The organism is Paenibacillus kribbensis, assembly GCF_002240415.1.
GTDB classification, from domain to species: domain Bacteria; phylum Bacillota; class Bacilli; order Paenibacillales; family Paenibacillaceae; genus Paenibacillus; species Paenibacillus kribbensis.
The window spans coordinates 4,730,115-4,960,800 of sequence record NZ_CP020028.1 but is presented as its reverse complement, the minus strand read 5'-3'; the positions used below and the strand labels follow the sequence as shown (position 1 = coordinate 4,960,800).

Here is a 230,686-nt window from a genome sequence, read left to right as displayed (position 1 = left end):
CCGTATATGTTTCTTCGCTGACCTTCACCACCATTTCACCTTCAAATACCGTAATAAATTCTTCTGTACCTTCACGGTGAGGCGTTGAACTCAATTCCCCGCCTTTTTCGATCTCTACTGTGTATACCTCAAAATTCCTGTTGCCTTCATAGGGAAAAAACGGATACAACCGATAGCAGTTATTTTCTTCAAGTACCTGTATTTCCCTTTTAGGAACGACGACTGCTGCTGGAGTTGGCTCATGAATCAAAGGGTTATGCACTCGTTACCAGCTTTACGCCAGGTCCAAACAATATTATGTCTTTAGACAGCGCCAGGAGATTAGGGTTGAAAAAAGCATTTCCATTCTTGCTGGGAGTAACCGCCGGCTGTTTTGCCATCATGCTGTTAGCCTGCTATTTCAACCTTGCTCTGTATCATTTTTTACCACGATTTAAAATCTGGATGAACGTCCTGGGCAGTCTCTACATGCTCTATTTGGCTGTAAAAATAGCCAAGAGCAAGTCTTCTACGAAGGACAATGATCATAATGGAGGATATACTTTCAAATCAGGACTGCTACTGCAATTTATCAACTTAAAAGTCATTTTGTATGGTATCACGGTCATTTCAACTTTTGTGATGCCTTACGATGATTCATACATTGCGCTTTTTATCATCTCACTGCTCCTTACAGGTATTGGTTTTGCAGCTATCGTTTGCTGGGCGGTTTTTGGTGCTCTGTTTCAGCGTTTCCTAAACAAATATGAGCGAGCCTTCAATATCGTAATGGCCTTATTACTCCTGTATAGCGCACTGTCTATATGGATTTAAAAGATACCCTTTTTACCGACAGAGGTTCCTGACAATGAGCAGGGGCCTCTTTGGTATAGATGAGTTTCCAATGATAAATCCTGTTGACATTATGTATATACATGATTTAATCTTGTATATACAAGATGGCGAAAGCGTTATACTAAATATGTTTATGCTGCTTCTTTGGAAAGAAAGGAATGAGCAAGGATGAAAGGAATGAACAGGGCTTTGATCCCACAAGATACGGACTGGTGGCGTAAATCAGTGGTTTATCAGGTATACCCCAAAAGCTTTAACGACACGACGGGTAAAGGGATCGGTGATATACGCGGACTGACACAAAAGCTGGATTATTTAAAAGATCTGGGTGTTGATATTATCTGGTTACAGCCGGTATATGTCTCACCACAACGTGATAACGGCTATGATGTAGCGGATTATTACCGAATCAATCCGGATTATGGAACGATGCAGGATTTCGAAGAATTGAGTCAGGAAATTCAGGCGCGTGGAATGCACTTGATGTTAGATATTGTGGTAAACCATTCTTCCACGGAGCATGTCTGGTTTCAGGAGGCACGGCTTTCCAGGGATAGCGAGTACAGAGACTATTATATCTGGCGTAATCCCGCACCCGATGGAGGACCTCCAAATAACTGGATTTCCAAATTTGGTGGACCAGCGTGGCAGTATGACGAGACAACGAATCAATATTTTCTGACCCTGTTTGACAAAACCCAGGCAGATCTTAACTGGGAAAATCCGAAGGTCCGTCAGGAAGTTGTGGACATCCTGGAATTTTGGGCGGAAAAGGGAGTCGATGGCTTCCGAATGGATGTCATTAATCTAATTTCTAAAGATCAGCGCTTCTTGAATGATGATGGAAGTACTATTCCTGGCGACGGACGTAAGTATTATACCGACGGCCCGCATGTGCATGAATATCTTCGTGAATTACATGAGAAAGTATTCGCTAAGTATAATAGCGTCACGGTAGGGGAAATGTCTTCCACATCGCTGGATCAATGTATCCGGTACTCCAATCCAGAGAGAAAAGAATTGTCCATGACATTTAATTTTCATCATTTGAAGGTGGATTATCCCAATGGACAGAAGTGGGAATTGATGCCTTATGATTTTAAGATGCTGAAAAAGCTATTCTCGGATTGGCAGATTGGCATGCAACAAGGCGGTGGATGGAGTGCATTGTTTTTTAACAATCATGATCAGCCAAGGGCACTCTCCCGCTTTTTGGATGATGGCGAATACCATACGGAAAGCGCTAAGCTGCTCGCGACCACCCTGCATGGGCTGCAAGGAACGCCGTATATATTTCAAGGTGAAGAGATAGGCATGGCCAACCCGAAGTGGTCGGATATCGAAGAATTCCGGGATGTTGAATCGCTAAATACGTATCGTATTTTACAGGAGCAGGGCAAAAGCGAGGAAGAAGCATTAAATATCATTCGAGAGCGCTCACGTGACAATTCGAGGACTCCGATGCAATGGGATAGCACTCCCAACGCAGGCTTCACCACAGGTACTCCCTGGATCAAGGTGGATGAACGTTATCCACAGATTAACGTTCAGGCTCAGTTAGAAGACCCGAACTCTATCTATTACCATTATCATAAGTTGATTCGTTTGCGTAAGACGGTGCAAGTCATTACGGATGGAGAGTATCAATGTCTGGATGACGCTCATCCTCAGGTTTATGCCTATCAACGCAGCAATGCACAGGAGACTTTGGTCGTCATCTCTAATTTTAGCGGACAGAATGCACAATTCGTGCTGCCGGATTCATTGTATTCTCAATTCAAAAATCAAGCGTCAGGTTCGGTCGAATTATTAATCGGAAATACGAAGCACGCTCCAGAGCTGGATCAGGTTATCACTTTGACTCCGTATGCTTCCTATATGTGGATCTTTCGTTAGCCTTGATTGAATAGCATAGTAACATACAGTAACGCCCAAGGTACGTTGCTTTTTGCAACCGGGGTTGCTGCATAAAATGAGCAAACGTTAAGGGAGTGGGAGAGATGGCGATTGAAAGAGCAAAGGTAGAAGAGATTATAAAGGCGGTTGGCGGCAAAGACAATATAGAGGCTTCTACGCATTGCGTAACCCGCCTGCGATTTGCCCTTTATGATGATAAGCTGGTGGATAAGGAGGCCCTTGATCAAAACGATCTGGTCAAAGGGCAATTCTCTTCACAGGGGCAGTATCAGGTCGTGATTGGTCCGGGTCTGGTGGATAAGGTATATGATGAAATGATTTCGATAACAGGGGGCAGCCGGGCTTCTAAAGACGAGGTTAAAAATGCCGCCAGCAAGAAACAAAACCCGATTCAGCGTGCCATCAAGACGCTAGCAGATATTTTTATCCCCATACTGCCCGCCATCGTGACAGCAGGCTTGCTGCTTGGAATTAATAATATTTTAACAGGCAAGGGAATTTTCTTTGAAGGCATGTCCCTGGTTCAGGTCTATCCTCAGTGGACCGACTTTGCTGCCATTATTAATACCATTGCCAGCACTGCTTTTGCTTTCCTACCCGCCTTAATCGGCTGGTCAGCCGTTATACGGTTTGGTGGCAGCCCTTTACTCGGGATCGTGCTTGGTCTGATTCTGGTTCATCCGGATTTGCTGAGTGCCTACGGCTATGCGGATGCGGTCACCAAGGGGGCCGTTCCGGTCTGGAATCTGTTTGGCTGGGAAGTGAACAAGATCGGTTACCAGGGACAGGTTTTACCGGTTTTAGTATCCGCTTACGTTCTTGCACAAATTGAAAAATTCCTTAATAAGAAAATAGCCGATTCATTCAAGCTGTTACTCGTTGCGCCGATCACATTATTAATGACGGGATTTCTTGCATTTACGGTGATTGGGCCGCTTACTTTTATGATTGGTAATGCCATTACATCCGGTATTGTATACGTTTTCAATTTGGCTCCTGCGCTGGGCGGACTGATTTATGGAGGCTTTTACGCTTTGCTTGTTATAACGGGAATGCACCATACTTTCCTGGCGGTAGACGTGCAATTAATTGGTACACAGGGGGGAACGTTCCTGTGGCCCATGCTGGCGCTCTCCAATATCGCTCAAGGTGCCGGGGCACTGGCAATGATGCTGGTATTAAAGGAGCAAAAGGGAAAAGGATTGGCCTTTACCTCCTCAGTGTCTGCTTTTTTGGGGGTAACGGAGCCCGCAATGTTCGGGGTGAATATCCGATACAAGTATCCGTTTGTCTTCGGAATGGTTGGTTCGGGTATTGCTGGTATACTGCTCACAGTACATCATGTGATGGCTTCTTCCATTGGTGTGGGAGGGATTCCAGGCTTCTTGTCTATTTTCCCAAGCAACTGGGGTGTTTTCTTCATCGGGATGGCGATTGTACTGGTTCTGCCGTTTACGTTAACGGTGGTGTACGGCAAAATACTCAATAAACGCCGTCAGAATCCAGCTGCACCAGCCAACGGTTCCGTACAGAGCAAAACGGCGAGCCACGCGAATTCTGCCCTCGATGTGCTTGAAGTAAAGACTCCGGTACGTGGCAATGTTATGCCATTGGAACAGGTTCCCGATCCGGCCTTTGCCGAGCGGCAGATGGGGCAAGGGATTGCAGTGAAACCGGAGGCGGGTCAAATTGTTGCCCCTTTTAGCGGAAAAGTCATTCATATCATGATGAAAAGCAAGCATGCCTTGATTTTGGAGCATCCGACAGGTGTGCAGATTCTGGTGCATGTTGGGATTAATACGGTATCGTTGAAGGGTGAAGGATTCACCTTGCATGTGGAAAACGAGCAAACTGTGGAGCAAGGGCAGCTATTGATGGAATTTGACCGTGATCTTATTCAGGAATCCGGATATCCAATCATCACACCGGTCATTGTGCCGGATGGTCAGGATATGATCAAATCGGTTGAGGAACTGCCGGGTGAGGCGAACGATTTGCAATATGTCTTAATGAGAATTCATTTGAACTCATTGCCTGACAATACAGATTAAGACCGAACAATTCTCCGAGTCTGTTTTACTAACCAGGCTGGTGAAAGAATGCTACAATGTACGTGGTGATGAAAATTGACAAAGAATATATTTTCGCAAATTTACCAGGAGTATTCGGGACGGATTCAGACAGGTAAGTTAGCCCCGGGCACAAAAATGCCTTCTGAAAATGAACTGGCCCGAGAGTATGATACTTCCCGCGAGACCGTACGTAAGGCACTTCACTTGCTTGCACAAAATGGGTATATCCATAAAATCAAAGCCAAAGGCTCTTTTGTTTTGGATATTGGGCGGATGGACTTTCCCATTGGGGGACTGGTCAGCTTTAAAGAGATGTCCGAGCGGATTGGGCGTAAATCACGTACGATTGTGCATGAAAATCAGCTAATTCCAGTTCCGAAGGACATAGCTAGTCATCTCGAGACTGACGAACACAGGTCACTTGTCTGGAAAGTCATTCGCGCGCGTGAGATTGAGGGTGAACGTGTCATCCTGGATAAAGACTACTTTCGATCAGACATTGTACCTGTGTTAACCAAGGAAATTAGCAGTGGTTCCATCTACGAATATCTGGAGGGAGAGCTGAAGCTTCCAATCAGCTATGCCAAAAAAGTCGTTTCCGTAGAAGAAGCTGACGAAGAAGACCGTAGGCTGATGGACCTCCAGAATTATACTCATGTGGTCGTGGTACGTAATTATGTTTATCTGGAAGACACCACGTTGTTCCAGTATACCGAGTCGCGGCATCGGCTGGACAAATTCCAATTTGTTGACTTTGCCAGACGTTCCCACGGTGAAGAGAAAAAAGCGGATTTTTTAAAATAACCCATGAATACTGAACAGGGGCGATTCTTTTCAGGAATAGCCTCAATAGTCAAGAAACCCTGTCTTTTGGAGACGAGGGTTTCTTTTTCACTTTCTACACCGCATTTGAGGGATTGGAATTTACGTTTTATCCAAAAGCTATGTATAGAATATTAAAAAAATTGTATACTGTTCAGACTATAATTCCATGCTACATGCCATGGGAATGAGGTGTCTGTTATTTATGTATAGAGTGGCTATCTGCGATGATGAGCAGAAACAAAGAGAGCTTGTTAAAAATATGCTGATCGCTTTATCCATCAAAACAAATATAGACTTTAAAGTGGAGCTATTCGACTCGGGAGAACAGCTGGTATCTCATTATCTAAACCATGAATCGCCATTCCATATCTTAATATTGGATATTGAGATGAACGGCATGAATGGAATTCAAACAGCCCAAAAAATAAGGAGTTTGCGTCACCTTGATGAACAGATTGTTTTTTTAACGAGCTATCCCGAGTATATGCTGGAAAGCTTTGACGTGGTCACCTTTCAGTATTTAATAAAACCGATTGCTTCCCATATCTTTGAGGAAAAAATGATAAAACTGTGTCAGTACTTTCAATCTCTCGATAAAAAATTCGTTATCATCAAGTCAGCTTATGAAGAGGTGCTTTTAAAATATGATGATATCATTAGTATTGAAGTGGCCAAAAGCTTAACCATAAAAAACAAACTGCATTTTGTAACCTCTACACAAACTTATGATAGCAAAGGGATTCTTTCTGATTATGCATCAGCATTAAAGGAATATAATTTTCTGCAAATTCATCGTTCAATAATTATAAACTTAATTCATGTCAAAAAATTTGCTGGCGGTGATGTTTTGATGTCAAATGGTGTGAAGCTGCCTATTGGACGCTCTAAAATAAAAGAAGTTAAAGATCTGTATACCAAATTTATGATCATGAAGATGTATTAATATGATGGAACATAACTACCTGTTTCTTAACCTATGTCTCGTACTGGTGATGTGCTTTCAGGTGAATTTTTACTTTAACTCCGTTTTTGATAAATCCAATCGAAAGCCAAATAGATTCATGTATTTCATTATTTTTGGATTACTGAACATCTTTTATTTAAGTGTTTATCTGTCTCCTACGCTATCCTCGATTTTAGCATTACTTGTCATATTTAGTTTAGCGCAATCCTATACCGTGGAAATCAAGACAAAGATCATTTTTTCCATACTTTATGCTGTGCTGATAACCATCGTTAATTTTTTATCCCTGTATATTTTATATGCTGTAGACTCCGTTAAGATTAGCAACTTTAGTCATTTGAGCGGACAAGATCACTTGATATTTTCCAAGGTTATGCTGCTCAGCTGTATTATCATGTTTGCTGTCATTCAGATTATACGATTATTTGCCAAACGCAGAACCTTCCCTTTGCATGCTCGTTACTACATTTTATTTTTAATCGTTCCCATCATAAGTATATACCAGGTCAATGTTTTATCTGCTTATAGTGAAAAGAATATGTATTATTTTGGTTCTATTATTAGCTTTATTTTCTTAAATGTTTTTATCATATACATCTTCGATAATATCATCGAAAAATTTCAGTTAATGCATGAAAATGCTCAATTACAATATCAGATGGACTACCAGGATGCTAACTATGAAAAAACGGTTCACAGCTTTAAAAATATGAAAAGAATCATTCACGACACACACCAGCAGTTTTTGTATATTGACGAATGTATCCAGAGAAATGAATTGGCTGAGGCAAGTGAACATATTAAGGTCACATTAAATAAAATCGAAGGAGCCTATCAAAGGGTTAACACTGGTAATCTGGTTATAGATGCTCTTGTCACAAATAGTCTTAATATTGCTCAGGCCAATGGCATCAAGGTGGATACCCAGCTTAACTTATACTCACAGAAAGTAAATATTGAACGTTATGACTTGTGTGTCGCTCTGGGCAATATGCTGGATAATGCCATAGAAGCATCTAAAAAGGTCAAGATTGCGGACGATAGGTACATTCTTATTAAAATACATTCCAATGAATCTGCGCTTTTCATTCACATCCTGAATCATGTGGAGAATGAAGTTGCCCATTTGCATAGTCAAAAATCAAACCCGGATATTCATGGTATTGGCTTAACCAATATATCCAGAATATGTGACAAGTATGGTGGGAATATGACCATTGAAACGAAAAATAAAATATTTAATAATATGGTTTTGTTGCCATTTTATAAGGACAATCCTTAGACAGTATGTTGTTTAGGGATTGTTTTTTTCGCTTCAGGGTGACTTTTCTATATAGAATCCTCGTTTATTGTATGATCAGTCCAGTAATAGAATCTGGGAAGCCATAAGAGGAGGAAATATGAATGAAGAAAATAATAACTTTGTTCATTTCGGCTATGCTTTTTGTACTGCCGATGACGAATGCTTTTGCTCAAGGTAGTCCTGAACCCATCAAGGAAAAGGCTCGCAATCTGGCCTCGGAGCTGGTATCCAAATACGGTGCTAGCGGTGTGCAGTATGCCATTATGGACCATGGAAACATCGTATTAACGGATAGCGTGGGTGTAAAGAATAAAGCAACCAACGAGCCGATCACCAAAGATACCATGTTCGGTATAGGCTCTATCAGCAAAATGTACGTGTCTGCTGCAACGATGATGCTGGTGGATGCCCATAAAGTCGATATTGATCAGCCGCTAACAACATACATTAAGGACTTTACAATGGCCGATGAAAGGTACAAAAAAATTACACCGCGTATGTTGTTAAATCATTCGTCAGGCCTTTACGGTGCCCACTTAAAAAATAGTATGTTATTTAATGATAATGATACAGAAAATCATGATGAGCTATTGCTGAGATTACAATCAGAAACTTTAAAATCCAACCCCGGCGAATATTCTGTATATAGTAATGATGGTTTTCAATTGCTTGAAATATTGGTTGAACGGGTGAGCGGTCTAAGCTACACCGAATTCCTGAGAAAGAATATTAGTGCCCCTTTGGATTTAAAATATACAAAAACACCTCTCGATCCGTTTGATAGACAAATGCTGTCCAAAACTTATTTTCCTGCGGTTGAGGGAGCCTTACCCGTTGAAAATGCCAATGTCATTGGGACAGGAGGCTTATACTCCACCGCAGAAGAGTTGGCTATGTTTGCAGAAGTATTAATGGGGAACAGAACCGATATTTTATCTGCACAATCAGCAAAGTCCATGCAAAGTCATGAATATCGAAAAGGAATATGGGTACCTGAAGAGACAAACAGCTTTAATTATGGGCTTGGTTGGGATGCGGTTCAGTTGGCACCGTTTAGTGATTATGGAATAACTGCGTTATCCAAGGGTGGGGATACTGTTTTGTATCACTCTGCTTTGATCATCATACCTGAGCATCAAATTTCTATGGCTGTGCTTTCATCTGGAGGGTCTTCCATCCTGGATAGTATTTTTGCTTCTAACGTTTTATTGGAGCTTTTAAAAGATAAGGGCATCATAAAAGACATCATACCTGATAAAACATTTGAGCCTCCTGTAAAAGTGGAAATGCCATCTGATTTACTTTCTTATTCGGGAATATACGGTTCTGTGGGTACAACCATCAATGTAGAAATTAAAAACGGTGAGTTTGATTTACCTGCTCTGGAGGGATTCGTCCCGGCGCAAAAATATGTGTATACAGGCGATGGACAATTCAAAAGCAGTGATGGCAGTGTAGCCGTAAGCTTTGACAAACAAAAAAACGGGAAAACGTATATTAAGGCTAACATATTTTTAAACTTTACGGGATTAGGCCAAATGGTTATGGTAACTTATGAATATCAGAAGCATGATGCCAACCCTCTAAATACTACAGTTCAAAAGGCATGGGAACATAGAAACGGGAAAAATTATTATGCTTTGGATGAAAAGATATCTTCCATTTTTTATTTGGCCCCATCCTTTATAACGAAAAAAATCTCCGTTGATCATGATGGATATGCAAGTGGTACTAAAATTGTGAATGAGAATAAAGCAGTTAATGCCGTTGAGATTCCTGTCATGAATGGAAGAGATGCATTTGATCTGAATTTTAATACCAAGGATGGTTCAGAGTATTTAACCATAGATGGACAGTCCTATATCAGTGAAGATGCTGTTAAACCTATCCTGGGAGGAAAATCAGTGTACACCATACTATCGAATGGCCAAGCCACATGGTTTAAAATAGATAAAAACTCAGCCAATAAAACGATGACCGTTGATTTTCCAACAAGCGGAGGGTTGGCTGTCTATGATGAAAACGGAGCGGTTGTAGATTTTTCTACTGCCAGCCATAACAATTCGGTTGTACTGCCCCAAGGCGGCTTGATCGTTTTGGGTGGCAATGCAGGGGATGTATTTAAAATCAATTTGAATTAAGCGTGTAGCCGCTTCTGAAAAAAATTCAGGAGCGGCTATTATGATGAATTCAGAAGCCATCTTGCAGCATTTTATAATCGTTATGATTCGCCAGCCATCTTCAAGGCTTGATCAAGTACGGCCGGGCCATTGCCTCTTCCGTAAGCCATCGTGTCAATGACATCTACAGGAATACCGTAGGGAGCTGCGATTTCAGTAACTGCATTTTTCCGCGTCCGCACTTGAGGACCTAGTAAAATAGCAATCACAGCATCATTGATGCTCGCTAATTCTTCCCTAATGGTACTTTCGGGGATGGCTTCGATGTTAATCTCCAAGGATCTCGCTTCTGCTTCTTTTTTCATCTTGGATACCAGAATGGATGTGGACATGCCGGCAGAACAAGCAAGAATAATTTTTTTCATCATTCAACGCCTCCATAAATCTATTTTTTAGTCCAGGATTTTGCAAAATCCTCAGTCATTGAAATTGGCTCGCAATCGATCACTTATACTCTTCGTCCAGATTCACAACAAATGAACGTTCCTTGATCGTCGTCTGGTACCAGTAACCGGATTTTTTCAGATGCCTGCTTCTGTCATTCTCCAGGTTAATTTCTACTAATCCATAGCGGTTTTTAAATGCATTCATGGGAGAAACATTATCGGTAAAGGCCCACAGCATATAACCCAAGCAGTTGGAACCTGCCTCCACAGTTTTTAACGCATGGTATAGATGTTCAGAAATAAAATCAATGCGGTAATCATCCTGGATGATTTGCTCCTCATTCTTGAAGGCAGCTTCATTCTCGATACCCATTCCATTTTCGGCAACAAACCACTCGATATTGTCGTATTCGTTCTTGATACGCATTCCCATATCATAAATAATTTTGGGATTAATTTCCCAGCCTCGTGACTTGTTCATCTTCTTACCCGGAAGATCAAAATGTTCATAGTAGTAGGATGGGTGAAAGGGGGTGTTCTCATTCCACGCTCTACTCGGTGCTTTTACTCGGTGCGGATAATAGAGATTAATCCCAACATAGTCAACGGTGTTTTCTTTTATTACATTCAGTTCTTCCGTAGTCGATTCGAATGTAATATCATGCTTAGTCATGAGGTCAAACAGCTCTTGCGGATATTCTCCTTTGAGGAGAGGGTCCATAAATACTCGATTGTAAAATAAATCATACACATGCGCGGCATACTGATCGTGAGGTGCACTCGACCGGGCATAGGTGACCTCAGGGTTAAGAATAACGCCTATTTTGGCCCCGTTTTGATGATAGCCTTTTGCTTTGAAGAGCTGCACACACTTGGCTGTAGCCAATGTTTTGTTATAATTCCACTGCATCCATTTCTGGGTATTCTGTTCATAGGGATAGCGTATGGCATCCAGATATACACGAGTTTGGACAACAATCGGCTCGTTGAACGTAAACCAGTGCTTTACCCGGTCACCGTATCGCTCAAATACTTTTTCTGCGTATTGAATAAACAGTTCCACGACGTGTTTAGACGACCAGCCATCGTATTTATCCAGTAGATAAGCAGGCAACTCGTAGTGCTCCAAGCAGATCATCGGCTCGACGCCGCTGGCAATCAATTCGTCAATGACGCGGCCGATATAATCGGCATAGGTTTCATCCACTACAACATTCTCGTAATCTGTCAAAAATCGGGACCAATTAATGGAGGTGCGATAGTGTGTCAGGCCAATCTCCTTCATGAGCGCCACATCCTCGGCATAACGATTATAGAAATCGGTGGCCCCGGCAGGCCCGTATCCATTATGCCAGACGTAGCGATCATTTTTGTACCATACGTCCAGATAGGAGTCCTGACCTTCCTTTTTACCGCTCCAGCCCTCTGTTTGCCAGGCGGAAGCAGCAGCTCCCATAATGAAATTGTTTGGAATGTGAACCTTATGACTAGCCATGAATCGTTCCTCCTTTTTGTTGATATATTTATTATCCAGCAGTTCGTTTGTTGGCAATTTTGACGAATGGAAGATAAATAATAATCGCTACCACAATACATATGATCTGGGTAACGACAGCTCCAATGCTTCCACCTGTAGACAGATAGGCATTAATAATAGGTGGAGTCGTCCATGGCACCATGATAACCGCTTTACCTGCAAATCCCAGCAGTGTCGAAAAGTAACCGATGGTTCCTGTGATCAGCGGGGTAACAATGAACGGAATAGCCATTAAAGGATTTAACATAATCGGAAGTCCGAAAATGACAGGTTCATTAATATTAAACAGTCCTGGGCCAAACGAAAGCTTGGTAATTTCCTTCATATCCTCGCGCTTCGAGGCGATCAAAATGGCGATCAGCAGGGCTAGTGTAATTCCTGAACCGCCTATGCTCATGTATACATCCCAGAAAGGCATGGTAATAATGTTGGGAATCGGAAGCCCTTGCTCATAAGCAGTCATGTTGACTGTGATGGCTCCAAGCAGCAGCGGTTCGCGAATAGGTTTGACCATCTGGTTGCCGTGAATACCGATGACCCAGAACACCTGCGCAACCAGCATCAACACCAATATACCAGGCAATCCTTGTACTACGGTCTCTAGTGGTTTTTGCACAACATTGTAGACAGCATCGTACAAATAGAGGCCTGTGAATTTGTGAAACAAGATTCCAAACGTTGAAAAGACTGTTACGGTAATAATGGTTGGAATAAGTGCCGAGAAGGAGACAGCCACATTACTAGGAACGCTTTCAGGCATTTTGATTTTAAGTCGGTCGGACTTGCCTAGCTTGCTATACAGCTCAATGGATAGAATGGATACAAAAATACCCAAAAACAAACTTTTGGTGTCTGTGAACTGACGGGCGAGAACGTCGGTTACTTTTTGCATCTCCCCGTTGACCATCATTTCAATCGTTGTTGGTGTCACAGATACAAAACAAATGACAGCGAGCAACCCTGGAAAGAGATTTTTCTCTCCATTGATTTTTCCTAGCTCCAAGCCAATCATGAAAATGGCTAGTATCGTAAGGATATTTAAGCTGGCATAGTTGATACCTGAAAAAATAGGCTTATACTCTGCGAGGAACGAGAAAGGCTTAAAATGCGCGAGTCCGTTAACCGGGTCCATGACCATATTAGAAATCAATACAGCAAAGGCACCCACAATAATGACAGGCATTAATGTAATAAAGGCGGTTTTGATGGCAACGATATATTTAAAATTGTTGATCGCATTGGCTACAGCTGTGAGGCCGTTGACCAACTTTTCTTTGAAAGCCATGGGATAGCCCCCCTTTATGATTTTGAGCCCAGATGTGCAATACGTTCATACAGGTCTACAAATTCTGAAGCCATATCTCGAATGGAAATAGCATTCATTAAATGATCCTGTGCATGTACGATCATGACTGACATTTCTGTTTTTTCGCCCGATGCTTCTTTACGGATGAATTGGGTTTGAATTTTATGTGCGGCCACCAACTCGTTGCTGGATACCGTTAATTCCTCTCTTGCTTCCTCAAACTTTCCTGCCTTTGCCAGTTCAATCGCTTCCATTGCTGAACTACGTGCATTACCTGCATATAAAATGATTTGAAATACAAACTCTGTGTCGTCTATGCTTTCCGTGCTTACATCCGAATTTTTAGTCTCATCGCTATTCACGTTTATTCAATCCCCTTTTATTTAGTTGTGTTGATGTAGGTTTATTATAAACTGCAACCGTTTTCAACAAAGCGTATGTTTTTTCCTCTTCTTAACGGAAATTATCCATGCTCCATGGACTTCACCTTTGGCAGCAAAAAGAGAAAGGACCTTCGCTATTAGGCCCAGGTCCTTGTTTGCTTCTATATTCAGGATTTTTGTAAATTCTCTATTCATTATGATGATGGTATAGCGTCTGCACAAATTCCGTGTATGTTTTGCAGCGGATCAACTGCTGAACGAGATTTTCATTATTGAGAAAACCTAGCATAATATTGTACATGCTCTGTAGGTCTTCTGTTTTACGACGTTGTATACAGAGCATGCAAACAAACTGAACGGGCTTGCCGTCCCAATCCATTGCCTTTTGTAATGTACAGATAGCCCAAAAGGTTGAATGGGCCAATGGTTCCATTGGATGCGGGATCGCGACCAGATTTCCAAATGCAGTAGGAGATACCGCTTCCCGCTCTATAACAGACTGTAGCAGCGGTCCATTCACAAGATCGGCAGCTTGTATTTTTTCGGATAAAAATTCAAGCACTTGGAGTTTGTTATCAAACTTTTGCTGAAGAAAAACCATCTTTTTGCGAACATATTGCACAGCCGGAGGTTTTGCCTCGGAAAGGGCGTTTTCAAGCTTATGGATATCGGAACCATCCAAAAATGTATTTACATGAATCAGAGGGACAGAAAGCGGTTCCGAAAGCGGGATGGTGCTAATGACAAAATCAAGTGTATCCAGCGACATCTGTTTGAGTTTATACAGTTCAGTTATTCCTACAATCTCCAGCTTGGAACCGAATGTCGATTGAAGCTTATAATACAGCAGTTTTGCGCTGCCGAGCCCAGAAGCACATACGATCATCGTTCTTTTGGGTTTGCCTTTTATTTTTTTTCTTTCCATGGCGCCCCCGATATGGATAGCCAAATGACCAATTTCGTTCTCCTCCATTTGTATCCCGAGCCGCAGCTTGACTATTTCGGCTGCAATGATGCCCGCTTCAAAGGCAAGCGGGTAATTGCTTTTGATTTTATCCAGCATAGGATTCCGTGAATTCATTCCGTATTTATGACGGTTAATGAGCGGCTTGAGATGAAGGCACAAACCAATCAGCAATTCTTTATCGCTACGAATATCCAGTTTTAGCTGCTCTTCGATTTGGTTGAGTATTTCAATCGTTAATTCGTATATATCATTATCAATGATGGCTTTGATTTCTTCTTCATCCATATGGGCGGTGACAATGGTTCTTACACCTAGCAGATGTATGGCAATATAGGCAATTTCAGCAGACGGAAAAGAGTGTCCCATTTTTTGTTCCAGATCGAGTACGATTTCAGAAGCGACATTAAATTCTTTCTGTGCTTCAATTTTTTTGATCTCTGAAGGGTAATACGAAACGTATCTTTCATCCCGTATACGCTTACATGCAATTGCAATATGAATCATGAGATTGTTCAGCGCAATGTCCGATAGCTGAATTTGATTGAGCTCAATGCGTTCCAGAATGACCTCTCTAATTAATTCCATGTCTTCATCAGAGATGATAGGGAGCGTAGAATGCTTGCGATCTCTTATTTCATCTCGTCTGCCGAATAAACAATCGGATATGCAGTAGCGAAGCTTTGCTTCACTGCCTTTGATTTTAATGCCGTTATGCGGACGATTCTCTAGTGATAATCCATAAGTCGCAAGAATTTTACGCATATCCTTGAGGTCGCTCTGCAACGTGTAACGACTGACATATAATGTTTCAGCTAAATCATCAAGCTTGATATATGCTTTAGTAAGCAGCAGCTTTCGAATGATATATTGAATTCTTGCTTCAGAAGAACTTGCCGCCTGCTCGGGCACGATCTCTTGTTCTTTTAATTTCTTCAGCAGACTATAAAATCTCTGCTCATCCCAAATTTCCAGCTTGTAGCCAGTTCCTTTGAGCGACTTGATGGTTGCTCCATGCTCGGACAACAATGTATCCAATTCCTTTAGATCTGTTCGGATGGTTCGTGTCGATACGTTCAACTTATTTGCCAGATGTTCTCCCTTGATAATCTGCTGAGCAGCCAATATATGAAGAATATCGAAAATACGCAAGCTGCGACTCCTTTCGTATCAGTGATGATTAGAAGTATACATTATTCTAAAGTACTATGCTAAGCACCCAATCAATGACTGGAAATCTCTATTTATTCAGAAGATGAACCTAAATCCGTTATAGATAACTTAATATCGAAGGTTACTGGGATTTGACTGAATTTGTAATCCCAATCATCCTTTACTTTTTTCCACACTTGAGGCTTTTCAATATATAGACGTTCGCCAAAACCAGCAACATCGACTTTATATTCCGATTGTAGCTTGTACATAAGAGACTTAATCCTTTTAGTCACTTCTTTTTTAAATACTTTCTCAGCCTCTTTCATGTTCTGTGTTTTAGTTGGGTCCAACTTATCATCCCAGTTTTCGATGAAACGTCCTTTGGATTCAATCTTGACATGGAACGAGATATCGTTTCCATTGGTCACCTTAGGCGTTATTTTGCTTTTTACCGATTTGATCTCATAAGTTATAGGTTGATTCCGCTCATCATACGTTTTGATGGCTCCCCCCTCAACATCACTTTTAATCCATGCAATACTATCCACATCTTCTTGCCCCAAATTACCGATCCAGTGACCGGTATCTCCCTTAATAATGCCTGCGCCTGAAAATTCGAATTCTCCATCAGCGTCTATAATGTTTTGCAAAATATAGCTCTTCTTGGAATGCATCAACCCATCCAGTTCAGACAAATTGACCCCTCTCATCACCTTGCTGGTTCTAAAATGGTTGCGAAGCATGTACAGAATATGAATGGACGGGATCTCGCCCTTGTATTTTGTAACTAATGTGTCGGCTGCTCGACCTTTACTTAAGAAAACCATACAGCTCGGGCGAATATCATTATCGCGTAGCACAAAATCCATCAACTGCTGCATCGTCTGCTGTTTCGCCAGTTCGGTGGAAACCACCATAACCTTTAGGTGGTGACCAATGATCGGACGGTCCAAACGAAGGGAAAATTGCCGGAATATTTCAAGCAATGAATCGCCGGTGGCGGCCATATTTATATAGTTTGGTCCTTGTCCACCACCGCCTTGTTTAGCTACGCTGCCGAAAGATTTTTTGGGAACAATTTGCACACTGGCAGTCATTTTATTTTTCTTGAAATATCGGCTGCCTTCCTTCTCCAGGGCTTGTTCCAATGGAGTGAGCTCACCCTTATCCAGAGCCACTCCTGTATATATGCTTAATTCCTCCACTTCTTTGCTGCTCCAGCACCCGGTTTGAGTCACCAAAAGAACGAAGGCAAGCAGCAAAGATAGAATATGTCGTCTACACATTTTGCTTCAATCCCTTCTTCCTGATCATAAAAACGATGGAAAGAAGTACCGGGACCAGAAAAAATAAAATGATTCCCATGTATCCGATCGCATCGCCCAGACTAAACACTTCAGTCATACGTATAGGAGTCATCGTGGAGATAAAGATAACCGGGATTAAGCCGAATACAGCATAACGATATTTAAGACCAAACACCTGTGAGATACCTAAGGAGGCATTGAAGAAAAAACTGCAGAAGTTGCAAAACATTTGCATCATCCAGATCACCAGCAGCGGAAACTCCAGACGTTCAAAAAGAAAGCCAGGAAGTTCAAAAGTGCGTATTAAATTAATGGTGGGCCAAGTGCTTGTCACAGTTGAGTCCACAGATAACCCGCCAACCACCATAAATACGGTCAAAAAGTACAGTATCCAAGGAATACTGATCCCTGCGACCATGGCCTTTGCGGCTTTTTCAGGGTGCTGCAAGAAAGCGACCAGTGTCATGATTACTTCACATCCAGTGAAAACAAGGACAGTAGATTTTAGTCCCTTGATTACAGGAAGGATCCCGTTACTCAATACGGGACGAAGATGGTCAATTTCAAATATTCTCAGGCTAAGGACAAAACAGAGAAGCAGAAAGAAAAGACTGATCGGAAGTACAATCTGGTATAGCCGCGCGATAGGATTAATGCCTCCAAAAACCAGATAACATCCCGTCCAGATGAATGGAATGACAATCGCCCAGATCGGTGTCCCTTCGAGCAGATAAAACAACGTCACTTCCGCTAATACACGTATCTCAAAGCCAGCGATGATGAGAAAGTATATAATTAATAACATACTTAAACATCCTCCTGGAATAGTTCCTACGATTCTCCTGGAGTATTGATACACGGTGTTTTCGGGAAACTGTTGGCTTAATTTCACCATCACCAAGACCACTAATATGACAATACATCCGCCGATCAGTACAGAAAGCCACCCATCAGGCGTTTGTACTGTTTTAGTTACACCTCTTGGCAGTGTCAAAATCCCTGCCCCAAGCACCGTATTGGTCAGGAAAACGGCGGCCTGCTTGGTTGTGATCTTATCATCAGAGCGTGTAAACACCATAATTCCTCCATCCTCAGGGTACTATGATTTGCGCTTGCTTTGCTGAGTTTTCATCATAATAGGTCTTCGTTTCATCTTAGATAAAGGAGCCCGGATGTACACATCCTTCCAATCGCTTGTACGCATGGGGGAGAAGGGAGTCACATACGGTACGCCAAAGCTTTTCAATTTCGTCATATGGATACAAATTAACAGGAAGAACAAAATGGTGCCGAACATGCCCAGAACTGCTGCAAAGAGCATTCCGACGAAACGTAAAAGGCGCAGGCTGATGCCCGCACTGTATGACGGTATCGAAAACGAAGAAATAGCAGTAACTGAAACCACAATGACCAGGAATGGGCTGACAATGCCCGCATTTACAGCAGCGTCGCCAATGACCAAACCTCCGACAATGCCCATCGCAGGACCAACAGGTTTAGGCAATCGTATGCCGGCTTCCCTCAGGATTTCGATCGAAATTTCCAGAATCATGACTTCTATGACGGATGGAAAAGGGACGCCTTGACGAGTTTGAATAATGCTAATAACCAGCTTGGTCGGAATCAAACCGGGATGGAACGATATAAAAGAGATATACAAAGCAGGACCCATCAGTGCTATGAAAGCTCCGAAAAATCGCAGCAAACGTAAAAGTGACCCCGGAATCCAGCGCTCATAATAGTCTTCGGGAGATTGAAGCAGCATACTGAAGGTCACCGGGACAATAAGTGCAAAAGGAGTCCCGTCCAGCAGAATGGCTATTCTTCCTTCCAGCAACGCATTAATGACACGGTCGGGTCGCTCTGTGTTGTGAACCTGCTGGAAAGGACTTAAGTAATTGTCTTCAATAAGTTGTTCTACATAACCGGATTCAGCTACAAAATCCATGTCTATTTTTGAAATTCTGTGGTTCACTTCTTCTAGAAGATCCGGATTCACAATATCCTTGATGTACGCGATAACCAGATCTTTTTTGATTCTGCTACCGACTTGGAATTTCTTCAATTCCAAACTTTTATTTAAGCCTTGACGTCGAAGCATCGAAGTGTTTTCACTTAATACTTCCGTAAAGCCAATTCTGGGACCACGGAGTAATGCTTCAGAGGTTGGTTCATTCACGGATCGAACAGAGCCGTTAGGGGACCCGACCAGCAGTGCTTCCTTCATTCCTTCAATCAATAGTGCGGTATTGCCTAAAAGGATAGACTCGTGCAGTTCCTCCATATCGGTAACTTCACTAATTTGCGTAAGTGGCATCAAGCTTTCTTTTATAAAAGATTTGCTTATACGTTCCGGCTGTTCCTGTTGGCCCTCAAACATCAAGACCTGCAATACTTGCTTGTTCATAAGCTCTTCATCCTGCATGCCTTCGATGAAGATTAACACGGACCGTGCATGAAATTTTTTCACCATAAACTCACGAAAATGCACATCACTATTCTCGCCTATAGCTGCTTGGATCGATTTCAAGTCAGCATCATAATCCCCTGTAATTTTGGAGTCTGGTTCCTGCTGCTGATCAGCGTGAGTTTTGTGATCTTTATTGGCAGATGAACGGTCAGGAGAATGCTTGGAAATTGCACCCTTACTGCCCACAAATGAATAAATTGAATTGTTTATATAATAAATCCCTAATGGGAAAATTAACGCGAGGCCGGCTTGAAATAATGTAACCCAGCTTGGAATAAAAGGTACTATTTTGGACCACATGATGATGCCCCCCAAACCATTCAATTCAATTCATTTCCCCGTAGAATAAACAGGTTGTCCATAAAGTATTCCTTGTAAAGGAATTATTTACTCATAAAACGGAATGATGATTTGCCGTCTCCACATATTTTTGCGAAAACCTCGTTCTATGCTATTGTGTAAGTTGACATCAATATTAAGACTATGCTAATCTCCAAATAGGAAAACGATTACTCAATATGATTATTCGAGGGAAATTATGAAAAAAAATCAAATATCAATAAAAGATATTGCCAGATTGAGTGGGGTTTCTGTAGCAACGGTTTCCCGTGTGATTAACGAGAATGGCCGCTTCTCTGAGGAAACGCGACAGAAGGTTAATGAAGTTATCCAGAAGTACCAATATGAGACCAATAGTATCGCCAAAAGCCTGAGAATGAGTAAATCGCAGACGATTGGCGTTTTGGTGCCGGATATTAATAATGAATTTTTTTCAGTCATTGTACAAAAGGTGGAAAGCTTCTTTTTTAAACAAGGATACTCTACCATTATATGTAATACTGCTAAAGATGCAGAGAAGGAACGAGAGTATCTGAAAACTCTGGATGGAAAAATGGTAGATGGTCTGGTCTGTATTTCGGGACAGGAGGAGCTTTCCGCGGAATTGCTTAAACGGCCCATTCCGATTGTATGTATTGACCGTCGGCCGAAGATTAATACGAATGTAGCTTTTATCGAGTCTAATCATTATGAGGGTGGATTTTTGGCGACAGAGGAGCTGATTAACAAAGGCTGCAAGGAAATTTTACTGCTGACCAAGCAAAACAATCTCTCCTCTGTTAATGAGCGTCTGTACGGGTATAAAGATGCTCTGCAAAAGCACGGACTGTACCCATCAGAGGACCGCTTGGTTGCAGTTCGAAATGATGGGCCTACTCTGGAAACCGCACAGGCGGCTATTGAGCGCGTCTTGGAGAAAAAACTTCGGTTTGACGGCATTTTTGCTACCAATGACTGGTTGGCTTTGGGCGCATTGCTCGCATTACAGAAATACGGAGTGCAGGTTCCGGGTGAAGTCAAAATAGTAGGTTTTGATAATGATACAATTTCCCAATACTGCAATCCACCGTTGACTACAATTGAACAAGATAAAGAAACACTTGCAGATCATGCATGCAATATGCTGCTCCGTATGCTGAATGGAGAAAAGATCGAACGGGAGCAGCATTATTCTGTCCCCGTACGGTTGATCCAACGTAGTACCACCTAGTTGTATGTTGGTTTATGAGACCTTCTTGGATTAGCTACGGGAGAGGTAAGCACAGGTTTTGTACTACCTCTCATAGAGTGAGATGGTGTACTTTATCAGGCTGTATACTTTCCCGTAGAATTTCCAACAAAAATGGTTTGACAACAGTATCAGAAAATGATAATTTTAATTATGTTAAATGTAATCGTTTACCCAAACGGACACCAAAATCAATATGATGTTGTAAGCAAGCAACAAGTGATGGAATCCAAGCTATGAACTGTTTTCTTGTCTTTGTTGGGTAAACGTTATCCCACCTGATTTTATTCATAACCGAAGGGCATAAGAAACAATCTGATAAATTGGGGGAAGGAAAAATTCTATTATGCCGTTTGAGTAATCGTTTACTCCATTTCTTAAGAAGGGTGATTATTAATGAGTATGCTATTATGTCCTTCCATGATGTGCGCTAATTTCAGATCATTGGAACACGAAGTAAACGCACTGGAAGAAGCCAATGTGGATATTTATCATATCGATATTATGGACGGTAAATTTGTCCCCAACTTTGGAATGGGACTTCAGGATTTGGAGTACATCCGCCAACAAACTCAAAAAACAGTGGATGTGCATCTGATGATCGATAATCCTTCTGCCTATATTGATTTGTTTGCCGATAAGGGTGCAGACATCATTTACTTTCATCCAGAGACCGATATGCACCCGACGCGCACAATCGACCGAATTGTTGGCAGGGGGATCAAGGCAGGGATTGCTCTTAATCCGGGAACAGCTATTGCTTCGGCTGAACCTTTGCTTGGGATGGTTGATTATGTGTTGGTCATGACCGTAAATCCCGGTTTTGCAGGTCAAACCTATTTAACCTTCGTGAACGACAAGATTAAAGCATTACAAGCATACAAGCATGAAAAAGGACTGAATTTCACAATCGTGGTAGACGGTGCGATTTCCGAAGAGAAGATCAACGAATTGGCACACTACGGCGTTGAAGGATTCGTTTTGGGGACTTCCACTTTGTTTGGCAAAGATGAACCTTACAAAGCCATCATTAACAGATTGAAAAATATTTAAATTGGGGAGGAATAGAGCCATGAGAATTGCTATTGGAAGCGACCATGTGGCTATAGAGCTTAAAGCGATTATTTCCGCTTATGTTAATGAACTGGGTCATGAGGTCATGGACTACGGACCGAAAACTTCAGAAAGAACCGACTATCCGAAGTATGGGAAACTTGTTGCAGAGGCTGTAGTCGGAAAGCAGGCTGATGCAGGTATTCTGATTTGTGGCACAGGCGTGGGGATATCCATCTCGGCCAACAAAGTCAAGGGAATTCGGGCTGTGGTATGCAGCGAGCCTTATTCCGCACAATTGTCCAAGCAGCACAACAATACGAATGTTCTTGCATTTGGTGCGCGTGTCGTTGGAAGCGAATTGGCGAAAATGATTGTGAAAGCATGGCTGGAGGCTGAGTTTGAGGGAGGACGTCATGGCGACCGCATCAAGATGATATCCGACATCGAGGAACAGCATTTATGCTGATAAACAACCACTTATACAAACATACATGATATGGAGGAGATTACATTGGTAAAAAGATTAATCGCCAGCACCAAAAGCGATATTTTGAAATTTAGCGCAGCAGATTTGAAAGAGTCTATCCTGGCTTCTGAAGGACGCGTCATTATGGGACAACATCTTGTAATGATAAATACCGGTTTGGTGGATGGTGTTACCAATGCGGAAATCCAGGCTGCCTACGGCGCAGATATGGTTATGCTGAACGGCTTTGATATGATCAAGGAAGAATCCAATATTGGATTGCGCGAAATGAAGCACGGCAAGCTGGCCGAGAAGCCGTATAGTCTCAAGCAAGTCAAAGAATGGGCTGGAGTTCCGCTCGGCATTTATTTTGAATGCCCAAGCCCTGATGCATAGGTTGCGGGAGAACAATATGTGGAGGCCAAAGAAGGAAGAGTAGCTTCCAGGGAGAACTTCCTGCGTGCCTTGGAGATTGGAGCTGACTTTATCGTACTTGGAGGAAATCCCTCCGCAGGTACAACCTTTGAACGGATCATTGCAGCAACCAAGCTGGCAAAAGAAACACTGGGAGACAAGATCCTGATCTGTGCCGGAAAATGGGAAGACGGAACCATTGAGAAGGTGCTGGGTGATCCGCTGAGCGAGAGACCTTCCAATGAAATTATTAAGGACTTGATCGATTCTGGTGCTGACGTTATTACGTTGCCTGCACCTGGCTCCAGACATGGTATTACCGTAGAGCATGTCAGACAATGTGTAGAATTTGTCCATTCGTATAAACCCGGAACGCTTGCTCTTTCTTTCCTGAACAGCTCGGTTGAAGGGGCAGATGTCCAAACCATTGCCTGGATCGCACTCATGATGAAGCAGACGGGGGCGGATATTCATGCTATTGGAGATGGTGGCTATGCCGGAACACCTCTTCCTGAGAACGTTTACCAGCTTGCACTATCCATTAAGGGACGCAGACATACGATTAAAAGAATGGTAGGCAGAAGCCGCTAACGATTGACCCGTGTAATTTAAAGACTCTATATTCTTTTCGTACTCCTTGGAGTGCGTGTAGAGTCTTTGGATTACTACCATTCATGTAAACGTTTACTTTCGTAGAAATATGCCAAAAGGGATTAAAGGAGCGAGCAGCATGTCAAATGAACAGCTGGCAAAAGATATATTGGCGTCCATCGGAGGAGAAGAGAATGTCTCCAGCTTGGTGCATTGCGCCACTCGGCTGCGGTTTAAACTAAAAAACAGAGAGCTGGCTGATAAAAGCAAAACGCAAAACATTGCCGGCGTCATTACGGTGGTCGAAAGCGGCGGACAATATCAAGTGGTCATCGGCAATACGGTAGGCGATGTGTATAAAGACATTACAAAGATCAGCAGCATTGGAGATGACGACAAATCAAATGCATCCGCTGCTACTGAAGGCAACTGGTTCAACAAAACGGTGGACATTATTTCCGGTATTTTCACACCATTTTTGGGGGCACTAGCGGCTTCCGGGATTTTGAAAGGGCTTTTATTAATGCTCGTCTCGCTGGGATGGCTCACCAAAACAGGTGGTGTCTATTCGATCTGGTTCGCTGCCGCAGACAGTATCTTTTATTTCCTGCCGCTGGCGATTGCAGTCACTTCTTCGAGAAAGTTTGGAGCGAATACGTTTGTAGCGCTTGCAGTAGCGGGAGCTCTGGTATACCCGAATATTATTACTTTATATAACGATAAAGCGGATATTACGTTCTTCAATATTCCTGTTGTTCTTATGAGTTATACTTCCTCGGTTATTCCGGTGATTATTGCGGTTTGGTTGCTATCAATTTTGGAGAAATTCCTGAATAGAGTTATTCATGATAGCGTGAAAAATTTTATAACGCCACTTATTTGTCTTATGGTCATTGTTCCCTTGACTCTGATTGCGGTTGGACCGATTGGAATATATGCGAGCTTGGGAATGGCTAAGGGCTACACTTTCTTATATAATTTGAGTCCGATTGTAGCAGGGGTTATTATGGGTGCTGGATGGCAGCTGCTGGTAGTTATGGGACTGCACTGGGCGTTTATTCCTATTATGTACAATAACATTGCGGTATACGGTTATGATACCATGAAACCATTAATGGCACCTTCTAACTTTGCACAAGCAGGTGCAGCACTGGGTGTATTCCTTAAAACTAAAAATCCAAAAGTGAGAGCGATTGCAGGGCCTGCGGCGATAACTGGTTTGTTTGGCATCACGGAACCGATCATCTACGGGATTAGTATCCGCTATAAAAAACCGTTCGTATGGGCTATTATCGGGGGTGCTATCGCCGGGGCGATCACGGGTGCTTCAGGCTCCGTGGCCATTGCTCCAGGTATACCGGGCTTGGCATCCCTGCCGATTTTCTTCGGCACGGGTTTCGCGGGATTCGTCATTGCCATTATAGTAGCTTATGTATTCACAGCCATTACCACATATTTCTTTGGATTTAATGATTCTATGGAAAAAGAAATGATTGCAGTCCATGAAGAGAAGAAAGAAGCTGGAACCCCAGCTCCTGCGCTGACGAACGAGAATATTTCCAGCCCGCTGACGGGTGCTGTCAAACCGTTATCCGAGATATCTGATGAAGTGTTCTCTACGGGAGCCATGGGTAAAGGCGTTGCTATTGTACCTGAGGATGGCAAATTGCTCTCGCCGTTCAATGGAACGATAGCTAATGCCTTCCGCACAGGCCATGCGATTGGACTTGTATCGGATGGGGGAACGGAGGTCCTTGTTCACATCGGCATGGACACTGTTAAATTAAAGGGACAGCATTTTAAAATGCATATCGCAGAAGGTGATCGGGTTACCAAAGGTCAACTGCTGGTCGAGTTCAATATTGAGGAAATTAAAGCTCTGGGGTATGACCTGACGACACCGGTTATTGTGACCAACACGGCTCAATATGCGGAAATTAAAGTGCTGGGCAGCAGCCGGGTGCAAACGGGAGATTCATTGTTGGAGGTCAAGCGATAAGATATTGAAAGGTTAAATCAAGTGCAATAATTTATAAAAATAAAGAGAAACCGCTTCTGGAGCACGTTAAAGGGTATTCCCTTTTTCCAGAGGTGGTTTCTTTTTGGCCGAATCATCTTACACCCTCCTCAAGACTGAAGTAGGGTAATATCCTTTGCGTGCTCTCCGTTTTCCCTATGCGATTACTTCCTTCGGTAAATCGTTTTGGCCTTGATGTTGCTCTGTCTCTCAGATAAGGTAAATGCATTCGCGAAAATCATAATAAATTACCATTAATGGTAGTTTATTATAGATATTTACCTTAATCCCTTGAATGAGAATAGGGAAAACCCTTAATTTTTATTATTTAAACCACATTGTGATTTGAGTCACATATAACGTGCTCCACTATATTAGAATAAAAGCATAGACAGATATTCATAAGCACGCAGGAGATGTCGTCGAATGAATGGAGGAAACCGGTATATGATAAACAGTAAAAAGAAGCTTGTTGTGATAGGGAACGGGATGGCTGGTATCAATACGGTCGAACAGATTTTAAAATTAACGGATAAATATGAAATTACGGTCCTTGGAAGTGAGCCACATCCGAACTATAACAGGATTATGCTCTCTTATGTTTTGGAGGGTAGTAAGACCATTGAGGATATCATACTGAACGATTTGCAATGGTACGAGGATCAAGGTATTACTTTATATACTGGGAAAATGGTACGGAACATCGACGGAGAAAGAAAGAGGATTCATACTGAGGACGGACTGGAAATTGATTACGATCTAGCTTTGATAGCCACGGGCTCCCAATCGTTTATTTTGCCTATTCCGGGAAAAGAATTACCAGGCGTCATCGGTTTTCGGGATATCGCCGATTGTACGGCAATGCTTGAGGCGGCAAAAACCTATAAAAAGGCAGCGGTCATTGGTGGAGGGCTGTTGGGACTGGAAGCAGCCAAAGGTCTGGTCAATCTCGGCATGGACGTAACGGTCGTTCATTTGATGGAGGATTTGATGGAGCGTCAGCTGGACCGGGAAGCCTCTGCGATGCTGAAAGCAGAACTGGAACGCCAGGGAATCAAATTTGCCATGCAAATGCAAACTGCAGAGGTGTACGGTCAAGATCGGGTACAGGGACTGCGCTTCTCGGATGGAAGCGAGCTGGAAGCAGATTTGCTAGTTATGGCCGTCGGGATCAAGCCTAACATTCAGGTGGCTGTGCAAAGTGGTATAGAAACGAATCGTGGAATTGTAGTCGATGATTTGATGAAGACTTCCATGCCAGATGTATATGCTGTAGGGGAGTGTGCTGAGCACCGCGGGATATGTTACGGTCTGGTTGCCCCGCTATTTGAACAGGGAAGTGTAATTGCCAAACATTTGGCAGGTGCAGATACCGAAGGCTATGCGGGATCAGTGGTTTCCACCAAGCTCAAAATTTCAGGGGTGGATGTTTTCTCGGCTGGCGAATTCATAACTGCTCCTGAGCATACGGTGATCGTAGCAAAGGATGAGTGGAAGCGCACTTACAAAAAAGTACTGCTTCGTGAAAACAAGATTGTTGGAACTGTGCTGTTCGGAGATGTGAGCGAATCTGCTAGTCTTCAGAAATATGTACGGCAGCAAACGTTGATGACAGATGAGATATATGGACAGCTCATGGGTACCGGATGCAGTAAAGACGGGGCTAAAACCTTATCTGCTGAAACGATGGCTGATGATGAAATTGTTTGCGGCTGCAATGGTGTGACTAAAAAGGCGATTGTTGATGCGATCAATGAAAACGGACTGACCACAGTCGACGAAATTAAAGCATGCACCGGAGCAACGCGGTCCTGCGGAGGGTGTAAGCCGGTCGTTGAACAAATTCTCCAGTATGTTCTAGGCGACAGCTTCAAGTCGGCGGCCAAGCAAGGAATATGTGGCTGCACAACCTTGAGCAGGGATGAAATTGTTGCAGCAATCAAAACCAAGGGACTTACAACGACACGTGAAGTGATGAATGTACTCGGCTGGCAGAATGATGAAGGCTGCTCCAAATGCCGCCCGGCACTGAATTATTATTTGGGAATGATTAACCCGGATACGCATGAAAATGAGGAAGATTCCCGGTTTGTGAACGAGCGGTTGCACGCGAATATTCAAAAGGATGGAACGTTTACAGTTGTGCCAAGAATGTACGGCGGTGTTACCACTCCAGAGGATTTGAAAAAAATAGCGGATGTTTCTCTTAAATACAACGTTAAGGTTGTTAAAGTGACAGGCGGCCAGCGGCTGGATTTGATTGGTGTCCGTAAAGAGGATTTGCCTAAGGTGTGGGAAGAACTCGACATGCCGTCGGGATATGCCTACGCAAAATCGCTTCGTACAGTTAAAACCTGTGTCGGGTCACAATTCTGCCGCTTTGGCACACAGGACTCGATGGGAATGGGCGAAGTGCTGGAACGGAAATTCGAGAGACTGGATTTTCCGGCAAAATTCAAATTAGCGGTTAATGGATGCCCACGCAACTGTGCGGAATCATGTACGAAGGATATCGGAATCGTAGGTAATGATGGAGGCTGGGAGATTTTTATCGGCGGCAACGGCGGTATCAAAGCGCGGTTGGCTGATTCGCTCTGCAAAGTGAAGACCGACGATGAACTGATTGATATTGTGGCGGGCGTGATGCAGTTCTACCGTGAAACGGGCCAATATCTGGAACGTACCTCGGAATGGGTTGAACGGACTGGCCTTGAAGAGATTCAGAAGGCTGTCGTTCACGATATAGATAATCGTAAAGCTTTAATAGAACGGATTGAATTTACACTGAAACAGCTTGAAGACCCATGGAAAAAGATTATCCATAATGCGGATTCGCGTAAGAACTTATTTGAAGTCGTTACACCGTCTATGGTGTGAAGTATTTAGATAATGCCTGGAGAAGGGAGCAATCAAGCGAATGATCAAACATGCTGAGTGGCTTATCGTCGGTCACAGTAAGGATTTTCCTAATAGAATTGGACGGACTATCCGGTTGAATGATAAGGAAATCGCAGTATTCCGCACTTCGGAGAACAAGCTTTACGCTGTTGAAAATTCCAACCCGCATCCGAAGGGGGGGCCGCTTACCGAATCCATCGTATCAGGTCATTACATTTATGACCCGCTGCGTGATTGGAAGATTGATTTGGAGACGGGTCTCGTTCAAGACCCTGATACCGGACAAGTCAAAACTTTCGACATTCGGGAAGACGGAGAAGAAGTGAAAATATCCCTTTAATACAGATAACAAGAGCCCCACAGGACCCAATCCTGTGGGGCTCTTGTTATCCTGGATCAGGTTATCGTAATACCTGCACTTGCATAACCGATAACGGTGTTAAGAACAGAGGCCCCTGTAGCTGTCGCGGAGAAGACAAGGAGCAGCCGGGTTCCCGCTGTTACCGGTATAGCCAATCCGGTAGTGATGCCGCTGGAGAAATTACCCAAGGAGATCGTGTCTGTTAGTGGTGGAGCTAATGTGACGGCTGCTCCGGGAACAGGTGTAAAGGTGTTATTAGGTGTCGGGGAACTAAATAGCTGAGCAGTAATGCTTACGGATGATGCTTCGAGGATCAAGGCAGCAGTTGTACTGAAATATCCGGCAATGGATGTAATTATGCCATCCCGTGGTACGGAAAAAGCGAAGTTAGTCAGTGGTCCTAGCAATGTACCTGTTAGGTCTATGGCTCCGCCTACAATGCTGATCCCTGTTGCTGAGCTTCCGAAACCGATTAAACTTGTGCTTCCTGCTAATCCGTCAGCGATGGTTGTCATAGTCGCTGGTCCGCCTGAAGCGAATGGAATGATCGCTCCTGAGCCCGTGGCTCCGGTAGGTCCAGCGGGTCTGGCAATACCATCGGAGCCTGTGACTCCTGTAGCGCTTGCCAGCCCGGACAATCCATCCGCACCGGTAGCACCCGTGGCGCCAGTGGACCTGGCCAGCCCGGACAATCCATCCGTACCGGTAGCACCCGTGGCGCCAGTGGACCTGGCCAGCCCGGACAATCCATCCGTACCGGTAGCACCCGTGGCGCCAGTGGACCCGGCCAGCCCGGGCAACCCGTCCGCGCCTGTAGCATTTGTGGCGCTGGTGACCCCACTGGCAGGCCCGGCAACCCCTGTGGCGCCGACCGGTCCGGGAGGTCCTTCAGGCCCGGCAGCCCCGATTGGCCCAGCAGCTCCAACCGGACCCGCAGGCCCGGCAGGTCCAACAGGCCCGGCAGGTCCAACAGGACCAGCAGGTCCGACATGCCCCTGTGGTCCAGGAACCCCTGCTGGTCCCGGAGCACCCATGGGACCTGGAGGTCCAGCAAGCCCTTGCGGACCAGGGACCCCTGAATAGTATGTTTCACCCAATGCGTTGCTAATAGTCGTTCCTGTCGTTCTGATCGCACTAATCAGGCTGCCTTTAAAAACAGGACCAAGGGGTTCCTGTAGAACGATAGACAATAGGGCATCCAGTAGCTGTTGCAGTGTAGTTCCTACACTAATCGGTGAGAATGGTGTGGCTTCCAGCGCCACGATAGCCAGCTCCAACGCAGCCAATAAGTCCGCCTTAACGCCATTTCTAAGTCTTAAGCTTTTCGTCAGAATCAACAATCGCCTTAAAATTTGCTGCAATGAAGATACATTAGCCGCTGAGGGATTTTTGAATACAAGCGGGATGATTGCGGTCAATTCATTTATAAGCTTGAGAAGAGCTTCAATCCCCCGATTAACCTTTGCTGGTTTATTGTCTTCATCCTTTTTTGAAGCGCCACTGAACCTGAATGATCTTTTATGTTTCATGCTCAAATAACTCCTCCTCACCATTCTTCCTGCTGTAGAGATGACAGGTGGTTAATCGCCCCGCTTCACAGATATAATTAATATATTTACTGAGGGAAAAAGGGTGAATAAACAAGCAAAAATGAATGTTGGAGTTTTCACAAAAAAGCGCGGTCCCCGAAAATGCCAGGGGCCGCGCTGTATTTGTTTGTATTTCATCTAATTTAAGGGTCTTCAGCAGGCTTATTTGAAAATACGTATTAGCATTTCCGCCAGCTCACCTCTGCTGATGGCTGCCTTCGGTCTAAGCGTCCCATCAGGATATCCGCTGATCCAACCGGAGCCTATAGCATTTTCGAATGCAGTGGAAGCCCAGGAGGCAATCTGCTGCTCATCCTTATAGGACTGCGGTGCAGCCTTGCTTGGAGCAGATACTTTATCCGCTACTGCATGTGACAGGATCACCATCGCCTGTTCACGTGTAAGGCTTTCATCAGGGCCGAATGTCTGAACGGTTAGCCCTTGAATCCACCCTTGACGATGAGCGGTATCCACGGCTGCTGCAGCCCAGTGCCCTTTCAAATCTGTAAAATCTGTAGATGCACCCTTGTCTTCGGTAGTCCCCAAAGCTCTGATGAGTATGGACACAAATTCTGCACGGCTTACCGCGCGCTCAGGGCGCATATTGCCGTCTTTATATCCTTGTATCCAGCCTTTGGCTGCAAGAGATTGCAGGGAATTCGCTGCCCAATGTCCTTGTACATCGGGCCATACCTGAGCGAGCTCTTGCGAATCCGATGAATTTATAGGGTTATTTTGCACATTTGTATGGTCGGTTTGAGGCCTTGCGTCGGTGGAGGCGGCAACGGCAAAGGTACTTAACCGGGTCGTATTCAGACTCACACCTGACAACATGCCTTTTGAATCCATCACAGCAGTGCCTTTTAGAACCTCACGCTCGCCATTTTCATGAATAACAAGAATGGAGAATTGAGGCTCCGCATTCTGTACTTTACTTAAGGATTCGTTATCCAGCGGTAGAACGATGGACGAGGTTCCTGTCACGTTGGCTTTGATGTCTACAACCGGACCTATCAGCTTTAGGCTGGATTGTTGCTCCGCCCAATCGCGCATCTGCTGTACATGTTGTGCATCTGCATGCTGGAAGGACAAAGTAACGTCCTCCTGGCCTGAAGCCATACGGGTTAAGGCGTCGCTGGATATCATCAGTGTTCCATATCGGGATATCACGGCAGCTCCAACCTTATCCCATTTATTCAGTAAAGCATGAGAAAGGATAACACGGTTAATCTGTTTTTCCTGCTCCAAATGAATGTCTGCGTACGCCTTGCCTTCTCGAAGTGCTTGTTGTATCTGCTCATTCACATATGCCGCTGTTGGAACAAAGAGGGAGACCTCTTTCCCCTGTCCGGACAATCCTGCCTGTAGAGCCTGATCTTCCTCTTTATCTTTGTTAGACTTCCCCGTGTTCACACTAATCTTGGCGGGGATCATGACTTCTATTGCTTGTGTCAAAGCATGAGAACCATCACTTACCTTTGTGACATCCAATATTACAGCTACAACGGATGGAGTTGCTGCCTGAATAATCGTTCCATCGGTCCGCACGATGTCTGGCTGGCTGCTGCTGCTAATGGTCAGACGGAAACCATCGGGTACAACAGGCAACCTGAGCAGTGTATCACTTGCTGTAGGAGCAGGTATGCTTGTGATGGAATCCGCGACACGCTGGGCGGTTAAACCTTGGGCATATACTAACTCTGAAGGAACGCTTTGCATGCCATTTACGTTCTGCAGCACATAGTAGCTGGCACCCTCGGGAACGGGGGTAAACATATATTTCCCTTCTCCCGAAGCGATCCCTTCCGCTATAAGCTGCTGCTGGACATTGTACAGCTCCAGCCGAGCCCCTGGCAAGGCACCTGTAACGATCACTGAGGCGACACTCCCTGTGCCTGCTATGGCTTGAACAGCACGTGGCAGTACGTTTACACGGCGTTCGGCTGGCTCTGCCGTCCAGCCTCCATTGTCGTTATAAGCATAGTTCAATACGTATATGCCAGGTACATCTGTATCGACATCACCGCTGCCTGACAGCTCAGGGATCAGGACATTGCCGTATACGCTGTCCAGTACACTGGCTCCCGGATCGGTGAAGCTGTCCCCAGTTTCCAGGACAATCGGATTATTGCCGTTCAATCGTACATAAGGTGTATTCGGCAATGCCTTTAACACTGTGATCGAGAATGTTCTTTGTGCAGAAGCTGTACCTTTAGAAATGATTGCTATTAAGCGTACATTCACATCACCGTCTGTATATTTGGGCCGATTCACCTGACCGCTGCTGCTGAGGATATCCGGTTGATCCGAAGACCAGTCGATCTGGGTGTCGAATGCCCCTGTCTGTGGCAGAGCAATAGAATCCTTAATCCCTTGCGGGTAATCCAGTTTCAGTGTATTTGCCGCCAAATTCACTGCTTCATCAGCGCTTACAGGCAATGCGGGCACGAGCAGGCTGAATGTTTTTCGAAGCTCAACCCCGCCTCTTGCCAGAACCACTTCCAGTGTGATGGTCTGATCACCCTGTACATAGCTCGGGAATGTTACATGTCCAGTATGATCCAGGAATTCAGGCTGATTTGAAGTCCACGACACCTGAACGCCATTCAGAGCGTCTTTTGGCAAATATACGTCTCCAGTTACTGTAGTCATCGGCAATTCAAGCACTCTGTATGCTGCGTCAACGGCCTCGGTGTCATTCATTGGCAGACGGAGTACGTGTGCAGTAAAATTCTTTATTTTCGTTAAGCCAGCGAGCTGTAGGGTAGCTGTCAGGGTAACATCGGTATCTCCATGACTATAGGAGGGTCTGGTCAGTGTTCCATCTGCTGAAATAACAAGCGCATTAGCTGATGACCATTGAATTAGCACACCACCATCTCCAGAAAAAGGGAGAGATATATTTTCTTTTATGGCAGACAAATCGCCTAGTGTGAGATGATTCGCAGCCTGGTCCAGTGTATCTTGAGCAGAAGCTTTCAGTACCGTAACCTCGAAGGTTCGGGTATCTAAAGCGGTTCCCTTTGTAATCGTCGCTGTCAGCTTTACCGTCTTGTCTCCCGCATCGTAGCTCGGACGCGTTACAGTCCCTGTATTAGTAATGACATCCGGGGCATCTGAGTTCCAACTCACCGTCGTACCGTTCAATCCAGACAGTGGCAATGCCAGCGGCTGTGATACTGCTGTGGCTGAGTCACCCGAAGCAAAGCCCAGAGCAAGTGCGTCTTTGGCCTGTGCAACATCATCGGCATCCGTAGGGATGTTCACTGTGACCTCCGAGGGAGTACTTTCTCCCCGAGCATTCACAGCCTGCAGACTGTAAACAGCCGCACCTGGCGGTAATGCCGTGGAATCTGTGAATCGGGTTAATGGTCCTGCATACAATGTGATGCCATTTCTGATGACCTTGTATGACGTGGCGTAAGGAACAGCGTCCCAGCTTAACTCCACCGTATTTCCATTTTTGGTTCCTGTAAAATGACTTGGAGCCTGCGGAACGGGTAATCGCTCCCCATAAGCTGCGAATTCCATGATAGAAGTCCACAGATTGTTTCTCGCATTTCCTTGATCAATATATAATCGCAAGAATCGTGCGGTTACAGGAGTGATGCTCGTTTCAAAATTAGGATTCGTATTATTCTGAACGGTATCGACAGTAACCCAATTGCTTCCGTCACTGCTTGTTTGCAATCGAAAGCCATAAGGGTCGCGTTGATCCTGCCATCCACTGATGATCCCCATGCCTGCTACACCATAACGGTCTACGATATACCAGTCTCTTAAATCTACCTGAATCCATTTTTGGCCGTTGCCGGCTTGATACCAGCGGCTTGTTGGTTCATAGGAACCGTCGACTGCCTTGGCCGGGTCATAGGGTTGACTATAGCCGCTGGATGTGACTGGCTTGTTAAGCACCACATTTTCCGAGCCTGCCGCATTGGCTTCATTCGTCCCTATGAGCAAAGCCGCTCCGCCGAGGAAGGGTAGCAATGGAATCAGCAAGCGATAGGGTTTCAATTTGTTGCGTGTGAAGTTATTGCCTTCGAGCACGCGATCACCTCTTCTTCGTTAAATAGCACACTGATGAACACATTCATTATGGGCGGGACGGGAACGCCGCTCCTTCAATTGCGATATAGTAGTCTACATTCGGCATCGGAGAGGCCCCGCGCAAATCAGGCAATGCAAATGTGGTTCTCCCATCCCCACCAAAATTAGTCCCCAGCAGCGAAAATAACGGTGTATTTTGCGAAATATTCAATATCTGACCTTCACACTTTAGCCAGCCTCTAGGAGCGAACGTGTAAGGGTACAACGTAATTTCTCCAAGATAAGGCTCGGGGGATGCTTGTGCCTGTTTGGGACTAATCGCCGTTCCTCCTAACAAAATCACTGCTAACAAGCTCAACACAGCGGCTTTTTTCCAAAAATGCTTCTTCATACCTACAGCTCCTTTTAAATTCGAATAATGGACAAATAAACACAAGTAATTTGCGACATTAGTCATAGAATGAATAGATATTATCATGGTTTTTCGCTTTTGACACTGCAATTGCCCCATCAAATTCACCTTTTTATTCCTTTTATTTATCAAAAAATATCCCCCATGAAATAGGCATGTTTAGGTGCGAATGTCACTTGTTAATCCTTTATGTACGCGTGAGACGGATTAAGCCGTCTGTCAGTGATGCATCTTTTTTCTAATCCAGGTAAATATATATATAAATCGGATGGAAGTGAAGGAGGAATGGACATGTGGCGGACAATCATGACTCACATCCCCAAATGGACTGTGTGGATAGAAGCCTTATTTTTGTTCATTGTACCTTTGGTTATTTTTTTGGTGGTACGACAAATTAGAAAACTGGATGGCCGAGAGAGTAGACGTATGGAGCGTTTGAAGCTTATGGAAGAACAAGACCGCTCGAAGCATGCAGATCGTAATACGCTTGCAAGTGAGAAGGAAGGGGAAACCTTTACAGAAGATTATCAGGCCAATGTGGAAAAAATCAGACAAGCAGCCGCAGATATGGCAGACGTGAACGAGCGCTCCATTTTTCTGGAAAACCTGAACGCTGCAGGTACTCTTTTTTTTGTGGATGGATTAACGGACAAGGTGGGTATGGACCAGAACGTTTTAAAGCCGCTGATGGATTGGGGCAGATCCGGACAAGAGGGCGACGAGCCTCCGAGAGGAGAATCGCTTCGGGATATGATTATTCGTCAGGTCATGCTTGTGTCGGAGACAGAATGTACGTTGGAAGTCCAATATGCTTTGCAAAAGATATTGTTCGGTTCAGTGGTCCTCATGATTCAAGGCATACCGGGTGCTTTTGTGCTGGGTACACCCAAGGGGAATACACGAGGGGTAGAAGACCCAATATCAGAGTCGGTGCTGCGAGGACCGCGAGTCGGTTTTACGGAGACACTCAGCGACAATACGGCGATGCTGCGCAGACATGGGGAAAGTACGGAACTGGCTATGTCGTCCTTCAAAGTCGGCAAAAGAGTGGAGAAGCAGTTGATGGTGGTGTATTTCAGAGATATCGCTGACCCTGAGCTTGTAGATGAGGTAAAGCGCCGGATAAAAACCATTGATATGGATGAGGTGCTGGAGTCGGGCTATGTAGAGCAGCTTATAGAGGATAACTTTCTTAGCCCTTTTCTGCAAATTCAAAATACGGAGAGACCGGATCGGGTCATGGCCGCATTGCTGGAGGGACGGGTAGCGATTCTCCTGGACGGTACCCCTTTTGCGCTCCTGGTGCCTGTAACGTACGGGATGATGCTCCAGTCTCCTGAAGATTACTATGAACGATGGATACCGGGGTCGCTTATTCGATTTCTTCGTTTCATGGCGATTTCGATATCTTTGTTTGCCCCAGCGCTCTATATTTCCTTTATCTCGTTTCATCCCGGATTGATTCCGACCAAACTGGTCATTTCCATTATCAGTTCAAGACAGGGCGTCCCCTTTTCCACACTCATTGAAGCCCTGATTATGGAGATTTCCATCGAGATTTTGCGTGAAGCAGGATTACGGCTGCCTAAGCCCATTGGTCCGGCCATGGGCATTGTCGGTGGTCTTATTATTGGACAGGCAGCTGTCAATGCCGGGATTGTAAGTCCGATTCTCGTCATTGTGGTGGCCGTTACAGCCATCTCTTCTTTTACCACGCCTGTATACAGCGCCGGAATTTCCATGCGTGTTCTCCGTTTTGCGGCCATGTTCACGGCGGCCACCTTCGGTTTGTATGGAGTGATCATGTTTTTTCTGATGCTGAGTATTCATATGGCTAAATTACATAGCTTCGGTGTACCGTTCCTTAGTCTAACAGCCCCGCGTTCGTTGAAAGACTGGAAAGATTATCTTATACGGGCACCGTTTCAGTTTATGAAAAACAGACCTATTCTATTGAAGCATAAAGACCCCAAGCGACAAGGATGAGCTCAACATAGGAGGGAGCCAAATGGCCGTAGGAAAAGAAAAAGCAGATAAAATTACAACGTTACAGACGACGGCAATTGTGGTCAGCTTTATGCTGGCTGCCGGGTTGCTTACGCTTCCCCGGGTAATGGTAGAGGATTCAAGGACGCCAGATGTGTGGATAACCATTATTTTAGCAGGTGGGGTAGTTTTCCTGTCCGGATGGATTATTATAAAATTAAGTCAACAATTTCCAGGATCGACCATTTACCAGTATGTACAGAGGATTATAGGTAGAACCGTTGGCAAGGTTATTGGCGTGCTGTTAGTCATCTATTTTGTTTGTATAGCTGGATTCGAAATTCGATCTGTGGAGGAAGTAACAGCGTTCTTCCTGCTTGAAGGGACGCCGGCATGGGCTATTTCAGCGCCTTTTATGTGGATCTCTCTGTACCTGTGCATGGGTGGTATTAGTACTATAGGTAGAATATGCCAAATTATTTTCCCGATTACAGCATCTATCTTTTTGTTGATATGCTTGCTGGGATTAAACGTTTTTGAATTAAATAATTTGCGTCCCATCTTATCGGAGGGTGTGATGCCAGTGTTTAAAGCTTTGAAAACTACCACGCTTACTTTTACGGGGACTGAGTGTATGCTTATCATTCTTTGTCGCATGGAAAAACCTGGGAAAGCAACCAAGGCAATCGGATGGGCGATTGGGATCGCGGTTGTTTTTTATATAGCTGCATTGATCCTGTGTATTGGCGCTTTTTCGGTGGAAGGGGTTATGACCAGAACCTGGCCTTTTTTAGATTTAGCCCGCAGCTTTGAAGTGGAGTATCTGGTATTTGAACGGTTCGAATCCCTATTATTGTCGATCTGGATCATGCAAATTTTTTGCACATTCACTATCGCTTTTTATTGCGCTTCGCTCGGAGTTTCTCAAATTTTGAATGGCTCTTATGCCAAGATTTTGTTTATTTTGCTCCCATTCATTTACATCTTGTCCCAAATACCTAAAAACCTGAATGAGTTGTTTTCTTTTGGAACGATCATCGGGAATGGAGCTTTAATTTTGTTCACTTTGCTTCCACTTCCGCTGTTGCTTATTTCTCGCTGGAGGGGGATGCGGTCATGAAGAGAGTCCGGTTAGGATTTCTCGGAATGGCGGCTCTCCTGATATGCAGTACACTTTCAGGCTGCTGGAGCAGCTCACCGGTGGAGGATCTAAACCTGGAGACAGGCATTGCTATGGATGTAGCGGAACAATCTTCGCAAGAAGAGCAAATCAATCGGAAAGGAGGAGCTTATCCAAAAAAAGAGTTAATTACCGGAACCTTTCAATTTATCGTGCCAGAGGAAAACAAAAGTTCCGGAAGCTCTCCTTCGCAAACTAAAAAATTTTACAACGTTAAGGGAAACGGTGATTCCGTCTTTGAGATATTGAGGGAAATTTCATTACGGATCAATCGTCCTCCGATTGGATTTCATTTGAAGACAGTCATTATCAGTTCCAGTCTGCTTCGTAAGGTTCCGTTGTATGAGCTGCTGGACTTCTTTTTGGGGGATAATGACATCCGACCCAGCGTCCAATTGCTGATCAGTACGGGCACGGCAAGTGAAGCACTTCAGGAGAAAATCCCTGGTCAGACCCCGGCCTTTGCATTAAAGGATATTTTTGAAAACCGTAAAAGAAATTCACGGATGTTGAAGCCCGTGTCATTGGCTAAAGTGATTGGACCCATGAAAGCGAAAAGAAGCTTTTTATTGCCTAATGTCATTACGACGGAGAGTGAAGTCAAGCTGGCGGGTGCGGGAATCATCAAGGGAAAGGCGCAAACATACGGTGGTTTTCTGAATGAGTCCGAGGTGGAAGGGCTTATGTGGATCAAAGGCGAATTGAAAGGAGGTCTTGTGAAAAGTATCGATCCCGAAACCAAAAAAAATATTGTTTATGAGATCAAATCGGTAAAAAGCAGCATCAAGGCCATCGTTCAGGGGGATGACATATCTTTTCGCGTGAGAATGAATTCAGAGGGGCGTATTTCGGAAAACTTTAATCCGAATGAAGATTTGGGCAACAACCGGCTGCTCGGACGAGAAGAGAGTATCTTTCAGGAGAAAGTCAACTCATTAGCAAAACAAACCGTAGCCAAAATGCATACGCTGCGGGCAGATGTCGGAGGTTTTGGAGACGCCCTGCGGATTCAGCATCCTAAAGTATGGAAAAAGGTCAAAGATGACTGGGACAAGACCTTTAGCACGATTCCGGTACAATTCAGTACGGATATTCACATTGAGGATTACGGCGCTTCCAAAACGACGGCAGATTAACATACTAGGTTGACATATATTGGAATCAGCCATTTCACAGACAGGGTACAAACCTGTTTTGCTGAAATGGCTTTTTTTGCGTTCCAAAGGCTATTCTTCAAACAGTGACAGCGTTTCTTCCAGCCATGCAATATAGCTTTCTTCCCGATTGATGGCACGGCTCAGCACCAGATAGTGTCCGAATTGCTGAGAGCCAGGAGCTTGGAGGTTCTCGTCCAGCAGTTGGAGGGATTTTTTGCTTTCATATAAATGCTCCAGCTTGCCTTTACGTTTGGCGATCTGATCCTTGAACAGCCGCTTGTTCTCTTCCTTGGGGATGGCGGCTGAGAAATACAGCATGAGCATAAACTCATCCTTTTCCGTTTCCGGCAGCTCTTTGGGACTTGCCAGCCACTCGATTAGCTCACGGGTTCCCTTGGGTGTGATGCAGTACAGCTTCTTTTCCAGCTTGGCTCCTGTAATGGAGGTGCGGTATTCAATTAACTCTTCTTCGGTTAGTCTTTTGAGCTCAGGATAAATCTGGCTGTGCTTGGCACTCCAAAATTGTCCAATTTCCTGCTTGAATTGGCTCGTAATATCGTAGCCGCTCATTTCCTGTTTATGAACCAGGCCCAAAATGGCATATTTCAATATTCGTTTCAACGTAGCTCTCCTCGTCATGGGGTATTTGACACTAGTATATCACAGTGCTACAATTTAAATGTAATAAAAAACATGTTTATATTTACATGTTTGAAATTACTATTTTCATTGTCTCATTCAATTCATAAAATCATAATAAGGAAAGAAGGATGTACGATGGACAAGTTTATTGGTAGCCACATGATCTACACCTATGAGAACGGCTGGGAATACGAAATATATATTAAAAATGAGGATACGATTGATTACCGCATTCATAGTGGTATGGTAGGCGGGCGCTGGGTACGTGATCAGAAGGTAAATTTGGTGAAATTAGTGGAGAATGTGTACAAAGTATCATGGACCGAACCGACCGGCACGGACGTTGCTCTAAACTTTATGCCTGAGGAGAAACGCATGCACGGCATTATTTTCTTCCCTAAATGGGTGCATGAGCATCCAGAGATTACGGTCCGCTATCAAAACGATTTTATTCCACTGATGGAAGAATCGCGTGAAAAGTACGAAACCTATCCGAAGTATGTAGTCCCTGAATTTGCAGACATTACCTTCATTGAAAATGCGGGTGTGAACAACGAGCAATTGATTTCCCAGGCACCTTACGCGGGAATGACGGACGATATTCGTGCAGGTAAGCTGCAAGTCTGATCAAGCCATGGAGTGATTGAAGTGTAAAGCCTGAGCCTGTCATGAACAGTCTCAGGCTTTTTTGTGCTAACGGTTGAAGTTCATATGAATCGAGTGAGCAACCACCGATTTTTCCAATGCTTCTGGTTTTATATGTTGATTATGTGAATATTGAGAAAAAGTATATTGACGCATGACAATATTTAGGGGAAAATCGAGGTGGAATTATAAAATTTGGATTTTTTGTGCGAAGGGTGGTTATGCTTTGGAACATACACCTACGATTTTAGCGGAGCTGGAGGATTATTTGCAGCAAAATGGCTTAACGCTGGCACAATTTGCAGAACATTCCGGTGTTCATCAAAGAACGCTCAATAATTGGATTCTTAAGCATCGTCCAGTTGCTATACACCAGTTGGATCGAATTACACTTGCAATGGGATTACCAGAGGGCTATTTTTACGACCGATACATAGAACATTACATCATCGAACGTTCCCCGGATTGGCGGCGTATTGAACCGGTATTGTTTCGCTGTGTGGAATTGGACAAGCTGGAAGCGATTAAGCGCATAGTTGGACATATTATGGACAACCTGCTCTATTCCCCGAAGCTGTTTGATGCGGCAGAAACATTATTCGCACAAGGTCGGCATGCTGCTGCGGTGATCCTCTATGAGGGGGTTGCGGAAGCAGAGAAGTACCAGCACTCTGAACGCTTGGCCATCTGTCAATATCGCATATTCACGACTCAGGTTGGGGACAATCAAAGCCGGAATCTCAAGGTAGCCAACCGATTTGAACCTTTTGTCGAACGTCTGGATGAGATAGAACAGCTAGATGCATTAAAAGATTTGGCAAACATATATCGTTCTTTGCAAGAATGGGACATGCTTTATGAAACGGCTCGAAAAATGAGAGCTAAGGCGGAAATTCAATATTCTATAAAACATCAGCAGAAGAAGAGGAATCGTGAGGAGCCTGCTAAGAAGCTGAGTCGTCCCATGTTTGTGTATATCACCTATGCCGATCTACTGTGTGCTAGGGTCTGTGATGTTCAAGGCAATTATGACCAAGCACTACTGTTTACATTTAATTATGCTAATTTAGATTGGGTCGTAGAGACAGATGAGGACACTCAGCACTGGGTCAGCCTGTTCAAGCACTGGGCGCAAGCTAATACTATGGTGAATAAGCTTTTATCTGGAGATATAAGTGTGCTACATGATTATGTTGAATATATTAGTGCATCGGCAGATACAACAGAAGAAGACCGGATTGTGCAACTTTTGAATATTATGCTAGCGGCTAACCGATTCCATGTAGATGTGGATGATGTTCTTTCACGTTTTGAACTGGACATTAATTCCTTTGCTCAACTACCAGCATCTGCTGATATGTATACGCAACAAGTCTTACCGCATTATCTTGTGCATTTTGGTTATGAGTTGGCCTATTACTATTTATATAAAGGGATGTATAGTGATGGCTTTAAACATTTGAAGTCTGCCACGCTAAAAGCGATTATACTAAATAACGAAACTTATTTTATAAACTGTTTGGGATTATTCGAGCATTTTAAAGCCTACGCAATGGATAAAACAAAGCTAGAGTTTTCAAAATTTATCGAAAAGGTGTGGTTAAATAATGTTAAAAAAAATGGTGCTGCTGATCGTCGCGGCTAGTTTTTTGTTTATTATAACTGTGCCTATGCAGCCGCATGAGCGTGGTCAGAGCATTCAACCTTTTGAACAACATGGAGGCGCTTAAACAGAAAAGAACAAGGAAAATCCTCGTCGACCAGTTAAGATTAGTGGGGGATTGTTCAACTGTTAATAATCATACGAGTACGGAGCGTGCTGGCGTTATTGGAACTCCTAAGTTCGTATAAATATTAAGTAGAACTGGAAAATGAAACACAAAAACGGAGTAGGCGGAATGGTGCTGTACAAGCGAAGCGGTCGCTTTTGTCCCCGGATTTCTCCCCTGTTCATAGGCTTAATTCAAGAAATCCGGGGGCGGTGGCGATGGGAAGCACTATCCGTCTGCGGAGTGGCACCTGAAGTAACTTTTAAGTGGAAATTATAATGGATACAAAAAGAGCCTCTGCGCCACTTTATTCGTGGAAACGGAGGTTCTTTAGCATGAAGAAGATCATGCTGATTACACGGGTGTAACGTCCTGAATAGCTCCTTCTTCTTTCCAAATCACGTTTTCACGATAATTCTGACCCCAGTCGTACATGGCTTTCAGTACTGGAATCAGGCTTTCGCCATGCTCGGTCAATGAGTATTCCACATGCGGAGGGACCACAGGATAAACTTTGCGCAGGATCAGCTTATCTTCCTCCAGCTCGCGCAGCTGATTGGTCAGCATTTTTTGCGTAATATGAGGGATCAGCTTCTTCAATTCACCGAACCGCTTGGTGCCTTCCATACCGAGGTGCCACAAAATAATCAGCTTCCATTTTCCGCCGATGACCGCGAGGGTCAATTCCTTATCACAATTAATCAGCTTCAAATCAATCCGGTCTTTTACAGTAGTGATGTTCATCGCCCTCCTATCCGTAGTGACTCCAAGTATACTATTTATAGCTACTCTACGCAAAAGGAGATACATCCATTTTGGAAACTAAGCATACGTTTGGATACGGATCGACCGGACAGTGAAGCGTGATGATTATACCTCCAGGAGCAGTGACGGTTAAGAAGGAATAACGATGGTGTTAAATGACTCCGGCTCCAGTTCCAAATGGTGCGTTGTTTGTCCCACAGACAGATTCAGCGCGCGCGATTCGTGGAACGGATTGGCGATGACCAGCACCCTTTGTCCGTCCGCATTTTGGAAGGCAACGGCATTTCCAGTCCATGAACCGCGAAGTCCAATGCGTCTGGCTCCCGGTAATACAAAATGAGAAAAATGCTTCATAACGTAATATTCCGGGTTCAGGACAGGCTTTCGATCTGCTGGATCGACAGTAATCATCGAATTTTGCTCCCAGCCCCATGTGCTCTTGCCTTTCGGCTCCAAAACCATATTCCAGTAAATATAAGCATTCACACCGTTCGTGAAATAATGCTGGTACAAGTTGTATACATATTTAGCGTAGTCCCATGAGTTTTCCCCGTTCCCGCATTCATTTTCGGTCTGCATGTAACGAAGCTCGGGATAACTGGCCACGGTGCGTTGAATCGCATTTTTGCCTGCCCATTGATAGCCCACGCCTTTAATATATTTGTAGGCTTCCGGGTCACTCAGCACGGTATGGGCATACTCGTCGAATCCGGTGGAAATCTTTTTTGTTAACTCCTCCCACGGATCGGGAGCATTAATGGTACCGAGCCATATTTCCGTATCCAGTCCGTGTTCCTCAAAAGCAGGGCCCAAATAGTCGCGAATAAATTCACGCAGCTGTTCTCCCGTCCACACACAGGAAGGGAACTTTTGATCGGCAATGACTTCATTTTGGACATGAATCTGATGGATTGTAATTCCTTCTTCACGGTATGCTTGCACAAATTTGACAAAATATAATGCATACGCTTTCAAAATATCCTTTTCCCAGCGCAGCGTGCCGTAATTGTAGGCCTTGGGTGATTTCATCCATGTCGGCGGGCTCCAGGGGGAAGCGAACAGCTTCAAGCCCGGATTGAGTTTCAGTGCTTCTCTAATGTAAGGAATAAGATATTGCTGATCGCGTTCAATGGAAAAGTGCTTCATTTCCACGTCGCCGTCTGTTTCATTGTGACTGTACCACTCCAGCGCGTAGTCACTGGCGCCAATGGGCAGCCTACAAATCGTGAATTTGTGCTCGCCCTCCGGGTGAAAGAGGGAATGCAGCACCTGCTCACGTTCGGCGCTTTCCAGGTGGTTCAGGGCCACATACCCCAGTTCATTAAAACAGCCGCCAAAGCCTTCGACAAGCTGATACACTTCTTCCGTGATGGTCAGGTTTGCCTGCTCTTGCGTTTGGGTGAGATTATGAGCTTGGGATTGCCAAGCCTGGGTCTTGGAAGTGGAAAACCACTGAATGGTTTGATTGCTCATGTATTACCCTCCTGTTCAAGCTTTTTGTATCTCTTTTTATTATAGGGTAGGATCAAAGGAGATGAGATGGTCTGAGCCAAGACAAATTTGCCCTAATCCAAGGTGGAATCTGAGAAGATTTTTGTTGATAAGAAGTGCTAAGGACACATAAAGAACACATGTCTTTGGTATGTTGTTGCCATAGAATGACCGAAAGAGGGAAGTCGATTGAATAAAAGAGTTCTTCTCGTCGAGGATGAAATTCGTATTCGTGAAGTGATTGCGGATTATTTTAAACAGAATAAATGGGAAGTCTATGAAGCAGGCAATGGAAAAGATGCGCTAATCTGGTTTGATTCGGTGCAGCCGGACCTGATCGTACTCGATATTATGATGCCGGAAATGGATGGCTGGGAGGTATGCCGTCAGGTACGCAGCCGTTCAGGAGTGCCGATTATTTTGCTGACAGCCAAATCCGGCGATGATGATAAAATATTAGGCTTTGATCTGGGGGCGGATGACTATGTTACCAAGCCTTTCAGCCCTAAAGTACTAATCGCCCGCGCGAATGCGCTGATGAAGCGGGTGGAGGGACATGTGCAGCCAGAGTCGCATATATTGCGATTCGGCAGTGCCATTCTTAACACGATGGCTCATCGGCTTGAGGTGGATCAGGCAGAAGTCGAGCTGACACCCAAGGAGTATGAGTTGCTGCGGCTGCTTATACATAATAAAGGCATGGTCATTTCACGGGATGCGATACTGAACCGGGTGTGGGGCATTGATTTTGAAGGAGACACACGGGTTGTCGATACGCATATCAAAAAGCTGAGAAGCAAGCTGGGCCGTGAATCACGCCATATCCGCACGGTTTTTGGTACAGGCTACAGGTTTGAGGAGGAAGAATGAACAAACGGGGAGTAACCTTCAAGCTGTTCATTATGACCGTTGCATTTTTCCTGTGTTTTTACGGAATGGTGATTTTGTGCCAATTGCTGTTTTTTGAAAATTTTTATCAGCAGCAGAAGATTGGCCGGGTGGAAAGCCGTTTGCAGAGCTTCGGTCAGAGCTATGTCAGGGAGGCCTGGGGGTCCGGCAGGGTTTCGCGCGAGGCGGCCCGCTTTATGCTTCAAAACAAGAACCAGCTGGCGATTGTAACGCTGGACGGCAAAGTCAAGCTGGACGATCCGTTTCATATCAGTTTCAGAAAAGCAGATGGTAAGATCGTTAAGGTATCGCTGTCTCTGTTTATAGGCCAGTACGGAGATGAACTGAGAGCTGCCCGAATTCAGCCAGGAGATACAATAACGGTTGAAGGTGAAATTCTGGAAAGTGGCGGAATTTCCTCTGCCAATGTGATATTTCCTGTGGCTATTCAGAAGTCTGGCTACAAAAATATAGGTGCCCTGGACGAGACAGGCATAGAAAGCGGCATGAAATGGACTGGTACAGTGACGGAAATTGTAATGCCGGATCTGAAAACATTAAGCGGTCGACAAGGATTGCTGTTTAGTGCGTTGGAGGAATGGTTTCCATTATCGCAGGTACATCTGGAGAAGCTCAAGAAATTCGAAGTACTGGAAGAAGAATGGACAGAACCCTGGACAGGTGTACGTAATGCAATCATCGTTCACCCTGTACGTCAGAATACGGGAGAAATCGATCTGTTGTTCACAGTGACATCGTTACAGGAAATCAGTGAGACGAATGAAGCGCTGCGTTGGTTTTATTTATACCTGGGTATCGGGGGATTTGCGCTGATTTTGATTTTGTCCCTATTTTATTCCCGAATGGTGACCCGTCCGCTGATTGCCTTGAACAATACCGCCAAGCGGATGGCTAAACTCGATTTTACAGCCCATACACCGATCCGGCAAAATGACGAGTTGGGCAGTCTTTCCTACAGCATGTATACCTTGTCCCAGAGCCTGGATTCCGCTTTGCGCGAGCTTCAGGAGGCCAATCAGCAATTGGTCGAGGACATGGAGCAGAAGCAGAAGATGGAGGCAGTACAGCAGGACTTTTTTGCCAACGCTTCCCATGAGCTGAAGACCCCGCTGAGCATTATTAAAGGCTTTGCCGAGGGACTGCAGGATGGGGTTAGCGCCGGAAAGCAGGACCATTACATCAAGGTCATTGTAGAGGAAGCGGACAAAATGGAGCGGCTGGTCAAGGATATGCTGGATCTAGCCAAATTGGAATCCGGCACCCTCAAGCTTCGCAAGACGACCTTTATATTAAGTGAGCTGGTAGAGGAAGTCGTGGACAAGCTATTTCATCTGTTGAAGGAAAAGAGACTGGAAGCAGTCATTATTCCTGCCAATGAGTTGCCGATTCATGCCGATGCAGGATGGATGGAACAAGTGATGATCAACTTCGTCGTCAATGCCATCCGGCATGCTGAAGAGGGAAGCTCGATTACAATCCGTATCGAAGGCACTGGAGAAATCAATACTTTTTCCATTGAAAATAAAGGGGAGACGATTCCTGAAGATCAACTGGATCAGATATGGGATCGGTTTTACCGGGCCGAGCTGTCACGCAGCCGCCAAACGGGTGGGACAGGACTCGGGTTGTCCATTGTCAAACGAATTCTGGATTTGCACGAATTCCGCTATCAGGCGGAGAATACCAGGAATGGCGTTCGTTTTGTCGTTATATTCGGAGGCTAGGCTATAGCAAAGGAGTTAAGTAATATGAAATGGAATTGGTTGCCCTCGCTTTGCACGCTTGCAAACCTGGGGGCAGGGGTCTTATCCCTGTACTTCACGATTCATGAGCAATATATGACCGCCTTTACCCTCGTGGTGGTGGCTGCTTTATGGGATGTACTGGACGGTTTGCTGGCAAGGCTGCTGCATTGCTCCAGTGATTTTGGCAAGCAGCTCGACTCGCTGGCGGATGTGGTCTCATTTGGTGTTGCACCTGCTTTCTTGATCTTACTTTACAAGCTGGGAGATACCCATTGGATAGGGCCAGCCGTGGCTGTTTTGTTTGTGATATGTGGTGCGGTAAGGCTGGCCAGATTCAACCTGATGGCTTTTAGCACAGGTTTTGTAGGTATGCCAATTACAGCTGCGGGTGTGATTGTGTCCTTTATGTTTCTGTGGAGTGAGCATTTGAAGCCGGGGCTGCTGCTCACGCTAATGGTAGTGCTATCGCTCCTGATGATCAGTCGTATTCCGTTCCCGTCCTTCAAGAAATTACCGAGCAGGAGGTAACGTCCCTATGGAATGGGCCATGAGTATCATTAATCAATACGGATATATCGCTATTTTTGCGCTTCTTGCTCTTGGGATTATCGGCCTGCCGGTTCCGGATGAAATTATTATGGTATTTGTCGGCTATTTATCCTCCATCATGGTACTGAACTATTCAATGTCAGTACTGGTCAGCTTTATCGGTGCGATGACAGGGATGATGATCAGCTACACGCTTGGCAAAAAGCTGGGGCAGCCGTTGGTCGATAAGCACGGCAAGTGGGTCGGGCTGACACCAAAGCGGTTTGCAAAGGTGAAGGGGTGGTTTGCACGCTTTGGGCTATGGACGATTCTGTTCGGTTATTTTATTCCGGGAGTCAGGCATGTGACAAGCTACTTGTCGGGGATTAGTGCCATGCCTGCTCGAAAATATATACTGGTGGCAAGCGCAGGCTCTCTGGTATGGACGCTTATCTTTATCTCGATTGGTTATATTGCCGGGGCGAATATAAACTTTCAGTAAGGTTATACCTAAAGTAATGTAGCATTTTTCACGTATTCCACCGATAATATAAATAAAGAACTTGTACAGCCAGTGAGGGGATCTATATTGAATGTTGTCATGAAGTATATTGAGAAGTTGCCTGGTTTTCTGCAAATGATCTTGAATATCTCGTTGTTTCTGGTCGGGCTGATTTTAAGCTTCTTGCTCCTGAAAGAAACCTGGTCCATTTTCTCTTATGTATTTTTGTACTCAGAGGCAGATAAAAATTACTATGAATTCACGGAGGAACTGCTTGTATTCTTCTTGTATTTTGAGTTCATTGCATTAATCGTTAAGTACTTTAAAACCAATTTTCATTTTCCCCTTCGGTATTTTATCTATATTGGAATCACGGCCGTCATCAGGCTCATTATAATAGATCATGAAGATGCTAAAAATACATTTTGGTGGTCCATTGCAATTCTGGTCATGGTAGGTTCTCTATTGATCGCTAACAGTAAATTGTTAAAAAGAGAAAGCTGATGCTGGAGCAAATGACAAGGTCGACAGTCAAGTAGGAGAGAGGGAATAAAGACGAATGGTAAGAAACTGGATGAATCATACGGGCGTCAGGCGGGCAGCTGTGCTTGCGATAATCATTTTGCTATTGTTCATGTTGAGAAGCATGATGAACATTATTTTGTTAACGTTGCTGCTTACGATCCTGATTGGCAGCGTATATAACGGAGTGAACAAGCTGATCAAGCGGTTCGCCAATGTACCGCCAATGATTGTGCTGCTATTGGTTTACGGGCTGCTGATCCTGATTATCGTGTGGGGAGTATACCGCATGGTGCCGCTAATCAGCATTCAGGTCAAGCAGGTGTATTTCATGATTCATCAGGCGTATATGTATCCTGACCGTAATCAATGGAACGAAACGATCATTCAATTTATGGATACCCTGAATGTTCAGCGGCTATTTGAGCCTGGCTGGAATGCGGTCATGAAAATCAGCCAACTGGGCACACAACTGCTGGTGTCGATTATTTTGAGCTTGTTTTTCCTAATGGAAAAATCCTATATTACACGCTTTACAGCTACGTTTGTCGATAGCAAGCTGGGCTGGTTCTTCAAGGAAGTAGCGCATTTTGGGCGCATGTTTCTGGACACGTTCGGAAAGGTGCTGGAAGCCCAGCTATTGATTTCACTCATTAACTGTATATTGACGACGACCGCTCTTTGGATTATGGGTTTTCCTAATCTGCTCGGCCTCGCGCTCATCATATTCTTGTTGGGATTAGTCCCGGTGGCGGGTGTGTTCATCTCGCTGATACCGCTCGGTCTGATTGCTTTTAGCGTCGGAGGAATCAAGTATGTGATTTATCTGGTTATTCTGATCGTGGTTATTCATGCGATTGAAGCCTATTTCCTGAATCCGAAGCTGATGTCATCCAAAACCAATTTGCCGATCTTTTTTACCTTTGTCGTATTGATTTTCTCTGAACATTTGATCGGGATTTGGGGCCTGATTGTAGGGATTCCACTGTTTGTTTTCTTCCTCGATCTGATTGGCGTACAGCGCAAACAAGAGAAGGATACCTGATCTAGCTATACCAATATAACGAATGCCTGCGAAGCCGCAGGCATTTTTGTGTATGGTTAACCTTCTTTTGGGTAGAACATGCAGTACACAGGCATATTGTCCATTTGTGCTTCTTGGCTTAACGTAAATCCAAATCTTCGGTATAAATCCACATTCTCTTTATTTTCTGTATCCAGCGCGATTCCTTGCGATTTTTTATCCGCCTTGACCGTATTGATCAAGTGTTGCAAAAGGGATTTGCCGATCCCCTTTCCTTGTTCTTCTGGACTTACCCCGATCATAATCAGATAGTGATGCGTAAATGAAGGAGCAGAGGATCTGGTGACTCGCATATAGGAGTTAAGAAGATGCAACGTTTGCCCGGACAATTGAAAAAATAAAGGAATCAGCCTCACGATTAACAATACACCTTTCAAATTCTGAAGCATGCTTGGATGTGGCTTCTCCACGATGTAAGTACCGATCAAGCTTTCATTTTCGAAATAACCCCACACCTCTTCATGAAGCAAAAAGCTTTTATCAAACATAAAGGAAACAAAGGCTTTTACTCGATGTTTTGCCTTTCTGTCAAGCTTGGAGTCGCCAAATAAATGCAGGAATAAGGGGTCCTGGGCAAACGTCCTGCTCATAAGTGATACGAATAAGGGCTTGTCTGCTTTGGTTAGTTTGGATAGGTTGCGTGAATTACTCATGCTTCCTCACCGATGCTATTCGCGGCTCTGCCATAATGATCTACGGCGAAGCTAAATAACACTTTAAGCATAAATAATAAGCAGGTGGTCAGCATATAAGGCTGTAACCCGGGCAATAATGGCATAGCACCGAGACCAACAGACAGGAGCAAGCCTGCAACGAATCGTTGTGCCTGTTTTCCGATAAGAGCATTCACGATAAATGCTCCTGCGATTGTGTAAGCCCATACCCCTATGGAGTACCCAATATTTGTATTGATTAAAAGTGCAACAAGCACGATATGAAAGTGTATCGCAATGAATAGGATACGGTTCATTTTACGTGAAGCATAAAAGTTACTGGTGGAAGCCGTAAAATTGGCAATACAACCGGAGAATATATCGAAAATCAATAACAACGCCAGAGCGCTGCGCCATATCGGCAAGTTGCCTGTAAGCTGAGGGAATACCAAATACAGTACAGTAGTCAGCAGTCCACCAAAAAGCAGGATGGAAACAATCGAGCCAATACTTTGCTTTTCACCAAATACATCATGTAAAAACGAAGGAATCCGAATTTGTTTCATTTCATTTTGCCTCCTCGGTCAAGTAGATGCTACAAGCATCATTTATTTTTGGAGTTATGTACTGAAATAGTACATTTACTATAAAATTATTATAGTTTTTTAAATGTATTATTTCAATAGATTTGTAGTTGGATTGTTGATGTACTCTAAAATCTAAGCTACACTATGTGATGTGAGGTGGAGAGGATGAACGGTTTTGAACGACGGAAAGAGAAAAAAATAGAGCAGATATACAGTGCTTCATTTCAACTATTTTCTAAATACGGATTTCAGAAGGTTACTGTGAATGAGATCGCTCAGCAGGCAAGGGTTTCCCCGGCGACCATCTATAATTACTTTGGAACGAAAGAACAGCTTTATGCCGACATGCTTATGAATTGGATGGACAAGCAGCTGGAGCAGTATGAGGAAATACTTGATTCAGGCCTTTCCTTTCCTGAGAAAAGTAAGGAAATTATGATGCTGGAGGCCCAAAATTTAAAAATCCTGTCGGATGAATTTCTAAAATTCCCGTCCTCTGAGTTTAGCGGACTGGCTCAAGCACTGGAAAGCTACAGCGAGCAGAAGGTAACGGGCTTTTTTATGAAGTTTGTTGCGCTCGGGAAGCATGAGGGATATATCCATAGAGACCAAACCGAAGAGACAGCGATGATGTATTTTACGATGTTCAAAAATGAGCTGAGTCGGCATTGGGAGGCGTCGAATCAAGAACGGTTAACCTGTAATGTCGATCAATTCATGGAATTGTTCTTCTTTGGATTAGCCGGACAGGCGCAGAAATAGGAGATTCGGATTTGGGGTTTAATAAGCTCATAGGTAATGGCTAAAGTAGAGGAGAGAAGGCTGATGTATGAGGAAATTGTGGCGTATGGCTTAAGTAAAAAGGAGGCTGTAAAGGATTACCCTTTTGGTCCCGAGACGCTGGTGCTCAAGGTAGGAGGCAAGATGTTTGCTCTCTTGACTGAAAAGGATGGCATTAGCCATGTATCTCTAAAATGTGATCCGGCCATTGCAGAAAACCTGCGTGAGCAAAACAAGGCGATTAAACCGGGATATCATTTGAATAAAAAGCATTGGAACACGATAACGGTCGATCCTGCTTTCCCATTAGATGATCTGTATAGCATGATCGACCATTCGTATGAGCTGGTGTTCAAGAGCTTGACCAAAGCGCAGCGTGAAGCCATTACGATGAGAATACGGGCAGCCGAATCGTGACAGGTGCGCTATTCACATTTTTATAGTTTTGCTTGACATAAAGTGACTAAAGATATATTCTTGATTTAAAGATAATTCATTTGAAAATAATATCAAGGAGTGGAACTGAACATGAGCGAACTGGTGAAAACTATCCAAGAGAGAAGATCAGCTTCTAAATTTATTCCTGATGTTACAATAGATCAAAAAGAACTGGAAGAGATATTTCAGCTGGTGAAGTTTGCTCCATCGGCTTTTAATTTACAGCATGCACACTATATCGTGGTACAGGATGCGGATATGAAGCAAAGGCTGCATGACGAGGCAAGCAAGCAGTATAAAATATTAACGTCTTCGGCCACCATTGTGGTGCTGGGGGATACAGAGGCTTATACAAAAGTAGCTGAATATAATGAAGGTTTTCTGAATCTGGGCGTGTTGAGCAAGCAGGAATATGACAGCACGGTGGAATCGGTAACCCAGTTTTATCGAGAACGGGGACCTGTTTTCCAAAGAGAAGAAGCGATACGCAATGCCAGCCTGTCAGCCATGCAGTTCATGCTGATTGCCAAGGATAAAGGGTGGGATACTTGCCCGATGATCGGCTTTGATCCTGCGAAGGTACAGGAAATATTGAATATTCCAGAACATTTTGTACCCGTAATGATGATTACCTTGGGTAAAGAGGATGAATCCGGTCAGCGGCCACGTGGATACCGCAAGCCAATTGGACAATTTGTGAGCTACAACGGATTTTGAAATAGATGAATTATAGCCTATTGAGGAGGGATGAAGATGTCATTAAAGACTGCCGGAATTCACCATATCACGTCCTTTGCAGGAGACCCGCAGGGCAATGTTGATTTTTACGCAGGTGTGCTGGGTTTGCGATTGATTAAAAAGACGATCAACTTTGATGCTCCAGAAGTGTATCACCTGTATTTTGGGAATGAACAAGGCAGCCCGGGAACGATTGTTACCTTTTTTCCAGCTCCGGGTACACGCAGGGGCAAGATCGGGGGCGGGCAAGTCGGGATTACGACGTATGTCGTGCCGCCCGGCGCTTTGGAATACTGGGAGAACCGTCTGCACAGCTTGAAGGTGTCTTTCACGAAGGCCACTCGTTTTGGCGAGTCATACATCCAGTTCCGAGACAATGAGGGCTTGCATCTGGAGCTGGTGGAGCGGGAAGAAGGCCCGGCGAACACGTGGACGGCAGGTGGTGTACCTGCGGATAAAGCGATCAAAGGTTTTGGCGGTGCCGTGCTGTTCAGTACGGATTCCAAGCATACACAAGATGTGCTGAAGAACGTTCTGGGCATGGTTCCTGTCGGAGAAGACGCAGACGCAGGCTACATCCGCTATCAGACGACTGGAGATTTGGGCAACCTGATCGACCTTCCGATCAAAAATGTACCGCCCGGAAGTGGCGGTGCAGGTACGGTTCACCATATTGCCTGGCGTGCGCAGGACGATACGGAGCATCAGGCGTGGAACGAGTGGGTTCGCCAGCATGGCCTCGGGACGACCGGCATTATTGATCGCCAATATTTTAACGCAGTATATTTTCGTGAACAAGGCGGTATTCTGTTCGAGATCGCAACCGATCCGCCCGGCTTTACCGTCGATGAGGAATTGAATGAATTGGGGCACAAGCTGATGCTGCCTGAGTGGTATGAGCCTCAGCGTTCCCTGATTGAGTCAAATCTGGTTCCCATTGAACCCAGAGTGATCAAACAGGATTAAATCTTTGGGACAGGATCATCACGATATGAGCAAACAGGTCCAATGGCGGGTAACTTCTACCGTTCATTGGACCTGTTTGCATGTGAAATGGTACTCCTATATGACACTTCTTATATCATAAGCAGCTCTCGAATCTCCAGTTCGGTCAATGCCGAAAGGCTTTCTTGTCCCGGCTGGATGATCTGGTCGATCAGGTGTTTCTTTTTCTGCTGCAGCTCATACATTTTGTCCTCCACCGTGCCTTGGGCAACGAGGCGAATCACCTGTACGACTTTTTTCTGGCCCATTCGATGTGCGCGGTTGGTAGCCTGCTCCTCCACGGCGGGATTCCACCACAGGTCATACAAAATGACCGTATCTGCTCCGGTGAGATTCAGGCCAGTTCCCCCTGCCTTTAGGGAAATCAGGAACAGGTCGCGTTCTCCTTCATTAAAGCGGCTGCACAGCTCCACACGTTCCGAAGCTGGTGTCTGCCCATCCAGATAGAAGTAAGGGACCCCTTCCCGGGCAAGCTCGCGTCTGATCATTTGCAGCATCGTTGTGAACTGTGAAAAAATGAGCATCCGTTTCCCGGAGCTGAGGCATTCTGCGATGATTTCCAGCAGCTGTTCGTATTTGGCTGAGCTTCCGGTGTACCCGTCGACGAACAGGCCCGGATGACAGCAGAGCTGGCGAAGCCGGGTCAGACCGGCAAGGATTTTAATCCGGCTTTTCTGAAAGCCCTCCTCGTTCAGATGCTTCAACGTTTCATGCTGGAGCTCGGCCAGATAAGCCATGTACAGCTTTTTCTGCTCCGGCAGGAGCCGTGATACCTGAACGGATTCAATTTTTTCAGGCAGCTCCTGGAGGACATCGCTCTTGAGACGACGCAGCAGAAACGGGCGAATCCGCTTGGCAATCGCATTGCGAGTCAGGTTGTGAAACGCTCTCTTTCCGCCGGGAAATAGCTCGGGAAATACAATGTCAAAGATGGACCACAGCTCTTCCAGTGTATTTTCTATAGGCGTTCCTGTCAGGGCAAAACGGTAACGGGCTTTTATATCCTTAACGGCCTGCGCTGTCTGGGTGGCATGGTTCTTGAACGCTTGCGCTTCATCCAGAATGAGCGTGTGAAACGATGACTTGCCGTACATCTCTGCATCCCGGCGCAGCAGAGGATAGGAGGTAATGATAACGTCATAGCTGGCAGCATCCCGTATCATCCGGCTGCGCTCTTCCGGGGTACCATCTGCGATCGTGACGCGGATATGCGGAGCAAATTTCTCCAGCTCATTTCGCCAATTGTACACCAGTGATGCAGGGGATACGATTATGGCTGGCAGCTGCTGGCTGCGGATTTCCGGCAGGACAGAGACAAGGAAGGCGATGCTTTGCAACGTTTTGCCCAGCCCCATATCATCTGCCAATATGCCCCCAAAACGGTAATGCGCCAATGTCTTGAGCCATTGAAAGCCATATACCTGGTAATCTCTCAAGATGGGAGCGAGCGATTCCGGCACTGGAAAGTCGAGATGGTCGGGATTCCGTATGTTTTCCAGCAGCTGGCGAAAGGCTTTGCCCAAAGTCAGATTCTTCCCCTGATCGTGGGGATCAATTAAGTACAGCCCTTGCGTGACGGGAATACGAATTTGCGCCGCATCCAAATCGCTTTTGCGGATACCCGTTTCGTTCATGAATCGGATGAGCTCCTTGTATTCCTCTGTTTCCAGCGGCAGCAGGGCACCATTCGGCAAACGGTGATACCTTTTCTTCTCATTTAACGATTTGAGCAGCTGACGAATTTCAGATTCGGGTATACCGTCAATATCAAATGTAAATTCCAGCAAATCCGTGTGTTCATCCCACTCCACCCGTGTCCTCGGGACGGGCAGCGTATTGTTGATCTTCGCTTTGACCGCACCTGTGGCATAGATGGCAAGCAGCTTCTCCAGTTGTGGTACGGTATGGTACAGAAAATCAAATTCCGCATCTTCATCTTCCATAACATATCCGCTGTCTGTTTTGGCGAAGGAGCTATGGTCCATCAGTTCCAAAATCCGCTGCTCCTGTTCCCCGTCCCGGATCAGAATCCGGTTGTTGCCAGGCACCTGCTTATCTGTTTCCAACGGATTGATCACGATATCCCCATATTGGAACTCCAGTGCAGCCAGCAGCTTGTCCCTTACCCGATCCAGATATAGCTTCGCCTTTAGTGGCTGTTGTGTGACCCGTTCAGAGACAGACCGGCTCATATGGACCCGTCCGAGCTTCATCAGTCCAGGCACAACCTTGTCCATAAAAGACTCCATCTGTGTCGGCGCAATCTGGATCTTCCGCCTGTGGTGGACTTCCACCATCCGTTTCAGCTCGGATAAATGCCGCAGTGGACCAGTCTTCTGGGGTACAAGCTTGCCATCGGCAATGACGACACCATAGTCCTCCATGATGGTCAAATCATCGAGTCCCTGAATACATAGCTGGTAGCCCTCGGTTTCGCCCTCGGCTTCATCGAATTCAAATTGCAGCGGAAGCATGAGGTCCGACTGGGGGATACCCTCGCTCATATTTCCGTGAATTTCAAAATGGACACCCTGTGCTGCTGTCAGCAAGGGGAATAGCTTCTCCCAAGCCGCAGGGGGGATCAGCAGCATTCGTTCGCCACTCATATGACTGCTTGGGGACACATACGCACCTGAGGTTTCCCGAATCATGCGCTCATTGCGGCAAACCTGCACCAACTGCTGGAGAATGGCGTCATGCTCAAGCCGGAAGCGATGCAGCTGAGGCTCGTAAGAAAAGTTTTTCGTGAACCTGTAGCTATCTCCATGGTCAATACTATCGAGAAACGAGCGGATTTTCTGAACGATATATAATCGTTTGGGCCCTGATTTTATCTCCACGCCAAACATATATTTCTGGTAGCCATAGGCGAAAGGCCGGATCATAAACTGAAAATCCAAGACCTCGCGAGTATCCAGCAGGGTCGACGTACTGCGAATCGGCCTTTTGCTGCTGAACAGCTTTAACATACTGTCGGTCAGCTGGAGATCCCCTGATGTGATGCCAGAGGAGCGTGCGGTTCTGGCAGTGTGATCATACGAAGCATCTGCAGCCCCAGCTGTATCCAGGGAAGTGCCGGGATGAAGTCTGGAAGCAAAGGAGCGTACAGACAGACTTTTGCCTCGCAGCATATCGTGCACGTTAATGAGCACAGCAGCGATGTGTTTACAATACCTTCCGGTCGTCTGAAATGTTCTACAGGTGCATTCCGCACGGATACTGCCATTGGGACGGATCATTGCGGCAACAGCATAAAATCCGCTTCCTTTGACTGTAGCTTCGTACACACCTTCATCATGGTCTATTTGTGTAAAGGCCACTCTTTTGGCCCGGTAATAGTCGTCCCCGTCGTCATAAGCGGCTTGGCTGCATAGCTGTCTGATGGTTCGCCGGGTAAGTTCAAAGCTCATGGTCCGTAATCCTTTCCTGGTTGTTCCGTTTTCTTACATGATAACAGAACAGACGGGAGGTTGGACACCTGGCAGACCGCTTGAGGCTTTTACAAGCTGCACATAGCAGGATACAATGGAAGTATTAGAGAAAGGAGACGGATACTTTTGCCAAAAGAAGACCAAAAGGCGGATTCCAAGTCCGGCTCATCCAAATGGTATCTTGGCAGTGCGGCAGCGTTGCTTCTTTTGAAGGGCAAGTCGTTGCTTGCTCTTTTGAAATTCAGTAAATTTGGCGGTGCGCTGTTCTCTATGGCAGCGACGATTGGCGCATATGCGATCATTTATCCGTGGGGATTTGCGGTCGGGTTCGTGCTGCTATTATTTGTGCATGAGTTGGGGCATGTATGGGCTGCCAAGCGCAAGGGGCTTCCAGTGTCGACACCGTTATTTATCCCTTTTCTGGGTGCGCTGATCACGATGAAACGCCAGCCTTTGGATGCCCAGACAGAGGCTTATGTGGCCATGGGCGGCCCGTTACTGGGCACGGTTGGGGCTATGGTGGTATACGCAGGAGCCTATGCAACGGACAGTCCGCTGCTATATGCACTCTCATATGTCGGATTTTTCCTGAATCTGATTAATCTGTTGCCGATTCATCCGCTCGACGGAGGAAGGATTTCCACGGCAGTGACACGCTGGTTATGGCTAGTAGGCTTATTGGGTGGCATCGTCGTAATTATCTATTTGAAATCCTTTTTATTTTTCTTTATTTGGGCCCTCTTCGCCTATGATTTATACAAAAAATATGTCAAACAAAATAAAGGAGAGGCCAAGGTTTTATCCTTTACGCAAAATCCGGTGGTTGATGTACAGCATCTGTACGAGCAAGGATACCCCTTGCCCGGACCGGAGCATACGCGCAGATTATCCTTTAATACCTACTCGGATCTGGAAGGGCAGCAATATGTGACGGTGTATATGGAAAGTCTGGATGTAGCGCAGACATTCATGCTGCCACAGCAGTGCCTTGTCCAAGATGCATGGCTGAACGGTGTGGAGCATATATCGACGCCAGATGCGTATCAGCTCAGATTGCTGTGCGGGATCGATTATATACCCTATGAAAATGATAAATATTACGAAGTACCCGCATCATCACGCTGGAAATTCGGGATCGGTTACTTGGGCTTGGCCTTATTCCTGATGGGGATGATGTATGTGGTGCACCAGCATATAGGAGATATTAGGCTGAGATAATGTGGTTATAAAAAGGCGCGGTATCTGATATTTCAGACCGCGCCTTTTTTTGTTTGCTTGCAGAAGGAAACCTAATGCTCAGCAGTAATGGGCTTTAACGATTGGCGGTATTTGAGCGGGCTGGTGCCCGTCCAGCGCTTGAACTGCCTGCTGAAATGAGCCAGACTGGAGTATCCGAGCAGGGAAGCTACCTTGTTCAGCGGCAGATTGGGCTGCTGGATCAGCACTTTGGCCTCATGAAGCTTGGTCTCCGACAGGTAGTGGCGTGGTGAATAGCCGTATACCTTGCGGAACACTTCTTGTGCATAGCCGGGACTGATTCCGAGGGAGGCTGCCACGTCTTCAATCCGGAATGTCGGCTCGCCGGATTTATCCTCCCGGTAGGGTTTAAATCTGGATTGGATGGCTTCCATAATGGCTTTGGCATACTGAACGGATGAAGGTGCAATTCTGGGCTCCAATCCCGTAGAAATCATTTGCGAGAATATCCCAAACAGCTCGAACAAAGCAATTTGCATGCGAAAACGGTCTGCTGTCGTATATTCTCCACTCTCCCGTACCATGCCGATCCAGCTATGGACAACCTTTTGCAGCTTGGTATTGGTTTCAGTACCCGCCGGGAAAAAGAGCTGATTGCTCTTGATCATCTCCTGACGGAACAATGGGTCATCCACATTAAAATGAGTGCTAAAATAATACATTCCACCAGGGGAAACACACTGACTCACATGCTTGAATCCCGGCGGAATAATTAAAATATCACCCTCCCCAACCGAATACACGTTATTCTCCATAATCGTTTCCTGACGACCTTCTAAAATGAGTGCAATTTCAAAACCGATATGAGACTCCTCCGGCATGCGCCAGTCCGCTTTGACCCGGTGAATATGAGCGCCGAAAAATTTCACATTCCAGTCAATTCTAGGCAACCATTGGCAATCATGGAATAAAGATGGATCAACTTCAGCATTTAATATCATAAGATCACCTTCGATTAGGGCAAATTTTACACTGCTTAGACAATCTCATTGTACCTAACATTTGACTATAATAAAAGAGCGTTTACAAACGCTCTGCTATAGGCTTTTACACAAAAAGAAAGCGCTTATATGCAGACAAATTGAAAGCGATGCCATACTGTATTTAGGAGGAACTATGGAAACAACAACGAAAGAACGTGTGTCCTATTACGTTTATTTTTTGGGGAGCAACGCAATTCTCTGTCTGGTCGCCTCTTTTGCGATGCTATTTTATACGGATTATGTTGGCATTTCTGTGTCGATTATCGGTACTTTGTTCGTACTGGCCCGCATATGGGATGCGCTTAGTGCTCCAATCTTCGGCGTGATCATTGACCGGGCCCAGCTCAAAGGCGGTTTGTTCAAGCCGTGGACGAATCTCGCCTCTATCATTTTGCCCATACTTACGGTATTGGTGTTTCTCGTTCCCAGCGATGCTTCGCTGACCGTCAAGGTCATTTATATTGCCGCCACATACCTGGTATGGGAAATGTGCTACACCATCAGTGATGCGCCCGGCTTTGGTCTGGCTACACTGATGACGAAAAACACGCACGAACGCGATCTGCTGATGTCCAGAGGCCGGACGATGGTGTTCTTGGCTTTTATGGTCATTTCCTCGTCTGCGGTAGCTGTGGCCAATCAGATATCCTGGCCGATTTTAGCGGTTATCGTTGCCACGGCGGGTTTGGTACTCATGAATTTTACCCGTTTTAATGTCAAAGAGCGTTATTCCAACAAGGGGGAGAAGGTTACGCTCAAGCAAATTATGACGTATCCCATGCAGAACAAGCAGCTTTTATTCTATCTGATGTCGTTTATGACATTGTCCATGACCAATTTGCAAGGGATTGTCGTCAGCTACTTTGCCTTATACAACTTGAAAAATCCTATTTATATTTCAATACTGATGTTCATTTCCCTGGGTATACAGCTGCTAACAGCTTTAATTTTGCCACCGATTATTAAAAGATTTGGTAAATGGAAGGTGAACGTATTCAGCTTGGTAGGATTGTTTGCCACGGGCTTGTCCTTGTTTGCCATCGGGTACAGCAATCCCATCGTCGTATGTGTATTCGCGGTTCTGTTCGGTCTGTTCAGTTCCGCACCGCAGCTCATGGTACCGATGTTTACCGCCGATTGCGTCGAATATGGCGCGTTCCAAAAGGGGGTACGTGCCAGCGGAACCGCTTTTGCCACCCAGACGTTTGCAGGAAAGCTGGGAGGAGCGGCAGCCAGTGGGATCGTCGCTTATGCGCTTGCCTTTGCAGGCTATATCCCGAATGTACCGCAGACCGGCCAGGTTCTCACATGGATATTCGCGCTCTATGCGGTGGTGCCTGGTGTAGGAGCCTTGATTACGGCAGGACTGTTCGCGTGGCTGTACAAGATTAGAGAAAAAGACGTAGAGGGCTGGCTGGCGATTGCGAAAAAAAATCAGCAGCAAGTGGATTCTGCGGAGCAGGGCGTTACCGATAAGAAACTGGCGGTCCCGTCCCTAAAGAAACCACATAACAGCCACGGCATTTGAAACGAATGAGATAGGATGACATCCCTTACTATTACTTATTGGAGGACGACTACATGAAAAAGCTGCTGTACGGTGTTGCTTATTATGATGAGTACATGCCTTATGACCGGTTGGACCAGGATATCCAAATGATGAAGGATGCAGGCATCAACGTGGTGCGGATTGCCGAATCCACCTGGAGTACGCATGAACCGCAAAACGGAGTGTTTGATTTCACCTCCGTGGACCGGGTGCTGGACGCCATGCATAAGGCTGGCATTGAGGTCATTGTAGGCACGCCTACCTATGCCGTTCCGACATGGCTGGTCAAGGAGCATCCCGATGTCCTGGCAACAACACCTCAAGGTCCGGGCAAATACGGGGCTCGTCAGATTATGGACATTACGAACCCTGTCTACCTGTTCCACGCTGAGCGCATCATTCGCAAGCTGATTGGACGGGTGAGTCAGCATCCGGCGGTCATCGGCTTTCAGACGGATAACGAGACGAAGCATTACAACACATGTGGGCCGAATGTGCAATTGCAATTTGTAAAGTATTTGCGGGAGCGATTTGAATCACTGGAGGAGCTGAACCACAAATTTGGGCTCGATTACTGGAGCAATCGCATCAACAGCTGGGAGGATTTCCCTTCCGTCGTTGGAACGATTAATGGAAGCTTGGGGGCAGCCTTTTCCCAATTCCAGCGCAAGCTGGTGACGGACTTTCTGGCGTGGCAGGTCGCAATTGTGAATGAATATAAGCGAGAAGACCAATTTATTACGCAAAACTTTGATTTTGAGTGGAGAGGCCATTCCTTTGGTGTTCAGCCGGATGTGGATCATTTTGCGGCATCCCGGGCATTTGATGTGACTGGCGTAGATATTTATCATCCATCACAGGATGATCTGACCGGCATTGAAATTTCCTTCGGTGGCGATGTGGCGCGTTCGACGAAACAGAGCAACTATCTGGTGCTGGAAACGGAAGCGCAGGCTTTTACCCACTGGGTTCCCTATCCGGGGCAATTGAGGCTGCAAGCGTTCAGCCATCTGGCTTCCGGGGCCAATATGGTGGCTTACTGGCACTGGCATTCCATCCATAATTCCTTTGAAACGTACTGGAAGGGGCTGCTGAGCCATGATTTTGAGCCAAATCCTGTGTATGAGGAAGCACAGACCATCGGGAAGGATTTTGCGAGATTGTCTCCGCATCTGGTCAATCTGAAAAAGACAAACAAAACAGCCATCCTGGTCAGCAACGAAGCGTTGACATCGATTAACTGGTTTAAGTTTAATATGAACAGTCCACTGAATTACAATGACATTGTACGCCGCTTGTATGATGAGCTGTACAAGCTGAATATCGGGACGGATATCGTTCATCCGGGGACGGAATCGTTTGACGATTATGATCTCTTGATCGCCCCGGCACTCTACTCCGCGCCGAATGCGCTGTTGGAGAAGCTGAATCGGTATGTGGAAAATGGCGGTCATGTAGTCTATACGTCCCGCAGCGGATTTACCGATGAGCATGTGCAGGTGAGAACTTCCCGGCAGCCGGGCGTGATCAGTGAAGCCTGCGGCATTCACTACAGCTTGTTCGTGGAGCCGAAGAACGTGACGCTCAAGGATAATCCTTTTAAAGTAGCAGCAGAGGACAATCAGGTAGATACGTGGATGGAGCTGATTACCCCGACGACTGCCGAGGTGTTGGCGTATTACGATCACCCGCATTGGGGAAAATATGCGGCGATTACGCAAAACCGCTATGGTCAGGGGACGGCGACTTACATTGGCTGTATCGTCAGCCCGGCGGTTATCCGCGAATTATTCCGTTCTGTTGCAGGGCAGGCAGGAGTGTGGGGAGTAGATCAGGAAGCGTCATTTCCGATCATTGTTAAATCAGGCACGAATGAACAGGGACGGACGATTCGGTATTATTTTAACTATTCCGAACAAGCGGGCTCGGTGGTGTACCCGCATGGAGACGGCAAGGAGCTGATCGGGGAGCAGGCGATTACTCAAGGACAAACGCTTAAATTGGAGCCGTGGAGTGTTATAATTATCGAAGAAGCGTAAATGCTGTATAATGAGCTGAATTTGACATATGAATGAAATCATATATGTGTCCTGCCGGGAAATCCCCGGTAAATGAGCGCCCCTGCGAATAGCGGGGCGTTTTCGCATATGGCAGAACAAGAGGAGTGCATCGCTATGCCAACCCGAGTAGTCCGCTGGTTTCGGGCGCTGATGGCCCCGTATCGACGCAGCATTCAGCTCAAGCTCATTTTAACGATGATTGTTTTATCGGTGCTGCCGGTCATTGCCGTCACGGTGCTGGCTGCGGAAAAAAGCAGAGCGTCGATGGAAACGGAAGTGGTAGAGACGAACATGTCCAATATGAAATGGACGGGAATCTATATCAGTGACCAGTTAGATCGCCTGAATCAGCTGATTTACAGCATTCAGATCAGCCCTGATCTGAGTGATTATTTGAATGAGCGCGAGCCGGGCAATCTTTCAAGCCAATTTAATGCCCAGCGTAAAATGCTGAATACGCTCGCGAATGTGTATTATTCGGCCGGAAGCCATGTGATCGGTATTCAGCTTTATTTGAAGCAATCGCAAAGCCTCTTTACCTTCAACGGGATGCAAAATGATATTACGACGGTGAACGGTATTCCTCCGCAGTATGCCGAGATGTGGCAGGCGAACAAGGATTATTGGATTCGCATGAGTCCGACCGATGCGGAACGCTTTACACTAATCCGCAGTATTCGGCGGTTTGAGGATCAGAAGCAGACAGGTGCTATTTCACTGGATGTCCTGTGGTCGCAATTCGATCAGACGCTAGGCTTGCTGGGACGAGGAGATCAGCATCAGGTGCTTATTACAGATACGGATGGCAGGATTATGTATCCGGTGCAGGCTCGCCAGTCGCCTCCTCCTGCAGGTGTATTGACGGCTCTTCGCGACGTTAGGTCAGGCCCCGGTATGATTCAAACTGCCGGGCATTATGTGTTCTATAATGATCTGGGTGTGGTTGGGCTGAGGCTGGTCAAAATCGTACCGACCTCATCCATTAATCATAGCGCCTTTTTAACGATGCTATATGGCATTGTCGTGGGCGTGATTTCGATCCTCCTTTCCATCTGCATTGCCGTTTTCATCGCATGGCGGACCGCACGTCCGATTGTTCATTTGGCACGTTCCGTACAGGAACTAGAAATGATTAAGGGGCCGGTTGGACAGCCGAGCACACGCCCGGATGAGATCGGGCTGCTGGAAAGAAGCCTGCATGATATGGCAGGACGAATCCGTGAGCATATCCAGACGGAATACAGTATCAATTTGCAAAAAAAGACGGCTGAATTGAAAGCGCTCCAGGCGCAGATTCACCCCCATTTTCTGCAAAACACACTGCAAATGATCGGAAGCATGGTATTTTCCCAAAAGCCGGAGGACACCTATGAGGTGATCCGTTCGCTGAGTGAGATGTTTCGCTACGTGGTACGGGAGCCTCAGGATATGGCCTCTTTACGCGCGGAGCTCGACCATGCGGGACACTATATGCGCATCCAGCAGCGGCGGTTTCCGCAGAGATTGGTGTTTCGGGTGGAGACGGATGAACGGGCGATGGATATTCGTCTGCCCAAGCTGTCGCTGCAGCCATTGCTGGAAAACGCGTTTCAGCACGGTCTGGATCGCAAAGCGGGGGCATGGCGAATGGAAATCCGCGTGGAGATTATGAAAGAAGATGTATGGATAACGGTTTGCGATAATGGTAACGGCATGGCCCCGGATAAGCTGGAAAAAGTACGGGCCAAGCTGGAAAATGCTTCAGAGGAACCGATCTGGGCGCAGGGCAGTCACATCGGCTTAAGCAATGTAGCTTCACGCTTACGAATGAATTTTGGAGTGAATTACGGGGTGACCATAGACAGTGAGCAGGGCGTCGGTACACGTGTCACGATCCGTATTCCATTCACCTCAGCAGAGGAGGGGGACATATGATCAGGGTATTAATTGTCGATGATGAGCCATGGAACCGCGATATTGTGAAGACATTTGGCACATGGGAAAAGCTCGGCATGTCGGTGGTAGGTGAGGCTGAGGACGGAGACGAAGCGTTCAGGCTGACCGGGGAATTAGCCCCGCATATTGTGATCACCGACATGCGGATGCCGGGTGCGGATGGAGTTGAGCTGCTGCAGGCGTTAAATCAACATTTTCCTGATGTAAAAATCATTGTCGTGAGCGGCTATGATGACTTTGCGTATGCCAAACATGCCATCCGCTATAAGGCTGTCGATTATTTGCTCAAGCCTATTAACCCCACCGAGCTGAATGCGGTGCTGCTCAAATGCAAAAACGATCTGGAGACCAGGGCGGCAGAGCAGCAGCAAGAAAAAGCGGAGCTGGATTATGAGTTCTTCCACAAACTGACCCGGTATAAGCAACTGCTGCGTCTTTATTTTAATGAGCTGAATCAGGACGGCGTGAACATGACATGCAGGCAGGTCATGCAGGAGCTGGAGCGCCTCGGAGCGCCAAGTCAGCCTATGTTGGGCCGGCTGGTGCAGGAACTGCTTTCCCTGCTAAAAGAGCTGGCATTAGACAACGGACTGGATACCCCAACAGCGAAAGCTGGATTTCCTGTGTCGCAGGATGCGTTATCCTCTGTAGAACATGCGCTGGGATTCGTATCGGCGTGCTATAGTCAGGAGCTGGATCAGCTCATTCGACAGCGGAAGTACAAAAACAAGCTGAATCTGGAGGAGGTACGGCGTTATATGGATCGTCACTTTGCCGAATCGATTACACTGGAGCAGCTGGCAAAAAACTTTTTTGTGAGCAAAGAGTATATGAGCAAGGTATTCAAGCAGGAGTATGGTCAAAATGTAACGGACTATATTGTAGAGCGGAGAATGGAAAAGGCGCGGGAATGGCTGGCAGATAAACAGATCTCAATTAAAGCGGTGGCGGAGATGGCGGGGTATGAGGATGTGTCTTATTTTTATCGGGTGTTTAAAAAGCATTTTGGTATGGCGCCCGGAGAGATGAGGAAGGAAGTTTAAAAAAATCCAACTCAACAGGCTAATGGTGTCCAATGGCAGAAGTGACCTCCCACTCTATAATGAAAGCGTATACAAAACGAGCAGCACAAAGGATTCGACCTCTATGAAGCTCAACTTGGAGCATGAATGGAGGTTGAAGACTGGCAGCATAGCTGCTTGGAATAACCAAGTGATTAGCCAGCCGAATACCGTTATTTTCAACTTAGGGGAGGTCATTTTGCATGAAATTATGGAAAGGTGTATTGAGCACAATGCTGGTTGGTACGTTGTTGGCCGGGTGTGGAGCGAATTCTTCAGGCAGTGACAGCGGCAGTTCCAGTGGAGACGGCAAAACCGTGAATCTCAAAATGTTTATCGCCCAGCCCCGCTTGAAGGAGCATTACGATAAATACATTAACGCGTTCGTAGCGAAGGAAAAGAAAGATAAAAATATCGACGTTACGGTACAGCTGGAGATGCCGCCTGCCGACAATGCCGCACAAATTTTGAAGACAAGACTTGCATCCAACGATGCGCCGGATGTGTTCGCGCTGCATGCGGTGAATGAAATTCCTCCGTTTTATAAAGCGGGTTATTTGGAGGACTTGTCCGGTCAGCCGTTTGTCAGCAAATTAATGGATAGTGTGAAGCCTTCGGTGACGACCAAAGACGGCAAAGTTGTAGCGGTTCCTTTGGAAACGATTTCATGGGGCTATCTGTACAATAAAAAGATATTTAAGGACCTGGGGCTGAAGCCACCGGGAACGTTGACCGAAATGAAGGCTGTGGTCGAGAAGCTGAAAGCGAACAATGTGAAGCCGTTCCTGCTGTCCTACAAGGAATCCTGGATTCCACAGCTATTCGTGCCGCTGACAGCAGGTGCGATGATCAACACACAGAACAAGGATTTTATCGACCGGATGAATCAGGATAAAGGCTCTTTTGCTGAAATGAAAAGCATGTTCGACATTATCGATCTGGTGAACAGCAACGGCACAGACAAGGCGCTGGAAATTGGCGGGGATGACGGATCAGCGGCCTTCGCTTCGGGCAAAGCAGCCATGTGGATTCAAGGCCCGTGGTTTGCCGAAACGATTTTGAAATCGGATCCGAAAATGGATTTTGGGGTTGCACCGCTGCCGATCAACGATGATCCGAATGCAACCTTAATCAATCTGTCGACTTCGACTTCGCTGGCTGTATCCTCCACAAGCAAAAATAAGGAGGTTGCGCTCGATTTTGTCAATTATGTGCTGGACGACAAGGATTCCAGTGCGTTCTATGAGGCATTGAAATTTAACCCGATCTCCAAGGTGCATACGTTCAAAAGCTATCCTTGGGTCAATGACGCTACCGCATACGTGAAAGCAGGCAAATCATATCAAGACCCATCCATCCCGCAAGCGGTCAAGGATGAGGCAGGCAAAGCGCTTCAATCCTACTACGCAGGCCAGCTCTCGCAGGATGACGTGATCAAGGCACTGGATAAGGCATGGAAATCGTATAACAAAGTGAACAAGTAACGGTAGCCTACAGAAATACATCAGGAGGGGGAGACTCCATGCCTTTTAAAATCTATAAAAAATATGTGATGCTGCTGGCATTTACCGCTCCGGCGCTGATCTTTTACGCCATTTTCCTGCTCATTCCGACGATCAGCGGCATGTACTACAGTTTTACAGACTGGAACGGCTTGAATCCGAATTACAGCTTTCTCGGCTTGGGGAACTTTGTAGAAGCGCTGAAAGAAGACCCGGATTTTCTCAATTCCCTGTGGTTTACGCTCAAATATGTATTGGTCATGATCGTGCTGCAAAATGTGCTGGCGTTGGTGTTGGCCGTGCTCATCGAGTCGCGTATGCGTTCCAAAGGATTTTTCCGAACGATATTTTTTATGCCCAATATGATTAGTACCATTATTAGTGCATTTATGTGGACGTTCGTATTTTCCTCCGTCCTGCCGCAGATTGCCGAAAAGACAGCTATCGCCTTTTTGGGCCAATCGTGGCTGGGCGATCCGAAGGTATCCTTCTTCTCCATCATTATTGTCTCGCTATGGAATGGTGTCGGGTATATGATGATTATTTATCTGGCTGCACTCCAGGGGGTGCCGCAAAGCTTGAAGGAGGCCGCTATTATTGACGGGGCCAACGCATTTCAGACATTGCGAAGCGTGACACTGCCGATGATTACCCATGCCATTACCATCTGCTTCTTCCTGACGCTGAACGGTGCCTTCAAGGTGTATGAGGTTGTCTATGGACTGACCGGCGGAGGGCCGGGACGCAGTACGCAGGTAATTACGATGAACATTTATGAGGAGGCGTTCTCCAACAACTTCCGTTACGGCTATGCGAGCGCCAAATCTGTTATTTTATTCGCCATCGTCCTGATCTTCACACTGATCCAGCTGCGTGTCATGAAGAAGAAGGAGGTGGAGGCATGAGGCTGAAAAAAGCCAATTCCCTGCTGATTACGTTGCTGCTGTGCGCGGGGGCCATAGTATCCTTCTTCCCCATTTATATGGCGGTGATTAATTCATTTAAAACGCAGGGTGAGATGTTCGCATCCTTTACGGCGCTGCCGACGAAGCTTCACTTTGAAAATTACAGTCAGGCTTTTATCCAGACCCACTTGCTGAACAGTGCTTTGAATTCCACGATCATTTCGTTTGTCGGCATTGGCGGCATCGTGATCTGCTCTGCACTGGCAGGCTATAAGCTGTCTCGTACACGGGGAAAAATGAGCAGTGCGATTTTCTTCCTGTTTGTCGCCTCGATGCTGGTTCCGTTTCACTCCATTATGATACCGCTTACGAGAATGGCGAAGGACTTGTCCGTTCAAGGCAGTACGTATGGTCTGGCACTGATCTATATCGGTTTGGGTGTCAATATGGCCATCTTTTTGTATCACGGGTTCGTCAAATCCATTCCGCGCGAGCTGGAAGAATCGGCACAAATGGACGGCTGCAATGAGTTCCAAACGTTTTTTCGCATTATATTTCCTTTGTTACTTCCAATTACTGTAACTATTGCCATTTTGGATTTCCTGTGGATTTGGAACGACTTTTTACTTCCGCTGTTGATGCTGACGGATGTGAATCACTACACCCTGATTCTATCGACGAATATGCTGTTTGGCGAGTACAACAAGGATTGGTCGCTCATTCTGGCTGCACTTGTATTGACCTCTATTCCAGTCATTCTGATCTATGCGTTCTTTCAGAAATTCATCATGGAGGGCATCGCGGAGGGAGCGGTGAAGGGATAAGACAAATGAGCCATATAAGTTGAACTGGAAATGTACATGAGGCGCCACTGCGCAGACGGATGGTGCTTCCCATCGCCACCGCCCCCGGATTTCTTGAATTAAGCCCCTAATAAGGGTAGAAATCCGGGGACAAAAGCGACCGCTCCGCTTGTACAGCACCATTCCGACTACTCCGTTCATGTGAATCTTTTGGAGTTCAACTTATATAGATAGTCAATTTAAAGGTTAGAGTCCCGCTGCAAAGGCGAACGCTGCGCTTCTCCAGATTCAAATGGACCGCTACTCTACCAAACTCCGTGAGTTAGCTGATTTTCAGAGAGTTATATTGGTGAACATCAACTTGAAGGTAAACAACTATAGATTCATCTACCAGGACTCTAATTACTAATTACTAATTAATATTTAAAACATTAGACATAAAAAGAGCCGTGTCATTTGTACACGGCTCTTTCAGTATACTACGATAAGCACAAAGCAGGCCAAATGCTGCTGTACCAAGGTCTTACGTTCGCCTGTAAAAATTTTTGTAGGAAAAGCCATGGCACCATCCGACTGCGCAGTGGCACGATAGGAAGCTTTTAAAATCATATGAATCCCGCCGCAACAGCGATCGTAAGATCAAATGGAACGCGAAGCGATCTTAGCCATACAATATTTCATCTGAATGTAAAAGGGGATGATGATGATGGCTACCTTCTCGGCCGCCCTTCGAGTGAAAAAGCGGATGGCGAAGCGCGTATTAAAATTATCCGGTGTCCATGGTATTGGTGTAGGGTACAAAGACCCTGGTCATCCCAAAAAGGGAGCCGCTGTTATTGTGTATGCAGACCGGCTGGCTTCGGCCTCCACCGGACTTCTGTCTGCCACAGCATTGGGCAAAAAAACGAATGTCCCTGTCCGGATTGTAAAAACAGGAAAGATCAGAGCCAATGCCACGGATTACAGGGTGCGCATACGCCCGGTCATCGCCGGCTACAGTGTCGGAACGATTGAAGGCTCCGGGACAACCGGATTGATCGTTGCGCCAACTGGAGCGCCGGCTACACGGTATCTTTTCAGCAACAACCATGTCCTTAATCCCTCCAATACAGACAATCGGGAGGCTACGATTCAGCCGGGCGGAGCCGACGGGGGAACGGTTCCCCGGGATCGTATTGGACGGCTGTATCGTTACGTACGCTTGAATCCAAGCGGAACGAACTTGATTGATACAGCGCTTTCCCTGCCGACCCGCAACAGCTTGCTTAGCCCGCGTTACGCCACAGTAGGAACGATTCCGGGCCATGTGACCGCTTATCGCATAGGAGAAAGGTTAAAAAAGGTAGGGCGTACAACCGGGCGGGTCAATGGTACGGTAGAGTCTGTCTATACGGACCTGCAAATCAATTATGGCGGAAGCCTGGGGCTGCTGACCTTCGAGGATCAGACCGTCATAAGAGGCACGAATCCTGTATCACTGCCGGGGGATTCCGGCTCTGTCTGGCTCAGACAGTCGGATAATTATGCAGCTGCGGTCAACTATGCAGGTACAGCAGATGGTCGTCTCTCCATTGCCTTCCCGGTGCAGTGGTTCATGCAGGTGTTCAACACACGCGTAGCCCGCCCCAACGGGGCAGGCAGGGTACTCACGGTAGATACAGGCTCTTCCCCAAGTTCCTATACAAGGCAGCTTACCAGTGAGGAACTGGTTCGCTTAAGACCAAGAACGACACGCATTAGAAAGGGCTAAATGTCCCTTAGATAGAAAAAGCTGCTTCCTATAAACGAATCGTAAAGCTGCGTGTGAACGGCTTCGCCAGCTCATCATAATCCCGAAGCTCAATCGTAAATGTGTAGCTGTTTTGCGATTGGCTGGCGGATACGGTGCCGCTGATCGTCCCGGTGAAGCGGTCGAGCGTCAGTCCAGCAGGCAGACTGCCGCTTTTCAGTGTCCAGTCGTAGAAGGGAACACCGCCCTTGGCTATTAGTTTTTGGCTGTAGCTTTGCCCTTTTACGGCATTAGGCAAGGAAGTTGTAACGATTTCCGGTTCAAGGAAAGGGGTTAGTTTGCGGTTCAGCTTCCAGCCGGCTTTCTCGGCAATGAGCAGGGTCAGCTTGTTCAGCATCCAGCGGCGTACCGGAAATTCTGCCGCCCAGCCTGCACTTTGACCGCTGAGACGGTCCCAGTATTGCCGGTCTCCCGGGATATGGTAGCTGCTATCCAGCGGAACACGTACACCTTGGTACGCTTCGACGACCGCGTCAGCACCGCCGCTGCTGTGATAGGCGCGCATGCCTGCCCACGAATCACTAAAAGCAACGGCGTGGCCGAACTCATGCATAATGAGACCATATACGTCCGTCACCTGAGTGAGATCGGTTTTGTACCAGTCGTCATCATTCAGCGAGGTGAACACCTGAGCATCGGGATAAAAATCCAGCGCAGTTCCTAGTGAACGGTGGATGGGACCTGGCACCCGGACGCCGTTCCTTGTGTGGTAAAAACCGCTGTTGCCGGGCCATCCCGTCGAATACGGGCCGTCGATACCCCGCAGGAAAATCCATTCCCCATTATAGGGCGCGTTATTTGTTCCAATTGTATGCCCGTTCCAGTCATTGTTCGGAATATAGTTGCGTTCGGTTCCGGCAGGAACGGTATCGAATGGCTCCATATCGAAAAAGTAGAACCAGTCCTTAATCGCCTGCTCGGCGGCTTTGCGAATACCCGGATCATCGAAATAGTGATTGACTGTATCATAGCGGTAATCGAATACCAGCGGGAATTGGGTTTCTTGATTATCGTCCTGGTCCCATACCCGGATCGGAATGGTATGAATTCGTGAAGCTCCCGCACTGTCAGCAATGGTGAGGGAGAGCGTATAGTGCTCAATCTCGTCCGGGCCGCCGTTACGATCTGGTGCAACCTCCAGTTTGAAATCCTTCCTCTCGGATGCATTATTAAAATTTAACACCTTCGTAGCGCCAGTGGCAGATAACGTGCTGGGCAGATTCATCATGAGCCGGGACGTGCCCTGTGCCCTGAGTGTGATGCTGATCGGATACGCCGCACTGGCAGGAGGCTTCACGGTCAGATTAATGAAAGGGTTGGCGATATAGCCCTGCCAATCCACCAGATCAACGCCATACCCGTTAATGATGCGTCCGAAGCGGTCAATTACCTCGGCATCGCTGCCAATCGCTTGCGGGGACATGCCGGAGGTCGAGACTTGTGAGGCTACGTTTTTGAGAAGAGACTCCTTCATAGAAGCAGAGCCGCACGAATCAGATTCAATGCTTGCCGACAGGGGTGGTCCTGCATGTTCTTTACACATAACAACATCCTCCTATAAGACGGACAGCTTCTAAACCGGGCAGCAACAAGCCTTCTACGCAAGCTGCCCGCCTTTTTATTTAAAGATTGGGGCCATAAATGACACCAATCATTCACAGTACAAATCATTCACAAGTTAAAAAGTTAAGGTCATGAAATGTTCGTTCTAATCGGCTCCTTCGGCATATGAATTGGCTCCCAAAGAATGAACATTAACGATGCTGCTTGCCGAGGCCAAGCCCCGGATTTCTTGAGCCGTCAACGTTCTGTTATAAATGACCAGATCGTCTACTGCACCGTTCAGATAGGGATCATCGAACTGGGATTTGCCAATATAGTTCCGATCTGTCAGTCCAAGGCTGGACGGCTTCAACGTCATATTGGCGTTGCGCGTCGCTTCCACACCGTCTACATACAATATCCCCGTATTGCCTGACAGGGTCACGGCCACATGCTTCCAGACGCCTGTCGCCAATTCTGGTGCGTTCAACTGCTCCTCCTGCCCGTTCCCTGAAACGGTGATGGCAAAACGCATACCTGTCCCTTCGGCCTTCGGAGTCAAAAACATATACCGATCCGTTCCTGCTCCAAAATCAAACAGGCGGGCCCAGCCGTTATGCGTGTTCACTCGTACCCACGCTGCAATCGTAAAGTCATTTAGGCTGCTAACTATACCGAAGGGGAGACTGGCATAGGTGTCTGTGCCGTTGAAGTAGAGGGCGTTGCCTTTCCGTCCCGCTGCCCATGTCCCACTATTTACACTGGCCTGCTGCCCATAACCCGATGAATCGGCTGCGGTAGATCCGGCCGTTTCGTTAAATTCATAACGGGCTACAATGTCTCCGGTGGGAGTCGGATTGCCAGTGCCCAACTGAATACGAATATCGTAGGCGGCTGCCGTTCCGATATTCAGTCTGACGGTGGCTGCTAAGCCGTTAACAGCCGTGACAGAGCCGGTTTTCGTGCCGTCTACGAGCACGTCATACGTACCTGCCGCGAGTCCGGTCATCGTCACAACCGTAGTATGCGCTGTGCCTGGTGTCGTATTTTTCAACGTCAAGCGGACGTTGTTTTTGGACTTGGACACGATAGCCAGGCTATATTGGTCCCGGTTCAGCTCCAGACTCAGCTTTTGGGTGATCAGATGCAGACGTTGAAATACGCCGTCCTTTGGAGTAACCGTATAGCTGTTATTGCTTTCGGTAACGTTGCAGCCATAGCCGAACAAGCCGAATATCGGATCGACAGCTACATCCGAGCTTAACACTTTAATGGCTCCAAACAGCCCCAGATCCGCTTCGCCGGACATGCCGCGCCATCCGTTGAAGAGGGGGCCGCCGTCCAGACCAAGAGCGCCATAATTGCCCTTGCCTGCCTGATACGTCCACGCTACCGCCCCGATATTGGCAGGATCAGAGCTGATTTGCCCTGAGTTAATCGCCCCGATGTTCGCCAGCTTGGCGGCATACGATAGACGCTGGTCCACTTCGGGCTTGGACGAATAACGGCGTGTCCAATCGTCCATCGCATAGCCCGCCAGCGAGGTGGTGTACTGGAAGTTCCACCAATTCTCCCCGGTGATGGTGACTGGATCGGCGTAATAGTACCAGACAGGCATATGACCGCGGGCTGCGCGTGTTTTGGCATTGATTTTGCTCATCATCGTCGTGTTGCCGTTCATTTTGGCGAGTGTATATACCGCTTCTTCGCCTGTATTGTCGTAATTGTACTCGGAGCCGTAGGGATAGGTGGTATTTTTGAAATTGTTGTATTTGGTAGCCATTTTGGCAATCAGGTCGTTGGCCTCGCTGGTCAAGCCTTCTTCCTGAAGCGCTTTAATGATATCCGGTGTGGTCAGCTCACCCATGAGTCCGGTGTTCCAGTTATAAGCGACAGGACCTTCATATAATGCCTTGAAAATACGATACGCACGCAGTAAATATGTGTTCTTGCTGTTACGGTAGCTGATCAGGTTGGGATATAGCTTGGCGAGCTTATACATACTGAAAAACGTGTTGTAAATATGCGGATAGGCATAGCCGCGGTATGTTGGTGTCGTATTAGGCTGCGGCATCAGGAAGTCAGGAACCAGATAATCGGTGTGATGACCTTCCATCAGATTCGTCCAGATTGCCACCTCCAGATAATCATCGACCGCCTTGATCTCAGATGCCACGGGCTTCTGCACATTTTTCTCCGCCAGAAACTGACCGTGTGTCAAACCCCAATCATCACCCCAGCCCCAGTAGCCTGCAAAGCTGTTGCGCTTGGCCTTATACTGCATCATCCAATCGTCAAACACCTTGTCCCGCAGGTCGCCCGGCACATTCCATTGTGTGCTGTTGACCATGAAAGTGGAGTGACGCTGGAGCGCAGCATCGACAGGCTCAATGGCATAGAACTGAAGGACCGTTTTTTCACCGTTGCCGTAGCTCACAGTTATATTGTTGTGTCCCAGTCGACTGAGCGTAAGTTCATATATTTTATGGTTTGTAGGGGCTGTTTCCAGATAGCTGATCGTGGTTTCGGACGGGTATTGTGCGGTAACAGAGGTGATGGATTTGCTAGTATGCAGATCAAATTTCGCTTTGAGATTGGTGGGGACAATCATGCCTGGAACGACAGTCACGTCCACATGGCCCTCACTGTACAGTCTGTCCTTCACAGCCTGCTCGTCCGCGACCTTAAAAAACTTAAAGGCGTATGTTTTGCTTTCGCCCGGAGCCAGCGACAGACTGGTGCTCCCGAGATAACCGCGGTTGGTGCTCTTAATAACATTGGAGTGAATATAAAATACATTCAGTCCCTCGGCCCAGCCGCCTTGGTCCATCGCCCATGTGCTGCCAGGATGCTCCTCGACTCTCCAGTGGTCCTGATATTCGAGACCCGAGCCTGTAGAGGCATCCGGGATAAGCAGTAAATACGGCCCGATGCCGCTAGGCCGTGCAGCGGTAATAAAGGAGCTGTTATGACCTACAAAGGAGTGGGAGAGCACTCTTGTTTCATAGATTTGTTCGTTATTGCCGCCGGACCAAAATTCATTGAAGGGAAGCGGCAGCCCCCAGTCTCCGATTTCCAGCGTTTGATTAGAGGTGTTGGTTACTTTCATTTGCCAATGCAAATAGTCATTAACCAACGAATACGTTTCAAGTAAAGTAAAATTACGTATTCCCTGAGCATTTGACGAGTTTTGATAAGTCACCTGAACACTGTTGCTGGAAGAGGTGATCTTGCGTGCATCAGCAGAATTGCTTGTCCATGCCCGCGTCCATGCTCCGTTACCAAGACGGTAAGTGAACATAAGCTCACCCAGCCACTGGTGGTCTGACGTATTTTGATTAGGTGCGTTCGAGCCGTTCATAACATAATTCGTATTGAATGTGTCTCCTACCAGACGTAAGGAAGAGATATCCCCGTAATCTCCGACCGAGATGGAGAATACTTGATTAGATAGCTGTACTGCCATGCTATCAACCTCCTTGAAAAGGTTTGTGAGAGCATACTCATACTCACAACTTTAATATATGTAGGAGAAATACTTTTGTAACCTTATATGTGGAGATTGATAGAAAATAGATTCATATATGCTACACTTTATCTGAAAAACATATACTATGATTAACCATGCATTTTAAGAGATGAGGTATTATGAAAATGAAATTGGAGTTACCGAAGATTCCTATGGATTTACCTGTACTAAATGAAGAAATGTACTCTTTACGCTCCAAAGACGAGCTTGATACGGGGACCGTAGAGGATATGGTTTTGGATCATATGGATGTGGTTAAGGTTTCATTGGATAAGATGACCTTTAAAAATGTAACCATCATGGAATCGTCATTGCCGGAAAGTGAATGGACAGATGTCATCTTTGATAAATGTGATCTGTCTAATGTTGATTTGTCCGGGTCCTTTATTCACCGGGTGGAGTTCAGAAATTGCAAATTGCTGGGCACCGACTTTTCCAGAAGCAGGCTCCAAAACGTTCGTTTTCTGGATTGCTTAGGGGATTATTCGATGTTTCGGTTTTCCAATTTCAAGCAGGTTGGTTTTGAGGACTGTTCATTGGTAAGCGCCGATCTTTATCATCTGACGCTGCAGAAAACCTTTTTTACCCGCTGTAATCTGGATCAGGCGATGCTGTCGGGGTCCAAGCTCAAAGGGATTGATTTGAGCGATTGTGAGTTTGAGGGACTGCAGGTGGATATCGAAGACCTGAACGGTTGCATGATCTCGCCGCATCAAGCTTCGTCTTTTGTAGGGCTGCTGGGGCTAGTCATTAAATAAGGGGACTAACACTGCCTCATATGCCTATTTGTTAATAAAAAGGGAACCATCTTTTTGAATCTCTGCATAAAAGACTTCTTGTATTGTCTGGATTCCATGTTTCTTTAATTCGTCATGCACCCATTTTTCCGTTAAGTTCAGTTCTATTAGATTCTTTTTTACGATCTTACCGTCTGAAATGATTTCTGAAGGAAGATAAGTAAAAGTTGAGGTTGGTATGTTCATGTCTTCTTTGGTAACAGTTTGCTTAAGCTCCTTTTTTAAAACACTAAATTGCCCGTCAGGTTCCAGAATTGCATAATGAACTTCTTGAAGACTGAAGACATCCTTCTTTCGAAGCATCATACTAAGGTCATCAAGATTGAGGTGGGTTCTTTGAAGTGCCTTCTTAAGTATTTTCCCTTCCTTTATGAGAATGGTAGGTTGTCCATCAAACAGGACTCGGGCTTTACTCGATTTCAAGCCAATATATCCGATAAAAATTGTGAGAATTACCCACCAGACTAAACTAATGAGTCCATTAAAAAAAGGCGTCTCACTATTGCCAACAATATCCGCTGCGATTGAACCGATAGTGATCCCTGTAACATAATTAAAATAAGTAAGCTGACTAAGCTGTTTTTTACCAAGAAGCCGCGCTAGTATCAATAGAACAAAAAAAGTACAGCTTGCCCTTAAAATCATTTCCCAGAAATTCACTCTCAAAAAATCATCCACTCCGAAAGCACCACACAATTCGCAATATTTATAGATTCCAGTATTGTCTTTACAAATGCTGGTCATACATCACGAGATTTAAAAGTTCCGGCGGGGATGCTTTTTATAGCACTAGAGAAGAAAAGAAGACGTTCTGGTTGGAACAGAACCTCTTCTTTTAGGTATGTAATGCAAATAGACTTAGTCAATTGAAACAATTTGCCACGTTCCATCTTTATCTTTATCAAAATAGAAGGTATACCGTTTAGCGGGTGAATCTCCTTCTTCTTTATTAAGCCGTTCGCCTACAACGGGTATTAATATCCGACCATTTTCTTTTACAGCTTTGGCAATACTGGTGAACTTTATGGGCTGATCCAGGAGATAATCGTACTCTGTTTTGACCGTTGGGCTGAGCGCAGCATGGAATTGATCCAAATCTTCTGAAACAAAGGCCGCGATGGCTGCTTTGAGTTTTGTTATCATGCCATCTTCAATCAAAGGGTCTTTCACTTTATCCCACTTGATCTCGTCCAGGCTTTGCAGGATGATTGCTTGACTGGCTTCTACTGATTCTGGAGCTGCTGGAGCTTTTCCTTCGGGAGATGAATCTGTTGTTCCCTGATTTCCACAACCAGCCATAACACTCGCAGAAAGTATAAGAATAGATATTATTTTAGCAGGCTTATTCATGTGTCTTAACACATCCCTTCTCTTTATCTAACAAATATGATGTTCAAAAAAGCCACAACGATTTTATAATAATATACCATATTTTTTATGTTATGTAAAAAAACGAAGGTGTCACTGAATTGACACCTTCATTTCATCGTCAATCCCAGCATGGGTATTGATAGGAGGTTGGCGAGCCCCTTTTAAAGCTTCTGCTACACTGCGTGATATTGATGTTTGATACTGTCCCAAGCCTGGCGCAGACGCTTAGCGCCTTCAATAATCTGCTGCTCCGTTAAATGGGCAAAGTTAAAGCAGGCTGCTGGAGGACCTGGGGCCAGCTGGTAATCGGCGGCATCCCGCCATGTGACTCCGTAATCATGTGCTGTCCGCAGCAAATGATGGTATGGAGCATGCTCATGCTTCCAGATGGCATAGGCATGCAGCCCGCAATCGCTCTGCTGCCAGTAAAACAGTTCGCTCAACTGCTGCATTTCGCGCTGGAACACGTCGTAGCGCGATCTGTATATGCGTGTCATCCGCCGCAAATGGCGAGCATAGTCGCCGCGCATCATAAAACGTGCCAGTGCCCGTTGCTCCAAACGGGCAGGCGGCAGGGGGTCATATAGCCGCTTGGCAGCTGTCAGCGCTTGAGCCAGTGCAGCAGGCAGGATCGCAAACCCGAGTCGAAGACTGCTGAACATGCTTTTGGAAAAGGAACCGACATAGATTACGCAATCTGCGCGATCCAATGCTTTTAAAGGCTCAATGGGTCGTCCGGCCCAGCGGAATTCGCTGTCATAATCGTCTTCGATAATCCAGGCACTACGGGATACCGCCCACTGCAAAATCTGCTGACGCCGTGCCAGTGGCAAAACTGCGCCGGTCGGGAACTGTCGTCCCGGCGTAACAAACAGTAGCCTGGAATCCCAATCCTGCGGAATAATTCCTTGCTGATCCAGCTCGGCTGCCTGAATCTGTCCGCCCGAGGCTGTAACAGCACGATGGATACCGGAATAACAGGGATTTTCCAATATAATGTGATCCTGTTCATCAATAAGCAGCTGGCATAATAGTGTGATCACTTCCATGGAGCCGCTGCATAAAACGACTTGGTCCGGGTGGGCCGCAATCCCGCGTGTTCTGCCAACATGATGGCAAATCGCTTCACGCAGCCATTCATCGCCATTCACCGACACAGTCGCCGAGTCAGACGAAGGCTTTTGCAGGTCTTTGCCAGCGGCAGCCATGGCACTTTTCCATGCGAGCTGTGAGCTGCCCTCTAATACGACTTCTCCTGCCTGAAAAGAAATCAAGGACTGCTGCGTATCGTCTCGATCCGCAGCAAAAGCAGGAGATGACAATAACTCCCGTTCCTTTTCCAGCTGCATGATTCGTTGTCCCCAGGCTGACAGAGCGGGGGCTTTTTGCTTTGCAACAGGTGGATTCTGGTTCTGCTGGCCGATTGGAAATGGGTCCGACAGCATCGCTGCCTGCTCAATAACAAAGGTTCCTCTGCCTACCGTCGATTCTACATACCCTTCTGCCAACAGCATATCGTATGCTTCGGCAACGCTGCCACGCGAAATTCCATACATCACAGCCAGATCACGACTGGAGGGCAGGCGCGTACCGCCGGCAAGGGAACCGTTAAGAATACCGTCCCGGAGAGCATGATACAATGCCAAATATTTATGATGATATTTTTGAATAGCACGCTGGTAAGCAACTGTAATATCCATTCCCAACTCCTTCAATTGGACTATTTATTTTCATTTAAATTGGCTCTTTTGATTAATCCATTTTCAACATAATCTGAAATGTATCGTTGGTCAATAGAAGGAAGGGGAGTAATTATGAGAAGAAAAGAATTTACAGTGGCAGAAGAAGAGGAAATAGAGCAATTTCTGAGTGAGGTCAGCTTCGGATTTTTAGGTCTGAACAGCGAGGATGGTTTTCCGCGTGTGGTTCCCTTGAATTTTGCTTACGGGAATGGCGTTTTTTATATTCATGGCAGCCGTGTTGGAGAAAAGATGGAACGGATGAAGGAGGACAACCGGGTCACATTTTCCGCCGCCAAGGAATATGCGCTGATTCCGTCGTATTTTACGGACGAGCATATGGCATGCCCGGCGACTGCCTTTTTTAAAAGCGTTACCGTGCGTGGTCATGCTGAACTTGTAGTTGAGCTGGAAGAAAAGGCAGCGGCATTTTCCATTTTCATGAGCAAGCTGCAACCGGAAGGCGGCTATGACACGATTGATGCCAGTGATCCTCGGTATGCTTCACGTCTGAAAGGGGTCGCTCTGATCAAAATCGTACCGGATGAATGGACTGCCAAGTTCAAATTCGGCCAGAATGTCAAAGGTCAGGAGCGTCAGCAGATTGTGGATGGCTTGCAAAAACGGGGGCTGGATGATGATCTGGCAACGATTGAAATGATGCGCAAATATTGTCCTCATCACTAACTACATTCCCGCTCTCGTTCATCGTCTAATGGGTTAATTATACTTTAGACCTTCTGTGTTAGGACTTTTGAAGGACGGGTATATATCATTCTCAAGCCCGTTGTTCTTACTGCAAAGGAACCTTATAATACGATAGATTTATGGAGTAAGGGGGCAAGACCGTGATGAGAGCGGGAATCAGAAGTCGGGAAAGTCGACGGTTGTTACTGGAAGCGGGGGCTGAAGAGTTCGCTCAGACGGGTTTTTATCAGACAAAGGTAAGTTCAATTGCGGCACGTGCAGGATTAACGCAGCCGGATTTTTATATTCATTTTGAAAGTAAGGAACAGATTTATGAGGAGCTTGTCGAGAGCTTCCGTGCTTTGGTGAACGAGACGACGCAAAGCATGAAGGTGGAGCCGGACCAGAGTAAAGCTGAGATTTTGAACCGGGGACAGGTATTTCTGGAAGCTATTTTTCGTATGTTGTCCAATAATCCTGCGATGACCCGGGTTGGGTTTTATCAGGCGGCTGACTCGGTGCGAATTAAGGCGGAGATGGCTGAGCATATCAAAAAGCATTTGCAGGCGGCACAGCGCTGGGGTTCTTGTCGTGAGGAGCTGAACCCTGAATTGACAGCAGAATGTGTCATCGGCTTGATTGAACGGTTGACGCTAACCCAATTGCTGCCTGGACGCGAAAGTCCATCTGTACTTGCCAAACAGGCACGAGACCTGCTGTATAACGGTATGCTGGCATCCGAAGGATAACGGAGCTACAGCATAAGGATCTATATTTAGGCAATAGGCACGGCATTTGTCCCTATCATGGATGACGGCACACGCATAGTATGCTCTTGTAAACCATGAAGGGAGGAATCACCATGTCTGGAATGGGCGCTGGTTATGGAGCTTTTACATCTATGGGAGCGATTCTGGTACTTTTCATTTTGCTTGTTATTATCACAAAAGCATTTTTCATCTAATTCTCAGCTCAAGAAGCTAATTCGGGCGAATTGCTATAATCAACGGAGAGGAGGAATTTGAGATGGGTGAAGTAGATAGAGGTTGTGGCTGTGGTGGTTACAACATGTGGACTTCCACTGGTGTTATTCTGGTTCTCTTCATTTTGCTGGTTATCATCACTCGTACCTTCTTCATCTAATGCTGTATTCATGGGTTTGAGCGCCGATGCCTCGGGTCTGTGACCATATAAAGCCATATAAGCCGGACCAGAACCGCCTTGAACAGAGGCGGTTTTTTTGTCTTTCTAAGTTAACGTTGACGTTAACGTTATATAGGCGTAATATTTATATATAAACTTTTTCATAAGGTAGGTGTCATGGTTACGTATAAAATTGATGAGGTCGCCAAGCAAAGTGGTCTGACAAAGCGAACCATTCGTTACTATGAGGAAATCGGTTTGTTGCCCTCCCCGCAGCGCAGCGAAGGTAATATGAGGCTGTATACGCAGGAGGATGTGGATTTACTTAGAAAAATAGTGAGCGCCAAGGAAGTGCTTGGTTTCTCTTTGCAAGAGCTGCAGCGCTACATGTCCGCAGCGGAGATGCTCAAGGGTCAACGGGAGGAATATCGCGAGCGTACGGATCATCTGCAACCTGCTGAGCGCCGGGCCATGCTGGTGGATATGGAGGTCACCCTGAACGAACAATTGGAAATGATGGAGGGGAAAATCAATAGCATCCGCATGCTCCAGACTGAGCTGGAGGATCTGCGGGTCAGGGTTCGTGAACGGAAGGCTCTGCTTGATGAGGAGCTTGGCAGCGACCCGTCATAACGAGGAATATGTACAATTAGATATGGAGGTCACATCATTCATGAGTTTTGAACACAGTTTACATGGTGAGTTAAAAATCCCTGATGAGTTGAAAAAACAGTCAGGCTTGCTGTCTCAGCCCAAAGCCGTCTGGGCGGTTGCTTTTGCCTGTGTTATTTCATTTATGGGTTTGGGCTTGGTCGATCCGATTCTTCCGGCCATTGCCGATCAGCTTCATGCCACTAAAAGCCAGGTGTCGCTGCTGTTCACCAGCTATAATCTGGTGACCGGTGTTGCGATGCTGATTACGGGCGTCGTGTCCAGTCGACTGGGTGTCAAATGGACGCTGCTGACCGGGATTTTGTTTATTATTGTATTTGCCGGACTGGGCGGCACCGCCAATACGGTAGGCGGAATTGTGGGCTACCGGGCAGGCTGGGGGCTGGGGAATGCCCTGTTTATTGCCACAGCGCTGTCTGCGATTGTGGGTCTGTCCACCTCGGGAACAGCCAAAGCCATTATTTTATATGAGGCTGCACTGGGTCTTGGGATTTCTGTCGGCCCCTTGCTGGGCGGTGAGTTAGGCTCCATTTCCTGGCGCGGTCCGTTTTTTGGTGTTGCTGCCCTGATGGTTGTAGGATTTTTGTTCATTACGTTTATGCTGCCTTCGATTCCGAAGCCTAACAAGCGCGGGTCGCTTGCCGATCCGTTCAAAGCGCTTAGTTATCCGGCCTTGCTCACGCTCGGTATTGTAGCGTTGTTATATAATTTTGGATTTTTTACGTTGATGGCTTATTCTCCATATGTCATGCATTTGGATGAGCATGGTTTGGGTTATGTGTTTTTTGGCTGGGGGATTATGCTGGCCTTCACCTCGGTGTTTGTAGCACCAAAGATTCAAGCGCGCTTTAGCGTGGTATCTTCCATTAGTAGCATGCTGACGCTGTTTGCCATTGATTTAGGCGTTATGGCGGTCGGGACGGTGGTAGGTTCGTCAGCAACGGTCATTGTCGCGGTGATTGCGGCGGGTGTTTTTCTGGGGATCAACAATACATTGATTACAACCGCTGTGATGCAGGCCGCTCCGGTAGAGCGCTCGACAGCATCTGCGGCATACAGCTTTATGCGCTTTTTGGGCGGTGCGATCTCGCCGTGGCTTGCCGGGAAGCTGTCAGAGTGGTACACAGCAGAAACTCCGTTTTATTTTGGTGCATTGATGGTGTTGATGGGTGTAGCAGTACTGATCGTACGCCGTCGACATATGCAAAATATTCAGGTCGATGTACACTAAGACTGAACCTCTGAGGGAGAAAGAGTATGAGCGAATACAAACATATTCTGGTCACGATGGATGGCTCAGAACACAGGAGGACATAAGTATGAGGCAGCATTTATTTATTGGTGGTGAATGGAAAGCAGCTCAAGCGTATACGACATTAAAATCACCGTATTCCGGGGAGGTTATTGCTGAGGTAGCAGAGGCGACAGCAGAGGATGCCCATGCTGCCATTCAGGCTGCATCTGATGCACGCGCCGGGATGCGGGCCATGCCAGCACATCAGCGCTCAGCCATTTTGGAAAAACTGGCTGACCTGCTGGAGGAGCGGCGTGATGAAGCTGCGCTTATCATTGCCCGCGAAGCGTCCAAACCATGGAAGGCTGCGCTGGCAGAGGTTGACCGGACGGTGCAGACCTACAAGTATGCAGCCGAAGAAGCCAAGCGGATTCACGGGGAAACGATCCCGCTGGATGCTGCACCGGGCGGCGAGGGCCGTATGGCCTATACGCTTAGGGAGCCCGTCGGTGTGGTGGGAGCCATCACCCCCTTTAACTTCCCGATGAACCTGGTCGCCCACAAGGTTGGCCCTGCACTTGCGGCAGGCAATACGGTCGTATTGAAGCCTGCCGAGCAGACCCCGCTTTCGGCTTACCTGATCGCAGAGCTGCTGGAGCAGGCCGGATTGCCTTCCGGCGCGCTTAACGTGATCAGCGGTGACGGCAAAACCATCGGTGACGTGCTTGTCACCGATCCGCGCGTCGGCTATATCACCTTTACCGGAAGTCCGGCGGTGGGCACGGAAATTCGCTCCAAGGCTGGCTTGAAGCGGGTTACGCTGGAACTGGGCTCCAACGCAGCGGTCATTATCGACCGTGACACCGATGTGGATGCGATCATCGACCGCTGTGTGAGCGGAGCGTTTGCCAATCAGGGACAGGTGTGCATCTCGATTCAACGTATTTACGTTGTTGATGAACTGTACGATACCTTTGTTGCCCGTTTTATCGAGGCGACGCAGCGGCTGAAAGTCGGCGATCCGCTGGAGCCGGACACGGACGTATCCGCACTCATTTCAGCCAAGGATGTCCAACGTGTCCGTGAGTGGCTGGATGAAGCGGTTCAAGCAGGTGCCAGAATCGCTCTGGGGGGACAAGCCAGGGGCTCTATACTGGAGCCCACAGTTCTGCTGAATGTGGACCCGACTTCCAAAGTGTCCTGTCGCGAGGTGTTTGCCCCGCTGGTGCTGATTCACCCGGTAAGCTCTATAGATGAAGCTGTAAGCCATGTGAACCATTCGATTTATGGCTTGCAGGCAGGGATTTATACCCGTAATATCGTGACTGCGCTGGATGCGGCGGACAAGCTTGAGGTTGGTGGTGTGGTGATCAATGACATTCCGAGCTTCCGTGTCGACCACATGCCGTATGGTGGTGTGAAGCAAAGCGGCACCGGACGCGAGGGCGTGAAATACGCCATGGAAGAAATGCTGGAGACCAAGCTGGTCATTATTAAAAGGTAAGCCGTTTCTTGCCATAGGGCAGCAGGCAGCCTTGTCTATGAAAAGACGTAAAAACGTAGATTCTAAAGCCTGTCTGATGCAGATATAGAGCATGAGCTATAAGTATGCCATCGCATTAGACAGGCTTTATTTTTCCTACCGCCAGCGTGATCGATGATACTGCCGTTTGCTCAGAGCGTGGTACCTGCTTTTATATAAAGTTGAACAAAGCACTTGCAAAGTGAAAAAGAATATAATATACTGAGGCCAATCAGTTAGTGATTGATCAATCACTAACAAAATCTATTTGAACATTCAAAGAATAATAAATCTACAACGTAGCACAATCCATTTTTTTATATTCATGTAATTGATCAATCACTAATTAATATACTAATGCCAAAATGGAGGGGAAAACCATGAAACATCTTATTATTTATGCACACCCATCACAAGAAAGCTTTAATCATGCGATTTTGACCACGGCGGTCGAGGGATTAAAGCAAAAAGGGCACGATGTTGTTGTGCGCGATCTCTATGCAATCGACTTTCAAGCTGTGGTTAGCAGCGGCGAGATCATTGGGGAAATCGGTGAAGATATTGTACGGGAGCAGGAATATTTGCAATGGGCAGAGGTGATCACCTTTATTTATCCGATTTGGTGGACGGGGATGCCAGCCATCATGAAGGGCTACATTGACCGCGTATTCTCCTACGGATTTGCATACAAATATGTCAATGGAGTGCAAATGGGGCTGCTCAAGGGGAAAAAGGCGATTATCCTCAATACGCAAGGAAAGTCACATGCAGAATATGCCAGCATTGGCATGGATCAAGCGCTTCGCTTGACGTCAGACAAAGGAATATTTGAATATTGTGGCCTTGATGTCTTGTATCATATATTCTTTGAATCAGTGCTCCAATCGGATGAGAATACACGCAAGGCTTGGCTTCACCAAATTGCAGACATGGCCAGCAAAGCGTAACAATAAGCCTCTTGTTGCCACTGTTTTTATAAATACCCATTCCGTTGTATAGGCCTCAAATTTATTTTTGCGCAAAATCGTCCTTCTATTTTCATTATCACAAGATACAAAGAACCACCGGATACAGGATCTCGCCTGCAAAAGCTCCGGTGGTTCTTTATGCCCAGTATGAAATTCTCGCCATGGACGTCCATGGTTTTTGTCGATTAGCTATGGTGACGCGTATCACGGTTCAAAAGTAGCTGTACATGATGAATCTCTGATGTAGACTATGTAGGGTAGCAAGCTGTAGTTATAGCATTTTTTTGAGCTGGGATATACGGGCTTGGGAGACCTCAAGTATTTTGGCATATTCGTGTTGTGCTGCATTGGGGTGCTTGTGCATTAATTCCTTCAGGCTATTGAGCATCTGTTGTGTCGATCGGCGCAGACGTTTGGGCTCCCTGTCAGAGCGATCTCTGGTGGCTAAAGTAGATTTGGCTGGCCTTATCATGGGACTAAAATTCGTACCGTTCTTTAAACTTTCAATACATTCCCCGCAAATAAAGCTGTCTCTAAAATAAGTCAGCTGCTCTGTTGAACCACACATTTTGCATGTCACCCCCGTATATTTTCGTAGGGCGAGAACACCGGTTTCCTCATCTACAAAAATCTCAACAGGATCCCCCACATTGTAATCCATGGAAATTCGCATTTCTTTGGGGATGACGATACGGCCTAACGCATCTAGGGGACGTGTCATACCTGTACTTTTCAAATGATAACCTCCTTTTTTTTATATCCTTATAATACTAAATGAAGAGGATGAAAAAGAATAGGCTTAGAGGAGCAATCGCATATATTAAGTAAATAATGGCGCCTGACGAAATCGAACGGATGAAGCACACAGCATATGCTTGCTTGGCAGCCGGTGGACAAGGCAGTGAGAAGAAGTATAAAAGGGATGGGCAGCAAGCCAATCCGATGGGCTGCTGTTCATCCCTTTAGTGTGTAGAGCAGCTTTACATGCTGTTTTGTGTCGCTCTCATGCCTTGCTGGTTGTTATTTCCATATTGTTGCATATTACCGCTGCCTGCATAATGCTGCCCAGTCATACCCATGTGTTGCGGAAAGCTTTGACCCATTTGGCTACCTGTACCATACGAGGATGGCTGCATACTGCGGGAGGCATAGTTATTGCCGAATCCGGGCTGAGTCATTTGGCTGCTGGAACGGATGGTATTTTCCAACTGATTACACAACTGAATAACTTGCTGGCATTGCTGCACAGCTTGTTGGTGGTGCTGGATTGCAGTTTGGATCATTTGAGCTGCATTACGTTCACGTTGCACCAGGTTTTCAAGACTCGACGCATTTTGTTGCTCCTGTTGCAGCAACTGCTGATACATGGCAGTTCCTTGCTGTGTTTGTTGTACCAATTGCTGCATAATTTGTTCACACTGATGAAGCTGTTGTTGTGGACCCATGGTGTTGTACATTGATCATTAATCTCCTTCGCCAGGTAGTTTTAGGTTTTAGAACCCTCATTTATTGTGGCGAAGGAAGACAATATATATGCACAATTTGGCTACAGGCTGGACACCAGAATAGACGTAAATTCCTCTAGGAATACACGATCTTCATGATCAAAACGGCCTTTTAGCGGGCTGTCAACGTCCAGCACTCCAATCAGTTTCTCGTTCTTGATCAGAGGAATAACGATTTCGCTATTGGAAGCAGCGTCACAGGCGATATGTCCTGGAAATGCATGCACATCGTCAATGACAAGCGTTCTCCGTTCTGCTGCGGCTGTACCGCATACGCCGCGTCCCAGTGGAATCCGTATACATGCAGGCAAGCCCTGGAAAGGACCAAGTACAAGCTCTGTGCCATCATAAAGATAGAAGCCGCTCCAGTTAACATCCGGCAGAAAATGACCTAGTAGCGCAGAAGCGTTTGCCAGATTGGCAATGGTATTGGATTCATCGTGAACAAGTGCCCGGAGTTGCCCGAGAACGGATTCGAATTGTTCCTGACGAGTGCCTTCGTAAGGGATAGCTTGAAACATGTAGAGTCCACGCTCCTAACATTAATTTTTACATAATCTGTTGTATAAACCACTAAAAATAGGTAATTATTCAAGTGACTTTTACCATTGGTTAATTAATTTAAGATATAACGATTGTATACATTCAGTCAAGAGGAAATCCACCTGTAGCCTTTCGATCATCTCCGTACTTTAAAGAAGGTTGTGTTTGTTGGAGGTGTATGCTTAAATGTAGCGTATATTTGTTGTCATTTTAATCTGGAAGGATGATTGGACATGTGTGCATATGCATGCAAGGGGCATATACCACCGCTGGAAAGCCAGCGTCTTCGCCTGCGAAGAATGGAAACCACGGATGCTGCTATGATGTTCATGTGCTGGTCTGATCCGGAGGTTCGCCGTTATTTGAACCTTTCCGGCATGTCTGGACGTGAGGATGCAGAGGATATGATTGAGCTGTTGAATGAACTGGCGAAGACGGAGGATGCACTGCGCTGGGGGATCGAGCTGAAGGAGAACGGGAAGCTGATTGGAAGCTGCGGCTTTAATTATTGGCAGACGGAGGGGGCTTATAAAGCTGAAATTGGCTATGAACTGGCCAAGCCCTATTGGGGGCAGGGCTACATGACCGAGGCGTTGCGGTTGGTGCTGTCATTCGGGTATGGCACGATACGGTTGAATCGGATGGAAGCATTGGTGGACCCGCGTAATACAGGCTCGCAAGCCTTGCTGTCCTCCATGGGCTGGACACAGGAAGGGCTGTTGCGACAGGTGCAGCATACATCTACAGGCTTTAAGGACATGCTCATGTATTCTTTACTGCATGAAGAGTGGCTCAGACTGGAGGCGAAACGAAATGCTGTTTCAGTATAACGGCGGGGCGTCGCTGTTGCACAGGCTGGGGCCATTAAGTAAGCTGATATGGGTGGGGTGCTTTAGTCTGCTGTCGATGGCATGGGATTCGACCCTGCATGAAGCGGCGCTATTGGCTGTACTGATCGTTGTGGCCTGGCTAGGCGCAAGGTTGACCTTGGTACGCCAGCTTCGGGTGATGTCGTTCCTGATTGGTGTGGGTATTCCGTATTTTATATTGTCTATTCTAGCGATTCGAGAAGGACATACCGTGATGTCCTGGGGACCGATTGGGATTACAACAGAAGGACTGGATATCGCGGGGGCGTTAACGCTGCGGATTTTTGTACTGTTTTTGGCTTCTTATATCTATCTCTCGACAACGGACCCCAGAGATTTTGTACAGGCCTTGAATCTGCGTTTGCGTGTTCCTTATCGGTTTGCGTTCGGCATTTCGGTGGCACTGACGTTTTTGCCTTTGCTGGAAGAGGAAGGACATACCATTATGGCGGCACGGCGGGTTCGTGGGCAGGAACCGCCACGAGGGCTGAGGAAGCGATTAGCCTATTGGAGCGGATATGCGGCTGCAGTGCTGGTGAATGCAGTGAGACGGGTCCAGCAGACTGCGCTGGCAATGGAGGGAAAAGGGTTTGGGGCATATGCGGATCGTACCTATCTTCGCGAACTGGGCAATGACCGCTTCGGCTACATATGTGCTGTGGTTGCTGTAATAGCTACGGCTGTTTTATGGTGGAGCTTATAAACACCAACCTCTTTTCCACCCATATTGTCAACTTTTTAATTAAATTTAGGTTGACAATATGGGTGCGGGTGAATACATTTATACAGTAGCAGCTTGTTCAGGAACCGGGGCTGTTACCTTAAACATGTAAATTATGAGAGGAGTTATGAAAATACATATGAAGGAATCTCGTGTTTTCGCAAAATTTACGACGCTGGATATCGTACTGATGGCGATGCTGGCGACGTTGAACGGCGTCATGACTGTTTATTTGTCACTGGTTAACAAAACGTTAAACAGTCTGGGAGGGCCTATCGCGACTTCCACTATTGTCGGACTGTATATGATATACGGTTTGCTGGCCTATTACATTATTCGCAAGCCGGGTACAGCGGTTATCGCTTATGCATTTGGCGCAGTGGTACAGTCCTTTATCGGCTCTGCTTACGGATTCGCTGCTATAATTGCGGCGGCTGTCTGCTATATGATCGTTGCTGAGCTGGTATTTGCCTTGTTGCGCTATCGACGCTGGAATTTGGCTTCGCTGATGCTGGCGGGTGGAGCTATGGTTCCGCTGTGGTTTATTGTGGCAGCCAATATGTTTGGCTATATGCATTGGGGCTGGAAGGTGCTGACGATTACACTGGTCGTGCGCATCCTCAGCGGTATTATCCTTTGTGGTCTGCTCACGAAAGTGTTGGGCGATGCCTTGAATCGTACGGGGCTGTTAAAACGATTTGAGCTGGGACGCGCTTCGCGTGCATAGCGATTATGATTCTGGATATAAAATAGCCGTGTCCTTGAAGGATTTTGGCTACTGTTATGATGATCAGGCGGAGCCGGCGTTACATGGCTTGACGCTGGACATTATGGTGGGTGAGCATGTAGCGATTGTCGGAGCCAGCGGAAGTGGAAAATCTACGCTGTGCCAGCTGCTTCATGGCGGATTGTCCCGTTCGGGCGAGGGCGAACGGACCGGGGAGCTGACCGTGTACGGGCTGGACCCCGACACGGCCGACCTGGCTGCTGTCGCCTCTACCGCTGGCGTCGTGCTGCAGGACCCGGATGCCCAACTGGTGCAGGGAATCGTCGAAGACGAGATTGCTTTCGGGCCGGAGAACCTGCGCGTGCCTCCGGCAGAAATTACGCAGCGTCTCACTGCTGCGCTGGAGGCCGTCGGCCTCGCTCCCGAGCGCGGCTCCTTCGTGCGCCACCTCTCGGGAGGCCAGCGCCAACGCACCGCTATTGCTGCGGTGCTGGCGCTGGAAGCGCCGCTGGTCGTGTTCGACGACGCAGCGGCGCAGCTGGACCCGCCGGCTGTACGCGACTTCGTCGGGCTCTGCCGGCGGCTCCATGCCGCAGGCCGGACGGTGGTCACCGCGTCCGGCCGCATGGACGATGCCGCGCGGGCTGCGCAGCGCGTCATCGTCCTGAAGGGCGGGACCGTGCTGCTTCAAGGCCCGCCGGAAATGCTGCTGCGCGAACATCGTGCGCAGCTGGCCGCCTTGGGGCTGCTCCCCTCTCCCGCAGGGAGGGGAGACGTGCCCCGTGAGCCGGGAGCGAAGCCCGGCTCGGCGGCTGGCCGCACAGGGCAGCCGTTGCTGGAGGTGAAGGGGCTGACCTTCACCTATCCCGGCAGCCAGCGGGCAGCGCTGGCAGGCGTGAGCCTTGCCCTTGCGCCCGGCGAACGAGCCGTTCTGCTGGGCGAGAACGGCTCCGGCAAAACCACGCTTGGCAAGCTGCTCATGGGCCTGCTGCCCGCACCCAAGGGGCGCATGTGGTGGGAGGGCCAGGATATGGCGAAGCTGCCCATTCACCAGCTTGCCACCGGGATCGGCTATGTGTTTCAGCAGCCGGAGCATCAGTTTGCAGCAGCAACGGTGTGGGAGGAATGCTTGTACAGTGTTCGCGTCAAGCTCGGTTTACGGACCGGAGAGCCGATTCCCGCCGCGTATGAGGAACGGGCACAGCGCTTGCTGACTGCCGCCAGGCTGGATCACAGACTGGATGCTTCCCCGTACCTGCTGAGTGGAGGCGAAAAAAGGCTTTTAAGCGTAGCAGCACAGTTTATCTTGCCGAAAAAACTGTACATTTTGGATGAGCCCACCGCCGGAACGGATTACGAAGGGGCGAACATTCTACTCCGTATGTGCGCAGAACAGTCTGCCGAAGGTGCAGCCTTCCTGATCATCACCCACGATATGCAGGTAGCCCAAAGCTTTTCCAGCCATGTTCTGCGCATGGAAGAGGGGCAACTCTATAAAATGGGAAATAGTGGGATTTATCATACGATTACAGTTGACAAAAATTGAGTGTATGTTAGACAATAATATGTACATCGCATACAACAGGCGGCCTATACAGGCCGCCTGTTTACCATTATGTAGTGTGGGTAATATTGATCTGTGCAGGCGAATCGCACAGTACAACACAGTTCATACAAGGAAAGGATTTGTGATTTGCTTGGGACAAGATAAACCCATGAAGCGCGGACTTGTGCTGACAGGTGTTCTGCTAGCCACCTTTCTGGCCGCGATTGAAGGAACAGTTATTGGCCCCGCGGGGCCGACGATTGTTAGTGAACTGGGCAGTGTGAATCTGCTTAGCTGGATTTTTACGGCATATTTGCTGACAATGGCTGTAACCACGCCTATTTTCGGTAAACTTAGCGATTTATTTGGCCGCAAACCGATTTTTCTGGTCGGCTGTTCGTTGTTTGTGCTTGGATCTTTGCTGTGTATGCTGGCTGGCAGTATGGAGCAGCTTATTTTGTACCGGGCTATTCAAGGGATTGGAGCGGGCGGTGTCATTCCCGTTACCTTTACCATCATCGGAGATATATACAAAATGGAGGAACGCGGCAAGGTTCAGGGAATGATCAGCTCGGTATGGGGGATTTCTTCCCTGATCGGGCCTCTCCTCGGCGGTTATGTGGTTACATATTTTGGCTGGGAATGGATTTTTGGTTTTAATATTCCCTTTGGACTGGTGGCAATGTTCTTTATCGCCCGTTACCTGCGGGAACATGTGAGCAAGCGCGTTGCACGCGTTGACGTGCCGGGAGCAATTACCTTTACCATCGGGATGACGGCCCTTTTGCTCGTATTGGCACTGGGCGGGCAGTATATTAGCTGGGCTTCCCCTAAACTGCTGGCCTTGGCTGCCGTAGCGATTTTGTTCCTGATTCTGTTTTTGGTTATTGAAAAACGCGCTCAGGAACCGATGGTTCCCCTGAAGCTATTCCGGATACGGGATATTGCTTTTTCCTGTGCCGCAGCGCTCCTGGTCAGCACCTTGCTGATCGGGCTGACCAGCTATCTGCCACTATGGATTCAAGGCGTGCACGGCGGGGATGCCGCTTCATCCGGTCTGGCCCTTGCTCCGATGTCGGTCGGCTGGCTGTTTGGCTCCATGATCGGAGGACGTATTTTACTGACACTGGGCTCGCGTCGAACCTCATTGATCGGACTGACCCTGATTGTATTGGGAGCCTTCGTCATGACCTTGATGGGACAAACATCACCGATTTGGCTGCTCTTTTTGTCTACATTATTGTACGGATTGGGCTTCGGCTTCTCGATGACCGTCTTTACGATTATTGCCCAGTCCTCGGTCGGGTTCCAGTTGCGCGGTGCATCCACCGCTTTGAATACGTTCCTGCGCACGCTGGGGCAGACGATAGGAGTCGCAGCCTTCGGTTCATGGCTGAACTATCGCATTGCTGCCCAGACAGCAGATGGACAGCTTACACAGCAAGGCATTACACAGGAGGATATTAATGGTCTGCTTGCACCTCATGCTTCACAAAGTCTGAGTGACCAGGCAGCGGGATTACTGCGTTCTGTATTGGAAAACAGTCTGCATTCCCTGTTTGTCATCATGGTCTCCATTGCGATTATAAGCTGGTTTGTTGTACTTGGCCTGCGAAATCAACCACCGGGTACAGAAGAAGGGACGGATCAGCGCATCAAATCACCCCAGAGAGAACATGCATAAGAGAGTCTCCTTTACGGGTAATAAAGTTTTGTTGTCCAGCTCCAGTAACGATAAGAAAGTTTTTGCTGGTGGCTCTTAAAGATGTGTTAGGAGCTACCAGCAATTATTTTTACAAAAGGAACGAGAACGCCAATGGCCTCTTGCGCGAATTTTTCCCCCGAAGGGACTGATTTCGCTCAAGTGAGGGAAGATGAATTGGCACAAGCATTTGTCCTCATCAACTACAGACCACGACAATGCTTGGGCTGGAAGACCGCTCACGAATCCTTTTCAGAAGAACTGTCGCACTTGGCTTGACAATCCATCAAAAACTTAATCATTAGCAAACATAAATAACAACCATGAAATTATTCACTTTTGTATCGATTACAAAGTTTGACTTTATTTATGTCAATCGATTAACATAAACCTGAGAACAATATAGAAGATTAGTTATGTATGTGAGGTGATAGTAAGAAAATGAAAACGAAACCCAAATTAGAAGATGTTGCTAAACATGCCGGTGTTTCACCAACCACTGTTTCTAGAGTGTTGAATAACCGTGGTTATATTAGTGAAGAAACTCGAAAACGTGTTCATAATGCAATGGAAAAAATTAATTATTTCCCTAATGAAATGGCTAGGTCATTATTTACAAAACAAAGTAATATTATTGGATTAATTTTTCCTACAGTAAGTAATCCCTTTTTTGCTGAGTTAATTTATAATATTGAAATTAAATGTGAAGAATTAGGATACAAAGTATTTCTATGTAATAGCTTAAATAATATGGATAAAGAAAAAAAGTATTTAGACATGCTCCAACGAAATCAAGTAGATGGAATTATTGTTGGAAGTCATAATAGAGGGATTTTTGAACAAGTTTCAACAAGCTTACCTATTGTTGCTGTAGATCAATATATTTCAAATTCAGCGCCAATTGTTTCATCTGACAATTATTTAGGTGGTAAATTGGCAACGGAACATTTGATTAAAAGAGGTTGTAAAAAGATTATTCATATTAGTGGACCGAGCAGATTAGATACTCCTACACATTTACGAACCTCTGCATACAAGGATATAATGACAGCTTACGGTCTTAAGCCAATTATCTATGAAATCAATAAAACTTTTAATGCTAAAGAAAATCATAAAGTCATTTCGCAAGTTTTTCATGAAAATCCTGATATGGATGGTATTTTTGCAAGTGACGATATTATTGCTGCTAACATATATAATAAAGCTGTAAGAATAGGGAAAAATGTCCCGGAAGAGTTAAAAATAGTTGGTTTTGATGGAACAGAAGCAGTTAGAAATTTCCTTCCACAATTAACCACCATACAACAGTCTATACCAGAAATGGCAGAAAGGGCAGTTATAATACTGGATAAGAAAATTAAAAATGAGGAAATTTCCTCTCATTTATGTAAGCCTCTAGATATCATACTTGTCGAGGGTGCTTCAACGACAAATGTTTTTGCAACCTAAAATCCCCCCGTGATTACGGAATCAGTCTTTTAAGTAAATACACTAAGTTTTCCAAAAGCTACAGGTTAAAAATTAACAGTGGCTTTTTTTGTTATTCTCTACCTAAAAGAGTAATATTAATTTTCTTTTATTCTAAAAAAACCCGTATGATAACCGCTTGACACATTGAGTGTCAAGCGGTTATCATACTTTCATAGTATACGTTTTCTTGATATCAGGATAAAAGAAAGATTTATGACAACCGTTTGACATACAAAACGCTTTATATTTATATATTATGAATATGAAAACGCTTTATAGTCGTTGGTATCTCAGTGAAAGGATGTTTATATTATGGAGTTTTTAAATAGAGTGAAAGCGGAATTAAGAGAAAATTTGAAAACGGTACCAATCATTCAACTTCCACAAGATTTGGATAAAACGAGGCAAATCCCCATTCCGTCTAATGCGAATTCGGAACACGTTAGAATTACTGAACGTTTTATCCCTGGTGGCGATGGACAAGAAATGTTGATTAAAATTTATGAACCAGTTCAGAGGAGTAAAGAAGAATTACCTGCTGTTCTTTGGAGCCATGGAGGAGGATATGTGTTAGGTCATCCTAATGGTGAAGACAGCCTTTGTGAAAGTATTGTTCAAGCAGTCAATTGTATTGTGGTTTCACCAGACTACCGATTAGCCCCTGAGCATTCGTATCCCGCAGCTATTGAAGACTGCTATGCTACATTGGTATGGATGACGAGTTCAACAAATGAATTGAATGTTGATCCAATGAGGGTTGCAATCGGTGGAGGAAGCGCAGGTGGAGGATTAACTGCTGCATTGGCATTAATGACACGCGATAGAAAGGGCCCAGTTATATGTTTTCAAATGCCATTATATCCAATGATTGATGATCGAAGTATTACACCATCCAGCTACGAAATTACCGATAGTCATGCGGTTTGGTTCAGGTCAAATAACATATCGGCTTGGGAAATGTATCTAGGGGATTCTGCTCATGGTGAAATCTCTCCATACGCAGCACCAACCCGCGCAAAGAATTTGGAAGGACTACCACCGACCTATACATGTGTAGGTCAACTAGATCCTTTCCGCGATGAAACAATTGATTATGTTGCACGTTTAGCTCAAGCAGGAGTGGATGTAGAATTTCAATTGTATCCTGGATGTTTTCATGCTTTTGAGCATATCGCCCCAGATGCAGAAATCAGCCAGCATACCAAAAACGGGTACATTCAAGCACTTAGCAAAGCATTAAATGGTTAATTAGAGGAGGAGTCGAATTTGATACATGAAATTATTGATATACGTACAGAACATTCAAAGTCTAAGTTATATACGTATATTTTAGATAATTCTCCAGAAATAGATAATACTCGAAAACGCCCTCTGGTCATTATATGTCCAGGTGGTGGATATGAGTTTACTTCTGATCGGGAGGCGGAACCTATAGCAATCAAAATGAATGCAATGGGATTTCATTCATGTGTATTAAGGTACAGTGTTCGCCCTGCTACTTTTCCAACAGCATTATTAGAACTATCTATGGCAGTTGCTCTTACTAGGAAGAAAGCAGAGGAATGGCATGTTGACAAAAATAAAATCATTGTGGTTGGTTTTTCAGCCGGTGGCCACCTGGCAGCTAGTCTAGGAGTTTTTTGGAAAAGTAGTTTTTTATCGAAAGCCCTGGGAATCCCAAATGAAATGATAAAACCTAACGGGCTTTTACTAAGTTACCCGGTTATTACATCTGGTACGTTTGCACATGAGGGTTCATTTAAAGCTTTGTTAGGTGATAACTATAATGAGCAATTAGATCAAGTGTCATTAGAAAAATATGTTTCTTCCGATACTCCACCAACATTCTTGTGGCACACGTATACAGACGAGCCTGTTCCTGTCGAAAATAGTTTTTTATTTGCTAATGCACTTTTGAAGAATAAAGTGAGTTTGGAAATGCATATTTACCCGAATGGGGTGCATGGGTTGTCCCTTGGAACTGAGGAAACTATGGCTTTAGATAATGAAAAGACCATTCAACCTGAAGTTTCTAATTGGATTAAAATGGCGGGACGCTGGATAAGTGGGCTCTAGATTAAAAGTAATAAAAGTTAAATAAATCTGGAGGAACTACATGTATAAGCTGGATGATAAAATCAATTTTCAACATAAAAGGAATGACATCTTAACAGTTGGGGAAATTCTTATCGATATGATATCAACTGATTATGATGATCATTCTAAATGTAACACCTATCAGAAATTTTTCGGTGGTTCTCCTTCTAATATTGCTGTTAATGTTAGTAGATTAGGGATTCATTCTCTCGTAGCATCAGCTTTAGGTAAAGATGGGATGGGAGTATTTCTAACTAACCAGTTACAATTAGCTGGTATTGATACTACATGTGTTCAACAAGTAGACTATTCTACCAGTATGGTTGTTGTTTCGAAAAGCAAATCTACGCCAACTCCCATTTTTTATCGCGGAGCGGACTATTATTTAGCTTACACTCCTGAGCTTGAAGAAGCTGTAGATAATTCTAAGATTGTTCATTTTTCCTGCTGGCCAATCTCTATGAAGCCAGTTCGTCATACGATTGAAAAAGTTATTGAGCGTGCGAGAGAGAAAAACGTTTTAGTATGTTTTGACCCAAACTATCATCCGAAAATTTGGCATAAAGGAGAAGATGGTGTTGAGTACGTAAAATCGATGTTCAAAAAGGTCGACATCGTCAAACCTTCAGAGGATGACGCAGAAAGATTGTTCGGAAAAGACACTCATGAAAATCAGGTTGAGAAGTTTTTAAAATTTGGGGCAAAGCTTGTCATTATGACCTTAGGTAAAGACGGGGCAATTGTCTCAAATGGAAAAGAAATCATGAAGTTAAATACATTAGCTACAGACGTAATTGATACGACAGGAGCAGGGGATGCTTTCTGGTCCGGATTTTATGCAGCTGTTGTGAAAGGCTATACGCTTAGGGAAGCGTTTACGTTAGGGTTTGCTGTAAGTGCTTATAAGTTAAAATATACCGGTGCAATCGTAGCATTACCAAAGCTTGAAGTCATAAAAAATATGTATGGATTATAGGAGGTGTCGCGAATGGCAGTGAAAAATCAGGTACAGTTAATTACCTACCCCGATTCTTTGGGAGGTGATTTAAAGACTCTTAATCAAGTACTTCTAAATTATTTTACGGATATTTTTAAAGGAGGAGTGCATATCCTTCCACCGTTTCCCTCTTCAGGAGACCGTGGATTTGCTCCATTATCCTATTTAGAAATTGAACCGGCCTTTGGGACTTGGAAGGATATTAAAGCTATTGGCGAAAACTTTGATGTTTTAGTAGATTTGATGGTTAATCATATATCTAGACAATCTGAATATTTTCAGGATTTTCTAAAAAAAGGGAGAAAATCTGAATATGTAGATTTGTTTATTACATTAGATAAGGTTTGGGAAGATGGAAATCCTGTTCAGGATGACATTAATAAAATGTTCCTACGACGTTCTCTACCATATTCTACTTTTACAATTGAGGAAACTGGTGAGGAAGAAAAGGTATGGACGACATTTGGAAAGACGGATCCTTCAGAACAAATTGATTTAGATATTAAGTCAAAAAAGGTAAAACAGCTAATTACGGACTTCTTTTTAAACTTTAAGGAAAATAATGTGAAGATTGTCCGTCTGGATGCGGTTGGCTATGTTATTAAAAAATTGGGAACAAGTTGTTTTTTTGTAGAACCCGAAATCTATGAGTTCCTTGATTGGGTCTTAGAACTGGCTAAGTCATTAGATATTGAAATATTACCAGAAGTTCATTCACATTACACTATCCAAAATAAGCTGTCCGAGCATGGATATTGGATCTACGATTTTATTTTACCTTATCGAATTTTGGATACTTTAATCAATAAATCTAGTATAGCCCTTATTGATTATCTTAAGAATCGACCACATAATCAGTTTACAATGCTGGACTGCCATGACGGTATACCAGTAAAACCAGACTTAGATGATCTTATTGATACAACAGAAGCTAGAAAATTGGTAGATGTTTGCCTCCAAAGAGGTTCAAACCTAAGTCTAATTTTGTCAGACGAGCATAAGTCGAAGGATGGATTTGATGTCCATCAAATCAGATGCTCATACTACTCCGTACTAAATAATGATGATGATGCCTATATTTCAGCGAGAGCGATTCAATTCTTTACTCCAGGGATACCTCAGGTGTATTATGTAGGACTATTAGCTGGGGAAAACGACTATGAAAGAGTTAGAGAAACAGGAGAAGGTAGAGAAATCAACCGTCACAACTATAGTCTTATGGAGATTGAAAAATCTCTAGAAAAAGAAGTAGTCAAAAGATTATTAAAGCTTATTCGCTTTAGAAACGATTATGATGCCTTTAATGGGGAGTTCAAGGTATTAGAATCCAACAAAGATGAAATTTATCTTTCCTGGGAAAAGGACAAGAAGCGTTGTACACTTTATATCGATTTTAAAACGAACAGGCCTGTTATCGATTATATTGATCAAGATGGTAAATATATACAATATTATGTATAACAAGTTAAATAGATAATGATTAATGAGACAGCCGTACTATTATAAAATTTTTCTAAACCGCTTTCAATTAATAATTTGGAGGGGTACTAAAAATATTATTTATTTTCGATGAAGATAAAATTAAATCATTAAGAATTTAAGGATGTATAAATTACAGGGGGGCTTATAATGTCTGAAACAAAAAAAATACCAAAATTAAGATGGCTTTACTTTTTACCTGTATTATTTCTAATGTGCTTTTTTTCATTTGTAAGTAACTCACTCCTAAGCATTGCTCTGCCTGGGGGAATGATGAAGGATTTAGGTTTTGCTGCTAGCGTTGCTGGGATTGCGGGTGGAGTCGCGGGTATTGGAGGTATGATTTTACAGATCTCTGGTGGACACATTGCTCAACAAGGAAAACTCAAGAAATTTCTTGGCTTTTCAACGATATGCTGGAGCGTAATAACTATTCTACAAGGGTTTGTTACAGACGGTTGGCAACTTATAGTACTCAGATTTTTACTTGGTGTTGCGGAGGGAGCTATTGTACCAGGCATCATGACTCTTTTACCCTATTGGTTTCCAGAAAAGGATGGTGAAAGAAGTCGAGCTATAGCCGTTGTGTTTACTGCCTCCGGCATTGCAGCAACACTTACTGGACCAATCGGTGGATTTCTGATAGCAATGTTCAATTGGCAAATGATGTTTATGATTTTAGGTGTTATTAGTTTAATAATTGGTGGAATATGGTTTGCTGTAATGTATGACAGACCAGAACAAGCTAGATGGTTAAGCAAAGAAGAAAAAGAATATATTACTACAACCATTCAAAAGGAACAGAGTGCTTTAATAAAAGATGAGGGCAATAATGTAAGTGGGGATAAGCTTCTGCCTATTTTAGGTTATCTATTAAGAAATAAGTATAGCTGGGCTTTGAGTATCGTTGGCTTTTGTGCGGTATTCGGCCAGATCGGATTTTTTACTTGGATGCCAACAGCTATTCAGTCTGTTACGCATGCAGGTATTAATAATGTAGGATTATTAAGTGCACTTCCATCGATTGCTGCTATTTTAGGATTGGCAGTATGGTCTAAATTAACACCGAAAATAAAGCAGCGCCGCCTTAGCACGGGGATACCACTACTGTTGTTTGCTATTGCTCTAGCTATTTTAGGTCTTTTTTCTAATAGTACAAATGCCGCTTTGTACATCGTTTTAATGTGTGTAGCTGGCTTTTTTATACAGGCTTTTATGCCTAGTTTTCATACAATACCTACTCTTATTTTCTCCAAAGAAGTTGAAGGTGTAGCTAGGGGGCTAACAGGATTTACTTCAGCATTTGGTGGATTTGCTGGTCCTTATCTTGCTGGAATTTTTATTTCAATCTCAGGTTCGCAAAAAGGAGCTATGTATGTTATGGCATTAATATTGTTCGTAGGGATGCTAGCATCTTTCATTCTTCCTAAGAATCTTGGTTTAGAAGCACAAGGTGAAAATAATCATAAAGCAGCCTGACTTCCTATTAAAAAATCCAAGAAATAATATATCAAATGAATAGTGTTAGTGATACATTCCAGCTTTAATAAATAGGAAAGGAATGTATCACCCTTATATTTATAAAAGTCATGTTAATGAAAGTAGGAATAATAATGAATGTACAAGAAGTTATTGATGCAATTCTCTCAGATTCATGTGGCGATATGAGACTTGAAAAAACAGGTGATCAGTTAATATGCGGGAAGCCTAATACTGAGGTCCAAGGAATTAGCACAACGTTTATGGCAACGATAGACGTTATTAAGCGTGCTATTGAAGACGGGGTAAATATGATCATTACACATGAACCCACTTTTTATACGGGAAGGGACGAGCTGGATTGGCTCGAGGATGACCCGTTATATCTTGCAAAGAAAAAGTTAATCGAAGAAAACAATATTGCAATTTGGCGGTACCATGATTATATGCATATGGCGAAAACGGATAGAATTTATGATGGCCTTCTGAAAGAAATTGGCTGGGAACATAATTTGCAGGAGGAGAACCAGCCTTTCATATACAAAATTAATGAAGTTACTTTGGCTGAACTCTCCAGATTTTTTAAACAGAAACTATCAATGGATGTTATTCAAATTGTCGGCAACCCCGAAATGAAATGTTCAAAGGTCGGGGTACTAGTGGGTGGAGGAAGCTTAGGTCTAGGCAGAGAACAAATGCCAATGGAGTTAATGAGAAATCATAACTTGGATGTTATGGTTTGTGGCGAAATTACAGAATGGACATTGTGTGCTTATGTCAATGATGCAACAATGCTCGGAATGGATAAGGGAATGATTGTGATTGGCCATGAGCGTAGTGAGGAATCCGGCATGAAATATATGGCGGAATGGTTGAAGCCTTTGGTCAAGAACATTCCTGTCACTTTTATTGATGCGAAAGAACCGTTCCTTTATTTATAAACCTCGACTTCATTAAAAAATTTAGACATTAGGAGTGAATCAATTGGCCATATCACAAGTTAATTTTTACTCAAAGGCTTTAAAAAGGGAAGTTACATTTAATGCACTCTTACCGCTAGACCGCACTGACATGTTTGGGCATGGAAATACTGAGGAGCGCCCATTTAAATCTCTTTATCTTTTACATGGATATTCTGGTAATTATATGGATTGGCTTAGTCTTTCAAGAATTCGGGAACTATCTCATAAATATAATATAGCTGTGTTTATGCCGTCAGGTGAAAACAATTTTTATTTGGATGACAACGATAAAGGTGAATTATTTGGTGAATATATTGGAAAAGAATTGGTGACGTTTACGCGAAAAATGTTTCCTTTATCCACTAAGAGAGAAGATACCTTTATTGGTGGTTTATCAATGGGCGGATATGGAGCCATTCGCAACGGATTAAAGTACGCTGGTAATTTCAGTCGTATAATTGCCTTGTCCTCCGCAATCATAACTTACAGAATAGCGGGAATATCTACCGACCATAAAGATGAAGTGGCAGATTATAAATATTATAGAAGAGTTTTTGGTGACTTAAATCTGCTTATGGGCAGTGATCGAGATCCGGAGGCACTCGTCCTTAAATTGATAGAGACTAAAGTGGAAATACCCAAAATATATATAGCATGTGGAACTGAGGACTTCTTGTTAGATGTAAACCAGAAATTTCATGATTTTTTGGTTTCAAAAAAAGTGAATGTCACTTATAGAGAAACAGAAGGGGGCCATACGTTTGATTTCTGGAATAATTATATTGAAAAGGCTATATTATGGGCTACCCATAATAGTGAAAATTGAGTAAAAAACCCTATGACAGATTTTCAAGCCAAGTGCGACAGTTCTTCTGAAAAGGATTCGTGAGCGGCCTTCCAGCTTGCTGCGTTCGATTATGCTAAGATGAGTATAGCTCATGGTGGATTTTCCTTGTGTGAATGTGTGGGTAGGAACCTTCATTCTACACGAATCCGGCCATGGGCCTTTTTTTATTTATTTCCAGCAGGTGTCGCACTTCATTTTACAATCCGTCAAATAAAAAAGGATAGAAATTGTTGTTGTAAAGCAGATGTCTGGAGAAATTAATAACGTTTGGAACCTTCCCCGGACAATTGTCAGCTTGTAGAGCAAAAGTTTTTTTCTCTACAAGCGCATCATATCCGATAATTTTCATGAGTTTTTTCTTCCCCAACAATATTTTTTGCCGCATATGTACCGCCTTTTTTGGTTTTCCACATTTTCCCGAATTGACTTTATACCCGGACATCATTATTATCTTACAGTATAAGATAAAAACCAGAAGGTGTTGTGGTCAATGGATTATAAAGCATCAGCAACAGAACTATTCGAGTGTATCGTCAAATCGCGCAAACCGGTATTCGAGGAACGAGTGCACTTCTCTCGTGGTGAAATGGGGATTCTCATCGCTTTGAATCATCAGGACGGGGTTACCTCGGGCCATTTGAGCGAATACTTGTCTGTCAGTACGGGACGGGTAGCAACGGCGCTGAAAAGTTTGGAGAAGAAAGGATTGGTTGTACGCCGTACGGATGTCAACGACAAACGCAAGGTGATTGTATTCATTACGGATTCAGGCAAGCAATTTATGATTGACAGGTATAACGAAGGAGTCGCATGGAGCGAGAAGATTCTTCGAAAGCTGGACGAACAGGATGCCAAAGAATTTATCCGACTCATCAAGCTTATTGTCTCTAAAAACTAAATTGCACCAAACACCTAAGATTTTCAGATAAAAGGGGAGCAACAGAATGCTGAAGATATTCAAATATCTCAAGAAAAATGAATGGATGTTCGTGTTATGCAGCCTGGCCTTCATCGTTGTGCAGGTGTGGCTTGATTTGAAGCTGCCTGATTATATGGCCGAAATTACAACCAAGCTGCAAACAGCAGGAACACCGGTGTCGGAACTGCTGATTCCCGGTAGTTACATGCTGTTGTGTGCCGTCGGCAGTATGATTGCATCTATTATTGTCGGCTATTTTGCGGCAAAGGTTGCGGCAGGGCTGGCCATGCGTCTGCGCGCGATGGTCTTTGACAAGACCTTATCATTTTCGATGGAAGAGATGAACAGCTTTTCAACAGCCAGCCTCATCACCCGCTCCACAAACGATGTTACCCAAATTCAAACGGTGGTTGCGCTGGGGCTGCAGGTGATCATCAAGGCACCGATTCTGGCCGTGTGGGCCATTATGAAGATTGCAGATAAAAACTGGCAGTGGACCGCCTCTACAGGGGCGGCCGTGGCTGTCCTGATCTTGATGCTGAGTGTCATTATTATTTTCGCTCTCCCCAGTTTCCAAAAAATCCAGCGTCTCACCGATAATCTGAACAGGGTAACACGTGAGCATCTGACTGGACTTCGGGTGGTGCGCGCTTATAATGCAGATGAGTATCAGGAGGAGAAGTTCGGGCAGGCCAATGTCGAATTGATGAATACAAACCTGTTTGCGAACCGGTTAATGACAATGGTTGGCCCGGGCATGACCTTTATTATGTCGGGTCTGAGTGTCTCTATCTATTGGATTGGCGCTTACCTGATTAACGGAGCGGCCGTACCGGACCGCATTACGTTGTTCTCTAATATGGTCGTATTCTCCTCTTATGCGATGCAGGTGGTCATGGCCTTTATGATGGTAAGTATGATCTTCTTCCTGATGCCTCGAGCTTCGATTTCTGCCAAACGGATCATGGAGGTATTGAATACCGAATCCCGCATCGTTGACGGGCATGAGACAGCTGGAGAAGAGGGCGTTACGGGACAGGTGGAATTCCGTAATGTCAGCTTCAAATATCCGGATGCGGAGGAGCCCGTGCTTCGCAACATTAGCTTTACGGCACAACGGGGCGAGACGGTTGCCTTTATTGGCGCAACAGGCAGCGGCAAAACCAGCGTGATCAATCTGATTTCCCGTTTCTACGATGTGACCGAGGGAGAGGTGCTCGTGGATGGCGTGAATGTCAGAAACTATAAGCAGCAGGCACTCCATAACAAAATCGGGTATGTCCCGCAGAGAGCCGTGCTTTTCAGCGGTACGGTGGCATCCAACGTTTCGTATGGCGATAACGGAAGAGCAGAAGCTTCGGAGAAACTCGTCAAAGCAGCCGTAGGGATTGCCCAAAGCACGGAATTTGTTGAAAAAATGGATGGTCAGTACCAGGGACGGATTTCACAAGGTGGAGCGAACGTGTCCGGTGGTCAAAAGCAGCGTCTGTCCATTGCGCGTGCCATCTACCGTCAGCCGGAGATTTATATCTTTGATGATTCCTTTTCGGCACTGGACTACAGAACAGACCGGATTCTGCGTTCCGCTCTCAAAAAAGAAACCGACCATGCGACGACACTCATTGTTGCTCAGCGCATAGGCACTATTAAGGACGCTGACCGGATTATCGTACTGGATCAGGGTGAGGTTGTAGGGAACGGCACACATGAAGAGCTGATGGCGAACTGCAGCACCTATCAGGAGATCGCTTATTCGCAGCTTTCGAAGGAGGAACTTGTACATGGATAAGAATGAACACACCGTCGACAGCAAGCATATGAAGATGAAACAGCAAGGTCCCATGGGTGGAGGTCCTGCGGGAGGCATGGGTGCTGGTGAAAAAGCGAATAATTTTAAAAAGACGATCAGCCAGCTCTTATCCTACGGCAAGGCCTATGTGCCCATGATTATTCTCTCTATGGTGCTGGCCCTGGTCGGTTCCGCCTTCAACGTGATTGGTCCGGGTAAGCTCAGCGATATTGCCAACCTGATCCAGGAAGGAATCGTAACAGGGATTGATGTGAGTGCTGTCCAGAAGATTGTTCTTGTATTGGTGCTTTTGTATGGTTTTGGTCTTATCTTTAATTATTTCCAAGGTTTTATTACGGTAACCGTATCACAGCGTCTTACAAAGAAAATGCGGACAGAGATGTCCCGAAAAATCAATCATATGCCTCTAAAGTATTTTGATACTACGAGCTATGGTAATGTGCTCAGCCGTGTGACCAACGATGTCGATACTATCGGACAAACGTTAAACAACAGTCTTGGCACGCTTGTCAGCGCGCTGGCAACCTTCGTGGGCGCATTGATTATGATGCTGTATACGAACTGGATCATGACCGTTACCGGGATTCTAGCTACGCTGATCGGTTTTTCACTGATGACCGTAATTATGAAGCATTCACAGAAATATTTTGTAGCACAACAAGCGGAGCTTGGCCAGATCAACGGTCATATCGAAGAAACCTATGCTGGTCATAACGTAGTCAAGGTATATAACGGAGAACAAGCAGCCAAGGAAGTGTTCCATGGCATTAACGGCCGTTTATATACAAATGCATGGAAGTCCCAGTTCATGTCTGGCCTGATGATGCCAGTTATGATGTTCATCGGGAATTTCGGTTATGTCGCGGTCTGTGTCGTAGGCGCTTTGCTGGTGAACCAACATGCGATAACGATCGGAACTATTGTGGCCTTTATGGTGTATATTCGTCTGTTTACACAGCCCTTGTCACAGTTGGCACAGGCCGCAACCAATCTGCAATCGGCGGCTGCTGCCAGTGAACGTGTATTTGAATTTCTGGGTGAAGAAGAATTGGCGGATGAGAGCGACAAGACCAAGAAGCTGGACAACGCCAAAGGGGATGTCGAATTCAAACATGTCCGTTTCGGTTATAACGAAGACCGTATGATTATCAAAGACTTCTCCATGAAAGCTGAAGCCGGTCAGAAAATTGCCATTGTGGGTCCGACAGGCTCCGGTAAGACGACGCTCGTGAATTTGCTCATGCGGTTCTATGAGCTGAACGGCGGGGAAATCTATATTGACGGAACCCCGATCAGCCAATTAACACGTGCGAATATTCATGAATTATTCTGTATGGTGCTGCAGGATACCTGGCTGTTTGAAGGAACGATCCGTGACAATATCGTCTTTTCCAAAGAGCATGTTACCGATGAACAGGTGGAAGCCGCATGTAGAGCGGTGGGGCTGCACAGCTTCATTAAAACCCTGCCGCAGGGCTATGATACGGTGCTGGACGACAAAGCCAATCTCTCCGCCGGTCAAAAGCAATTGATTACCATTGCAAGAGCCATGATTGAAGATGCACCCATGCTCATTCTGGACGAGGCCACAAGCTCGGTCGATACGCGTACGGAATTGCTGATTCAACAAGCGATGGACCGGCTTACTGTAGGGAAAACCTCCTTTGTGATTGCCCACCGCCTCTCGACGATCAAGAACGCCGATCTGATTCTGGTCATGAAGGACGGCAACATTATCGAAACGGGCAACCATGAGGAATTGCTGGCCAAAGGCGGCTTCTATGCCGATCTATACAACAGTCAGTTTGAACAAGCATCCTAAAAAATAACAGTCCCTATTTAAAAAAAAGGGATAGCAGCCACTAATAGCATATCAGAGAATTCTTTATACAAAAAAAGAGATAGTCCGGAACACCTAAATAAGGGGACGGGCTGTCTCTTTTTCAACTTCAACGGTTCGGCTCAACCATCGAACTGTGAATGATGAAACCCTTTAAGGTTTGTACGCACCTTTTTATGTGATAATTGGAATATTTCAATAAATATATAAGTGATTAAATGGTAAATTAGACTTAAAAAGTGTGACACAAAATTTATTTCTTAATCAGATTGTGAGTACAAAAGGACTATTTTTTTGAATTCGTTTGCAAATAGAGCTTTTTATGAATTGTTTTGAATGATTTTGGATGAAAATGAAGCAAACAGGCTGGAAAAAATGAGTGTGCAAAAAAAGCAAGTAACAATTTTTTCTGAATGTAATATGAATGAAAGAAAACGGAATTTTCAGAAATTTACTAGGAAAATATGAGGATGAAATTCAAGGAGTAGCCTGTTTTTAGCCTCAAATAAAGGGGCTTTTTAGTCTATACCAATCGTTTGTCATACCATTTAAAATGGCCCTACCAACCAAAAAGTTGGGTTCGAATTAGAACGAATAATGAGAACAAGGGAGATGAAGTACTTGAAAATCAACAAATTTTTCAGAAAAGCGACCACACTGACTGTAGCAACCACATTGCTATTGGGAGGGGGCATTCAGGCTTTTGCTGAAAAAACGGATGATTCTGATCTTAAAACTGACAGTGCATTTACCCAAATTACACGCCATGACATGTTGAATATTTTCAAACAGCAAGGCAAAGAGAAATTTGAGGTTCCGTCCTTCGATGCATCGACCATCAAGAATATTTCTTCGGCAAAAGGCCGCGACGGTTCAGGCAAGCTGATTGATCTGGATGTCTGGGACAGTTGGCCGTTACAAAATGCCGATGGTACAGTGGCCAATTACAAGGGGTATAATATCGTTTTTGGATTGGCAGGCGATCCTAAAAGAGCAGAGGATACATTTATATATCTGTTCTATCAAAAAGCGGGTAATACTTCTCTGAATGGCTGGAAAAATGCCGGAAGAGTGTTTAAAGACAATGACAAATTACTTGCAAACGATCCGATTCTAAAAAATCAGGCAGAAGAATGGTCCGGTTCGGCTACCTTAACCTCTGATGGACAAGTGCGTTTGTTTTATACCAGCAGACAGCCTTTTGAGCCAAGTAACCAATTATACGGCAAGCAAACCTTGACTACGGCTCAAATTAATCTCTCTCAACCTGATGATGAAACGCTTAAAGTGGATGGCGTCGAGGATCTTAAACCGATTTATGACGGTGGAGATGGGAAAATCTATCAAAATGTTCAGCAAAGCGTCGGCGTGGATATGGATAACCATACGCTTAGAGACCCTCACTATATTGAGGATCAAGGCCGCAAGTATATCATATTTGAAGCGAACACAGGGACGGAGACAGGCTACCAGGGTGAGGATTCACTTCAAAACTCAGCTTATTATGGCGGCAATAAAAAATTCTTCACGGAAGAACTACATAACTTGTTGCAAAGTCCCAAGAAAAAGGGAGCTGAATTGGCGAACGGCGCACTCGGCATCGTTGAATTGAATAATGACTATACCTTGAAAAAAGTAATGCCGCCTCTGATTGCGTCCAATTTGGTCACGGATGAGATCGAACGGGCGAATGTGTTCAAAATGAATGGCTTGTGGTACTTATTTACGAGCACGAGAGGCTCCAAGGTGACTGTAGATGCGATCGGTGACGATGATATTTACATGCTGGGTTATGTTTCTACTTCCTTGACAGGGCCCTACAAACCGCTGAATGGAACCGGTCTCGTTCTCCATCAGGACCTGGATCGCGATGATATTACCTGGACGTACGCTCATTTTGCTATTCCGCAAGGCAAAGGCAATAACGTAGTTGTTACCAGCTATATGACCAATCGAGGGCTGTTCCCGGATCACAAATCTACTTTTGCGCCAAGCTTTCTGCTGAATATTAAAGGCTCGAAAACCTCTGTTGTGAAAAACCGCATTCTGGAGCAAGGGCAAATCGCAATTGATCCAACGAATGACAAAGAAGAGCCTCCATATGAGTATGGAAAGAAATAAGTAGATATATGCAGTATGTCCGAAGGCGGCAGTTTGGTAGCTTATCGATCTGTCGTCCGTCGGACGGTACATAAGATGCAATGAGAGGCAAGGAGGATCGTCATCATGAAAAAAATAGCTTCCAAGAGCATTTGGATACGATCCATTGTAGTCATCGCAGGCTTTGCTATATTAATCGCTATGGGTAGGAGTATGTATCAACGGGATGCGAGTAAAACTCCAATACCTCCAACACCGACCTATCGGGCGGCCTATCATTTTACCGTTCCGGATAAGTGGAAAAATGACCCGCAGCGGCCCATTTATATGGATGGGCAATACCATTATTACTATTTATACAATCGAGACTATCCTGAGAAAAATGGTACAGAATGGCGGCATGTCACCTCAACCGATTTGGTTCATTGGCAGGATGAGGGCGTGTCGATTCCCAAATATACCAATCCGAATGGCGATCCATGGTCTGGCTCGGTTGTGATCGATGATAACAATAGCGCCGGGTTTGGAAAAGGCGCTCTGGTAGCGATTGTGACGCAGCCTTCTTCAAATGGAGGGAAGCAAGAGCAATTTTTGTGGTATAGCATCGACAAAGGCAAGACATTTACTTCTTATGGTGACACTCCTGTGATGGCGAATCCGGGTACGAAGGATTTCAGAGACCCGAAAATCATACGGGATATGCATAATGATAAATGGATCATGGTTATGGCGGAAGGTACGAAAATTGGCTTTTATGAGTCTGACAACTTAAAGAAATGGCGTTATATGAGCGGCTTTAGCACCGAAAATATCGGGCTTGTGGAGTGTCCCGACCTCTACCAAATGCGAGCGGACGATGGAAACTACAAATGGATTCTCGGCGCCAGCGCAAACGGGAAATCAACAGGTGAACCTAACACGTATGCCTACTGGACTGGAAATTTCGATGGAAACCATTTTTCTCCGGACCATAGTAAGCCTGAGTGGCTGGATTATGGCTTTGACTGGTATGGGGCGGTGACGTTCGAGGAGGGAAAAGGCAGCGATAAATATAGTCACCGCTATGCGCTGGCTTGGATGAACAATTGGGATTATGCCAACAACACGCCTACTCTAAAAGAAGGCTTTAACGGTATGGACTCCGTCGTTCGTCAAATTCAATTGAAGCATGTAGAAGGGCTAGGGTATCGCTTGGTTTCACAACCAGTTGAAGCTTTGAATCAATTACCTACTTCAATGGAGTCATTTGAACAGATCAAGGTTAATGGTACGCACACGCTTCCGGTAAAGGCAGAAGCTTATCAGCTAGAGGCGGATATTTCATGGTCAACGATCGAAAATGTGGGCTTGAGACTACGAGAATCCAAGGATGGCAAACGTCATGCAGATGTCGGCGTTTCTTTGGAAGGCCAATACTCTTACGTCAACAGAGCGTATACCGGACAACCGGATCAGAGTAGAGCCTATATAGAGAGCAAAGCGCCCTTTGATGTAAACCAGAGAAACGTTCATCTGAAAATCCTAGTTGATAAAACCAGTATCGAAGTATTCGTAGATGATGGAGCGGTGGTGCACTCCAGTTTAATCTTCCCGCGTTTGGATGATCAGGGAATTACCCTTTTTACCACTGGCGGCACAGCTATTTTTAAAAATGTGGTCATCAGCAATTTTATCGTTAAGTGAGCGATATATGCGTCTGGAACTGCTGTTCATCGCCATAGATAAAAAGCCCGCCCCACTTAACATGTGGGGCGGATCTTTGTGAAAAATGACACTTACTGTTAGTTAATGAGTCAATCTGGGAAGTCTACTTGTGATAGGGTGACAGGTTATCGGCGCTACGCCCTAATTTTTTAAGCAAACCGATCAACTGATCTCTTTCAGTTTCGCTGATGCCGCTAAAGGCACGTTCAATCTGACGTGTATAGTCAGGGTAAATTTCGTCCATGAGGCGTTGTCCCTCATCCGTCAATTCTGCATATATAATCCGACGATCCTGATCGCACGGGTGACGGTGCAAATAACCGCGGTTCTCCAACTTGTCGATAACATAAGTGACATTTCCGCTTTGCAGTAGCAGCTTGGCTCCGATCTGCTGGATTGGCTGTGCTCCCTTGTGATATAGGACTTCCATCACGGCGAAGGCCGTTGGGTTGAAGCCCACCGTTTTGATGCCAGCAACCGCATGCTCGTTTACACTTTTGAATGACTTGGCAAACACGCTATACAAATGCATGGATTGCTGTGTCACCAATGTTCGGTAATCTATCATCTTCATTCCGCCTTTATGTATGGATTTGGGCATCCTTTGACCGCTCGGTTCGGATGACCGGGCAACCATACCCTTATTACTAGCATAAAGGGATTTACGTAGGGAAAACATGCGATTTGTCACAGTAGCTGTGTTTTTAACTATTTAATTTCAAAGCTTTAAAGTAAATTTTTGAAAAATAAAGGTTTTGAATGTAAGAAACCCGTTCCGGATGGTTATATTAAAAATTAACCTAGCGATATAAATCCCAAATAACAAAATAAGTTATTCAGAGGAGATGAGGCACATGGATACGGGTTCTTTCCGTTTTCAATTTCGTGATCCGCAGCAGGCTGAAGAGGCTTGTGAAACATTAAAGGAAATCGGATACGCTGCCAGCACAAACGGTGACACGGGTCTCAGTGTTCATGTTGAGAACCAGGATGTGCTGTCTGCACTGGAGATTTGCCAAGCTTATGAAGGAAGTATGATTGAGGTAGGGACTCTTTTCTCTAGACCGGATGCATTCCCCGGTTTGCAAGGAAATGTAGGTGTACAAAACCCGGGCTATAGCCCGGAGGATTGGATTATCCCGGCGCATATTATCAATGAAGATTGGAGCGAAGCGTATAAAAACGGCTCTTCTCAAACGTACACCAACACAACAGAGGAGCACAACGTCAGCTCAGATCAACAACCAGAGGACGATGTGGACGGTTTTTCAGGCAGCATCCATATTTAGCTTTTGACCAAACTATTCCCGATCCTGTGGCTGGTTGCTGCTATTTGGGCAGCGGTGGATATTTCATAAACCAAGTGAGAGCCTTTGTCTTTTAAGGACAGGGGTTCCTTTTTTTTTGTGTATGGCCAGAACTGTCCTTTTATTTAGGAAGGATGCTCACTTCTTTCCCATGTATAGTGCATAAGTTTACGTGGAAAATGAATAATATGGATAGCATTTTCCTAAGGAGGAAATAAACCTGATGCTTGCTGATAACAGATTACTCATTGCTGCTCTAGGCGGCGTGAATGAAATCGGGAAAAACATGTACTTCATCCAATACGATCAGGATATTGTCGTTATCGATTGTGGCTCCAAGTTTCCTGACGAAAATTTGCCTGGTATTGACCTCATTGTGCCGGATGTCACCTATTTGCTGGAAAATCAGGACAAAGTCAGAGCGCTCATCGTGACTCATGGGCATGAGGATCACATCGGGGGCATTCCTTATTTGCTGAAGCAAATCAATATTCCCGTATTTGGGACAAAGCTCACCATAGAATTGTTAAAGATTAAGCTAAAAGAGCACGGTCTTTTACGTGATGCTGAGCTTCATCTTATAAATGCGGATTCAACCATCGATATAGGCACGATCCAGACATCCTTTTTCACCACCGTTCACAGCATCCCGGATTGCCTGGGCGTCTTTTTTCAGACACCGGAAGGAAATGTGGTCCATACCGGCGATTTCAAATTCGATATGTCTCCCGTAAGCGGACCCTTTCCGGATCTTCATCGAATGGCCGAAATTGGAAAAAAAGGGGTGAAAGTGCTTCTCTCTGAAAGCACAAATGCAGAAAGGCCGGGATTTACACCTTCAGAACGTTTGGTTGGCGGGCATATTCTGGATGCATTCGCCAGAGCCAAGCAGCAGGTATTTATCTCCACATTCGCTTCCAATGTGAACCGTGTCCAGCAAGTCATTGACGCGGCTGTGGAAACAGGGCGCAAACTGGTTTTGCTCGGACGAAGCATGATTAATGTGGTATCGGTGGCCAAGGAACTGGGCTTCTTGCACATGCCAGAGGACTTATTAATTGAGCCGGGAGAAACAGAGCGGTTTCCAGCAGAAGAAATCGCAGTTTTATGTACAGGAAGTCAGGGTGAGCCTATGGCCGCATTGTCCCGTTTAGCCAATTCCCTGCATCCCAAAATCGAAGTTTTGCCCGGTGATACTGTCATTATTGCCGCGGGAGCGATACCCGGGAATGAGCGAAATCTTTCCCAGGTGATTGACAACCTGTATGTGCTGGGTGCCCAGGTTATTTATGGATCAGGCAGCTCCACTGGGATGCACGTATCCGGTCATGGCAGCCAGGAAGAACTGAAATTAATGATGACTTTGATGAAACCACAGTATTTGATCCCGATACATGGTGAATTCAGAATGCTGTATCGGCATCGTCAGCTAGCAGAGTCGGTGGGTATTCCCATGGAGAATGTATTCATCGTTCGTAATGGTGAGACCATTCAAATCGAAGAAGGAAGGGCATCCCTGGGCCCCAAGGTACCAGCCGGCAATAGTCTGGTTGATGGGCTGGTGACGGGTGACGTAGGCAATATTGTACTGCGGGACCGCAAAAAACTTTCTTCAGATGGAATGCTGATTATTGTGATGACCTTGAGCAAAAGCGAGAAGCAAATGCTCGCAACGCCAGAGGTCATTTCAAGGGGATTTGTATATGTCAGGGATTCCGAAGATCTCATGAAGCAAATCCACGAAACGATCATGTCCACAGTGAACGAGTTGACAGAAATCGAAATGAGTCAGTGGGGGCTGATCAAGCAAATGCTAAAGGATAATGTAGGCGGGTTTATTTACAGTCAGACCAAGAGAAGACCCATGATTTTACCTATCATTATTGAGGTTTAGGAATAGCGGCAAACGTCAAAATAGCATGGAATTCTGTTCATCACGCTATAATCAAAAAAGACTTAAATCAGCAATGTGATTGATTTAAGTCTTTTTAATTTCCTTTTCCTATCCCCAAAAAAACGAGGATGCAGTGGTGGTATGCAGCGAAGCGGAGGATTTGAATCTGGAGAAGCGAAGCGTTCGCCTTTGCCACGGGATTCTAACCCTTAAATGTTTTATATAATCAAGAGAATCCCGTGGCAACAGCGATAGTAAGATCAAAGCCTACGCGTAGTGTCTCCACACTCCTACAGCATCTCGTTTAAAGCCGCTTGCGTTCCTGCTGTGTGCCCCGTTGTAAAAGCCGCTGTAATGTTATAGCCACCAGTGTAGCCATGAATATCCAAAATCTCACCGCAGAAAAACAATCCGGGCATCAGCTTGGACTCCATTGTTTTTGGATTGATCTCCTTCAAATTCACGCCGCCCCCGGTAACAAAAGCTTCCTTCAGAGAGAGTGTACCGTTCACGCGGATTGGAAACGCCTTGATACGATGAGCGAGCTCCTCCCATTGCTGCTTGGGAATATGATCGTACGTTAAATCCTCACGCAGCCCGGCTTGCTGGAGCAATAATGGAATCAAGCGTTCCGGTACATAAGGTTTAAGCACATTTTTGATCGCCTTTTTAGCATCGGCTGCTGCCAGTTCCAGCGTTTCGCGGTAGACTTCATCAGCATGCTTGTGAGGCTGCAAATCAAGCGTCAGCAGTACCGTGCTGGTCTTATCCTTTTTCATTCCTTTTACGACAAATTGACTGCACCGCAAAGCGGTTGGGCCGGACAGGCCAAAATGTGTGAAAATCATATCTCCTTCGTGGACGACAACCTTCTTTTGCTTCGCATTCCATACGGTCAGGCTGATATTGCGCAGGGATAGTCCCTGAAGCTCCTTCGTCTGGATAAACGTCTCGCCTGACGTCAACGGAACTTCCGTTGGATAGAGCTCCGTAATCGTGTGCCCGGCTTGCTCGGCCCAAGCATAGCCGTCACCTTCCGAGCCTGTATGCGGGACAGACTTGCCTCCTACGGCTACAATGACGCTACGGCTGCGCAGGATTTCCCCGGAACGCAGCCGTACGCCAGCCGTATGACCTTCTTTGTAAATAACCTCTTGTACGGGACAGCTTGTGCGAATGTCGACCCCTTGAGCACGTACTTTGTTGACCAAAGCATCGACAACCGTTTTCGCTTTGTCCGTCACTGGAAACATACGCCCGTTGTCCTCTTCCTTTAAGGCAATACCCATCTCCTCAAAAAAGGCGATGATATTCCGATTCCCGAAAGCCGCCAGTGCACTGTGCAGAAAACGGCCATTTCCGGGGATGTGCCGGATTAGCTCGTCCAGCTCTTTTGCATTGGTGACATTGCAGCGTCCTCCACCGGAAATACCGAGCTTGCGCCCGAGTTTATTCCCTTTTTCCAGTAAAAGCACCTTGGCGTCCCCAGCGCTGGCTGCCGCAGCGGCCATTAATCCGGCCGAGCCGCCTCCGATCACAATAACGTCGTATATCATGAAATCTCTTCCTTTTCGTCGACAATTTTCAAAAAAATTCAGAATGGTGTAACCGTTTTTTCATTATATCGTAATAGCGTCGCTTTAATTAATCTTTATCCTGATAAGCACGTGGATCTTTCATTTTACCGAATTGCAAAACACGTAAAGACGTTTTTCTTCTATTTATCTGGTAGTTTGCGGATTTTGTCGTTCTACACCGGAATTTTAACACATATATTGTAATATATTGTAGCCTGTGCTTTAATTCAACTAACGGCGTCAAGGAAAGATGAGGAGGAGGAAAAGTCCTTGTTAATTGCGTTGAAGGAAAGTGTGCTCCAGGTTCTCCTTGCCGTTATATCGGCGGGTTTTTTCTCTATATTAACGGATTATGGGGATAAGAAAAAGGCTTGGGGCGGCAAACTGCTTCCCGGTCCTAATCAAGAGATACTTTATTTGTGTTGCTTGCCGGCCATATTGCTATGTTCTCTCTTTCAATATCAGTCTCCATATGGTTTGCCTTCCAATCTCGGCATTATTCCCCTCGCTGTGGGTGTTATGTATGGCAGACGTCGTACCGCCTTTGCGCTCGCCGCTTCCGCACTCATGGGGGTTCTGATCATAGCCCAATTGACAGAAATGTCGGCGATGTATGTTGGCACGGGTTTTATCCTTTTTCCTTCTTATGCTGCTGCATGTCAAGTTCTTTCAAAGAGGAGCATTGTCGGACAAAAAGCTTCTGATTTCCGCATATGTTGTGGTTGATATGCTGCTCAAGGCGTTATTTCCGCTACTGTGGGGCAAACAGGATGTATGGGTATACATGCCCGATCTGCTTACAACGCTATGGAATATTGCTGCAGGTGCGCTGGCAAGTTTTACGGTTGTGAGTCTGATGCATAATGCCTTTGAAAAACTGGCGTTGCGACGTGATGTAAGCGAATTTACGAGCAAATACTTAATTGAAGCGGATAAGCTGCGTCAGATGATGGATTTGATGCCACTATCCCTTGTTACTCTGGACAGCGAAGAACGAGTTATACATATGAACAAAACGATGCTGGAACTCTATCGGGATTTCGATCCCTTCATTACGCTGCCTGAGGTAGTGGGTCGTCCATGGACCTCGATATATGATTTTAACACTTCGTCGGTGATTAAAGAACGGGTTGCAAAAGCGTTGCAAGGAGAGGCGAGTGCTGATTTTATTAATGCACCTCCCAAAGTATTCTTTTGCAGCTTTCTTCCCATGCGGGATAAACAGGCTAACAAAACGACAGGCGCCGTTATTGCCTTGCAGGATATTACAGAGCTGGAGACGCTGCGCAGTGAGCTGGGCAATTTCGAGAGGCTCAGTCTGGTTGGACAGATGGCAGCAGGCATTACTCATGAAATACGCAATCCCATGGCGGTTGTGCGTGGATTTTTACAGCTTATGCGTGAGAAAAGCCCGGATTCCCTCGGCCATTACTACCGTATTGTGATGGAGGAGCTGGATCGGGCGAACGGAATTATTAATGATTTTCTTTCACTTGCCCAGAACCGGATTGTTGAGAAGGAGCAATGCCATCTTCATGATATTATTCGCGAGCTCACGCCTTTATTGTGGGCAGATGCAAACCTGAGAGGGCAGACGATTGAGCTCAAGCTGGAGGATCATGTAACAATGCTGCATTTGAACCCGAAGGAAATGAAGCAATTGCTGCTTAACTTAGCGCGTAATGCGATGGAGGCTATGGGTGAAAAGGGTGTACTGACCATCTCCACTCATGAGGAAGGGGATTTTGTGGTACTGGAAGTCAAGGATACAGGTCCGGGAATTCCGCAAAATCAGCTTGAAAAGCTGTTCCAGCCTTTTTACACAACCAAAACGAAAGGTACAGGTCTGGGGTTGGCCTTGTGTCAAAGTATCGTAGAGCGACACCATGGTACGATTGCCGTAGATTCGGTGGAGGGGATGGGCACGCAGTTTAGAGTCCGATTGGGCAGAACCATTCCAGCTTACAGGGATCATTCGGAGCCTTCTGTCATGAATTCCATCCAAAAATAATTGTACACATATAGCTCAGTTTTTTTGCAAAATACGTGAAAAAGATTGTATAATGAAGATTAGGTATCCGTACCTTTAACACGTCAGCGAATAAAATGAGCAACGTAGTATACATGATTTTTGGAGAAGGAGTGAAAGAATATGTCTATGTCTTTTGACCAATATATGAGAGATTCTGTTCAGCCCATGCGTGATGAGCTGACCAATCTTGGATTTCAGGAGTTGCGTACTTCGGAAGAAGTGGAGGCCAAGCTGCCTAATGCCAAGGGAACAACGCTGATTGTTGTGAACTCGGTATGCGGGTGTGCTGCGGGTCAATGCCGTCCGGGTGTGGGCGAAGCGCTGAAGCATGATATTACACCGGATCACCTGTATACGGTTTTTGCTGGACAGGATAAGGAAGCAACGGCAAAGGCTCGCGAATTTTTCGCGCCGTATCCGCCATCTTCCCCATCCATTGCACTGCTGAAAGACGGCGAGCTGGTACACTTCATCGAGCGTCACCAGGTGGAGGACCGCTCAGCAGATCAAATCGCTGCCGATTTGACCAGTGCATTCGACCGTTTTTGCCGCTAAGACTGCTCAAGCTATGCCCCCGCATTTTTCGCCTGCGAAACTTGCCGGGGCTTTTGCATGTTGGTTTGTCATGTTAGCTTGTAAAGTAAATTCCTAAAAAGAGGTGCTGATCGGGATGAGTTTGCAGGAACAGATTATTGCTGAATTGGGAGTACAGCCTACGATTAATGTAGAGGCAGAGGTCCGCAAGCGCGTAGATTTCCTCAAATCGTATGTAACGAAAACCGGAAGCAAAGGGCTGCTGATCGCCATCAGTGGCGGGATTGACAGTGCTGTAGCGACTGCCTTGTGCAAGCAGGCTACAGATGAGTTGACGAAGGAGCAAGGGGAAGAGTACAAAACGCTGGGTGTGTTCCAGCCATATGGCACGCAGGAGGATATTGAGCACAGCTACGCGGTTGCCAAAGCGTTCGACCTGAAATATGCCGGGGAAACGAACATTAAGGAAGCGGTGGACAAGGTTGCCGTGGAAGTGGAGCATACGCTGAAGGACATCGGTCTTGAACGTTCCGTTACTCCGCAAGTGAGAGGAAATGTAAAGGCAAGAACACGTATGGTGGTTCAGTACGCACTCGCAAATGAGCTGAATCTGCTCGTCGTTGGTACAGATCACGCTTCAGAAGCCATCACAGGCTTTTATACGAAATGGGGCGATGGTGCAGTCGATATTACACCGCTTAGCACGCTGAACAAGCGCCAGGTGCGTTTGCTGGCCAGCTATCTTGGAGTTCCGCAGGCTATTTTGGACAAAGCGCCTACAGCAGGATTGTGGGAAGGCCAGACGGATGAAAAAGAGCTGGGTATCTCCTACGAAGCTAACAGCGATTACCTGGAAGGCAAGGAAATTGACCCGGCGGCACGCGAAAAGCTGGAAAGCTTCTTCCTGCGTACAGCGCATAAGCGGACAAGCATTCCGGGGATTTAAGCGGGTAATCTTATGATGATGAATATGGATTTGTAAATCGCTTTTAGGATTTATGCGAAATGCCCAAATCAATATATGCGGCGATCCGCCCGGCGGATCGCCGTTTGTATTAAAGGGGCTATAGTTTACTTGGTGATCCATTCAATGAAGCGGCGGGTTTCGGTAATCGCCTGATCCAGCTGAAGACTGCTTCCCTGGAATGGATGAACAGTATTGAAGGTATGATTGCCACCTTGAATTTGTACCCATTCAATATCGGGACGAACAGAGGTAAGCAGGGCAGAGCCTTCGCGCAGGCGTTTGGAGTCTTCGGTTCCCTGGATAAGTATGGCTGGCAGCCGGCTGTCTGCAAGCCTGTCCACGATCGCAAAACGCGAGCGATTTTGTTCCAGATCGTCCAGAATGACAACATCCAGCGGAAGCTGCTGCCCTGTTCTGGCATTTTGCACATAGCTCCGTCCCTTGGTGCGCATTTCTTCCTTTTGCGGCAAAGTGAACAAATCCAAATCTGTCACGCCATTCCATGAAATGACGCCGGATATCTCCCCGGGATGATCCAGCGCGTATACAAAGCAGCTTCCCGCGCCCCGGCTGTGTCCTAACAGAAATACGGGCAATTCTCTAAACTCGTGGCGTGCTCTCAGATTGGCCAGCAGTATATCCAGATCCTCTTGTTCGCGACTATAGGTGTTGCGTGCGAACTTTTCCAGCTCGGTAAAATTCTCTAAATCCTCACCTACGCCATTATGTGAAAAGTTGAAGGTTATGACATGATTGTTCACACTTAATGCTTCTGCTATAAAGGGGAACATGCCCCAATCCTTAAATCCCTTGTAGCCATGAGCGATGATGAGCAGGCTTTTGGCTGTTTTTTTGGCGGGAAACCAGGAGGCCCGGATCACCGCATCTGCTCCTGCATGGGTACCTGCTTCAACCACAATGGTTTCTGACATTCTATCCTTCCTTTCTACGGGAATTTTTAAATGGACCTATCAGCTGAATTCAAACATTCATCAATAGCCTCTCTTATTTTAACATATTTTGGTGCTGCTTTTACGCCTTTGTGACTCGCCATGGTGTGGACGCGCTGTTACAATAGGTGCAGTAAAGTATAAAAAGGACGGGGAATACCCAAATGATCTACGGAATTGGACATGATGTGCTGGAAATAAGCCGTATGGCTGACATTTTGGCAGGTAAATATGCAGATGCGTTTTTGAATCGGGTGTTGACTCCGGCTGAACGCGAGCTTGCTGTGGAACGCAAGGGCAGGCTAGCGGAGTTCGTAGCAGGGCGTTTTGCGGCAAAGGAAGCGATCACGAAAGCCTTCGGTTGCGGAATCGGGCAGATGATCGGGTTCGGTGATATGGATATTTTACCGGAGCCGGGGGGGAAGCCGACCGTTTATTTGTCTTCGTCTGCGTGGGATAGACTGGGATTGCCGGGCAACGGAGACTCGGATTACAGTATTCACCTGAGTATTACACACCAGCCCAACATTGCCTCTGCTTTTGTAATTGTTGAATATAAGGAGACGTGATGTGATGACTGCCAATACACTGGAACAAAAACGTTATTTCAGCTTTGAGCTGTTGAACTGGTATACACGAAACAAACGGGATTTGCCGTGGCGCCGCCATCGGAATCCTTTTTATATCTGGATTTCGGAAATTATGCTGCAGCAGACGCGCGTCGATACGGTGATCCCGTATTTTAATCGCTTTATTGCACGTTTTCCGACGATTGAAGCGCTGGCGGAAGCACCCGAGGAGGATGTGCTCAAGCTGTGGGAAGGGCTGGGCTATTATTCACGGGCCCGGAATTTGCAAGCTGCGGCCAAGCAAGTGGTCGAGCTTCACGGCGGACAGGTGCCGGATGATACACAGGCCGTTGCTGCGCTGAAGGGAGTAGGTCCGTATACGACAGGTGCGATTATGAGTATCGCCTTCAATCGGCCGGAGCCTGCTGTGGATGGCAATGTGATGCGGGTGCTGTCGCGCTATTTCCTCATTGAAGAGGATATTATGAAGGGCAGCACGCGGGCGCATATGGAGAGTCTGGTGCGGGAGCTGATCCCCGAAGGGAGGGCCTCCGATTTCAACCAGGCCCTGATGGAACTGGGGGCGCTGGTGTGCACGCCGAAGTCGCCCCAGTGCCTGACCTGCCCGGTCATGGAGCATTGCTCAGGGCGACTGGCAGGTCGCGAGGAAACGCTGCCGGTGAAGACGAAGGCGAAGCCGCCGCGGCTGGAGCCGCGTTCCGTCGCCCTCATCGAGGGCAGCGGCGCGAACGCAGGCCGCCTGCTCGTCCGGCAGCGTCCGGCCAAGGGCCTGTTGGCCCGCATGTGGGAGCTGCCGCACGAGCTAGCCGGGCCGGAGGGCTACAACGGCCCGATGCCGGATGAGCCCGCCATGGACCATTTGGCGGCTCATTTGCTGGCAGAGGGCGTGCTAGCGCGCCCGGTGCGGTTTGTACGTGAGGCGGAGCACACGTTCAGCCACATCCACTGGAACCTGCGTGTGTTCCAGTGTGAAGAGGTCGCCAGCCCTGCCGGGGAGGCGGGCGGACAACCGCTGGCTGCCGAGCAGCGGGCAGACTACGGCACCGGAGCAAAGCCGGATGTGTTGATTGCGCTGGCAGAGCTGGAGGTGCAGACCCGTCCAGGGCTGCCAGCGGGATACCGCTGGATCAGCGAGGCGGATATGGACACCATGGCGTTTCCCAAGGTGTTCCTCGATCTGATCACCGAATATTATGCAAAGCAAAAAGGGACCTTTTCATAAAGTATATATCTCGAAAAAAAATTACATCTTGAACACTGGTTAGTGTATAATTTTTACGATAAAAGCATAGGATGTATTAAAGAAGGGATTGTGATCCATATGCTGAGGAAAGTGATCATATATAATTTGTGGTCTTTCAAAGAAGAGACGGTTATAGACATTGCAGCAACAGGTTATAAAGTGTTGTCAGAATCCAACGTATACAATGATAGTCTCAAGGGACTTCTATTTGTAGGTGCTAATGCATCTGGGAAAACAAATGCAATTCGTGCTTTAAGATTACTATTAGAGTTATTGTTTGCAGAGAAAAAAATAAATTTAGCCTTACAAAAATGTTTATTTTCAGAATTGAATTCTTTTCGTTTAACCTATGAATTTCAAATTTCAGAAGACATAATTACGTATTTTATTGAGTACAATGTGTCGAAAAAAGTATGCATAGAAAGATTGATTATCAATAATCATACAGTTCTAAACAGGGTTGGAAGTAGCGGCGAATCGGAAATTACAGAAAATAATGTATATACTGATATTCAAGAAGAATCACTACTTTTAAGGGAAATATATTTTAATACCAAGTTCAGGAACCATAATACACTTAAAAAATGGTTTGACTTTTTGATGCATTCTATATATTTGGACGGATACAAGGAGTATTTATTTTCTCCAGGAAACTATTCTCTTAATTTAGAGGATTATTTAGAAAAAAAAGGAGAAATAGAAATAAACCGTTTTTTTGAGCAATTCAACTTTAATCAAAGGATTGAATATTCAAATTCAAGCAATGGGAACATTACCAGAATCGAATCGTCTCTTGAGAAAAGTATCTTTTTTAAACGCGAAGGAGTGGGGGAACCAATTCCCTTTCCTTTAGAATCTTTGGGAAATCAGAAGCTGTTACGATTATTACCTGCTTTTTTTCATGTTGTCAAACATGGAGGGATGCTAATTGTTGATGAATTTAGTAGTGGTCTTCATAATTTCTTGGAGGAATTACTTGTTAGATATTTTATGGAAAATTCATTGAATGCACAGCTCTTTTTAGTATCTCATTCAACCAATTTGCTTTCAAATTCTCTACTGAGACCTGACCAGATTTATGCTGTAGACTTTACTGGTTTGCAAGGAAGTACAATTAAAAGATTTTCCTCCGAACAGCCTAGAGTTGCGCAAAATTTGGAGAAAATGTACACAAGCGGAGTATTTGGGGGAGTGCCACACTATAGAGATGAGAACAATAATATTAAATAAAGAAAAAAATATTGGAAAAGTGCTATTAGTTGTTGAAGGATTAAAAACCGAGTTTTATTTGATTCACAAATTATTTACCCAAATATTTGATTATCAGTATGAAAGTTTAAATCGAATGTTGAAATATAAAAAATCCAATAGTAAAGAAGGCATTGAATCTTCTGTATTTGTGATAAACACTGAAGAATCTGCCATTTCGTTTATAGACGACAGCAACGATTTTTTAAATAATATGTTTGAAACATTAATTGAAGAGTATAGTTTCCCTGTAGATCGTGCAGCTATTTTTTATATTTTTGACAGAGATGTTGATTCTAACAAAGATTCCGAGCTAATTGCCAATTTAATTCAAACGTTGAGTAATTCCCGAGAAAATGAAGGTTTTACAAGGCAAGGTATGCTTTTAATAAGCTACCCGTGTATTGAAAGCTTTGTTGCCTCTGGTTTTATTGAAAATACACATGAATTGGAATTTAAAACGGGAGCAGAATTAAAAAGATTTCTCAATGAACAAAAGGTATTACAAAATAAAATTGAAGAAGATTCTTTAGTTAGAGCCGTTGACGAAATGGAACGAGCTCTTGAGCTTTTAGGAATATCAGACTATGATTTAGACCATTTTTCAGTTGCAAACCTACAGATATTTAATTTACAGGAGGGCTACTTTTCAATAAAGGGAAGATACAAGCTTCTAAGCCTGCTGTGTATTATGCTACTTGACTTGGGTTTGATTCAAATCATAGAAGCAGAATAACCAGAATTGGAATTAATAATTAGGATTTATCCTACGAAAAGTAGTGCAGTTTTATTATAAAAAATGAGTAGAAAGGGACTTAAAGACCTTTTCTACTCATTAGATTAATATTTAAAAACAATCGTTCTTACATGGCCTGTTCAAAAATGGCGATGACTTCTTGCTGCGTAGGCTGAACCGGATTGGTTACGCCGCAGGCATCTTTAAGCGCGTTCGCTGCGAGTACGGTGAAATCTTCGCGTTTGACACCGAGCTCTTCCAGACCGGACGGGATGTTGACTCGTTTAGCCAGCTTCTCGATAGCCTGCAGAGCGAGGTTGGCACCTTGTTCCGGTGTAACACCGTCTGTATTTTCGCCAAGAGCACGGGCGATATCGGTGAGCCGTTCGGCGGATACCTTGGCGTTATAGCGCTCTACATGCGGCAGCAAAATGGCGTTGCAAACACCATGTGGCAGATTATAGAAGCCGCCAAGCTGATGTGCCATCGCGTGAACAAAGCCCAATCCCGCGTTATTGAACGCCATGCCTGCCAGAAATTCAGCGTAAGCCATTTGGCTGCGAGCCTCTACGTCGTTACCGTCATCGACGGCTCTGGCCAGATTGTCGCGAATCAGCTCGATTGCTTTGATCGCACACGCATCTGTAATAGGTGTAGCATTGGTGGATACATAAGCTTCAATAGAATGAGTAAGCGCATCCATTCCTGTTGCAGCAGTTAATGACTTGGGCATAGCCATCATCAGATCAGGATCGTTGACAGCAATGAGCGGTGTCGTGTGCTTGTCGACAATCGCCATTTTGATATGGCGCTCTTCATCCGTAATAATACAAAACATCGTCATTTCGCTAGCTGTTCCTGCCGTTGTATTAATGGCAATCAGAGGGAAGGAAGGCTTCGTGGATTTATCCACGCCTTCGTAATCACCAATTTGACCGCCATTGGAAGCCAAAAGTGCGATACCCTTGGCACAGTCATGCGGTGATCCGCCTCCAAGCGAAATAATGAAATCGCATTTGGATTGAATCAACAACTCCAGGCCCTCGTTTACATTTGCAACGGTGGGATTCGGCTGTGTACCACTGTATACGACGGATTTAACGTTTTGAGCATCCAGCATACTTATTACCTTTTTCACAATGCCAATATCAACTAAAGGCTTATCGGTTACGATCAATGCATTTGTATAGCCCAGCTTGCCAATTTCCGTACCTGCATTCGCCAATGCGCCTGAGCCCATAAGACTCATATTCGGCATCATGAATTTCGAAGTTTCTGTCATCGTATGCATCCACCTTTAATATTATTTTGAGATAAATCGAGGTATAATGATGGAGTTAAAGGATCTCATTACCATCCTTATATCCTTATCATACTGCTCCATATTGGGGGGAACTAACGAATTTTATTATAAAATATCTTGATTTTTAAAAGGGTGAGATGGATGGAGCATGCCAAGACTTTAGGAGACTTTAATCGTTATAGTGAGCTGCAGTATGGATATGAAACCGATCTGATCCGGATTTTATATTATGATCTTCCGGAGAACTATTACGAAAAATATGCTTCATATGAATATCCTAAGCTGTGCACCATTCTGGAGGGAAGGAAAGAGGTCAAAATTAATGAAGCAGAGCATTTTGAATACGATGCTCAAGAAATTATCCTGCTTCCTCCACAGTCCAGCGTTGAAATGAAAATCAAAGAACATACCAAGGCACTGGTGTTTGAATTAAGCGATCAGTTAATGGAACGGTTGAGAGGTGTGGTAGAGGAGGAATTTCAGGTTTCGGAAAGTGCTCCTGCTCATTCGGTGGTTCGCTGTGAGTTGAACGAAAAGACGAATTTACTTACAGCCTCCATGGAACGGATCAAGCAGTATATGGAACAACCTGCCGAAAGAAAAAAATTCCTGATTGATCTGAGCGCTCAGGAAATGGCCTATCATTTGCTACAGATGCAGGTGCTCGAACAAAATTTGCTCACGAACGACCGGCATCCAGTGTTCCGCGCGATTCGCGACATTCAGGAACAATTGCCCGGCATCAGGCATGTGAAGGATTTGGCGGATAACTACAACATGTCACATGCGAATTTTACAAATCAGTTTAAGAAAATAACAGGCTTGACTCCGCTTGATTATATTACGAATCAAAAAATGCAGCTCGCCAAGCAATGGCTCCAGCACAGAAACGTAACGGAGGTCGCCTTTGATTTGAATTATGAGAGCGTTTCCTATTTTATCGGTCTTTTTAAGAAGAAATACGGAATTACACCTAAACAATACCAGATGAGTGTGCAGCGGCAAGCCGTCCTTTCATAATGTGAAAAATATAAAGGCAGGGTCGTCCTTTAGTGTTAAAACTACTGAGGGACGGCCCTGCCTTCATATAGATATACATTTTCTCTGCTTTCGATCTTTAAAGCGAATTGGTACGACCCTCGATCTCAATCAGCCCTTTGCCGATCAGATTGGCCGAAACCGGAGGCTTCCCGAGCTCACGGGACCATACGGACAACTGTCCGATATGATGAATTTGGTGGGCGATGGTATGGCGCATCACCTCACCCCAGGCATCGATCACAATCCTGCCGTCCGGGAGGTGATCTTCATACGCTTTTCGTTCCAGCCCTTCATGCCAGGCGAGCACGAACGGCTCGACATCAAGTCGAAACCTCGCATCCAGCTCACGGACTTTATCCAGCGTAGCATAGCGAGAGAAGTCCTCCTGAAAATCAGGCTTGCCCTGAATCGTTTGAATCCAGCTCCACTCCACATCGACGATATGAAAGAGCGTCTTCAAAATACCGCCGACACCGCCAACCCGTTCTTTCAGCAGTTCCTCCTGCGGCACCTCTTCACACCAGCGGTACCATTGTTCCCGCACCATCCAGTTGTAACGAAAAAAAGTCTGCATCCATAACCTCCAGCATTGTATTTGAGAAGCGTCGCTAATGGTCGGAGTTCTTTTATCCATCCATTAAATCGAAAAGGCTGTCTCACTCGTAGAAACTCTACTTTGGAGACAGCCATTATTATAGGGTAGTGATGTTTGTTACTGGCTTATTTCTTTGCAGCCGCGTAACGTTTGTTCACTTCATCCCAGTTGATAACATTGTAGAATGCTGCAATGTAATCTGGGCGTTTGTTTTGATATTTCAGGTAGTAAGCATGCTCCCAAACGTCCAATCCAAGTACCGGAGTCAGACCTTCGAACAGTGGGCTGTCTTGGTTAGGAGTGCTAGTGATCGCCAGTTTGCCGTCTTTACCGACAACCAGCCAAGCCCAGCCGCTGCCAAAGCGTGTTGTAGCTGCTTTAGTGAAGTCTTCTTTGAATTTGTCATAGCCGCCCAGCTCGTTATTGATTGCATCAGCAATGGCACCCGTTGGTTGTCCGCCGCCATTAGGACCGATAACTTCCCAGAACAGGCTGTGGTTATGGTGTCCGCCACCGTTGTTGCGAACCGCAGTGCGGATGCTTTCAGGAACGCTGTCCAGATTGGAGATCAGATCCTCCAGGCTTTTGCTTTGCAGTTCAGGAGCGCTCTCCAGAGCTGCGTTCAGGTTTGTTACATATGTGTTATGGTGACGATCATGGTGAATTTCTACTGTCAGCGCATCAATGTGCGGCTCCAGTGCGTCTTTCGCGTAAGGAAGTTCTGGTAATTGAAATGCCATAGTAAATCCCTCCTGGTTATATGGTTGGGTAAGGTATTCCTATGTAATAATACCCTCTACAGTTATATTAAACCGCATTCAGGCTATTTTATCAACATTTTTGTTTGTAAAATAGCAAACTGGGAATCACGACCTAGCAGCTAGTATGCCCAAAACCCGACTGGAATACACAAAATATAGGTAATTAAGAGGGAAAATATGAGATGCAAAAATGTAAACGCTTCATATACAGCGCTTACATGAGAAAAAGGGATGTATTCCTATTAAAAGTATGGTTTAATGGTCAAGGAAGCAGAAATTTCGGCTTTTTTGTCGTCTGCTATATCATTGTCATGTCTTTGGACCTGACGATTTGAGGGTACATACCCTTTTTCTGTTCTTCATTCATATATAGCAGATCGTATGCATTTTTATCATAATGCCTCGTGATTAACGCCATGCTAAGAACTTTAAGGATTTATGTAAAAATGACGGTGCTGTCTCATTTTTTAATTATGCTTACGAAAAGGGAGATATAACTTATGCACGTTCGTTCCTTTCAATTAAGTGATGTGAATCCAGTAACGGAACTCATGCAAATTGCCTTGTCAGAGGAGTGCTACAAGGAGACGGTGGGCGCTTTTGCACGTCAGCTTTCGTGGGATTCCGGTTTGATCGTCGTTGCGGAAGAAGAGGGAGAGATCGTTGGCGCCCTGATTGGCACGATTGATCAGAATCATGGTTGTTATTATCGTATTGCTGTTCACCCGGATCATCGTCGGATGGGAATTGGCAAGTCGCTTGTGGAATCCATGGAGCAGCGTTTTCAGCAGCGTAAGGTTAGCCGTATTTTGGTAGCCGGGGACAAGCATAATAGCGCGGCCATGCCTTTGTATGAAGCGATGGGCTACGGAGCGAGCCAGATTTTACAAACTTTTCAGAAACTCAGTATTTTGGCTCCGCATTAATGGCAATCGATATAAAGAGAATTGAATATCTTTGAGGTTAATACTTCCATTTAGAGCATATCTGAGTAACCGTTGCAATCGGGTACGGGATATGCTTTTCTATTTATAACAGGGGTAAGGAGGATTAATATGGACGCTTTGGCTCCTTCGTCAGGCCCAGTTCCTTCACCGGGAACATCCAAACAAGCAGGTCGCTCTGGTAACATACGCGATTGGCTGGTCACTCTTCTGATTGCGATGATTGTCTTGCTGCTTCTGAATCTGTTCGTGTTTAATCTGTCCACGGTCAGGGGACACTCGATGCAGCCGACGCTCATGGAAAGCCAGCATCTGCTCGTTAACAAGCTGGTTTACAATTTTCATGATCCGGGCAGAGGAGACATCGTGATTTTAAAAGATCCCGACTCGAAGCCGACCAGCCCGAGGTTTTTAGTGAAAAGAGTGATAGGCACTCCCGGGGACGTGATCCGGGTTGAACATAATCTATTGTATGTGAACGGTGAGCTGCTAAATGAGCCTTACACCAGCTCCAGGGTGGAGGATGGTGATTACGGCCCTTTTACGGTGGAGCCGGGTCACTTTTTTGTCATGGGAGATAACCGCCATACTGCTGCAAGCAAGGACAGTCGCTATTTTGGCAGCATTAAAGCTCAGGATTTGCTGGGGCGTGCAGAGTTTATATTTTGGCCGATATCCGAGTGGAAGTGGCTATAGAGGAACGATAATTGAAATCAATGCGTAAGCGCGTGTGAACCGATCAGGATCATGATGGAGCAGACGGTTACGAATCAGGAAAGGAAGAGGAATGTGAAAGAAGTGATGGTATATACCGATGGCGCTTGTTCGGGAAATCCGGGCCCTGGGGGTTGGGGTGTCGTTTTACTGTATGGAGAGCATCGCAAGGAACTGTCGGGAGCCGAGAAAATGACAACAAATAACCGCATGGAGATCAGGTCTGTGATCGAAGCGCTGAAAATGCTCAAGGAGCCATGCCATGTCAAAGTACACAGTGACTCTGCCTATGTCGTCAATTGCTTCAAGCAGGGCTGGATTAAGAATTGGCTCCGTAACGGCTGGCGCAACAGTAAAAATCAGCCTGTTGAAAATAAAGAGCTGTGGGAAGAATTGTGGGCATTGATGGGCAAGCATGAGGTTGAATATGTAAAGGTGAAGGGACACAGTGACAACGAGCTGAACAATCACTGTGATTTCCTGGCGACCAGCGCTGTTAAAAATTTACGGTAGCATCTGCTGTTATTTTCTGTTGAAATTTAAGATAAGGGGATTGTTGCAAATTCCTCATATAGGTGATTATGTACGAAGGAATGAAAGAGAGGTGAGTATCGGATGCAACACGAGCTAATTCGGACGGCTGCCGGAACCGCTTCGACCTGGGCATCACTCAAGCAGGAGATCATCGAGGCGGCTCCGGGGCTGGGTATCGACTCCATCGGGTTCGCATCCGCCGACCCCTTTCTGTCTCTGAAAGCTATATTGGAAGAGCATCGGGCCAAAGGCTATGAATCCGGCTTTGAGGAGCCGGATATTGACAAGCGGATTTATCCGGAGCTGTATGGCTCACAGCCTGCATCCCTGATTGCCATTGCGGTGGCGTATCCTGCCAAAATGAAGAATCCGCCGAAATCGGACAAGGGCAAATACCGTGGTATTATGGCACGTTCGGCCTGGGGGAAGGATTATCATCTTGTGCTGCGCGAGGCGATGGAAAAGCTTGAGGCTTTTATAAGTGAGCGGGTGCCTGATGCGATAATGAAGAACATGGTGGATACCGGGGAACTGTCGGACCGGGCAGTAGCAGAACGCGCAGGTATTGGCTTTAGCGGCAAAAACACAATGATGATCTCACCGACGCTGGGATCATGGATTTATCTGGGCGAATTGCTGACGAACATTCCTTTTCAACCAGATGAACCGGTCACGGATGGCTGCGGGGAATGCACCAAATGCCTGGATGCGTGTCCTACGGGCGCGCTTGTGGGACCCGGGGAGCTGAATGCCCAGCGGTGTGTGTCCTTTTTGACACAAACGAAAGGCTTTCTGGATGAAGAGTTTATGCTAAAAATAGGGAATCGGCTGTATGGATGTGATACCTGTCAAATGGTATGTCCCAAAAATCGGGGCCTTAACTGGGATCATCATCCTGAGCTTGCACCCGATCCCGAAATTGTGAAGCCGCTGCTGCTGCCGTTGCTGGATTTGAGCAATCGTGAATTCAAGGAACGGTTTGGACAAAGCGCGGCAGCCTGGCGAGGGAAAAAGCCGATTCAGCGCAATGCGATTATCGGGCTGGGCAATTTCAAGGATATCAGTGCCGTACCCAAGCTGACGGAGGTTCTGCTGGATGATCCACGCCCCGAGCTTCGGGGCACGGCGGCTTGGGCTTTGAGCCGAATAGGAGGAGAAGACGCTATGACAGCGATCAAGCAAGCATCTGAGAAGGAACAACATGAGCAAGTACGCGAAATGATCGCACAGGCGCATTCCAAACTGGAGGAGCAACAGCAAGTAGAACAGGGTCCAACCACCATTTATTATGATGAAATGGAGACACCTGTGGGCACTTTGACGCTATGCGCAACGGATCGGGGGCTGTGCCGAATAGAGTTTGGCGTTTTTCATGCGAAGGAGGCACTGCTTCAGCAGTGGGCCCGAACGTGGATCGGGGAATATGTCTATGTGCAGCAACCGGAAAAACTGCGCGAGGCCGCGGATCAACTGCGTGAATATTTTGCCGGAGAACGACGGGAATTCAGTATAGCCTATGATTTGAGAGGGATTCCCTTCCAAGAGCAGGTATGGCATGCACTGCAAAATATTCCGTATGGACAGAGCGTGTCCTACAAGGATATTGCGGAGTCTATCGGGCGAGCAAAGGCCGTACGTGCAGTCGGCGATGCGATCAACAAAAATCCGCTGCCCATCCTGATTCCATGTCACCGGGTATCAGGTGCAAACGGAAGTTTGGTCGGTTATGCCGGAGGCCTGCCGGTCAAGACGAAGCTGGTGGATTTGGAGAAAGAATAAGGACATATGTTTGCAAATTGTGATTTGCTAGCTGTCCCATGTTTTGCTATGATAGGTTCGTGTGTAATGCATGATGTTTCATATAAATATACAGAGGTGACGACTTCGTGGTGTGGAATATTGTCATTCCGATTATTACCCTGATTGTTGGTTTGGTTGGGGGATTTTTCATCGGTGCTTATTATCTTCGCAAACAGCTTGAGAAGATGCAGAACGACCCTGAAACGCTGCAAAAAATGGCCAAGCAGATGGGTTACAACCTGAATGGAAAACAAATGCAGAGGGCTCAGCAGATGATGAAGAACCAGCAGTTCTCCAAAAATCAGCCTGGTGCGCGTAAAAATCAGGGCCGTCGGAAATAATGAGCAACGTGAGCACGGATGTCGCATGAGGTTGCTGCATAGAGGAGGATTACTGTGGCTGGCGTAAAAGATTATATTAACCGCAAAGCTGCGGATAACCGGGATAAAATCGAGTACCATGTGGAGCAGATTTTACAACTGATCGGTGAGGACCCCAAGCGTGAAGGACTGTTGGAAACACCGGCACGCGTAGCGCGCATGTATGAGGAAATATTTGCGGGTTATGAGGTTGATCCCCGGGATGCGCTGGGTGTGACATTCGACGAGAATCACGAGGAGCTTGTGATTGTGAAGGACATCGTCTATTACAGCCAGTGTGAGCACCATATGGCCCCTTTCTTCGGAAAAGTGCATATCGGCTATGTACCTAGCGGCAAAATTGTAGGATTGAGCAAGCTTGCCCGTCTGGTGGAGGCTGTGACCCGCCGATTGCAGGTGCAGGAGCGGATTACATCACAGATCGCGGATATTCTGAATGAAGCGGTTTCTCCTCACGGAGTTATGGTGGTCGTGGAAGGCGAACACTTATGTATGTGTGCAAGGGGTGTCAAAAAGCCTGGCAGTAAAACGGTAACGTCTGCGGTACGCGGCTCGTTCCGTGATGATGCGGCACAACGCGCCGAATTCCTGTCCCTGATCAAGGAATGATCGAAAACGGCTTGACGGTTATGTGATGAAAAAGGGTGGTTTACGCATAGGCGTAGCCACCCTTTTTTGCTAACACTCTTTTTGCTAACATAGGAATAGACGGATGGACGGATACAACATTCAACAGCGCAGCATAGCTGCCTTAACATTTACGATTAGCCTATGCATAACAGTGATTTTAAGATAGGGGATACCATATGGAGAACGTACATAGCTCAGCAGAAAAAACAACAGCTTTGCCTAATTTGCAATGGTATGAAGCGCCGCTGACCGATACCCGAATGGACGTCTTGTCTCCGCTGGCCTGGGAGGAGCTGGCCTGTCGGCAAGTCGGTAAGGGAGCTGCACCTGTTTTGCATCTGTGGCGGCATCCGGCTGCGCTGGTCATCGGTCACCGGGACCGCAGGCTTCCATACGCGCCGCAGGCGATGGAGCGCGTGCGCAGCGCGGGAACCTCAGTATGCGTGCGTCCCTCGGGCGGAGCAGCCGTCATGCTGGACAGGGGGGTACTGAACCTGTCCCTGATCCTGCCGAATCCGCAGCGGGCGATTAGCCTGAATGAGGATTTCCGCCTCATGGCGGGGCTGATTGCCGATGCGCTGGCCCCGTGGTCTGCCGAGGCGCAGACCGGGGAAATCACCGGGTCCTTCTGTCCCGGTGATTACGATGTCAGCGTCCGAGGCCGCAAGTTTTGCGGCATTGCGCAGCGGCGTCAAGCCAAGGCGTATATCATCACGGCTTTCGTGATGATTGAGGGCAGTGGTGCAGAGCGTGCCCAGGCGGTGCAGCAGTTTTATGCGGCGGCAGCCGGAGATACGCCGGCGGGGGCGCCGCAGCCGGATTATCCACTGGTAAATCCGGCAACGATGGGCAGCCTGGCAGAGCTGGCTGGGGTGCCATCTGTTGAGGCCTATACGGCATCTCTGCGCCGGGTGATCGAAAGCCGGGCTACGATTTTGTCTGTCGATGGCTCGCTAGCGCAGCCGCAGGGATTGGCAGAGCAAATGGCTGCTCTTAGGGAGCGATACGACTCACAAGTATAGTGTAGAGCTGAATTTAGCTCCCTAGCTTACATGAAACTTAGCTCCCTAGCTTACATGAAACTTAGCTCACTGGCTTACATGGAACTTAGTCATATGGCACTTAGCCCACATGCCACTTTGGCTTAGAAGGGCTGCCATCTCAGCTTGGAGGCTTGAGCGTAGCGCGCCTCCACCTCAGGCCAGTTCACGACATGCCACCAGTCTTCGATGTATTTGTTGCGCTCGTTCTGATGCTTTAAGTAATAGGCGTGTTCCCATACGTCAATCGCCAGTAGCGGAATGGATTCCCACTGGGTCAGGTTTTGGTGCTTTTCAGACTGCAAAATTTCAAGCCGTCCTGCGCGTGGACTCCACACCAGAATCGCCCAGCCGCCTCCTTCAACCTTCTCGGCTGCCGCACTGAAATGCTTCTTGAATGCCTCGAAGCTGCCAAAATCCTTTTTGATCTGCTCAGCCAGCGGTCCGCTTGGTTTCCCCCCACCTTGTGGACTCATAATCGTCCAAAAAAGAGTGTGCAGATAATGACCGCCACCGTTAAATGCCAGCTCCCGTTCCCAGTGCTTTACGAGATCAAAATCACCTGTTTTCCGGGCCTCTTCCAGCTTCTTCTCCGCTTTATTCAAATCATTCACATAGCTCAAATGATGCTTGTCATGGTGAATACGCATCGTCTTTTCATCAATGTACGGCTCAAGCGCGTTGTAGGGGTAGGGGAGCGGCGGCAAGCGATGCCCCCCGATCGGAACCGCACGACCGGGGGAAGCTTTTTCGGTCGCCGCGGGCTGCGTCTGACCGGACTGAACGCCCATGGACGCCCAGTTACCTTCTCCCCGTATGCCCGCCTGTCGCTCTCGAAACGTATCCTCAGGGTAGTGCTCACCCTCTACTGCCACATGATACAATCCGGCAGCCCGTTCGATGGAGCCAGGCTCTTGAAAGGGGGTGGTCGAGATCAGGAAATATTGGCTTTCATGGGCCGCGTGCAGCACAATTCCGGCGGATCTGGGCTGCTGTCGTAATGCAAGACTGTGCTCGCCCAGCAGGCCAAGCTGGCGAACATATTCCTGTGACTGACGGTTTGCAGTTTGCAGCAATCCGTCCAGCCGGCGATGCAGATCTTGCGAGACAGTCTCTGGCAATGACACCTTTCCAGATGACGACGCCTCACCCCATTCCCTCGGCTGTCCTGAATATTCAGCCAGTTCGTGTGTGTGTGCTTCTGGAGCAGCCGATTTCTGCGCTTCTGGGTCCTGCCACGCCTGAGTTGCCGGATCGAGGGCGCTCCGCTGCTCTTCAAGCAGTTCTACAGCAGCCCGTTCGGTCTGTTCAAATACGGTTCGCCAATCATCGAGCAGCTGCACATATGCAGGCTCAAGTCCCTCGGTAGCGGACTTAATCACTTCCACATGCCAACTTTCCTGCTGCTTCCAATGCCGGATTTCCTCCAGCACGCGCAAGGGCAGAAAAGATCCATAAGTACTCAGCATTGTTCTTTTACCTCCCGTATCCCACTATGGCTACCCGGGTTGGAGAAAGAATCTGCCCCGGATGCATACGTACCCAGTATATTCGCCGTCTCGTCGGGAATATGTCTACAAACTCTCTCCATCAGATACACATGTCATACAGAATGATAAATTGCCATTAGGACGCAAAAAAAGAAGCCTGACTTGACACGAGTTAAATGTCCATAATCGGGCTTCCTCAAGCTGTGGATAATATAGCTTAAAAAATTCATTGTATTACTTCGCAGTCGTTTGCTTATTCGCACTAGCGATAGTTTTTTTGTCCTCCAGCTCCTGTACGCTGCTCAAAAACGTCGATACCCGCCGCAAGTATTCACGCGGATGCTCTCTGAAAATCAGCTCATGCAGTCCGTTTTTGACAATCCACACGCTGGAAAGCGGATTGGTCTGATTGGCAGCAAGCTTTTCCGCAATGGGATAAGGCGCTTTTTCATCCTGTGTACCATGCACAAACATGATCGGGAACGGATAGTTTTCCTTTTTGACCTCCTGATATGGAATCTGATGCAGGCTGGTGCCGTTCAAAACTGGAAACAGCAATTCCAGAATTTCCAAAGACGGATGGCGTGGCAAATCAATTTGATTATGAATGTTATGGTACAGTGTATCCGGCTCCAGCAGGAAGGTGCTGTCCAAAATCATCGCGTCCACATCCTTGGTTTGCAAACCTGCCTGCAGGGCGGTTCCTGCCCCCATCGAGAAGCCCCATACGATAATCTCCGACGAGCCGCGTTGCTTCGCAAGCTGGATCGCCCCTAGAAGCTGCTGGGATTCCGCTTTCCCTCCGGTCGCGACCGCCTTGCTGTTTTGGGACGCGAAACCGTAGTCAAACATAACCACATTAAAGTTCAGACTATGGGCATAATGCGCCAGATCATACATGGGAATCCAGCTTTCTTCGCGGTTGGCCCCATATCCATGGCTGAAAATAATCGTTTTCCGCGATTGATCCGCCGGGATATACCAGCCTTGCACCATGCGGCTGCCGTCCTTGGCGGGGAAGCTGACTTCCTCATAGGCCATTCCCTTCGCCTGCATCGGGTTGGAGTACAGCGGTGCTACCGTCGGATTGGTGAGAACCCATGCAATGTAGGCGTGCAGAGCGATAAAACAAAACAACAGAAAAAATACGACCGATAGCAGCAGCGCAATCACAATGTGCTTGAACCGCAGCATACGGGGATTAATCAGTGGGATGGACGGCTCCTGAACAGCGGTTTGTAGCTGAGAACTGCGCTGGGATGTCGAAATCATGTAAGAGCCTCCTTATAAAAAATTGAACTTCATGCTATGGAATTTAGGTACAAATTCACTTGAAAATGATAGTGTATGTCCACTTGATACCTATTATCGTATGATGGTGATTATCCAAAGTCAACGCCTGCACCGGAAAAGTAAAAATGATGCAAAGAATTGTCGATGTTTGTTCTTTTTCTGTAATATAGCTGTCACAAAAACATCGGTTTACAGTAGCCGCGAGTATTCTATATAATTTATGTAACCATGTTTCATGGTGTGAAACGAAAATGGATACAAGGGGAGCGGTTCACGATGGAAGACCGTAAATTAACCGTTCGCGCTGTGGAGCGTGCACTTGATATATTGCTGTGTTTTACCGCAGACTCGGATCTTGGTCTGACGGAGATTGCCTCCAAAATTGGACTACATAAAAGCACGGTTCACCGGCTGCTGACAACGCTTGAGGATCGTGGCTTTGTCGTTCGAAATTCCGCAACCGAAAAATACCGGCTCGGCTTCCGCATATGGGAGCTGTCTACCCATTTGTCACAAAGCGACGAGCCGGCAGTGCTGCTGCAGCCTGCGATGGAAGGGTTGCGTGACCGTCTGGGTGAGACGGTCAGCTTATACTTGCGGGACGGCAGCATGCGTATTCGCATTCAGGCCGTTCAGAGCAACCAGCCCATCCGCCGCGTTGCGCCTGTGGGTGCGCGTATGCCGCTGGCTGTGGGGGCTTCCAGCAAGGTGCTGGCGGCCTTTATGCCGCCACAGGAGCTGGAAACCCTGCTAAGGGGGGATGAATGGCCGTCCTCGGTAGACCCGGAGGTCTATAAAGCACAGCTGCAGGACATTCGTGAGAAGGGGTATGCAACCAGCTATGAAGAACGGGAGCCAGGTGCAGCCGCTGTGGCAGCGCCTGTGGTGAACCGGAAGGGACAGGTCGCTGCGGCCTTGTCTGTATCCGGTCCGGTCAGCCGACTTGCACCTGAGACGCTGCATGATTTTGCCCCGATTTTGATCGAAGCTGCGAAGGAAATGGGGCTTATGCTCCCGTAACAGGACCAGAGAAGGGTTGCCAAAGCAATAATTTTAAAGTAATCTGATGAGGATGGCGGGATGTCTGTTATCGCCGCCTCATGCAAATTGAAGTATCACAGTTACTGGGGGAGCCTGTAATGCCGGGCTGAGATGGAATCGTGCAAGATTCCGGACCCTTTGCACCTGATCTGGATCATACCAGCGTAGGGAAGTAATCGGCCATTGAAATGTATACGTAGCTGCTGCCTAAGAAGGCGCATGGAATATATTATTCTGTGTGTGTACTTTTGGATAGCTCTTCGTTAGATTAGCCGGTTCCCTGGGGAACCGGCTTTTTTGCATAGATCAGCCACCCTGGGAATGGTTCCGGATCGGTGTGTCATTTCATCGAAACGGGAGGAACGAACAATGAAACCGACGGAAACAGAAGAAACTGAAGTGAAGACAAGTGCAGAGCAAGCTGACGGAGTAAAACCCTTTCCGGGGAGCCGCAAGGTGTATATTCAAGGCTCGCGGCCGGATATTGCCGTGCCAGAGCGTGAAATCGCTCTGCACCCCACACATACGCCGGAGGGCACCGAGCATCATGAGCCCTTGCGTGTGTACGACACGAGCGGTCCGATGACTGACGAAGCCTATCAGGTGGACATCCGCCGCGGGCTGCCCCCGTTGCGGAGGGCCTGGGTGCTGGAACGGGGCGATGCCGAAGCTTATGAGGGACGCACGGTTAAGCCGGAGGATAATGGGCTGAAGCCCGGTTCCAAACGGGAAGCGGTGGAATTTCCCGGCGTGACCCATCGTCCGCTTCGTGCCTTACAAGGGCGCACGGTGACGCAAATGCACTATGCTCGCAAGGGAATCATTACGCCCGAGATGGAGTTTGCGGCCATTCGCGAAGGGGTGGAGCCCGAGTTTGTGCGACAGGAGCTGGCGGCGGGACGGGCGATTTTGCCTTCCAACATCAATCACCCGGAAAGTGAGCCGATGGTCATTGGGCGTCATTTTCACGTGAAGATCAATGCGAACATTGGTAATTCTGCGGTCACGTCCTCCATTGAGGAGGAAGTGGAGAAGATGACCTGGGCTGTGCGCTGGGGCTCGGATACGGTCATGGACCTGTCCACAGGCCGTAATATCCATACGACGCGTGAATGGATCATCCGGAATTCCCCTGTGCCGATTGGAACCGTACCGCTGTATCAAGCGCTTGAAAAGGTGAACGGCCAAGCTGAGGCACTGACGTGGGAGATGTATCGCGATACCCTGATTGAGCAGGCGGAGCAGGGTGTGGACTATTTTACAATTCATGCGGGCGTGCTTCTGCGCTATATCCCGATGACGGCGAACAGAATGACGGGAATTGTCTCCCGGGGCGGGTCGATTATGGCGGCCTGGTGCCTTGCGCACCATCAGGAGAACTTTTTGTACACGCATTTTGAAGAAATATGCGAAATCATGAAAGCTTACGATGTAGCCTTTTCCCTCGGGGATGGGCTGCGTCCGGGCAGCATCTATGATGCGAATGATGAAGCACAGTTTGCAGAACTGGAAACGCTGGGTGAGCTAACGCAAATCGCGTGGAAGCATGACGTCCAGGTCATGATCGAAGGTCCGGGGCATGTTCCGATGCACAAAATCAAGGAGAATGTGGATTTACAAATGGAAATTTGCCAGGAAGCTCCTTTTTATACTTTGGGACCGCTCACGACGGATATTGCGCCTGGCTACGATCATATTACCTCAGCCATCGGAGCAGCCATGATCGGTTGGTTCGGGACGTCCATGCTATGTTATGTTACGCCGAAGGAGCATTTGGGCCTGCCGAACAAGGATGATGTTCGTGAAGGAGTCATTACCTACAAAATTGCGGCACATGCTGCTGATCTGGCGAAAGGCCATCCACGGGCACAGCAACGGGATGATGCCTTATCCAAGGCGCGCTTTGAGTTCCGCTGGCGCGACCAGTTTAATCTTTCCCTCGATCCCGAGCGGGCCTTATCCTACCATGATGAGACGCTGCCGGCAGAGGGGGCCAAGGAAGCCCATTTTTGCTCGATGTGCGGTCCCAAATTCTGCAGCATGCGCATTACGCAGGACATTCGCGCCTATGCGGCTGACAAGGGACTGAATACAGAAGAGGCTGTAGCTGCCGGGATGCGTGAAAAGGCCGAACAGTACCGGGATGCAGGACAATAGGTTGAAAATAAGTCAATAACCCTAAAAAAGCCGTGTTTTCTCTACAGACGATGTAGGGAAACACGGCTTTTGAGCTTATTTTATTTTTTACCCATTTTCTCATTCAAAATGTCCTGAAAGCTGAGCTTCTTCTCCGAGCTATCTTCTTTCTTCTGCATATTCACAGCGTTGGCGCGTTGGTATTGGTGGTGAAAGGGCATCAGGGTGTGTACAGTTAAGTTCATTGTATTCATGTTAGGTTGTTCCTCCAATTCCATTTTGTCAAATCCAGCTTGAGTTGCTTAGGACATCTGTATAGGACTATTTGTATGTACTTGATGTCGTAATGCCATGTAGGTTGCTTGGTTAAGTTGCAATCATTATAACCGCATTTTTTCAAAGTAAAATGCTTTTGACATAAAACAGGAAGATGGTCGTATGTGTCCAAAATGTGCATTAGGAGGATGGTCATTTTGAGGGAGGATGTGCCTAGATCGAAAACAAGGGCTAGAGGCCCGTTTCTTAGTTTAGTAGTCGGGATTGTGTTTTTTTTATCGAACTGGCTGGGTTCAGTCTATATTTTGTGTTGTGGACCGTCAGGAATCGAATTTTGCAAAATCTTGAATTCGGGATTAAGGCAGTTTGGTGGCGAATTAAAGTGTCAAAGTTATATTGACTTTAGGTTTGTAAGTAGATACCATGAACTGGTTGTAAGCGTATTTTGACTGCAAGCGTCAGCCAATCGATCTGGCTAATCAGTGATGAAATGTTTGAGAGAGGATTAGAGCATATATGAAAAAGAGACTTGCGGATATCGCATTTATTATTGTAGGCGCCTTTTTTTTCGCGCTGGCTGTTAATCTGTATGTTATCCCGAATGAGTTTGGCGAAGGGGGCGTTGTAGGGGTTACGATTATTTTGTACTACCTGTTTCACTGGTCTCCCTCGGTCGTCAATCTGGTGATCAATGGTCTGTTGTTGATTATCGGATATAAGTTTCTGGATGCGAGAACAACGTTATACACCGTCATTGCGGTTGCATTTAACTCATTGTTTTTGCATTTAACGGCTGACTGGCGGATTGATTCACATGAGCCGACGATTAATGCCGTGTTTGCCGGAGTTTTGGTCGGAATCGGGATAGGCTTAATCGTGCGGGTAGGGGGCACAACGGCCGGAACGGTCATTCTGGCGCGGATTGCCAACAAATATTTGGATTGGAATATCAGCTATGCTTTGTTGTTTTTTGATTTGATCGTAGCGTTCTCTTCCTATTTTATTATTGGTCCGGAAAAATTGATGCTGACCATCGTGATCCTGTACGTGGGTACCAAGGTTATGGATTTCATGATTGAGGGGCTAAACCCTAAAAAGGCGGTCATGATTATCTCCGAGCATCAAGACAAAATTGCAGAGATGGTCGTTACGCAAATGGACCGTGGAGTTACCGTCCTGTCGGGCCACGGATATTACACCAAAAACCCGAAGGAAGTTCTGTATATCGTCATTAGCAAGCAAGAGGTGTCGGCGCTTAAAAAGATTGTAAAAGCCGTCGACACCGCAGCATTTATCACGATTCATGACGTGCGGGATGTATTCGGAGAGGGCTTTTTGGATATTTCGAAGTAACTGGCGGTGTGAAGGTAAGGCTTTATACTTTCTGATATTTTAAAATATTGGCGTCTTTAATCCGTTGCACGGCTTCCAGCAATCTTTCTTCCGAACTAACCAAGCTAATGCGAACATATCCGGCGCCGTGCTCACCAAACGCTTCACCCGGAATAACGGCAACATGAGCTTTGTCCAATAAAAGAGCGGAAAACTGCTCTGAGCTATACCCCTCCGGGACTTTCGCCCATACGAAAAAGGTGCCTGCGGAAGGCCTTACATGCCAGCCGATTTTGTTCAGTCCGTTTACTAATGTATCTCTTCTTTGGTTATATATAACCGTGAGTTGGCGGACGCAGTCCTGGTCGGTTGTTAAGGCGGCAGCTGCGGCATCCTGAACCGCTCCGAACACGTTTCCGTAAGCATGTTCAACAAAGCGATTCACGCCTGCGATAATGGATGGATTTCCAACGGCAAACGCCACTCTCCAGCCGGCCATATTGTACGCCTTTGACATGGTGTATACTTCCACGCCTATTTCTTTAGCCCCTTTCGTCTGCAAGAAGCTAAGTGGTTTATTCCCGTCAAAACCAATCGATCCGTAAGCCATATCATGAAAAACGGGAATATTGTGTTTTGTGGCAAACTGAACGGTCTCCGCGAAAAAATGACTTGTTGCCACAGCGCCTGTCGGATTGTTCGGATAATTTAACAATAACAATTTTGTACGGTTGGCGATTTGCGTCGGAATTGCGTTATAATCCGGCAGGAATCCATCTTCTTCCTTCACGGGTAACCCGTAAAGATGGGCCTCGGCTAATTTAACCGCGGAATAATACATTGGAAAAGCAGGCTCAGGAAACATGATGGTATCGCCCGGATTTAAAAGACATTGCGGCAGAGCGGCAACAGCGATAATAGATCCGTTAAAAATGGCAATTTCGGTATCCGGATCAAGATCCACGCCGTATTCACGTTTGTAGAATGCAACAATGGCCTGTTTTAAAGACTTTTTTCCATTGTAAGGTGGGTATCCATGGTTGCTCTGCATATCAACGGCCTCTTTCAAGCGATCCACAATATGCTGAGGAGTAGGCAAATCCGGGTTTCCTCTTCCAAGATTAATAATATCAATTCCTTGCTTTTCATAAGTGGCAATCGCTTCCGCTTGTTTGGACATGTACTTTCTCGGCAGGGATTTCAGCCGCCTGGATTCTTCAAAAACAACCATTCTTTTTTCCTTTCTGCTGATGGCTAGAAGCAATGTATCCCCTTAATAACTGTAGCTGCTTGTAATCCTGTTCACTGTCAGGATCGCCCACAGTGCATCATCAGCGGTGACTTTAAACGGTAAACTGTGAATTCTCGATGTTTGAGACGTCATTTTTGCCGCAATCAGCTGCAGCGCTTCCGTGTTGGAATCGTCCAAATGTATATCCTGCAGCGTCGTCGGGAGGCCTATTTTTCTATAAAAAGGAAGAATCGACTCCAGCTCGTCTATTTTCTTTTCCAGGGCTAATTGAACCAGAATTCCAAACGCTACAAGAGATCCATGTAAAATCGTTTTCGTTCCGGGAATAGCAGTCGCAGCATTAAAGAAGGCGTGTGCGCCAACGCTTTTGGCAAATATGCTTCCGAAGCCTCCAACGAGGCCAGCAACGGCAATATTCGTATCAATGACATTTATAAAGGCCTCCGTTAATTTTCCGGTCTGCGCGTCTTTGATGGATTGTTCCCCGAATTCGAATAGAAACTCTCTGCATTTGTGCATCATTTCAAAACTCAATTGCATTGGTATGGTTTTGGTCTGTATCTGATTCAAACGGGACACGCCTTCATACCATTTGGCAAGAGTGTCGCCGATACCGGCAATCGTATATTCAACAGGGCTGTTTAAAATAATCTCCGGTTCAATCAGGACAAGGTTGGTTGCTTTCGGAAAGGACAAGCTGTCAACATGAATCCCCTCATCATTATAAATAATGCTTACGGCACTGAATGCGGCGCAATTGGAAGCAAGTGTCGGAACGAGTATTTCCGGGATTTGCAGTTGATAGGCAACTGCTTTTACAAGGTCCGCCACCTTTCCTCCGCCGATCCCCAGTAATCCTTCCGCTTTATATTGCTTGGCAATAGCGGAGATTCGCTTAATCTCGTTTAGAGAACATTCACCCCTATATTTCTCATATTGAATCTCGAAATTTTCCAGCGAAGGCAAGTAAGGCATTGCGGCCTGAAGCGATCTTTCTCCATGTATGACAAATAATCTGTTGATCTTTCTTTCGGAAATCAATTGGGGCAATTGATTCAATATCCCTTTACTGTGATAGTATTCCTGAGGACCAGCCTTCAAAACGACAGTTGATTCCATAATGACACTACCTCCATTATATTCCGACTTAATAGGGAGGAATAAATGATATTGTGAAAAATATACTCTGTTCGCCAATCCATGTCAATTACTTCTTAAGCGCGCCCTTATGAAATTAGTCTTAGATTTTAATTATTGACATGCTAAATTTTGATCTATATATTATAGTAATTAGGTAAAGCGGTAAAACATATGTGTTAACTGTGAATTCGGCATTGTTATGTATTATAATGTAGTCGAACACGAAAAAGCAGGCTAGGCGGAAAGGAAGAAATGTAATGAGTTCCCATGTAATAGATATGGTATTGCTAAGAAATAATTTCGGAACAGCTGACATGCGCAGCATCTGGTCGGAGCATAACCGGCTGCAAAAGCATTTTGATGTGGAGGCTGCTCTTGCCCTGGCGGAAGGGGAATTTGGAATTATCCCCCGGAGTGCCGCCGAAACGATTGCCAAAAACGCGAAGGCTGAATTGGTGGATTTTGCTGAAATCGCAAGTGAATCGGCTAAAGCGAAGCACTCTTTAAATGCAACCATAAAAGCGTTGCAGTCATTATGCGGTGAGGATGGAGAGTATGTCCACTTTGGAGCAACGACCCAGGATATTGTGGACACAGGAACCATACTGCAATTAAAAGAGGCGCATGCCCTTATCCTTTCGGAGTTGAAAGAGGTTGCGGGAGAGCTCGCAAAGCTTGCCGAAAAATACAAAAGAACGCCGATAGCCGGCCGATCTCACGGCATGCAGGGGCTGCCGACAACCTTTGGCTTTAAATTATCCGTGGTGCTGAGTGAAGTAAACCGCCACATTGAACGGTTACAAGGCTTGGAGGCCCGGACATTTACCGGTGTTATTGCAGGTGGAGTCGGGACATTTGCTTCTTTTGGTCCTAAAGGGCCTGAAATCGAAGCGAACGCTCTACAAAGACTGGGTTTGTCCGTGCCGGAGATTTGTTGGCATTCGTCGCGAGACAGAATCGCGGAGTACGCCAGTGTTATCGGATTAATCAGCGGTACATTAGGCAAGCTTGCCAATGAATTCTATAATCTGATGCGGTCGGAAATTGATGAAGTTGAAGAACCTTTTGCAATAGGGAAAATTGGCAGCACAACGATGCCCCATAAACGGAATCCGGCAGCACTGGAGGGGATCGCAAGCCTGACAAGACCGATTCTCCATAGCGTGTCCCTTATTCAGGATTCTCTCATCGTGGAGCATGAACGTGATGCTATGTCATGGCGGGGCGAATGGATTGCTTTGCCGGAAATCTGCATCTATCTGTCTGCTCAACTGTTATCGACCAAAACGGTTTTGCAGGGGTTGATCGTAAAGCCCGATAACATGCTCCGAAACTTAAATCTGCAAGGCGGGCTTTTATTATCGGAAAGAGTCATGTTCGCATTGGCGGAGAGCTACGGGAAGCAGACTGCACATGAGCTTATTTATGAGCTGTCGATGAAGGCCATTGAAGAGCATAAACCATTTCAGGATGTGTTGGTTGCCAATGAACAAGTCGCTAAGGTGCTGGATGCAACGAAAATAAAAGAGCTGTTAAATCCTGAAACCTATCTGGGCTCCGCGGTTGAAAAAGTGGATCAAGTGCTGGTGAAGCAGCATTTCCGTCTGGCAGTTCTTGACGATGCGGAAGCATTGCTCGACCTGACATTAAGAGCTTACCAACCTATAAGGGATTTAGGGATAAATTTTGCCGCGGCACATGCTGATCTGGATTTGGTGAAAAAACATATCACCCATAACTTGTGTTATGTGCTGGAGCAAAACGGGAAAATGATCGCGACTGTCGCCATCAGGCTGCCGTGGGGGGGCCAACCTGGTCCTGCCGGTCTACCGCATATCGGCTGGCTGGCCGTAGATCCGGCCAATGAGCGGCAAGGAATCGGATCGAAGATTTTGTCATTGGCTGAAGAAAAAATAGTGTCCGATTTAAAAAGCCCGGCCGTTACCTTGGGCACGGCGGAAAATCACCCATGGCTGTCTGCCATGTATGAAAGCAAGGGGTATCACAAAATCGGCACCAAAGATTTGGGCAGAGGTCATACAACGGTTTACTTTAAAAAGGATCTGCAGGCATCTAAGGTAACTCAAAACATATAAAAGCAGAGGGGATTATAATGAAAAAGTTTCTTGGTATTATGATTGCAAGTGTGTTGCTGGTCGTGTTGGCGGCTTGCGGCAATGGAACAAGCTCAAGCGGAGAAAAAGTGCTCAGAGTAGGGGCGACAGGACAAAGCTTTCCAAACTCCTTTAAAGAAGGAGATAAACTGGTCGGCTATGATGTCGAAGTGCTGGAGGCTGTTGCCAAGAATCTTGGCTACAAAGTGGAATGGACACTGACGGATTTTTCCGGATTGATGGGTCAATTGGAAGCAGGCAAGCTGGACACGATTGCCAATAACGTAGCCGTAACCGATGAAAGAAAAAAAGTATATAATTTTACGGACAAATACTCAGTCCTTGGTACACAGGTTGCTGTCCGGTCAGACAATAATGAAATTAATACTTTGGATGATCTAAAAGGAAAAACCATTTCAGCCGTTCTGGGGTCCAACAATGTGAAGAATTTTAAAGCCTGGGATACCAAAGGCGAAGTTACTTTAAAAACATACGAAACGCGTGAATCGGCCATGAATGAAGTCATCACGGGCAAGGTGGACGGATATATTAACGCATCCACTACGCTTCTGGCTGAGATTGCCAAAGGCAAGCTTCCGCTCAAATTGGTGGGCGATCCGATTTCACATGATGATGTGTCCTTTCCTTTTGCCAGAACGGAACAGGGTGAAAAGCTGCTGAAGGAATTTAACACTGAACTCCAAAAGCTCCGCAATGATGGAACGTTATTAAAAATCTCGAAAAAATATTACGGTGAGGATGTAACACAATAAACTAAGTCTTGAGGTGTACTCTCCAATGGATTTCGATTTTGAATATATGCTGTCCGTATTTCCCAACATTATTAAATATTTACCCTTAACCATTATCATGGCCGTAACGGCCATGATAATGGCAAGTATCCTCGGCCTAATAGTGGCACTTATTAGAAACAGCCGCATTCCTGTACTCACACAGCTTGCGGCTGTCTATATTTCTTTTTTTCGGGCGATCCCGATGCTGGTGCAGCTATTTCTATTTTACTTTGGCCTGCCGCAGTTAATTCCCGCTTTTAATAATATGACGGCATTAACGGCCGCGCTGATTGGCTTGAGTTTAAAAGAAGCGGCATTTCTGGCGGAAATTTTCAGAGCTGGGCTGAATTCGGTTGATAAAGGCCAATTGGAGGCGGGTTTATCGGTTGGCATGACGAAATTTCAAACCTACCGCCGGATGATCCTGCCGCAGGCGGCGCGTAACGCGCTACCCGGTACTGGGAATACATTTATTACGCTTATTAAAGAAACGGCACTGGCGTTTACGTTGGGTGTGGCCGAGATGTTTGCCCAAGCCAAAATGATGGCGGCGGAAAGCTTCAAATTTTTTGAAACGTATTTGGCAGTCGGACTTTTATATTGGTTTATTGTTATCGGAGTATCGTCACTTCAGCGCGTGGCAGAACAAAGAATTAACCGGCCTTATCAACAATAGGAGGTTTTGACGAATGATATCGGTTAAAAACCTGCATAAACGTTTTGGCAATTTGGTTGTACTAGACGGCATCAATATAGAGGTGAAACAGGGCGAAGTCGTTGCGATTATCGGCCCTTCAGGCTCAGGAAAATCAACATTGCTCCGGTGTCTGAATTTATTGGAAACTCCCGATCAGGGGGAAATAGAAATCGGAAGCGCCAGGATAAACGCTGAAAAATTTTCCGGGAAAGAAGCGCATTTATTAAGACAGCAAACGGCGATGGTGTTTCAGAATTATAATTTGTTTAAGAATAAAACAGCTCTGCAGAATATTACGGAATCTTTAGTGATCGCCAAAAAAATGAAAAAAGAAGCTGCAAGTCAAATCGCGCTCGATTTATTGAAGCAGGTCGGCCTGGTGGATAAAAAGGACAACTACCCGGTTACCTTATCCGGCGGACAGCAGCAGCGTGTCGGCATTGCCAGGGCGCTCGCGGTTGATCCCCATGCGATTTTGTTTGATGAGCCGACCTCCGCGTTGGACCCGGAGCTTGTGGCCGAGGTATTGCAGGTGATCCGGTATATTGCGAAAAAGAACACGACGATGATCATTGTCACGCATGAGATGGCCTTTGCGAAGGAAGTAGCCGACAAGATTATTTTTATGGCTGACGGACATATTGTCGAGCAGGGAACTCCAGCGCAAATCTTTGAGCAATCCGTAAATCCGCGAACCAAACAATTTTTGCAGCAGTTGGGCAGCAGAGCAGCTGGCAGCGAAGAGGAAACGAAGGAGGAATCGTTCAGTGGCGCTTTCTGATAATCAAAAACAATTACAACAAAAGCTAGTCGCATACCGCAGAGAATTGCATGAACATCCGGAGCTTTCCTTGCAGGAGCATGAAACGACTGCCCGGATTAAACGCTGGTTGGCGGACAATGGCATTCCAATTCTTGATTTTCCGCTAGAGGTGGGCGTAATTGCCGAAATCCAGGGTGAGCTTCCCGGACCGACCATTGCCGTTCGGGCGGATATCGACGCCCTGCCCATTCGAGAAGAAACGAAAGTGGATTTTGTGTCTAAAAATGACGGGATTATGCATGCGTGCGGACATGACTTTCACACCGCCTCTATAATTGGAGCGGCTATTTTGCTGAAAGAAAAAAAGTCGCAATTAAAAGGAGCGGTCAGATTCATTTTTCAGCCGGCAGAGGAAATTGCCCAAGGTGCGAAAGTAATCGCCCAAGCCGGAGCGCTTGAAGGGGTGGAGGCCATTTTTGGCATGCACAATAAGACTGATTTGCCTGTCGGTACAATTGGCATCAAAGAAGGCCCGTTGATGGCCAGTGTAGATAAATTTGAGTTGGATGTGATCGGCGTGGGCGGCCATGCCGGTATTCCAAATAACAGCATCGATCCTATTGTGGTCGGTGGGCAAATTGTTTCCGGCCTGCAATCGATTGTCAGCCGGAGCCTTAGCCCGTTTCACAATGCGGTTATTAGTGTGACACGGTTCCAATCCGGGAACACATGGAATGTCATTCCGGACAAAGCGGAGCTGGAAGGAACCGTGCGGACCTTTCAGGAGGAAGCGCGAAGTCGTATCCCTGTGCTCATGAAACGCACTGCGGAAGGGATTGCCGCCGGATACGGAGCCGAGGTGGATTTCCGTTGGTACAGTTATCTTCCCTGCGTGAATAATAACGGGAGATTTACGGATGTGGCCACGGATGCGGCCAAAGACTTGGGCTATAAGGTCGTAGATGCCGCGCAAAGTCCCGGCGGAGAAGATTTTGCTTTTTATCAGGAAACCATTCCCGGATTTTTTGTATGGATGGGTGTGGATGGTCCTCAGGAATGGCATCATCCCGCATACTCGCTAAATGAAGATGCTCTGATTGTCGCCGCAAATTATTTCTCACATCTGGCCGTGAAAGTATTGGAGCAATGGAACTGAACAATCTGTCGTTAACAAGTCGGTTTGTTGACTGCATTCAGGCTGCGAACCCGCTGGCCTCACGAGAAGCGGTGCATATGGCTAAAATGGGGCTTGTTGATTTTATTGCCTCATGTCATGCGGCCAGCGGCGATATAAGTGTCCAGAAGCTTAAAAAGCATTTGGACATGGACGGCGGAGCAGGACCTGTTCCTGTCATCGGTCAGAATATGAAAGCAGCGCCGCTTCATGCCGCTCTCTTAAACGGGTTTATAGGCCACGCGCTTGACTTTGACGATGTTCATTCCGATGTTCGCGGCCATCCGAGCACTGTTATTTTGCCGGTGCTTTTTTCGCTGGCTGCAAGCAGGTCGACCGCAAAAGCTTTGAATGGCCAAAGGCTCCTGGCCTCCTATATTATCGGGGTGGAAGTTATGGCCAGGCTCGGGCAAGCCATCGGAAAAGACCATTATGCCAAAGGCTGGCACAATACCGGTACACTCGGAACCGTTGCCGCTGCTGTTGCGGGAGCCTATTTCCTAGGCATGAATCATGAGGAAATGCGCCAGGTGATAGGTTTGGCGGCAACGCAGGCCAGCGGTCTAAGAGTTCAGTTCGGAACGGAGGCCAAGCCGTTGCATGCGGGTTTGGCTTCGCAAGCGGCCCTGCAATCGATTTTATTTACCGAATATCAGTTAAGCAGCACGGCGGCAGGATTGGATCAGGAGCTGGGCTTTTTTGCCGTATACGGACAAGGCGAACCCTATGCGGCTCCTTTTTTATTGGATCATTGGCAGCATGGCTCATGGAAAATAGCAAACCCGGGTTTATGGTTTAAGCTGTATCCCTTTTGCTCCGCCGGGTACCATGGAGCGGATGCAGCCTTGCGTTTAGTGGCTAACTATCCGATAGACCCGGAGCGAATCAACCAGATCAACATCATTTTCCCCCAGGGCGGCGATGCAGCTTTAGTGCAGCATACTCCGCTGACAGGTGAACAAGGCCGCTTTAGCATTGAATATATTGTCGCATTGATTCTTTTACATTATCCGCTTTCAATTGGAAATTTTCAGGCACAGCCTATTGCGGAAGAGGTACGAATGTTCATGAGCAAGATCAAGAGAAGGTATAGCGATGACATTCAACCTGTTCCCGATAGTATCCCGAAAGGCAGATTTACAATTGTGGAAATCATAACAGACCGCAACGAAATATGGAGCGAGCGTGTGGATGCTCCCAAAGGTTCGGCCCTGCAGCCGTTAACGGATGAGGAAATGCAATACAAACTGAAGATCTGCCTGCAAAACGACCAGACTTCACGCCGAATCCTGCAATATGTCGAGGACTTGGAGAACTATCCGGTTTCCGGGCTGCTCTCTTTATTATAGCTGGAAAGAAGGGAAGATCATGACCAGGAACCCCATGCCCGTCTTTTATAAGGATTGGGAAGCGTTGGCCGCAGAAAAATTGGAACGCGGTGCTTTTGAATATATTAGAGGCGGATCGGGAAGTGGGGAGACACTGCTGGCGAACGAAACGGCGTTTCGTCAATGGGCGATTATTCCGCGAGTGCTGCGGGACGTATCTTCTGTGGAAATAAGCACTTCCATATTGGACCAGCCTATACAAGCTCCAATTCTGTTAGCGCCGGTCGGCTACCAAAAACTTGCGTATCCGCAAGGAGAACTTGCCGCTGCCAAGGCTGCCGAAAAGGCGGGTGTCCCTTATATCGCAAGTACGGTTTCTGATTATTCTTTGGAAGAAATAAGCGAACACACCCCGCAGGGAAATAACTGGTTCCAGCTCTACTGGTCAACCAATGAAGCTCTCACTTTCAGCATGGTGAAAAGGGCAGAGCAAGCCGGATATAAAGCGATTGTCGTAACCGTAGACACAGGCGTATTGGGATGGAGAAGCAGCAGCTTTGTTCATCACTTCTCGCCTGTGAGAGCAACCAGAGGTGGAGCTAATTTTCGTAAAGATCCTGTATTTCAAGCGTTGGTCACAGAATGGACGGAAGACAATATTATAAAAGAAATTGAAAACAATAAACGCAGGGATCATATGACTTGGGATGATATTCTCCGTTTGAGGGAAATCACCAGTCTGCCGATTATTTTAAAAGGCATACAGCATCCAAAAGATGCAGAAAAAGCCGCCGAGCTGGGATTTGAAGGGATTATCGTATCAAACCACGGCGGAAGACAACTGGATGCGGCAATATCCTCCCTGGAGTCTCTTTCGCCCATTGTTGACGCGGTTAAAGATAGGATCGCAATTATCGTGGACGGTGGCATCAGAAGCGGTACGGATGTATATAAAGCGCTGGCTTTGGGCGCGGATGCCGTTTCTATCGGAAGGCCGTATATTTATGGTTTGGCGGCGTACGGGGAAGAAGGAGTAGTCCAGGTTATCGAGCAATATAAGTCGCAGCTAATCTCTGCCCTACGGTTATCCGGTGAGGCAAATATGAAACACTTATCCAGAGAAAATCTGCACCGTTACTAATTTCGGTTCATATTTCCATCTGAAAGCTTCGAGCATGTAAAAAATCCCCTCTCAATTTGCAGTTTCAACTGCATTTGGAGGGGATTTTGTTATTTATACGATTTATGCGCTTTTATTCTTGAATCATTTGACGCAATACGGTTTGCAGAATGCCACCGTTGTGGTAGTAGTCGATGTCCACGGTGCTGTCCAGTCGGGCAATTACCGGGAACTCTAACTTGGTGCCATCCTCGCGTTTGGCTACAACCGTAAGCTCTTGGCCTGGCTTCACGTCATTGTCAATGCCAAGGATGTCAAAGGTTTCGCGGCCGTTCAGTCCCAGACTGGACCAGCTGTAACCTTCCTGGAATTGCAGTGGCAGCACACCCATACCGACCAGGTTACTGCGGTGAATCCGTTCGAAGCTTTCGGCGATAACAGCTTTCACGCCCAGCAGAAGCGTACCCTTGGCCGCCCAGTCACGCGAGCTGCCTGTACCGTATTCCTTACCGGCAATAACGATCAGGTTTTGATCGGCTGCCTGATATTTCATGGACGCATCATAGATGGACATGACCTCATCCGTTGGCAGGTATTTGGTCACGCCGCCTTCGGTGCCGGGAGCCACGTTGTTGCGGATACGGATGTTGGCAAATGTACCACGCATCATGACCTCATGGTTACCACGGCGGGAGCCGTAGGAGTTGAAGTCCTTACGCTCCACACCATACTCCTTCAAGTACAGTCCTGCCGGGCTGGAAGGGGCGATGTTGCCTGCTGGTGAGATATGGTCTGTCGTAACCGAATCGTTCAACAGGGCAAGCACACGGGCATTGCGAATTTCTTTGATATCCTGCACGCCATCCTGAAGTCCTTCAAAGAACGGCGGATTTTGAATATAAGTCGAGTTTTCATCCCATTCATACAGTTCGCCTTCAGGGACTGAAATGGAGTTCCATTTTTCGTTGGCCGTAAATACATTTTCGTATTTGCGACGGAACATATCCGGGCTGAGCGACAGGCTGATGGCTTCCTTGATTTCTTCGGAAGTAGGCCAGATGTCTTTCAGGTAAACCGGTTGATTGTCCTGATCGTAGCCGAGCGGGTCATTCGCCAAATCAATGTTCACCGTACCTGCCAGCGCGTAAGCGACAACCAGTGGCGGTGAGCCGAGATAGTTGGCTTTGACCTGCGCATGCACACGACCTTCAAAGTTCCGGTTGCCGGAAATGACTGCGGCCACGGTCAGATCGTTATCTGTAATGGCCTGACTCACTTCGTCAGGAAGCGGCCCGGAGTTGCCGATGCAGGTCGCGCAGCCGTAACCAGCCACATGGAAGCCGAGTGCTTCCAGTGGGCCGATCAGATCGGCCTTTTGCAGGTACTCCGTCACGACCAGGGAACCCGGTGTCAAGCTGCTTTTAACATAGCCCGGCTTTTTGAGTCCGCGTTGCACCGCTTTTTTGGCAAGCAAGCCCGCACCGACCATAACGCTTGGGTTGGAGGTGTTCGTGCAGCTTGTGATTGCCGCAATGACGACCGCTCCTGTACCCAATTCGCTGGTAGAGCCATCCGGATGGGTCAGCGGAATCTTTTGTGCGATTTTCTCATCGCTCAGACCATAGCCGCCTTTGTCCACCGGGGTACGGATAATGCCTTCGAAGTTTTCCTTCATGCGGTTCAATTCTACGCGGTCTTGCGGACGTTTGGGTCCGGCGAGACTCGGTACAACCGAAGCCAGATCCAGCTCAATCGTATCGCTGAACACAGGGTCCGGCGTATCGGCTGTGCGGAACATGCCTTGCGCCTTGTAATATTCCTCGACGAGGCTGATTTGCTCATCGGAGCGTCCAGTGCTGCGCAGGTAAGCTAGGGTTTCGGCATCAACCGGGAAAAACCCGATCGTTGCGCCGTATTCCGGTGCCATGTTGGCAACGGTCGCACGGTCAGCCAGGCTGATGTTGGCCAGGCCGGGACCGTAAAATTCTACGAATTTGCCGACCACGCCTTTTTTACGCAGCATTTGAGTGACTGTCAGCGCCAGATCCGTAGCAGTAGCCCCTTCCGACAGGCTGCCCGTCAGCTTGAAGCCAATCACATCGGGAGTGACAAAATAGAGCGGCTGCCCCAGCATACCCGCCTCTGCCTCAATACCGCCGACGCCCCAGCCTACAACGCCAAGTCCGTTAATCATCGTAGTATGGGAGTCTGTTCCCACGAGGGAATCCGGGAAAACGACCGTCTCGCCGTCAATGGTTTTGGTGGCGGCTACGGATGCGAGATACTCCAGATTGACCTGATGGACGATACCGGTAGACGGCGGTACAGCGCGGAAGTTGTTGAACGCCGTTTGCGCCCAGCGCAGAAAACGGTACCGCTCCTCGTTACGCTCAAACTCTACATTAATGTTGTAGTCCAGCGCGTCACTGGAACCAAAGGCATCAACCATAACCGAGTGGTCGATGACGAGATCGACCGGGACGAGCGGGTTGATTTGTTTTGGATCGCCGCCCGCTTTTTTTACGGTATCGCGCATGGCTGCCAAATCGACAACGACTGGAACACCCGTAAAATCCTGAAGCACGATGCGTGCCGGGATGAATGGGATTTCCTTGTTGGTGTCACGATCCTCGGCCCAGCCTGTCAGCTGCTGTACATGCTCCTCTGTAATGGCGCGTCCGTCAAATTGACGAACCGCGGCTTCCAGCAACACTTTAATGGAGAAGGGCAGCTTGGCAACACCGCTTTTTCCTTGTTCCTCCAGAGCCTTGAGACTGTAATAACGATAAGGCTTGCCGTTAACTTCGAGACTGCGGGCAATGGAGAATTGATCTTTTCCTGACATAGGTATTACCTCCTTGAAGTGAATGCTTGTGGGGTGAATAGGAATGTCGTTTTTTTCGATGTCTTGCACGGTTGGTTTAAATTGGTTGCGTTCTCAATTTAATCTTCAGTGATTCATTGCGTGTTAAAGATTGAGATGAATGAAATTCGTTTCATTAGATGAAACTTGATTTCAAAATGATTGCTTTTGGATTAAGTATACCGTTTTCAGGCGGTTCCGTAAAGTTTTTTTGGCCTAAATTATATGTTTGCAGACTGGAAAATAAAACGTTCCACTTCCTCGTGTTTCGATGTTCATACCAAGCTTTAGAGATTCATACTTATAGATAGAGTGCATATCAGTCCAGAGAGGGAAAAAAGGAAGTTATACATCATCCCGGCTATTGGCGGAGAAGGGTAGCGGGACGAATACGGGAGGGATAGGGATGGGGGAGCGGGAATGGAAACAGGCTCTTTTTGCATACGTGAATCAGTACAATCGCAGTGAGGTGAATGGGGCACCGCAACCGGATGAATATCTGGAGGTGGATCAGCGGATGGAACGGGCGGCGCGTGCGGCCAGATTGGAGCAGTGGTATAACGAACGGGATGCTGTTCCCTTGCGCAGCGAGACTCGAGCCAAGCCGTTGCGGATTGTGCAGGATACCTCGGATGAGGCCGTAATAGACGTACAATTGCATGTCCGGCTCTTTTATGAGAAGGGCGGGATGACCCACCGGGAGGATCGAATTGAACAGGAGCGGCTGACGTTCACGCGTGAGGGAGAAGCCTGGCAGGTGACGAGAATCGAGCGCGATCCGGCAGAAAGGAAGCCTGCGGGAGGAGAAGTACCTTTTGAACAGGCGTCGTTTAATCAAGGGGGGAGTCTGCCGTTGCTGAATCGCGGAGTGCTGGGCTTTGGCACATCGGCACGTCCCAGCCGATATCGGCGCGAGGAAGCGGCGGCCTATGCAGATCAGTGGTGGGATAGCTTCAACCCGGAGTTTGAAGGTTTCGATGTGGATTGCACCAATTATATCTCGCAATGCCTCTTTGCAGGGGGCGCACCGATCCACTATACTGGTAAAAGAGAATCGGGCTGGTGGTACAAAGGACGGGTCGCCGGACGTGAGCTGTGGAGTTATAGCTGGGCGGTTTCCAACAGCCTGGAGCGGTTTTTGGGCTCAAGCTCGTGGGGCTTGACCGCTGAACAGGTGAGCCGTCCGGAGCAGCTTATGCTGGGAGACGTCATTTTTTACGATTGGGACGGTGACGGGACCTTTCAGCACAGCACGATCGTAACGGCCTTTGATGCGGGTGGCATGCCGCTGGTCAATGCACATACGGTAAGCTCCAGACATCGTTATTGGGACTACAAAAATTCGTATGCATGGACGGATAGCACGGTATATCGCTTTTATCATATCGCCGACTATTTTTAAAAAAGATGATGAATAACAGGTACAGTGATGCACATCAGGCACAATGACGAAAGCAGGAAAGCGGAGGATAGCATGGCAAAACAAAAATTAACCGTAGGGCTGGTGTACGGTGGCAAATCAGGCGAACATGAGGTTTCGCTGCAAACGGCGTATGCGGTAATGAACGCGTTTAATTATGAGAAATACGAGATTATTCCTTTTTATATTACAAAGGCTGGCGATTGGCGCAGAGGGCCGCTGCTGAGCGCACCTTTGGCTTCATTGGAGCAATTGAAGCTGGAACGTGCAGAGGGCGGCACCAAAGCGGCACTGGATACGTTGTTTGGCAAGCTGTACGGAGAGCAGACGCTGGATGTGTTGTTTCCGCTGCTGCATGGCACCTTTGGCGAGGACGGAACGATTCAGGGTCTATTCGAAATGGCGGATATGCCTTATGTCGGTGCAGGAGTGCTGGCTTCCGCCGCAGGGATGGACAAAGGCGTCATGAAGAAGCTGTTTGAGCATGCAGGCTTGCCGCAAGTGAAATACTGTTATTTTAATAGTACACAGTGGGCACAAACCAGTCATGATCTGGTGCGCAGCATCGAAACGGAGCTCGGTTATCCGTGCTTTGTCAAACCGGCGAATCTGGGGTCAAGTGTCGGTATTTCCAAAGCCAATAACCGGGAAGAGCTGGAGAAATCTGTGGAACTGGCTTTGCAATTTGACCTGAAGGTGATTGTGGAGGAGTACGTAGATGCGCGTGAGATCGAGGTCAGCGTGCTTGGCAACGACGAGCCGATTGCTTCCGTACCGGGTGAAATTGTATCGTCCAGCGATTACTATGATTATGCTGCCAAATATACGGACGGCCAATCGGAAATGCTTATTCCGGCACCGCTCGACGAGGAAGTGGCAGATCGTATTCGCGAGGCCGCCCTACAAGCATTCCGGGCTCTGGAGGGCTGTGGGATTTCCCGTGCAGATTTCTTCGTCAGACGCTCGGATGGACATATTTTGATCAATGAAGTGAACACCATGCCGGGCTTTACACCGTTCAGCATGTATCCATTGCTGTGGAGAGAAACCGGAGTATCCTACCAAAGCTTGCTGGATCGCATGATTGCACTCGCACTGGAGCGTTATGAACGCAGGTCTGCACTTCACTACGAGAACTCATAAAACGAAACAAAGGGGAGCTGATCACTCTCCTTTTTGTTCATATGTATGGAAAGGTGGCGGCTAAACATGGGCTTTCAAACTGAATTTAACTCGGTGTGTAAATTCAAGAGCGAACAGGAGCTGTACGAACTGCTGGAATACGGACGCGGCAAAATGGTTAAATCCGGTCTGCGTGTGTTCCCGACAGGCCAGAAGGTGATCGCTTACAGCGCGGACAATGTGGCAGTAGCCATCGTACAAATTGTGGGTTGTATCGCTGAAATCAATTTTCAGGGCGACGAAGTGACCGAGGTTGAAATGATCCTTATTCGCAAGCTGAATGAAGAGGAATCGAGAATCCAGACCGCCTTGGCGGATGAAATGTTTTTTGGAGCGCAGCAGCAATCCTAGTGGCGCTTTCCTGCAATATATGCAATGTCACTGAATCAGCAGATGCTTTTCCGGGTATGATCAGTAGAAAAGGGCTTTAGGTGACAGGGTTAAAGTGTTGCATGGGGCATCCGTGGAAATTGCGCCTTAGGGTGTAGGATTTTTGCGGATAAAGTTCCCAAATAGAGAAACTTTATGAAACCTATTGTGTATACTAGATTGTGCAAACTAGCAAAGTTGTACTTTTAACAAAGATGGTTAAGAGACTGTGCTGTATGGCAGCCTCGTCAACCACGTAACAATGATATAGAAAGTAGAGTGAACACGTTGAACGAACATGAAAACGAAAAGGTTCCCTATATCGTATCAGGAAAAAGCTATACCGCCGTGGCTATTAACGCGGCATCCAAAGCTGGGGAATGGATTAAGAGCAGACTGGGAACGGTTGAACAATTGAACACCAAGCAATCTTCTGCGGATCTGGTAACCGAGGTGGATAAAGGTGCAGAGCAGATGATCCGCAGGCTGATCCTCACCCATTTCCCCGATCATGCCATTTTGGGTGAAGAGGGCGTGGAACCGGGGGCTGAGGCTTCGGCTCGCGCATTAGAGGCTGCCCGTGAAGAGGAATACTTATGGATTATTGATCCAGTAGATGGCACCACTAATTTTGTGCACAGTCTGCCGTTCTACAGCGTGTCGATTGCCTTGGCCCACCGTGGAGAGGTGATTGTCGGCGTCATTTATGATCCGTCCCGCGATGAAATGTTCGTGGCGGAAAAAGGAAAAGGCGCCTATGTTCATGGCAATCGGATGCAGGCATCAAGAGAGGAAACACTGGGAGATAGTCTGGTGTGCATCGGCTTCCCACCGGATCGTGCGTATGCACAGCCGCTGAATATGAAAATTACGCAGGTGCTTACACCGCAGGTACGAGGCATTCGGGCGCTCGGCTCGGCAGCACTGCATCTGGCTTATGTGGCGTCGGGACGGCTGTCAGCCTATTGCGAAATCGGTTTGAATGCCTGGGATGTGGCAGCAGGCGCTCTGCTGGTACAGGAATCGGGCGGAACGATCACCGATACGCTGGGCAGACCTTATGATTTGAGCGTGCGGCATATTGCAGCTACGAATACAGCTATTCATTCCCAACTTATTCAAGTGCTGAAAGAAGCAGATGCAACCGGGTTATAATACACCTAAATCGCTGAAGGAGGAAGGATGATGGGCCGATCCGAGGATTTGGAGCGTGAGCTCAGTGAATTGCTGACAGAAGGCGAAATTCGTGAGAATGAGGCCAAAAAACGGGAACGGCTCAGCCCTAAATATGAGGTGCGGATTCAAACGCATATCGATCCCATTGTCGAGGAGACCCGCAAATACCGCAGTATGGCACGGGAACTGGACGACCGATACGATGAATATATGAAAAAGGCGAACCAATCGGACCCCTCCGACCAGCGCTAAGCAAACACAAATACCTCTTGCCGAATGACCCAGGCATGGGGTATTTTGTATGTTATAAAGGGGGCGATACTTACGGATGACCTATTTTAAGAGCGCTTACAAAAATGCTGGAATTCATCATAAAATGATTCTATTAATCATAGTGCTCATGCTGGTCAATTTTGCGGTTTTTGCAGTCATCCTAAAATACGTATTTCATATTTATGATAATCAAATGTATAAAAAAACATCAGAAGTTCTGAATATTTCTTCGATTGGCATTGAAAATGAACTAAGGGATGTTGAAAAGATCACTTTTAAGGTGACAACGGATGAGCAGCTTCAGCGTTATTTGCTGCAATTGGAAAGTGAAACCTCGCCTTATACCAAAATGGTGCTGCGTAAAAAAATAACGAACAGGCTTGTCGCCTTCGCAGGCTCCGAAACCTATGTCTATTCTATGATGGTGATCGACAAAGAGGGGCAGGTCATGAGTGCGGGCAACCGTGAAGGAATTCCCCCAGAGCTTCGGTCCACCCTGTCGGAGCTGGCGGCTGAATATAACGGTTCCAACGCATGGTATGTAGCAGGTCACTCCTCCTTGCTGGCAGCGCGCCAGTTCAAATCCTTTACAGATACCAATTTTACGTTAAAAGGGCTCGGAACGCTTGCAATTCGTGTGCGGATTGACCGGATTGTAGCAGATCGTGTGCAGACCTCAGGCCGTGATGGACAGCTGATGATTACAGATGGCAAGCAGATGATTTATCCCGAAGCACCGCTTTTGAGTGAGAGCGATATGCAGGCCGAGCTTGCGCGCAAGCAGCCTTACGGCATTGCGACCTACACAGGCGGGACCTTTTTTGCAGCTCAAACCAAATCCTCTTATACGGGCTGGACATATTTGCATATGACCCCCTTTGATGATATGTTTCGCAGCATTACGATAATCAAAGAAATTGTAAGCGCAATTTTTGTCATTATGTTGCTGATTGCGCTGGCGCTGGGAGCCCGGTTATCCGGCAGCATTACCAGGCCGATCGTTCAACTCATCCAGAACATGCGCAAAATTGAAAAAGGCGATCTTGACCGTCTGGAAGAGGAAGCACTCGGTGCGGTTCCCCTTTCCACCCAGGATGAGGTGGGTTTGCTGCATCGAACGTACAAAAAGATGATCCGCCGCATCCGTGAGCTCATTAATGAAAATGTTGCCAAGCAGCTATTGCTGCGGGAAACGGAACTCAAGGCGCTCCAGGCACAGATTAATCCGCATTTTCTATACAATACATTAGAGTCTGTGAACTGGCTCGCCAAGGCCAATAAGCAGGATCGCATCTCGGAAATGGTGGAGGCGCTTGCCTTTCTGCTGCGCAGTGCGGTCAGCTCTGAAGAACAGCTCATCCCACTTCGCAAAGAGCTGGATATCGTGAGGAGCTACGTCACGATTCAAAAAACGCGCTTCGATGAGCGGCTTGTTTTCCATCTGGATGTACCAGAGGAGCTGATGGATGCGCAAATACCGAAGCTGACGCTTCAGCCCTTGGTGGAGAATGCAATCCATTACGCTCTGGAGCCGCAAATTGAGCCGTGCCGGATTTCTATTGTTGCCAGAGTGAGGGAAGGTGCGCTTTTCCTGCAGGTGGAGGATGACGGACCGGGAATGACGCAGGATTTTTTGGAAAAGCTGCGAAGCGGGCAGGTCACGACCCGTGGACAGGGCATTGGCCTTACCAATATTCAGGAACGGATTAACCTGACCTTTGGCACTCCATGGGGGATAGAGCTGCACAGTGAGTCAGGAACAGGAACGTCGATTCATGTCTGTATTCCATATGTGAAAGGGGAACAGGGGCATGTACAAGGTGCTGCTGGTTGATGATGAGCGTGTGATTTTGGAAGGCATATCACAGGTGGTGGATTGGAGCAAAGCAGGGACACAACTGGTGGGTACGGCTCGAAACGGGATTGAGGCTTATGATCAGATTCAGGCCAGTCCGCCTGATTTTGTGATTAGCGACATCTCTATGCCAGGTTTGGATGGCATCGGGTTGGTTGCCAAAACGACGGAGCATTTTCCAGACGTTCGGTTCATTCTGTTGTCCGGCTATAAAGATTTCGACTATGCTTGTCGGGCTATGCAATATGGGGTAAAGCACTATTTATTGAAGCCCTGCAATGAGCGGCAAATCCATGAGGCACTAACCGAGCTGAGTCAGGAGCGGGAGGAGCATGAGGAACGCAAGCAGTTTGTGAACCGGATGAAGCTTGATTTTCAGCGTATGCTGCCTCATGTGAAGGAGCACTTTTTAAAGGAGTTCATTTCGTATAAAACCTACGGAAGCCGTGATATCGCTTTTTATGAGCGGTTATTCGGACTGGAGCTGCAGAATAAGCAGGTGCGAATGCTGCTGCTGCGGGTAGAGGAATCCCATGAGCCGGAGCATCTGTTTGCGTTGCAAAATATTGCAGCAGATTTAATGGAGCATGTCCTGCTCGGTACGACCATGCAAGGACAGCTGCTCATTGTGCTGGAAAGCGGGGATGATACGTCCAGGCTTATGGACCAGATCGACGCGGTACGTGCAACGTTTCGTCGTTTTTACAAGCTGGAGGTAACGGTTGCGGTTAGCGAGTCGGACAGTATGCAGCATTCGCGGGGGATGTACCGGGAGACATTGCATTGTATGAATCATCGTTTTTACACTGGGGAGGGCAGTTTGATTACGAAGGAAGATTTGGCGACCGAGGACCCGCGGGAGATGGCAGATTTGGAGCTGGACGAGGAAAAATTTGGTCTGCTGATCAAAGCGGGAAATACGGAGGAGGTTGCCCGGGAAGTGGATCGGTTGTTCGGCATCCTGTCCCGTATGAAACTTGAAATTTCTGTGACCCGTTCCTATGTGCTTCAGCTGTATGCCGCCATGATCCGTATATGCCCTGAAGAGGAGCGTTCCGAGTTTACGAGCCGAATGGCCGTGCTGGCAGAGCAAAAAACGCTTGCTGCTCTTAAATCCTTTGTGAAGGAGACCGCCGGACGAATGACCGCAATCTACTATAAGAGCAATGTGTGTCGCCAATCCTCCACCGTGGATAAAATGATCACCATTATTGAACAGAACTATCGAAAATCCGACTTGTCACTAAACGGAGTGGCCGGGCAAATGCTGTATATGAATTCCGACTACCTGGGGAAAATTTTCAAAAAGGTAACGGGTGAAAACTTTTCGCATTACGTGAATCGTTACCGGATCGAACGTGCGGCTGAGCATATTCGGGAGACGGGAGACGTCAAGGTGTTTGAGCTGGCGGAATGGTTCGGCTTTGGCGGGAACGCCCAATATTTTAGCCAGGTGTTCAAAAAATGGGCGGGTATGACGCCATCCGAGTACATTAAATCACACGAACGGGGATGAGTGCTGAACCCCCTCTGATTTTTAAACCTCGAAATCTGATTTGTGTATTCCAATGCTGCTCTGCTTTTGGGAAAATAACAGCAGGAGCCAATGTAAACGCTATCAAAAAGCGTAATTGCGTTGTCACTTGTAACATAGCTCCTTTCTTAGAACAGCGAAAAGGGGAGAGATAAGTGGGCAAAAAGGGATGGTTTCTGATCATGGCTATGCTGCTCGTTTTGACGACAGCATGCAGCGGAGCGGACAGCGGCAGCAATTCGGGGGCAAGTGCAGACAGTAAGGTAAAGTTGCGGATTGCTTGGTGGGGATCAGATACCCGTCATGAATACACGCAGAAGGTAATTGATTTGTATAAGCAAAAAAATCCGAATGTGACGATTGATGTGGAATATGCCTCTTTTGATGACTATTGGAAAAAGCTCGCCCCGCAGGCGGCAGCAAACCAGCTGCCGGATATCGTGCAGATGGACATTTCATACATTAGCCAATATGCGAAGAACGGTCAACTGGAGGATATGGCGCCTTACTTGAATCAAAAAATTCAGGTCGCTGACGTGAACGAAAATGTACTCAAAACCGGCATCATTGCCGGAAAACAATATGGTATTCCGACAGGTGTCAATGTGCTGGGCTTCCAGTATGACCCGGCCCTGCTGAAAAAAGCGGGCATAGACAAAATTCCTGACAACTGGACATGGGATCAATACAAAGAACTGGCCTTGAAGGCAGGTTCCAATAAAGTTTACTTTGACAGCTCCATGGCTGCCGATATTTTCTTCCACTATTATTTGCGGACACATGGAAAGTCTCTCTACAATGCGGAAGGAACAGGATTGGGGTATGACGACGATAAGCTGTTTGTTGACTTCTTCGGCGGATTGGCTGAGTTGATTAAGAAGGGGGCGACTCCACCTCCCGAAATCATGAACCAGACCAAGGGGATTCTGGAGGAGTCCGATCTCGTAAAAGGAACAGGCATCGGCATTTGGCAATGGTCCAATCAGTATGTAGGCTTACAGCAGGTCGTTAACCGTCCGATGGCGCTGGCTCCGATGTTCGGGCCGGATATGGAAAAAGGTATATACATGCAGCCTACGATGTATTGGACGGTCGCTGCCCGTTCTCAGGTGAAGGATGAGGCCGCCAAGTTTATTGATTTCTGGATGAACGATGTGGAAGCGAATAAATTGATTAAGGGCGAGCGGGGCGTACCGATTTCCGCCAAAATCAAGGAAGCTATAGCGCCTGAGTTGAGTGAGGCTACGAAGCAGGTGTTTGATTTTGTGGCTTCCATGGAGCCAAAGGCTTCTCCAATGAGCCCACCGCCGCCAGTCGGATCACCGGAAGTGATTGCGACCCTGACCGATTATATTGAGCAGGTCAATTTCGGTCAAATGACAGCAGCGGATGCAGCGGTCAAATTCCGAACTGATGCGAATACCATCCTTGCGAATAACAAGCAGTAAAGAGTGTAATGGCTTCCTTGGCGGCTGCCCCGTTATGACATAGGGCGAAGGCCTGTTTCGTTAAGTTAACCGTGCGTATTGATAGCATGATTGCGCACGGTTAACACGACGAACAAGCCGTAGAAGCCGTAGAAGCTTCCTTTGCACACATCATAATATAATGCGTATAACAACGATATAATAATACTATAATATTTTGTTAATTGGTAAAATGCAACAGAAGGGAGGCTTGATGAGCTTGCGAAATCATCAGAGCTTGAGAGCTAATATGACCGGATATGCGTTCATCAGCCCGTTTATTGTGGGCTTTCTGGCGTTTACATTAATTCCGATGTTTATTTCGCTGTATCTTTCCTTTACAACCTACAATCTGTTCACCCCGCCCAAATGGATTGGTCTGGGGAACTTCGAAAAAATGTTCACAGGCGATCCGAAATACTGGAATTCGATCAGGGTCACATTTACGTATGTATTGGTCGGTGTGCCGCTGCGGCTGATATTCGCCCTGTTTGTGGCTATGATTTTGAATACCAAATCGCGGATGGTCGGCACCTATCGGACGATGTACTATCTGCCATCCATAATCGGGGGTAGCGTTGCGGTGTCTATCATGTGGCGCAACATTTTCAGCAATGACGGCATTGTTAACAGCTTGCTGTCAGCCTTGGGGGCAACCCCGGTGAAATGGTTTGGTGATCCGAATGCTTCGCTTACGATGCTGATCACCTTGTCTGTATGGCAATTCGGCTCCTCCATGCTTATTTTTCTGGCTGGATTGAAGAATATTTCGGTTGAAATGTACGAGGCGTCCAGCGTGGACGGCGCATCGCCAGTACGAAAATTTTTCAGTATCACGCTCCCTCTGCTTAGTCCGATTATTTTATTTAACCTGATTATGCAGACCATTAGCGCCTTTATGACCTTCGTTCCAGCCTACGTTATTTCGAAGGGCGAGGGCGGCCCAATGGATGGGACGATGCTGCATTCGCTGTATTTGTTCCGACAGGCGTTTATGTTCAGCAATATGGGATATGCGGCGGCTATGGCCTGGGTCATGCTCATTATGATTGCGATACTGACAGCAATTTTATTTTTAACCTCCAGATACTGGGTATTCTATGAAACGGAAAAGGGGCGCTGATACCGATGGCATGGAAAACGTTCAAATGGCCGATCTATCACATTCTGGTCGCTGCGCTCGCGCTCCTGATGCTGTATCCCGTATTTTGGATGCTGTTCAGCTCGTTCAAGGAGAGCCGGACGATATTCGTCACGGCAGATTCTCTTTTCCCTACAGAATGGATTTGGCAAAACTATGTGACAGGCTGGAAGGGCACAAGCGGATACAGCTTTGGCACGTACATTTTGAATTCGCTCACGATTGTCGTGATTGCCACGATTGGAGCCGTGATTTCCTCCTCATTAATTGCATTTGGCTTCGCACGTTTGAAATTCAAAGGGCGTAACTTCTGGTTTGCGTTGATGATGATGACGCTGATGCTGCCCGGAGATGTGGTACTGGTACCGCAATATATTATTTTCACCAAGCTCGGCTGGGTCAATACGATTTTGCCGCTGGTGGTGCCGTCGTTTTTCGGGATGCCATTCTTCATCTTCCTGATGGTTCAGTTTATCCGAACGATACCGGCGGAGCTGGATGAAGCGGCGACGATTGACGGATGCGGCAAATTCAGGCTATATTTCCGCATTATTTTGCCATTGCTCAAATCCTCGCTGGCTACGGCGGCTATCTTCTCTTTCTACTGGAAGTGGGAGGATCTGCTGGGCCCGGTACTGTATCTGAATTCGCCGGAGAAATATACCGTATCGATTGCGCTCAAAATGTTTCTCGACAGCGAGTCGGCCTCCAACTGGGGTGGAATGTTCGCCATGTCCATTTTGAGTCTGGTACCGGTTATCGCTGTATTCTTTGCCTTCCAGAAGCAAATTGTAGAAGGAATGAGTACGAGTGGCTTAAAGGGGTAAAGCTCAAGCTGCGAAGGAGGTGAGTGGCATGTGGAAGTTTGATTTTGGTCCGGGGGAGCCTGCTGCTGGCTACAAGGGGGTATCCCCGGCTTGCTCCTATACTGCCGAATTGGGGTACGGCTTCGAGGCTACAGGGCAGGTGTACGGACGACAAAGGCGAACTTCTGCGCCTGCGAAGGATACGCACACACGGCTGCGAAGCAGCTTTTGCATTCCGCTGAACGCTGCATTTGTCGCAGATGTGCCGGACGGGGTGTACCTCGTCTATGCACTGCTCGGCGATCCGCTTGCGGAAACGCTCACGCGGCTCAAGGCTGGCGAGGGCAAGCACATGCTGCCCCCGGTCCACACGCTGCCAGGCCAGCTCGCAGAGGTCTGGTTTGCGGTGCCTGTCCGGGGCGGTCAGCTGCGCCTCGCCATATCGGGCACCGCGCCGCGGCTCAATGCGCTGGAGATTACGCCAGCGCCACAGACCCTCCGGCTATTTCTGGCCGGAGATTCCACCGTTACGGATCAGGACGCGTCCGGCTATCCGTATACAGGCTGGGGCCAGGCTTTGCCAGCCTTGTTCAAGCATGATGTCTGTGTGGATAATCATGCCGTATCAGGGCGAAGCTCCAAAAGCTTTGTGGATGAAGGACGGCTGGACATCATTTTGGGCGAAATGAAGGCAGGTGACTTCCTGTTCATCCAGTTTGGTCATAATGATGAGAAGCCTGATCCGGTGCGGGCTACAGAGCCTTTTACAACCTATAAGGAGCATTTGCGCCTGTATATCGACGGTGCGAGAAGCAAGGGGGGAACCCCGGTGCTGATTACACCTGTACATCGTCGCTATTTTAACAAGAATGGTACGCTGTCCGACACCCATGGCGGCTATATTACGGCGGTTCGCGAGTTGGCGGAAGAAGCGGATGTGCCGCTGATTGATTTGTCCGCCCGCACGCAGGAGTTATATGAAGAGCTGGGTCCCGAAGAAAGCAAGGAATTGTTTATGTGGCTGCTGCCCGGAGAATACATGAACTTTTCCGGCGGCCTGGAGGATAATACGCATTTTCATGAGAATGGCGCGGTCCGGATTGCAGATATGGTGGCGGCGGCTGTGAAGGAACTGGATTTGCAACCGCTGCGCATGTACTTACGTTGACCGCTGGACTTTTCTGGAACAGGTGGCAAGGAGGGCAACTAACGTGAAGCTTACCGAAGGAGGAGACGAGGAAATGCCAGCATTGATTTATGATGAGGAACAAATTAAACAGGTGATCGACCGGGTCGTGGAACGCACGTTTCAAATGGACTATAGCTGGGATTGGCCGGGTGGGGTAGCCTTTTACGGAGTATGTGAAGCCTATGAAGCGACAGGGAACGAAAAGTATCTGACCAGGCTGAGAGAATGGGTTGACGAAAATATTGAGGATGGACTTCCACCTCTGTCGGTGAACGGCGTATCGATCGGACACTGCTTGTTGACACTGCATCAGGCCACAGGAGAGCAAAGATACCTGGATATTGCCATCGAGATGGCAGAGTTTCTGGCAAAAAAAGCTGAACGGTTCGCCGACGGCATTTTCCAGCATACGGTGAATTCACTTCACGACGTATTTCCGCAGCAAGCGTGGGTGGATACGATGTTTATGGCAGGCTTTTATTTGCTGCGCATCGGTCATCTGCTGGATAACAGGGAATATTGGGAGGACGGTATCCGGCAATATCACGGGCATGAGGAATTTTTGCAGGACCCGGATACGAATTTGTATTATCACGGCTGGGATCATGCGAATCAGAGCCGGATGTCAGGCATATACTGGGCACGCGGCAATTCATGGGCAGCCCTCACGATGGCCAAGGCGCTAAAATATGTAGAGGTTCAGCATCCATCCTACATGATCATCGACGGCTCGCTGCGTGACCAGCTCAGTGCCCTGGTGCGGCTGCAATCCCCGGAAGGACTGTGGCATACCGTGCTGAATGATGATACCTCTTATCTGGAAACCTCCGGCTCGGCAGGGATTGCGACGGCCTTGCTTATGCGGGGACGACTGTTTAACAAATACTCGCAAAAGGCGATCGACGGCATTCTTTCCCGGATTAAGGAGGACGGCACAGTGACGGGAGTATCCGCAGGAACGGCTATAATGAACGATATTGACGGCTATCGCAACGTACCCTACAAACGCATTCAGGGTTGGGGACAGGGATTAGCGCTCGCTTTTCTGGCCCAATTGCTGCGTACCAAGGAGAACCCTTACGGGTAGAAGATTGTTGCTTGACCCAATCATTTTGGTAAAAGGAGGCTGATCGTATGGGTGATACCGAACTTTCTCAGGACCTTCCTCAGGACAAAGTAAACCAGCCGCGGGGCAGCTTGTTCTGGGTCATCCCCGACGGATATATTCCACCGGAAAGCCGGGGAGAACTGGTCAGTCATGAGAGTATATGCGTGCTGAATTGTGAGAACCGTGCGGCAAAGCTGAGCATAGACATCTATTTTGAGGACCGTGAGCCGTTGGAGGGTCTGATCGAGGTGGTGGAAGGAAGACGAACCCGCCATATCCGAACAGCCTCGCTGGAAAAGTCCGGCGAACGGATTCCAACAGGCATACCTTATGCGATTACGGTCACCAGCGATGTACCCGTAATCATTCAATACAGCAGGCTGGACACGACACAGCCGGAGCTGGCGTTAATGAGTGTGATGGCATACCCGGTCTAATCCTGACGCGTACTGTGTACTGTTAAAAAAGACATCTCCAGGCTATAGCAATTCGAGCCTGGAGATGCCTTTTTTACGAAGGGTAGAAGCATACTGGATAAAATAGCTCACGCTGCCCTGGTATATCTGTTTTCAGTCCATGTTAACGATTGGTAGAAGTGGTTTGGCTGGGCGCGAAGTTTTTTCGTCCTCCAAAGTTGGTGCCCAGCACGCCGGCAATGATCAGGATAGCGCCTATAATGTGATAGTAGGCAAGCTGCTCCTGCAAAATATAAGCACCTGCTATCATGGAAATGAGCGTGGATAAATTACCGATCACACTCATTTTCGAGGCTTCGATCCACTTCAAGGCAAAGCTGGATAACAGCGAGGTGACGAGAGTAGACAGAATGCCCAGATAAGCCAGTGCCAGCCAATAATCAGGCTTTACCAGCGGAGCGGTATAAGCGCTCATGGAACCGTCTATGGCATGATACCCCAGAGCCGCCAGATTAAAAACGACACATCCCAAAATGGAGGTTACGTAGGTCAATTCCATCGGTCTGTACTTTTGTGTTAATGGACGAGCCAGCACGTTATAGCCAGATAGGCAAACGGCAGACAGCACAAGCAAAAGAATGCCGCCAAAGCTGTTAGACGCCAGGGGCGCTCCGCTTTTCATCACAAATATAAAAATTACGCCAAAGACGGAGAGCAGTAAAGATATCTTTTGCACCCCTGTTGTGCGCTCTTTAATGAAATAGGAGGCGAACAGCAGGGTGAAAATGGGAACGGTCGCTTGAATAATTCCGCCTTCCGATGAAGAGGTGCTCATCAGCCCAAAGGCCTGCAAGGGGAAATACACCAAAGGTGAAAGCAGCGCCAATGGTAAAATGCGTACAATATCACGCCGTGTGATGCTGATTTTGATCCAGCCAAGTAGCACTGGAATGGTCAAAGCGACAAAAGATAACGCAAAGCGGTGGGCGAGCACATCCAGCGGACTAGCCTCCGTGACGGTCAGCTTCACGAATAAAAATGAAAAGCCAAGTATAGTTGCATAGCAGAGAGCGGCCAGATAGGCTGCCCCATTTCTAGTATGACTGTACATAATGAACCTCCGTTATGATGATTTGACATCTATGGCTTTCTTAATATACCCGGACAGCATAGCGGGGTACAATCCATAAAATTCACAAGTGTACGGGTACAGTTTGCATTATAAAAAAAGCCGGAACGTTGTCTCAAAGGTGGGCTACCCCGTCCTTAAGACAACTTCCGGCTCTATCGAATCCATATTTTATTGCTTACTAATCTGCTTATTTACCTTGTGACATGGCACGGAAGGAATCGTCCGCCGCTTCCAGCGTAGCATCCACATCTTCGTCCGTATGTGCTGTTGTGAGGAACCAGGCTTCGTATTTGGATGGTGCCAAATGAACACCGCGATCCAGCATGTGCCGGAAGAAGGACGCGAACGCTTCGCCGTCTGTATCCTGCGCCTGAGCGTAATTCGTGATCGGATGATTGCAGAAATGCGTCGAGAACGCTCCCCGAATGCGGTTGATCGTCAATGGCACACCGTAGCGGTCGGCGGAGGACTGAATACCGTCCGTCAGTCTCACGGCCAGACGTTCCATCTCTTCATACACGCCTTCCCCTTGAAGGACTTCAAGGCAGGCGATGCCTGACGAGATGGAGGCCGGGTTGCCGGCCATAGTACCGGCTTGATAAGCCGGGCCGAGTGGGGCAACCTGCTCCATGATTTGCTTGCTGCCGCCGTAGGCGCCAATTGGCAGACCGCCGCCCATGATTTTGCCCAGCGCGGTCAAATCCGGCTGAATCGCATCATGATTGTCCAGACCTGCATACGTTTGGGCCGAGCCGTAGTGGAAGCGGAACGCGGTAATGACCTCGTCATAAATGACGAGAGAGCCGTTCGCCCGCGCCATCGAGCACAGCCCTTCCAGATATCCTGGCTGCGGCATCACCATGCCGAAATTACCGACAATCGGCTCGACCATGACTGCCGCCACATCGTCGCTCCAACGCTCCAGGGCTTGGCGCAGCGCGTCGAGATCATTGAAAGGCACAGTAATAACCTCGCTCGCAATGTTGGTTGTAATACCTGCGCTGTCCGGTATGCCCAGCGTGGATGGGCCGGAGCCTGCGGCTACGAGTACCAGATCCGAGTGACCGTGGTAACAGCCGGCGAATTTGATGATCTTGTTCCGCCCGGTATAGGCCCGCGCCACACGGATCGTCGTCATGACCGCCTCTGTGCCGGAATTCACAAACCGGACCTTGTCCAGCGAAGGAATCGCTTCCTTCAGCATCTTGGCCAGTTTGATTTCCAATGCTGTGGAGGTTCCGTACAATACTCCGTTCGCCGCAGCTTCACTTATAGCCTTGGTAATATGGGGGTGGGCATGTCCGGTAATAATAGGACCGTATGCCGCCAGATAGTCGATATACCGATTATCATCCTCATCCCAGAAATGAGCGCCTCGGGCGCGTTTCATGAATACTGGAGCGCCGCCGCCCACAGCCTTAAAGGAGCGTGAAGGGCTGTTGACGCCCCCGACAATATGCTCCAATGCTTCTTTATATAATGCTTCGGAATTTTCCCGTTTCATCATCCCAAACTTCCTTTCCGTTCATCAAAATAGGGTATACACACGCCAAAGGGCAGCGTTCACGGCTGCCCCTGCATAATCTATTATAGCTCTTTTTGGCCTGTCTTTGGTGTCGATTGTGTGGAAGCATCTTCATTACTGGTTTTACTGCCCCCTGTAAAAGAAGGCTTATCGGTCTTGGACGATGATGCACTGTCCGGCTGCTTCGTTCCATTCTGATCCTTGCCCTGCTCCTGGGTCTGCACAGGAGGATTGTTGAATATGTCCTGCACGTACTTTTTCAGCTCTTCCGGATCGCGGACAGTAAGCACCTGTGCGCCGCCTACATTTTCTTCTCCGAGCAGCTTCATCGGTGGAACCTGCTCGCTGCCTGCAAAGGTGCTTTGGTAGCCGACGTTCGCCAGCTTCCACATATCATTGACACTCAGATTGGTGTCAATGTAAGGGTTCACCTGCTCCAAAATATTTGGCAGATTGGCAATGGAGGTCGTGGTCTGCATTTTCTGGGCTACCGCCTCCAAAAATGCGCGCTGACGTCCCGACCTGGAGAAGTCCGACATGGCATCGTGGCGGAACCGTACATATTGAAGCGCCGTATTGCCATCCAGATGCTGCATGCCCTTTTTCAAGTCAATGTCGTATTGATGCTTATCCGCATTGCTCGTATAGTGCATATCCTTTTCCACTTCAAAATCAATGCCGCCCACAGCGTCTACCAGCTTAATAAATCCTTGGAAATCAGTATATACATAATATTGCACCTGAATGCCCAGCAGATCACCAGCCGCCTTCATGGCTGTATTGGGTCCATGGGTAATGGCGGTATTAATACGGTTTTTGCCGTAGCCGGGAATATCCACATACGTGTCACGCAAAATAGAGAAAAGGTGAATCTTTTTCTTGACAGGGTCGAGGGATACGACCATCATACTGTCTGACCGGGGGACTTCTCCTTTTTGGATACCACGGCCATCGACACCCATCAGTAAAATGTTAACCATGTCAGTCCCTTCCCATTTGGGCGGGTCTGGTGTACGAACCTGATCGACCTGCTTTACATTTTTGAAGGGGGAGTTTGCTCCCTCTTTATGCAGATTGTTCAATTGATTATAAATGGATGAAAAATAGTACACGGCAAAGCCTACAATCGCGACGATAACCACGGCCAGAACCGACCATAGCGTTCTTTTGGTTCTGCTTGTCATGGATGCTCTCCCTTTCGCTTTTCAATTCATTACATTATAATTTCTTTTTGGAGCACAATCAATTTAACAATGGATTTTGTAAAATCCTGACTGAGAGGTATAACATGCTGGCAATTGATGTGCAGGATCTGCGCAAAACGTTTAAGGTACAAAAAAACCGCGAGGGCCTGAAAGGCGCCTTCCTTGATTTATTCTCCCGAGAATACAACGAGGTAGCTGCGGTCAAAGATATCTCCTTCCGTATCCCGCAAGGAGAAATATGCGGCTATATCGGTGAGAACGGAGCCGGAAAGTCTACCACGATCAAGATGCTGACAGGCATTCTTGTGCCCACATCGGGGCATCTCAAGGTGGGAGGATATGTCCCCTACGAAGATCGTGAGAAATTTGTAAGCAACATTGGCGTTGTTTTCGGTCAGCGCAGCCAGCTTTGGTGGGACATCGGCGTGATCGAGTCTTTTCAGCTGCTGCGCAAAGTATATCAGGTTCCGGCTACCGACTTCAAACGCAGGCTGGATGAGCTGGTGGAAAGACTTCAATTGCAGGATCTGTTAAGCCGTCCGGTACGCAAGCTCAGCCTCGGACAGCGGATGCGCTGTGAGCTGGTCGCTGCACTGCTGCACAATCCGTCCATTGTGTTTCTGGACGAGCCGACCATTGGACTCGATATTATGGTGAAGTCCGAAATCCGCGAGTTTCTCAAGGACATGAACCGGGATCACGGCACGACCATTTTGCTGACGACTCATGATTTGCAGGATATTGAAGCGTTGTGCTCGCGCGTCATTATGCTGGATGATGGGAATATCATTTATGATGGTGGTCTGGAGGATCTGAAGACGCGGTGGGGGACGGGACGCGAAGTACGGTTTCAGTTTGGAACGACAACCCGGCTGGAGCAATTGCAGGCTTGGACTGTCGATATGCCGCTGACCTGGACGATGGATAACGATTTGGCTGCCAAGGTATGGATTCCACTGCATATTAATGTATCGGATGTGCTCGCCAGTGTCGTCGGCCGCACCGACATTACGGACATCAAGATCATTGAAACCAACACAGATGATATCGTCCGCAGCATCTATCAGTCTGGCTCGGCAGAGCGTCAGGGCAATCCGGTACCTCCGGCAGTGGAGGCCAAAGTTCATGCTTAGCGTATATACCGATTTTATTCGTATCCGATTTTTGACGATGCTAGCTTATCGTGTGAACTACTATTCAGGTATACTTATTTATTCTATGAATATTGGCGTGTACTATTTCACATACCAAGCGATATATGGGGACGCAGGCAGTATTGGCGGCTTTACCGCTGCTCAGATGACGACCTATGTAGCGGTCTCATGGATGGCGAGGGCATTTTATTTTAACAACCTGGATCGTGAAATTTCGACGGATATTCGTGATGGAAGTATTGCTATTCAGATGATCCGACCGTATAACTATGTGCTCGTTAAATGTATGCAGGGACTCGGTGAGGGGATGTTCCGCTTCCTGTTGTTTATGATTCCAGGCATGGCAATTGCGATGCTGCTGTTTCCGGTGAAGCTCCCTACGGACCCGGTAGCCTGGATTGGTTTTCTGGTCATGCTGTTTTTCAGCTTCCTGATCAACACTCAGATTAATATTATTACCGGTTTGACGGCCTTTTTTATCGAAAATAACGAAGGCATGATGCGCATGAAGCGTGTAGTGGTGGACCTGTTTTCCGGGTTGATTTTACCCATCAGTTTATTTCCGGGCTGGCTGGCGACTTTTGCCGAGTGGATGCCGTTTCAGGCGATTACCTATTTACCAGGCTCTGTTTTTACCGGACGCGTAAAAGGCGTTGGCATCTGGAATGTGCTGGGTATCCAAATCATTTGGCTGGTCGTTCTGCTCGTGCCGATGATCATCATTTGGCGACTGGCGCGCAGACGTCTGTTCGTGCAGGGAGGGTAAGCCGATGATGTACTATTTGGGTCTCATTAGCGAATATTTGAAAAATTACATGAAGTCACGGCTCACCTATCGGGCCGATTTTTGGGTGGAAGTTATTTCGGACCTGCTGTTTCAGGCCACAAATCTTATTTTTATTTTGGTCATTTTTATGCATACGGACAGTCTGGGCGGCTGGAGTGAAAATGAAGTGGTGTTCGTTTACGGCTTTTTCATGGTTCCGTACGGACTATTCACCTGTTTTGTCAACCTTTGGAACTTTAGCGAGCGCTATATTGTCAAAGGGGAACTCGACCGGGTTATGACCCGTCCCGCATATAATCTGTTCCAGATTTTCCTTGAAAATGTAGACCCGCCAGCGCTGGTGGGATCGGTGATTGGTCTGATTATTATGGGAATCAGCGGCGCGCAGATGGACCTGCATATGGCGTGGTGGTTTATTCCGGTACTCATCGTGATGAGTCTGAGCGCTGTAGCGATTTATACTGGGATCTACACCATTTTGACCTCCATTTCGTTCTTTTCAGACGCACCGACAGGAATTATTCCGCTCATGTATAATATTCAGGGCTACGGCCGTTATCCGATAACGATTTACAACCGAGCCATTCAGGTGGTGTTGACCTGGATTCTGCCCTTTGCTTTTGTTGGTGTATATCCGGCGTCCCTGTTCCTTCAGCGGGAGGATATGCGGCAGATGGCGCTCTTAACTCCTGTGATGGGCGCAGTGTTTCTGACTTTGGGCTTATTGGCATGGAATTGGGGGATTCGGCGTTATCGGGGCGCTGGCTCATAGACCCGGAGGATATGCGAACTCCAAAAAGATAGGAGATGATGAGATGCCCACGGCATCTACCGTGATTGGACAACTGGCACCGGACTTTGAATTGCCGGGGAGTGGGGGAAAAGGCGTTAAGCTGTCTGATTATAGAGGCAGCAGGGTGCTGCTGTATTTCTATCCGAAGGATTTGACCTCCAGCTGCTCGACACAAGCGTGTGATTTTCGGGATAAGCATATGGAGTTTGAAGGCTTGAATACAGTCATTCTCGGGGTAAGCCCTGATCCACTCAAGCAGCATGACAAGTTTATTGCCAAGTATGGACTACCTTTTCAACTGCTGTCCGATGTAGAGCATCTGGTGGCTGAGACATACGGGGTATGGCAGCAGAAACAGATGTATGGCAAGCAGTACATGGGCATCGTTCGCTCTACATTTCTTATCGATGAGAACGGTATTCTGGTTCATGAATGGCGTGGCTTGAGAGTCAAAGGGCATATCGATGCTGCGCTGAATTACATTCGGGAGCAGGCTGAGCAATCGTAAACCATAAGCATTCTTATTGCACCCTTTGGGACGATGGTTGTATTTCGTTCCCGGAGGGTGTTTTTGATATGTAAAATCCTACTTCCTCATTTCATTGATTGGCAGGGTAGGGCTTGCAGTTCCAGGACAGCCGGGGTCTGATTATTGTGAATCTTTCTTGTTGCTGGTTTTCACTGATTTATCTGATTTGTAGAAAGGGCTAAACAGGAAGGCTCTCCAGCGATAAACAACATACAACAGGAGGAGAATGCCGACGACCGCGGCGATGCGCAGTGCATACAGCTCCACCAAATGAAAAATAGCATCCCATTGCGGACCAAATAGCTTGCCAATACTTAGAAATAAAATAACCCAGAATAAGGCACCGCTGTATGCATACAAGGCAAATTTACGGAGAGGAATAGCGATAATTCCGGAAAAATAGCCAGTGAAATGTCTAACGCCAGGGATAAAATATCCAAGGAAAATAAGCCAGTACCCATATCGTTGAAACCACTTTTGTGTTTTTTCAAGCTTGTCCGGCGATAAGAGAACCCATTTACCGTATTTCTGAATAAAGGGGAGTCCAGCCCATTTTCCAATAAAGTAGGTAATGGTCATACCGATAGTTGTGCCCAAAAAGGCCAGCAGCACCAGTTTACCGAAATCCAGGGTGCCCGAATAGGAGAGATATCCCGCATAGGCCATCGTGGTTTCCCCGGGAAAAGGCAAAGCAATAAACTCAAGCAGCAAGCCGAAAAAAAGGACGCCGTATCCGTATTCTTCGAACAATTGCGCGATCCACTTCAGCACATCCATCGTGTACACTCCTACGAACAGATTAAGTAATTTGGAATCAATTTATTTTAACAATCTTTTCATGTCCACTCAACTCCGCGTGATTTCTTGACGTCCTGTTTTATCGTTGCGTATAATGAAACGAACAATTGAGGGAGGCACGGTAATGAATAAGCCTAATGAAATCGTTGTAGTTCTCGACTTTGGAGGACAGTACAACCAGTTAATTGCAAGAAGAATTCGGGATCTCGGTGTATATAGCGAGCTCCTTCCATACAATACGCCTGCGGAGAAGCTGAGAGAGCTGGCGCCGAAAGGGATTGTTTTCTCAGGCGGACCTTCCAGCGTGTATACAGACAATGCTCCTCAGGTGGACCGGGCCATTTATGATCTTGGCATTCCTATTTTTGGCATTTGCTATGGTATGCAGCTGATGGCTCACCAGTTGGATGGTAAGGTAGAACGTGCGGGCAAGCGTGAGTACGGCAAAGCAGACGTGTTATTCAATGAGGGTGCTCGATTGGCTAAAGGTTTGGATTCCCGCCAAACGGTATGGATGAGCCATGGGGATCATGTTACAGATCTGCCATCCGGCTTTACACTGGATGCAGGAACAGAGAGTGCACCGATTGCCGCGATGAGCCATCCGGAACGGAATCTGTATGCGGTACAGTTTCATCCAGAGGTACGTCATTCCGTTCAGGGTAATGAAATGATTAGTAACTTCCTGTATGAAGTGTGCGGTTGTGAAGGCAACTGGACGATGGAATCGTTCATTGAAGATCAAATCCGTGAAATCCGTCAGCAAGTAGGCGACAAGAAAGTTTTGTGTGCTTTAAGTGGTGGTGTGGATTCCTCCGTTGTAGCAATGCTCATTCATAAAGCCATCGGCGACCAACTGACATGTATGTTCATTGACCACGGACTGCTGCGCAAGGGCGAAGCTGAAAGTGTAATGGATACGTTCGTTGGCAAATTTGATATGAAAGTTGTCAAAATCGATGCTCGTGAACGCTTCCTGTCCAAACTGGCAGGAGTCGATGATCCTGAGCAAAAACGTAAAATCATCGGTAATGAGTTTATCTACGTCTTTGAAGAAGAATCTGCCAAGTTTGATGATTTTGACTTCCTGGCGCAAGGCACGCTGTACACAGATATTGTAGAGAGCGGAACAGCAACGGCACAAACCATCAAATCGCACCATAACGTGGGCGGTTTGCCGGAAGACATGAAGTTCAAGCTGATCGAACCACTGAATGCATTGTTCAAGGATGAAGTGCGTAAAGTCGGTGAAGAATGCGGACTGCCAGCTGAGATTGTATGGCGTCAGCCATTCCCGGGTCCGGGCCTTGCCATTCGTGTATTGGGTGAAGTGACAGAGGACAAGCTCAAGATTGTCCGTGAATCGGATTATATTTTGCGCGAGGAGATTGCCAAAGCCGGTCTGGACCGTGAAATCTGGCAATACTTCACCGCTCTGCCGAATATGAAGAGTGTTGGTGTTATGGGCGATGCCCGTACGTACTCTTACACCGTAGGTATTCGTGCGGTAACCTCCATCGACGGCATGACCGCCGACTGGGCGCGTATTCCTTGGGACGTATTGGAGAAAATTTCGGTACGTATCGTTAATGAAGTAGAAAATGTAAACCGTATCGTGTACGATGTAACCTCCAAACCACCAGCAACGATTGAGTGGGAATAGGCTGTAGACAGGCAGTATAACAAAACCTTCAACTCCACATTTATTGTGGTTTTGAAGGTTTTTTGCTAATGCCATTGATAAGTACAAAACAATCTGATTCATTAAAATAAAACCCCGTTAACTGTATAACAGCTTGACGGGGTTTCTATTTTCCGAACAATACATATGTGTTCAATTTGCAACATTCGCTTTTTCTGTTGACAAGCTGTAGGTGAGAGCCTAAAATAACGGATGTGATAGCGCATATGAATGCGAATATTACGGTAAATGTACGACAACAATACGAGTATGCTTTGCGTAGGAGGAATTACGACTCATGGAGCGTTTCTTTAAATTAAAGGAACATGGAACAAACATCCGCACCGAGATTATTGCGGGGATTACTACTTTTATGACCATGGCTTACATCCTGGTGGTCAATAATACCTTTTTGGGCCCGACTGGTGCGGGGATGCCTAGTGAAGCTGTTTTTTTTGCGACAGCAGTAGGTGCGGGTCTGGTTACCATTTTGATGGGGCTATTCGTTAATGTGCCGATCGGCATGGCCCCGGGCATGGGTTTGAATGCATATTTTATGACGGTAGTCTTGAGTTCTAATGGTGTAATCACTTGGCAAGCGGCACTTGGCGCTGTGTTTATATCCGGTATCGTCTTTCTGATTTTAACCGTGACACGAGTAAGACAGATGTTGCTTGTTGCGGTTCCGGAAAATTTAAAGACAGCTATTACGGTGGGTATCGGCTTGTTTATTACGATTGTCGGCTTCAAGCTCTGTAATTTGGTTATGGTGAGCATCGTTCCAGGTACAGATGTTGGTCAACCGGTTCCAGGTCATGCTTTTAATTTGGTTCTGGGCAGCTTGGTTCATCAAAAGGATGCGTTGCTGGCGTTAATCGGCTTGCTTATTATCGCAGCGCTGATGGTTGTTCGGGTCAAAGGTGCTTTGCTGATTGGAATCGTAGCAACAACATTGATCGGTATTCCGATGGGAGTAACGAATCTGAGCAGCTTGACGACAGGAAACTGGATTCCTGATTTCACTAACCTGGCAGTAGGCCAGTTAGATTTGAAGGCTGCTCTGCATATTGGACTGTTTGATATTATCTTCATTTTCACTTTTGTGGAGCTGTTTGATACGTTTGGAACACTGGTGGGGACAGCTACCCGTGCAGGGATCATGAAGGATAAGAAAAAGGGCGAGAAAATCATCGGTAAAGCTATGTTGGTGGATGCTGTTGGTGTAAGTACGGGGGCAGTATTGGGTACCAGTACCATTACAGCGTTCGTGGAAAGCTCCGCAGGAGTGGAAGAAGGCGGACGTACCGGTCTGACTGCCGTAACGACAGGTATTCTGTTTCTGTTGTCCCTCTTTATCGCACCGTTGGCACTGGTTGTACCTTCCGCGGCTACGGCTCCAGCTCTAATTATTGTCGGGGTGTTAATGATGAGTCAGGTTCGCAATATTGACTGGGATAACTTCCTGCTTGCCTTCCCTGCATTTTTGACTATCGTATTGATGCCTTTCACAGGCGGGATTGCGAACGGTATTTCTGCTGGTATTTTGTCTTACGTTGTGCTGGCAGTGTTCAGTAACTTGTTTACCAGCAATAAAGTTAAAATTCACTGGCTTATGTGGGTGCTTGCTATTATTGTAGTGATTCGATTTGCCTTTATGGGCTCCGAATAATATAGAAGAAATAAATTTAGAGCCTCTTCCCTGGTGTTTAAGGAAGGGGGTTCTTTTTTATTAGTAAGTAAACATTTATCGCATTTATAATAAAGAATTTCAAAAGAATCATATAATAAAAGCTTGCAAACCTATTATGTATATGGTATATTCTAATTCCGGCCAAGAAATACAATATTGCGAGTGAATGCAAAAAAAGATTGAAAATAAAAGCTTGCAAAGTTGGTTCGGACATGATATGATATAAAAGTTGATGAAACGATGAGCTAAGTCGACGAAAATGAAATGTTTGATCTTTGAAAACTGAACAACGAGTGAGTACGGATTTTGCTTGCAAAATCTACAATGAGATATTTTATCTCGTCAGATTCAAAATGAGCTAATCGCTCTTTCTATAGCCAACTTCGGTTGGTCTTTATTGGAGAGTTTGATCCTGGCTCAGGACGAACGCTGGCGGCGTGCCTAATACATGCAAGTCGAGCGGGGTCATGTAGAAGCTTGCTTCTATATGACCTAGCGGCGGACGGGTGAGTAACACGTAGGCAACCTGCCCACAAGACAGGGATAACTACCGGAAACGGTAGCTAATACCCGATACATCCTTTTCCTGCATGGGAGAAGGAGGAAAGACGGAGCAATCTGTCACTTGTGGATGGGCCTGCGGCGCATTAGCTAGTTGGTGGGGTAAAGGCCTACCAAGGCGACGATGCGTAGCCGACCTGAGAGGGTGATCGGCCACACTGGGACTGAGACACGGCCCAGACTCCTACGGGAGGCAGCAGTAGGGAATCTTCCGCAATGGGCGAAAGCCTGACGGAGCAACGCCGCGTGAGTGATGAAGGTTTTCGGATCGTAAAGCTCTGTTGCCAGGGAAGAACGCTTGGGAGAGTAACTGCTCCCAAGGTGACGGTACCTGAGAAGAAAGCCCCGGCTAACTACGTGCCAGCAGCCGCGGTAATACGTAGGGGGCAAGCGTTGTCCGGAATTATTGGGCGTAAAGCGCGCGCAGGCGGCTCTTTAAGTCTGGTGTTTAATCCCGAGGCTCAACTTCGGGTCGCACTGGAAACTGGAGAGCTTGAGTGCAGAAGAGGAGAGTGGAATTCCACGTGTAGCGGTGAAATGCGTAGAGATGTGGAGGAACACCAGTGGCGAAGGCGACTCTCTGGGCTGTAACTGACGCTGAGGCGCGAAAGCGTGGGGAGCAAACAGGATTAGATACCCTGGTAGTCCACGCCGTAAACGATGAATGCTAGGTGTTAGGGGTTTCGATACCCTTGGTGCCGAAGTTAACACATTAAGCATTCCGCCTGGGGAGTACGGTCGCAAGACTGAAACTCAAAGGAATTGACGGGGACCCGCACAAGCAGTGGAGTATGTGGTTTAATTCGAAGCAACGCGAAGAACCTTACCAGGTCTTGACATCCCTCTGACCGGTCTAGAGATAGATCTTTCCTTCGGGACAGAGGAGACAGGTGGTGCATGGTTGTCGTCAGCTCGTGTCGTGAGATGTTGGGTTAAGTCCCGCAACGAGCGCAACCCTTATGCTTAGTTGCCAGCAGGTAAAGCTGGGCACTCTAAGCAGACTGCCGGTGACAAACCGGAGGAAGGTGGGGATGACGTCAAATCATCATGCCCCTTATGACCTGGGCTACACACGTACTACAATGGCCGGTACAACGGGAAGCGAAATCGCGAGGTGGAGCCAATCCTAGAAAAGCCGGTCTCAGTTCGGATTGTAGGCTGCAACTCGCCTACATGAAGTCGGAATTGCTAGTAATCGCGGATCAGCATGCCGCGGTGAATACGTTCCCGGGTCTTGTACACACCGCCCGTCACACCACGAGAGTTTACAACACCCGAAGTCGGTGGGGTAACCCGCAAGGGAGCCAGCCGCCGAAGGTGGGGTAGATGATTGGGGTGAAGTCGTAACAAGGTAGCCGTATCGGAAGGTGCGGCTGGATCACCTCCTTTCTATGGAGAATCGTTTCCTGCGATGGAAACATTCAAATCAGCAGGTACACGTACCTGCGACCGGATATTCAATTCGGTTCATCACATCTGTGTGAATGAAATGAATATCTTAACTTACTCACTCGTTGCTCAGTTTTGAGAACTCAAACTCTCAAGCTTCGACGAATGTTTCATTCACACATCCGTGTGGAACCGAAATATTCATCGGGTTTCGCTTCGATGAAGCGAATTGCACCTTGAAAACTGGATACCGAAACGAAATTGCGTTTTAGAATATTCCTTTAAGCTGATCTTGTGTAAACAAGAGAAATAAAGGTAGCAAATCGTATTTACGATGTAAATACTAGGTTAAGCTACAAAGAGCACACGGAGGATGCCTAGGCGCCAGGAGCCGACGAAGGACGTGGCGAACAACGATAAAGCCTCGGGGAGCTGTAAGCAAGCTTTGATCCGGGGATGTCCGAATGGGGAAACCCGGCTGTCTTCATCGACAGTCACTACTCACTGAATTCATAGGTGAGTGAGAGGCAGACCAGGGGAACTGAAACATCTAAGTACCCTGAGGAAGAGAAAACAATAGTGATTCCGTCAGTAGCGGCGAGCGAACGCGGATTAGCCCAAACTAGGGAGCTTGCTCCCTGGGGTTGTGGGACGTCTCACATGGAGTTACAAAGGAACCGGTTAGATGAAGAGGTCTGGAAAGGCCCGCCAGAGAAGGTAAAAGCCCTGTAGTTCAAAACCCGTTCCCTCCGAGACGGATCCCGAGTAGTGCGGGGCACGTGAAACCCCGTATGAATCCGGCAGGACCATCTGCCAAGGCTAAATACTCCCTGGCGACCGATAGTGAAGCAGTACCGTGAGGGAAAGGTGAAAAGCACCCCGGAAGGGGAGTGAAATAGATCCTGAAACCGTGTGCTTACAAGAAGTCAGAGCCCAATTTAGGGGTGATGGCGTGCCTTTTGTAGAATGAACCGGCGAGTTACGTTCCCGTGCAAGGTTAAGGTGAAGAGCTGAAGCCGCAGCGAAAGCGAGTCTGAATAGGGCGAATGAGTACGTGGACGTAGACCCGAAACCGGGTGATCTACCCCTGTCCAGGGTGAAGGTGCGGTAACACGCACTGGAGGCCCGAACCCACGCATGTTGAAAAATGCGGGGATGAGGTGGGGGTAGCGGAGAAATTCCAATCGAACCCGGAGATAGCTGGTTCTCCCCGAAATAGCTTTAGGGCTAGCCTCGGAAAATAGAGTCGTGGAGGTAGAGCACTGATTGGGTGCGGGGCCCGCAAGGGTTACCAAGCTCAGTCAAACTCCGAATGCCATAGACTTACTTCCGGGAGTCAGACAGTGAGTGCTAAGATCCATTGTCAAAAGGGAAACAGCCCAGACCATCAGCTAAGGTCCCCAAGTGTGTGTTAAGTGGGAAAGGATGTGGAGTTGCACAGACAACCAGGATGTTGGCTTAGAAGCAGCCACCATTGAAAGAGTGCGTAATAGCTCACTGGTCGAGTGACTCTGCGCCGAAAATGTAACGGGGCTAAACACACCACCGAAGCTATGGCTTGATGCTTTGCATCAGGGGTAGGGGAGCGTTGAATGCGGGTTGAAGGTGTACCGAAAGGAGCGCTGGACTGCATTCAAGTGAGAATGCCGGTATGAGTAACGAAAAGATCTGTGAGAATCAGATCCGCCGAAAGCCTAAGGGTTCCTGAGGAAGGTTCGTCCGCTCAGGGTAAGTCGGGACCTAAGGCGAGGCCGATAGGCGTAGTCGAAGGACAGCAGGTGGAAATTCCTGTACCACCGTAATCCGCTATGAGCGATGGGGTGACGCAGTAGGGTAGTGACGCGGACTGATGGATGTCCGTCCAAGCAGTGAGGCTGGTGTGTAGGCAAATCCGCACATCATAAGGCTGGGCTGTGATGGGGAGCGAAAATTGCAGTAGCGAAGGTCATGATCTCAGACTGCCAAGAAAAGCCTCTAGCCAGGAGAAGGTGCCCGTACCGCAAACCGACACAGGTAGGCGAGAAGAGAATTCTAAGGCGCGCGGAAGAACTCTCGTTAAGGAACTCGGCAAAATGACCCCGTAACTTCGGGAGAAGGGGTGCCTCGGTAGGGTGAATAGCCCGAGGGGGCCGCAGTGAAAAGGCCCAAGCGACTGTTTAGCAAAAACACAGGTCTGTGCGAAGCCGCAAGGCGAAGTATACGGGCTGACGCCTGCCCGGTGCTGGAAGGTTAAGGGGAGTGGTAAGCCTTCGGGCGAAGCTATGAACCGAAGCCCCAGTAAACGGCGGCCGTAACTATAACGGTCCTAAGGTAGCGAAATTCCTTGTCAGGTAAATTCTGACCCGCACGAATGGCGTAACGACTTGGGCGCTGTCTCAACGAGAGATCCGGTGAAATTTTAATACCTGTGAAGATGCAGGTTACCCGCGACAAGACGGAAAGACCCCATGGAGCTTTACTGCAGCTTGATATTGAATTTGGGTACGATCTGTACAGGATAGGTGGGAGCCGTCGAGCCTTGAGCGCCAGCTTGAGGGGAGGCATCCTTGGGATACCACCCTGATCGTATCTAGGTTCTAACTTGGTACCGTAAGCCGGTACGAGGACAGTGTCAGGTGGGCAGTTTGACTGGGGCGGTCGCCTCCTAAAGAGTAACGGAGGCGCCCCAAGGTTCCCTCAGAATGGTTGGAAATCATTCGAAGAGTGCAAAGGCAGAAGGGAGCTTGACTGCGAGACCTACAAGTCGAGCAGGGACGAAAGTCGGGCTTAGTGATCCGGTGGTACCGCATGGAAGGGCCATCGCTCAACGGATAAAAGCTACCCTGGGGATAACAGGCTTATCTCCCCCAAGAGTCCACATCGACGGGGAGGTTTGGCACCTCGATGTCGGCTCATCGCATCCTGGGGCTGAAGTAGGTCCCAAGGGTTGGGCTGTTCGCCCATTAAAGCGGTACGCGAGCTGGGTTCAGAACGTCGTGAGACAGTTCGGTCCCTATCTGTCGTGGGCGTAGGAAATTTGAGAGGAGCTGTCCTTAGTACGAGAGGACCGGGATGGACGTACCGCTGGTGTACCAGTTGTTTCGCCAGAAGCACAGCTGGGTAGCTATGTACGGAAGGGATAAGCGCTGAAAGCATCTAAGCGTGAAGCCCCCCTCAAGATGAGATTTCCCAATACGTAAGACCCCTTGAAGACGACGAGGTAGATAGGTTGGGGGTGGAAGTGCAGCAATGCATGGAGCTGACCAATACTAATCGGTCGAGGGCTTATCCTAAAGATAGGACGCAATGGAGTTTCGGATCCAGTTTTCAGGGTGTAACACCTTGAAGGTATGTACAAGTGCATACGAAAAACGCATTGAAATTCATTCACACGGCTGTGATGAACCGAGTTTCAATATGGAAGAATTTGCGAGGCAAATTCATGTTTGGTGGCGATAGCGGAGGGGTTCCACACGTACCCATCCCGAACACGACCGTTAAGCCCTCCAGCGCCGATGGTACTTGGACCGCAGGGTCCTGGGAGAGTAGGACGTTGCCAAGCAATAAGTAAAAAGAGCCATGATCTTAGAAGATCGTGGCTCTTTTTTTTGCGTTGAAAGCCATGAAAATTATATATTTAAAGAAATAAGTGCAGATTAAGATTAACTCATCATAATGCCAGCAAATTTAAAATAAATTAGTACCAGGTATTAGTATCTGGTGTTATAATATAATTAGGATTACAAAGGAGAGTGATCAGATTGTTGAATTCAAAAGCAAAGCTAACGGCTCTTGGCACTTATGTACCTGAGCGGATTTTAACGAATGCTGACCTGGAGAAGCTTGTGGATACTAGTGATGAGTGGATTGTACAACGAACGGGTATGCGTGAACGGAGAATTGCAGCTGAAGATCAATATGTCTCTGATTTATGTATACAAGCAATTACACGTATGATTAATCTTTATAACGTAAATATAAACGATGTTGACATGATTATTGTAGCGACGAGTACTCCTGATTACTACTTTCCAAGTACGGCCTCACGTATTCAGGCTCATTTCAATATTCCGGATACAGGGTCGATGGATGTTAGTGCAGCATGTGCAGGGTTTGCTTATGGACTTCATTTGGCAAATGGACTTATTACGGGTGGTCTGCACCGCAAGGTGTTAGTAGTAGGGGCGGAAACGTTATCCAAAATTACGGATTATACGGATCGGACGACATGTGTACTTTTTGGAGATGGAGCAGGTGTGGCACTGGTTGAATACGACGAGGATGAAGGATCATTTTTGGCTGCGGATATAGGAACCTACGGCCAAGGGGGAGCGCATCTTTACCGGGCAGGATTATCTAATTACTTGGATGGAGAGAAGCTGCAAGATCATGGATTTATCGCTCAAAATGGACGTGAGGTTTATAAATGGGCCGTTCGCTCCGTTCCAACAGGAATCGAACGTTTATTGAATCAGGCCGATATGAAGAAGGAAGATCTCGACTGGTTTGTACCTCATAGCGCTAATTTGAGAATGATCGAGTCCATATGTGAAAGAAGCATAATACCATTGGAGGAGACGCTGACAAGTGTAGAGTTTTATGGCAATACATCAGCGGCGTCTATCCCGTTAGCTTTACAGTGCGGTTTGGATGATGGACGTTTACGGCATGGACAGCATGTCATTTTATATGGATTTGGAGGCGGCCTGACATATGCGGGTCTGCTACTAAAATGGAGTGTGCCTGATTTGTAAGCTGTCCCAACCAATGTAAAAGCAATGCGAATAGTATGTACAAGCATGTTAAAAAGAGCCGTTGACTTAGATTTATCGTAGGATGGCAGGATGGTATAATTAATGCTATGAGAGAAAGGAGCGTAACATGAAGGTATTGGTATTGGCAGAAAAACCATCCGTAGCCAGAGAGATTGCACGTGTGATGGGCAGCCGTGAGAAGCATAAAAGTTATATAGAAGGACCCAAGTATGTAGTGACATGGGCATTGGGGCATTTGGTCGGCTTAGCAGAGCCGGAGGATTACGATTCTAAATATGCATCCTGGAATTTGGAGGACTTGCCGATTCTTCCAAAGAGCTCGAAGCTAAAGGTACTGCGTGAAAGCAATCATCAGTTCAAAGCTGTACAGCAGCTTATGAAGCGGCAGGACATAGGTGAGCTTATTGTGGCAACAGATGCTGCTCGTGAAGGAGAACTGTTGGCGCGTTGGATTATACAAATGGCAAACTGGAAAAAGCCTTTCCGACGCTTATGGATTTCTTCGCAGACAGATAAGGCAATCAAGGAAGGCTTTGCAAAGCTATTGCCTGGTCAGCAGTTTGATCGTTTATATGAGTCGGCTCGCTGTAGGGCTGAAGCAGACTGGATGATTGGTCTCAATGTGACTCGTGCATTGACTTGTCGGTATAACGCGCAGCTTTCGGCTGGAAGAGTACAGACTCCAACGCTGGGGATGATCATGGAACGTGAGAAAGAAATTACCCAGTTTCGATCTCAGGAATATGATACGTTGACAGCAGATTTTGGCGACTTTCAGGCAGCTTGGCGGGCAGAAAACGGGGATTCGCGTATGTTCGACCGTACGCAAGCAGAGACTTTGCGCCGTAGACTGGAGGGTGCCAAAGGCACGGTTGTCAGTGTTAAAAAGAGTGAAAAGAATGAGCCACATCCATTGGCTTACGATTTAACGGAACTGCAAAGGGACGCTAACCAGCGCTATGGCTTTTCCGCCAAACAGACATCCAATGTGCTTCAGCGTCTGTATGAACAGCATAAGCTGGTCACCTATCCACGTACAGACAGTCGTTATTTAACCTCCGATATGGTAGGTACCCTTAAGGAAAGGCTCAACAGCGTAGCCGTAGGTCCGTATGCATCCTTGGCACGCCCGTTGCTGCGCAACAATCTGCCGATCACAAAGCGAATTGTGGATGACAGTAAGGTCACGGATCACCATGCAATTATTCCTACAGAGCAGACCTTGCTGCTTAATCAGCTAAGCCCGGAGGAACGCAAGCTGTATGATCTGATTGCACGTCGTTTTATCAGTCTATTCTATCCGCCTGCACGCTATGACGCTGTAGCGGTATCGGTCACGGTAGAGCAGGAGACGTTTCAGGTCAAGGGCACAACTATAAAAGATAGTGGTTGGCGGGCTGTATATGACGGAAGCCATTATGAAATGGACGATGAAGAAGCAGAGGATCGGGAGAACACAGAGCGTGACGTTATTTTGCCTGAACTGAAAAAAGGAGATGCCGTCCGCATACAGCGTTGCCTTGTGCGATCTGGGCGGACGATGCCTCCAAAACGATACACGGAAGCGGCCTTGCTAGCCCAGATGGAGAAGCATGGACTGGGTACTCCTGCTACCCGCGCCGATCTGATCGAGAAGCTCGTCAGTTCGGATACGATTGAGCGCCAGGGGAACGTGATGCATCCCACAGGAAAAGGCAAGCAGCTGATCGAGTTGGCGGCTCCGCAGCTTCGAACGCCTGAGCTGACGGCGCGTTGGGAAGCGGAGCTGGAACGAATCGCGCGTGGTCAGGGGAAACCGGAGCCGTTTTTGAACTCTATTCGCGCTATGGCGAAAGAACTGGTTTCCACTGTGAAAAATAGCAGTGCCGAATACAAGCCTCATAACGTGACAAACAGTCATTGCCCGAATTGTGGTACAAAGCTGTTGGAGAAGAAGGGCAGACAGGGCAAGTTTCTGGTATGTCCAAGCACGGATTGCGGTTACCGTCGTGCAGGGGAAAAACGTTTGTCGAACCGGCGCTGCCCGCAGTGTCATAAGAAGATGGAAATGAAAGAAGGCAAAGCGGGACTGTATGTAAGATGTTTGCCCTGCGGCATTACCGAGACGCTGGATAAGGACAAGCAACGGGTAAACAAGCGGGAACAGCAAAAGCTGGTAAGGCAATATGAAAAGCAGGAATCTTTTGGTTCGAGCTTGGGAGATCTGCTAAAAGCAGCTATGGATCAAAAGCAGGGTAAGTAACGGAAAGCCAAAAAGTAGATGTAAGCTCCACCCATAGCAGGTGCACGTCGGTATAAAAACGCTCACTCCTTGGCATGGTAAGCCGAGGAGGTGAGCAATTATGCCAAAGCATAAGTCGCTTAAAATCAATAATCAGCAAAATAAATCAAGTATACTGGAGGAAGAAATCGCTCCTCATCCAGAGAAGCAGGCCAAATATCCTCCAAGCCTTAATGGAATTCCCAAGCAGCGGCCTTGAATCGCTGAATAGGCGGGCTGGGCAAAAATAGTTTGTATAGCTATGGAAATTAAATTTCGGTGGAGCAGTCTCTGATATCCGCCACGATCAAGCGACAAAAAGCAGCAGTTACGGTGATATCTACACCGTAACTGCTGCTTTTTTGTTGAGAAGGGTGCTGGTTATTGTCTTGCTTTGGGATGACTATTCTCAGTATTCATTGAAGAAGGATTGAATTTGGTTAACATCATGTGTTTGGGTCAAAGCGAGCATGAGCAAAATCCGTGCTTTTTGCGGATTGAGCGAATCGGTGGAAACAAAGTTCGATGCCGCGTCTTTCGTCGATGGAGATACGACTCCACTTCCTACACGGGTGGAACGGGCGATAATGACTCCTTTTTTGCCAGCAGCCTCAGCACCTTCTCTAGAGGCTTTCGACAAGGAGCCATTCCCGGAACCGGCTACAACGATCCCTTTGGCACCAGCTGCTACGGCTGCATCATACAGATAGCGACCGTTGTTTTGATATTCGTATAAAATATCTACCTGTGGAAGCTCGGTCAGATTGGAGATGTCGAATACGGAAGCAGTTGTATGCTTACGTACAGATTTATTATAGTAATACACTTGATCTCCGACAACAGCTCCCAGATATCCCTGTTCCACGGACTTGAACGTATCTACTGTGGTCGTATTTGTCTTGCTGACGTATCTTGCTGAACCAATACGATCATTCAGCAGTACGAGTACGCCTTGACCTTTGGAGCTTGAAGCCCCGGCGACTTTCACAGCATTGTAGAGGTTAAAAGGTCCATCGGCGCTGATCGCTGTAGCTGGACGCATAGAGCCAACGACCACTACAGGCTTATCGCTTTTGACCACAAGATCCAGGAAATAGGCGGTTTCTTCCAATGTATCAGTACCGTGTGTAATCACGATTCCATCAACGTCATCTCTGGCAAGCAGTTCATTGGTGCGTTTGGCAAGCCTTAAGAGAATGTCGTTATTCATATCGGTGCTGTCTATGTTTACAATCTGTTCACCGCTGACGTTTGCAATACTTTTCATCTCAGGAACAGCCTTCATCAAGGCTTCAACACCTAGTGAGCCTGCTTTGTAGCCTGTTGTATCGGTATTGACGGCTGACGAGCCTGCAATGGTTCCTCCGGTAGCAAGTATTTTGATGTTGGGCAAATGATTGGCTTGCGGTTTTTCAGATTTGTCTGCAGTCGTAGAGACAGAAGCAGGTGCAGTCGTGCTGGTGGCTGCTGCCGTAATGTTCGTAAATCCGCCACTCCATAAAGTACTTCCGATAATAAAGCTGGCCAACAGGGGAATCATCGTCATTTTTTTCATGTTTGTATAAAGCTCCTCTCCAATGTCAAAATCTGAATTGAAATGATAGATTAACTGACAAAAAAATGCCGAATTGCGTTAATGTCACGAATTATAAGGGGTATAAATGTTTTTAGTCAATATATGTGTTATAAAACGTGACATTAAAATTTATTCTCTAAAAATGTAATCGCTTTATTATTACATTTTATCTGATTTTTGCATAGAGTTCATTTCGTGGGGAGAGAGGTTTTTTTTGGCTTCATGCAAATTGCAAAAACAGCAAGCAGATATCCCAAAAGGAGCCTGCTTGCTGTTTCGGTGGAAGCTATAACAACCAGTTTGTCTTAATTCATCAAAGGAAGCTACAAGGTTAAGTGGATTGGATGCGTTAATAACATAGTTCTACAGCTTAGGAAAAGCCCTTGTCAGGGATTTTTGGTATGCTGTTTGGTTGGCAGGCTGGCGCTGGGAGTTCCTTTTCCCCGTTTACGGTTGTGCTCTGCCTTTTTTGCATTTTCTCGCAGTTTTTCAACGTATTCATGGGTGCTTTCCATGGCGGTTCCTCCTTTGAAACAAAATAGATGTTGTCGAGGACTTTCCTCATACCACGTTACTATATCCGCCAAAGCGCTTTTCCAGTCAGAAGAAGATTGTTTCTGTAAAAGGGGTGAGGGTATAATGGGAGGAGAACGTTATATAAGGACTAACTAATACCTAAGTGGGTACAGTGTGCAAAAGGGGGAGAGACATTGCAGACAGGCTTGTTCGTATGGCTGCTGTTTATCAATGCAGTAGGCTATCTGGTAATGTCGGAGGATAAAAAAAGAGCGCGCAAGCATCGTGATCGGGTGCCTGAACGGACGCTGTTTTTGCTGGCCCTGATCGGAGGCGCATTGGGCGTGCTGATTGCGATGTACCGCAAACGCCATAAAACACGGCATATAAGCTTCAGACTCGGTATTCCTGCGTTGCTATTCATTAACGCATTGCTATATGGGTATTTTTTGCGGTAAAGCCGGGGTTTAGGTTCGTATAGAAATGTTTAATGATGAGTAAGGCGGCTATTCCAGCGTCCACGAATGTATTGTGCAAGCGTGCAAAGGAATACATATTTCAGGATTGGATTTAACAAACTGAACAGGAAGAGGTGTATATGATGCTATTCTCAAAAATATTGCTTGCTTATGACGGTTCGGATGCGGCCAATAAGGCTTTGCTGAAGGCGGCTGAATTAATCAAGGCATCACCGTCCTCGAAGCTTGAGGTTATAACGGCATTTGATTTCCCGCGAATTTTTATGGGTGAAGGCTTAGCTCCAATCCCGGCTTCGATGAATAAAGAATATTACGATTTGGCGGAGCAGACTACGGATGAAGCTAAAAAGCGGCTTGCTGAGCAAGGCGTAGAGGCCAAGGTGGAGCTGATTCAAGGTTCGCCAGCCGAAGTTGTTTTGGATTATGCCAATGAAAATGGCTTTGATGTGATTGTGATCGGCAGCCGCGGCTTGGGTGGTATTCGTGAATTTGTATTGGGCAGCGTGAGTCACAATGTAGTACAGCATGCGCGTATTCCTGTGCTGGTTGTTAAGTAACAGAATAAAAAGAGTAAAAGTCGGATTACTTTCTGTTCAGGAAGTACCGACTTTTTTTCTGCATAGTGTGAGTGTTCGCTGATATGAGTTCAAGGCAGAGAGTTGGCTAAATGTGCCGCTGTTGTCAGACTCTTAGGCGTATAAGCGTGTTGATTTTGTAAAACACGAACATTCAATTGGATGATTTTAATAATGTTCGTTTTCAAGTTGACATAGGGTGTAGGGAATTGTTAAACTATGAAGTGTATTGTCGATAAAAAATGAACTTTAGGCGCAATTTAATAAGGTACACATGTTGGAGCCGAAACCAATCACGATGATGCTAGGAAAGTATATCGTTTGGGATGAAGTAGGCACAATGCTGACTCGTATAATGCCGGGGATATGGCCCGGAAGTTTCTACCTGGAAACCTTAAATTTCCGGACTACGGGAGACATACGGCTGAAGCCGCATTGGTGCGGTGGAACGGGCTTGCTTTTGGCATGCCTTTAGGAGCTCTGTCGTTTGTTTTTTCGTAGTCCGGTGTCTTGAAAATAACGTTATTTTCGAGTGCCGGATTTTTGGCGCTTATTGATAAACAGGGAGTGAAGGATATGTCAGTGCAGGTCGCTGTCATTATGGGCAGCACATCAGACTGGGACACCATGCAACATGCATGTGCTGTGCTGGACGAGCTTGAAATCGCATATGAGAAAAAGGTAGTCTCAGCCCATCGTACACCGGATTTGATGTTCCGTTTTGCAGAGGAAGCCGCCGGGCGCGGATTAAAGGTTATTATTGCCGGAGCGGGTGGGGCTGCTCATCTGCCGGGAATGGTGGCTGCGAAGACATCTTTGCCAGTCATCGGCGTGCCTGTCCAGTCGAAGGCACTGAATGGCCTGGACTCTCTGCTCTCGATTGTGCAGATGCCGGGCGGTATTCCCGTTGCCACCGTGGCAATCGGCAAGGCAGGTGCTACAAATGCAGGATTGCTGGCTGCACAAGTATTAGGCGCTTTTGACGAAAAGATAAGCCAGCGCGTCGTAGCAAGACGCGACCGTATCCGTGATGAGGTGCTGGAAGGCAGTGATTCGCTATGAATGAGGCATGTGAGCCTGCAGGACGCGTCCGTCCTCCGGGGACAAGGATTGGAATTTTGGGAGGCGGGCAGCTGGGCAGAATGCTTGTGCTGGCGGGAACCAGCCTGGGGTATCGCTTTGTGACGCTGGACCCGGCACCGGATAGTCCGTGTGGACAGGTGTCGGAGCAGATCCGCGCAGCCTATGATGATGAGCATGCGGCCAGAGAGCTGGCCGGGCGGTGCGATGTGATCACGTATGAGTTTGAAAATGTGGATGCGGGTGTAGCCGCGCTGTTGGAGCGAGAATCCAGTGTACCGCAAGGCAGCAGTCTTTTGTACACAACACAGCATCGTCTGCGTGAAAAACGTGCTATTGAGGCGGCTGGCGTTCCGGTAGCTCCGTATCGTGAAATCAATAGTGTTACGGAGATGGTTCAAGCGGTAGCTGAACTGGGTGTACCGTGTGTGCTCAAAACGACTGTTGGTGGTTATGATGGCAAGGGTCAGGCGGTCATCCGCCAACCAGAGGAAGCTGTAGCTGCCTACGAACGATTGGCGGGTAGCGGTGCGGAACTGGTGCTGGAGCAGTTTATTCGTTTTCGCTGCGAAATATCGGTTATCGTCGCACGTAGCACGAACGGCGAAGCCAAAGCCTTTCCACCTGCGGAAAACATTCATGTGAACAATATTTTGCACACGTCGATTGTACCTGCGCGCGTGCCGGAATCGGTGCAGGAGGAAGCACGCAGGCTGGCGCTGGCTGTGGCCGAGTCGTTGGGTGCGGTAGGACTGCTCGCTGTAGAAATGTTTGTGGACGAAAATGGACAACTGTACGTCAATGAGCTGGCCCCGAGACCGCATAACTCCGGTCATTACACGATGGAGGGCTGCGCGACGTCGCAATTCGAGCAGCACATACGTGCGATTTGCGGCTTGCCGCTGGGCAGCACGAAGCTGCTGACTCCAGTGGTCATGGTCAATGTGCTGGGTGAGCATCTGGAGGATGTGGTTCAGCGGTTTGCACAGCCGGATGCCGAAGCTGAACGATTGGATGTTGTACCCAAGCTGCACTTGTATGGAAAAAGTGAAGCCAAACCAGGCCGAAAGATGGGACATATTAATCTACTGTGCCAGGATGCGGAGCAAGCGCTGGAATGGATTGAACAAACCAATATTTGGGGGGATGGAAAGTCATGATCGAACGCTATAGCAGACCGGAAATGAGAGCAATTTGGACGGAAGAAAATAAATTCAAGGCATGGCTGGAAGTAGAACTGTGTGCCTGTGAAGCTTGGGCAGAATTAGGGGTTATTCCGAAAGAGGATACCGTGGCTCTGCGCAAGAATGCAAGCTTTGATATTGACCGGATCTATGAAATTGAGCAGGAAACGAGACATGATGTCATTGCCTTTACCCGTACGGTGTCTGAAAGCCTGGGCGACGAGCGCAAATGGGTACATTACGGCCTGACCTCCACGGATGTGGTAGATACCGCACTGGGCTACCTGCTGAAGCAGGCGAATGAAATTCTGGAGCGGGATATCTTGAATTTTATCGAAATTTTAAAGGAAAAAGCACTGGCTTACAAGCATACACCGATGATGGGCCGTACGCATGGTGTACATGCCGAGCCGACCACATTCGGATTGAAGATGGGCTTGTGGTACGAGGAAATGAAGCGCAATCTGGAACGTTTCCGTTATGCGGCTGATCAAGTGCAATACGGTAAAATGTCCGGCGCAGTTGGCACCTACGCCAACATTGACCCGGCTGTAGAAGCGTTTGTATGCAACAAGCTGGGCACCAAGCCTGCCCCAATCTCTACACAGACGCTCCAGCGTGACCGTCATGCTGAATATATGGCGACATTGGCGTTGATCGCTACATCCTTGGACAAATTTGCTACAGAAGTCCGCGCACTTCAAAAGAGTGAATTCCGTGAGGTGGAGGAAGCCTTTGCCAAGGGTCAAAAAGGTTCTTCCGCGATGCCGCACAAACGGAATCCGATCGGCAGCGAAAACATCTCCGGTCTGGCGCGCGTGATTCGCGGGCATATGGTATCTGCCTACGAGAACGTAACGCTGTGGCATGAACGCGATATCTCGCATTCTTCTGTGGAACGTATTATTCTGCCGGATGCAACGATGCTGTTGAACTATATGCTGAACCGTTTTGGCAATATCGTGAAGAATCTGACGGTGTTCCCTGAAAATATGAAGCGCAATATGGCGCGTACGTATGGCGTACCATTCTCCGGCCGTATTATGACGAAGCTGATCGACAAGGGCTTTAGCCGTGAAAAAGCGTACGATACCGTGCAGCCGCGTGCGATGCAGGCATGGGAGGAGCAACGCCAGTTCCGCGAAATCGTCGAAGCAACTCCGGAAATTACCGCCGTGCTGAATCCCGAGGAAATCGAGGATGCGTTTAACCCGGCTTGGCATCTGAAGAACGTAGATACGATCTTTAAAAAGCTGGGATTAGGGGAGTAGAGGGAAGGTTGGCGCTTGGTGAGGCCGCTGCGCGAACGGATCATTCTTCCGATTGCTGTTACCCCTGGATTCCTGGATTGGAATAAACCCGTAAAGGTTGGAATCCAGGGGCAAAGGCAAACGCTATCGCTTCTCCAGAACGATTCCGTCCGCTCCGCTGCAATCCAGCACCAACCCTCATTTGGGAGCAGAGCTAGGGGAAGGTGCGGCACATAAGATGCCGCACCGCCTCAAGAGCGATGGAAAAGCGTGTTCCACTGCTTTTCTATCGCAAGCAACCGTTCCTGAAAGGACTGCCGAATTTGCGCAGCAGACAGACAGCAGTCCTTCCAGGAACGCGCAAGGCTCAAGAGGCGAAGCCTTGAGCCACCCCGAAGGTGCGCAGTCGCAGCACATGCCACATGCGCACAACAGGCGAAGCCTGAATGCTCGGCCGCATGACGTGCCGAGCTGCGGCCCCGGGCCGAGGGCAGGCGCTTGTCATGCTGCCAAGCCGGCTACGGCCCCGGGCCGGAATGGTCTGCGGCATGCACAGAGCCGCAGCACCCGTAAGCTGCATATAAAATTGCAGCTTAGAGCTTTTCAACGCCATTACGGTGCAATGAACGTAAAAACGTCGCCTTGCACCAACGTAAAAGCGTTGCTGGATGAGGGCTTGTGCCACAAGCCTTCATCCAGCGGAACGCGCTCACCCCACCGTTGCTACAAAATAAACGCCCCCATCCCGCTCACCGCCAACCCTTGCGGGAGTCCCGAGGGCAGCAGCCCTGGGGGTCCTCCCCGAGGGGAGGATTTAGGAGGGGACAAGGTTTGAGGAGGAAGTTGTAAATGTCATTGTCTACCGCCGAAGGTCTGATCCATGCGCCGCTTCTGTACAAAGGCAAGGTGCGTGAATTATATGATCTTGGAGAGCATTTTCTGATTGTCGTGACGGATCGGATTTCGGCTTTTGATTATGTGCTGGAGCCACCCGTGCCGGAAAAGGGAAATGTGCTGAATAAGCTTAGCGCTTTCTGGTTTGAGCAGACGAAAGACCTGCTGGAAAACCATGTCGTGCATACCGATGTGAACAAGCTCGGGGATGTTATCGACGAACAGAATAAAGAGCTGCTGAAGGACCGGGTCATGGTCACGCTGAAGGCTGAACGTATCGATATCGAGTGTGTGGTGCGCGGATATATTACAGGAGGCGGCTGGCGTCAGTATGAGCAGACCGGTGAGGTAAACGGTATTCCATTGCCGGAGGGGCTGCGTAAGAATGAACGTTTTCCCAAGCCTTTATTTACACCGGCTGCAAAAAACGACGTCGGACACGACGAGGACATTTCCCTAAACCAAATGAAAGAACTGGTTGGGGCCCAGCTGACAGATGAGCTTGAAGAAAAAAGTTTGGCATTGTATGAGTTTGCGCGTGCTTTCTGTGAGAAGCGGGGGATTATTTTAGCCGATTGCAAGTTTGAGTTTGGGCTTGTTAACGGAAAGGTGATTTTGATTGACGAAATTTTCACCCCGGATTCATCGCGTTTCTGGGCACAGGAAAAGTATGAGCTGGATGTGGAGATTGACAGTATGGACAAGGAGCCGGTACGAAGCTATTTGGCGTCCTCCGGTTGGGACAAGAACAGCAAACCCGATCCGTTGCCTGCTGAGGTCGTAGAAGAAACAACTGCAAGATATACGGATATTTGGCGGCGTCTGACGGCACAGTAAATAGTAATCAGTGATTTAAAATCAATAGGATTCATCCATTCGGAGGAGGAACTGAAGGAACATGATAAAAGCAACGGTCTATGTCACAATTAAGCAAAGCGTTTTGGACCCGCAGGGAGTTGCGGTGCAAGGCGCACTGCATTCGATGGGCTTCGGAGAAGTGGACAGCGTCAGAATTGGTAAGTATATGGAACTGAATCTGGATACAACAGACCGCGAGAGTGCAGAGAAGCGCGTCATCGAAATGTGCGAAAAGCTGTTAGCCAATACGGTCATTGAAGACTACCGCTACGAACTGGAGGGCTAATTCCATGAAATTTGCAGTTCTGGTTTTTCCGGGCTCCAACTGTGATATTGACTGCTATAAGGCGATAGAGGACACGGTCGGTGAACCTGTCGATTATGTATGGCATACTGCGACGGATCTGTCGCCTTACGATTGTATTCTTGTTCCGGGGGGCTTCTCCTACGGAGATTACCTGCGTTGCGGCGCGATTTCCCGGTTTGCTCCGGTAATGAAGGAAGTAGCCAAAGCAGCTGCCGAGGGCAAATATGTTTTGGGGATCTGCAACGGGTTTCAAATTTTGACCGAAGCCGGGCTGCTGCCGGGTGCTTTGCGCCGTAATCTGTCAATGAAGTTCCGTTGTCATGATACGGTATTGAAGGTTGCGAATAACGATACGCCTTTTACAAAAAATTATGCTGCCGGTGAAGAGATCGTTATTCCGATTGCACATGGTGAAGGCAACTATTACTGTGATGATGAGACGCTGGCTCGCTTGCAGGCGAATAACCAGATCGTATTTACGTATAAAGATAATCCCAACGGTTCCGTGACCGATATCGCGGGGATTTGTAATGAGCAAGGCAACGTACTGGGCATGATGCCCCACCCGGAACGCGCGGTGGACGCATTGCTTGGAACGGATGACGGCAAACGTATGTTTACATCTATTTTGAACGCTTGGAGGGATCGTCATGGCGCAGCAAGTGTCCGCTAAGGAGCCAACGGCAGAGCAGGTTGCCGAACATAAACTGTATCAGCAGATGGGTGTATCGGACAGCGAATATGCGTTGATCTGCGAATTTATGGGACGTCAGCCGAATTATACGGAGATTGGCGTATTCAGTGTCATGTGGTCAGAGCATTGTGCTTACAAAAACTCCAAGCCGCTGTTGCGTCGTTTCCCGACGAGCGGTCCACGAGTGCTGATGGGACCTGGTGAGGGTGCAGGGATTGTAGATATCGGTGACAACCAGGCGGTTGTATTTAAAATCGAAAGCCATAACCATCCGTCGGCTGTAGAACCTTTTCAAGGAGCAGCGACTGGGGTAGGCGGCATTATCCGTGATATTTTCTCCATGGGTGCAAGACCTGTAGCGGTGTTGAACTCCCTGCGTTTTGGCAAGCTGGAGAGCGACCGTGTGAAATATTTGTTCGAGCATGTGGTATCCGGTATTGCGGGCTATGGGAACTGTATCGGTATTCCGACCGTAGGCGGCGAGGTTGTATTTGATGAAAGCTATGAAGGCAATCCGCTCGTCAATGCGATGTGTGTCGGACTGATTGATCATGATAAAATCCAGCGCGGGGTGGCAAAAGGGGTCGGCAACCCGGTGTTTTATGTGGGACCACCGACAGGCCGTGACGGAATTCATGGAGCGACCTTCGCATCGGTTGAGCTGACAGAGGAATCCGAAGCGAATCGGACTGCGGTTCAAGTAGGCGATCCGTTTATGGAGAAGCTGGTCATGGAATCATGTCTGGAGCTGATCGACAGCGGTATTGTACTGGGTATTCAGGATATGGGCGCAGCGGGACTTACCTGTTCCAGTGCCGAAATGGCAAGTAAGGCGGGCAACGGTCTTGAGCTGTATCTGGATCAGGTACCGCAGCGTGAAGAAGGCATGACGCCTTATGAAATGATGCTGTCCGAATCACAGGAGCGCATGCTGTTCGTGGTTGAGCCAAAGGACGAAGCACAGGCGCTTGAAATTTTCGAGCGTTGGGGCGTCATTTGTGCCAAGGTCGGCAAGGTGACGGATGACGGTCGTTTGCGTTTGTTCCATCACGGTGAAGTGGTGGGGGATATGCCAGTGACGGCGCTGGTAGACGAGTGTCCGATTTACGACAAGCCTTCCGAAGTTCCTGCTTATTATGAGCAAAATGCTGCCGTTGACACATTGCGTTACCCGGAAGTGACTGATTTGAACGGTGCGCTGAAAAAGGTGCTTTCATCGCCAAGTGTAGCCAGCAAGAAATGGGTATACGAGCAGTATGACTACATGGTTCGCACTAGCACAGCCGTTCGTCCGGGCTCGGATGCGGCTGTAGTGACCGTACGCGGCACCCGCAAGGGACTTGCGATGACCACGGATTGTAACGGACGTTATGTATACCTTGATCCAGAGGTGGGCGGACGGATTGCAGTCAGCGAAGCAGCGCGCAACATTGTATGCTCCGGCGGCGAGCCTTTGGCGATTACGGACAACCTGAACTTTGGCAACCCTGAAAAGCCGGATATTTTCTGGCAAATGGAAAAAGCCGTGGACGGGATGGCAGAAGCTTGTCGTGTACTGGATACCCCTGTCATCGGGGGTAATGTCAGCTTGTACAACGAAAATGCCAAAGGTGCGATCTATCCGACGCCTGTTGTCGGTATGGTGGGACTGGTACATGATACGGATCACATTACAACCCAGGGCTTTAAAGCTGAAGGCGACGTCATTCTCCTGGTGGGAGAAACGAAGGCCGAGCTGGGAGGCAGTGAGTTTCAGGCTGTCGTACACGGTGTCTCCGAGGGACGTCCGCCTGAGCTGGATTTGAACGTAGAGAAAAACCTGCTGACTGCGGTACTGGGAGCGATCCAGGCCGGATTGGTACAATCCGCGCATGACCTGGCAGAGGGTGGATTGGCTGTAGCCCTTGCGGAATCCGGCATTAGCGGCGGATTGGGAGCGCAGATTAACGTGGAAACGTCTTTGCGTCCTGACCATGCTTTGTTCAGCGAAAGTCAATCTCGCATTTTGTTATCCGCATCGCCGGATAAGGCGTCTGCACTGGAAGCACATCTTCGTGGCTTGGGAGTTCCGGTTACCGTATTAGGTACGGTTGAAGGAACACAATTGACAGTTGAGGTGAACGGACAACCCGCTTTGAACGAGGCAGTCGCCAGCTTGAAGCAAATCTGGGAGGATGTCATTCCATGTCTGATGAAATAACAGCACGGACGTTGTGGACTGGAGATTATTATAATGAAGGCTCTGGTAAAGAGGGGCTGTTTGATAAATTAAAAGAGGAATGCGGCGTGTTTGGTGTATACCGACACTCCGATGCGGCTTCTCTTGCCTATTACGGATTGCATGCGCTCCAGCATCGCGGGGAGGAGAGCGCAGGCATCTGTGTAAGCAGTGGGGATGAGTTCCATTATCACCGCGGGATGGGCCTTGTTAAAGAAGTGTTCAATAAAGATTTGCTGGCTTCGCTGACAGGCGACATTGCCATCGGGCATGTACGCTATTCGACAAGTGGAGACAGTAAGCTGACGAATGCCCAGCCCTTGGTGTTCAAATATCGTGATGGTGATTTGGCGGTAGCCACGAACGGTAATATCGTAAACGCCTTGCAAATCCGGCAGGAGCTGGAGCAGGGCGGGTCTATTTTTCAAACGACCAGCGATACAGAGGTCGTCGCGCATTTGATCGCCCGGTCGTCCAAGGATTTGGTGGAGGCTGCCAAGGATGCATTGAAACGCATTGTCGGCGGGTTTGCTTTCCTCATTATGACCAACGACAAGCTGCTGGTTGCTTCTGATCCCAACGGCTTGCGTCCGTTAACGATGGGCAGGCTGGGAGATGCTTATGTGTTTGCTTCCGAGACCTGTGCTCTGGAAACGATTGGAGCAGAACTGTTGCGCGATATCGAGCCGGGTGAGCTTCTGGTGCTGGATAAAGACGGCTTGCACGAAGACCGTTACACGGAAGAGAAGCAGCGTAAAGCGCTGTGTGCGATGGAGTATATTTATTTTGCTCGTCCTGACAGTGATTTGAACGGGGCTAATCTTCATGCCGCACGCAAACGGATGGGCAGCCAACTGGCTTTGGAAGCTTTTGTCGATGCGGATTTGGTGACCGGCGTACCGGATTCCAGTATTTCGGCCGCAATTGGTTATGCCGAGCAGACAGGTATTCCGTATGAGCTGGGCATGATTAAAAATAAATACACCGGACGTACGTTCATCCAGCCAAGTCAGGAGCTGCGCGAGCAGGGTGTGAAAATGAAGCTGAGCGCTGTACGCCGCGTCGTTGAAGGTAAACGCGTCATTATGATCGACGATTCCATCGTCCGGGGCACCACGTCCCGCCGAATCGTGAATATGCTGCGGGATGCGGGCGCACTGGAGGTACATGTACGTATTACCTCGCCGCCATTCAAAAATCCGTGCTTCTATGGCATTGACACGCCGGATCGTCGGGAACTGATCGCTTCTTCCAAAACCGTCGAGGAAATTCGTCAAGAGATTAACGCCGATTCGCTCTACTTTATGAGCGCCGAGGGCTTGATTGCCGCTGTAGGCGGACATAACGAACAGGATTATAAAGGCGGCTTGTGCCTGGCCTGCTTCGATAACGATTATCCGACCCAGGTGGATTTCAAAGGCGAAGAAAAGTTCGGATGTAGTTGTTAAGAAAAGGGAACAAAAGAGATACAGGCGGCTATGGTACCAGTACGGCTGAAGGTGGTTCTGAGGGGGCCACTCCGCGTGTGGAAGGTTCTTCCGATCGCTGTTGCCGCTGGATTCCTGGATTGGAATAACCCCTTTCAGGGTTGGAATCCAGCGGCAAAGGCGAACGCTTTCGCTTCTCCAGAATCCTTCCACCCGCTGCGTTCCTCAGTTGTACATCCCTTTGCAGCAGTGCCTGTACCTCTTCTGTTCCCACGGGGAAGAGGACGGAAAGGCGTGAGCCAGCAAAGCGAAGCTCACCAGCAGGCAGGGCGAAGCTGCCTGCCCCAAAGGGCAAAGAAGTGAGCCGCCCGTTGGCGCCGCTCACTTCTTTGCCCGGCACGTCCCCGCCTTTGCGAAGCAAACAGCCCGGGACGTGCCCCGCCGCCGCTGCGAAAGGCGGCAAACGCAGCAAAGCGTGTCCTTGTCATTTGCGGGAATAACCCGCAAAAATGACAATGGAAAACACGCGACTCACAGCACGAACCATACACCAAGCAGCACCCAACCCTACGCATCTGACCGACTCTTGAGGGGTCCAGGGGGAGCAGCCCCATGGAATCCTCCCTGTTAGGGAGGACTTAGGAGGGTCAATCATTTGAAGGAGTGTTCATGAATGTCCGAAGCATACAAAAATGCAGGAGTAGATATCGCTGCCGGTAATAAAGCAGTAGAACGGATGAAAAAGCACGTCAAGCGTACCTTCCGTCCCGAAGTGCTGACCGATTTGGGCGGATTCGGTGCGCTGTTCGGCCTGAATAAGGATAAGTACGAGGAGCCTGTACTCGTTTCCGGTACGGATGGAGTCGGCACGAAGCTGAAGCTTGCTTTCGCGATGGATCGCCATGACACCATTGGCATTGATGCGGTTGCGATGTGTGTGAACGACATTGTCGTTGGGGGCGCAGAGCCGCTCTTTTTTCTTGACTACCTCGCCTGTGACAAGGTTGTACCAGAGAAAATCGAAGCCATTGTCGCCGGAATTGCCGAAGGCTGCCACCAATCAGGTTGTGCACTGGTCGGCGGCGAAACCGCAGAAATGCCAGGCATGTACAGTGATGGTGAATACGATATTGCCGGATTCACTGTCGGCATTGTGGACAAGAGCAAAATCATTAACGGCAGCTCGATTGCTCCCGGAGACACCGTGATCGGACTGGCCTCCAGCGGAGTGCACAGCAATGGATTCTCACTGGTTCGCAAGCTGTTGTTAGAACAGCAAGGGTATAGTCTGCATGATGAAATCGAAGGCTTGAACGGGAAGCTGGGCGATGTACTGCTGGAGCCAACAAAAATCTATGTGAAATCCGTTTTGGCATTGCTGGATAAGGTAAAAGTAAAAGGCATGGCCCACATCACAGGTGGCGGTTTTATCGAAAATATTCCTAGAGTGTTGCCGGATCACGTTAATGTGGATATACAATACGGTGCTTGGCCGATTTTGCCAATCTTCCAGCTCATGCAGGAAAAAGGCGCAATCTCCAACAAAGACATGTTTACGACCTTTAATATGGGGATCGGATTGGTCATCGTTGTAGGGCAAGAGGATGCGCAGGCTGCATTGAATGTACTGAAAGAGCAAGGCGAGGATGCTTATGTGATCGGGAAGGTAACGGAAGGCAGCTCTATCGTGACCTTTACGGGAGCTGAGGTGTAATGAGCAGCTACCGGGTTGCTGTTTTTGCGTCAGGCGAGGGAACGAACTTTCAGTCATTGGTAGATGCGGCTGCGCGTGGAGAACTGGGCGGCGCATCTATAGAACTGTTAATCTGCGACAAGCCTGCGGCTCCTGCTGTAGCCCGAGCAGAGAAAGCCGGGATTGCTTGTCATACGTTTCGACCCAAGGAATATGCTTCAAGAGAAGACTATGAGCGTGAACTGGTGGCTCTGCTGAAGCAGAAATCGATTGATCTCATCGTGTTAGCAGGGTATATGCGTTTGCTATCTAGTGTCATGGTCGATGCTTACGCCGGAAAAATCATTAATATTCATCCGTCACTGCTTCCTGCATTTCCTGGGAAAGATGCTGTCGGACAGGCGCTGGCCTATGGAGTCAAAGTCAGTGGGGTCACCGTTCATTTTGTCGATGGAGGTATGGATACCGGGGCGATTATTGCCCAGCGTGTGGTAGAAGTACACGATCATGCTACAACGGATACGTTATCTGCAGCTATTCAATCCGTGGAACGCCAGCTCTATCCGGAAGTGGTTGGCAGACTGGCTCAAGGCAAAATTCATTTGGATGGTCGCAAGGTAGTTTCACTTCTCTAAAGGTGATTGTAATTTGTCATATCATTGTCATATCAAGAATGCTGTATAAGCATTTTCCGATATTTCTCGGGAAATAAATTGATAAAGAGCTAAAGGAGGAGACAGGGTGACTATTAAAAGAGCACTCGTTAGTGTATCGGACAAACGGGGGATCGTGGAGTTTTGCCGCGAGTTGTCCAAATTAGGTGTGGAGATCGTTTCGACAGGGGGAACGAGCAGCTTGCTGTCGAAGGAGGGTATTCCTGTTATCGGTATTTCAGAGGTAACGGGATTTCCTGAAATTATGGACGGGCGTGTTAAAACGCTCCATCCTGCGGTACACAGCGGCTTGCTGGCTGTTCGGGATAATGAAGAACATCAGCGGCAGATGAAGGAGCTTGGCTTGGGTTATATTGATCTGGTCGTTGTGAATCTGTATCCTTTTGCGGAAACGATCGCCAAACCCGGTGTAACCTACGAGGACGCAATTGAAAATATCGACATCGGCGGTCCAACCATGCTGCGTTCTGCGGCGAAAAATCATGCTTTTGTAAGTGTGGTAGTCGATGCCGATGATTATAGTACGGTGCTTGAGGAAATCCGTAAGGATGGAGATACGGAGCTGAATACCCGCAAGCGTTTGGCAGCAAAGGTGTTCCGTCATACGGCTGCATACGACGCTTTGATTTCTGATTATTTGTCGAATGTGACAGGCGAGCCTTTGCCTGAGCGTTACACGGTAACCTATGAAAAAATTCAGGATTTGCGTTATGGCGAAAATCCGCATCAGCAGGCGGCTTTTTATCGTCAGCCACTCGCGGCGAAGGGTACGTTAACAACAGCGAAACAGCTTCACGGTAAGGAGCTGTCCTACAATAACATCAACGATGCGAACGCAGCTCTGCAAATCGTCAAAGAATTCAGCGAACCGGCCGTGGTGGCGGTAAAGCATATGAATCCTTGCGGCGTGGGAATCGGAGGCAGTATCTATGAAGCGTACGGCAAGGCGTATGCGGCTGATCCAACCTCCATTTTTGGCGGTATCGTAGCGGCTAACCGGATTATTGATGGCGATACAGCGAAGAAGCTGAGCGAAATCTTCCTGGAAATTGTACTGGCACCGGGCTTTACGAAAGAAGCGCTGGAGATTTTGACGAAGAAGAAAAATATCCGCTTGCTTGACTTGGGTGAGATTTCCCCGTCTCAACAAGCGGAGAGCCGTTTTGTTGTAACTTCGATTGAAGGCGGCATGGTCGTGCAGCAAAATGACATTCACGCTGTAGACCCGGACGCACTTACGGTTGTAACGGAGCGAGCGCCATCCGAGGAAGAGCTGAAGCAGCTTTTGTTTAGCTGGAAAGTGGTTAAGCATGTGAAATCCAACGCTATCGTGTTAGCGGCAGACAATATGACCATTGGCGTGGGCGCGGGACAAATGAACCGTGTCGGAGCTGCCAAGATTGCCATTGAGCAGGCTGGAGAAAAAGCCAAGGGAGCGGTGCTGGCATCCGATGCATTCTTCCCGATGGGCGATACGCTGGAGCTGGCAGCTAAAGCAGGCATTACAGCAGTCATTCAGCCGGGCGGCTCCATCAAGGACGAAGAATCCATCAAGGTTGCTAACGAATACGGCATTGCAATGGTCTTTACAGGCGTGCGTCACTTCAAGCACTAATTTGCATTAGCTGAGGATGCAGCAGCATTTTCACACCTGAGGATTTTGCAAAAATCCTGGACCTGAATGATCATCATGGAAGCGGGAGGAATTACCTGAATGGATATTTTGGTTATCGGAGGGGGCGGCCGCGAGCACGCAATTGTGTGGGCGCTGAAGAAAAGCCCCAAGGCCGGGAAAATCTATTGCGCGCCAGGCAATGCCGGCATTGGACAGTTAGCGGAGTGCGTTCCGATTCCGGTGAGTGAATTTGACGCGCTGACAGAGCTGGCGGAAGCCAAAAAAGTCGGGCTGGTCGTGGTTGGCCCCGATGATCCGTTGGCCGACGGCATTGTGGATGCCTTTGAAGCGAAAGGTATTCCCGTATTCGGGCCGCGTAAAAATGCAGCAGAAATCGAAGGCAGCAAAATCTTCATGAAGGATTTGCTGCACAAATACCATATTCCGACAGCCACCTATCGCAAGTTTTATACCTATGAGGAAGCACATGCCTACTTGAAGGAACAGCCGATTCCAGTGGTCATCAAGGCAGACGGACTGGCAGCCGGCAAAGGGGTAACGGTTGCCTACTCGATGGAGGAGGCAGACAAGGCTCTGTCCGATATTATGGTAGCGAAGGTGTTTGGAGAAGCGGGTGCACAGGTCGTGATCGAGGAATTTCTCGCTGGACAGGAGATGTCGATTCTGTCCTTTGTGGATGGTGAAACGGTTCGGCCAATGGCAGCGGCGCAAGACCACAAGCCGATTTTTGATGGGGATAAAGGGCCGAATACCGGAGGTATGGGCACCTATTCTCCATTGCCGCACATCGCCAATTCCATTATTGAAGAAGCCATCGAGACGATTATTAAGCCGACGGCCAAGGCGATGGTTGCTGAAGGACGCCCATTCCGGGGGGTTTTATTCGCTGGATTAATGATTTCGCCGGACGGCAAGCCGAAGACGATTGAGTTTAACGCGCGTTTTGGTGATCCGGAAACACAGGTTGTACTGCCGCGTCTACAATCCGATCTGCTCGATATTTTTCTTGCGGCCGTGAACGGTACGCTGGATCAGGTGGAGATTGAGTGGAAGGACGAAGCGGCGGTGTGCGTGGTGCTGGCTTCCGGGGGTTACCCCGCTTCCTACGCCAAAGGTATACCGATTCACGGACTGGACCAGGCAGACGAAGCCATCGTGTTCCATGCCGGAACAGGCATCAATGAGCAGGGTGAGTGGGTAACGAACGGCGGACGCGTATTGGGTGTGGTCGGCTTGGGACGTGACATTGCCGAGGCACGGGACAAAGCTTACGAGCAGGCGGAGCGTATTACCTTTGAAGGCAAGCATAACCGTACAGATATTGCAGCAAAAGCACTGTAGTAGCAGAGCTTTATAAAAAAAAGAGGGTCTCTTCGGAGGTTCTCTTTTTTTGTTGTACGCAAAGGATGGAACTTGTTTGACAAAAGTATACTTATCCTATAGGATTAAAAATACAAAACTGACTGACTGATCAATCGGGAGGAGGAAACCTATGCTGCCACGGAAGGCGAAGCAGTCCAAAACCGTCGCGAATGAGCAATCTGCTGACCGTGCTGGAGAAGAAACAGACCGCAGAACACAGCTTCTCCACATTGCGTTGAAGCGATTCGCTGAGCACGGGTACCATCAAACGAAGATTTCAGATATCGTGGTGGAGGCTGGAGTAGCCCAGGGCACGTTTTATTGGCATTTTAAAAGCAAAGAGGCATTGGCGCTGGAGATTATTGCTACAGGCCGTGAACAGCTGCTGTCAGCGATAGGACAGGGTTATCGCCGCGATGCGGGAACGCTGGCTGATATGGTTAAGGCTTCCGAAGCGCTGTTTGTCCGTTTATTTGATTTTGCATTGGAGAACCGCCATCTGATGGGCTTGCTCCTGAGTGGCAGCGGCGTCGATGAACCAGTGCGCCAGAGTATCCGCGAGACAAGAATCGCGATGGAGCTGGCATTCCGGCGCAATATGGAAAGAGCGATCGAGCTGAACATGCTGCCTGCCGAGCTGGATGTTGAATTACGGGCGGCATTACTCATGAGTATGATTGAGGGCATCATTACACGCTGGTTATTCGGTTCCGAGGGAACACATGACCATATGATGCAGACAACAGCTAAAAGATTGGCGGCAGAGGCGGCCAGCTTTGAATTTTACGGATTGTTAGGTCAAGGCTAGATGGTCAATATCGCATGAATTGGCAGTAGGCGACAAATAATATAGTCAAATTACACATATGCACTCAATCATTTACATCCAGACAGGACAGGAGAGAACGATTTATGAAAACACGTAAAAGAAGGTTCTTGGTAACGACACTGATGGCTTTGGCATTGTTTAGCCTTGTGCTGAGCGCTTGCGGAACGAGACAGGATGCTTCCGGCACCAGCAATGGAGCGGGCAGCAGTAATGCGGCAGCGGGGAACCAGCTTGAAGCGATCAAGAAGGCCGGTGTGATCAAGGTCGGTATGATGGGGACCTATCCACCGTACAATTTTTTGAATGATAAAAAAGAACTGGACGGGTTTGATGTAGATATTGCCAAAGAATTGGCGAAGCGGATTGGCGTGAAGCCGGAGTTCACGGCACAAGAATTTTCCGGGCTGATTCCAAGCTTGCAAAAGAAAAAATTCGATGCGGTGATCAGCCAGGTTACGATTACAGAGGATCGTAAAAAGGCAATTGACTTCACAGAGCCTTATATCACAAACCATGTAAACATTATCGTCAATAGCAAAACTAATGATATTACCAAGCTGGAGGATTTCAAAGGCAAAACCATTGGTGTCGGCCTGGGGACGAATGATGAGTCTTATCTGCGTAACGAAGTGCTGCCAAAGGTAGGCGATTTTGAGATCAAAACATATGATGATGTCATTACTTCCTTAAAGGATCTGAACTCTGGCCGCATTGACGCAACCATTAACAATCTGTATGCACTCAAGCCTATCGTCGACAAAAATGGCTTCCAGATTAAAGCGGTAGGTGAGCCAATTAAATCCGACCAAGCAGGTGTAGCTATTAACCAAAATTCGCCTGAGCTTAAAGATGCCTTGAACAAGGCTCTGAAAGAAATGAAGGAAGACGGCACCTATAAAACCATCTTCAAAAAATGGTTCGGTGAGGAACCAAAAGAATAACGCAAGCCTGTGAAGGCGTCTGGCTCCGGTTCTGGCTTTATGCTGACACGGAGCCACTCGTCTGAAAGAAGGGAATATAACCGATGCTTGAATTAATGTGGGAAAATGTCCCTTTTTTGTTGAAGGGCGCTTATTATACGCTGTATATTACGATTGTTTCTATGTTTTTTGGCTTAATCATTGGCTTGATAGTGGCTATCGCCCGGTTGAAGGGGAACCGCCCCGTCCGATGGCTGGCACGCAGCTATGTATCTATCATCCGGGGGACGCCCGTTTTGGTACAGATTGCGGTTATTTATTATGGGTTGGATGATTATGGAATATCGTTCGGATCTCTGACGGCTGCTTGTCTTGCACTTAGTATTAATACGGGGGCGTACTTATCGGAGACGTTTCGTGGAGCTATTTTAGCTGTCCCGCAGGGGCAGACCGAAGCAGCCTATGCAACGGGCATGTCGCCTGGTCAAACAATGTGGCGTATCATTCTTCCGCAAGCGGTACGTATTGCGATTCCTCCGATGGGGAATACGTTTGTTGGCATGCTGAAGGAAACGTCGCTTGTCTCGTTCATCGGGGTTAGTGAATTAATGCGGCAGGCACAGCTTTTACAGGCGCAGTATCTGCGCTACATGCCGTTTCTGCTCGAAATTGGCCTGATGTACTGGATTATGAGCATTGGATTCTCCGCTATACTGGAGCGGGTGGAAAAGCGTCTGGCTCGAGCTTATTAAGGTGGAGATGATGGATGATGATAACAACAAACGGATTGGGGAAACGATTCGGACAAGTAGAGGTTCTGAAAAGCATTGATTTTCAGGTGGCCGCTCGTGAAATCGTTGTGTTGCTTGGTCCGAGCGGCTCGGGTAAAAGTACCTTGCTGCGTTGCTTGAACGGATTGGAGGAGCTGACTTCCGGCAAATTTGAGGTAAACGGGATCGGGGTCGATGCCACTGCTCCTCTTCGTACACGTCAAGCAGCTATTCGTGACATTCGCAGACAGACGGGCATGGTGTTTCAGCAATTCAATTTGTACCCGCACAAAACCGCCATTGGCAATGTCATTGAAGGATTGGTAACGGTGAAAAAAATGACGCGCGACCAGGCCATGTCCATCGGACAACGGTTGCTGGAGCGTGTGGGTTTATCAGATAAGCAGGATGTACATCCTGCGCGTTTGTCCGGTGGGCAGCAGCAACGGGTAGCCATTGCACGTGCGCTGGCGATGGACCCGGCGATCATGCTGTTCGACGAGCCGACATCGGCGCTTGATCCCGAGCTGGTCGGGGAAGTGCTGAGCGTCATGCGGGAGCTGGCTCAAGAGGGAATGACGATGGTTGTCGTCACCCATGAGATGAAATTTGCCCGTGAAGTGGCGGACAAGATTGTATTTATGGCAGATGGTGTTATTTTGGAGGAGGCTGCACCACAGGCATTTTTTGAGGCGCCCCGGCACGAGAGAACACAAAAATTTTTGCGCCAGATTAGTGAGTTTTGAGACAAGAATGACGGTTGATTATAGATGATTAAATGAGAAAGAAGGCTTTTAATTATGAAAGTATCTACAACTTGGCATGGCAAACGGGCGTTTACTTCGGAGGGACCATCCGGATATTCGGTTGGAATGGATGCTACGGCTGCTTATGGCGGTGATGGTAAAGGTATGACACCAATGGAGCTGCTGCTGGCGGGCCTGGCGGGGTGTATCGGTATTGATATCACGATGATTTTGGACCGTTTCTTGTCGGATATTACCCGAATTGATATTGACGCAGAAGGTACGCGCAAGGAACAAATGCCAACAGGCTTTACAGCGATTGATCTGACGTTCCATGTGGATGGAGATATTCCGGATTACCGTGTGTGGAAGGCGATTCAGATGGGCAAGGAAAAATATTGTGCAGTATCTGACTCCTTAAAAGCGGACATTCGTATGCACCTCATTTTGAATGGAGTAGAAGTACCGAAACCAGCATAAGTGCGGGAGGCCAATAAGGAGAGCCAGTAAAGAGAGTCATTATAAAGAGAATCAGCTTGTGTCATGTACAGGCTGACTCTCTTTTTTCTTTTAATTTCCTACCCGTTTCCTTTGGACTTGCGTTCCCGCAGCAACAGATATAGAAAATAGGGTGCGCCAATGATGGCTGTCACGATGCCGGCGGGAATTTCGAGCGGCGGCTTTAAGCCTCGTCCCAGCGCGTCTGCGAGGACGAGAATCAGGGCGCCGATCATCGCCGCGCCGGGCAGCAGGTAACGGTGGCGGTTGCCAAACAAGCGGCGTGCCAGATGCGGTGCCAGCAGGCCGATAAAGCCGATGGAGCCGATGGCAGCGACACAGGAGGCAGCCAAGGCCACAGACACGGCTAGCAGCCCCGTACGCATGCGTTTTACGCTAAGCCCTAGCCCAGCCGAGCTTTCTTCATCCAGGCTCATAATATCCAGCTTGCGCTGCAGCATATAGGCGAGAGGCAACAGGACGAGCAACCACGGCAGTAGTCCGTAGACTTCGTCCCAGCCCTTGCCCCAGAGGCTTCCAGCCAGCCAGGTCAGCGTATCGCTAGCTTCGAGTGGATATTTGACCAGAATGTAATCGGTCGCAGCCTGAAAAATAGCGCCTACCGCCAGCCCGGTCAAGGCCAGCATATTGGGGCGCATGCCGCCCTTCATCGACAGCTGTACGAGCAGCAGCGCGGCCAGCCCGGCTCCGACGAAGGCGGCTACAGGCAGAAGCGCCACCGGGGATGAGGGCAGCAGCACGATGACGAGGACCGCCGCGAAGCCGGCTCCCTTCGATACGCCCACCACGTCCGGCGAAGCCAGCGGGTTGCGGATCATGCCTTGCAGCAGCACTCCGGCTACCGCCAGTCCTGCTCCGGCCATCATGGCCAGCAGACCGCGAGGCAGTCGATAGTGGTGAACGATGAACCACGATGAGGCATCGCGGTCAGTCAAAGCTGCGAGCAGCTCGGAGGGCGTAATGTAGGTGCTGCCCACACCAATGGCCATAAAAGAAACACCCAGCATTAGCGCGAGTAAAATCCACAGCTTTTTCATCGTGAAGCCCTCCCGTTCTTGTGTGCCAGATATAAAAAGAAGGGCGCGCCGATCAGCGCTGTTACAATGCCAACGGGCGATTCATACGGAAATGCGATAAATCGTCCGAGCACGTCTGCATATGTCAGCAGCAGGGCTCCGCAGATCGCAGACAAGGGGATAACCCGTTTGTAATTGTCACCCGTGAACATCTTGATGATATTCGGCACCATCAGGCCTACAAAGCCAATGGAACCGGCCACCGCTACGGCAGAGCCTGCCAGCATAATAACCGAGGCCGAGGCCAGCAGACGGACAAGCCGTACATTTTGTCCCAATCCCTGCGCGACCTCTGTTCCGAGGCTCAGCACGGACAGTGAGGGAGCCAGTGCCAGCGCAAGGATCATGCCGATGGCGAACCAGGGCAGCACCAGGCGTGTATCCGCCCACGTGGACCCGTCAATGGCTCCGGCGAGCCAATACAGCACATCGGATATTTGCTCGTTGAACACGAGCAGTCCCTGGGTGACGGAGGCCAGCAGCAGATGCACGGCCATCCCGGCCAGAGCCAGCTTGACCGGCGTCATGCCTGCCGTTCCGGCCAGTGCATATACGAAGGAGCCGCCCGCGATCGCCCCGGCAAAAGCAAAATAAATGCTGCCGGACGATCCGATATTCGGCAGCAGCACGACGGACAGCACGACAGCCAGCGAAGCGCCCGAGCTGACCCCGAACACCTGCGGCGAAGCCAGCGGGTTGCGTGTGATGGCCTGCATTAGTGCTCCGGCCACGGCAAGGCCGGCCCCAACGATCAGGCCAATGACGGCACGCGGCAGGCGGACCGTCAGGATAATGAGCTGATCCTTGGACGGATGCTCAGTGAACAGCGCAGTCAGCATGGTGGGGATGTCCATCCTGACCGGGCCAATCGCCACGCTCAGCAATAGTCCAGCCAGCAGCGCCAATAGAAGTGCAAAGAAGACCGGCTTATTCAGCCGGTCGCGTGAGACCTGTCCGATCAACGGGAGGCGTCTCATTTGCTTTGCGCGGGATACAGAAGCGATATGGCTTGCTCCAGTATTTTCTCGGCTGAGCCGAGTCCGCGGTACCGGGTCCACAGTGCCCGGTTCACTTCGTAAACTTCCCCTTTTTTGACAGCCGTAATGTTTTGCCACAGCGGATTTTGCTTCCATTCTGAAATCAGCTTCTCATCAGCTTCCACCAAGAAGATCACGTCCGGATCAGCTTGTGCAATTTGCTCCAGTGTCAGCTTGACAGTGGGCTCGCTTGTGTTTTGAAGAGCATTGTGGATCCCCGCTTGCTCCAGCAGCTGTCCATCAAAGGATGAAGCTCCGTGAGCGGATAGTGAATCAGAGCGGAATACCCCTAGCAGTACGCTGCGTGGCTCTCCGGCTTTAATTCCTTTTTTCAGCTCTTCCATTTTAGCTTTATGTGCAGCTAAAATCTGTTCGCCCTTTTCCTTCTCGCCCAGCGCATCGGCAATGACACCGAAGGATGCCAGATTTTGTTCATAGGAGGAGTTGCGGCTCTTCAGAACAATGGTGGGAGCAATCTCACTTAGTTCTTTGTATATGCTTTTATGACGGTTCAGATCGGCAATGATTAAATCAGGCTTCAAGGAGCTGATCGTTTCCAGATTCGGCTGCTTGCGCGTGCCTACAGGCGTGAAGTCGATTTTCTTGCCGAGTAATCCATCAATATCATCGTCATTTTCCTGGGCTATCCCGACAGGTGTTACACCCAACTGGGTTGCGGCATCAACAAAAGAGAATTCCAGCGTTACGATTCTTTTCGGTTTACCTGTAATTTTGGTTTCTCCCATCTCATGCTTTATGATTCGGGTATCGCCTGTTGCTTGAGATGTTGCTGCGTTGTTATCTTTTGACTGACTGCCACATCCCGCTATAATAACCGTTAGCAGTGCAAGGATGGCTGCAAGCAGCATACCTGTGCGTAGTGGTTTCTTTGGTGATGCCATATGTTGTCCCCCGTTCCAAAGTGTGCTTTTCATATTTATTGATAATCATTATCAATTAACCAACTGTTGACCATTCTAGCAATCGGGAGGAGGGACGTAAACAATGTGTTCATTTAAACTATTTTGGCTGATAAAGTGAATTAAGTTCATTAAAATTACGTTTATTCATTTCCCCGCTGCTGCCGATAGATCCGCTCCGGTCTACCGACGGTACCGTATACCTGATCGTGGTGAGCGTCACCACTTTCTACCAGGTGTTCCAGGTATCTTCTGGCTGTGGAACGACTCATGCCCAGCTCGCTCCCCACCGTCCCCGTAGTCAGTTCGCCCCGACGATTCAGGAGCTCAAGCACCTTGTCGCAGGTTACTTTGTCAATGCCCTTGGCCCACAGCTCTCCCACTCCGGTGCCTGTCATCCGACCAGTACCCGCGTTTTGAAGCAGACTGTCAATTTCGGCTTGCTCCACCGTCGATGGCTGCTCCTGCCATGCCTTGACCTGTCGCTGAAAACGGGCATATTCCTCCAGCGTGGCACGCAATCTTTCGAATACAAGCGGCTTCACGATAAAATCAAACACGCCTGCCCGAACGGCTTGTACCACGGTTTCAGCTTCTTTGGCGGCAGTCAGCATAATGACATCTGTGTCCGGATAGTGTTGCTTGATGAACGATAGCAGCGTTAGACCGTCCGTATCAGGAAAATAAACATCCAGCACGACCAAAGGCGGACGCAGCACGTCCAATTGCAGCTTTGCCTCAAATTCGTTCGTTGCTATTGCACATACGGTGAATCCGTCCACCTTTTCAATAAATCGTCGGTTAATCTCCGCAATTCGCGGATCATCTTCAATAACAAGCACCTCAATATCCGATAAAACCCGCTCATTCATGGGTGTAGCCTCCTTTTGCCTCATCACTCATTACTGACGTATTTAAAGGTATGCGTATTTTAAAAAGGGTACCTCCACCTGTCCGTTCATGTACTTGGATAGAGCCGCCCATTCGCTCTGCATACTCGTGCACGAGAGCAAGGCCATACCCGTGTCCTGCTTCTGTTTTGGTCGATGCCCCTTTGACAAACAGCTTTCCCCGGATATCCTCTGAAATTCCCGATCCATTGTCCGCAACCTCGATAATTATGGCTTCATCCGTTTCTTCAAGCCGGAACCAGACCTGGCCCTCCGGGATTGAAGGCATCGCGGCAGCTTCCATGGCGTTATCCAGCAGGTTTCCGGCCATGGCAGCAAGAAGCGACCACTCCAACGTGGGGGATAAGGCAGAGAATACCCCGCTAACAGTAGAGTGTAATACAATCCCCTTGTCCAGCGCTTGTTTTTTCTTGCCGATCAGCAAGCTGGCGATGATCGAATCAGGTAAAGAAGTAGAGGCATTGGTCCTGTGCATGCGATATTGTTCCGATTCCTGAGTAATGAAGTCCACCGCTTCGTTATAACACTCCAACTGAATCAAGCCGGAGATGAGATACAGTCGGTTGGTGTATTCATGTGTTTGTGATCGCAGCATTTCCGCATAATCTTTGACCTCGGTCAACTGCCGCGTCATGCGGAGCAACTCTGTTTTGTCACGCAGACTGGCAACCGTGCCCATTCTTTGCCCCGAGCGATCCTTGATCGGTACACGGCTGACGACTACGACTCGTTGCTGCACCTCAATTTCCTCATTGAATACGAGTTGTTCCTGGCCCGGCTTCATTTTTTCACTATTCACGATGAAATCTGCAACAAGCACATCTGCCAGTTTACCTGCGGCACCCGGTAAGTGACGAAGCTCGCAACCGTCTATGGTAGTTTCCGGGGGAAGACCAAGCAAGCGGATGGCTTGCGGATTGGCAAGTGTGACTTGTCCACTGCGATTAACCGCGATAATCCCTTCGCCTATGGATTCGAGAATGGCTTGCTTTTCCTGGTACAAGCGTCCAATCTCCACTGGCTCCAGCCCGTGCAGTTCCCGGCGTACCCTCCGCGCTATTAGCAGGCTGCCTAGCATGCCGATCATAAGCGCACCCACCATGAACCACAGCCATGCATAGGTGTATGTACGGATATTTTGCTCCACATCCGTCATTAGGAAACCTACAGAGATGAGCCCGATGGCCTTGCCTTGCCCATCATAAACTGCCGTTTTGGCCCGGAGTGATCGCCCGAGAGAACCCGTTGATTCCGTGATAAAGGACTGTCCTTGCAGCACCTTATCATTCATGGGATCTAACATAGGCGTGCCGATGCGCTCCGGATTGACATGCCACTGCCGGATGAGATGGCGATCAGCAATGGTAATAAAATCAGCGCCGCTGCTGGCTTGGACTGGCTTCACGGCCTCCTTGATTCGCAAGCGCAGCTGCGTCGTGTCCGTCTGCTCCAGAGCGTCCCGGACCTGCGCATCTACCGCAAGCGTATTGGCAACGGTCAGCGCCCTTTTTCCGATCTCTTCGTATAGAGCGGAGGTGATCATATATCGAAAGGATAATCCCAATAGCCCGGTAACCACCAGCACTAAAAGGGAGATGAATACCATTAGTTTTGTCTGAAAACGCACATGCCTTCACCGCCGTCAAGCAAGATATAGGAGGAGCCGATCAAGCTGTTCATCTCCTCCAATACGATCCATTTTACTGTATTACAGGAACAGCCGCACTTTTAATCTGTCGGATGAATGGTCTATAATAGAAAATAGTTACATAATATGAGGAGGACGATATCATGGTTATTATTCATGCTGATATGAAAGTTTTACCAGAAAAAAGAGAGGTCTTTCTGCAACAAACTCAGGGATTGATCAGCGCATCACAGGCCGAAGAAGGCAATGTACGCTACACGCTGATGCAGGATCTGAATGATCCCAACGCATTTACGATGGTCGAAGAATGGAAGGATGCAGCCGCTGTAGATTTCCATAACAAGTCTGCCCATTTCCAGGCATTTGTTGCCGTGGCTAAGGAATTGTTGGCCGCTCCGCTTCAAGTGAATGCTTTTCAGGATGCAACCAAACTGTAATCATCCCGCGGATAAATCATAATCAGGAATAGGAGGAGATAGACATGGGGAACATTGCGGATACAACTGTACTGAATAACGGAGTTCAGATGCCTTGGCTGGGTTTTGGTACATATAAGGCCGAAGGCAATGAGGTTTACGAAGCGGTCAAAATAGCCATAGAGGCTGGCTACCGCAGCATTGATACGGCGGCGATTTATGGCAATGAGGACCTGGTCGGACAAGCCATTCGAGATAGTGGAGCGGACAGAGAAAATCTGTTCGTTACCACCAAGCTATGGAACCAGGATCAGGGCTACGATTCAACACTGCGTGCCTTCGAGGAAAGCCGCAAGCGGCTGGGTCTGGACATTATTGATCTGTACCTTATTCATTGGCCTGGCAAGGACAAGTACAAGGAAACCTGGAAGGCGTTCGAACGCTTGTATGAAGAGGGAAGTGTACGCGCTATCGGAGTAAGCAACTTCCAAGTTCACCATCTCGAAAACCTCCTGAAGGACAGCAACGTTGTACCTGTCATCAACCAAGTGGAGCTTCACCCGCGTCTGACACAGCAAGAGCTGCATCAATATTGCCGGGAGCACCAGATTCAGCTTGAATCGTGGAGTCCACTGATGAAGGGTAAACTGACAGAACAGGCGGATATCGTTGAGATTGCTGCTAAATACGGCAAAACCTCGTCGCAGGTCATTTTGCGCTGGCATCTGGATCGGGGCATCGTGACGATTCCCAAATCTGTAACCGCCCATCGTATTCGCGAAAATGCCGATTTGTTCGATTTTGAACTGACGGCAGAGGATATTAACCGAATCAATGCACTTCATCTGGATGAGCGTGTAGGCACTCATCCAGATAAGCTGTTGTTCTAATATTTAAATATACAAAGGAACCTCCCAATCTGCGTTAACCGTAGCCGGGAGGTTCTCTTTTTATGCATCGGGATGGTCTCATAGCTTTTATCCCTGTCCGTCTGGATCGAGATGCCTACTGATGATTTAATTTGCGATGCAGGAGGAAGGAGTAGAGGATGGGGGCGACGACGGATATACCCAGTCCGGTGAGAAAAATGACCGTTCCCGCTACTCCACCGACCCATGCCGCCACCAGGCCCGAAGCACCACCAAGCATCATCATAGGCCCGCCGAAACGGTGCGTTTTACGCCATACCTCCGGGTTCGACAGCGTCCACGGTGTGCGGATGCCGAAGGTAAAGTTCGGCTGTACCTGAGTCAAATAATTACCCAGCACCAGCAGCATCAGGCCTATTGCCCCAAGAACTATAGTATTCATTTGCAGCAGTACATTCAGGTTGTACAACAGCATGCCCCAAGCGGCTATAGCGAGTATAACGGCAAAACATGTACGCATGACTTCGTAGGCTTTGGAAAATTTTTCGTAATTTGCTTTGTTTGGGTCCATGTAGCGGGCTAATCGCAAGAGCAACGGTAAGAGCCCCAACAACACCAGCATGAAAATAGCGACATTTTTATCCATTTGCCTGTCAGCCATGTTGTTAATGTTAAAATGTGTAGCCATCGTATCGGGCAGACGGTTGTAGAGCAGCAGCGCACCCAAAGCGGGTGACAGGGCGAGCAAAGTCGTTAAAACATCCATAAAGCTCCATCTCACAGGTGATTTCATTCAGATTCCTCCGTATTCTTGGTTTCCTTCGAATTTTGTTTTACAGGGGCATCCGATTGGGCGATGCTGAACATCCAGCCGATGACATCGGCTACAACCGTTGTATGCAAGGTGTAAATAATGCTTTGTCCCTGCCGCTCATCCAGCACAAGTCCTGCCTGCTTTAGCAGATTCAGATGGTGGGATATGCTGGGCTTGCTGATTTGAAAATGCTCGGCGACATCGCCTGCGCTCATGCTTTTCTCTTTCAAAAGCTGCAATATTTTGCGCCGGGTCGGATCGGCCAAGGCTTTAAAGGCATCATTCAAAGTTTGCTCACTCCTTTAGATATTTAGATAATTCTCTAAATGTCTAATTCGATATTAAAATAAATGCAGGGCACGTGTCAACAGACAAACACATGTATTAAAAAAAATGTTCAGCCTGGGACCGACATTTCCGTTTGTAATTAGAGGTAAAGCGCGTTATAATTTAATTGTACAAAAATAAGATTCTCAATATTGAATTAATAAAAAGAATATTTTTAAGGAGGAAATAGATATGAAACACGTTTTCCGTAAAGGAAGTAATCCACAAGCCCCGGTGATATTGCTGCTGCACGGTACCGGCGGGAATGAACAAGATTTGCTGCCATTGGCAGATTTGGTTGCACCAGGAGCATCTGTGTTAGGCGTGAGGGGAAATGTGCTGGAAAATGGGATGCCTCGTTTCTTCCGCCGTTTGGCAGAGGGAGTGTTCGATCTGGAGGATCTTGTATTCCGCACCAAAGAACTGAGCGAATTTGTGGATACGGCTGCGGAGCAATACGATTTTGACCGCAACAACGTCGTAGCTCTTGGGTATTCCAATGGAGCGAACATAGCGGCCAGCATGCTCTTTCACGATGCCAAAGCGCTGCGCGGAGCCATTCTCCATCATGCGATGGTGCCGTTGCGCGGGCTGCAATTGCCGGACTTAAAAGGTGCCCCTGTATTTCTGTCTTCCGGTGAAAATGATCCGATCGTTCCGGTTGCGGAATCCCGTGAGCTGCACGCTTTACTGGAAGGGGCCGGAGCTCAGGTGGATGCATATTGGGAACGCAATGGTCATCAATTAACCCGTACAGAAGCCGAAGCCGCAGGGAAATGGTTTGGAGAGCATTTTAATGCATAAAATGGTCTGATATCGTTCAAGCTACCGATTAGCGCTCCAATGAGCGATTCCATAATCAGGAGGCGACAACGAAATGGCAAAACCGGATAATCGGGCCGATAATGTAGAGCATTTGCAGCAAAGTATTCAGAATACACAACAGAATCTTCATGAAGCTGAAGGGTATCTGAACGAATTTTCCTCTGAAATCAGCAACGAGGAGCGCAAGCAAATCGAAGAAAAAAATAATCGCCGCAAAGAAAGTATTAGAGCGTTTCGAGAAGAAGTGAAGGACGAAGCAGCACATGCTCAAGAGTAGTTAAAAAAGCGCGACCCAACGCCGAATTTCAATGGTGCTGGGTCGCTTTTTTATGCAAAAAACATCATAATCCCATCCAATTCATTTTTCCCCTATAATGCAATGGAGACGCTAGTTCTGCGCTAAAAATGAACTTTTATAAATAATGTTGTTGTAAACGAATTAGGGTTGATGTTAAATAATAAAAGAAAGCGCAATCATTAGAAAATCATTTTGTCATCATGCGAAGGGGGAAGGATATGCTGCTGCGAAGAAAAAGCATGGCGTTGATGCTCATGGCGGTGGTTTTAATGGCTGGACTGCTGCAAGGTTGTTCCTTCAAGGCCGACGAACAGGATGGTCCGGGAACAGAACTGGTGTTGTGGACGTTTAACGAACTGCATGAGAAGTTTTTTCTGCAAATGGCTGATCAATGGAACCAACTGCACCCTGATGAACAAATTAATTTGAAAGCGAATACATTTCCTTATGACAACCACCACAGCAAGCTATCGATTGCGTTGCAATCGGGGGTGGGGGCACCGGATATTGCGGATATCGAGGTGAACAAGATCGGCAACTTCCTCAAAGGGATACCGCAGCTTGTCCCGCTCAATCCGGTGATTGACCCGGAGATCAACAACATTGTGCCTTCCAGAGTACAGATTTACGGAAAAGACGGCAAGTATTACGGCATTGATTTTCATGTCGGGGCCGAAGTGATGTATTACAATAAAGAAATTTTGGACCAGGCGGGGGTAAATCCGGATTCCATCGTTACGTGGGCAGATTATGCTGCGGCAGGCAAGCAGGTCCTGGCGAAAACAGGCAAGCCAATGGCGACCGTGGAGACAAATGACCTGTGGAACTACTGGCCGATGATTTCCCAGCAGAACTCGGATTTTCTGGATAACAAGGGCGAGCTGACACTGGATAACGAAACGAATATCAAAACGCTTAAATTTCTTCAGCAGATGGTGAAGGACAAAATCGCTATCCCAGCACCTGGCGGTGGACACCATATGGAGGAATACTACGGGTTTATGAACAAAGGCGGGGCCGCTTCGGTGTGGATGCCGATGTGGTATATGGGACGCTTTACGGATTATATGCCTGACCTGAAAGGGAAAATCATCATCAGACCGTTGCCGGCCTGGGAAAAAGGCGGCTTTCGCTCAGCGGGTATGGGCGGAACCGGCACGGTGGTCACGAACCAATCGAAGCATCCGGATTTAGCCATGCGCTTTTTGGCCTTTGCCAAGCTGTCCAAGCAAGGGAATGTGGAGATATGGAAGCAGCTTGGTTTTGATCCCATCCGCAGTGAGGTATGGACGATGCCGGAGGTCAAAGCCAAGAACAAATTTACGGACTATTTCGGACCGAATATTTTTGACACACTCATCGAAGTAAAAGACGAAATCAATGCGGTGCATATCGGACCGAAAACGCCTGATATCGCCAGTGCGGTGCGCAATAAAATACTTTATCGGACACTGCTGAATGGCGAAGACCCAGCCACAGTGCTGCATGAGCTGGCAGATGAACTGAGATAGACCCCAACAGGAAAGGGAGTGAGATCTATGGCAACGCCCGTTCATACGAACGCTAATGTACCGACAGGTCAGCCGCCACAAACTCAGCGTCCGACCAGAAGTCAATGGAGCCGCTTTATTCATTCCAGCCGTACGGCACCGTATGTGTTTGTCCTTCCATTTTTATTGTCCTTTGCGCTATTTTTTGCTTATCCGGTGATCTCGACGGTCATTATGAGCTTTCAGGAAGTGCTGCCGGGCATCACAACGTATGTTGGATTGGAGAATTACAGGGACTTAATGAATCCTACGTTTGGAAAAGCGATACTGAACAGCGTCCTGTACACGCTGCTTACGCTGGTCGTGCTGATTCCTCTGCCGCTGGTACTGGCGGTATTGCTGAATTCGCCCAAGATGCCGGGGAGAGGGCTGTTCCGCTCGGTTATGTTCATACCAGCACTGACCTCGGTGGTGGTGGCAGGCACCATTTTCCGGCTCATGTTCGGGGAACTGGATGGTTCCTTGATGAATTCCTTATTGGGCGTATTCGGTGTGGAGCCGCATAAATGGCTGATGAATGCCAACACCGGTTTTTTAGCGTTGATTGTGTTGGCTTTGTGGAGATGGCTGGGTGTTAACATGCTGTATTACATGTCGGGATTGCAAAACATCCCCCCCGAGCTGTATGAGGCTGCACAGATTGATGGAGCCAGTCGGTTTGCTTCCTTTTGGCGGATTACGATTCCTATGCTCAAGCCAGTGACGATCTACGTATTTACGATTAGTATTTACGCGGGCTTGTCGATGTTCACTGAGAGCTACATGCTGTGGAACGGAAATAACTCCCCGAATGATATCGGCTTAACGATTGTTGGCTATCTCTATCGCCAAGGTCTGGAACAGAACAGTATGGGCTTTGGAGCTGCGGTGGGTATTGTATTGCTCGTATTTACATTAGTGCTGAACCTGATCCAGCTCAAATTTTTCGGCATGTTCCGGAAGGAGGATTAAGCGATGGCTCAGAAACAAAAAGGCCCGTTATCCGCATTTCTCGTTGTCCTGTTCATTCTGTTTGCCGGGTTTGCCCTGTTTCCGTTATTTGCCGTGACGCTTGCCTCGTTCAAGCCATCGACGGAGCTGCTGCGCTATGGCTTGAATCTCAAGCTGGAGTGGAGCATGATGTCCTTGAAAAACTATGCGTTCATTTTTCAGGGGACGACGGATTATTTTCAATGGTATTGGAACAGCATTGTGATTACCGTCTTGTTTACGGTGCTGTGTCTGATATTGTCTGCGATGGTGGGCTACGGTCTGGAGATGTACCGTTTTAGATTGAAAAATGTGATTTTTACACTGGTGCTGGTCGTAATGATGATTCCGGTTGAAATTATCATGCTGCCGCTTTACAAGCTGATGATTGGCATGAAGCTGATCAACACGGTGTGGGGTGTGATACTGCCCTTCGTCGTTGCGCCGATCCCGATCTTTTTCTTCCGTCAATATTTGAGTGGAGTGCCCAAGGACTTTATGGATGCTGCACGGGTTGACGGTTGTTCGGAGTATGGTATTTTCGTGCGGATTATGATGCCTCTGATGGCGCCTGCGTTTGCGGCGATGGCTATTTTACAGGCGATGAACAGCTGGAATAACTTCCTGTGGCCGATGATCGTATTGCGTACCAACGACATGCTGACACTGCCGATTGGTCTATCCAGTCTGCTGACGCCATATGGCAACAATTATGATGTGCTGATTGCCGGGTCGGTGTTGGCTATTTTACCGATTCTGGTCGTGTTCCTGTTCTTCCAGCGTTATTTCATTGAAGGTATGACGGCAGGCGGGGTTAAAGGATAGTCGATAATCGAAGCGGTAAAATACCAGATCGGGCATCGCCCGGTCTTTTTTTGAATTATAATTGATTTTCATTCTCATTTTCATGTCTATGACCTGCACAAGCTGTAGGTAAACGTGGTATGATGTTTGAAAGATTCCCAATACAGAAATATTCAGGCGGAGCGTGGAGAACCTATGGAACCAACAGAAACCCAGAAAACTGGCCCGGCCACGGCGTCAACCGTTGGTATGGAGGATATTGTACGGGCGCATCATATGCTGCGTGAGGTGATTGTACGTACACCTTTACAGAAGGATGCTGTCCTGTCGGCCAAATATAACTGCAATGTATATCTGAAAAGAGAGGATCTCCAGGTTGTACGGTCCTTTAAAATCCGCGGAGCCTACAACATGATTCGCAGTCTGACTCCCGAGCAAATGGAAAAGGGCATTGTGTGTGCGAGTGCGGGCAATCATGCGCAAGGTGTGGCCTTTTCATGTAATGCGCTGGGCATCCACGGTAAAATATTCATGCCGAGCACAACGCCTAATCAGAAGGTGAAGCAGGTTCGCCGCTTTGGCGGTAATAGTGTGGAGGTCATTCTGACCGGAGATACGTTTGACGACGCCTATGACGAGGCCATGAAGGTGTGCAGTGAGCAGGAGATGACCTTTATCCATCCGTTTGACCAGCCAAAAATTATCGCAGGCAACGGTACGATTGCGATGGAAGTAATGGAAAGCCTGGATACCCCTGCGGACTATGTATTCGTGACAATTGGCGGTGGTGGTTTGGCGGCAGGCGTAGGTACGTATGTAAAAACAGTCAATCCGTCCACCAAGGTGATTGGCGTGGAGCCGCTTGGGGCGGCGTCGATGACGGAAGCGATGCGTCTGCAGAAGGTGGTTACGCTGGACCAAATAGACAAGTTTGTTGACGGAGCTGCGGTGAAGCGTGTTGGCCAGCTGACTTATGACATTTGTAAAAATACCCTGGACGATATTGTAAAGGTCCCGGAAGGCAAGGCATGCACCGCCATTCTTGAGCTATATAATGAAAATGCGATTGTAGTGGAACCTGCGGGCTCACTGCCTGTAGCGGCACTTGATCTGTATCGTGAGCAGATTCAAGGCAAAACGGTGGTCTGTATCGTCAGTGGTGGCAACAACGATATTGATCGGATGCAGGAGATTAAGGAGCGGTCCCTGATTTACGAAGGACTAAAGCATTATTTTATGGTGAATTTCCCGCAAAGGGCCGGGGCGTTGCGTGAGTTCCTACAGGATGTGCTTGGACCGGACGACGATATCACAAGGTTTGAGTATACGAAAAAGAACGACAAGGAAAACGGTCCGGCGCTAGTCGGCATTGAGCTGCTTCATCAGGAAGACTATCTTCCTTTGATTGAACGAATGAACCGCAAGGGGCTCAATTATACGGAACTGAACAAAAACGAGAATCTGTTTAATATGCTGATTTAATAAGGATGATCTAAAAAGGAGCCTAGGAGCCTGCGGGCTCCTTTTTCGTATTGTTAACGTTATGCGTAGGGTATGAATTTCTTTTTATTTGAAATAAAGCGTTTACAAAGTTGAAGTTGATAGGTTAATATATGTGTAACTTCCTAAGTATAAACACTAACGTAATATATGTTTCGCCTGATTCACAGTATATAAAACAAATTCGGAGGTGCGTAAGAGTGTTGAAATCCTGGAAAAAATCAGTGCAGGGTAAATTGGCCCGAACGGCGTTTGCCGCCGTAACCTCGGCTGCATTATTGCTGTCCGTGATGCCGTTCGCGTCAGCGGAGCATTGGCCGTTAACCGGCGATGTGGCGGTACATGATCCGTCCATCACGAAGGAAGGCAATGCATGGTATATTTTCTCCACAGGGCAGGGGATACAGGTTCAAAGATCGGATGACGGACGCAATTTTTACAGACTGCCGCAAATATTCCTCTCACCGCTATCATGGTGGAAGACGTATGTGCCTAAACAAACCCCGAATGATGTCTGGGCACCGGATGCTCAAAAGTACAACGGCCGAGTATGGGTGTACTATTCCATTTCTACCTTCGGCTCCCGCACCTCGGCTATTGGACTAACCTCTGCAACAAGCATTGGTGCGGGAAGTTGGCGAGATGATGGACTGGTGCTGCGTACGACGGATTCTAACGATTATAACGCCATTGACCCGAATCTCGTGATTGACGCTTCCGGTAACCCGTGGCTTTCGTTCGGCTCATGGAATTCAGGCTTGAAAATTACTCGTCTGGACAAAAATACAATGAAACCTACGGGCCAGATTTATTCTATTGCCAAGCGGACTGCCGGTGGTTTGGAAGCGCCGCATGTCACATACCGCAATGGCTATTACTATCTGTTTGCTTCCATTGATAACTGCTGCAAAGGCGTAGACAGCAATTACAAAATCATTTACGGCCGCTCCAAGAATATCACTGGTCCATATGTGGACAAGAGCGGTAAAAACCTGATGGATGGCGGCGGAACCGTGTTGGATGCCGGAAATGACCGCTGGAGGGGACCGGGCGGCCAATCCATCTATAATAATAGTGTCATAGCGCGTCATGCTTATGATGCTACCGACAACGGAAATCCAAAGCTTCTCATCAGTGATTTGAAATGGGATTCGGCAGGCTGGCCTACGTACTAAAAGCGGGCAGCTTGAAGTCATCCACATAGCCAGCTCTTATAGATGTATGCCAAAAACTGCTCCTTCGTATAGGGAGCAGTTTTTGGCTTGCAATGTAACAAAAACATGCTATTATGAATCAAGCTGATAATAATTATCATTATCGAATTTGGATTTATGGTTATTTTCGGGTATGGAGGGAGTGACCTCACGAATGCGGTTAAAAGGCAGAACGGACGAACATGCAGTTTCGTCAGAGGGCACAGCTTCCGATGCATCCTCATTAACTCGTCCGATGCTCCGGGCAGGCAGGATTCGGCAGATATTGTTGTTCATAGCTTCTGCTGTATTGCTGGCCTTGTCCATGTTTGCCGCTATTTCTCTTGGAGCCAAGGATTTGACTCTAAGTACTGTGTGGGCGGCAGTGTTCCATTATGATCGTTCGCTAATGACACATCAGATCATTCATGAGCTGAGATTGCCGCGTGTGCTCGGTGCAGCCGTCATTGGAGCCGCGCTGGCGGTGGCAGGCTCTCTGATTCAGGGCATTACACGCAATCCGCTGGGAGATACAGGTGTGCTAGGCATCAACGCAGGAGCGATGTTTGTAGTCGCTGTGAGCTTTGCCTTTTTCCCCAATCTGCCTTATGGCACGTTAATCGTATTGTCGTTCCTCGGTGCGCTGATGAGTACCTTGCTTGTATTCGGCCTCGGAGCCTCCGCGCCGGGGGGATTGACGCCAATGAGACTGACGGTGTCCGGGGCTGTGACGGCTGCCCTGCTAGGTTCTATGACTTCGGGGATCGCGATTTATTTTGATCTGAGTCAGGATTTGGCCTTTTGGTATGCGGGCGGTGTTGCCGGAATCAAATGGTCGCAGCTTGAGATCCTTGCGCCGATTTTGCTGATTGTAATTGTTTGGTCGATGGGGCTGGCGCGCTCTATTTCGCTGATTTCAATGGGCGATGAGGTGGCGTTGAACTTGGGAATAAATCTCAAGCGTATCCGGTTGCTTGGCCTGCTTACCGTGGTGGTGCTGGCTGGGCTATCTGTGTCGGCCGCCGGGGCCATCAGCTTCGTAGGGCTGGTCATTCCGCATATCGCCCGCAAGTTGATCGGCGTGGATTATCGCCAGATTGTTCCGTTGTCTGCACTATTGGGAGCTGTACTGCTGGTGCTGGCTGATTTGGGGGCGAGAATGGCAAATCCGCCGGAGGAGCTGGCCATTGGAATTATGGTGTCTTTTATCGGAGTACCCTTTTTCCTCTTTCTCGCCCGTAAGGAAAGGAGGGATTTGTAGTGAGTCGCTCTATAGGAACGGGAGATGCAAGAAAAACAAAGGCCTGGCTCGTCTGTTTGGTATTGGCGGGGATCAGCTTTGTTGTTATTGTGTTGGGTCTGAACACCGGAACGATTCGCATTCCACCGCTGCGTGTGCTGGATACGCTGTTTGGCGGTGGCAGTGGACGTGATCAGATGGTCCTGTTTGAATATCGTCTGCCGCGTATCGTCGTAACCGTGCTGGCTGGCGCGGGATTGGGTGCGGCCGGAGCTGTCATGCAAGGCTTGTCACGCAACGCGCTCGCTGACCCCGGAGTACTGGGTCTTCACGCAGGTGCTGCGCTCGGGCTGGTAATGTTCGTCAGCTTCTTTCGCGACCTGGAGGGCTCGTCAGCATTGCTTATTCCCTTGTTTACCTTTACAGGAGGGATCGTTGCGGCAGTGCTGATTGTACTGTTGTCCTATAACCGCAGCCGGGGAATCGTGCCTGTGCGTCTGATTTTGTCCGGCATCGGTGTAGCCTCGGGCCTCAGCGCAATAACGCTGTATTGGTCGCTGCGGCTGGATGAGGATACGTATGCATTTACTGCACGCTGGCTGGCTGGCAGCGTATGGGGCCGGGACTGGGTGCATGCAGCGGCTTTGCTGCCGTGGATCATCATTGTGTTGCCCTACGTTCTGTCACAGACACGCAGCCTGAATAACCTGTCACTGGGCGACGAGACAGCAGCCGGTATTGGCACGAATGTGAAGCGTCAGCGCCTGCTGCTGCTGGGTGCAGCCGTAGCTTTATCCAGTGCCAGCGTGTCTATGGCCGGAGGCATCGGTTTTATCGGGCTGATCGCACCCCATCTGGCTCGTCGTCTGGTCGGACCGATGTACCAGCATTTGCTGCCCGTGGCCTGTTTTGTCGGGGTTGTCATACTGGTCGTATCCGACACGATTGGACGCTCGTTGTTTCAGCCGAACGCGATTCCCGCAGGGGTGGTGGTTGCGGTGGTAGGGGCACCGTATTTCTTGTTCCTGCTGTCCCGAACCAAATGACAGAAGGACTACATACGAATTGAGTGTTATAAATTATTGAAATATCAATAAGCAGAAGCTTTGTACATGGATCATGGATATGAGGCTTCTAAGGGCATAGGAGAGAATAATGATGAAAAAATATGGAATTAAGGGTTCGGATGTTAAGCGTTCATGGGCAGCAATGCTTCTTGTTTTGTGTATGATTATGCTGTCCGCTTGTGGACAAGCAGCAAATAACAAAGCTGCAGAATCCCAAGCTACAGATAGTAAAGCAGCCGACAGCGGCAAGACAACCATTAACGCCGATTCGCGGATTGCTTCGATGTCTATCCATTTGACGAACAACCTGCTGGCACTGGGCATTACTCCGGCCGGTTCGGTCGTAGGCGGAGATGTGAAGGATTTTCTGCCCCATGTAAAGGACCGTCTCCAAAATACCCGCAAGCTGGGTGTTGTCACAGACCCGGATATGGAAGCGGTGCTGGAGCTTCAGCCTGATCATATTTTTCTCGACAAAAAATATTCAGGCACCGATGTAGCCAAGTTTGAAAAAATCGCGCCGACCGAGGTTTTTGATCTGGATGAAGGCACTTGGAAGGACCAACTGAAAAAAATCGCCGTCATGGTTAACCGTGAGGCAGAGGCGGACGCTTTTCTGAAAGATTATGAGGCACAAAAGGAACGGGTTAAAAAGCTGATCCACTCCAAAATCGGAGATGGAACAGTTATGGCTATACGTGTGACGGCGAAGGAAGTTCGTGTCATGGGCATGAAGCGTCCGGTAGGACCGCTGCTATATCAGGACTTGGGCTTGAAGCCAGCCAAGGGTGTAGAAAAAATCAACAAGGCCTACCAGGTCGTGTCCCAGGAAGTTTTGCCTGATTATGATGCTGATGCGATCCTTGTCATTATCAGTAAAGGCGCTGATGCGCAAAAGGTATACAAGCAACTGGAAGGAAACGCGGTATGGCAAGGACTCAAGGCGGTTAAGCAGGGTCATGTCTATATGCTGGAGGGACAGCCTTGGCTGGACTATTCCGCAATGGGGCACAAAATCGCTCTGGATAATGCAGAGCAGCTATTTTCCAAATAAGCTTTAGAATACATCAATCCGTATTTCCACATGCATCTTCTTGCAGGCGGGAATACGGATTTTTTGTGAATTAAGAACGCTTTTTACGCAGAAAAATTGGTTTGAGTCCGATGAAGCCGACGGCGGCGAGAATCAGATTTACCCAAGGTGAAATCCTGAACACAGGCAGTATACTGCGCAATGCCAAGC

The 230,686-nt window shown here is 47.4% G+C and carries 198 protein-coding genes, 3 rRNA genes, 4 pseudogenes and 2 riboswitches (2 of these 207 only partly in view); of the genes and pseudogenes, 149 read left to right on the top strand and 56 right to left on the bottom strand.

The annotated features are described in order from the left end of the window. Positions 1-250, bottom strand: a pseudogene (locus B4V02_RS22065) (cupin domain-containing protein); its annotated part reaches 107 nt to the left of the window's first position; the annotation flags it as partial. Here B4V02_RS22065 and B4V02_RS22060 point away from each other — a divergent pair. From B4V02_RS22060 to B4V02_RS22030, 7 genes are all read left to right on the top strand, one after another. Beyond that, entirely contained in the window at positions 235-813 is a 579-nt protein-coding gene (locus tag B4V02_RS22060; protein WP_094156426.1) for a LysE family transporter, read from the top strand. The pseudogene B4V02_RS22065 and the gene B4V02_RS22060 sit on opposite strands and share 16 nt — an antisense overlap. Before the next feature lie 189 nt (positions 814-1,002). Continuing rightward, positions 1,003-2,730, top strand: a complete 1,728-nt coding sequence (gene treC, locus B4V02_RS22055; protein WP_094156425.1) for an alpha,alpha-phosphotrehalase — start codon at positions 1,003-1,005, stop codon at positions 2,728-2,730. A gap of 104 nt (positions 2,731-2,834) precedes the next feature. After that, entirely contained in the window at positions 2,835-4,802 is a 1,968-nt protein-coding gene (gene treP, locus B4V02_RS22050) for a PTS system trehalose-specific EIIBC component (protein WP_094156424.1), read from the top strand. A gap of 75 nt (positions 4,803-4,877) precedes the next feature. Next, complete coding sequence (treR, locus tag B4V02_RS22045; protein WP_094156423.1) at positions 4,878-5,627, top strand: trehalose operon repressor; 750 nt, start codon at positions 4,878-4,880, stop codon at positions 5,625-5,627. 223 nt (positions 5,628-5,850) lie between these two features. Next, positions 5,851-6,591 (top strand): LytR/AlgR family response regulator transcription factor, encoded by a 741-nt coding sequence (locus B4V02_RS22040; protein WP_094156422.1) that lies wholly within the window; start codon positions 5,851-5,853, stop codon positions 6,589-6,591. Position 6,592: 1 nt separating this feature from the next. Beyond that, positions 6,593-7,894 carry an ATP-binding protein gene (locus B4V02_RS22035; RefSeq protein WP_094156421.1) on the top strand — a complete coding sequence of 434 codons (1,302 nt, stop codon included), beginning with the start codon at positions 6,593-6,595 and terminating at the stop codon, positions 7,892-7,894. Between the two features lie 122 nt (positions 7,895-8,016). After that, a complete protein-coding gene (locus B4V02_RS22030) occupies positions 8,017-10,056 on the top strand; it encodes a serine hydrolase domain-containing protein (RefSeq protein WP_094156420.1) in 2,040 nt (679 codons plus the stop codon). A gap of 80 nt (positions 10,057-10,136) precedes the next feature. Here the strand turns inward: B4V02_RS22030 and B4V02_RS22025 are convergent, their stop codons facing one another. The 8 genes from B4V02_RS22025 to B4V02_RS21990 form a co-directional block, all read right to left on the bottom strand. After that, the gene (locus B4V02_RS22025; RefSeq protein ID WP_094157068.1) at positions 10,137-10,460 is read right to left on the bottom strand and encodes a PTS sugar transporter subunit IIB; all 324 of its coding nucleotides are present in this window, start codon (positions 10,458-10,460) and stop codon (positions 10,137-10,139) included. A 79-nt stretch (positions 10,461-10,539) separates the two neighbouring features. Continuing rightward, complete coding sequence (locus B4V02_RS22020; RefSeq protein WP_094156419.1) at positions 10,540-11,976, bottom strand: glycoside hydrolase family 1 protein; 1,437 nt, start codon at positions 11,974-11,976, stop codon at positions 10,540-10,542. A gap of 31 nt (positions 11,977-12,007) precedes the next feature. Next, positions 12,008-13,303: a PTS sugar transporter subunit IIC gene (locus B4V02_RS22015; RefSeq protein WP_007428402.1), complete on the bottom strand. Its 1,296-nt coding sequence runs from the start codon at positions 13,301-13,303 to the stop codon at positions 12,008-12,010. 14 nt (positions 13,304-13,317) lie between these two features. After that, positions 13,318-13,686: a PTS lactose/cellobiose transporter subunit IIA gene (locus B4V02_RS22010; RefSeq protein ID WP_068505070.1), complete on the bottom strand. Its 369-nt coding sequence runs from the start codon at positions 13,684-13,686 to the stop codon at positions 13,318-13,320. 208 nt (positions 13,687-13,894) lie between these two features. Beyond that, entirely contained in the window at positions 13,895-15,823 is a 1,929-nt protein-coding gene (locus tag B4V02_RS22005; RefSeq protein ID WP_094156418.1) for a BglG family transcription antiterminator, read from the bottom strand. Between the two features lie 92 nt (positions 15,824-15,915). Next, positions 15,916-17,112, bottom strand: a complete 1,197-nt coding sequence (locus B4V02_RS22000) for a Ger(x)C family spore germination protein (RefSeq protein ID WP_094156417.1) — start codon at positions 17,110-17,112, stop codon at positions 15,916-15,918. Next, positions 17,105-18,208, bottom strand: coding sequence for a GerAB/ArcD/ProY family transporter (locus tag B4V02_RS21995; RefSeq protein ID WP_179031444.1), 1,104 nt, complete (start codon positions 18,206-18,208; stop codon positions 17,105-17,107). Before B4V02_RS21995 ends, B4V02_RS22000 begins: the two co-directional genes overlap by 8 nt. A gap of 24 nt (positions 18,209-18,232) precedes the next feature. Beyond that, on the bottom strand, positions 18,233-19,903 hold the full coding sequence (locus tag B4V02_RS21990) for a spore germination protein (RefSeq protein WP_094156415.1): 1,671 nt from the start codon (positions 19,901-19,903) through the stop codon (positions 18,233-18,235). A 238-nt stretch (positions 19,904-20,141) separates the two neighbouring features. Between B4V02_RS21990 and B4V02_RS21985 the strand changes: the two genes are divergently transcribed. The 7 genes and pseudogenes from B4V02_RS21985 (at position 20,142) to nirD (ending at position 28,952) form a co-directional block, all read left to right on the top strand. Then, the gene (locus B4V02_RS21985; RefSeq protein ID WP_094156414.1) at positions 20,142-21,152 is read left to right on the top strand and encodes a LacI family DNA-binding transcriptional regulator; all 1,011 of its coding nucleotides are present in this window, start codon (positions 20,142-20,144) and stop codon (positions 21,150-21,152) included. Positions 21,153-21,566: 414 nt separating this feature from the next. Next, on the top strand, positions 21,567-22,223 hold the full coding sequence (rpe, locus tag B4V02_RS21980) for a ribulose-phosphate 3-epimerase (RefSeq protein WP_094156413.1): 657 nt from the start codon (positions 21,567-21,569) through the stop codon (positions 22,221-22,223). A 19-nt stretch (positions 22,224-22,242) separates the two neighbouring features. Next, positions 22,243-22,692 (top strand): ribose 5-phosphate isomerase B, encoded by a 450-nt coding sequence (gene rpiB, locus B4V02_RS21975; RefSeq protein ID WP_007428411.1) that lies wholly within the window; start codon positions 22,243-22,245, stop codon positions 22,690-22,692. A 30-nt stretch (positions 22,693-22,722) separates the two neighbouring features. After that, positions 22,723-23,697 (top strand): annotated as a pseudogene (locus tag B4V02_RS27135) (DUF7916 family protein). 139 nt (positions 23,698-23,836) lie between these two features. Beyond that, positions 23,837-25,696, top strand: a complete 1,860-nt coding sequence (locus B4V02_RS21965; RefSeq protein ID WP_094156412.1) for a beta-glucoside-specific PTS transporter subunit IIABC — start codon at positions 23,837-23,839, stop codon at positions 25,694-25,696. Positions 25,697-26,161: 465 nt separating this feature from the next. Continuing rightward, positions 26,162-28,591, top strand: a complete 2,430-nt coding sequence (nirB, locus tag B4V02_RS21960; RefSeq protein WP_094157067.1) for a nitrite reductase large subunit NirB — start codon at positions 26,162-26,164, stop codon at positions 28,589-28,591. Between the two features lie 40 nt (positions 28,592-28,631). Continuing rightward, positions 28,632-28,952 carry a nitrite reductase small subunit NirD gene (gene nirD, locus B4V02_RS21955; RefSeq protein WP_094156411.1) on the top strand — a complete coding sequence of 107 codons (321 nt, stop codon included), beginning with the start codon at positions 28,632-28,634 and terminating at the stop codon, positions 28,950-28,952. A 56-nt stretch (positions 28,953-29,008) separates the two neighbouring features. Here the strand turns inward: nirD and B4V02_RS21950 are convergent, their stop codons facing one another. From B4V02_RS21950 to B4V02_RS21940, 3 genes are all read right to left on the bottom strand, one after another. Continuing rightward, the gene (locus B4V02_RS21950) at positions 29,009-30,502 is read right to left on the bottom strand and encodes an exosporium glycoprotein BclB-related protein (protein ID WP_094156410.1); all 1,494 of its coding nucleotides are present in this window, start codon (positions 30,500-30,502) and stop codon (positions 29,009-29,011) included. A 222-nt stretch (positions 30,503-30,724) separates the two neighbouring features. After that, a complete protein-coding gene (locus B4V02_RS21945; protein ID WP_094156409.1) occupies positions 30,725-34,612 on the bottom strand; it encodes an immunoglobulin-like domain-containing protein in 3,888 nt (1,295 codons plus the stop codon). 46 nt (positions 34,613-34,658) lie between these two features. After that, positions 34,659-35,003: a phage tail protein gene (locus B4V02_RS21940; RefSeq protein WP_094156408.1), complete on the bottom strand. Its 345-nt coding sequence runs from the start codon at positions 35,001-35,003 to the stop codon at positions 34,659-34,661. 312 nt (positions 35,004-35,315) lie between these two features. Between B4V02_RS21940 and B4V02_RS21935 the strand changes: the two genes are divergently transcribed. The 3 genes from B4V02_RS21935 to B4V02_RS21925 are packed head-to-tail and all read left to right on the top strand — an operon-like array spanning position 35,316 to position 39,326. Beyond that, entirely contained in the window at positions 35,316-37,010 is a 1,695-nt protein-coding gene (locus tag B4V02_RS21935; protein WP_094156407.1) for a spore germination protein, read from the top strand. Between the two features lie 22 nt (positions 37,011-37,032). Then, positions 37,033-38,130, top strand: a complete 1,098-nt coding sequence (locus B4V02_RS21930; RefSeq protein WP_094156406.1) for a GerAB/ArcD/ProY family transporter — start codon at positions 37,033-37,035, stop codon at positions 38,128-38,130. Continuing rightward, positions 38,127-39,326: a Ger(x)C family spore germination protein gene (locus tag B4V02_RS21925; RefSeq protein WP_094156405.1), complete on the top strand. Its 1,200-nt coding sequence runs from the start codon at positions 38,127-38,129 to the stop codon at positions 39,324-39,326. Before B4V02_RS21930 ends, B4V02_RS21925 begins: the two co-directional genes overlap by 4 nt. A 90-nt stretch (positions 39,327-39,416) precedes the next feature. Here B4V02_RS21925 and B4V02_RS21920 read toward each other — a convergent pair whose 3' ends face one another. Then, positions 39,417-39,968 (bottom strand): PadR family transcriptional regulator, encoded by a 552-nt coding sequence (locus B4V02_RS21920; protein WP_007428685.1) that lies wholly within the window; start codon positions 39,966-39,968, stop codon positions 39,417-39,419. 156 nt (positions 39,969-40,124) lie between these two features. Here B4V02_RS21920 and B4V02_RS21915 point away from each other — a divergent pair, with 156 nt between their 5' ends. Together B4V02_RS21915 and B4V02_RS21910 are read left to right on the top strand one after the other, a co-directional pair. Then, complete coding sequence (locus B4V02_RS21915; RefSeq protein ID WP_094156404.1) at positions 40,125-40,616, top strand: phenolic acid decarboxylase; 492 nt, start codon at positions 40,125-40,127, stop codon at positions 40,614-40,616. 244 nt (positions 40,617-40,860) lie between these two features. Next, positions 40,861-42,279, top strand: coding sequence for a helix-turn-helix domain-containing protein (locus B4V02_RS21910; RefSeq protein WP_094156403.1), 1,419 nt, complete (start codon positions 40,861-40,863; stop codon positions 42,277-42,279). A 478-nt stretch (positions 42,280-42,757) separates the two neighbouring features. Here B4V02_RS21910 and B4V02_RS21905 read toward each other — a convergent pair whose 3' ends face one another. Both B4V02_RS21905 and B4V02_RS21900 read right to left on the bottom strand, forming a co-directional pair. Continuing rightward, positions 42,758-43,147, bottom strand: a complete 390-nt coding sequence (locus B4V02_RS21905) for a winged helix-turn-helix transcriptional regulator (protein WP_007428687.1) — start codon at positions 43,145-43,147, stop codon at positions 42,758-42,760. Positions 43,148-43,297: 150 nt separating this feature from the next. Further along, positions 43,298-44,641, bottom strand: coding sequence for a glycoside hydrolase family 30 protein (locus tag B4V02_RS21900; RefSeq protein WP_094156402.1), 1,344 nt, complete (start codon positions 44,639-44,641; stop codon positions 43,298-43,300). Between the two features lie 207 nt (positions 44,642-44,848). Between B4V02_RS21900 and B4V02_RS21895 the strand changes: the two genes are divergently transcribed. The 6 genes from B4V02_RS21895 (at position 44,849) to B4V02_RS21870 (ending at position 49,910) form a co-directional block, all read left to right on the top strand. Then, positions 44,849-45,529 (top strand): response regulator transcription factor, encoded by a 681-nt coding sequence (locus B4V02_RS21895; protein WP_094156401.1) that lies wholly within the window; start codon positions 44,849-44,851, stop codon positions 45,527-45,529. Further along, positions 45,526-47,292, top strand: a complete 1,767-nt coding sequence (locus B4V02_RS21890; protein ID WP_094156400.1) for a sensor histidine kinase — start codon at positions 45,526-45,528, stop codon at positions 47,290-47,292. The genes B4V02_RS21895 and B4V02_RS21890 overlap by 4 nt, the downstream gene beginning before the upstream one ends. A 24-nt stretch (positions 47,293-47,316) precedes the next feature. Continuing rightward, a complete protein-coding gene (gene pssA, locus B4V02_RS21885; protein ID WP_094156399.1) occupies positions 47,317-47,841 on the top strand; it encodes a CDP-diacylglycerol--serine O-phosphatidyltransferase in 525 nt (174 codons plus the stop codon). Between the two features lie 7 nt (positions 47,842-47,848). Then, positions 47,849-48,343, top strand: coding sequence for a DedA family protein (locus B4V02_RS21880; protein ID WP_007428692.1), 495 nt, complete (start codon positions 47,849-47,851; stop codon positions 48,341-48,343). An 87-nt stretch (positions 48,344-48,430) separates the two neighbouring features. Then, a complete protein-coding gene (psiE, locus tag B4V02_RS21875) occupies positions 48,431-48,847 on the top strand; it encodes a phosphate-starvation-inducible protein PsiE (protein WP_094156398.1) in 417 nt (138 codons plus the stop codon). A gap of 55 nt (positions 48,848-48,902) precedes the next feature. After that, positions 48,903-49,910 (top strand): AI-2E family transporter, encoded by a 1,008-nt coding sequence (locus tag B4V02_RS21870; RefSeq protein WP_094156397.1) that lies wholly within the window; start codon positions 48,903-48,905, stop codon positions 49,908-49,910. Positions 49,911-49,966: 56 nt separating this feature from the next. Here the strand turns inward: B4V02_RS21870 and B4V02_RS21865 are convergent, their stop codons facing one another. Beyond that, positions 49,967-50,602, bottom strand: a complete 636-nt coding sequence (locus B4V02_RS21865) for a GNAT family N-acetyltransferase (protein WP_007428695.1) — start codon at positions 50,600-50,602, stop codon at positions 49,967-49,969. After that, complete coding sequence (locus tag B4V02_RS21860) at positions 50,599-51,168, bottom strand: hypothetical protein (RefSeq protein ID WP_007428696.1); 570 nt, start codon at positions 51,166-51,168, stop codon at positions 50,599-50,601. Before B4V02_RS21860 ends, B4V02_RS21865 begins: the two co-directional genes overlap by 4 nt. A 186-nt stretch (positions 51,169-51,354) precedes the next feature. Here B4V02_RS21860 and B4V02_RS21855 point away from each other — a divergent pair, with 186 nt between their 5' ends. The 4 genes from B4V02_RS21855 to B4V02_RS21840 all read left to right on the top strand — a co-directional run bounded on the left by B4V02_RS21855 (position 51,355) and on the right by B4V02_RS21840 (position 54,111). Beyond that, on the top strand, positions 51,355-51,951 hold the full coding sequence (locus B4V02_RS21855; protein ID WP_094156396.1) for a TetR/AcrR family transcriptional regulator: 597 nt from the start codon (positions 51,355-51,357) through the stop codon (positions 51,949-51,951). A gap of 63 nt (positions 51,952-52,014) precedes the next feature. Beyond that, positions 52,015-52,386, top strand: a complete 372-nt coding sequence (locus B4V02_RS21850) for an MmcQ/YjbR family DNA-binding protein (protein ID WP_094156395.1) — start codon at positions 52,015-52,017, stop codon at positions 52,384-52,386. Positions 52,387-52,497: 111 nt separating this feature from the next. After that, complete coding sequence (locus tag B4V02_RS21845) at positions 52,498-53,124, top strand: nitroreductase family protein (protein WP_094156394.1); 627 nt, start codon at positions 52,498-52,500, stop codon at positions 53,122-53,124. 36 nt (positions 53,125-53,160) lie between these two features. Then, a complete protein-coding gene (locus B4V02_RS21840; protein ID WP_094156393.1) occupies positions 53,161-54,111 on the top strand; it encodes a ring-cleaving dioxygenase in 951 nt (316 codons plus the stop codon). 110 nt (positions 54,112-54,221) lie between these two features. On the opposite strand, the gene B4V02_RS21835 is transcribed toward B4V02_RS21840, so the two are convergent. Further along, complete coding sequence (locus B4V02_RS21835) at positions 54,222-57,560, bottom strand: DEAD/DEAH box helicase (RefSeq protein ID WP_094156392.1); 3,339 nt, start codon at positions 57,558-57,560, stop codon at positions 54,222-54,224. A gap of 147 nt (positions 57,561-57,707) precedes the next feature. On the opposite strand from B4V02_RS21835, the gene B4V02_RS21830 reads away from it, so the two are divergent. Continuing rightward, a complete protein-coding gene (locus tag B4V02_RS21830) occupies positions 57,708-58,799 on the top strand; it encodes a site-2 protease family protein (protein ID WP_094156391.1) in 1,092 nt (363 codons plus the stop codon). Positions 58,800-58,870: 71 nt separating this feature from the next. Here B4V02_RS21830 and B4V02_RS21825 read toward each other — a convergent pair whose 3' ends face one another. Further along, complete coding sequence (locus tag B4V02_RS21825) at positions 58,871-59,779, bottom strand: AraC family transcriptional regulator (RefSeq protein ID WP_094156390.1); 909 nt, start codon at positions 59,777-59,779, stop codon at positions 58,871-58,873. A gap of 175 nt (positions 59,780-59,954) precedes the next feature. Here B4V02_RS21825 and B4V02_RS21820 point away from each other — a divergent pair, with 175 nt between their 5' ends. From B4V02_RS21820 to B4V02_RS21790, 7 genes are all read left to right on the top strand, one after another. Then, positions 59,955-61,349 (top strand): MFS transporter, encoded by a 1,395-nt coding sequence (locus B4V02_RS21820; RefSeq protein ID WP_094156389.1) that lies wholly within the window; start codon positions 59,955-59,957, stop codon positions 61,347-61,349. Positions 61,350-61,402: 53 nt separating this feature from the next. Continuing rightward, a complete protein-coding gene (locus B4V02_RS21815; RefSeq protein WP_094156388.1) occupies positions 61,403-63,409 on the top strand; it encodes a beta-galactosidase in 2,007 nt (668 codons plus the stop codon). A 135-nt stretch (positions 63,410-63,544) separates the two neighbouring features. Then, positions 63,545-65,344 (top strand): sensor histidine kinase, encoded by a 1,800-nt coding sequence (locus B4V02_RS21810; protein WP_094156387.1) that lies wholly within the window; start codon positions 63,545-63,547, stop codon positions 65,342-65,344. Then, positions 65,341-66,408 (top strand): response regulator transcription factor, encoded by a 1,068-nt coding sequence (locus B4V02_RS21805; protein WP_094156386.1) that lies wholly within the window; start codon positions 65,341-65,343, stop codon positions 66,406-66,408. Before B4V02_RS21810 ends, B4V02_RS21805 begins: the two co-directional genes overlap by 4 nt. A 221-nt stretch (positions 66,409-66,629) precedes the next feature. After that, positions 66,630-67,910: an ABC transporter substrate-binding protein gene (locus tag B4V02_RS21800; RefSeq protein ID WP_007428709.1), complete on the top strand. Its 1,281-nt coding sequence runs from the start codon at positions 66,630-66,632 to the stop codon at positions 67,908-67,910. Positions 67,911-67,948: 38 nt separating this feature from the next. Continuing rightward, the gene (locus B4V02_RS21795; protein ID WP_094156385.1) at positions 67,949-68,833 is read left to right on the top strand and encodes a carbohydrate ABC transporter permease; all 885 of its coding nucleotides are present in this window, start codon (positions 67,949-67,951) and stop codon (positions 68,831-68,833) included. Continuing rightward, entirely contained in the window at positions 68,830-69,657 is an 828-nt protein-coding gene (locus B4V02_RS21790) for a carbohydrate ABC transporter permease (RefSeq protein WP_007428711.1), read from the top strand. The genes B4V02_RS21795 and B4V02_RS21790 overlap by 4 nt, the downstream gene beginning before the upstream one ends. 450 nt (positions 69,658-70,107) lie before the next feature. On the opposite strand, the gene B4V02_RS25990 is transcribed toward B4V02_RS21790, so the two are convergent. Continuing rightward, a complete protein-coding gene (locus B4V02_RS25990; protein WP_157739767.1) occupies positions 70,108-70,245 on the bottom strand; it encodes a hypothetical protein in 138 nt (45 codons plus the stop codon). Between the two features lie 94 nt (positions 70,246-70,339). Between B4V02_RS25990 and B4V02_RS21785 the strand changes: the two genes are divergently transcribed. After that, complete coding sequence (locus B4V02_RS21785) at positions 70,340-71,386, top strand: hypothetical protein (protein WP_094156384.1); 1,047 nt, start codon at positions 70,340-70,342, stop codon at positions 71,384-71,386. A 28-nt stretch (positions 71,387-71,414) separates the two neighbouring features. On the opposite strand, the gene B4V02_RS21780 is transcribed toward B4V02_RS21785, so the two are convergent. Together B4V02_RS21780 and B4V02_RS21775 are read right to left on the bottom strand one after the other, a co-directional pair. Beyond that, positions 71,415-72,968: an Ig domain-containing protein gene (locus B4V02_RS21780; RefSeq protein ID WP_094156383.1), complete on the bottom strand. Its 1,554-nt coding sequence runs from the start codon at positions 72,966-72,968 to the stop codon at positions 71,415-71,417. A gap of 165 nt (positions 72,969-73,133) precedes the next feature. Next, positions 73,134-76,433, bottom strand: coding sequence for a DUF5695 domain-containing protein (locus tag B4V02_RS21775; RefSeq protein ID WP_094156382.1), 3,300 nt, complete (start codon positions 76,431-76,433; stop codon positions 73,134-73,136). Positions 76,434-76,615: 182 nt separating this feature from the next. Between B4V02_RS21775 and B4V02_RS21770 the strand changes: the two genes are divergently transcribed. Continuing rightward, positions 76,616-77,254 carry a pentapeptide repeat-containing protein gene (locus B4V02_RS21770; protein WP_094156381.1) on the top strand — a complete coding sequence of 213 codons (639 nt, stop codon included), beginning with the start codon at positions 76,616-76,618 and terminating at the stop codon, positions 77,252-77,254. 24 nt (positions 77,255-77,278) lie between these two features. Here B4V02_RS21770 and B4V02_RS21765 read toward each other — a convergent pair whose 3' ends face one another. The 3 genes from B4V02_RS21765 to pdxR form a co-directional block, all read right to left on the bottom strand. Continuing rightward, on the bottom strand, positions 77,279-77,971 hold the full coding sequence (locus B4V02_RS21765) for a DUF421 domain-containing protein (RefSeq protein WP_179031480.1): 693 nt from the start codon (positions 77,969-77,971) through the stop codon (positions 77,279-77,281). A gap of 180 nt (positions 77,972-78,151) precedes the next feature. Beyond that, positions 78,152-78,643 (bottom strand): hypothetical protein, encoded by a 492-nt coding sequence (locus B4V02_RS21760; protein ID WP_094156379.1) that lies wholly within the window; start codon positions 78,641-78,643, stop codon positions 78,152-78,154. A 194-nt stretch (positions 78,644-78,837) separates the two neighbouring features. Then, complete coding sequence (gene pdxR / locus B4V02_RS21755) at positions 78,838-80,364, bottom strand: MocR-like pyridoxine biosynthesis transcription factor PdxR (RefSeq protein WP_094156378.1); 1,527 nt, start codon at positions 80,362-80,364, stop codon at positions 78,838-78,840. Between the two features lie 114 nt (positions 80,365-80,478). On the opposite strand from pdxR, the gene B4V02_RS21750 reads away from it, so the two are divergent. The 7 genes from B4V02_RS21750 (at position 80,479) to B4V02_RS21725 (ending at position 86,608) form a co-directional block, all read left to right on the top strand. Further along, positions 80,479-81,090, top strand: coding sequence for a pyridoxamine 5'-phosphate oxidase family protein (locus B4V02_RS21750; RefSeq protein ID WP_094156377.1), 612 nt, complete (start codon positions 80,479-80,481; stop codon positions 81,088-81,090). Between the two features lie 164 nt (positions 81,091-81,254). Next, a complete protein-coding gene (locus B4V02_RS21745) occupies positions 81,255-81,839 on the top strand; it encodes a TetR/AcrR family transcriptional regulator (RefSeq protein ID WP_007428720.1) in 585 nt (194 codons plus the stop codon). A 113-nt stretch (positions 81,840-81,952) separates the two neighbouring features. Continuing rightward, positions 81,953-82,054, top strand: coding sequence for a hypothetical protein (locus B4V02_RS26290; RefSeq protein WP_007428721.1), 102 nt, complete (start codon positions 81,953-81,955; stop codon positions 82,052-82,054). 356 nt (positions 82,055-82,410) lie between these two features. Continuing rightward, entirely contained in the window at positions 82,411-82,866 is a 456-nt protein-coding gene (locus B4V02_RS21740) for a MerR family transcriptional regulator (RefSeq protein WP_094156376.1), read from the top strand. Positions 82,867-82,906: 40 nt separating this feature from the next. Then, positions 82,907-84,136: an MFS transporter gene (locus B4V02_RS21735; protein ID WP_094156375.1), complete on the top strand. Its 1,230-nt coding sequence runs from the start codon at positions 82,907-82,909 to the stop codon at positions 84,134-84,136. A gap of 88 nt (positions 84,137-84,224) precedes the next feature. Continuing rightward, positions 84,225-85,643 (top strand): aldehyde dehydrogenase family protein, encoded by a 1,419-nt coding sequence (locus tag B4V02_RS21730; protein ID WP_094156374.1) that lies wholly within the window; start codon positions 84,225-84,227, stop codon positions 85,641-85,643. 398 nt (positions 85,644-86,041) lie between these two features. Then, positions 86,042-86,608 (top strand): NAD(P)H-dependent oxidoreductase, encoded by a 567-nt coding sequence (locus B4V02_RS21725; RefSeq protein ID WP_094156373.1) that lies wholly within the window; start codon positions 86,042-86,044, stop codon positions 86,606-86,608. A gap of 292 nt (positions 86,609-86,900) precedes the next feature. Here the strand turns inward: B4V02_RS21725 and B4V02_RS21720 are convergent, their stop codons facing one another. From B4V02_RS21720 to B4V02_RS21710, 3 genes are all read right to left on the bottom strand, one after another. Next, on the bottom strand, positions 86,901-87,365 hold the full coding sequence (locus B4V02_RS21720) for an AbrB/MazE/SpoVT family DNA-binding domain-containing protein (RefSeq protein WP_007428734.1): 465 nt from the start codon (positions 87,363-87,365) through the stop codon (positions 86,901-86,903). A 244-nt stretch (positions 87,366-87,609) separates the two neighbouring features. Beyond that, entirely contained in the window at positions 87,610-88,086 is a 477-nt protein-coding gene (locus B4V02_RS21715; RefSeq protein ID WP_094156372.1) for a hypothetical protein, read from the bottom strand. Positions 88,087-88,175: 89 nt separating this feature from the next. Beyond that, positions 88,176-88,655: a GAF domain-containing protein gene (locus B4V02_RS21710; protein WP_007428736.1), complete on the bottom strand. Its 480-nt coding sequence runs from the start codon at positions 88,653-88,655 to the stop codon at positions 88,176-88,178. 255 nt (positions 88,656-88,910) lie between these two features. Here B4V02_RS21710 and B4V02_RS21705 point away from each other — a divergent pair, with 255 nt between their 5' ends. The 14 genes and pseudogenes from B4V02_RS21705 (at position 88,911) to B4V02_RS21640 (ending at position 103,552) form a co-directional block, all read left to right on the top strand. Next, on the top strand, positions 88,911-89,507 hold the full coding sequence (locus tag B4V02_RS21705) for a GNAT family N-acetyltransferase (RefSeq protein ID WP_094156371.1): 597 nt from the start codon (positions 88,911-88,913) through the stop codon (positions 89,505-89,507). Beyond that, entirely contained in the window at positions 89,491-90,249 is a 759-nt protein-coding gene (locus tag B4V02_RS21700) for an energy-coupling factor transporter transmembrane component T family protein (protein WP_094156370.1), read from the top strand. The genes B4V02_RS21705 and B4V02_RS21700 overlap by 17 nt, the downstream gene beginning before the upstream one ends. A 157-nt stretch (positions 90,250-90,406) precedes the next feature. Continuing rightward, a complete protein-coding gene (locus tag B4V02_RS21695; RefSeq protein ID WP_094156369.1) occupies positions 90,407-90,994 on the top strand; it encodes an ECF transporter S component in 588 nt (195 codons plus the stop codon). Beyond that, positions 90,987-92,540, top strand: coding sequence for an ABC transporter ATP-binding protein (locus B4V02_RS27130; RefSeq protein ID WP_425270796.1), 1,554 nt, complete (start codon positions 90,987-90,989; stop codon positions 92,538-92,540). Before B4V02_RS21695 ends, B4V02_RS27130 begins: the two co-directional genes overlap by 8 nt. A 169-nt stretch (positions 92,541-92,709) precedes the next feature. Continuing rightward, positions 92,710-94,224 (top strand): MDR family MFS transporter, encoded by a 1,515-nt coding sequence (locus B4V02_RS21685; RefSeq protein WP_094157066.1) that lies wholly within the window; start codon positions 92,710-92,712, stop codon positions 94,222-94,224. 119 nt (positions 94,225-94,343) lie between these two features. Continuing rightward, positions 94,344-94,521 (top strand): annotated as a pseudogene (locus B4V02_RS26800) (IS30 family transposase); the annotation flags it as partial. A gap of 162 nt (positions 94,522-94,683) precedes the next feature. After that, a complete protein-coding gene (locus tag B4V02_RS21675) occupies positions 94,684-95,691 on the top strand; it encodes a LacI family DNA-binding transcriptional regulator (RefSeq protein WP_094156367.1) in 1,008 nt (335 codons plus the stop codon). A 333-nt stretch (positions 95,692-96,024) separates the two neighbouring features. Further along, positions 96,025-96,960 (top strand): alpha/beta hydrolase, encoded by a 936-nt coding sequence (locus B4V02_RS21670; RefSeq protein WP_094156366.1) that lies wholly within the window; start codon positions 96,025-96,027, stop codon positions 96,958-96,960. Between the two features lie 18 nt (positions 96,961-96,978). Then, on the top strand, positions 96,979-97,788 hold the full coding sequence (locus B4V02_RS21665; protein ID WP_094156365.1) for an alpha/beta hydrolase: 810 nt from the start codon (positions 96,979-96,981) through the stop codon (positions 97,786-97,788). A gap of 40 nt (positions 97,789-97,828) precedes the next feature. Continuing rightward, positions 97,829-98,785 carry a carbohydrate kinase family protein gene (locus B4V02_RS21660; RefSeq protein WP_094156364.1) on the top strand — a complete coding sequence of 319 codons (957 nt, stop codon included), beginning with the start codon at positions 97,829-97,831 and terminating at the stop codon, positions 98,783-98,785. Positions 98,786-98,797: 12 nt separating this feature from the next. Further along, positions 98,798-100,267, top strand: coding sequence for a sucrose phosphorylase (gene gtfA / locus B4V02_RS21655; protein WP_094156363.1), 1,470 nt, complete (start codon positions 98,798-98,800; stop codon positions 100,265-100,267). 168 nt (positions 100,268-100,435) lie between these two features. Next, a complete protein-coding gene (locus B4V02_RS21650; RefSeq protein WP_094156362.1) occupies positions 100,436-101,764 on the top strand; it encodes an MFS transporter in 1,329 nt (442 codons plus the stop codon). Between the two features lie 134 nt (positions 101,765-101,898). Next, positions 101,899-102,705: a Nif3-like dinuclear metal center hexameric protein gene (locus B4V02_RS21645; RefSeq protein ID WP_094157065.1), complete on the top strand. Its 807-nt coding sequence runs from the start codon at positions 101,899-101,901 to the stop codon at positions 102,703-102,705. Positions 102,706-102,748: 43 nt separating this feature from the next. Beyond that, positions 102,749-103,552 (top strand): alpha/beta hydrolase, encoded by an 804-nt coding sequence (locus B4V02_RS21640; protein ID WP_094156361.1) that lies wholly within the window; start codon positions 102,749-102,751, stop codon positions 103,550-103,552. Between the two features lie 217 nt (positions 103,553-103,769). Here B4V02_RS21640 and B4V02_RS21635 read toward each other — a convergent pair whose 3' ends face one another. Then, positions 103,770-103,922: a hypothetical protein gene (locus B4V02_RS21635; RefSeq protein ID WP_157739766.1), complete on the bottom strand. Its 153-nt coding sequence runs from the start codon at positions 103,920-103,922 to the stop codon at positions 103,770-103,772. A 141-nt stretch (positions 103,923-104,063) separates the two neighbouring features. Between B4V02_RS21635 and B4V02_RS21630 the strand changes: the two genes are divergently transcribed. From B4V02_RS21630 to B4V02_RS21610, 5 genes are all read left to right on the top strand, one after another. Continuing rightward, complete coding sequence (locus B4V02_RS21630) at positions 104,064-104,471, top strand: MarR family winged helix-turn-helix transcriptional regulator (protein WP_007428744.1); 408 nt, start codon at positions 104,064-104,066, stop codon at positions 104,469-104,471. A gap of 46 nt (positions 104,472-104,517) precedes the next feature. Beyond that, complete coding sequence (locus B4V02_RS21625; RefSeq protein ID WP_094156359.1) at positions 104,518-106,281, top strand: ABC transporter ATP-binding protein; 1,764 nt, start codon at positions 104,518-104,520, stop codon at positions 106,279-106,281. Next, on the top strand, positions 106,274-108,124 hold the full coding sequence (locus tag B4V02_RS21620; RefSeq protein ID WP_094156358.1) for an ABC transporter ATP-binding protein: 1,851 nt from the start codon (positions 106,274-106,276) through the stop codon (positions 108,122-108,124). The genes B4V02_RS21625 and B4V02_RS21620 overlap by 8 nt, the downstream gene beginning before the upstream one ends. 639 nt (positions 108,125-108,763) lie before the next feature. Beyond that, entirely contained in the window at positions 108,764-110,263 is a 1,500-nt protein-coding gene (locus B4V02_RS21615) for a glycoside hydrolase family 68 protein (protein ID WP_094156357.1), read from the top strand. A 105-nt stretch (positions 110,264-110,368) separates the two neighbouring features. Beyond that, positions 110,369-111,925 carry a glycoside hydrolase family 32 protein gene (locus B4V02_RS21610; protein ID WP_094156356.1) on the top strand — a complete coding sequence of 519 codons (1,557 nt, stop codon included), beginning with the start codon at positions 110,369-110,371 and terminating at the stop codon, positions 111,923-111,925. A 124-nt stretch (positions 111,926-112,049) separates the two neighbouring features. Here the strand turns inward: B4V02_RS21610 and B4V02_RS21605 are convergent, their stop codons facing one another. Then, positions 112,050-112,514, bottom strand: a complete 465-nt coding sequence (locus B4V02_RS21605; protein WP_007428749.1) for a MarR family winged helix-turn-helix transcriptional regulator — start codon at positions 112,512-112,514, stop codon at positions 112,050-112,052. 286 nt (positions 112,515-112,800) lie between these two features. Between B4V02_RS21605 and B4V02_RS21600 the strand changes: the two genes are divergently transcribed. Next, entirely contained in the window at positions 112,801-113,235 is a 435-nt protein-coding gene (locus tag B4V02_RS21600) for a hypothetical protein (RefSeq protein ID WP_094156355.1), read from the top strand. 241 nt (positions 113,236-113,476) lie between these two features. Further along, positions 113,477-115,147 (top strand): ribonuclease J, encoded by a 1,671-nt coding sequence (locus B4V02_RS21595; RefSeq protein ID WP_094156354.1) that lies wholly within the window; start codon positions 113,477-113,479, stop codon positions 115,145-115,147. A gap of 290 nt (positions 115,148-115,437) precedes the next feature. On the opposite strand, the gene B4V02_RS21590 is transcribed toward B4V02_RS21595, so the two are convergent. Continuing rightward, a complete protein-coding gene (locus B4V02_RS21590; protein ID WP_094156353.1) occupies positions 115,438-116,703 on the bottom strand; it encodes a BaiN/RdsA family NAD(P)/FAD-dependent oxidoreductase in 1,266 nt (421 codons plus the stop codon). Between the two features lie 291 nt (positions 116,704-116,994). On the opposite strand from B4V02_RS21590, the pseudogene B4V02_RS21585 reads away from it, so the two are divergent. From B4V02_RS21585 to nadE, 3 genes and pseudogenes are all read left to right on the top strand, one after another. Next, a pseudogene (locus tag B4V02_RS21585) lies at positions 116,995-118,735 on the top strand (two-component system sensor histidine kinase NtrB). A 141-nt stretch (positions 118,736-118,876) separates the two neighbouring features. Then, the gene (locus B4V02_RS21580) at positions 118,877-119,311 is read left to right on the top strand and encodes a BrxA/BrxB family bacilliredoxin (RefSeq protein ID WP_007428755.1); all 435 of its coding nucleotides are present in this window, start codon (positions 118,877-118,879) and stop codon (positions 119,309-119,311) included. 115 nt (positions 119,312-119,426) lie between these two features. Next, positions 119,427-120,236, top strand: coding sequence for an ammonia-dependent NAD(+) synthetase (gene nadE / locus B4V02_RS21575; RefSeq protein ID WP_094156352.1), 810 nt, complete (start codon positions 119,427-119,429; stop codon positions 120,234-120,236). Between the two features lie 125 nt (positions 120,237-120,361). Here nadE and B4V02_RS21570 read toward each other — a convergent pair whose 3' ends face one another. Then, positions 120,362-121,189 (bottom strand): alpha/beta hydrolase family protein, encoded by an 828-nt coding sequence (locus tag B4V02_RS21570; RefSeq protein ID WP_094156351.1) that lies wholly within the window; start codon positions 121,187-121,189, stop codon positions 120,362-120,364. A gap of 182 nt (positions 121,190-121,371) precedes the next feature. Between B4V02_RS21570 and acpS the strand changes: the two genes are divergently transcribed. The 4 genes from acpS (at position 121,372) to B4V02_RS21550 (ending at position 125,024) form a co-directional block, all read left to right on the top strand. Continuing rightward, the gene (gene acpS, locus B4V02_RS21565; protein WP_094156350.1) at positions 121,372-121,776 is read left to right on the top strand and encodes a holo-ACP synthase; all 405 of its coding nucleotides are present in this window, start codon (positions 121,372-121,374) and stop codon (positions 121,774-121,776) included. A 4-nt stretch (positions 121,777-121,780) separates the two neighbouring features. Next, positions 121,781-123,019 (top strand): A/G-specific adenine glycosylase, encoded by a 1,239-nt coding sequence (gene mutY / locus B4V02_RS21560; RefSeq protein ID WP_094156349.1) that lies wholly within the window; start codon positions 121,781-121,783, stop codon positions 123,017-123,019. A 99-nt stretch (positions 123,020-123,118) separates the two neighbouring features. After that, positions 123,119-124,270: an AAA family ATPase gene (locus B4V02_RS21555; RefSeq protein WP_094156348.1), complete on the top strand. Its 1,152-nt coding sequence runs from the start codon at positions 123,119-123,121 to the stop codon at positions 124,268-124,270. Next, positions 124,248-125,024 carry a hypothetical protein gene (locus B4V02_RS21550; RefSeq protein ID WP_094156347.1) on the top strand — a complete coding sequence of 259 codons (777 nt, stop codon included), beginning with the start codon at positions 124,248-124,250 and terminating at the stop codon, positions 125,022-125,024. The genes B4V02_RS21555 and B4V02_RS21550 overlap by 23 nt, the downstream gene beginning before the upstream one ends. 127 nt (positions 125,025-125,151) lie before the next feature. Here the strand turns inward: B4V02_RS21550 and yiaY are convergent, their stop codons facing one another. After that, entirely contained in the window at positions 125,152-126,306 is a 1,155-nt protein-coding gene (gene yiaY, locus B4V02_RS21545) for an L-threonine dehydrogenase (protein WP_094156346.1), read from the bottom strand. A 162-nt stretch (positions 126,307-126,468) separates the two neighbouring features. Between yiaY and B4V02_RS21540 the strand changes: the two genes are divergently transcribed. Further along, positions 126,469-127,347 carry a helix-turn-helix transcriptional regulator gene (locus tag B4V02_RS21540; RefSeq protein WP_094156345.1) on the top strand — a complete coding sequence of 293 codons (879 nt, stop codon included), beginning with the start codon at positions 126,469-126,471 and terminating at the stop codon, positions 127,345-127,347. A gap of 97 nt (positions 127,348-127,444) precedes the next feature. Here B4V02_RS21540 and B4V02_RS21535 read toward each other — a convergent pair whose 3' ends face one another. Together B4V02_RS21535 and B4V02_RS21530 are read right to left on the bottom strand one after the other, a co-directional pair. Continuing rightward, a complete protein-coding gene (locus B4V02_RS21535; RefSeq protein ID WP_094156344.1) occupies positions 127,445-127,942 on the bottom strand; it encodes a DinB family protein in 498 nt (165 codons plus the stop codon). Positions 127,943-128,088: 146 nt separating this feature from the next. Next, on the bottom strand, positions 128,089-128,703 hold the full coding sequence (locus tag B4V02_RS21530; RefSeq protein ID WP_094156343.1) for a superoxide dismutase: 615 nt from the start codon (positions 128,701-128,703) through the stop codon (positions 128,089-128,091). Between the two features lie 521 nt (positions 128,704-129,224). Here B4V02_RS21530 and B4V02_RS21525 point away from each other — a divergent pair. The 7 genes from B4V02_RS21525 to B4V02_RS21495 all read left to right on the top strand — a co-directional run bounded on the left by B4V02_RS21525 (position 129,225) and on the right by B4V02_RS21495 (position 134,748). Beyond that, entirely contained in the window at positions 129,225-129,650 is a 426-nt protein-coding gene (locus B4V02_RS21525; protein ID WP_010348442.1) for a GNAT family N-acetyltransferase, read from the top strand. Between the two features lie 129 nt (positions 129,651-129,779). Beyond that, positions 129,780-130,364 (top strand): signal peptidase I, encoded by a 585-nt coding sequence (gene lepB / locus B4V02_RS21520; protein ID WP_094156342.1) that lies wholly within the window; start codon positions 129,780-129,782, stop codon positions 130,362-130,364. Positions 130,365-130,457: 93 nt separating this feature from the next. Next, entirely contained in the window at positions 130,458-130,895 is a 438-nt protein-coding gene (gene rnhA / locus B4V02_RS21515; protein WP_007428768.1) for a ribonuclease HI, read from the top strand. 102 nt (positions 130,896-130,997) lie between these two features. Then, positions 130,998-132,695: a tRNA epoxyqueuosine(34) reductase QueG gene (queG, locus tag B4V02_RS21510; protein WP_094156341.1), complete on the top strand. Its 1,698-nt coding sequence runs from the start codon at positions 130,998-131,000 to the stop codon at positions 132,693-132,695. A gap of 107 nt (positions 132,696-132,802) precedes the next feature. Further along, positions 132,803-133,057, top strand: coding sequence for a YneF family protein (locus tag B4V02_RS21505; RefSeq protein ID WP_007428770.1), 255 nt, complete (start codon positions 132,803-132,805; stop codon positions 133,055-133,057). 54 nt (positions 133,058-133,111) lie between these two features. After that, positions 133,112-133,705, top strand: a complete 594-nt coding sequence (folE, locus tag B4V02_RS21500; RefSeq protein WP_094156340.1) for a GTP cyclohydrolase I FolE — start codon at positions 133,112-133,114, stop codon at positions 133,703-133,705. Between the two features lie 197 nt (positions 133,706-133,902). Continuing rightward, a complete protein-coding gene (locus B4V02_RS21495; RefSeq protein ID WP_094156339.1) occupies positions 133,903-134,748 on the top strand; it encodes a lipoate--protein ligase family protein in 846 nt (281 codons plus the stop codon). A 122-nt stretch (positions 134,749-134,870) separates the two neighbouring features. On the opposite strand, the gene B4V02_RS21490 is transcribed toward B4V02_RS21495, so the two are convergent. Further along, positions 134,871-136,235, bottom strand: a complete 1,365-nt coding sequence (locus B4V02_RS21490; protein WP_094156338.1) for a Fe-Mn family superoxide dismutase — start codon at positions 136,233-136,235, stop codon at positions 134,871-134,873. Positions 136,236-136,490: 255 nt separating this feature from the next. Beyond that, positions 136,491-137,528, bottom strand: coding sequence for an alpha/beta hydrolase (locus B4V02_RS21485; protein WP_094156337.1), 1,038 nt, complete (start codon positions 137,526-137,528; stop codon positions 136,491-136,493). 297 nt (positions 137,529-137,825) lie between these two features. Here B4V02_RS21485 and B4V02_RS21480 point away from each other — a divergent pair, with 297 nt between their 5' ends. Beyond that, positions 137,826-138,569: an IclR family transcriptional regulator gene (locus tag B4V02_RS21480; RefSeq protein WP_094156336.1), complete on the top strand. Its 744-nt coding sequence runs from the start codon at positions 137,826-137,828 to the stop codon at positions 138,567-138,569. Between the two features lie 96 nt (positions 138,570-138,665). Beyond that, positions 138,666-138,778, top strand: a riboswitch (TPP riboswitch). Positions 138,779-138,959: 181 nt separating this feature from the next. Then, positions 138,960-140,747 (top strand): phosphomethylpyrimidine synthase ThiC, encoded by a 1,788-nt coding sequence (gene thiC / locus B4V02_RS21475; RefSeq protein WP_244188378.1) that lies wholly within the window; start codon positions 138,960-138,962, stop codon positions 140,745-140,747. Between the two features lie 80 nt (positions 140,748-140,827). On the opposite strand, the gene B4V02_RS26200 is transcribed toward thiC, so the two are convergent. After that, positions 140,828-140,980: a hypothetical protein gene (locus B4V02_RS26200; RefSeq protein WP_167383776.1), complete on the bottom strand. Its 153-nt coding sequence runs from the start codon at positions 140,978-140,980 to the stop codon at positions 140,828-140,830. 538 nt (positions 140,981-141,518) lie between these two features. Between B4V02_RS26200 and B4V02_RS21470 the strand changes: the two genes are divergently transcribed. After that, positions 141,519-142,355, top strand: a complete 837-nt coding sequence (locus tag B4V02_RS21470) for a YitT family protein (RefSeq protein WP_094156335.1) — start codon at positions 141,519-141,521, stop codon at positions 142,353-142,355. 22 nt (positions 142,356-142,377) lie between these two features. Here B4V02_RS21470 and B4V02_RS21465 read toward each other — a convergent pair whose 3' ends face one another. Then, a complete protein-coding gene (locus B4V02_RS21465; RefSeq protein WP_094156334.1) occupies positions 142,378-143,565 on the bottom strand; it encodes an aminotransferase class I/II-fold pyridoxal phosphate-dependent enzyme in 1,188 nt (395 codons plus the stop codon). 42 nt (positions 143,566-143,607) lie between these two features. Further along, on the bottom strand, positions 143,608-144,705 hold the full coding sequence (locus B4V02_RS21460) for an iron-containing alcohol dehydrogenase family protein (RefSeq protein ID WP_094156333.1): 1,098 nt from the start codon (positions 144,703-144,705) through the stop codon (positions 143,608-143,610). A gap of 278 nt (positions 144,706-144,983) precedes the next feature. Here B4V02_RS21460 and purB (B4V02_RS21455) point away from each other — a divergent pair, with 278 nt between their 5' ends. The 7 genes from purB (B4V02_RS21455) to B4V02_RS21425 are packed head-to-tail and all read left to right on the top strand — an operon-like array spanning position 144,984 to position 152,737. Then, positions 144,984-146,822, top strand: coding sequence for an adenylosuccinate lyase (gene purB / locus B4V02_RS21455; RefSeq protein ID WP_094156332.1), 1,839 nt, complete (start codon positions 144,984-144,986; stop codon positions 146,820-146,822). A gap of 11 nt (positions 146,823-146,833) precedes the next feature. Further along, positions 146,834-147,613 (top strand): amino acid ABC transporter substrate-binding protein, encoded by a 780-nt coding sequence (locus tag B4V02_RS21450; RefSeq protein WP_232289048.1) that lies wholly within the window; start codon positions 146,834-146,836, stop codon positions 147,611-147,613. Positions 147,614-147,638: 25 nt separating this feature from the next. Then, complete coding sequence (locus tag B4V02_RS21445; protein ID WP_007428784.1) at positions 147,639-148,310, top strand: amino acid ABC transporter permease; 672 nt, start codon at positions 147,639-147,641, stop codon at positions 148,308-148,310. Positions 148,311-148,323: 13 nt separating this feature from the next. After that, positions 148,324-149,112, top strand: coding sequence for an amino acid ABC transporter ATP-binding protein (locus B4V02_RS21440; protein ID WP_094156331.1), 789 nt, complete (start codon positions 148,324-148,326; stop codon positions 149,110-149,112). After that, entirely contained in the window at positions 149,099-150,250 is a 1,152-nt protein-coding gene (locus B4V02_RS21435; protein ID WP_094156330.1) for a M20 peptidase aminoacylase family protein, read from the top strand. The genes B4V02_RS21440 and B4V02_RS21435 overlap by 14 nt, the downstream gene beginning before the upstream one ends. After that, a complete protein-coding gene (locus tag B4V02_RS21430) occupies positions 150,241-151,617 on the top strand; it encodes an MmgE/PrpD family protein (protein WP_094156329.1) in 1,377 nt (458 codons plus the stop codon). The genes B4V02_RS21435 and B4V02_RS21430 overlap by 10 nt, the downstream gene beginning before the upstream one ends. 19 nt (positions 151,618-151,636) lie before the next feature. Then, the gene (locus tag B4V02_RS21425; RefSeq protein ID WP_094156328.1) at positions 151,637-152,737 is read left to right on the top strand and encodes an alpha-hydroxy acid oxidase; all 1,101 of its coding nucleotides are present in this window, start codon (positions 151,637-151,639) and stop codon (positions 152,735-152,737) included. A 112-nt stretch (positions 152,738-152,849) separates the two neighbouring features. Here B4V02_RS21425 and acnA read toward each other — a convergent pair whose 3' ends face one another. Continuing rightward, a complete protein-coding gene (acnA, locus tag B4V02_RS21420) occupies positions 152,850-155,561 on the bottom strand; it encodes an aconitate hydratase AcnA (protein WP_094156327.1) in 2,712 nt (903 codons plus the stop codon). A 424-nt stretch (positions 155,562-155,985) separates the two neighbouring features. Here acnA and B4V02_RS21415 point away from each other — a divergent pair, with 424 nt between their 5' ends. The 13 genes from B4V02_RS21415 to B4V02_RS21355 all read left to right on the top strand — a co-directional run bounded on the left by B4V02_RS21415 (position 155,986) and on the right by B4V02_RS21355 (position 169,535). After that, a complete protein-coding gene (locus B4V02_RS21415) occupies positions 155,986-156,981 on the top strand; it encodes an amidase domain-containing protein (protein ID WP_094156326.1) in 996 nt (331 codons plus the stop codon). A 72-nt stretch (positions 156,982-157,053) separates the two neighbouring features. Continuing rightward, positions 157,054-158,142, top strand: a complete 1,089-nt coding sequence (locus B4V02_RS21410) for a D-alanine--D-alanine ligase (protein ID WP_094156325.1) — start codon at positions 157,054-157,056, stop codon at positions 158,140-158,142. 66 nt (positions 158,143-158,208) lie between these two features. After that, the gene (locus tag B4V02_RS21405) at positions 158,209-158,532 is read left to right on the top strand and encodes a hypothetical protein (RefSeq protein WP_094156324.1); all 324 of its coding nucleotides are present in this window, start codon (positions 158,209-158,211) and stop codon (positions 158,530-158,532) included. Between the two features lie 306 nt (positions 158,533-158,838). Further along, positions 158,839-159,705: an inositol monophosphatase family protein gene (locus B4V02_RS21400; RefSeq protein WP_007428794.1), complete on the top strand. Its 867-nt coding sequence runs from the start codon at positions 158,839-158,841 to the stop codon at positions 159,703-159,705. A 30-nt stretch (positions 159,706-159,735) separates the two neighbouring features. Further along, the gene (locus B4V02_RS21395) at positions 159,736-159,978 is read left to right on the top strand and encodes a hypothetical protein (RefSeq protein ID WP_094156323.1); all 243 of its coding nucleotides are present in this window, start codon (positions 159,736-159,738) and stop codon (positions 159,976-159,978) included. Between the two features lie 76 nt (positions 159,979-160,054). Then, the gene (locus tag B4V02_RS21390; protein ID WP_094156322.1) at positions 160,055-161,833 is read left to right on the top strand and encodes a sensor histidine kinase; all 1,779 of its coding nucleotides are present in this window, start codon (positions 160,055-160,057) and stop codon (positions 161,831-161,833) included. Then, complete coding sequence (locus B4V02_RS21385; RefSeq protein WP_094156321.1) at positions 161,811-163,370, top strand: response regulator transcription factor; 1,560 nt, start codon at positions 161,811-161,813, stop codon at positions 163,368-163,370. The genes B4V02_RS21390 and B4V02_RS21385 overlap by 23 nt, the downstream gene beginning before the upstream one ends. A 173-nt stretch (positions 163,371-163,543) precedes the next feature. Beyond that, positions 163,544-164,836: an ABC transporter substrate-binding protein gene (locus B4V02_RS21380; RefSeq protein WP_094156320.1), complete on the top strand. Its 1,293-nt coding sequence runs from the start codon at positions 163,544-163,546 to the stop codon at positions 164,834-164,836. 232 nt (positions 164,837-165,068) lie between these two features. Beyond that, a complete protein-coding gene (locus tag B4V02_RS21375; RefSeq protein ID WP_007428799.1) occupies positions 165,069-165,977 on the top strand; it encodes a carbohydrate ABC transporter permease in 909 nt (302 codons plus the stop codon). 5 nt (positions 165,978-165,982) lie between these two features. After that, on the top strand, positions 165,983-166,822 hold the full coding sequence (locus B4V02_RS21370) for a carbohydrate ABC transporter permease (protein ID WP_007428800.1): 840 nt from the start codon (positions 165,983-165,985) through the stop codon (positions 166,820-166,822). A gap of 28 nt (positions 166,823-166,850) precedes the next feature. After that, positions 166,851-167,969: a rhamnogalacturonan acetylesterase gene (locus B4V02_RS21365; protein WP_094156319.1), complete on the top strand. Its 1,119-nt coding sequence runs from the start codon at positions 166,851-166,853 to the stop codon at positions 167,967-167,969. A 73-nt stretch (positions 167,970-168,042) separates the two neighbouring features. Further along, on the top strand, positions 168,043-169,077 hold the full coding sequence (locus B4V02_RS21360; RefSeq protein WP_094157063.1) for a glycoside hydrolase family 88/105 protein: 1,035 nt from the start codon (positions 168,043-168,045) through the stop codon (positions 169,075-169,077). Positions 169,078-169,124: 47 nt separating this feature from the next. Continuing rightward, positions 169,125-169,535, top strand: coding sequence for a sensory rhodopsin transducer (locus B4V02_RS21355; protein ID WP_094156318.1), 411 nt, complete (start codon positions 169,125-169,127; stop codon positions 169,533-169,535). Between the two features lie 142 nt (positions 169,536-169,677). On the opposite strand, the gene B4V02_RS21350 is transcribed toward B4V02_RS21355, so the two are convergent. The 3 genes from B4V02_RS21350 to B4V02_RS21340 form a co-directional block, all read right to left on the bottom strand. Then, positions 169,678-170,625 carry a DMT family transporter gene (locus B4V02_RS21350; RefSeq protein ID WP_094156317.1) on the bottom strand — a complete coding sequence of 316 codons (948 nt, stop codon included), beginning with the start codon at positions 170,623-170,625 and terminating at the stop codon, positions 169,678-169,680. 208 nt (positions 170,626-170,833) lie between these two features. Further along, complete coding sequence (locus B4V02_RS21345) at positions 170,834-172,150, bottom strand: glutamate-1-semialdehyde 2,1-aminomutase (protein ID WP_208618735.1); 1,317 nt, start codon at positions 172,148-172,150, stop codon at positions 170,834-170,836. Positions 172,151-172,233: 83 nt separating this feature from the next. Continuing rightward, entirely contained in the window at positions 172,234-173,355 is a 1,122-nt protein-coding gene (locus B4V02_RS21340) for an LCP family protein (RefSeq protein WP_094156315.1), read from the bottom strand. 104 nt (positions 173,356-173,459) lie between these two features. Between B4V02_RS21340 and B4V02_RS21335 the strand changes: the two genes are divergently transcribed. Genes B4V02_RS21335 through bcp form a run of 4 tightly spaced genes read left to right on the top strand, consistent with a single transcriptional unit; the run spans position 173,460 to position 176,618 of the window. Beyond that, on the top strand, positions 173,460-174,509 hold the full coding sequence (locus B4V02_RS21335; protein WP_094156314.1) for an ABC transporter ATP-binding protein: 1,050 nt from the start codon (positions 173,460-173,462) through the stop codon (positions 174,507-174,509). Beyond that, positions 174,502-175,296, top strand: a complete 795-nt coding sequence (locus B4V02_RS21330; RefSeq protein WP_007428811.1) for an ABC transporter permease — start codon at positions 174,502-174,504, stop codon at positions 175,294-175,296. The genes B4V02_RS21335 and B4V02_RS21330 overlap by 8 nt, the downstream gene beginning before the upstream one ends. Before the next feature lie 4 nt (positions 175,297-175,300). After that, a complete protein-coding gene (locus B4V02_RS21325) occupies positions 175,301-176,089 on the top strand; it encodes an ABC transporter permease (protein WP_084011813.1) in 789 nt (262 codons plus the stop codon). Positions 176,090-176,132: 43 nt separating this feature from the next. Beyond that, the gene (bcp, locus tag B4V02_RS21320) at positions 176,133-176,618 is read left to right on the top strand and encodes a thioredoxin-dependent thiol peroxidase (RefSeq protein WP_094156313.1); all 486 of its coding nucleotides are present in this window, start codon (positions 176,133-176,135) and stop codon (positions 176,616-176,618) included. Positions 176,619-176,759: 141 nt separating this feature from the next. Here bcp and B4V02_RS21315 read toward each other — a convergent pair whose 3' ends face one another. After that, on the bottom strand, positions 176,760-177,416 hold the full coding sequence (locus tag B4V02_RS21315; RefSeq protein WP_094156312.1) for a DedA family protein: 657 nt from the start codon (positions 177,414-177,416) through the stop codon (positions 176,760-176,762). A gap of 145 nt (positions 177,417-177,561) precedes the next feature. Between B4V02_RS21315 and guaA the strand changes: the two genes are divergently transcribed. The 8 genes from guaA (at position 177,562) to B4V02_RS26195 (ending at position 189,992) form a co-directional block, all read left to right on the top strand. Further along, entirely contained in the window at positions 177,562-179,100 is a 1,539-nt protein-coding gene (guaA, locus tag B4V02_RS21310) for a glutamine-hydrolyzing GMP synthase (protein ID WP_094156311.1), read from the top strand. 316 nt (positions 179,101-179,416) lie between these two features. Next, entirely contained in the window at positions 179,417-180,787 is a 1,371-nt protein-coding gene (locus B4V02_RS21305) for an NCS2 family permease (protein WP_094156310.1), read from the top strand. A 415-nt stretch (positions 180,788-181,202) separates the two neighbouring features. After that, positions 181,203-182,758: ribosomal RNA gene (locus tag B4V02_RS21300) — 16S ribosomal RNA — on the top strand. A gap of 346 nt (positions 182,759-183,104) precedes the next feature. Next, positions 183,105-186,030, top strand: a 23S ribosomal RNA gene (locus B4V02_RS21295). A 152-nt stretch (positions 186,031-186,182) separates the two neighbouring features. Beyond that, a 5S ribosomal RNA gene (rrf, locus tag B4V02_RS21290) occupies positions 186,183-186,299 on the top strand. Together the 16S, 23S and 5S rRNA genes form the textbook arrangement of a ribosomal RNA operon. Before the next feature lie 199 nt (positions 186,300-186,498). Next, entirely contained in the window at positions 186,499-187,491 is a 993-nt protein-coding gene (locus B4V02_RS21285) for a ketoacyl-ACP synthase III (RefSeq protein ID WP_094156309.1), read from the top strand. 127 nt (positions 187,492-187,618) lie between these two features. After that, positions 187,619-189,754, top strand: a complete 2,136-nt coding sequence (locus tag B4V02_RS21280; protein ID WP_094156308.1) for a DNA topoisomerase III — start codon at positions 187,619-187,621, stop codon at positions 189,752-189,754. 100 nt (positions 189,755-189,854) lie between these two features. Next, positions 189,855-189,992 (top strand): hypothetical protein, encoded by a 138-nt coding sequence (locus B4V02_RS26195; RefSeq protein ID WP_167383775.1) that lies wholly within the window; start codon positions 189,855-189,857, stop codon positions 189,990-189,992. Positions 189,993-190,181: 189 nt separating this feature from the next. Here B4V02_RS26195 and B4V02_RS21275 read toward each other — a convergent pair whose 3' ends face one another. Then, on the bottom strand, positions 190,182-191,327 hold the full coding sequence (locus B4V02_RS21275; protein ID WP_094156307.1) for a type II asparaginase: 1,146 nt from the start codon (positions 191,325-191,327) through the stop codon (positions 190,182-190,184). A 407-nt stretch (positions 191,328-191,734) separates the two neighbouring features. Next, positions 191,735-191,863, bottom strand: coding sequence for a DUF4023 family protein (locus B4V02_RS21270; protein WP_007428828.1), 129 nt, complete (start codon positions 191,861-191,863; stop codon positions 191,735-191,737). Between the two features lie 195 nt (positions 191,864-192,058). Here B4V02_RS21270 and B4V02_RS21265 point away from each other — a divergent pair, with 195 nt between their 5' ends. From B4V02_RS21265 to purF, 11 genes are all read left to right on the top strand, one after another. Further along, positions 192,059-192,322, top strand: coding sequence for a DUF1294 domain-containing protein (locus B4V02_RS21265; RefSeq protein WP_007428829.1), 264 nt, complete (start codon positions 192,059-192,061; stop codon positions 192,320-192,322). A 143-nt stretch (positions 192,323-192,465) separates the two neighbouring features. Beyond that, positions 192,466-192,900: a universal stress protein gene (locus tag B4V02_RS21260; protein WP_094157062.1), complete on the top strand. Its 435-nt coding sequence runs from the start codon at positions 192,466-192,468 to the stop codon at positions 192,898-192,900. Positions 192,901-193,246: 346 nt separating this feature from the next. Next, positions 193,247-193,348, top strand: a riboswitch (purine riboswitch). A 146-nt stretch (positions 193,349-193,494) separates the two neighbouring features. Next, positions 193,495-193,980, top strand: a complete 486-nt coding sequence (purE, locus tag B4V02_RS21255) for a 5-(carboxyamino)imidazole ribonucleotide mutase (RefSeq protein WP_007428831.1) — start codon at positions 193,495-193,497, stop codon at positions 193,978-193,980. Then, positions 193,977-195,158 carry a 5-(carboxyamino)imidazole ribonucleotide synthase gene (gene purK / locus B4V02_RS21250; RefSeq protein ID WP_094156306.1) on the top strand — a complete coding sequence of 394 codons (1,182 nt, stop codon included), beginning with the start codon at positions 193,977-193,979 and terminating at the stop codon, positions 195,156-195,158. Before purE ends, purK begins: the two co-directional genes overlap by 4 nt. Then, a complete protein-coding gene (gene purB, locus B4V02_RS21245) occupies positions 195,155-196,453 on the top strand; it encodes an adenylosuccinate lyase (protein WP_007428833.1) in 1,299 nt (432 codons plus the stop codon). The genes purK and purB (B4V02_RS21245) overlap by 4 nt, the downstream gene beginning before the upstream one ends. Positions 196,454-196,550: 97 nt before the next feature. Then, positions 196,551-197,267: a hypothetical protein gene (locus B4V02_RS21240; RefSeq protein ID WP_094156305.1), complete on the top strand. Its 717-nt coding sequence runs from the start codon at positions 196,551-196,553 to the stop codon at positions 197,265-197,267. 14 nt (positions 197,268-197,281) lie between these two features. Further along, positions 197,282-198,163, top strand: a complete 882-nt coding sequence (locus B4V02_RS21235; protein ID WP_094156304.1) for a phosphoribosylaminoimidazolesuccinocarboxamide synthase — start codon at positions 197,282-197,284, stop codon at positions 198,161-198,163. 61 nt (positions 198,164-198,224) lie between these two features. Beyond that, a complete protein-coding gene (gene purS / locus B4V02_RS21230) occupies positions 198,225-198,470 on the top strand; it encodes a phosphoribosylformylglycinamidine synthase subunit PurS (RefSeq protein WP_014279841.1) in 246 nt (81 codons plus the stop codon). Positions 198,471-198,474: 4 nt separating this feature from the next. Next, the gene (gene purQ, locus B4V02_RS21225; RefSeq protein ID WP_007428838.1) at positions 198,475-199,164 is read left to right on the top strand and encodes a phosphoribosylformylglycinamidine synthase subunit PurQ; all 690 of its coding nucleotides are present in this window, start codon (positions 198,475-198,477) and stop codon (positions 199,162-199,164) included. Further along, the gene (gene purL, locus B4V02_RS21220; RefSeq protein ID WP_094156303.1) at positions 199,142-201,385 is read left to right on the top strand and encodes a phosphoribosylformylglycinamidine synthase subunit PurL; all 2,244 of its coding nucleotides are present in this window, start codon (positions 199,142-199,144) and stop codon (positions 201,383-201,385) included. The genes purQ and purL overlap by 23 nt, the downstream gene beginning before the upstream one ends. Then, positions 201,370-202,851, top strand: coding sequence for an amidophosphoribosyltransferase (gene purF / locus B4V02_RS21215; protein ID WP_094156302.1), 1,482 nt, complete (start codon positions 201,370-201,372; stop codon positions 202,849-202,851). The genes purL and purF overlap by 16 nt, the downstream gene beginning before the upstream one ends. A gap of 28 nt (positions 202,852-202,879) precedes the next feature. Here the strand turns inward: purF and B4V02_RS21210 are convergent, their stop codons facing one another. Beyond that, complete coding sequence (locus B4V02_RS21210; RefSeq protein ID WP_094156301.1) at positions 202,880-203,302, bottom strand: hypothetical protein; 423 nt, start codon at positions 203,300-203,302, stop codon at positions 202,880-202,882. Between the two features lie 201 nt (positions 203,303-203,503). Between B4V02_RS21210 and purM the strand changes: the two genes are divergently transcribed. The 9 genes from purM to B4V02_RS21165 all read left to right on the top strand — a co-directional run bounded on the left by purM (position 203,504) and on the right by B4V02_RS21165 (position 211,940). Continuing rightward, the gene (purM, locus tag B4V02_RS21205) at positions 203,504-204,544 is read left to right on the top strand and encodes a phosphoribosylformylglycinamidine cyclo-ligase (RefSeq protein WP_094156300.1); all 1,041 of its coding nucleotides are present in this window, start codon (positions 203,504-203,506) and stop codon (positions 204,542-204,544) included. Continuing rightward, positions 204,544-205,158 (top strand): phosphoribosylglycinamide formyltransferase, encoded by a 615-nt coding sequence (purN, locus tag B4V02_RS21200; RefSeq protein ID WP_094156299.1) that lies wholly within the window; start codon positions 204,544-204,546, stop codon positions 205,156-205,158. The genes purM and purN overlap by 1 nt, the downstream gene beginning before the upstream one ends. Positions 205,159-205,264: 106 nt before the next feature. Then, positions 205,265-206,812 carry a bifunctional phosphoribosylaminoimidazolecarboxamide formyltransferase/IMP cyclohydrolase gene (purH, locus tag B4V02_RS21195; protein ID WP_094156298.1) on the top strand — a complete coding sequence of 516 codons (1,548 nt, stop codon included), beginning with the start codon at positions 205,265-205,267 and terminating at the stop codon, positions 206,810-206,812. 99 nt (positions 206,813-206,911) lie between these two features. Further along, a complete protein-coding gene (purD, locus tag B4V02_RS21190) occupies positions 206,912-208,174 on the top strand; it encodes a phosphoribosylamine--glycine ligase (protein WP_094156297.1) in 1,263 nt (420 codons plus the stop codon). A 151-nt stretch (positions 208,175-208,325) separates the two neighbouring features. After that, a complete protein-coding gene (locus B4V02_RS21185) occupies positions 208,326-209,003 on the top strand; it encodes a TetR/AcrR family transcriptional regulator (protein WP_094156296.1) in 678 nt (225 codons plus the stop codon). 104 nt (positions 209,004-209,107) lie between these two features. Beyond that, positions 209,108-209,965 carry a substrate-binding periplasmic protein gene (locus tag B4V02_RS21180; protein WP_094156295.1) on the top strand — a complete coding sequence of 286 codons (858 nt, stop codon included), beginning with the start codon at positions 209,108-209,110 and terminating at the stop codon, positions 209,963-209,965. Positions 209,966-210,048: 83 nt separating this feature from the next. Then, the gene (locus B4V02_RS21175) at positions 210,049-210,696 is read left to right on the top strand and encodes an amino acid ABC transporter permease (protein WP_094156294.1); all 648 of its coding nucleotides are present in this window, start codon (positions 210,049-210,051) and stop codon (positions 210,694-210,696) included. Positions 210,697-210,710: 14 nt separating this feature from the next. Continuing rightward, positions 210,711-211,460, top strand: coding sequence for an amino acid ABC transporter ATP-binding protein (locus B4V02_RS21170; protein ID WP_279628245.1), 750 nt, complete (start codon positions 210,711-210,713; stop codon positions 211,458-211,460). Between the two features lie 54 nt (positions 211,461-211,514). Further along, positions 211,515-211,940, top strand: coding sequence for an OsmC family protein (locus B4V02_RS21165; protein ID WP_068505414.1), 426 nt, complete (start codon positions 211,515-211,517; stop codon positions 211,938-211,940). A 98-nt stretch (positions 211,941-212,038) separates the two neighbouring features. Here the strand turns inward: B4V02_RS21165 and B4V02_RS21160 are convergent, their stop codons facing one another. The 5 genes from B4V02_RS21160 to B4V02_RS21140 all read right to left on the bottom strand — a co-directional run bounded on the left by B4V02_RS21160 (position 212,039) and on the right by B4V02_RS21140 (position 217,550). Further along, positions 212,039-213,016 carry a FecCD family ABC transporter permease gene (locus B4V02_RS21160; protein WP_094156293.1) on the bottom strand — a complete coding sequence of 326 codons (978 nt, stop codon included), beginning with the start codon at positions 213,014-213,016 and terminating at the stop codon, positions 212,039-212,041. Continuing rightward, positions 213,013-214,017 (bottom strand): FecCD family ABC transporter permease, encoded by a 1,005-nt coding sequence (locus tag B4V02_RS21155; RefSeq protein ID WP_094157060.1) that lies wholly within the window; start codon positions 214,015-214,017, stop codon positions 213,013-213,015. The genes B4V02_RS21160 and B4V02_RS21155 overlap by 4 nt, the downstream gene beginning before the upstream one ends. An 11-nt stretch (positions 214,018-214,028) precedes the next feature. Then, positions 214,029-214,994 carry an ABC transporter substrate-binding protein gene (locus tag B4V02_RS21150; protein ID WP_094156292.1) on the bottom strand — a complete coding sequence of 322 codons (966 nt, stop codon included), beginning with the start codon at positions 214,992-214,994 and terminating at the stop codon, positions 214,029-214,031. A gap of 161 nt (positions 214,995-215,155) precedes the next feature. After that, positions 215,156-215,884 (bottom strand): response regulator, encoded by a 729-nt coding sequence (locus B4V02_RS21145; protein ID WP_094156291.1) that lies wholly within the window; start codon positions 215,882-215,884, stop codon positions 215,156-215,158. Continuing rightward, positions 215,877-217,550 carry an ATP-binding protein gene (locus B4V02_RS21140; protein WP_094156290.1) on the bottom strand — a complete coding sequence of 558 codons (1,674 nt, stop codon included), beginning with the start codon at positions 217,548-217,550 and terminating at the stop codon, positions 215,877-215,879. The genes B4V02_RS21145 and B4V02_RS21140 overlap by 8 nt, the downstream gene beginning before the upstream one ends. Positions 217,551-217,714: 164 nt before the next feature. Between B4V02_RS21140 and B4V02_RS21135 the strand changes: the two genes are divergently transcribed. Both B4V02_RS21135 and B4V02_RS21130 read left to right on the top strand, forming a co-directional pair. Next, complete coding sequence (locus tag B4V02_RS21135) at positions 217,715-218,008, top strand: putative quinol monooxygenase (protein ID WP_007428856.1); 294 nt, start codon at positions 217,715-217,717, stop codon at positions 218,006-218,008. 44 nt (positions 218,009-218,052) lie between these two features. Continuing rightward, positions 218,053-218,877, top strand: coding sequence for an aldo/keto reductase (locus B4V02_RS21130; RefSeq protein ID WP_094156289.1), 825 nt, complete (start codon positions 218,053-218,055; stop codon positions 218,875-218,877). A gap of 115 nt (positions 218,878-218,992) precedes the next feature. Here the strand turns inward: B4V02_RS21130 and B4V02_RS21125 are convergent, their stop codons facing one another. Both B4V02_RS21125 and B4V02_RS21120 read right to left on the bottom strand, forming a co-directional pair. Further along, positions 218,993-219,649 carry an SdpI family protein gene (locus tag B4V02_RS21125; RefSeq protein WP_094156288.1) on the bottom strand — a complete coding sequence of 219 codons (657 nt, stop codon included), beginning with the start codon at positions 219,647-219,649 and terminating at the stop codon, positions 218,993-218,995. Further along, positions 219,646-219,957, bottom strand: coding sequence for an autorepressor SdpR family transcription factor (locus B4V02_RS21120; RefSeq protein WP_094156287.1), 312 nt, complete (start codon positions 219,955-219,957; stop codon positions 219,646-219,648). The genes B4V02_RS21125 and B4V02_RS21120 overlap by 4 nt, the downstream gene beginning before the upstream one ends. A gap of 232 nt (positions 219,958-220,189) precedes the next feature. Between B4V02_RS21120 and B4V02_RS21115 the strand changes: the two genes are divergently transcribed. From B4V02_RS21115 to B4V02_RS21070, 10 genes are all read left to right on the top strand, one after another. Then, a complete protein-coding gene (locus B4V02_RS21115; RefSeq protein WP_094156286.1) occupies positions 220,190-220,801 on the top strand; it encodes an alpha/beta hydrolase in 612 nt (203 codons plus the stop codon). A 73-nt stretch (positions 220,802-220,874) separates the two neighbouring features. Then, positions 220,875-221,099, top strand: a complete 225-nt coding sequence (tlp, locus tag B4V02_RS21110) for a small acid-soluble spore protein Tlp (protein ID WP_094156285.1) — start codon at positions 220,875-220,877, stop codon at positions 221,097-221,099. Positions 221,100-221,338: 239 nt separating this feature from the next. Further along, on the top strand, positions 221,339-222,631 hold the full coding sequence (locus B4V02_RS21105) for an ABC transporter substrate-binding protein (RefSeq protein WP_094156284.1): 1,293 nt from the start codon (positions 221,339-221,341) through the stop codon (positions 222,629-222,631). 27 nt (positions 222,632-222,658) lie between these two features. After that, positions 222,659-223,621: a carbohydrate ABC transporter permease gene (locus B4V02_RS21100; RefSeq protein WP_094156283.1), complete on the top strand. Its 963-nt coding sequence runs from the start codon at positions 222,659-222,661 to the stop codon at positions 223,619-223,621. Between the two features lie 3 nt (positions 223,622-223,624). After that, entirely contained in the window at positions 223,625-224,464 is an 840-nt protein-coding gene (locus B4V02_RS21095) for a carbohydrate ABC transporter permease (protein ID WP_010348742.1), read from the top strand. Between the two features lie 174 nt (positions 224,465-224,638). Continuing rightward, complete coding sequence (ilvA, locus tag B4V02_RS21090; protein WP_094156282.1) at positions 224,639-225,925, top strand: threonine ammonia-lyase IlvA; 1,287 nt, start codon at positions 224,639-224,641, stop codon at positions 225,923-225,925. A 218-nt stretch (positions 225,926-226,143) separates the two neighbouring features. Beyond that, positions 226,144-227,118, top strand: coding sequence for an arabinan endo-1,5-alpha-L-arabinosidase AbnA (gene abnA / locus B4V02_RS21085; RefSeq protein ID WP_094156281.1), 975 nt, complete (start codon positions 226,144-226,146; stop codon positions 227,116-227,118). A gap of 193 nt (positions 227,119-227,311) precedes the next feature. Beyond that, a complete protein-coding gene (locus B4V02_RS21080; RefSeq protein WP_094156280.1) occupies positions 227,312-228,397 on the top strand; it encodes a FecCD family ABC transporter permease in 1,086 nt (361 codons plus the stop codon). Then, positions 228,397-229,422: a FecCD family ABC transporter permease gene (locus B4V02_RS21075; RefSeq protein WP_094156279.1), complete on the top strand. Its 1,026-nt coding sequence runs from the start codon at positions 228,397-228,399 to the stop codon at positions 229,420-229,422. The genes B4V02_RS21080 and B4V02_RS21075 overlap by 1 nt, the downstream gene beginning before the upstream one ends. Positions 229,423-229,534: 112 nt before the next feature. After that, the gene (locus B4V02_RS21070; protein ID WP_094156278.1) at positions 229,535-230,497 is read left to right on the top strand and encodes an ABC transporter substrate-binding protein; all 963 of its coding nucleotides are present in this window, start codon (positions 229,535-229,537) and stop codon (positions 230,495-230,497) included. 70 nt (positions 230,498-230,567) lie between these two features. On the opposite strand, the gene B4V02_RS21065 is transcribed toward B4V02_RS21070, so the two are convergent. Beyond that, positions 230,568-230,686 carry the end of a hypothetical protein gene (locus B4V02_RS21065; RefSeq protein ID WP_094157059.1) on the bottom strand. It continues 313 nt past the right edge of the window, so the window shows 119 of its 432 coding nt (coding positions 314-432); its start codon lies beyond the right edge, outside the window; its stop codon occupies positions 230,568-230,570.

Coding starts and splice junctions, on each gene's coding strand:
- pssA (WP_094156399.1), top strand. CDS start 47,317: ATGAAATGGAATTGGTTGCCCTCGCTTTGCACGCTTGCAAACCTGGGG.
- rpiB (WP_007428411.1), top strand. CDS start 22,243: ATGAGAATTGCTATTGGAAGCGACCATGTGGCTATAGAGCTTAAAGCG.
- B4V02_RS21365 (WP_094156319.1), top strand. CDS start 166,851: ATGTGGAAGTTTGATTTTGGTCCGGGGGAGCCTGCTGCTGGCTACAAG.
- B4V02_RS21605 (WP_007428749.1), bottom strand. CDS start 112,514: ATGATAGATTACCGAACATTGGTGACACAGCAATCCATGCATTTGTAT.
- B4V02_RS21750 (WP_094156377.1), top strand. CDS start 80,479: ATGAGAAGAAAAGAATTTACAGTGGCAGAAGAAGAGGAAATAGAGCAA.
- B4V02_RS21865 (WP_007428695.1), bottom strand. CDS start 50,602: ATGAGTAATTCACGCAACCTATCCAAACTAACCAAAGCAGACAAGCCC.
- B4V02_RS21820 (WP_094156389.1), top strand. CDS start 59,955: ATGGAAACAACAACGAAAGAACGTGTGTCCTATTACGTTTATTTTTTG.
- mutY (WP_094156349.1), top strand. CDS start 121,781: ATGACTGCCAATACACTGGAACAAAAACGTTATTTCAGCTTTGAGCTG.
- B4V02_RS21180 (WP_094156295.1), top strand. CDS start 209,108: ATGAAAACACGTAAAAGAAGGTTCTTGGTAACGACACTGATGGCTTTG.
- B4V02_RS21635 (WP_157739766.1), bottom strand. CDS start 103,922: ATGAAAATTATCGGATATGATGCGCTTGTAGAGAAAAAAACTTTTGCT.
- B4V02_RS21525 (WP_010348442.1), top strand. CDS start 129,225: ATGCACGTTCGTTCCTTTCAATTAAGTGATGTGAATCCAGTAACGGAA.
- B4V02_RS21595 (WP_094156354.1), top strand. CDS start 113,477: ATGCTTGCTGATAACAGATTACTCATTGCTGCTCTAGGCGGCGTGAAT.
- B4V02_RS21170 (WP_279628245.1), top strand. CDS start 210,711: ATGATGATAACAACAAACGGATTGGGGAAACGATTCGGACAAGTAGAG.
- B4V02_RS21795 (WP_094156385.1), top strand. CDS start 67,949: ATGCCTTTTAAAATCTATAAAAAATATGTGATGCTGCTGGCATTTACC.
- B4V02_RS21280 (WP_094156308.1), top strand. CDS start 187,619: ATGAAGGTATTGGTATTGGCAGAAAAACCATCCGTAGCCAGAGAGATT.
- B4V02_RS21715 (WP_094156372.1), bottom strand. CDS start 88,086: ATGTACAACACCATGGGTCCACAACAACAGCTTCATCAGTGTGAACAA.
- B4V02_RS21555 (WP_094156348.1), top strand. CDS start 123,119: ATGCTGAGGAAAGTGATCATATATAATTTGTGGTCTTTCAAAGAAGAG.
- purB (WP_007428833.1), top strand. CDS start 195,155: ATGATCGAACGCTATAGCAGACCGGAAATGAGAGCAATTTGGACGGAA.
- B4V02_RS21105 (WP_094156284.1), top strand. CDS start 221,339: ATGCTGCTGCGAAGAAAAAGCATGGCGTTGATGCTCATGGCGGTGGTT.
- purE (WP_007428831.1), top strand. CDS start 193,495: ATGTCAGTGCAGGTCGCTGTCATTATGGGCAGCACATCAGACTGGGAC.
- B4V02_RS26200 (WP_167383776.1), bottom strand. CDS start 140,980: ATGAATACAATGAACTTAACTGTACACACCCTGATGCCCTTTCACCAC.
- B4V02_RS21535 (WP_094156344.1), bottom strand. CDS start 127,942: ATGCAGACTTTTTTTCGTTACAACTGGATGGTGCGGGAACAATGGTAC.
- B4V02_RS21785 (WP_094156384.1), top strand. CDS start 70,340: ATGATGGCTACCTTCTCGGCCGCCCTTCGAGTGAAAAAGCGGATGGCG.
- B4V02_RS21880 (WP_007428692.1), top strand. CDS start 47,849: ATGGAATGGGCCATGAGTATCATTAATCAATACGGATATATCGCTATT.
- yiaY (WP_094156346.1), bottom strand. CDS start 126,306: ATGACAGAAACTTCGAAATTCATGATGCCGAATATGAGTCTTATGGGC.
- B4V02_RS21165 (WP_068505414.1), top strand. CDS start 211,515: ATGAAAGTATCTACAACTTGGCATGGCAAACGGGCGTTTACTTCGGAG.
- B4V02_RS21705 (WP_094156371.1), top strand. CDS start 88,911: ATGTGTGCATATGCATGCAAGGGGCATATACCACCGCTGGAAAGCCAG.
- B4V02_RS21845 (WP_094156394.1), top strand. CDS start 52,498: ATGAGCGAACTGGTGAAAACTATCCAAGAGAGAAGATCAGCTTCTAAA.
- B4V02_RS21150 (WP_094156292.1), bottom strand. CDS start 214,994: ATGGCATCACCAAAGAAACCACTACGCACAGGTATGCTGCTTGCAGCC.
- B4V02_RS21315 (WP_094156312.1), bottom strand. CDS start 177,416: ATGGATGTGCTGAAGTGGATCGCGCAATTGTTCGAAGAATACGGATAC.
- B4V02_RS21860 (WP_007428696.1), bottom strand. CDS start 51,168: ATGAAACAAATTCGGATTCCTTCGTTTTTACATGATGTATTTGGTGAA.
- B4V02_RS21325 (WP_084011813.1), top strand. CDS start 175,301: ATGATGTACTATTTGGGTCTCATTAGCGAATATTTGAAAAATTACATG.
- B4V02_RS21305 (WP_094156310.1), top strand. CDS start 179,417: ATGGAGCGTTTCTTTAAATTAAAGGAACATGGAACAAACATCCGCACC.
- B4V02_RS22020 (WP_094156419.1), bottom strand. CDS start 11,976: ATGGCTAGTCATAAGGTTCACATTCCAAACAATTTCATTATGGGAGCT.
- B4V02_RS21330 (WP_007428811.1), top strand. CDS start 174,502: ATGCTTAGCGTATATACCGATTTTATTCGTATCCGATTTTTGACGATG.
- B4V02_RS21175 (WP_094156294.1), top strand. CDS start 210,049: ATGCTTGAATTAATGTGGGAAAATGTCCCTTTTTTGTTGAAGGGCGCT.
- B4V02_RS21805 (WP_094156386.1), top strand. CDS start 65,341: ATGATCAGGGTATTAATTGTCGATGATGAGCCATGGAACCGCGATATT.
- B4V02_RS21840 (WP_094156393.1), top strand. CDS start 53,161: ATGTCATTAAAGACTGCCGGAATTCACCATATCACGTCCTTTGCAGGA.
- B4V02_RS21610 (WP_094156356.1), top strand. CDS start 110,369: ATGAAAAAAATAGCTTCCAAGAGCATTTGGATACGATCCATTGTAGTC.
- B4V02_RS21935 (WP_094156407.1), top strand. CDS start 35,316: ATGTGGCGGACAATCATGACTCACATCCCCAAATGGACTGTGTGGATA.
- B4V02_RS21620 (WP_094156358.1), top strand. CDS start 106,274: ATGGATAAGAATGAACACACCGTCGACAGCAAGCATATGAAGATGAAA.
- B4V02_RS21835 (WP_094156392.1), bottom strand. CDS start 57,560: ATGAGCTTTGAACTTACCCGGCGAACCATCAGACAGCTATGCAGCCAA.
- B4V02_RS21745 (WP_007428720.1), top strand. CDS start 81,255: ATGAGAGCGGGAATCAGAAGTCGGGAAAGTCGACGGTTGTTACTGGAA.
- B4V02_RS21790 (WP_007428711.1), top strand. CDS start 68,830: ATGAGGCTGAAAAAAGCCAATTCCCTGCTGATTACGTTGCTGCTGTGC.
- B4V02_RS21490 (WP_094156338.1), bottom strand. CDS start 136,235: ATGCTGAGTACTTATGGATCTTTTCTGCCCTTGCGCGTGCTGGAGGAA.
- B4V02_RS21270 (WP_007428828.1), bottom strand. CDS start 191,863: ATGGAAAGCACCCATGAATACGTTGAAAAACTGCGAGAAAATGCAAAA.
- guaA (WP_094156311.1), top strand. CDS start 177,562: ATGAATAAGCCTAATGAAATCGTTGTAGTTCTCGACTTTGGAGGACAG.
- B4V02_RS21890 (WP_094156400.1), top strand. CDS start 45,526: ATGAACAAACGGGGAGTAACCTTCAAGCTGTTCATTATGACCGTTGCA.
- B4V02_RS21580 (WP_007428755.1), top strand. CDS start 118,877: ATGTCTATGTCTTTTGACCAATATATGAGAGATTCTGTTCAGCCCATG.
- B4V02_RS22000 (WP_094156417.1), bottom strand. CDS start 17,112: ATGTGTAGACGACATATTCTATCTTTGCTGCTTGCCTTCGTTCTTTTG.
- B4V02_RS21530 (WP_094156343.1), bottom strand. CDS start 128,703: ATGGCATTTCAATTACCAGAACTTCCTTACGCGAAAGACGCACTGGAG.
- bcp (WP_094156313.1), top strand. CDS start 176,133: ATGCCCACGGCATCTACCGTGATTGGACAACTGGCACCGGACTTTGAA.
- purM (WP_094156300.1), top strand. CDS start 203,504: ATGTCCGAAGCATACAAAAATGCAGGAGTAGATATCGCTGCCGGTAAT.
- B4V02_RS21915 (WP_094156404.1), top strand. CDS start 40,125: ATGGACAAGTTTATTGGTAGCCACATGATCTACACCTATGAGAACGGC.
- B4V02_RS21465 (WP_094156334.1), bottom strand. CDS start 143,565: ATGGTTGTTTTTGAAGAATCCAGGCGGCTGAAATCCCTGCCGAGAAAG.
- B4V02_RS21685 (WP_094157066.1), top strand. CDS start 92,710: ATGAAGCGCGGACTTGTGCTGACAGGTGTTCTGCTAGCCACCTTTCTG.
- B4V02_RS21650 (WP_094156362.1), top strand. CDS start 100,436: ATGTCTGAAACAAAAAAAATACCAAAATTAAGATGGCTTTACTTTTTA.
- B4V02_RS21375 (WP_007428799.1), top strand. CDS start 165,069: ATGAGCTTGCGAAATCATCAGAGCTTGAGAGCTAATATGACCGGATAT.
- B4V02_RS21145 (WP_094156291.1), bottom strand. CDS start 215,884: ATGAATGAGCGGGTTTTATCGGATATTGAGGTGCTTGTTATTGAAGAT.
- B4V02_RS21660 (WP_094156364.1), top strand. CDS start 97,829: ATGTATAAGCTGGATGATAAAATCAATTTTCAACATAAAAGGAATGAC.
- B4V02_RS21385 (WP_094156321.1), top strand. CDS start 161,811: ATGTACAAGGTGCTGCTGGTTGATGATGAGCGTGTGATTTTGGAAGGC.
- ilvA (WP_094156282.1), top strand. CDS start 224,639: ATGGAACCAACAGAAACCCAGAAAACTGGCCCGGCCACGGCGTCAACC.
- lepB (WP_094156342.1), top strand. CDS start 129,780: ATGGACGCTTTGGCTCCTTCGTCAGGCCCAGTTCCTTCACCGGGAACA.
- B4V02_RS21260 (WP_094157062.1), top strand. CDS start 192,466: ATGCTATTCTCAAAAATATTGCTTGCTTATGACGGTTCGGATGCGGCC.
- tlp (WP_094156285.1), top strand. CDS start 220,875: ATGGCAAAACCGGATAATCGGGCCGATAATGTAGAGCATTTGCAGCAA.
- purD (WP_094156297.1), top strand. CDS start 206,912: ATGGATATTTTGGTTATCGGAGGGGGCGGCCGCGAGCACGCAATTGTG.
- nirB (WP_094157067.1), top strand. CDS start 26,162: ATGATAAACAGTAAAAAGAAGCTTGTTGTGATAGGGAACGGGATGGCT.
- B4V02_RS21185 (WP_094156296.1), top strand. CDS start 208,326: ATGCTGCCACGGAAGGCGAAGCAGTCCAAAACCGTCGCGAATGAGCAA.
- acpS (WP_094156350.1), top strand. CDS start 121,372: ATGATCTACGGAATTGGACATGATGTGCTGGAAATAAGCCGTATGGCT.
- B4V02_RS21395 (WP_094156323.1), top strand. CDS start 159,736: ATGGGCCGATCCGAGGATTTGGAGCGTGAGCTCAGTGAATTGCTGACA.
- B4V02_RS21940 (WP_094156408.1), bottom strand. CDS start 35,003: ATGAAGAAGCATTTTTGGAAAAAAGCCGCTGTGTTGAGCTTGTTAGCA.
- B4V02_RS21440 (WP_094156331.1), top strand. CDS start 148,324: ATGATATCGGTTAAAAACCTGCATAAACGTTTTGGCAATTTGGTTGTA.
- B4V02_RS21370 (WP_007428800.1), top strand. CDS start 165,983: ATGGCATGGAAAACGTTCAAATGGCCGATCTATCACATTCTGGTCGCT.
- B4V02_RS26290 (WP_007428721.1), top strand. CDS start 81,953: ATGTCTGGAATGGGCGCTGGTTATGGAGCTTTTACATCTATGGGAGCG.
- B4V02_RS21590 (WP_094156353.1), bottom strand. CDS start 116,703: ATGATATACGACGTTATTGTGATCGGAGGCGGCTCGGCCGGATTAATG.
- purB (WP_094156332.1), top strand. CDS start 144,984: ATGAGTTCCCATGTAATAGATATGGTATTGCTAAGAAATAATTTCGGA.
- purF (WP_094156302.1), top strand. CDS start 201,370: ATGTCTGATGAAATAACAGCACGGACGTTGTGGACTGGAGATTATTAT.
- B4V02_RS21350 (WP_094156317.1), bottom strand. CDS start 170,625: ATGTACAGTCATACTAGAAATGGGGCAGCCTATCTGGCCGCTCTCTGC.
- gtfA (WP_094156363.1), top strand. CDS start 98,798: ATGGCAGTGAAAAATCAGGTACAGTTAATTACCTACCCCGATTCTTTG.
- B4V02_RS21570 (WP_094156351.1), bottom strand. CDS start 121,189: ATGTCAGAAACCATTGTGGTTGAAGCAGGTACCCATGCAGGAGCAGAT.
- B4V02_RS21815 (WP_094156388.1), top strand. CDS start 61,403: ATGAAAAAGCTGCTGTACGGTGTTGCTTATTATGATGAGTACATGCCT.
- B4V02_RS21855 (WP_094156396.1), top strand. CDS start 51,355: ATGAACGGTTTTGAACGACGGAAAGAGAAAAAAATAGAGCAGATATAC.
- B4V02_RS21730 (WP_094156374.1), top strand. CDS start 84,225: ATGAGGCAGCATTTATTTATTGGTGGTGAATGGAAAGCAGCTCAAGCG.
- B4V02_RS21390 (WP_094156322.1), top strand. CDS start 160,055: ATGACCTATTTTAAGAGCGCTTACAAAAATGCTGGAATTCATCATAAA.
- B4V02_RS21100 (WP_094156283.1), top strand. CDS start 222,659: ATGGCAACGCCCGTTCATACGAACGCTAATGTACCGACAGGTCAGCCG.
- B4V02_RS21625 (WP_094156359.1), top strand. CDS start 104,518: ATGCTGAAGATATTCAAATATCTCAAGAAAAATGAATGGATGTTCGTG.
- acnA (WP_094156327.1), bottom strand. CDS start 155,561: ATGTCAGGAAAAGATCAATTCTCCATTGCCCGCAGTCTCGAAGTTAAC.
- queG (WP_094156341.1), top strand. CDS start 130,998: ATGCAACACGAGCTAATTCGGACGGCTGCCGGAACCGCTTCGACCTGG.
- B4V02_RS21800 (WP_007428709.1), top strand. CDS start 66,630: ATGAAATTATGGAAAGGTGTATTGAGCACAATGCTGGTTGGTACGTTG.
- B4V02_RS21710 (WP_007428736.1), bottom strand. CDS start 88,655: ATGTTTCAAGCTATCCCTTACGAAGGCACTCGTCAGGAACAATTCGAA.
- thiC (WP_244188378.1), top strand. CDS start 138,960: ATGAAACCGACGGAAACAGAAGAAACTGAAGTGAAGACAAGTGCAGAG.
- B4V02_RS21115 (WP_094156286.1), top strand. CDS start 220,190: ATGAAACACGTTTTCCGTAAAGGAAGTAATCCACAAGCCCCGGTGATA.
- purS (WP_014279841.1), top strand. CDS start 198,225: ATGATAAAAGCAACGGTCTATGTCACAATTAAGCAAAGCGTTTTGGAC.
- B4V02_RS21415 (WP_094156326.1), top strand. CDS start 155,986: ATGGGGGAGCGGGAATGGAAACAGGCTCTTTTTGCATACGTGAATCAG.
- treC (WP_094156425.1), top strand. CDS start 1,003: ATGAAAGGAATGAACAGGGCTTTGATCCCACAAGATACGGACTGGTGG.
- B4V02_RS21645 (WP_094157065.1), top strand. CDS start 101,899: ATGAATGTACAAGAAGTTATTGATGCAATTCTCTCAGATTCATGTGGC.
- purK (WP_094156306.1), top strand. CDS start 193,977: ATGAATGAGGCATGTGAGCCTGCAGGACGCGTCCGTCCTCCGGGGACA.
- B4V02_RS21095 (WP_010348742.1), top strand. CDS start 223,625: ATGGCTCAGAAACAAAAAGGCCCGTTATCCGCATTTCTCGTTGTCCTG.
- B4V02_RS21550 (WP_094156347.1), top strand. CDS start 124,248: ATGAGAACAATAATATTAAATAAAGAAAAAAATATTGGAAAAGTGCTA.
- B4V02_RS21695 (WP_094156369.1), top strand. CDS start 90,407: ATGAAGGAATCTCGTGTTTTCGCAAAATTTACGACGCTGGATATCGTA.
- B4V02_RS21540 (WP_094156345.1), top strand. CDS start 126,469: ATGGAGCATGCCAAGACTTTAGGAGACTTTAATCGTTATAGTGAGCTG.
- B4V02_RS21445 (WP_007428784.1), top strand. CDS start 147,639: ATGGATTTCGATTTTGAATATATGCTGTCCGTATTTCCCAACATTATT.
- B4V02_RS21340 (WP_094156315.1), bottom strand. CDS start 173,355: ATGACAAGCAGAACCAAAAGAACGCTATGGTCGGTTCTGGCCGTGGTT.
- B4V02_RS21480 (WP_094156336.1), top strand. CDS start 137,826: ATGGAAGACCGTAAATTAACCGTTCGCGCTGTGGAGCGTGCACTTGAT.
- B4V02_RS21630 (WP_007428744.1), top strand. CDS start 104,064: ATGGATTATAAAGCATCAGCAACAGAACTATTCGAGTGTATCGTCAAA.
- B4V02_RS21485 (WP_094156337.1), bottom strand. CDS start 137,528: ATGATTTCGACATCCCAGCGCAGTTCTCAGCTACAAACCGCTGTTCAG.
- B4V02_RS21740 (WP_094156376.1), top strand. CDS start 82,411: ATGGTTACGTATAAAATTGATGAGGTCGCCAAGCAAAGTGGTCTGACA.
- nirD (WP_094156411.1), top strand. CDS start 28,632: ATGATCAAACATGCTGAGTGGCTTATCGTCGGTCACAGTAAGGATTTT.
- B4V02_RS21870 (WP_094156397.1), top strand. CDS start 48,903: ATGGTAAGAAACTGGATGAATCATACGGGCGTCAGGCGGGCAGCTGTG.
- B4V02_RS21900 (WP_094156402.1), bottom strand. CDS start 44,641: ATGAGCAATCAAACCATTCAGTGGTTTTCCACTTCCAAGACCCAGGCT.
- B4V02_RS21770 (WP_094156381.1), top strand. CDS start 76,616: ATGAAAATGAAATTGGAGTTACCGAAGATTCCTATGGATTTACCTGTA.
- B4V02_RS22035 (WP_094156421.1), top strand. CDS start 6,593: ATGATGGAACATAACTACCTGTTTCTTAACCTATGTCTCGTACTGGTG.
- B4V02_RS21810 (WP_094156387.1), top strand. CDS start 63,545: ATGCCAACCCGAGTAGTCCGCTGGTTTCGGGCGCTGATGGCCCCGTAT.
- B4V02_RS21360 (WP_094157063.1), top strand. CDS start 168,043: ATGCCAGCATTGATTTATGATGAGGAACAAATTAAACAGGTGATCGAC.
- B4V02_RS22040 (WP_094156422.1), top strand. CDS start 5,851: ATGTATAGAGTGGCTATCTGCGATGATGAGCAGAAACAAAGAGAGCTT.
- B4V02_RS21965 (WP_094156412.1), top strand. CDS start 23,837: ATGTCAAATGAACAGCTGGCAAAAGATATATTGGCGTCCATCGGAGGA.
- B4V02_RS21470 (WP_094156335.1), top strand. CDS start 141,519: ATGAAAAAGAGACTTGCGGATATCGCATTTATTATTGTAGGCGCCTTT.
- B4V02_RS21070 (WP_094156278.1), top strand. CDS start 229,535: ATGAAAAAATATGGAATTAAGGGTTCGGATGTTAAGCGTTCATGGGCA.
- B4V02_RS21405 (WP_094156324.1), top strand. CDS start 158,209: ATGGGCTTTCAAACTGAATTTAACTCGGTGTGTAAATTCAAGAGCGAA.
- B4V02_RS21160 (WP_094156293.1), bottom strand. CDS start 213,016: ATGAAAAAGCTGTGGATTTTACTCGCGCTAATGCTGGGTGTTTCTTTT.
- B4V02_RS21850 (WP_094156395.1), top strand. CDS start 52,015: ATGTATGAGGAAATTGTGGCGTATGGCTTAAGTAAAAAGGAGGCTGTA.
- B4V02_RS21130 (WP_094156289.1), top strand. CDS start 218,053: ATGGGGAACATTGCGGATACAACTGTACTGAATAACGGAGTTCAGATG.
- B4V02_RS21735 (WP_094156375.1), top strand. CDS start 82,907: ATGAGTTTTGAACACAGTTTACATGGTGAGTTAAAAATCCCTGATGAG.
- B4V02_RS21985 (WP_094156414.1), top strand. CDS start 20,142: ATGAAAAAAAATCAAATATCAATAAAAGATATTGCCAGATTGAGTGGG.
- B4V02_RS21410 (WP_094156325.1), top strand. CDS start 157,054: ATGGCAAAACAAAAATTAACCGTAGGGCTGGTGTACGGTGGCAAATCA.
- B4V02_RS21425 (WP_094156328.1), top strand. CDS start 151,637: ATGACCAGGAACCCCATGCCCGTCTTTTATAAGGATTGGGAAGCGTTG.
- purQ (WP_007428838.1), top strand. CDS start 198,475: ATGAAATTTGCAGTTCTGGTTTTTCCGGGCTCCAACTGTGATATTGAC.
- B4V02_RS21275 (WP_094156307.1), bottom strand. CDS start 191,327: ATGAAAAAAATGACGATGATTCCCCTGTTGGCCAGCTTTATTATCGGA.
- B4V02_RS21430 (WP_094156329.1), top strand. CDS start 150,241: ATGGAACTGAACAATCTGTCGTTAACAAGTCGGTTTGTTGACTGCATT.
- B4V02_RS21950 (WP_094156410.1), bottom strand. CDS start 30,502: ATGAAACATAAAAGATCATTCAGGTTCAGTGGCGCTTCAAAAAAGGAT.
- B4V02_RS21990 (WP_094156415.1), bottom strand. CDS start 19,903: ATGTGGTCCAAAATAGTACCTTTTATTCCAAGCTGGGTTACATTATTT.
- B4V02_RS21125 (WP_094156288.1), bottom strand. CDS start 219,649: ATGAAATCACCTGTGAGATGGAGCTTTATGGATGTTTTAACGACTTTG.
- nadE (WP_094156352.1), top strand. CDS start 119,427: ATGAGTTTGCAGGAACAGATTATTGCTGAATTGGGAGTACAGCCTACG.
- B4V02_RS21700 (WP_094156370.1), top strand. CDS start 89,491: ATGCTGTTTCAGTATAACGGCGGGGCGTCGCTGTTGCACAGGCTGGGG.
- treP (WP_094156424.1), top strand. CDS start 2,835: ATGGCGATTGAAAGAGCAAAGGTAGAAGAGATTATAAAGGCGGTTGGC.
- B4V02_RS21460 (WP_094156333.1), bottom strand. CDS start 144,705: ATGGAATCAACTGTCGTTTTGAAGGCTGGTCCTCAGGAATACTATCAC.
- B4V02_RS21495 (WP_094156339.1), top strand. CDS start 133,903: ATGGAGAACGTACATAGCTCAGCAGAAAAAACAACAGCTTTGCCTAAT.
- B4V02_RS21775 (WP_094156382.1), bottom strand. CDS start 76,433: ATGGCAGTACAGCTATCTAATCAAGTATTCTCCATCTCGGTCGGAGAT.
- B4V02_RS21600 (WP_094156355.1), top strand. CDS start 112,801: ATGGATACGGGTTCTTTCCGTTTTCAATTTCGTGATCCGCAGCAGGCT.
- B4V02_RS22015 (WP_007428402.1), bottom strand. CDS start 13,303: ATGGCTTTCAAAGAAAAGTTGGTCAACGGCCTCACAGCTGTAGCCAAT.
- rpe (WP_094156413.1), top strand. CDS start 21,567: ATGAGTATGCTATTATGTCCTTCCATGATGTGCGCTAATTTCAGATCA.
- B4V02_RS21135 (WP_007428856.1), top strand. CDS start 217,715: ATGGTTATTATTCATGCTGATATGAAAGTTTTACCAGAAAAAAGAGAG.
- B4V02_RS21235 (WP_094156304.1), top strand. CDS start 197,282: ATGTCATTGTCTACCGCCGAAGGTCTGATCCATGCGCCGCTTCTGTAC.
- B4V02_RS21725 (WP_094156373.1), top strand. CDS start 86,042: ATGAAACATCTTATTATTTATGCACACCCATCACAAGAAAGCTTTAAT.
- B4V02_RS21355 (WP_094156318.1), top strand. CDS start 169,125: ATGGGTGATACCGAACTTTCTCAGGACCTTCCTCAGGACAAAGTAAAC.
- B4V02_RS25990 (WP_157739767.1), bottom strand. CDS start 70,245: ATGATTTTAAAAGCTTCCTATCGTGCCACTGCGCAGTCGGATGGTGCC.
- B4V02_RS21930 (WP_094156406.1), top strand. CDS start 37,033: ATGGCCGTAGGAAAAGAAAAAGCAGATAAAATTACAACGTTACAGACG.
- B4V02_RS21335 (WP_094156314.1), top strand. CDS start 173,460: ATGCTGGCAATTGATGTGCAGGATCTGCGCAAAACGTTTAAGGTACAA.
- B4V02_RS21780 (WP_094156383.1), bottom strand. CDS start 72,968: ATGTGTAAAGAACATGCAGGACCACCCCTGTCGGCAAGCATTGAATCT.
- B4V02_RS22025 (WP_094157068.1), bottom strand. CDS start 10,460: ATGAAAAAAATTATTCTTGCTTGTTCTGCCGGCATGTCCACATCCATT.
- B4V02_RS21345 (WP_208618735.1), bottom strand. CDS start 172,150: ATGAAACGGGAAAATTCCGAAGCATTATATAAAGAAGCATTGGAGCAT.
- B4V02_RS21905 (WP_007428687.1), bottom strand. CDS start 43,147: ATGAACATCACTACTGTAAAAGACCGGATTGATTTGAAGCTGATTAAT.
- B4V02_RS22030 (WP_094156420.1), top strand. CDS start 8,017: ATGAAGAAAATAATAACTTTGTTCATTTCGGCTATGCTTTTTGTACTG.
- B4V02_RS21670 (WP_094156366.1), top strand. CDS start 96,025: ATGGAGTTTTTAAATAGAGTGAAAGCGGAATTAAGAGAAAATTTGAAA.
- B4V02_RS21760 (WP_094156379.1), bottom strand. CDS start 78,643: ATGAATAAGCCTGCTAAAATAATATCTATTCTTATACTTTCTGCGAGT.
- B4V02_RS21675 (WP_094156367.1), top strand. CDS start 94,684: ATGAAAACGAAACCCAAATTAGAAGATGTTGCTAAACATGCCGGTGTT.
- B4V02_RS21080 (WP_094156280.1), top strand. CDS start 227,312: ATGCGGTTAAAAGGCAGAACGGACGAACATGCAGTTTCGTCAGAGGGC.
- B4V02_RS21825 (WP_094156390.1), bottom strand. CDS start 59,779: ATGATATTAAATGCTGAAGTTGATCCATCTTTATTCCATGATTGCCAA.
- purL (WP_094156303.1), top strand. CDS start 199,142: ATGGCGCAGCAAGTGTCCGCTAAGGAGCCAACGGCAGAGCAGGTTGCC.
- B4V02_RS26195 (WP_167383775.1), top strand. CDS start 189,855: ATGCCAAAGCATAAGTCGCTTAAAATCAATAATCAGCAAAATAAATCA.
- pdxR (WP_094156378.1), bottom strand. CDS start 80,364: ATGGATATTACAGTTGCTTACCAGCGTGCTATTCAAAAATATCATCAT.
- B4V02_RS21925 (WP_094156405.1), top strand. CDS start 38,127: ATGAAGAGAGTCCGGTTAGGATTTCTCGGAATGGCGGCTCTCCTGATA.
- purN (WP_094156299.1), top strand. CDS start 204,544: ATGAGCAGCTACCGGGTTGCTGTTTTTGCGTCAGGCGAGGGAACGAAC.